This window comes from Lysobacter terrae, assembly GCF_054782215.1.
This window is the reverse complement of record NZ_BAAGSX010000001.1, coordinates 723,713-946,781: the sequence shown is the minus strand read 5'-3', so window position 1 is coordinate 946,781 and position 223,069 is coordinate 723,713. Positions and strand designations below refer to the sequence as shown.

Here is a 223,069-nt window from a genome sequence, read left to right as displayed (position 1 = left end):
AGCGCCTTCGACTTGGCTTCGATCTGCGCCTTGTCGTCGCCGCGCATGGCGGTTTCCAGTTCGGCGATCGCGCCTTCGGCACGGCCGATCACGTCGCCCGGCACCTTCTCGCCGTGCTCCTTGATCGCGCTGCGCGCGGCGTGGATCAGGCCGTCGGCGTGGTTGCGCGCCTGCACCAGCTCGTGGAACTTCTTGTCCTCTTCGCGGTGCGCTTCGGCGTCCTGCACCATCTTCGCGATCTCGTCCTCGGACAGGCCCGAACCGGCCTTGATCTCGACCTTCTGTTCCTTGCCGGTCTTCTTGTCCTTGGCGGTGACGTGGACGATGCCGTTGGCGTCGATGTCGAACGACACTTCGATCTGCGGCATGCCGCGCGGCGACGCCTCGATGCCGGCCAGGTCGAAGCGGGCCAGCGACTTGTTGTAGCGGGCCTGCTCGCGCTCGCCCTGCAGCACGTGCACGGTCACGGCGGACTGGTTGTCCTCCGCGGTCGAGAAGACCTGCGAGGCCTTGGTCGGCACCGTGGTGTTCTTCTCGATGATCTTGGTGAAGACGCCGCCCAGGGTTTCGATGCCCAGCGACAGCGGGGTCACGTCGAGCAGCAGCACGTCCTTGACGTCGCCGGCGAGCACGCCGCCCTGGATAGCGGCGCCAACGGCCACGGCTTCGTCCGGATTGACGTCCTTGCGCGGCTCCTTGCCGAAGAAGTCGGTCACCGCCTGCTGCACCTTCGGCATGCGGGTCTGGCCGCCGACGAGGATCACTTCGGAGACGTCCGAAGCGCGCAGGCCGGCGTCGTTCAACGCGACGCGGCACGGTTCGATGGTCTTCTTGACCAGGTCGTCGACCAGCGCTTCGAGCTTGGCGCGGGTCAGCTTGATGTTGAGGTGCTTCGGACCGGAAGCGTCGGCCGTCACGTACGGCAGGTTCACTTCGGTCTGCTGCGAGGACGACAGCTCGATCTTGGCGCGCTCCGCGGCGTCCTTCAGGCGCTGCAGGGCGAGCGGATCCTTGCGCAGGTCGATGCCCTGGTCCTTGTTGAACTCGTCGACGAGGTAATCAATGACGCGCTTGTCGAAGTCTTCGCCGCCGAGGAAGGTATCGCCATTCGTCGACAGCACTTCGACCTGCATCTCGCCGTCCACCGACGCGATCTCGATGATCGAGATGTCGAAGGTGCCGCCGCCCAGGTCGTACACGGCCACCTTGCGGTCGCCGCCCTTCTTGTCCATGCCGTAGGCCAGCGCGGCCGCGGTCGGCTCGTTGATGATGCGCTTGACGTCGAGGCCGGCGATCTTGCCGGCGTCCTTGGTCGCCTGGCGCTGGCTGTCGTTGAAGTAGGCCGGGACGGTGATGACCGCTTCGGTGACGGTCTCGCCCAGGTAGGCCTCGGCGGTCTTCTTCATCTTGGCCAGCACTTCGGCCGAGATCTGCTGCGGCGCCATCTTCTTGCCGTCGGCGGTCGCCACCCAGGCGTCGCCGTTTTCATGCTGGGTGATGGTGTACGGGACCAGGCCGATGTCCTTCTGCACTTCCGCGTCGGTGAACTTGCGGCCGATCAGGCGCTTCACCGCGTAGAAGGTGTTCTTCGGGTTGGTCACCGCCTGGCGCTTGGCCGAGGCACCGACCAGCACTTCGGCGTCCTTGGTGAACGCCACGATCGACGGCGTGGTGCGATCGCCTTCGGCGTTTTCGATGACGCGGGCCTTGCCGCCTTCCATGATCGCCACGCACGAGTTGGTCGTGCCCAGGTCGATGCCGATGATCTTTGCCATTGGTGTTTCCTCGCGAATCTAAGCTTGTGTTCGGTGGCGGTGCGTACCGCCGATGTGCGCTATCTGGGGGATCGCTTTGCGCCGTTCAAGGGTTTGGCGCGGATCGATATCGCAAATCGGCCTCTCGAATCAGTCGTGCTTGCTGACGGTCACCAGGGCCGGGCGCAGCAACCGCTCGTTCAGCAGCCACCCCTTCTGGTAGACCTGCACCACGTGGCCGGGCGCGTGGCCCGCGCCGTCGACCATGCTCATGGCCTGATGGTGTTCGGGGTTGAAGGGCTGACCCGTGGGGTCCACGGCGACCAGGCCGTTGTCCGTCGCCACTTTCAGCAGCTGCCGCAGCGTCAGCTCCATGCCTTCGCGCAGGTGCTGAGCGGTATCGGCCTTCACCGCCAGTCCGGCCTCGAGGCTGTCGATCACCGGCAGCAGATCGCCCAGCAAGCGCTCGTTGGCGAACTTGCGCGCCATCTCGATGTCGCGGGCCAGGCGCCTGCGCTGGTTCTCCAGTTCGGCGCGCTCGCGGAGGGATTCCTCGCGCAGCCGGGTCACTTCGGCCTTCAGCGCCTCCAGCTCCGCGGGCTGGGGATTGGGATCGTTGATGGCGGCATTCTCGCCTGTCGCTTCTTGCATCGGTTCGGTCGTCATCGTGCGTGGGTCTGCATTGCGCCAAGTGCGCTCTGGGCAGCAATGGGGCCGGCGCGCTGGCGATTCAAGCGCCTGGGTTCAGGCGCTCGACTTCACGCCCGCATGACGCCGCGTCAAGGCGAGCTGTCGGACTGGATCGCCGCGCCCAGGGCTTCGGCCGCCGCCTGGACCACGGGAATCACGCGGTCATAGGCCATGCGGCTGGGCCCGATCACGCCCAGCACGCCCAGCACCTTGCCGCCGGCAGCATAGGGCGCGGTCACCAGGGACATGCCTTCCAGCGGGGCCAGGCCGGTTTCCTCGCCGATGAAGATGCGCACGCCCGGCGCGCGGACAGTGCGTTCGAGCAGTTGCAGGATCTCGCGCTTGCGGGCGAAGGCTTCGAACAGCTCGCGCAGGCGGTCCAGGTCGGACAGCTCCTGCACCCCCATCAGCCGGGTCTGCCCGGCCAGCACCATGTCGTCGTGGCCGGGGGTCAGCACCTGCTCGGCGAGTTCGACCGATTGCGCCAGCAGCAGCTCCATCTCGTCGCGGGCATTGCGCAGCTCGTGCAGCAGGTGGGCGCGGATGTCCGGCAGGGTGCGCCCGGCGAAATGGGTGTTGAGGTAGTTGGTGACGCGCTCGAGTTCGCCGGTGTCGTAGGGACGGCGCGTCTGGATGATCCGGTTCTGCACCTCGTTGTCGGCGAACACGAGGATGGCGAGCACGCGCTGCGCGTCCAGCGGTACGAATTCGATGCGGCGGAACGCGAACTGCTCGCGCCGCGGCACGCTGACCACGCCGACGAAGTGGGTCATCGCCGACAGCAGCTCGGAGGCGCTGCCCAGCAAGGCCTGCGTGCCCGACCCCAAAGGCAGTTCGCTGCGCAGCCGCGCCACTTCGCCCTCCGGCAGCGGCCGGACCTGCAGCAGCGAGTCGACGAATAGGCGATAGCCCTGCGCGGTGGGAATCCGCCCGGCCGACGCATGCGCCGCGCTCAGCAGGCCGACTTCCTCGAGGTCGGCGAGGATGTTGCGGATGGTCGCCGCGCTCACGTCCAGGCCGGCATGCCGGGCCAGGGTCTGCGAACCGATCGGCTCCCCGCTCTGGATGTACCGGCCGATCAGCGTGCGCAGCAATTGCCGCGCGCGCGGATCGAGGCTGGCGAGGTCGGCGGGTGAGCGGCTCATGCGGGCGATATAAAGCCGGCCGGGGGCCGGCGCAAGGCGGGAGGTGCACGCCAAGCCAACTCCGTTTCGGTTTGTGAGACGCGCCACGGTTACAGGTGGCGGCCCTCCCCGCCCTCCATCCCGGCAATGCGCCCCGCTTACAATCGATCCATGCTGTCGCATCTAGCCATCAAGGATTTCGCCGTCGTCCGCAGCGCCGAACTGGATTTCGGCCCGGGCCTTACCGTCATTTCCGGCGAAACCGGCGCCGGCAAGTCGCTGCTCGTCGATGCCCTGGGCCTGCTCTCCGGCCTGCGCGCCGACAGCGGCGTGGTCCGGCACGGCGCCGAACGGGCCGAACTGACCGCCGAATTCAGCCTGGACGACGCCTCCCCCGCCCTCGCCTGGCTGCGCGAGGCCGAACTGGACGAGGGCGACGGCCAGACCAGCTGCCAGATCCGGCGCGTGATCCGCGCCGACGGCGGCTCGCGCGCCTGGATCAACGGGCGCCCGGCGACGGTCACGCAGCTGACGGAACTGGCCGGCCTGCTCGTGGAGATCCACGGCCAGCACGAACACCAGGCCCTGCTGGCGCGTTCGAGCCAACTGGCCCTGTTGGATGCTTACGGGCGCACCGACGGCGAACTGGCCGCGGTCGCCGCCGCCGCCAAGGCATGGAGCGAATTGCTGCGCGAGCGCGACGCCTTGTTGGCGCAGGGCGATGTTTCCGATCGCATCGGTTGGCTTGAGCATCAGTTCGCCGAGCTCGATCGCGAGACCCTGGACGCGGATTCACTGGCGAAGCTGCAAACCGATCATCGCCGTCACGCGCACGCCGCGGGCCTGATCGCGGCCTGCGACAACGCCGTGTCGGAATTGGGCGGCGAGGAAAGCCCTTCCCTGTCGCGCACGCTGCACCACGTCCGCGGCGAACTGCAGCGCGTGGCCGAGCACGAACCGCGGCTCAACGAAGTCGACGCGATGCTGGACAACGCCGCGATCCAGATCGACGAGGCGCTCGCGCTGCTGGACCGCGTGCGCAGCGATCTGGACGTGGACCCGGACGCGTTCGCCCAGCTCGAACGCCGGCTCGGCCGCCTCCACGAACTCTCGCGCAAGCACCGCGTCCCGGCGGAGCAACTGGCCGCCCAGCGCGACGCGATCGCCGACGAACTGGCCCGGCTGCGCGGCGCCGACGAGCGCCTGCAGCAACTCGATGAGGTCATCGCCCAGGCCCGTACGCGCTGGCGTACCGCGGCGGAGACGCTCGGCAGCAAGCGTCGCCAGGCGGCGACCCGACTGTCGAAGGACACCACCGCCTTGATCGCCGAACTGGGCATGGGCGGCGGACGTTTCGAGGTTCAACTCGAGCCGAGCGAAAGCGAACGTCCGGATCCGCTCGGCGGCGAACGCGTGGAATTCCTGGTCGCCGCCAACCTCGGTCAGCCGGCCCGTCCGCTGCGCAAGGTGGCGTCCGGCGGCGAACTGTCGCGCGTTTCGCTGGCGATCGAAGTCGCCGCGCTGGGCATGGATGCGGTGCCGACGATGGTGTTCGACGAAGTGGATTCCGGCATCGGCGGCGGCGTGGCCGAGATCGTCGGCCAGAAGCTGCGCGCGCTGGGCGCCAGCCGGCAGGTGCTGTGCGTCACCCATCTGCCCCAGGTCGCCGCCCAAGGCCATGCGCATTATCGGGTCAGCAAGGCGGCGAGCGAAGGCGTGACGCAGAGCGCGGTGCAATCGCTCGACGCGAAACAGCGCGAGGAAGAGCTGGCGCGGATGTTGGGCGGCGTAGAGATGACGCGGGAAGCGAGAGCGGCGGCGAAACGGTTGCTGGCGGACGTCGAGTGACTCCGAAAGAGAAAAAAGCCCGCCAGATGGCGGGCTTTTTCGATGTAGCTCATCAGCGCTTTTTTCGCACGTACAGCACCAGCGAGTGCTCCTCGATCTCGTAGCCGTGCTGCGCGGCGATCTTGCGCTGCAGTTCTTCGATCTCGGGGCTTTCGAACTCGGTGATCCTGCCGGTGTCCACGTCGACCATGTGGTCGTGGTGGTGGCCGCGGTCCAGCTCGTAGACCGACTGCCCGGCTTCGAAATTGTGCTTGAGCACCAGGCCCGCCGCTTCGAACTGGGTCAGCACCCGATACACCGTCGCCAGGCCGATGTCCTCGCCGTGCTCGAGCAGGTGGCGATAAATATCCTCGGCGGTCATGTGCCGCGGCTTGGCCTGTTCCAGCAGACCCAGGATCCGCAGACGCGGATGGGTGACCTTAAGGCCTGCATTGCGGAGGTCATCGGATTCCATCGTAGTCCTTGAGCTGTCCAACCATCCCGAGCGCCGGCGCTTCAGTCCGCAGCAGCGAGGCCGCAACGGCGGATGAACGCGTCCGTGACTCGGCCGCGTGACGAGGGCTTCAGTGTATCATCGGCCCCTGTTTCGACTGCCCGACCTGACGCGAACCCGATGCGCAAGCTCCTGCTGGTCCTTTTCGTTGCCCTGTCCACCGCGGGCTGCGGCATTCTCTACAAGCAGCCGATCTACCAGGGCAACCTCCTGGAAAAGACCAACGTCGATCAGCTCCAGACCGGCATGAGCAAGCAGCAGGTGCTGGTGCTGCTGGGCACGCCGTCGATCGAAGACCCCTTCCATCACGAGCGCTGGGACTACACCGCCAGCCAGCGCGTGGGCCGACTTGGCCACACCGAGTTCAAGAACCTCACCCTGTATTTCGAAGGCGACACCCTCGCCCGCTGGGAAGGCGACTACTTCCCGGAGCAGGACGAACAACTCGCCAAGGCCGCGCCCAAGCAATTCGGCCGCAATCTGGCAAAGGAAAAGGACAAGAAGCGCCGGCACTGACGGCTGCAAAAAAAGCGGAGCCTGGCTCCGCTTTTTTTATGTCCCTACCCCGGCTTGCGCCGGTCTTCGGCGCGCTTGTCCTCGACCCGCTTGCGCCGCGCCTCCTTGGGATCGGCTTGCAACGGTCGCAGCAATTCGACGCGGTCGCCGTCGCGCAGCAGCGCATCCAATTCCACCCGCACGCCATACACGGCATAGGCCACCGCTTCGGTGTCCTCGCTCCATCCGGCCGCCACGATCGCGTCGCGCACGGTCGCGGGCTCGGGCAGTTCCAAGGCCACGCGCTCATAGCGTCGCGGCCACGCGCGCAGCACTTCGACCTTCATGGCCTGGGGCCGGTGGCCGCGGCGGCAGACGACGAGGACTCCGCATCAGGCGAATCGGCGATGCGCACGAAATCATCCACCATGCGATCGGCCAGGCTCTGGAACCCGATCGCCAGCGCCGGCGCTAGCAAGCGCACCGCGGGTTCGAAATCCAGCGTCAGGGTGACCTTGCAGGCGGACTCGTCCAGGGCATGAAACTCCCAGCGCCCGCTCAATTTGCGGAACGGGCCGTCCACCAGCTTCAAGTCGATGTGGTGCGGCCCCCGCAGCGTGTTGTGCGTGGTGAACCAGGTCCGCAGGGCGCCCAGGCCCAGGTCCAGGCGCGCGACCATGTGCTCGTCGTCGGCCTCCAGCACCTGCGCCGCGTCGCACCAGTCGAAGCGGCGCGGATAGGCGGCCACGTCGTTCACCAGAGCGAACATGCGTGCGGCCGAGTGCTCGACCAGGGCGGAACGGCGGATCGTAGGCATCGGATTCGGGCGCCAACTCAGCGGTGCCAACGCGCGCGCCAGCATGTGACAATGGCGCGATGGCAAAGAATTCCAGCAACAAGACCGGCAAGGATAAAGGAAAGCCGGCCAAGGGCGGCAGCGAGGCAGTCAAGACGATCGCGCTGAACAAGCGTTCCCGCCACGAATACCACCTGGAGGAGCGCTTCGAAGCCGGCCTGGCCCTGCAGGGCTGGGAGCTGAAGGCCATTCGCGCCGGGCGCGCCAACATCGTCGACGCCTACGCGATGATCCGCGAGGGCGAGATGTTCCTGTACGGCTCGCAGATCACCCCGCTGATCTCCGCGTCCACCCACGTGGTCGCCGAGGACCGCCGCACCCGCAAGCTGCTGCTGCACCGGCGCGAGATCGATCGCCTGATCGGCCGCGTGCAGCGCGAGGGCTACACGGTCGTGCTCACCGCGCTGTACTGGAAGGGCAACAAGGTGAAGGCCGAAATCGCCCTGGCCAAGGGCAAGCAGGCCCACGACAAGCGCGAAGCCAGCAAGGAGCGCGACTGGGCGCGCGAAAAGCAGCGCCTGATGCGGCGACATAACAAAAACGCGTAGCCATTAGAGCGCTCGATTGGCGCTCGCTCTTTGCGAAAGGCATTTGTTTTTCCCCGCACACCCCACGATGTGTGGAGGGCAGGCGGCGCCGGTGGGCAGGCGTGACTGTCGGCGGCATGGATGCCGCCGACAAGCCTCCATGGACGGATTCACGGCGTGTCACGACTGCCCACCGGCGTCGCCTGCCCGCCCGGACTCCGCACCGCTTCGCTTTATGCAGTGGCGTCTTCGCCCCGCTCACCAGGCAAGGTGAAATAGAATACCGCGCCCTCGCCTTCCCGCCCTTCAGCGCGGATGCGTCCGCCGTGGCGCTCGACCACGCGCTTGACCGAAGCCAGGCCGATGCCGTGCCCACTGAACTCCTCCTGCGAATGCAGGCGCTGGAACGGACGGAAGAGCTTGTCGATGTACGCGGGCGGGAAACCGGCGCCGTTGTCGCGCACGTAAAATTCGGTCTCGCCGCCGGGCAGCTCGACCGCGCCGAAATCGATCATGGCGTGCTCGCGGCCGCGGGTGAATTTCCATGCATTGCCCAGCAGATTGCCGAGCAGGTTGCGCAACAGCGGGGCGTCGCCGATGGCGACCAGGCCAGGCATGATGCTGAGCGAAATCTCGCGCTCGGGTTCGTCGGCGCGCAGCTCGTCGATCACGTCCAGCGCCATGCGGCTCAGATCGACCTCTTCCCGGCGCACCTCGGCGCGGCCCAGCCGCGAGACCTGCAGGATCGCGTCGATCAGTTCGCCCATGCGCAGGGCGGCCTTGCGCACGCGCCACAGGTAATCGCGGCCGCCTTCATCCAGCTGGCTTTCGTAACGCTCGATCAGCACGCGGCTGAAACCGTCGATCGAGCGCAGCGGCGCGCGCAGGTCGTGGGAGACGCTGTAGGCGAAGGCTTCCAACTCCTGGTTGGCCTGGCTCAGCTCGCGCGTGCGCATGGCCACGCGTGCCTCGAGGGTGCGGTTGAGCGCCTGTACGCGCGCCTGTGCGCGCACGCGCTCGGTCACGTCTTCGACCTGCACCAGGCCGCTGATGTCCTGGCCGACGTTGCCGGGCATCGGCGCGAAGGTCAGCTGCGCCTGGCGCGGCAGGTCGCCCTCGCGGCGCAGATGGCGGGTCACACGGTGGATGCCGCCGCTATCGGTTTGACCCTCATCCCACAACGGCAGCGTGGTCTCGTCGCCATCGAACAGCGAATCGAAACGCAAGCCCACGAGCGACTGCAGATCGCGACCGACGATGCGCCCAAGGGCAGGATTGGCTTCGACGATCCGGCCTTCGCTATCCAACATCGCCTTGCCGATCGCGGAATGTTCCATCGAACTGCGGAAGCGCTGCTCGCTGCGCCAGAAATCCTCGGTCATGCGCTTGGCGATCACCGTCGCGCGGTCTTCGGTGCGCGCCAGCGTCCAAGCGATGCCGTACAGCAGGAAGCTGGCGAAGACGCCCAGCGCCAGCAGTCCCTGCAGGCCCTTCAGGCGCGGCGCCACCACCATGGCCGGCGGCGAATCGAATTCCACCCGCCAGGTGCGTCCGTAGGCACTCAACATGTGGCCGTGATGGAAGAGCGATTCCGCTTGCGCTCCCGCTCGGGCGAACAACGGGCGATGGCCCGCGCCGACCTCGAAGATGCGCAGCCCCGTCCCGTCGTACTCGTTGCCCAGCGCCGAGCGCACGTACGCGTCAATGGCGAATGGCAGCGCCACCCATCCCTGCAACTGCTGCTCGCGCGCAGCCGGCGTCTGCGGGCGCTCGCCGTTGAGGTAAACCGGGACGAACAGCATGAGCGCCCCTTCACGCGCCTGGACCGGCCGGCTGAGCTGGGGCGTGCCGCTTTGCAGCGCGGACTGCAGGGCTTCCTGTCCAGCAGGATCGGCCAACAGATCGCGGCCGATGGCCGCAATGTTCTCTGCGCTCCGAGGCTCCAGGTACAGGACGGGCGCATAGCGTGGACGCATGCCGTGCGGCTCGATGTTCAGCTGCCCGTAGCCGGCGGCGCGCCATTCCAGCTGCAGATCGTCGAGCGCATTGCTGCTCACATAGCCGACGTAACCCAGGCCCTGCACCTCCGGAAAGCGTGCGCGCAGATTCATGCTGTCCGCGTAGTCCGCCCACTGCTGCGGCGTCGGCCGCTTCATCGATGCGAACAAGGCGGTGGCGCCGCGTCCGACCAATTCGTAATAGACCAGGCGCTGGCGCAGCCGGTCGATCATCTCGGCCGTGTGCGCCTCGAAGCGGCCCTGGGCGGCGCGCAGCTCGCGCTCGCGCGCGTAGTGCCAGGTGACGGTCACCAGCACCAAGGCGCCCAGCAACATCAGCAGCGCCAGCACGTAACCGGCGCGCGGCATCAGCAAGGAACGGAGCTGCGTGGTCGTATCGGGTTCGGGGGTACCCATGGCCCAAGCATACAAGCCTGAGTCGTGCTGCAAAGGGAGAGCCCGCCGAAACGGGCTCTGTGTCGCGAGACTAGATCCGGTTCACGCGGAACTTGCGGCCCTTGATCTTGCCGGACTGCAGCCGTGACAACGCCTTGTCGGCCAGATTGCGTTGGATCGCCACATAGCTGCGGGTAGCGAAGACATCGATCTTGCCGATCGCCTCGACCGGGAGCCCCGCGTCGCCCGTGATCGCGCCGACGATGTCGCCCGGCCGCAGCTTGTCGGTGCGGCCGGCGTCGATGCGCAGCGTCACGCTCGATGCGGCCGGTGCGGAGCGCGCCCGCAGCGTGGCCAGCGTCGGCCGTTCCCAGCGGATGGCGATGCCCAGTTGCTGCGCCAGCGCCGTGGAGCGCGGCAACTCGCGCGGCGTGCACAGGGTCAGGGCGATGCCGTTGCGTCCGGCGCGGCCGGTCCGGCCGATGCGGTGCACGTAGGTATCGGCGTCGTTGGGCACGTCGTAGTTGATCACCGCGCCCAGGTCGTGGATGTCCAACCCGCGTGCGGCGACGTCGCTGGCTACCAGCACATTGCAACTGCGGTTGGCGAAGCGGACCAGCACCTCGTCGCGATCGCGCTGCTCCATGTCGCCGTGCAGCGCCAGCGCCGAATAGCCCAGGTGCGCGAGGGACGAGGCCACTTCATCGATGTCCCGCTTCATGTTGCAGAACACCACCGCGGATTCCGGCTTGTATTCCAGTAGCAGGCCAGCCAGCGCCGCGGGCTTCTGCGCGGGGTCGACGTCGAAGAAGCGCTGGTCGATCGTCGCCTGCTGCGTGGCGCCTTCCACGGTCACTTCCACTGGGTCGCGCAGGATGTTGCCGGCGATGGCCCGGATCGAGTCGGGATAGGTGGCGGAAAACAACAGCGTCTGCCGATTGGAAGGTGTCTTGCCGACGATCTCCCGGATCGGTTCCTCGAAGCCCATGTCGAGCATGCGGTCGGCCTCGTCGAGGACCAGCATCCGCACGTCGCGCAGGTCGAGCGCGCGTTTGCGCAGCAGTTCCTGCACGCGGCCCGGCGTGCCGACCACGATATGCGGCGCGTGTTGCGCGAGCGAGGCCAACTGCGGCGCCAGTGCGACGCCGCCGGTGAGCGTGGTCAGCTTGACGTTGGGAATGCCGGTCGCCAGCTTGCGGATGTGCTTGGCCACCTGATCGGCCAGTTCGCGCGTGGGACACAGCACCAGCGCCTGCAAGCGCACCGCAGGATCGATGCGGTGAAGCAGCGCCAGGCCGAACGCGGCCGTCTTGCCGCTGCCGGTCGGCGCCTGCGCGATGAGGTCGCGCCCTTCGATCAACGCAGGCAGGCTCTGCGCCTGCACCGGCGTCATCTGTACGTGGCCCAGCGCATCCAGGCCCTGGAACAGGGCGGGATTGAGCGGCAAATCGGTGAATTCGGACATACGCCATGATACGGGTGTTTGTCGGCGCTACCCGCTTCGGCTGCCCGCAACCGATATGCGCCGGGGAGCACAGCTCCCCGGCGCATATCTCCGCAAGGAGGTTCGCTCCTCAGTACATGCCCAACACGGAGAGCGCGGCGAACGGTGTTTCGGCTACGACCAGCAGGTAATAGTCACCCGCCGCCGGCTTGGTGACGAACACCGCTTCACTGTTGCCGGGTTTGACCGACTTGAGGTCGTAGTTGGTGGTCGTCGGGAAACGATCCTTGGCCATGTAGATGGACACGTCGCCGGAGCCACCGTACGTACGCAGGGTCAGACTGGTCTTGCCCGCTGGCACCACGAGTCTGTACAGGATGGTTTCACCCAAGGCGCCGGTCTGACTGGTGGCTGGAATCCGATTGGTCAGCAGGATGCCTTGATCGGGTGGAATGTCCTGGGTTGCGGCAAACGCCGCGGCTGCGGCATTGACGATCCCGGGTCCCTGCGGCTTGTTGATGGGCGGCACTACGGTCCACGGCGTCGCGGTGGAACGCAGCACGCTCTTTACCTGCGCAAGGGTCAGCGGCGCATGGCCGGAGGCGACCGCCGCGCTCTGCATCATCGCGACCACGCCGGCCACGTGCGGGCTGGCCATCGACGTACCGATCATGCCGACCACGGCATCGCCGCCCGGACTGGGGACCGGGTCCTGCGTGCCGGTATTGCCGAGCGACCAGATCCAGTGGTCATCGGGGTCTGCACCACTGATGGCGTTTCCGCCCGGCGCCGAGATCGTCACTGCGCCGCCGAAGTTGGAGAAGTACGAGCGCGCACCGTCGCTGCCGTTGGCGCCGACCGTGACCACGCCCTTGCAGCCGGCGGGCGAGTACTTGCTGGCATCGTCGTTCCAGTTACCGGCGGCGACCACCACGACCGTGCCGCGGCTGTTGGCGCTGTCGATGGCACCCTGCGTCACCGGATCGGTTGCGCAGGAATAGCCGCCGCCCAGGCTCATGTTGATCACTTCGGCGGGCGTGGTGTTGGCGGGCACTCCGCTCACACTGCCGCCCGAGGCCCACACGATCGCGTCGGCGATGTCGGAGATGTAGCCGCCGCCGTGGCCGAGCACGCGTAGCGGCTGCACCTTGGCGTTGAAGGCGACGCCGGCCACGCCCTTGGCATTGTTCGTCAGTGCCGCGACGGTGCCGGCGACGTGCGTGCCATGGAAAGAACTGGGATAAGGACCCACCCAGTCGCCCGGATCGTGGGCATCGGCATCGCGTCCGTCGCCATCGCCGGCAACATCGACGTCGCTGATGAAGTCGTAACCGGGGACGATATTCCCGCCAAGATCGGAATGGTCGAGGTAACCGGTATCGATTACGGCGACGACCACGCCTGCACCGGTGGAAATACCCCAGGCGTCCGGCGCCTGGATACCCGCGGTAGCGTGGGTGTAATGCCACTGCAAGCCGAAGTAGGTGTCATTGGGCATGAGCGCCAGCGCCTGCATGAGGCGGTCGGGCTGTGCGTATTCCACCATCGGGTCGGCACGCAGTTGCGTCAGCAGGGCATCTGTCTCGACCGGATCGAGGCCACGCGAGAGCCGGACCAGGTCCGCTCCCACGCTCACCTTGCGCAGATACTTCAGGCTCAGCGCCGTGCGCTTGCCGTCGTCCTGCAACGCCACGCCCGCCACACCGGCGCGCATCGCCGCAGCGCTTACCGACTGCAGCAGCGCATCGCTGCTACGTGCCGAGGGACTGCCGCTCTTATACTTGATGATGAAGCGGTCGAAGCGGGTCTGCTGTGCGAGTACCGGCAGCTTGGCGGTACGCGCGGGCTTGGCCGGCGATGCTCCTGCCGTAGCGAACGCAGTAAGTGGGTAAGCCGTGAAGCCGCTTGGCGCCGACGCAGAATGCGACAAGGTCGAAGCGAAGGCCGTCAGCGCGGTAACGACGGCCGTGGCCAACAGGCCGGCACCTAGAACGCGAGTGCGATGTTTCATTTCTCTCTCCACTGAAATAAAAGCCGTTACAGATCGAAACCGAAGCCGATGCCTGCCGACTGGTCGTCGTTGCCGAAAGCACCGCCCAGGCTGAAGGACGCGCGCTCGCCGATCTGCTTCGAGTAGCCCACCGACATCGCGCTCTCGCCGTTCTGCCAACCGGCGCCCACCGCGACGCGGCCACGCGGGCTGCGGCCGCCGGCGGCGTTGATCGCCATGTTCATCATTGCGGCGTTCATTGCGCCCATCCGATCGATGCGCTTGTCCTGCTCACCCAATCGATTCCACACGTCCTGGTTGAGCTGGGCGAATGAAGCGTCCAACCCCTCCAGGCGGCTGTCGGTGTAAGCCTTCGCACTGGTCAGCGTTTGTGTCGCTGTGGTGTCGGTGTAGGTCTTGGCACTGGCGATCGCGGCCTGGTCGCCGGCCTGCATCTGGCTGAGGTTGACCGCATCGGTCGCCTGGGTACCGGCCGCAACGTTGGTGATCTGTCGCCCCTGGCCGGCACTGCCGACCGAGACCGTATTGGCGCGATCCGCCACCGATCCCTGGCCAATCGCCACCCCGCCATCAGCGGTCACCGTGGCGCCCTGCCCGATCGCCGTGCCATTGCTTGCGCTCACGCTGGAATCGGCGCCGACCGCCACCGAGTTGTTGGCGCCGCCGCCGATCGAACTGTTGTTGCCGACCGCCGTGCTGTTGCCGCTGCCGACGGTCGAACCGTTGCCGACCGCGGTATCGTCGGTGTCATTCGCGTGGCTGCCGTTGCCAACCGCAATACCGTTGCCGGTGCCGACCGGCAGGGACGCGCCTGGGGTACCGCCACCAGGCTGCAATTGCGACAGTTGGGTCTGGATGCTGGTTAGCGCGTTATCGATGGCACTGAACGTCGAACCGATGTTGCCGAAGGTGGTGCCTTGGATGGTGTAGCTGGGCGCACTCAGGAGGCCATTGGCATTGAATGTCGCCCCGCCGCCGAACAGCGAGGCTACCGACGACAACTGGCTGAAGTTCACCGCATCCATTGCATTCGTGCCGGCACGCAAGTTGCCGATCGTCGTGCCTGTGCCGCCGGCCAGGGTCAACTGGCCTTTGCTGGCATCGTCGTAGGCGACCGCGTTGGTGATCGCACCGGCGACGTTGCCGATCTGGGTCTCCAGGCTGTCGACACGCCCCTCGACCACGGTGACACGACCATTGGTGTCGAATAGCTGACTGCCGTTGACCGCGTCGGTACTGCTCGCACTGAGATTACCCGCGGCCACATTGGTGACGACGGTGCCACCGGCGCCGGCCAGCGTGAGTTGGCCCTTGCTGGCATCGTCGTAGGTCACGGCACTGGCGGCCACCGTATCCACGGCCGCGCTCACGGTGTCGAGCTGCGACTTGTTCACGGCGTCGTTGGCCTCGGTGCCGTCGGCCACGCCGGTGATCTGGCGAGTGGTTCCGAACCATTCGTTGCCCACGGCGATGGTGTTGGCGCGAGTAGCCAGCGAGTCGGAGCCCAGGGCGACCGAGTTGTCGCTCATCACCCACGAATTGGCGCCGATGGCGATCGAGTTGTCGTTCCATGCACGGGCGAAAGAACCGATTGCAATCGATCCCGTGGCCAACGACTGTGCAATTCCACCGAGCGCGACCGAATCGTTGCCGAAGCCATGCGCGCCGGCGCCTACAGCGGTCGCGTTGGTTCCATCCGCCGCCGTCGCCTGCGATATGCAGAACCAGCCCTGGCAGTCGTAAATGCTGCCGATCGCCACCGAGCCGTTGCCATTGGTCAGACTCCACGAACCGATGGCGACGCTTTGATTCCCGAAGGCGGCGGCGTTGCCGCCCATCGCGATGGCGGAATTGGCATTGGTGGCGACATAGCTGTCCGCACCGATGGCCATGCTGCCAGCGCCCAAGGCGTTCGCGCCGGCGCCGAATGCGGTGCTGAAGTCACCTGCCGCGACGGCGGAATCGCCGTAGGCGCTGGAGGCGACGCCGGAGGCCTGGCTCCAGGTGCCGGTAGCAGTGGCGTAATCGCCGGCATAGCTGGCGGCACCGATGCTGATCGCGTCGGGCCCGCTGGCATAGCTCTCCGCGCCCAAAGCGGTCGCCAGATTGCCAAGTGCCTGGGCGCCCTCGCCCTGCGCAACGGAGTAGTCGCCCAACGCGACACTGCCGAAGCCGCCGGCCGTGCTGAATTCGCCGGCCGCCACCGCACCCTCACCCACCGCGGTCGTGCCCGTGCCCAGTGCCAAGCTGCTGCCGCCCAGGGCGGTCGAATACATGCCATCGGCATTGCTATTGGCGCCGTAGGCGCTGCTGTCGACACCATTGGCGATGCTATTGAAACCGACCGCGGTGCTCGTCTCGCCTGCGGCCAGGCTATTCGCGCCGAAGGCGCTTGAACCGACGCCAGTGGCGGCGCTGTCGGCGCCGACCGCCGTTGCGCCATCGGCGGTCGCGACGCTGTTGCGGCCCGCAGCGAGCGCACCATCGCCCGATGCGGTCGGCAGGTCGCTGCCGTCGCCGGCCCCGTCGGCCGCCAGATAACCACTAGTGGTTACCGCGCTGATCCCGGTAACCGTCTGTTCGAAGACGCGGCAGTCGATCTGCGAACTGCCTTCGCCGTCGGCGTTACGGACGCTGCAGGTGTCCCCGTTGCGCTCGATCGTCAGTTGCTGCGCAGAAGCGGGCGGTGTCGCCGCTACCAGGCCGCAGGCAAGCGCCGTAGCACCCATCACCACACGCCCCGACTGCTTTCGTCCGCCCTTCTTGCCCTGGCCGGTAGCCAGTTCCGATACCACCACGACCGTCTGCTTCGCGTGGCTCCATACCCGACAGAAAACCTTGTTCATCTACCCCTCTTGCTTCATAAGGCAAAACGACGCCCTGCCCCGGCCCAGGAGAGCCGGGAGCTGCCGTTGTCGTCTAAGACCGTTGCTGTGAAGACCCGCCCGAGCCATGGGCAAATGTCGGCAGTTGACTGGAATCGGATGTGGGGGAACCGCGTCGCCAACTCGCCTGGCGGAAACTAAGCGTTGCGCGCATGGGCTGTCACACACGCTCCGCTCACCGAATACTCACCGCCTTCTCATGCCGGTTATCGGGCGCGCCTGCAATGTCAGAATGCAGGGCTTTGCCGTAGCAAAACTCCCTTATCGTGAATTCCTGGAACAGGCTCGTGCGCTGGTTCTGCAGCGCGCCGGTCGCCGACGCATGCGACCGCTACAACGCACCCATCATGCAGTTGCTGATGCTGGTGTATGCACTCTTTCCTCCCATTGCATGGGGTTGGCGATTTCTCTCTGGCAGTGCTTTCGAAAGCGGCGACTTTACGACCGCCCTGATGGCTGACGCTGTGGTCGCGCTACTGTCGATGGGCGGATTCATGCTGATTCGACGTGGCAGGTTCAGGGCCTCCGTGATCCTGTTCGTGGCTTCCCTGCTTTGCTCGGTCGAGATTCAATTCCTCATGCTGAGTGCGCCATGGCGAGTCCTCGACGCCGAGACTCCCATGGCCCTCTCACTGGTGATCAGTGGCGTCATGCTCGGCCGGCGCATGCTGTGGCTGGTTTTCGGGGCTATGGTCGCGATGTTCGCCAGCGGCTACGTCATCGATTTTGGCAACGGCTATTCGATGCATGCCCTGGCTTGTGATGCATTGCAGAGCTTTCCCTCGATCGCCGTTGTGTTTCTGCTGATTGCGCTGGTGCTCGACCGCTACATCCTGGCATTGCGCGAGAGGCTCCTGGAGTCCGAAGCCCAGGAACGGCAACTGAGGCAAGAGATGGAGGCGCGCGAACACGCGCAGGTGAAACTAATCCACGCGCAGAAGATGCAGGCGACCGGCAGACTCGCCAGCGGCATCGCGCACGACTTCAACAATGTCCTCGATGTGATCCTGGGTTACGCGGCGCAGCGCGGACGCATGCTCGAACTGGAGGGCCATGCAGCGCGGGAAGAAGCCATCACCACATCGCTGACAGGCATCGAAGCCGCCGCAATGCGTGGCGTCGCGATCACGCGCAAACTACTGGCTTTCAACCGTCATGAACGGTCCCAGCCGCAGGTATTCGACGCTACCCAGGCCATCGTCGATATTCGGCCCATGCTTCGGCAGCTATTGCCGCCCCATATCTGTCTCGCCATCCCGGAAGAACAGGCGCCGGCCTACATCCTCTTCGATCGCGGCGAATTCGAGCTCATGCTGCTCAATATTGCCGCCAATGCCCGCGATGCGATGAGCCAGGGCGGACGTTTCGCTATCCGGCTGGTGACTGAGAACGGCGGCCGGGTCTGCATATCGCTTTCCGATACAGGCCACGGAATGAACGCGATGCTGCAAAAGCGGATCTTCGAACCCTTCTTCAGCACGAAGCGCGCGATGGGAGGGACCGGGCTTGGACTAGCGGTCATCCACGATCTGCTGATGGCCGCCGGCGGCTCGATCGCCGTCGAGAGCGAGGTAGGAAACGGCAGCACATTCCATGTGCGCATTCCCTCCGCGGAGGCACCTGCGCAGTAATCGGCCGTCAGCCGGCCTCACGATAGATGTCGCTCAGCACATAGCCCTTGCCGTGTACCGCCATGAGCGGCAACGGCTCGCCGCATTGGGTAGCCACCTTACGCCGTAGCCGATGGACCAGCGATTCAATTCGATGGGGGTCGTAGTCGTGCACATCATCCGTCACGGCAGCGACCAGTTGCTCGCGCGTGACCAATTGGCCCAGCGCGTTGGACAAACGGCTCATTACCCGCTGCTCGGTCTTGCTCAATGCCACGGAACGCCCGTTGGGCGAAGTCAAACACCAGTCGCCCGCGTCGAAGTTCCAGCGCTGCGCCGCTACTGGAGCAGCACGCCCGCGAAGGCGGCGTGCGAGGCTGCGCAGGTTCGCTGCCAGCAGATCGAGTTGAACCGGCTTCATCAGGTAGGCATCCGCACCGTGGTTCAAGCCTCGCAACTGATGGGCCATTTCCACGTAACCGGTAAGCATGATGATGCCGATATGAGGCAGTAGTGCGCGCACCGCCTGGCCCACACTGAAACCATCCGCATCCGGCAGGCCGAGGTCCAGGACGACGATGTCGGGCACCTCGGTATTCAGCCGGTCATACAATGCTGCGGCCGAGCTCACGCCGCTGACGGAGAAACCGTAATCGGTCAATCCCGGCAGCAGGACTTGTTCGCGCAGATCGACATCGTCCTCGAGCAGGAGAATCCGTAGCCCGTCGCCCGCCGGTAATACCATTACGTCGTTTCTCCAGGCGATACGCCCGCGCGGAAGGGGCGCAGTCTACCTGAGCGGCGTGGTCGTCCCGTAGGAAATAGATTCCATTTCTGGAGCCGGTTGTCCTGAAAGGAATGCCACCTCAGCCCTGAACCAGCAGTCGGGCCTGGATGTAGATCGTTACGCACATGCTTGCGAAAGCCAGCCACGCATACGGCCATAGCAGCGGCATGCCAACGAGTATCAACGAGTCGCTGCCGCCCGGTATCAGAGCCGCACCGATCCCCATCAATCCTCCGCCGATCAGGCAGCGGCCAATCCTGGCAGCGTTAGGCACCCTGGGTCTCAAACCCGCAGTCCAACCACCGAGCCCCGCTCCCACCAGCAGCGCAGCGAACAGCATTGAATCCCGCATCGCATCGACCGTATCGCCGCGCGCCAGCTCGCCAAGCGTCTGTGTGTACGACCAGCCGCCCACCGTCAGAAAGGCCACCAGAAACGCAATGCTACTGACTGTGGTGGCGATATGCGGCGACCATATGTAGCGCAATGGACCAGAACCCGTCCGCCAGATCTGCCATCCATGGGTGACCAGCCGCATGGCCAGCGTCAGGATGAACAGTGCAGCCAGCCAACCGGGCTCTTGGAGAATGATGGTGTTCCCGGCGAGGTGCTCGGGACCCGGCACCCGCGACATGGCGAGGCATCCGGCAAAGAATCCGACCGGCGTCGCCAGATACGCCCATTGGCCCGAGCCGATTCTTGCGATCGTCCCGATGGCGCAGGAACGATTACAGAACGCGCCTATGCCAATCACGACGCCTCCGGTGGCAGAAGCCACACTCGTGACATAGCCACCCGGCGTCGTCGACAGCAGACCCGCCAGTTTCAGGAGCGCAAGCCCTCCACCGACTACGATCGATGCCTCGATCAGCGAAAGCAGGCGTCCCGGCCGGTGCTCGGACACGAGCTCAACGATGGACGCTACGGCGCAGGCTCCGCCGCGTTGGGTCGCGAAGCCAAAAAGTCCGATCGCCACCAATCCAATCAGTAAATTCGCGGTTCCCATCGGGAGAACCCAGGCCGCGCTTCATCGCGTCGACTTCATCTCATCTGGTAGGGATGGAAGATGTGATCCTTCTTTGCCACCTTCACGTGACAGGCATGCCCGCAGTCGGATTTGCTGGCGGCATCCGCCGTCCAGTTATCGGCGGCCGCGTCGTAATTGAACAACGCATAGCCCCATCCGCCACTCTTCGGGAAGCGCTTGCTGTCCTTTTCGATCACGAAAGCCTGGCTGAACACGTCCGGCACGTCCACTGCGAACGGCGCCTCTGTGCTCTTCTTGAACTTCCACTGCAATTTGGCGATCTTCGACCCTTCCGGAAACGGCTTGCCGTTGCCAGGGACGCCAGCCTTGTAGGCCTGGATCATGGTGGGATTGGCGACAATCACCTTGAGCACTTCATCGGTTCGCGCGGACGACACCACGGACCAATCCTCATAACCCTTGAAGTCCGCGAATGCGATACCGCTCGGAGACTTCAGGGTGTACTTGTTTTGCTTGGGGGACGCGTAAAGGCCTGCGCCCACCAGTAGGGCAAGCGCGGCGACAGCGATCGAGAACGTAAGCTTGCGCATCTTGGGCTTCTCGTTTGTGGTGCCAGAAGGAATCTACGCTCGTGGTCGGAGCGGAACTCTCACCCGTTTGGGCGATCCCGGTGAGAGGGCGGGGGTCGGCGCGGAGCGGGATCTACCACGTAACCGCTGCCTCGACGGACGCATACCGGCTGTTGGAGCCACCGACGGCGCGAATCGCATCGTCGATGCGGTAGTCCACGAACTCGGCGGCGAACGAAACGCGCTCACTGAACTGCCAGTCCGCGCGCAACTGCAGATACTTGCCGGTTCGTCGCCCTGCAACGCCGGCCGTTCCATCGAGCGGGACATCGGGCTGCAGGTACACCGCATCCTCCGTGGTGTCTCGCCAGACGACGGCCTCGGCAACGCCCAGGACCAGGTGGTCCGTCGGCGCAATCTGCAGCGACGGTTTGAACTGAATGAGATTGACGTAACCCGTCAACGCGGCCCGCGAGAACGAATAGGAGCCGTTGGGGAAAAGTGGATTGAAAGTTTCCACGCGCCCATCGCCGGCGCGACGATCGCCCGAAGCGGCATCGAGCTGCAACCCGATGCGCGGGTTCCATGGCCGGGCGAATGTGTATCCACCGCGCGCCCCAGCCGCCCAGGCCTGAACATCCGAGGCACCGATGCGCCCCCACTGCCACATGCCTTCCACATCCCAGTCGAGGCCGTGGTCTTCGGCTTCCCGGACCCAACGCACATCGATCGCGTGCCGGCGTTCGCGTCCCTCGACGTCGGCGATCTGCGCATCGTCGTTGCGAACCGAGGCGTAGTACCCGATGAACTTGCCGGCACTATGAGTCTTCCGTTCGACGCGCAATAGATTCAGGCGCGCTTCGGGCCCGCTCTCGTCGTCGAAGGCTTCATCGGCGGAATACTGAACCGGGCGCCCGACGAATGCGTCGACAGTCCAGGCGCCGCGCGCGGCGCGAACCCAAACGGCATCGAAGGCCTGCCGGACATTGGGCGCATCACGTACCGACAGGAATCGCTGCTGGCCGAAGGCGAACTCCTGGCGACCGGCCTGCACCCTGATCGTCCCATCATTCCAAGGACGTGAATATGCGATCCATGCCGTGCGCAGGTCGGTGGGATTGCGGTCCGTCGGGGTCGGCTGCCGTTTGCCGAACGTGCGTACGTCCTCCAGCGCGGCGTGCACGGTCCATCGCTCGGTCAGCGTCACGTCCGCATGCAATTGCAGGCGCTGCAGGAAGGCGCTGTCCGTACCCGTTTGTCCACGCGTGCCGAAGGCCGGAGCGTCGAACACTTCGAACCGCTCGCGCCAATCGACTCCCGCGTCGATCCTGGACTGGGCATGCGCGAGCGGCGACGCGCCCGCGCATGCAGCGAACAACCAGAGGGGGCGCAAGTACTGCCGCGCCCGCCTCGCTCCCGGGAGCGCGCTGGTTTTCACCGGCGACGCTCACCGAACGCATGAGGCTTCACCCTGCCCTCCGCCCCTACCGTAGTCCTGTCCTCGCGCTGGAACGCATGACGCGTCAAGGATGGGACCTGCTCGCCGATGAGGATGCCCAGCAGCCCTACCAGTGCGATCACCGGCGGCGCCGGCGATCGCACATGGAGCAGCGCGTAGACGATGCCAACCAGCAAGCCGGCGCCGAGCGACAACAGGTAGGGCTTCATGGCCGCCTCCTACTACGCGGTTTTCTTCGCGGCTTCCTGCGCGCGGATATAGCTTTCGACGACCGCGGCGTAGTTCGGCGCAACGATGCCGTAGAGCTTAGCGAGATCCGCCGCCTCCGGACGAGCCCAGGTGCGATGCGATTCGCACAGTACCGCGTTGGCGGTCGTCGGGACGATGCCGGCCTGCGCGAAGCGGGCGAGCGTCGTTCGCGAGGCCATCTCGCTGGGATCGCCCGACGCGTCCATCACTGCATACACATCGAACCCGGCGGCCTTGGCATCGAGCGCGGGGAACATTACGCAAACGCTCGTCCACACCCCCGCCATGATCAGGGTCTTGCGTCCGGTCTTGCGAACCGCCTCGACAAAGTCTTCGTTGTCCCATGCGTTCACTTCGCCCTTGCGCGGGACGAATACGGCATGTGGCGCGTTTTCGTGGATCTCTGGCATCAGGGGACCGTTGGGGCCGTTGGGTTCCGATGCGGTAGTGATGACGGGAATGTTCAACAGTGTGGCGAGCTTCGCAAGCATCGTCGTGTTGGCGCGCAACTCCGCGACACCGATGTCCTTGACGGTCTGGAACAGTCCTGACTGGTGGTCCAGAAGCAGGAGCAAGGCGTCTGACACATCGAACAACGCCTGCCCGCCTCCGGACGCAACCACCTTGTGTTTCATCGTCATCGCTCTACTCCTCCGCAATGTGCGGTTTGTCTTGGGTGAGCACAGTCTGCAGCGGTCGTCGCAAGCTCGACATCACTCTTTTGGGGAGGTCAGGCCATACCTTGGTCTGATGGTTCCAGACCAGAAGGCGATTGGCGATGCCGCGCAAGGCGACTAGCTTTTTCGAACCTCCTCTCCCACCCAGGAACCCAGCGATGCAAGCGAAGAACGTGATCTACACGGCGAAAGTCCACACCACCGGCGGCCGCGATGGCGGCATTTCGCTGAGCGAGGACGGGCGCCTGAACATCAGGCACAGCCTCCCGGGCACGGCGGGCACCGGTACGAATCCAGAACAACTGTTCGCCGCAGGCTGGTCCGCCTGCTTCGAAGGCGCCATGGGCCTTGTAGCACAGCGAATGAAAGTCGCGCTCCCGGCCGACTTGGCCATCGATGCGGAAGTGGATCTCTGCCTGAAGGATGAATCGTATTTCCTGCAAGCCCGCCTCCACGTCAGCCTGCCGGGCGTTGATCGTGGTGTCGCCGAAGCACTCATCAACTCGGCGCATCACGCCTGCCCGTATTCGAAGGCGATTCGAGGCAATATCGACGTCGAGATCCACCTGGTCGATTGACGAAGAGCCACGCTTCAGCGGAGCCCGCCATGCCCAGATCCAAGTCCCGTCCCAATCCCCCCAGCGTCGACATCGGCCTGCTGCTCTTGCGTGTAACCGCGGGTGGCTTCCTGCTACCACACGGACTCGGCAAGCTGTTCGGCTGGTTTGGCGGCCCCGGTCTTCCGGGGTTCGCCAACGAACTGCATTCCTTCGGCTTGCCTTCGCTTACGCCGCTGCCACTCCTGCTCGCGGCCGTGCAGACCCTGGCGGGTCTGTGCGTTGCCGCCGGCCTGTTCACGCGCACCTCCGCCGTTGTCGCCAGCGGTTTCCTGGCGACCACCGTTGCGCTAAACCTGTCCCACGGTTGGTTCTGGATGCACGGTGGCATCGAGTATCCGCTGCTGTGGACCCTGTCGATGGTGTCCGTCGCCTTGCTTGGCGCCGGCCGTCATTCGCTGGATGCATTACGGAGAGCCCCATGACCGACTTGATCGTTCGCAACGCCAGGATCACCACGCTGGATCCGGAGCGCCCTGCCGCAACCGGCCTAGCGGTGGCCAACGGGGTCGTGGTCGCCATCGGCGACGAGCAGAAAGTGATGGAGGAAGCGGACGCCACGACGCGTGTGATTGACGTGGGCGGCCGCCGGCTGATCCCAGGCCTCAACGACAGCCACACGCACCTGATCCGCGGTGGTCTGAACTACAACCTGGAACTGCGTTGGGACGGCGTGCGTAGCCTCGCCGACGCGATGGCGATGCTCCGGGCGCAAGTCGCACGTACGCCGGCGCCGCAATGGGTGCGTGTGGTCGGCGGCTTCAGCGAACACCAGTTCGTGGAGAAGCGCCTGCCGACGCTGGCGGAGATCAATGCCATCGCGCCCGACACGCCCGTGTTCCTGCTACACCTCTACGATCGCGCGCTACTCAACGGCGCCGCGTTGCGCGCGGTGGGATACGACGAGAAAACGCCGGATCCCCCGGGGGGTGAAATCCAGCGCGACAAGAACGGGAACCCGACCGGCCTCCTGCTCGCCCGGCCCAACGCCCTGATCCTCTACGCCACGCTCGCGGCCGGGCCGAAGCTGCCGCCGGAATACCAGCTCAATTCGACCCGGCACTTCATGCGCGAGTTGAACCGCCTCGGTGTCACCTCCGTAATCGATGCCGGGGGCGGATTCCAGAACTATCCCCAGGATTACGAAATCATCCACAAGCTGCATGCTGAGGGTGAACTCACCGTTCGCATCGCCTACAACCTGTTCACACAGAACAGGGGCGGCGAACTGGCCGACTTCGATCGCTGGACCGGCCTGCTGCAGCCACGCCAAGGCGACGACATGCTGCGTCACAACGGTGCCGGCGAAATGCTGGTGTATTCCGCGGCCGACTTCGAGGATTTCCGCGAGCCGCGCCCGGAGCTACCGGCCTCGCTGGAACCCGATCTGGAGCGTGTCGTACGACTGCTGGCGCAACGCCGCTGGCCGTTCCGTATTCATGCCACCTACGATGAAAGCATCGGCCGGATCCTCGATGTCTATGAAGCCGTCAACCGCGAGATCCCCTTCGACGGCCTGCATTGGATCGTCGATCATGCGGAGACGATTTCCGACCGCAACATCGACCGGATCCAGGCGCTGGGTGGCGGGATCGCCGTTCAACATCGCATGGCCTACCAAGGCGAGTACTTTGTCGAGCGCTATGGCGCCCAGGCCGCCGAACGAACGCCTCCCGTGCGGCGCATGCTCGATACCGGGGTCCATCTCGGAATGGGCACCGACGCCACGCGTGTGGCCAGCTACAACCCCTGGGTGGCGCTGTACTGGCTGACGACCGGGCGAACACTGGGCGGCTTGCAGATCTACGGCGAAAGCAACCAGCTTGAGCGCGAGGAAGCGCTGCGTCTTTGGACGCACGGCAGCGCGTGGTTCTCGAGCGAAGAAGGCGATAAGGGCCAATTGAAGGTCGGCCGATTCGCCGACTTCAGCGTGTTGTCAGCCGATTACTTCAGCGTGCCGGACGACGGCATCAAGGACATCACCAGCGTGCTGACCGTGGTCGGCGGCAAGGTCGTCCACGGCAGCGGCGGATTCGAGACGCTCGCACCGACGCTGCCGCCACCGATGCCCGACTGGTCCCCCGTGCGCCTGTTCGGGGGTTATCAAGGCGCGACGCTGGCCCAGGCGGCGGCCGCCTTCGCCGGGGCGCACACGCACGCGCCCGGCGAATCGTGTCACGTGCATGGGCACGGGCACGCTGCCCGCCACGAAGCGCCGGTGGGCGATTACGCTGCGTTCTGGGGTGCGCTAGGCTGTTCGTGCTTCGCCTTCTGACAGGAGCCCGCCAATGAAGATCACGGTCCCCGACTTGTTGACCTTCAACGGCGGCTATGTCGATGCAGCCGGCTTCGTCGCCCTGCAGGGATTGTTCACCGCGCATGTCACCGGCAATTTCGTGACCATCGGTGCGAGCCTCGTGCAGGGCAGCTCCGGCATCCTCGCCAAACTGCTTGCGCTACCGGTGTTCTGCCTGGTGGTTCTGCTCGCGCGTTATGCCAGTCAGCGCCTGACGCGGTTGGCCGCCACCGCGCCGCGCTCGTTGTTGGCGATCAAGTTCCTGTTGCTGGTCGTCGCGGCCGCGTTGGCGTGTGGGTGGGGGCCGTTTCTCCCCGGAGACCACGTGCCCTTGGTCGTCACCGGCATGGTGCTGGTCGCGGCAATGGCGATCCAGAATGTGATTCACCGTGTGTACTTCCCCAAGGCACCGCCGACCACGTTGATGACCGGCAGCACGACGCAGGTCATGATCGACCTCGCCGACCTGTGGCGCGGCGGGCTGGCTCCCGATGCACGGGAAGCGATCAAGGGGCGCAGCGCCACCATGGCGAAGAGCGTCGGCATTTTCGCCGTCGGCTGCGCCCTCGCGGCCCTGGCTTACGCGGGGTTCGGAATGCGCGCCTTCGTGGTGCCGCCTGTGATCGCAGCGATCACTTTGCTTCCGCGCTTTCGGACTGCAGGCCGAGGCTAGTCCGGCGGGCGGTCTCAACCGCCACCGAGCGCGGGAAACAACTGTACCTGGTCGTTCGAAACCGATAAGCGAACCATACCTTCGTTCAATGGAATGCCGAGAGGTTGGGAGTCACCGTGTGCGGCGTGGTGATGGCCACCAAGCGTAGTGCATTGGTCGCACAGACTGGTGCCATCTCCCGTTCGATCTCCCCAATAGAGGCATTCATGAAAAAGATTCTTCTTGTACTTGCCGCGGCAGGAATGCTGGCGACCACATCGGCATTCGCCGCCGTGAAAAGCGTTGTTCTCGTCCATGGCGCATTCGTCGACGGCTCGACCTGGAAGTCCGTTGCGGACATCCTGGAGCGCGACGGCTATTCCGTGTATGTCGTGCAGGAGCCATTGACTTCGCTCGATGCCGATGTCGCGGCAACACGGTCGGTGCTGGACCGCGCGGGCCCGTCGGTGCTCGTCGGCCACAGCTGGGGCGGCATGGTCATTTCGGACGCGGGCAACCATCCCTCCGCCCGCAGCCTGGTTTATGTTGCGGCGTTCGAGCCCATGGTCGGCGAAAGCGCTGGGGCGTTGCAGGCCAAGGCGCCGCCTGCCGCACAGAGCGTCGTTCCGGTTGGCGGCGGCTTCTTGCAGGTGAAGCCGGAACTGTTCCATCAGGACGTTGCCCAGGACCTGCCGGAACACGCCGTGCACTTCGCGGCGATTTCACAGGTGCCGATCGCCGCAGCTTCATTCGGTGCTGTCGCCCAGTCGCCCGCCTGGTCGACCAAACCGAGCTACGCCGTCGTTGCCACCGAGGATCGCGAGATCAACCCGGAGCTGGAACGATTCATGAGCCGTCGGGCGGGGTCTGAAACCATCGAGCTCAAGGCGAGCCATGCCGTGTTCATCTCCCACCCGCGGGAAGTTGCGGCGCTGATCGAGAAGGCTGCGCGATCTTCCGACTAGAGGAGTCGCGATCTCTATCCTTGAGGAGCAAACACCATGCATCCGTATCCGACGCCCTAGCATGAGGCCTGAGGTGCCTTGCCGCTCGTCGGCAAGGTAACGCGGAAGTCGGCACCGCCATCCTTGTTGTTCGAGGCTTCTATGTGGCCGTCATGCGCTTCCACGATGGAGCGGCAGATCCGCAATCCCATGCCCATGCCGCCTTCGCGGGTCGAATAGAAACTCTCGAACAAGCGCGGAATGCGGTCGGGTGGAATCCCGGGCCCGGAATCCTGGACGCGCACGAACACGCTCTTGGCGTCCGCAGGCCCGGTGACTATCCGCAAGCGACGACGGTCGGCAGGGACGCTGACCATCGCCTGCATCGCATTCACGCTCAAATTGAGGATCACCTGCTGCATCTCGATGCGATCGGCGTTGATGTGCTCCAGGTGCGGGGCAAGATCGAGCGAAAGTGCCACGTCGTGCGCATGTAACTCGTGCTGCAGGAAGGTCGCGACTTCCTCGACAACGCTGTTGATCGCAATCGGCTCGGCCTGCGTGGTCCGGCGCATCGCCATGCAGCGCACCCGATCCACGACGTCGGCCGCGCGGTGCGCGTCGGCGACGACCCGCGTCATCAGCGCACGCAGCTCGTCGACATTGAGATCCGGACGCGCCAGCCAGCGCAGCGCCGCTTCGCTACTCGTCGTGATTGCCGCCAGTGGCTGGTTGATCTCGTGGGCGATGGATGCCGTGAGTTCGCCGAGTACGGAGACGCGCGTCGCGTGCGCAAGGTCTGAGCGCATGGATTCGAGTGCGCTGCGCGCCGCCACCTGTTCCGTAATGTCGATCAGTCCGACGAGCACGATTCCTTTCGTGCGCATCTCCGGCGTGGCGATGATAAGCATCAGCACGTCGACCTCGTTTCCGTCCAGGGTGAGCATCCGTGCTTCCCCCTGAAATCCGGCTTCGCCCCGGAAACCTGCCGCGAAACTGTCGCGTATCGCCTGATCGCTGCCGCCCGCCCAGAAACGCGAGATCGGACCGAGCACCTCCGCTTCGCATCCGGCGCGATGCAACTGTACGGCGGCCTCATTCGCTTCCACGATAGGCATGACCTCCATCGCAGCACGCACGAACCCGGGATGCTCGGCGAAGTAGGCATCGATGTCGACTACACCCTCCTCCCGAAGGCGTGCGAACTTCTCCCACAGCCGCGTCGAGTCGACTCGCAAGAATGGCACCGCCATGCCGTAGAACATGTTGCGGTACATGAATTCGGCGTGCTCGAACGCCGCGCGCGCGCGGTTGCGCTCAGTGATGTCCGCGATGGCGACCGTGACGAAACCGCTATTCGTATTCTCCGGGTCGAAATGCACCGCGAGCTCCGCGTCGAACTCGACGCCCTGCACGGTGCGCATCACGGTTTCGCGCAGGAAGCTGGGATCGTCGTCCACGGCGGCCACGACGCTTTCAGCAAACACGGCGATCGATGCGTCCGGCCAGTACGGTTCGAGGGAGCCGAGAAGATCCTGTCTGCGACCAGGGCTGAACAGATCGACCGCATGCTCGTTGGCGGCGACGATTCGCGCGGCGTGCATCATCTCGCGGACCAGATGCGGATGCTCAAGCAGATGTGTCTTCAGATCCACGACACCGGACGCGCGAAGCGATCGCACCATGGCGCCGACGTCGCTGAAATCGATCTCGACGAACGCCACCCCGGGATTCTCGAACACATTCCAATAGCGGCGATCCGGGCCGGCCCGCCACGGCGTCACTTCGATTTTCGAATCGATGGACATGGCCCGGAAGTTGCCTGCGCAGCGATGGGGGTGAGTCAACCATACAAAGGTATGGGTGGCGCGTCCGTTCGTCCGATGGCGCCGGATGTCGCGTGCAGACCATGCTGTGCGCGTCGCTGCTGCTACGGAGCTACGGAGCTACGGAGCCATGAACGTACAGTCCAAGTTGATCGTCGTCGATCTCGATGCGCTGGAGGAGATACGGCTCAGCCGGGTTCCACCAGAGGAATATCTGGCAGAGCTCATACGCTTCCCGCCCAGGCCCGCGGTCCGTCCTGACTTTGGGGCTGGTCCGCCGCTGCTGCTAGTGCGAAAGCCTCGACTGCATTGACGCCATGGGCCAGCCCTTCCATCGCAGCACCGGCGCTTCCCGCCGCATTGCCATCGATTCCCGCCAGGCGGAAGATATTGCCTACCGGCATCGCACAGCGCCGGATGGGCACGGGATGGACGCGTTGGTCCACATCATCGACGACGATGAGTCGGTCAGGCACGCGCTCGACAGCCTATTCCGCTCTGTCGACCTGCAAACCCGGCTGTACCGGTCGCCGCAGGAATTCCTCGAAGCGCCACGACCGGACTGTCCGTCGTGCCTGGTGCTCGACATCCGATTGCAGGGCAGCATCTCCGGGCTCGACTTCCAGGAGCGGCTGGCGCGGCAGGATATCCATATTCCCGTCGTGCTCATCACGGGGCACGGCGACATTCCGATGTCCGTACGCGGGATGAAAGCCGGGGCGATCGACTTTTTGACCAAGCCCTTCCGCGACCAGGACATCCTGGACGCGGTCGGCGTCGCCATTGAGAAGGATCGCGCGCGCCGGGAGGAATCGCGGGAAGCGGACGACATTCGCAAACGCTTTGCCACGCTGACGCAGCGCGAGCGCCAGGTCATGGCGCTGGTCACCGCCGGCAAGATGAACAAGCAGGTAGCTGGCGCGCTCAACCTCAGCGAGATCACGGTGAAGATCCATCGCGGCCAGGCCATGCGCAAGATGGGAGCGCGCACGCTCGCGGACCTGGTGCGCATGGCGAGCGATCTGCATCTCACCCCCTCTTCCGTGTCACCCGATCACCCATTTGTATAATTTCTTTCGCCGGTGCGAGGCGTCACGCTTCGCACCATGCGCACCGCGCCGAAAATCCGAATAGGCATCGTCGATGACGATGCATCCGTCCGCTCCGCGACGGCAAGTCTGCTTCGCGCAGCGGGATACGCGGCCACCGGATTCGAGTCGGCCGATGCATTCCTTGATGCCGGTGATCCGCATCGATTCGCCTGTGTCGTAGCCGACATCCAGATGCCGGGGATGGACGGTATCGCGCTGGCTGAGCGGCTCGGCCGCGAAGAACCGCCGGTGCCGGTGATCCTAATGACCGCGAAGACGCAGCACGATCTGCTGGAGCACGCCGCTGCGAGTCGCGCGGCGTTCGTGCTGCACAAACCTTTCCCCGCAGAGCGACTGCTCGAGTGTTTGCAACGCGTAGCGGGCTGACGTCCAACAATCAGCGAGGTTCCGATGAACGCCATCTTTCGACAAAACCGCCACTCCTCAGTCCGCGCGGGCGCAGTCGCTCTCCTTCTTCTCGCCGCCGGAGCCACTCAGGCTGGCGAGTTGGCCGACCTCATCGTCTACAACGCCAAGGTTACGACGCAGTCGGCGGATCGGAACGTTTCCGCCGTTGCCGTCAAAGGCGAAAAAATCCTCGACGTCGGCGCGGATAAAAAGATCCTCGCGCTTCGTGGGCCGCACACGCAGGTCGTCGACGCTCACGGGCGTCGGCTGATCCCCGGGCTGAACGACTCGCACCTGCACCCCACGCGCGAGGCCCGCTACTACGCCTCCGAGTTGCGCTGGGACGGCGTGCCGACGCTGAAACAGGCGCTGGAGATGGTTCGCAAGGCCGCGGCGGCCACGCCGGAAGGCAAATGGGTGCGGGTAGTCGGGGGCTGGTCGCCTTACCAGTTCGCCGAGAAGCGCATGCCCACGCCGGAGGAGCTGACCGAGGCGGCGCCGAATACGCCGGTGTTCGTGCTGCATCTGTACAGCTCGGGCCTATACAACAAAAAGGGTCTGCAGGTGGCCGGCATCACCTCCACGAGCCAGCCGCCCGAAGGCGGCACGATCGAGAAGGACGCCAATGGCGAGCCTACGGGTCGCATCCTGGCCACGCCGCGCCCGACGATCCTGTACCAGGCCGTGGGGCGTCTGGGCGAACTCGCGCCGGAAGAGCAAGCCTCGTCCGCTCGCCACTTCTACCGTGAACTCAACCGCTTCGGCCTGACCTCCGCCATCGACGCGGGCGGCGGCGGCCACCAGTACCCGGACAACTATGGCGCGACCTTCGACCTGGCGCGCGCGGAAGGACTGCCCCTGCACGTGTCCTTCTATCTGTTCGCGCAGAAGCCAGGGCAGGAACTCAAGGACTACGAGAACTGGGTAGCGAAAGAGCGCCCTGGCACGAACTTCGACGAACACCACGAAGATGGATTCGTACTCGAAGGCGCGGGCGAGAACCTGGTCTGGTCCGCGGGTGACTTCGAGAACTTCCGCGCCGAGCGCCCTGACCTGGATGCGAATCCGAAGTGGCGCGAGGAGCTCACGGCCGTCGTGCGCACGCTCGTGCGCAAGCGCTGGCCGATCCGTATCCACGCCACCTACGACGAAACGATCGATCGCATCCTCTCCGTGTTCGAGGCGGTCGACCGTGAGGAAAAGGCGGCGGGTCGCGCGGGGTTCACCGACCTGCGCTGGGCAATCGACCACGTTGAGACCATCCAGCCCGCGCAGATCGCACGCATCAAGGCGCTTGGCGGCGGGGTGATGGTCCAGGACCGCATGGCCTTCGCCGGCGAGGACTTCATCGCGCGCTATGGCGCGGAGGCGGCATCGCATGCGCCGCCGATCCCTGCTCTGCTCGCCGCCGGCATTCCGGTCGGCGCAGGTACGGACGGCACGCGCGTGTCGAGTTACAACCCCTGGCCTTCGCTCTACTGGATGGTATCTGGCAAGAGCGTCGGCGGAACGCAACTGCTGGCGAAGGAAAACCGCCTGGATCGCGCGAAGGCACTGGAGCTCTACACCGTCGGCAGCGCGTGGTTCAGCGGCGAGGAGAACGTCAAGGGTCGTCTCGCACCCGGACAGTACGCGGACATGGCGTTGCTGAGCGACGACTACTTCGCCGTGCCGGAAGCACGCATTCCCCGCATCGAATCCGTGCTCACCGTCACCGCGGGCCAGCTCGTCTACGCCGCGGGCCCTTATCGCAATCTCGTGCCTCCGCTCGCCCCGATCCTCCCGGCGTGGTCGCCGGTGCGCACCTTCGGCGGTTACTACAACGGGGAGAAAAAATGATGGCGAACAACAACGACATCGATGCTTCCCGCCGTCGCCTGCTCATCAGCGTGGCAACCGGCGCCCCCGCGATGGCGCTGGGATCCTTGGTCGGCGCGCAATGGGCGTCCGCGAGGGTTCGCTCATCGGGCGTTCCCGTGCGCCGCGGCATAGGCGCGCTCTCTCCCGACGATCCGTACGTGCGGCTGTTCAAGGACGGCGTCGCGATTCTCCGCAAGCGCAGCGCGCGCGATCCGCTCGACCCCACCGGCTGGGAGGCGATGGCGATCCAACACGCCCTCTACTGCTCTTCGGTGACACCTACCCTGCAGGTGCACTGGGGCTGGGACTTCCTGAGCTGGCATCGCGCCTTCAGTTGGTCGCTCGAACGCGTTCTCCGTGACGCCGTGAAGGAGCCGCAATTCGCATTGCCGTACTGGGATTCGACGCGGCATCGCCGCATCCCCGCCGCCTACTGGGGCAAGGAGAATCCGCTGTATGACGCGACGCGCGAAATGGGCCCGGAGGACGTCATCCCCGACGACTTCCTCGATGTGTCCGGCGCATTGTCGCTGGACTCGTTCTTCGCGTTCGGCGGCTATCCCTACGACAACGCCAGCGGCGACATGATCGAGGGCAACCTCGAACAAAGCTTCCACAACAATATCCACAACTGGATCGGCGGCAACATGGGCATGTTCGCCACCGCCGGCTTCGATACGCTGTTCACCGCGCACCACAACAACGTCGACCGCATCTGGGAGATGTGGCGCAGAGCCCACGGGGTCGCCGCCGAACCTCAGGACGATGCCTGGCGCGAGCGGCGCTACAGCATCGTCGACGAAAAAGGCCGGCGCGAGACGGTCGCCGTCAAGGATCTGCTCGACACGCAGAAGCTTGGCTATGTCTACGAGGACATGACGGTTCAACCGCGGCAGCTTCCGGACCCCGTCCTCGCCGATGGCGTTGGGGTAACGCTCGCGTTATCGGGATCGTTCGACGACGACGCACGCGAGCCGCGCATCCTCCGGTTCGAGCGCTCGAACGTGCCGATCCACCCGTTCTGCTGCCGTGTTTTCCTGCGCGACCGCGAGCATCCACAGGACGCGGCCTACGTCGGCACCTTCACGATCCTGCCGGTCCAGCGCGGCGGTGCGAAGGGGCTGGACCGCAATGTGGTGATGCAGATTGCATTGCCCGAAGCCGTTCGCAGGAAGTTCGGCCGCGCTGCCAATCCGGAGGCCGTGCTGGTGGGCGTGCCGCTCAAGGGGCGCGCCATTCCGGAGACCCCGATCCCCCTTGGCAACGCGACCCTGGCTAGCGCGGTGATCTAGACCGCTTCGCTCATCACCCGAGAAGTTCCATGAACACACGTCATCCCATCGCCATCCTCGGCGGCCAGCGCATTCCGTTTGCCCGCCAGAACACGGCCTATGTGCAGACATCCAACCTCGACATGCTGACGGCCACGATCAACGCCGTGGCGAACCGCTTCGATCTGCATGGCAAGCGCCTGGGCGAAGTCGCCGCCGGCGCCGTCCTCAAGCACACCCGCGACTTCAATCTGACGCGCGAGGCCGTGCTGGCGAGTCAGTTGGCACACCAGACGCCTGCTTATGACGTACAGCAAGCCTGCGCGACCTCGCTCGAGACTGCGATCCTGGTGGGCAACAAGATCGGCATGGGTCAAATCGAAGTCAGCATTGCGGCCGGTGTCGACTCGTCTTCCGATGCGCCGGTGGCGCTGAGCGAGAGCTACCGCCAGTTGATCCTCGCTCTCAACCGGACGAAGACGTTAAGTGAACGCCTGCGGATACTCACCGGTTTCCGCCTGTCGATGCTGCGCCCATCCGTCCCCAACGTGAACGAGCGACGCACCGGCCTGTCGATGGGCGAGCATTGCGAGCAGATGGTCAAGCACTGGGGCATCACCCGGGAAGCGCAGGACGAACTGGCCCTGGCCAGCCATCGCAATGGCATCGCGGCCTACGAAGAAGGTTTCTACGACGACCTCGTGGTTCCGTTTCTGGGTTTGAAGCGCGACAACAACCTGCGCGTCGACACCTCCATGGAAAAACTCGCAAAGCTCAAGCCGGCTTACGACAAGACCAGCGGCAAGGGAACGCTTACCGCCGGCAATTCCACTCCGCTTACGGACGGGGCCGCCGCGGTTCTACTGTCTTCGGCCGAATGGGCCGACCGGCACGGCATCCGCCCGCAGGCATGGCTGGTCGACGCGGAGACCGCCGCGGTCGAATACGCCGGCGCACATGCGGAAGGACTGCTGATGGCACCGGCACACGCGGTCCCGCGCCTGCTCAAGCGCAACGGACTGAGCCTGCAGGATTTCGACTACTACGAAATCCATGAGGCGTTCTCAGGCCAGGTACTGTGCACGCTGAAGGCTTGGGAAGATCCCGAATATTGCCGCGAACGCCTTGGGCTCCCTCACGCACTCGGGCGCATCGACCGGGCCAAGCTCAATGTGCGGGGCGGTTCCGTAGGACTTGGCCACCCGTTTGCGGCAACTGGGGCTCGAATCCTGGGTAGCGTGGCCAAACAGCTAATGCTGCACCGCAGGCAAACCGGTAAGCCGGCACGTGCGCTGGTTTCAATTTGTGCCGCTGGTGGCTTGGGCGCCACCGCCATCGTGGAGGCGTGACAACTGCTCCAGGAGAAAGTCGACGAATGCCCGCACTTTCGGCGATTGCACGCGGCCGCGCGGAAAGACGACGTTCAAGTCGAACTGCGGTCCACTCCATGCGGACATCACGCGTCGCAGCGTTCCGCTCGCCGCGTAGCGACGCGCCATGAGGTCGCCGGCAAGCATGAGGCCCTCATCGGCGAGCATGGCGACGCGCAAACTCGACGGGTCGTTCGCGACGAACACAGGGTCGATGGGAAACTCCGCCGCGCGCGATCCGTCCTGTAGTGGCCAGACGTAACCATTGTTCCTACGGTAGTGTCTGGCAACCGCAAGCGTACGGTGCCGGATCAACTCGTCGGGATGCGACGGCTCCCCGAAGCGATCAACGTACGCTTGTGTCGCATATACGTGGGTATGCAGAACAGCCAAGCGCCTTGCCGCAAGCGTGGAATCAGGCAACGGACCCGCGCGCAGCGCGACGTCGATTTCCTTGTCGATCAAGTCGAGCGGATCGCTGTTGAAGGCATCGAGGACCAACTCGATGCGCATCTCGGGATGCCGTCTGCTTAACTCCGGAATGAGAGGCGCGATCCATTCGTTGCCGATCTCGTAGGGCGCGGTCACGCGCAGCCAGCCACGCGGGCCGCCTTGCAATTGCCCGACCGCGCCTTCGGCCTCGTCGAGGTCGCGCGCAATGCGTTGGCACAGTTCGAAATAGACCTTCCCCGCTTCAGTCAAACCGAGCCTGCGAGTCGTACGGTGCAGCAACTGCGCACCCAGGCGCTCTTCGAGCTCCTGCACCTTCCGGCTGACGTTCGTTTTTGGAAGCCCAAGCGAACGCGCTGCAGAGGTAAAGCTGCCGTGCTCGACCACCCGGACGAACATGAGGGTGTCGTTGAGGTCTCGCGCCATGTACGACTCCGATGGACTAGCAGAAGCCGAGCTCTGCTTGGGTCGGGCACAGTTATTCCCCGACTGTCCGGCTAATCAAGGACAATCTCTAAAAGGCGCCCAGGCGCCGCTTGCTCACCCGGCTGGGTGATTCCTCGCCCACCCTTCACGCGCGTCTTCTCCATAGCGGAGGCTGTCATGAAATCCGTTGCTCGCTACGCGAATATTGTCCGTCGCCGGTTGGTAGTCGGCATGGTCGCTGCGGCTGTTGTCCTTCCCGCGTTTGCACAGGCGACCGTACCCGCCGCACGCTCTGCCGACGAATCCGCAAGCGCGTCTGTAGCACGTGCGGAAGCATCATTCGGCCCACTCAAGCACGTGAAAGCCGGCGTGCTCGACATTGGCTATGCCGAGTTCGGCCCGAAATCGGGACGGCCCGTGATCCTCCTTCATGGCTGGCCATACGACATCCATAGCTACGCGGAGGTCGCGCCGCAGCTCGCATCGCGTGGATATCGCGTCCTCGTTCCCTATCTGCGCGGTTACGGTACGACACGCTTTCTTTCGCCTGATACGCCTCGCAACGGGCAACCGACCGCCCTTGCGGGCGATATCGTGGCTTTCATGGATGCGCTCGGCATCAAGCGGGCCGAACTGGGCGGCTTCGACTGGGGTGCGCGAACGGCGGACATCGTGGCCGCGCTGCACCCGGAGCGGGTCAAGGCGCTGGTGTCGGTCAGCGGATATCTGATCGGCAGCCAGAAACTCGCACAGACGCCGTTGCCGCCGGAAGCGGAACTGCAGTGGTGGTACCAGTTCTACTTCGCAACCGAGCGCGGCCGCGCCGGATACGACAAGAACCGGCACGACTTCAACAAGCTGATCTGGAAGCTGGCCTCGCCCCAATGGCGGTTCGATGACGCCACGTACGATCGCAGCGCCACAGCCTTCGATAACCCGGATCACGTAGCCATCACCATCCACAACTATCGCTGGCGACTCGGACTGGCGGAGGGCGAACGCAAATACGACGCCGATGAAGCGAAGCTGGCGGAGTCCCCCGCCATAACGGTTCCGACGATCACCCTGGAAGGCGATGCGAACGGCGCGCCGCATCCCATGCCGGAGTCCTACGCAAAGCGGTTCACGGGCAAATATGAGCACAGGACGCTCACCGGTGGCATCGGCCACAACCTGCCGCAGGAAGCTCCCGACGAGTTCGTCAGAGCTATCGTTGATGCCGATCGGATGTGAACCGCGGGCCTCACGAGCGTGTGGAGTTCGCCACAACCGGCGCTTCGCGGAAAGCCAGCACTAACCACGCCACCACGGTCGTGATGGCGAGGCCCACAAGCCCGATGCCAGCCCATGCCTGATCGCCCAGCAGATAGAAGCTGCACAGGCGCTGCGGCGCTTGCTGGTAGAGCGCGCCGGCCGCAGCGGTCATCCACGCCCAGTTCAAGAGGAAGAACGATTGGACGGCGGGGCGCGCCTCACGAAGCGAAATGCGAGTGAGCCAGCCCGCTGCCAGCAGCGAACAGACCTTCAGCCAGCCCACGAACGGATTCAGTACTGCCGCGTCGAGCGACAGCGGCAGCATCCAGAATGCCGAAACCACCATGGACATCGTCAAACCCGTCAGGCCACTGGCGTTGACTTGGCGCAACCAGGACGGTCCTTTTTCCGGTCCCGGCTTGGCGGCCCACGCGCCGATCGCGAACACCAGCGGCAGTTCAACGATCATGTGAGTGACCATCCTCTGCTCGAGCCATGGCTGGATCAGCGCGATCCCGGCCAGTGCCGCTCCCGGCGCGATCGCATTCCAGGCAGTCTTCCAATTCGATCGGCTCATTGCTATTGGACCTGTGCCGCGAGCCGAACGTACGCCTGGTCCGCGGCATCGGGATCGAGCGCATCGAATAGGCGCCCGTGCCGGTCGACGAGAAAAAGCGCGCCATTATGTGTATACCCGCCGGCGCCGTCGGGAAGGACGACCACGCCGAACACGTCGAGAAGACGTGCGAGGTCGGACGAATCCGCAACGGTGGCGATCGTCCAATGCCCCGGGTCTGCCTTCACGCGTCGCGCGTACATCGCCAATGCATCGGGCGTGTCCCGGGCCGGGTCGAAACTGATGGTAAGCAGGCCGACCTGTCCCTCTAAGCCGGTATCGCGCAGCTTGGCCTGCAGATACGCCTCGCTTGACGTCGTCAGAAGGCACAGCGACGTGCATTGCGTGTAAACCAGCGACACGACGGCGTACGGCCGTTCGGCGGCAACCTGCCTGAGATCCGTCTTCTGGCCATGGCTGTCGATCAGCGGGATTCGGGGCAGATCGCGCGGCGACTCCGCCAGTGCGCGCTGCCGCGCCTGATCGCTGGTGATAGCGCGGAATCCATGCGTGATGACATGGAGAACGCATACCGTCGCGATCACGATCGCCGCGAGGGTCAGCCAGGTGGGCAACATTCGCGGAGTTCCGCTCATGGCCCCGCCCTGCCCCGCATCAGCTCTTTCGCGGTCCATGGCAGGCGACGATCGGCCGTCCTGGCACGCACGGCAGCAACGTCCGCTTCGGTGATCGGCGCCGCGCCATGGCTCCACGAACGGACGTGGCTGAGTATGTCGGCCACTTCGCGGTCGCTCAGATGGGAGAAGCCTGGCATCAGCCCCGAGTAGCCGATGCCGTTCACTTCGACAGGGCCGCTCAAACCGTGCAGCGTGATGGCGATGAGGCGATCGCGATCGCCGTTTGCCCATGGCGATCCGGCAAGCGGCGGAAAGACCGGAAACCGCCCTTCGCCCTCTTCCTGGTGGCAGCTCGCACATGAGCTCGTGTACAACCGCGCCGGCGACAGGGCCGCATCGACGGCCGCGGCACGCGCCGGCGCAATCGCCTCAAGCCCGCTCAGATCCGTTACCGGGTTCGCCCGCATCCACAGCACCGCCGCCCAGACGGCCAGCCCGAGCGAAAGACTCCAGATCGCCAAGCGGTGGTCACGCATCGGAGCGATGGCCAAACCAGGCGATCATCGGGCTGGCGAAGTTGACCCCGCGGGGGGTGACGGCTTCGCTTCCGAGGTACTCGAACTGCCCAGGCCCGGGTCCTGTGTCGCGATGTAGTAGACCGCCCAGGCGAGCAAGAGCGCGACAAACAGCAGGAGTGTCTTCGGAACCGGCCGATGCAGCTCATGCGGATCCGAGTTTTCCTGGTCGCGGCCAGCGGGTGGTTCCAAACTCTTCATCGTCAGTTCTCCCCTCTGCCGGAGCCGGCTTCGCGGATGGCCGCGGCCTGCGCCTTCGCCTGGGCTGCGTTGGTGGATTCGTTGGCCTCGTACGTGCGTCGCATCGATCTGAGGTATGCGACAAGGTCTTCCGCGTCCCGAGTCGGAACGATCTTGTGGCCCGGAGGTGTGGCCGATGCGGGCAGCGGCACCGTGTATTGGCCCGGCTGGACTTCGACATCGACGATCGACTCGAAGAGGAACGGGTACGCCGGCATCACGCTGGCCGGCACGTATGCCCTCGGTTGATACAAATGTCCGTAGTGCCAGTCCTGCGACGGAATGCGATCGCCTACGTTGAACAGGTCGGGCCCCGTCCGCATGGTGCCGAGCAGCGTCGGCCGGTCGTAGAAATAATCCGCGGCGACCGACGGACGTCCCCAACCGCGCGCTGCATCAGCGCGCCCGGCGCCCGTGGCGCTGGGCTGCTGCGTGTGGCACGCGATGCAGCCATTGGAGATGTAGATCTGGCGGCCGCGCAGCTCCTGGGCCGTATAGGGCTTGAGTCCCTTCGGCGGCGGTACGTCCTTGAGCTGCAGGAAGGGCGCGGCAATCATCGCTGCTGTAGCGAGCGCGAGGGTCAGCATCGCGCCACCGACAAGTTTGACTTCGTTTTCCATCTCAATGGGTCGCGGTCAGAGGGGCCGGGGTTCGCGCAGCCAGGCGCGCCGCGGAGGCGGCGGCCTGCCGCTGCTTTTCGGCGGCCTTGAGTGCCAGATAGAAGTGCACAGCGAACACGATGTGCCCGAGCGTCATGAGCGAGCCGCCCACGCTGCGGCCGATCAGCCAAGGATGGGTCGCCTTCACCGACTCGATGAAAGGCGCGGCCGCATTCTGCAAGCTCAACCCCTGGAGCACGCCGCCGATGCTGAGCATCACGATGTAGGTCGCGAAACCGGCGACCACCAGCCAGAAATGCAGGGAGATCAGCGCGGGCTTCGGCCACTTGACGTCCAGCACGCGCGGCACGGCGAAATACATGCCGCCGAACACCACCATCGACACGAAGCCATACAGGCCGATGTGCGCATGGGCAACGGTGAAGTGCGTGAAATGGGTGATCGAGTTGAGCGATCGCAGCGCCTCGAAGGAACCTTGCACCGAAGCGACCGTGTACATCATCGCGCCGAACACGATAAAGCGCAGCGTGTGCGAGCGCTTCAGCGCGCCGAAATACCCCTTCAAGGTCAGGTGCTGGTTGATCGAGAACGCCAGCACCGGTATCAGCATCATCACGCTCTGCACGATCGAGAGCGTCACCAGCCATTCGGGGATCGGGCCACCGATCAGATGGTGTGCGCCGACCTGGCCGTAGAAGAACGCAAGCGTCCAGAAGCCCAACAGCGACAGGTTGTAGGACTGCACCGGACGGCCGATCACCTTGGGCAGGAAGTAGTAGACGCAGGCGAGCGACAGCGGCGTGTAGAACAGCCCAAGCACGTTGTGCCCGTACCACCAGTTCATCGTCGCCTGTTCCACGCCGAAGTGCAGCCCGGGGATGTTGGCGACGATGTACAGGATCGGGAACCAGAACAGCGCCGCACCCATGTACCAGACCGACACATACAGGTGATGTACGCGGCGCTTGCGCAGCATGAACACCATCGGCAAGCCGATCATCATCCCGCCGATGGCGAACAACGTGCCGATGTACCAGGGGATCTCGAGCCATTCCATGCCCGTGCTGAGCCCATTGGCGAGACCGACGACGCCGGCGATGAGGCCCACGTTCCAGACGAACGCACCGGCGATGATGAGTCGCGGGAACTGCAGTGTCGTGCGCAGCAGGCGCGGCAGCAGCCAGACGACCAGGCCGAGCAGGCCCATCGGCGCCCAGCCATAAGCCACGACGTTCAGATGGATCGTGCGCAGCCGGCCGAAAGTAAGCCAGGCCTGGTCCACCAGCAGGTCGGGGACATGAAGCTTGATGGAGCTCAGCAGCCCGGCCGCGGAGCCCACCAGCAGCCACACCACCGCGAAGGTAAACAACACGAACACCGGAACCGCCGTAGCCCGGTCCGCGGCTGCACGGTCGCGCAACTCCGCCTGCTGCTCGGCGTCGCGGGGCTCGAGACGCGAAATACCGTTGGCGGGATCGTCGAAGCGGCCAATCTCTTCCGGGGCAAAGATGACCCCCGCGCCGCTGGATTCCTGGTCGAAGAGTCCCTTGCGCAGAGACCAGATGAAGGCGAACAGGCCGGCAATCGAGAGGAGAAAGGTAGCCAGCAATAGCGCAGTAGGGTTCATTTACTTGCTCGGGTGCCTGGATGTTCAAGGCGCGGCGCAGCGTACGCCTGCGCTGCCGGGTTCGTAAGGCGCAGATGCCCCTGTCAGAAACCGGATCAGATTGCAGGCCGGACGCACACTCGCAAGACGCCGTCAGCGCCGACGCCTCGCGGCCGCTTTTCCATGTCAATCGCGCTTTTCCGGGCCTACCAAACCCGGTGGGATGATCCGGTCGAAGTCGATTCGATCGTGCGGTTGAACCTGGCCTGTAACAACCACACCAAGGTATGAGCACGCGGTGCGCTCGGGTAGGCACGAGCGAGTGTCCACACTGGTGAGCTCAGCGCATCAATCCGCACGCTACGCCTGAGGATCCAGAAACACGCGGCCAAACTGTCGGTCCTCGACCACTCGGCGCTGCGCCTCGGTGGCTTGTTCGAGGGGATAGATCCGGTCGATCGCAGGCTTCACCTTGAACGGCTTGTTGACCTGAGACATAAAAAAGGCCGGAACCCTGGATTCAGGATTCCGGCCTTTCTTGGACCGTCCAGGACGGCTAAATGGTGGAGGTGGGGGGAATTGAACCCCCGTCCGAAGGCACTCCATCCCCGGCACTACATGCTTAGCTCACCGTTGGATCTCGTCCCCGGACAGCACGATGCGCGAAGCGCATCCGGGGACCAGCCTGTTTTAGGTTAGCCGGAAGCTGACAGGCAGCCGCTCCCAGCGATTCCGTGATAGTGACCCTACGCTGCGAACACGGACACAAGCAGTTTCGGGGCTTACGCCTTAAGCGGCGAGAGCGTAGTTGTCGTCGTTGGCAACTAGAGTTTTGCAGCTGGATTTACGAGGAAAGCTACCCCCTCGGCATGCGCCAAGCGACTTTGCAACCCCCGTCGAAGCCAGTGCACCCCCGGGGACAGCGAAACGCTGACCTCGCCAGTATAGGGTCGCGGGCCACGATCACAAGTCATCGTCCGGCGGCGTGGGAGCGCGGATTCAGTTCGATGCTCGCGCGATACGCCGCATTCACGCGCTAAAAAGAAAACGGGGCGGTTGCCCGCCCCGCTTCTTTTGCTTGGCCGATCAGCTGCGTACCGGCACCAGGGTGATTTCCACGCGGCGGTTCTGCGCGCGACCTTGGTCGGTGTCGTTGCTGGCGACCGGGCGCGACTCGCCCGCGCCGACGGTGATCAGGCGCTGCTGCATCACGCCATGGCTCTGCAGATAGGCGGCCACGGAGTTCGCGCGGCGCACCGACAGCTCCTGGTTGTAGGCATCGCTGCCGACATTGTCGGTATGACCGGCGACTTCGACCACGGTCTGGTTGTATTCGCTCAGCGTGCGGGCGACGTCGTCCAGGACCGGATAGAACTGCGACTGCAGGCTCGCGTCGTTGAAGGCGAAGGTGATGTTGCCCGGCATGCTCAGGGTGATGTTGTCGCCCTGACGGACCACGCCGACGCCGGTACCGGCCATGCGCTCACGCAGTGCGCGCTCCTGGCGGTCCTGATAGTTGCCGATGGCGCCACCGGCCAGTCCGCCCACGCCAGCGCCGACGAGTGCACGCTGCCGGCGCTCGGTCGCGTCGTCGCCGCTCAGCAGGCCGGCCACGGCGCCGACGGCGGCGCCGATCAGTGCGCCCTTCTTGGTCTTGCTCATGCCCGTCTGCTCGCCCTGCTGCGGCTGCTGACTGGGCTGCCCATAGCCACCACCGCTGGGCTGGCCACCGTAGTAACCACCGCCCGATGTGGCGCAACCGGCGAGCATGGCCGCGAGCGCGGCCGAGACGATCAACTTGGATTGCATCTTCATTCCATCCTCCTGTGGGGTCATGCGGCGTCGAAAGATGGCAGCTCCTGCATGAACAGGGCTGAACGCTAATCGCGCGCGTGTTTTCAGGGAGTGATGACGTTGCAGCCGATGCTCAGAACGTTCCGATTCTCGTGATCTTCGGCACCGATGGTGCACGCGCCGCTAGCCCGCGATGAACTCGATCGCCCGTCGCGTATCTTCCGGCAGCAACGCATCGGCGGACGGTCCATCGAGCCGCGCGTCCCAATTGCTCATCAGCGACAGGTACAGCAGCTTGTCGAATTCGCTGCCGAAACGCTGGATCACGCTGTCGGGATCGGGGATCAGCTTGGCGTCGGCGATCAGGCCGAAATGCACGCGGCCGTTGTAGCTCATGATGGAAATGCCGACGCCGATCGTTCCGGTCTGCGGCACCCAGAACATCATCTCCCGCAGCGCGCAGCCGGCGAGGTACAGCGTCTGCTGCGGCCCGGGGACGTTCGTCGCCACCATGCTCGCCTTGCGGCTGAAGATATCCAGCGCCAAGCCCTGCAGCGCCGTGGGCGCCATGCCGAGCGCCGCTAAAAGTCCAAATGAAACAATTGCTTGCCGTGAATTCTTAAGGCCATTCATGCACTCGGCGACGCGCTCCACGCGCCGGATCGGGTTGTCCTCGCCGACCGGCAACTCGAGGAAAACCAGGCCGAAGTGATTGCCCAGCTTCTTCGCATGCTCCAGCGGACGCAGGTTGACCGGCACCGTCGCGCGCAGCGTCAGGCCATCGACGTTGTCGCCGCGCTCGATCATGTAATGACGCAGTGCGCCCGCGGCCGTGGCCATGAGCACGTCGTTGACCGTGCACTCGCAGGCGCGGCCGACGGCCTTCACTTCTTCCAGATCCAGCGGCTCGGCCCAGGCCACCCGCTTGCTGACGCCCAGCTTGCCGCGCAGCAACGACGGCGGATCGTCGGGCAGGGTCACCGCATGCAGCAGTTCGCGGCCGATCTCACCGCCCTCCTTCGCCAGCACCGCGGCCAGGGTCGGGTCGCGATACATCTCCATGCCCTTCTCGACGACCTTGCTGCCCAGCTTCATGTAGCGCTCGGCCGCGCCGATGCGGCGCGCGACGTGCGCACCGTCCTGCTTCAGCCAGGCCTGCTGCAGATCGCTGCCTTTGGCCGGTTCGCGCGTGGTGTCGGTCAGCGACAACAGCACCTGCACCAGGGCGATGCCGTCGGCATAGCTGTGGTGGATGCGGGCGATCAGCGCGGAACCGCCTTCGTAGCGTTCGACCAGATGGAACTGCCACAGCGGCCGGCCGGTATCGAGCGGCGTCGAGGAAAGCTGGCTGACGAAACGTTCGAGTGCGCGCTTGCCGCCACGGCCCGGCAGCGCGGTGAGCTGTACATGCCAGTCCAGGTCCAGGTCGTTGTCGGTTTCCCAGAACGCGCCCGCGGCGGTATCCACGGCCTTCTGGCGGAACCGGCGATACGCCAGCCAGCGCTGCTGGATGACGCGGCGCAGTTCGGCCACCGACATCGGCTCGGCGAACATCAGCACGCCGGTGATCATCATCGGATTGGTGGGCTGCTCCATGCGCAGCCAGGCGGTATCCACCTTCGCCATGGGCTCGCGGCGGACGGCGCGGATGCGCTTCGCGCGTGCCTTGACCGCGTCCTGTTTGACTGCGCGCTTCCGGCCGACGCTCGCCTGGGCGGCGCCCGAGTCGACGGTGCCTTCAACAGCGGCACCTGCGTCCGCCGCGCCTTCCTTGACACTGCCCCTGTGCGCTCGTGCGGCCATGCAGTCTCTCCAGTAGCTCTGCAGGCGAGTGAATCACGCAGGCGCGAACAGCGTCAACGCGCCATGTCTGCGCGCAGGTATTCGCGTGGAATGCGTTCGTTGAGTCCGACCAGGATCTCGTAGGGAATCACGCCGGCCTGCCGCGCCACATCCTCGGCGCTGATGCGATCGCCCGCCTGCGGGCCGATCAGGACGACCTCGTCTTCGTTCCAGGCGCTGTCCTGGCCGATGTCGACCATGAACTGGTCCATGCACACGCGCCCGACGATCGGGTAGCGGTGTCCGCGGATCAGCACCTCGCCGCGCGAAGACAGCGCGCGCGGATAGCCATCGCCGTAACCGATGGGGATGGTCACCACGCGCGTATCGCGTTGCGGCGCCCAGGTGGCGCCGTAGCTGACCGGGTTCCCGGCCTTGACCACCTTGAAGTAGACGACCTGCGAAGCGAGCGACAGGACCGGGCGAACCTCGACGCTGCGCTGCGAGGTCGGATCGGGCTGCACGCCGTACAGCAGGATCCCGGGCCGCACCATGTCGAGCCAGGTCGCCGGGAAATGCAGCACGCCACCGGAATTGGCCAGATGGCGCAGCGGCATCGGCGCACCGATGCGCTCGATGTGTCCGCAGGCTTCGAGGAAGCGTTCCAGCTGCTGCTGGGTCATCGGCGAATCCGGATCGTCCGCGCAGGCCAGGTGCGAGTAGATGCCCTTGAGCGCGCACCAGGGCGACGCCACGGCCGCCTCGATGAAGGCGCGCGAGGAGTAGCTGTGCACCCCGATGCGCTCCATTCCGGTATCGATCTTCAGATGGATCACCGCCTTGCGCCCCACCGCCTGCGCCGCGGCTTCGACCTGGCGCAGCTTGTCCAGCGACGACACCGTGATCTCCAGGTCGTGGACGATGAATTGCGCGACCTGCGGGCCGAAGATGCCGCCCAGCACCAGGATAGGTACGGTGACCCCTGCTTGGCGCAGCGCGATGCCCTCTTCCACGAACGCGACGCCCAGTTGCTCGACGCCCTGCGCCTGCAGATGCAGTCCCACCGGCACCAGACCGTGGCCATAGGCGTTGGCCTTGACGATCGCCATGACCGGCACGCCGACGTGCGCGCGGATGCTGTGCAGATTGAAGGCGAGATGGTCCAGGTCGACCCGGATGCGGGTCGGACGCTCGCTGACGGCGGGGGGCATCAAGCCTGCGGATTCGTGCACGGTGCGCTCAGGATGCGGTGAGTTTCCGGAAACCGCCGTCATTCTAAGCGCGAACGGCACAAGGCCCGGGGCGGGCCCTGCGTCGCTTATTCGAAGCTGCCCACCGAATCGTGACTAAGGTTGTCGAAGCGCGTGTACTCGCCGAAGAACTTCAGCTTGAGCGATCCGGTGGGGCCGCTACGCTGCTTGCCGATGATGACTTCGGCCAGGCCCTTGTCCGGCGAGTTTTCCTTGTTGTAGTACTCGTCGCGGTAGATGAAGACGATCATGTCCGCGTCCTGCTCGATAGCGCCGGATTCGCGCAGGTCGGCCATCACCGGGCGCTTGTCGGTACGCGTTTCCAGCGAGCGGTTGAGCTGCGACAGCGCGATCACCGGCACCTGCAGTTCCTTGGCCAGGCCCTTGAGCGAGCGCGAGATCTCGGAGATTTCCGTCGCGCGGTTCTCGCTGTTGCCGGGCACCGACATCAGCTGCAGGTAGTCGATGACGATCAGGCCCAGGCCATGCTCGCGCTTGAGGCGGCGCGCCTTGGCGGCGAGCTTGACCGGCGACAGGCCCGGCTCGTCGTCGATGAAGATCTTGGCTTCGCGCAACTGGCGGATGGCGCTGGTGACGCGGCTCCAGTCCTCGTCCTCCAACTGGCCGGTACGCAGGCGCTGCGCGTTGACGCGACCGACCGAGGAGATCAGGCGCATCGCCAGCTGGCTGGCCGACATTTCCATCGAGAACACCGCCACCGGCAGCTTGCTGCGGAACGCGGCATATTCGGCCATGTTCAAGGCCAGCGTGGTCTTACCCATCGCCGGACGCGCGGCCAGGATGATGAGGTCGGTCTTCTGCAGGCCGGCGGTCATCATGTCGAATTCGACGTAGCCGGTCGGCAGGCCGGTGACGCCGTCGCCGTTGGCATAGCGCGTCTGCAGGAGATCGAAGGCCTCCGCCAGCGCCTTGGTGACCGGGGTGAAGTCGGTCTTGCCGTCGGCGTTGGCCTGGGCGATGGCGAGCACCTGACGCTCGGCGTCTTCGAGAATCTCGCTGCTGTCGCGCCCTTCGGGCAGGAAGCCGTTGTTGACGATGTCGGTACCGACGTCGATCAACTGCCGCAGGATCGCCTTGTCGCGCACGATATCGGCGTAGGCGACGATGTTCGCGGCCGACGGCGTGGTGCTGGCCAGTTCGATCAGATACGCGCCGCCGGCGACCTGCTCGCTCAGGCCCATCGATTCGAACCATTCGCCCAGCGTCACCGCGTCGTAGGGCTTGTTCTTCTCGGCCAGCTCGCGGATGGCGCGATAGATCAGCTGGTGATCGCGGCGATAGAAGTCGGCGTCGGTGATCCGGTCCGCCACGCGATCCCAGGCATCGGGGGCGAGCATGAGCCCGCCGAGTACGGCCTGTTCCGCCTCGATCGATTGCGGAGGAACGCGCAGCTGCTCGATGCGTTGGTCACGGCGGGTTTGGAAAGCAGGATCAGGACGCGTTCCCTGGCGTGCGCTCATCGGTGCGGCAACTCCCCTGGTCGGGCCGTCTTGGCGGTCCGGTTCTTGTATGTGCGGATCTTGTAGGTGCTGATCTTGTAGGTGCGGATGCAGCTGGCCGGTCATCCTATGCTCCCTTCCGCAAGGGCGTTGCAGATAACCCTGTGGATAACCGGTGTGCATCTCATAGATTGCGACTTGCGGCCGCCAAAACGAAACGGGCGCCTTTCGGCGCCCGTTTCAATCGATCAATCGAGCAATCGATCAGGCGACTTCGCCGACCACGATCACCTTGACCTTGGCGTCGATGTCGGCGTGCAGGTGCACGATGACTTCGTGTTCGCCGGTGCGGCGCAGCGGGCCTTCGCCCAGCACCACTTCCGACTTCTCGACCTTGTGGCCGTGCTTGGTCAGCGCCTCGGCGATGTCGCGCGGGCTGATCGAGCCGTACAGCTTGCCTTCGGTCGAGGCGTTGGCGGTGAGGGTCACCTCGACGCCTTCCAGCGCGGCCTTGCGGCCTTCGGCGCCGTCCAACAGTGCCTTGGCCTTGGCTTCGTATTCGGCGCGCTTGGCTTCGAACTCGGCCAGGTTGGCGGCGGTGGCCGGCACGGCCTTGCCCTGCGGGACCAGGAAGTTGCGGCCGAAGCCCGGCTTGACGTTGACCTTGTCGCCCAGCTTGCCGAGGTTGGTGACGTTCTGCAGAAGAATCAGTTGCATGGTGTTGCTCCGTATTCGTTAGCGAGGCTGGCGCCCCGCAGCGGGTGCTGTCCGAACGGTGAGGCTGCCCTCACCTCAACCCCTCACCTTTGGACACCCTTCGGGCGCCGCGAACGGGAGAGGGAGAGAAGGATCAGGCGTTGTGGTTGTCGGTGTACGGGATCAGGGCCAGGAAACGGGCGCGCTTGACGGCCGTGGCCAGCTGGCGCTGGTACTTCGACTTGGTGCCGGTCACGCGGCTCGGCACGATCTTGCCGGTTTCGGTCAGGTACTGGCGCAGGGTGTTGAGATCCTTGTAGTCGATCTCCTTGACGCCCTCGGCCGTGAACTTGCAGAACTTGCGGCGGCGGAAAAACTTGGACATGTCAGTACTCCTTAGGCGGCTTCGGCTTCGTCAGCGGCGGAGTCGGCATTGCCGATCGCGCTGTCGCTCTCATCGTCACGGCGACGACGCTCGGGCTTGTCGCCCTTCTCGTCCTTGAACTTCATGATCAGGGACTGCTCGGTGTCGGCCGCGTCGCGCTTCATGACCAGGTGGCGCAGCACCGCATCGTTGAAGCGGAAACCGTCGACCAGCTCGTTCAGCACGCTCTGGGTGCACTCGATGTTGAGCAGGACGTAGTGGGCCTTGACCAGGTTCTCGATCGGGTAGGCCAGCTGGCGGCGGCCCCAGTCTTCGAGACGGTGGATCTTGCCTTCGCCGCCTTCGATCAAGCTCTTGTAGCGCTCGATCATGGCCGGCACCTGCTCGCTCTGGTCCGGATGGACCAGGAACACGACTTCGTAATGACGCATGTTTGTTTCCTTGTGGATGCCGGGCGCAGGCACGAAAGCCGCATCCCGGGCAGCCCCCCGACGGCCGGGATTAGCCGCGGTGGAGCAAGGTCTCCCACAGCCTTCGCCGCGGGAGCCGGAAATTATGGCAGAGTCAATGGGTTACGGGCAACCAGCCGGGGCTGGCGGCCCCTATTTCTGCTTTTCGGCGATCCAGGCGTCGATATGGCGCTCCAGCGCCTGCAGCGGCACCGAACCGGTCGCCAGCACCTCGTCGTTGAACTCCCTCACGTCGAAGCGGTCGCCCAGCGCGCCCTTGGCCCGGGCCCGCAGCTCGGAAATCTTCAGCTGGCCGATCTTGTAGGCCAGGGCCTGGCCCGGATCGCCGATATAGCGGTCGATCTCGTTGACGATGTCCTGGTCGGTCTTGGGCGCATTGTCCTTGAAGAAGGCGATCGCCTGGTCCCGGCTCCAGCCCTTGGCGTGCATGCCGGTGTCGACCACCAGGCGCACCGCGCGCCACATCTCGTAGGCGAGCTGGCCCATGCGGTCGTAGGGATCGTCGTACAGGCCCATGTCGAAGCCCAGCTGCTCGGCGTACAGGCCCCAGCCTTCGCTATAGGCGACGAAATAGGCCGTGCGCCGGAACATCGGCGCGTCCGGCAGCTCCAGCGAACGGGCGAACTGGAAGTGATGCCCCGGCACGGCCTCATGCAGGGACAGCGGCATCATTTCCCAGGTCGGCCGGACTTCCGGCTTGTACAGGTTGACGTAGTAGAAGCCGGCGCGGCTGCCGTCGGCCGCCCCCGCCTGGTAGTACGCGGTGGTCGTGTCCGGTGCGATGTTGTCCGGAATCGGCCGCACGCCGTAGGGCTGGCGCGGGATCGTCTTGAATGCCTTCACCAGCTCCGGGTCGATCCGCTTGGCGACGTCCCGGTAATGCGTAAGCAGCGCCTGCGGCGTCTTGTCGAAGAAGCGCGGGTCGCTACGCAGGAAGGCGAAGAATTCCGGCAGCGAGCCCTGGAAACCCACTTCCGCCTTGATCTTCTCCATCTGCGCACGGATGCGCGCCACTTCCTTCAGGCCGATGGCATGGATCTGGTCCGCCGTGAGGTCGGTGGTCGTGTAGTAGCCCGCCAGATAGTCGTAATAGGCCTTGCCCTCGGGCAGATCGGTGGCGGCGATGGTCGCGCGCGTCTTCGGCAGGTATTCGCCGTTGAAGTAGGTCTGCAGGCTGCGGTACGCAGGCACGATGCGCTCGCGGATGATGCGTTGCGCCTGCGCCTGCAGGTCGGCGCGGTCGGCCTGTGGCACGCCGTCGCGGAACTTGACGAAGGGGCGATAGAACGGGCTCTGCAGCGGGTCCGCTACGATCTGCGCCGCGATCTGCCGCGGCACGCGCTGCATCAGCACCTTGGGCGGCACGATGCCGGCCTTGGCGCCTTCGCGCATCAGGGCGATGGTCTGCTCGACCACGACCGGCACCGCGTCCATGCGCTTGAGCCAGTCGCGGTAGTCCTGGGTACTGGCGAACGGCAGCACCTCGACCACGCCATCGAGCGTCTGCACGCCGCCCTGATGGCTGATCGGCTGCAGGTAGGTGCGGAACTTCTGCCGCGCTACCGCCTTTTCCTGCAGCCACTGGAAGGTGTCGTAGTTGAGCTGATCCGCCGCCGACAGCGCATTGCGGTCGATGGCGCGCAGCCGCGCCAGTGCGGCGCGATCGGCGGCTTCACTGGCGTGGATCGCCGTCAGGCTCGCATCGCCCCAGCGGTCGTTGTAGCGCGGATCGCCCTGGTAGCTGGCGTTGACCGGATTCTCGCGCAGGCCGCGCTCCCATTCCTGGTCGAACAATTGGTGCAGCGCCTGGGTGGCGTCGTTCGACTGCGCCTGTGCGGGCGCGGCGAACGCGAGCAGGATCGCCGCGGTAGCGGCCAAGTTGCGAAACATGAGGTGACTCCCCGACATGGACCGCGGGAGTCTAGCGTGGCGATTTCCTTCGCCCACCCTGCCTAAGGTTGGGATCGGGCGACCGGGCAGCGATCAGGCCGCGCGATCGGCCTCGGTGGTGAAGCTCTCGCCGCAGCCGCATTCGGCGCTGGCGTTGGGATTGCGGAAGATGAACTGCTCGCCCAAGCGCTGCTTCACCAGATCGATTTCGGTCCCCTCCACCAGCGGCAGGCTCGTGGCGTCGACATAGATGCGCACGCCGTCCTGTTCGAACACGGTATCGCCCTCGCGCTGGTCCTTGGCCAGGTCGGCGAAGTGCTGCCAGCCCGAGCAGCCGGTGCGGGTCACGCCGAAGCGCAGTCCGATCGCATCGGGCGTCTCGACGAGATAGCGCTGGACGCGGGCGAGAGCGGCGGGAGCGAGAGTGACGGCCATGGGACTCCGGTGGTTGCTTGCTGATGCCTGCGCATTATCGCGCAGCGATACGGGACGGAGCGAGATCACCCATGGAATGCAGCGCACCCGTCCAGGTAGAGGTCAGGGTCCGTATCCCCCAAAAGGCCGCTGCCGGAGCGTCGGGGCGTTCTAGTAGACTTCCGCCTTTCCCCATATCGGCCCGCGGCGGCCAGGATTCAAGGCATGACGGTGGTCAGCGTCGAACATGCGCTCGCAGGCAAGCTGCCTGCCGGCGGCGAAGTCACGGTCCGCGGCTGGGTGCGCACCCGGCGCGACTCCAAGGCCGGGCTCAGCTTCGTCAATGTCAGCGACGGCTCCTGTTTCGCGCCGATCCAGGTGGTCGCGCCCGCGACCCTGGCGAACTACGAATCCGAGGTGAAGCACCTCACCACCGGCTGCGCGGTGATCGCCACCGGCACGCTGACGCCGTCGCAAGGCCAGGGGCAGGCCTTCGAGATCCAGGCATCCAAGCTGGAAGTGGTCGGTTGGGTCGAAGATCCGCTGACCTATCCGATGCAGCCCAAGCAGCACTCGCTGGAATACCTGCGCGAATTCGCCCACCTGCGCCCACGCACCAACCTGTTCGGCGCGGTGACGCGTATCCGCGACTGCCTGGCCAAGGCGGCGCACCGCTTCTTCCACGAGCAGGGCTTCTACTGGATCTCCACGCCGATCATCACCACCTCCGACGCCGAAGGCGCCGGCCAGATGTTCCGCGTGTCCACGCTGGACATGGCCAATCTGCCGCGCGATGGCCAGGGGGGTGTCGACTTCGGCCGCGACTTCTTCGGCAAGGAAACCTTCCTGTCCGTGTCCGGCCAGCTCAACGTCGAGGGCTACTGCCTCGCCCTGAGCAAGGTCTACACCTTCGGCCCGACCTTCCGCGCCGAGAACAGCAACACCTCGCGCCACCTGGCCGAGTTCTGGATGATCGAGCCGGAAATCGCCTTCGCCGACCTCAACGAGAACGCGAACGTCGCCGAGGCCTTCCTGAAGTACATGTTCCGCGCGGTGCTCAACGAGCGCATGGACGACATGGCCTTCATCGCCGAACGCGTGCAGCCCGACGCGATCACCCGTCTGGAGTCCTTCATCAACGCGCCGTTCGAACGCATCGACTACACCGATGCGATCACGCTGCTGCAGAAGTCGGACAAGAAGTTCGAGTTCCCGGTCGAATGGGGCCTGGACCTGCAGACCGAACACGAACGCTGGCTCACCGAGGAACACGTCGGCCGCCCGGTGGTGGTGATGAACTACCCCGAGCACATCAAGGCCTTCTACATGCGCATCAACGACGACGGCAGGACCGTCGCCGCGATGGACGTGCTGGCGCCGGGCATCGGCGAGATCATCGGCGGTTCGCAGCGCGAAGAGCGCCTGGACCTGCTGGACGCACGCATGGCCCAGTTCGGCCTGGATCCGGCGCACTACGGCTGGTACCGCGACTTCCGCCGCTACGGCACCGTGCCGCACGCGGGCTTCGGGCTCGGCTTCGAGCGGCTGGTGGTTTACGTCTGCGGCCTGAGCAATATCCGCGACGCGATTCCTTATCCGCGCGCACCGGGTAGCGCGGAATTCTGATGAGCTGCTCCCGGCTTGCGCCCGGATGATGACAACACGACATGATCCTGTTCTTCGCCCTCCTCTTCGTCGCCACCGCCATCGCCGGCGCGTGCGCGTTCGTGATCTTCTGGCCGCTGTCGCTGGTGCATATCCGCGACCGGCATCCGCAGATCGGCGCGCAGTTGGGCCCTGGAGCCTTCCTCAATCCCACGGCCCTGGGCTGGCTGTTGCGTCGCGGCTATATCGCGGCGAACGACCGCAATCTCACCGGCCTGGCATCGCCGGCGCGCACGTCGCTGCTGACGATCATCATCGCCCTGATCCTGGCCGGCTTGTTGTGGGCCTTGTCGCTGGTGGTAACCGCATGAGCAATAGAGACGACGCGCACGACGAATGGTGGCTGGCGACGCTGGGCCGCACGGTCGTGTGGGCACGCCTGCGCATCCACGAGGCCGGCACCGCCGAGGTTTTCGACAGCGACGGCGCCACCCTGCCCTACGACAGCGCGGACACAGCGCGCGCGGCATTGATGGACGCGGAATTCGTCGCCCTCGACGGCCTCGACGCCGACGATGCAGCCGTTCGCGGCTTCGCCCTGGATGAGCTGGTGCCGCCGCAAGCCGAGGACGACGCCGCGCTGCGCGGATGGATGATCCAGAAACTGCCGCCGCGCCACTGACGCATGTACCGTCCCGCGGCCTTCGTCGAAAACGATCTGACGGCGCTGGATGCGCTGATCGAGCGCGACAATTTCGTCACCCTCATCACCGTGCGCGACGGCCTGCCCACGGTGAATCACCTGCCGGTGCTCTATCGCCGCGACGGCGAGACGATCGAGGCCAGCGCCATCGAAATCCGCGGCCATTGGGCGCGTCCCAACCCGCAGGCGAAACACGCCGGGCCGGCGACGCTGGTCGTGCACGGCCCGCACGCATATGTGTCGCCGTCGTGGTACCCCGACAAAGAAGTCGAAGCGCGCGTCCCGACCTGGAACTACGCGACCGCCCACCTCGCCGGCACGCTGGAAACCTTCGACGACGAGGCTTCGCTGGCCGGTATCGTCAACGATCTCAGCCGCCAGCACGAGGCCCGCATCGGCCGCGACTGGCGCTTCGAAATCGAACGCGACGACCACCGCGTGCAACTGCGCGGCATCGTCGGCTTCCGCTTCCGCGTGGACACCGCGACGCTGAAGTTCAAGCTCAACCAGAATCACCCCATCGCCAACCGCAACGCAGTCGCCGCCGAACTCGAACGGCAACCGCTCGACGCGAGCCGCGACGTCGCCGCGCTGATGCGCGCACGCACTCCGAAGGAAGACTGAGCTCATGGATCTCGACCTCAACGGCAAACACGCGCTCGTGTGCGGCGCCAGCCAGGGCATCGGGCTGGCCACGGCGAAGGCGCTGGCCGAACTCGGCGCCGACGTCACCCTGCTCGCCCGGCGTGCCGATGTGCTGGAGCGCGTCGCCGCTGAATTGCCGCGGCCGCGTGCTTCGCAGGTCCATGGCTGGATCGCCGCAGACACCGCCGACCTGGAGCGCCTGCGCGCGCAGGTCGAAGCGCTGTGCGCGGGCAAGCCGGTGCACATCCTGGTGAACAACAGCGGCGGCCCGCCGCCCGGCACGGTTCGCGGCGCGGAGATCGCGGCCTACGAGGCCGCCTATCGCCAGCATCTGCTCGCCAACCACGTGCTGGCCGAAGCGGTGCTGCCAGGCATGGAACGCGACGGCTATGGGCGCATCGTCAACGTGATCTCGACCTCGGTGAAGGAGCCGCTACGCGGCCTGGGCGTCTCCAACTCGACGCGATGGGCCGTGGCCAGCTGGGCGAAGACGCTCGCTACCGAGGTCGCGCCGAAGGGAATCACGGTCAACAACGTATTGCCGGGCTCGACTGAAACACCGCGAATCGAACAGATCATCGAATCCACCATGGCCAAGACCGGCCAGGACCGCGATTCGGTGTACGCGAAGATGGCCGCGGAAATCCCGATGGGGCGCTTCGCCCGTCCGGAGGAAACCGCGGCGGCGATCGCCTTCCTGTGTTCGCCCGCGGCGTCCTACATCACCGGCATAAACCTGCCGGTCGACGGCGGCCGCACCCGTTCGCTCTGATATCGTCCCGAATCCCGACGCCATCCGGCAAGGACCGCCCATGAATGCAGTAGTCGTCGCCGACGAACGCCGCACCGCCGATCGCGTGCCCTATGCCTCGCGGGTGATGGTCCTCGGCCGGGAGTCCGCCTGGTTCGCGCAGCTGATCGATCTGTCCGAAGGCGGTTGCAGCATCTTCCGTCCCGCCGGCTTCGCACTGGGACCGGACGATCTGGTTCGGCTGTTCTTTCACGAGAACGACGAAACCGCCGTCGCCGTCGTCGATGCGCGCGTGGCACGCGTCAGCGAGCACCGCGTCGGCCTCGAATATCACGATACTCAGACGATTCCGCCGACGCGCCCGGCCCAACAATGACTGCCGTACGGACGCCGCGCCGGTTAAGCTTGGCAGATGCGTCTGACTCATTGGATCGACGGCGAATCTCGCGAAGCGGCCAGCGGCGGCTGGATCGAGGTATTCGACCCGGCAACGGCCCGCCCCTTCGCTGAAGTCGCGCGCGGCAACGCCGACGATGTCGAAGCGGCCGTGGCCGCCGCGGAAAAGGCCTGGCCCGCGTGGTCTTCGCTCGCCACCACCGAGCGCGCACGCTGGCTGGAACGCCTGGCCGATGCGCTGGAAGCCCGGCTCGACGACTTCGCCCACGCCGAATCGCGCGACGGCGGCAAGCCGATCCGCCTGGCGCGCGAGGTCGAGATTCCGCGTGCGATCTCCAACCTGCGCTTCTTCGCCCACGCGGCCACGCAGTTCGCCAGCGAATCGCATCACGGCCAGGCCGGACTGAACTACACGCTGCGCGCACCGCTGGGTGTCGTGGCGACGATCTCGCCCTGGAACCTGCCGCTGTACCTGTTCACCTGGAAGATCGCGCCGGCCTTGGCCGCGGGCAATACGGTCGTCGCAAAACCATCCGAAGTGACGCCGGTGACGGCGACGATGCTGGGGCAACTGGCCGCCGAGATCGGTTTCCCCAAAGGCGTGCTCAACATCGTGCATGGCCTTGGCCCGGACGTTGGCGAACCGCTGGTCACGCATCCCAAGGTCAAGGCGATTTCCTTCACCGGCAGCACCGCGGTCGGCAAGCGCATCGCGTCGCTGGCGGCACCGCTGTTGCGCAAGGTCTCGCTGGAACTGGGTGGCAAGAATCCCACGCTCGTCTTCGCCGACAGCGACTGGCGCGCGCAGCTCGACACCATCGTGCGCTCGGCTTTCCAGAACAGCGGCCAGATCTGCCTGTGCGGTTCGCGCATCCTGGTCGAACGCCGCATCTACAGCGAATTCCGCGATGCGCTGGTGGAACGTGCGCTGGCCCTGCGCGTGGGCGATCCGATCGACGAGGACAACAACCTGGGCCCGCTCGTCTCGCAGGCCCATTTCGACAAAGTCACCTCCGCCCTGGCGCGTGCGCGCGACGAAGGCGGCCGCGTGCTCTGCGGCGGCAGCGCGCTGGATCGCCCGGGCTGGTTCGTCGCGCCGACGGTAATCGAAGGACTCGGTCCGGACTGCGCCAGCAACCGCGAGGAAATCTTCGGCCCGGTGGTCACGCTGCAAGCCTTCGACAGCGACGAGGAAGCCGTGCACCTGGCCAACACCGGCGACTACGGCCTGGCCGCTTCGCTATGGACGCGCGATCTCGACCGCGCCCATCGCGTCGCCGCGCAATTGCGCACCGGCATGGTCTGGATCAACACCTGGCTGATGCGCGATCTGCGCACACCCTTCGGCGGCACCGGCGCATCGGGCCTGGGCCGCGAAGGCGGCATGGAGGCGATGCGCTTCTTCACCGAAGCCAAGAACGTGGGCATCGCCCTGGGCGCGCCCCCCATGGGAACAGCATCACGATGACGACACTCGACGAACTGCTGCGCAACAACCGCGACTGGGCGGATGGCGTGCGCCGCGAAGACCCCGGCTTCTTCAAGCGGCTGTCGCAGCAGCAGGCGCCCAAGTATCTGTGGATCGGCTGCTCGGATTCGCGCGTACCGGCGAACCAGATCCTCGGACTGGCGCCGGGCGAAGTCTTCGTCCACCGCAACATCGCCAACGTGGTGGTGCACACCGACCTGAATTGCCTCTCGGTGATCCAGTTCGCGGTCGACGTGCTGAAGGTCGAGCACATCCTCGTCGTCGGCCACTATGGCTGCGGCGGCGTGCATGCGGCGCTCACCGGCACGCGCGTGGGGCTGGCCGACAACTGGATCCGCCACGTCGGCGATGCGGCGCTGAAACACGCCACGCTGCTCGAAGGCATCGACCTGGAATCGCTGCGCCACGCGCGCCTGTGCGAACTCAACGCGATCGAGCAGGCCGCCAACGTGTGCCTCACCACCATCGTCCAGGACGCGTGGGCGCGCGGGCAGTCGCTGTCGGTGCATGGCTGGGTCTACAGCCTGCTGGACGGACGGGTACGCGAACTGGGCATGGACGTCAGCGCCACAGACGAACTGCCGCCCGCTTACGAAACCGCGCTGGCGCGACTGCGCCCGCGCAGCGAGGACACCGCCGCATGAGCGACGCGATCAAGGCCAGCGCCGCACCCAAGCCCGTCGGCACGTATCCGCATGCGCGGCGCGTCGGCAACCTGCTGTTCCTGTCGGGCATCGGTCCGCGCGATCCGGCCAGCAACGAGATCGCCGGCAACGAATATTTCGCCGACGGCCGTGTACGCAAATACGACATCGAGGCGCAGACGCGTTCGGTATTCGCCAACGTGCGCGCTGTGCTGGAAGCCAGCGGCGCGCGCTGGGAGGACCTGGTCGACGTGACCGTCTACCTCACCGACATGGCCCGCGACTTCAAGGCCTACAACGCCGTGTGGGCCGAATACTTCCCGGACATCGACACCGCGCCCTGCCGCACCACGCTGGGCATCACCGCGCTGCCGACGCCGATCGCGATCGAACTCAAATGCACCGCCGTCGTCGCCGACGCCGGCGGCAAGGATTGATCCCATGTTGAACGCCCCGCTCAACCTGCAAGCCTGGATCGAAGAGCATCGCCACCTGCTCAAGCCGCCGGTCGGCAACAAGTGCATCTACGACGGCGACTTCATCGTGATGATCGTCGGCGGCCCCAACCAGCGCACCGACTACCACTGGGACGAGGGTCCGGAGTGGTTCTACCAACTGGAAGGGCAAATGATCCTGCGCATCCAGGACACGGATGCCGCCGGCAACTACGTTGCGCGGGACATTCCGATCAAGGCCGGCGAAACCTTCCTGCTGCCGCCGCGCGTGCCGCACTCGCCGCAGCGGATGCCCAATTCGATTGGCCTGGTGATCGAACGCAAGCGCCTGCCGCACGAGCTCGACGGTCTGCTGTGGTTCTGCGAGCAGTGCAACGAAAAGCTGTACGAAGAGTTCTTCCCGCTGAAGAACATCGAGACCGACTTCCCCGCCGTCTTCGACCACTTCTATTCCTCGCGCGAACACCGGACGTGCCGCAACTGCGGGCACCTCAATCCGGCGCCGTCGAAGTACGTGATGGCGGACACTTGATTACCGCGCTGAGCCCCTGATGCTGAAGATCGACACCCACGCCCACTACCTGCCGCGCGACTGGCCCGACCTCGCGCGCAAGTACGGCGACGACCGCTTCCCGGTCATCCACCACACCGACGACGGCCGCCACCGCATTTACAAGGACGGCAAGTTCTTCCGCGAGATCTGGTCCAAGACCTGGGACGCGCAGGAGCGCATCGACGATTACGCCCGCTTCGGCGTGCAGGTGCAGGTGATCAGCACCGTGCCGGTGATGTTCAGCTACTGGGCCAAGCCGCAGCACGCGCTGGAACTGCACCAGGCGCTCAACGACCACATGGCGGAGACCTGTCGCGATCATTCGCGGCATTACGCCGGCATCGGCACGGTGCCGTTGCAGTCGCCGCGGTTGGCGGTGCAGGAACTCGAACGCTGCATGGACCAGCTCGGCCTGCAGGGCGTGCAGATCGGGTCGCACGTCAACGACTGGAACCTGGATGCGCCGGAGCTGTTCGAATTCTTCCAGGCCGCCAGCGAGCTGGGCGCGGCCATCCTGGTGCATCCCTGGGACATGATGGGGACGCCGTCGATGCCGAAGTACTGGCTGCCCTGGCTCGTCGGCATGCCCGCCGAGCAATCGCGCGCCGCCTGCTGCCTGATCTTCGGCGGCGTGCTCGAACGCCTGCCCCGGTTGAAGATCTGCCTCGCCCACGGCGGCGGCAGCTTCCCCTACACCATCGGCCGCATCGAACACGGCTTCAACATGCGCCCCGACCTGGTCGCGACCGACAACCCGCGCAATCCGCGCGAGTACATCGACCAGTTGTATTTCGATTCGTGGGTGGCCGATCCGCTCGCACTGCGATACCTGCTCGACACCTGCGGAGTGTCGCGGGTGATGCTGGGCACCGACTATCCCTTCCCGCTCGGCGAACAGACGCCGGGCGCCGGCATCGAAGCGCTGCAGATGAGCGAGGCCGACCAGGCGCGCCTGTACCACGGCACCGCGCTGGAATGGCTGGGCCTCTCCAAATCCCGCTTTGCATAAGCACGTTCGCATGATGCATACGATGACCGACGACCTGTTTTCTTTCGCGCACGCCGATGCGCTCGATGCCGCCGATCCGCTGACCGCCCTGCGCCGTGAATTCCACATTCCCAGGCACGGCGGCCACGAGCAGGCCTACTTCGTGGGTAATTCGCTCGGCCTGCAGCCGCGCGGTGCGCGCGCCCACGTCGAGGAAGTGCTGGACAAGTGGGCCACCGAAGCCGTGGAGGGCCACTTCACCGGGCAGGCGCAGTGGATGCCCTATCACGAACTCGTGCGCGAACCGCTGGCGCGCGTCGTGGGCGCGAAGCCGACCGAAGTCGTGGCGATGAACACGCTGACGGTGAACCTGCACCTGATGATGGTCAGCTTCTACCGGCCCACGCGCGAGCGCCCGGCGATCCTGATCGAAGCCGGCGCGTTCCCGTCGGATCGCCATGCGGTCGCTTCGCAACTGCGCTTCCATGGCTTCGATCCGGAGACCGACCTGATCGAACTGGAGGCCGACGAACCCAACGGTACGATCTCGATGGAGGCGATCGCGCGTGCGATCGCGCAGCACGGTCCGCGCTTGGCGCTGGTGCTGTGGCCGGGCGTGCAGTACCGCACCGGACAGGCCTTCGACCTGAAGGAAATCGCGCGCCTGGCGCATGCGCAGGGCGCGATGTGCGGCTTCGACCTCGCCCATGGCGTCGGCAACCTGCAACTCGAACTGCACGATAGCGATGCCGACTTCGCCGTGTGGTGCCACTACAAGTACATGAACTCCGGTCCTGGCGCTGTCGCGGGCTGCTTCGTGCACGAGCGCCACGCCGCGACCGACCGTCCGCGCTTCGCCGGCTGGTGGGGCCACGACGTCAGCACGCGCTTCCGCATGGGGCCGCAGTTCGTACCGACCCACGGTGCCGATGGTTGGCAGTTGAGCAATCCGCCGATCCTCGGCCTGGCGCCGCTGCGCGCATCGCTGGAGCTCTACGACCGCGTCGGCATGCAGGCGCTGCGCGAACGTTCGCGCAGGTTGACCGGCTATCTGGAAAAACTGATCGGCGCGCGTCTGAGCGAGACGCTGCAGATCGTGACGCCGTCGGACCCGGTGCAGCGTGGCTGCCAGTTGTCCATCCGCGTGATCGGCGGCCGCAACATGACCGGTAGAAGCGCTGGCCGCGCCCTGTTCGAATACCTGCAAACCAACGGCGTGCTCGGCGACTGGCGCGAGCCCGACGTGATCCGTATCTCCCCCGCCCCGCTCTACAACACCCACAACGACGTGCTGCGTTTCGCGCAGGCCGTGGAGAACTGGACTCATGATGAGAGCGGGACCCATGACTGAGCCGCGTCACATCACCATCGTCGGCGCAGGCCTGGCCGGCGCGCTGCTGGCCACTCTGCTCGCGCAGCGCGGCTGGTCTGTCGACGTGTACGAAAAACGCGGCGATCCGCGCGTGCAGGGCTATGCCGGCGGCCGTTCGATCAATCTCGCCCTGGCCGAACGCGGACGCCATGCGCTGCGTCTGGCCGGCGGCGACGACGAGGTGATGGCGCAGGCGGTGATGATGCGCGGCCGCATGGTGCATTTCCTCGATGGCCGCACCGACCTGCAGCGCTACGGCAAGGACGACAGCGAGGTCATCTGGTCGGTGCATCGCGGCGAGCTGAATCTAATCTTGCTCGACCTCGCGCAACAAGCCGGTGCGCGGCTGCACTTCCACCGCGGCCTGGCGGCCGTGGATTTTGCGCATCGCAACGCCCAGTTCCGGGACGATCGCGACGGTAGCCTGCACGACGTCGCCTACGATTCGCTGATCGGCGCGGACGGCGCCGGCTCGGCCCTGCGCGCGGCGATGATGCGCGAACGCGACCTGGGCGAGCGCACCGAATTCCTCGGCCACTCGTACAAGGAACTGGAGATTCCACCGGCTGCCGACGGCGGCTTCAGCGTCGAGCCCAACGCGCTGCACATCTGGCCGCGCGGCCGCTACATGTGCATCGCGCTGCCCAACGACGAGCACACCTTCACCGTTACCCTGTTCCTGCCCAACGAGGGCGAGCCCAGCTTCCAGACGGTGAAGAACGGCGCCGATGCACGCGCCCTGTTCGAGCGCGACTTCGCCGATGCGGTGCCGCTGATTCCGCAGCTCGAGCGCGACTTCGAACAAAACCCCGCCGGCCTGCTGGCGACGCTATATCTGGACAACTGGCACATCGACGATAGCGCTGTCCTAGTGGGCGATGCGGCGCATGCGATGGTGCCATTCCACGGCCAGGGCATGAACTGCGCCTTCGAAGATTGCGTCGCACTCGCCGAGCACCTGCAACGCCACAGCGACCGTGCCGCCGCGTTCGCCGCGTTCCAGCAGGAACGGCTGCCCAACGCGCGCGCGATCCAGCAGATGGCGCTGGAGAACTACCTGGAGATGCGCGACCGCGTCGACGACGACGACTACCTGCTGCAGCGCGCGCTCGAGCGCCAGCTCGCCGATCGCCATCCCGACCGCTTCGTGCCGCGCTACGCGATGGTGACGTTCCGCCGCCTGCCGTACGCGGTGGCGTTCGAACGCGGGCGGATTCAGCGTGAACTGTTGGTCGAGCTGACCCGCGGACACAGTTCGCTGGACACCCTCGACTGGACGGCGGTGGATGCCGCGGTGCAGGCGCGTCTGTCGCCCCTGCCGGTGGAAGCATGAGCCTGCAGGCCGGCCGCGTGCGACCGTTCTGCTTCGATCACCCGCCCGCTCTCAGCCGTTGAGACCGGGCCGCGCTATACGCCTGCCATGCCTGCCAGCTTCCTCTTCTACGACCTCGAGACCTTCGGCTCCGATCCGCGCACCAGCCGGATCGCCCAGTTCGCGGCGATCCGTACCGACACCGACCTCAACGAGATCGACGAGCCGATCAGCATCTTCGTGCGCCCGGCCGACGATCTGCTGCCCTCGCCCGGCGCCACGATGGTCACGGGCATCGTCCCGCAGGTCGCGCTGCGCGAGGGCATGAACGAGGCCCAGGCGTTTTCGCTGATCTTCGACGAAATGGCGCGGCCGGAGACCTGCACGCTCGGCTACAACTCCCTGCGCTTCGACGACGAGTTCGTCCGCTACGGCCTGTTCCGCAACTTCTACGACGCCTACGAACGCGAATGGCGCGGGGGCAATTGCCGCTGGGACCTGCTCGACGTGCTGCGCCTGGCGCACGCCTTGCGACCCGAGGGGCTGGTGTGGCCGCAGCGCGAGGACGGCGCGACCTCGTTCAAGCTCGAACACCTGGCGCACGCCAATGATGTCCGCATCGGCGACGCGCATGAAGCGCTGTCCGACGTGCGCGCGCTGATCGGCCTGGCGCGCAAGCTTAAGCAGGCACAGCCTCGCTTGTGGGACTACGCACTGAAGCTGCGCGACAAGCGCTTCGTCGCCGGCCTGATCGACGTGGTGGCGATGGTGCCCGTGCTGCATGTGTCGCAGCGCTTTCCGGCCAGCCGCCTGTGCGCGGCGCCGGTGCTGCCGATCGCGCGGCACCCGCGCATCGACAACCGGGTGATTACCTTCGATCTGGGCCAGGACCCCAGTGCGCTGCTGCGGCTGTCGGCCGAGGAGATCGCCGATCGCCTGTACACGCCCCTCGCCGATCTGCCCGAAGGCGAGGTGCGCGTCGCGCTCAAGGAAATCCACCTCAACCGCTGCCCGTCGCTGGTGTCCTGGGACCATCTGCGCGCCACCGACTTCACCCGCCTGATGATCGATCCGCAGCAGGTGGCCGAACGCGCCGCGATGTTGCGCGAAGCCGGTCCGGCGCTGGCCGAGAAGGTCCGCCAGGTGTTTTCGTCGGAACGCGAGCGTCAGCCGGCCGACGTGGACGCCTCGTTGTACGACGGCTTCATCGGCGACGGCGACAAGCGCGTATTCGCGGAAGTGCGCGCCACGCCGCCGCAGGCGCTGGGGATGAAGACCTTCGGCTTCCGCGACCCGCGCCTGCCGGAGCTGCTGTTCCGCTACCGCGCGCGCAACTGGCCCGAGACGCTGTCACTCAGCGAGCGGGCGCGCTGGAACGATTACCGCCGCACCCGCCTGCGCGACGAACGCGGCCTGTCCGAATACAGCTTCGATGGTTTCCGCGCGGAAATCGCGGCCCTGCGTATCGCGCATGCCACCGATGGCGCCAAGCAGGTACTGCTGGACCAGTTGGAAGCCTGGGGCCGCGACGTGGAAGCCAGCCTGCGTGACGGCGTGCTGGAACCCACGCCCTAAACTACGCGCCCATGAGCACCTACTTCTCCGACGCCAGCTTCAAGTTCCTGCGCGGCCTCGCCCGACACAATGATCGCGAGTGGTTCCTGGCGCACAAGGCCGACTACGAAGCGCGCGTGCGCGAGCCCTTCCAGCGCCTGCTGACCGACCTGCAGCCCGGCCTGCTGGCGGTGAGCGAGCACTACCGCTCCGAACCCAAGGGCAATGGCGGCTCGCTGTTCCGCATCCATCGCGACACCCGCTTCTCCAACGACAAGGCGCCGTACAAGAACTGGCAGGGCGCGCGCCTGTTCCATGCGCGCAGCAAGCAGGTCGAAGCGCCGGCGTTCTACCTGCATCTGCAGCCGGGGCATTGCTTCATCGCCGCGGGCGTGTGGCATCCGCAACCGGAGACGCTGCGGCGCATCCGCCATTTCATCGTCGATAACCCGGGCAGTTGGAAGGCGGCGGCGCACGCCAAGGCCTTCCGCAAGCGCTTCGATCTCGACGACGACGAGATGCTGACGCGCATGCCGCGCGGCTTTCCCGCCGACTTCGAATTCGCCGACGACCTGCGCCGGCGCAACTTCGCCGCGTTCCGTTCGATCGACGACGCGACCATGACCGGGCCGCGGTTGCGCAAGACGCTGGAGGGCGACATGGCAGCGCTCGCGCCGTTCGTCGACTATCTCTGCGCGGCGCTGGATCTGGAGTTTTAGCGCCCGCATGTCCCGCATCCTCGTCTTCCAGCACGTCGCCGCCGAGCCGCTAGGCACGCTCGACCCGCTGATCCGGGCGCGAGGCCACCGCATCCGCTTCGCCAATTTCGACCGCCAGCCGAATGCGGAACCCAACGTGGACCGTTACCACGGCCTGATCGTGCTCGGCGGCCCGATGAACGTGGAGGATCGGGAACACCGCCAGCACCTGCGCACCGAGCTGCGCGCGATCGAACGCATGCTCGCCCAGGGCAAGCCCGTGCTCGGCATCTGCCTGGGCGCGCAACTGCTCGCGCACGCCCTGGGGGCACCGATCCAGCGGATACCCGAGCCGGAAATCGGCTGGTACACGCTGCAGACCACCGAAGCGGGCCGTCGCGACCCGGTGCTTTCGGCGCTGGGGGAAACCGCGCCGGTCTTCCAATGGCACAGCTATCACTTCGAAGTCCCGCAGGGTGCAGTGCATCTGGCGCGCACGGAGACATGCGAGCCGCAGGCCTTTCGCTACGGCGACAACGCCTACGGCTTCCAGTTCCACCTGGAGATGGACGAGCCCCTGATCGAACGCTGGCTGGCCAACCCCGCCTACCGCGAAGAACTCGCCGCGCTGGGCCATACCGACGAAGCGGCGGTACGCGCGCAGACCCGCGAACGCATCGCGCAAATGCAAGGCCATGCCGACGCGGTGTTCAACAACTTCCTCGACCTGATCGGCCGGCCGCAACGGCGCCACACGCTGCCGTCGCGCGAATGGGTGTGACGAGCGGTTCGGATCAGAAGAGCCGCGGCAGCCCCAGATAAGGCGCGGCGAACCAGTAGATGCCGAACACCACCAGCGCCCACATCAACAACTTCATGAAAAAACCGGCCACCTTGAAGGCAAGGTAGAGGCCGAGCACTACCAGGATGATGCCGATCCAGCTCATGTCGTGTCTCCGCGGAATGTGGCGAGCTTATCGCGCCTGATGTGCCAGTGGCGTTATCCAGCCGCGACCTCGAACACCAGGCTGCAGCAGGTCGTGGCGCCTTCCGCCTTCTGCAGCTCGGAAACGTCGACGGTCGCCACTTCGATCCCGGCGTCGCGCAGGCGCTGCGCGGTACGAGGAAAGTTCGCCGGCATCACCGCGGTGTCGCCGATCCGCAGGATATTGGCAGCGTGCTCTTCGTCCGGATCCACTTCGATGATGCGAAAGCCCGGGAACGAAGCCGCATCGACCCAGCGCGGCTGGATCAGCAGCGTGTCGTCGCGAAGCGCGGTCACCGCCGACTTCAAGTGCAGGCAATCGCGGATCGCCACCGGCACCACGCGATAGCCGAATTCGCCGATAGCGTCCTGCAGCTGCGCCCGGCCTTCGGCGTTGCTGCGCCCGGACTCGCCGACGTAGAGCGTACGGCCAACCCGCAGCACGTCGCCGCCGTCCAGGGTGCCCGGGGCCTCGATGAGGCGCAGCGGCCGGTAGCGCGCAAGCAACTCGGCGACGCTCGTGCCTTCTTCGCGCCGCGATTCGGCGCCGGGCCGCGTCATTACCGCGATCTCGTCGAGCACGATCGCGACATCCTCCACGAACACCGCATCCGGCATGGCAGGCTCCGCGTCGAGCGTCAGCACCTTGCAACCCAGCGACGCGAGCAGGCGTTGATAACTGCGATGCTGGGCCTCGGCGCGCGCGATATCGATCGGCGTGCGGGCGACATGGGTGAGCTGGCAATCGCCGAGGCTGGGGCTGACTTCGCGGGTGATCGCTATGCGCATGTGGGGCGTTCGTGAGGCTCCAGCAAGACCATACCCCGTTCGCGCGTCCGCAACGAGGGAGCATCGGCGCACAGTCACACCGCCGCCACGCATAATGTCCCGCCACGTCCCTGCCCTGCCGCATGTCCCGTATCGCGACCACTCTCCCCGGCCTGGCCATCGTCGGCGGCGGACCCGCCGGCCTCATGGCGGCCGAGGTCGCGCGCGCCGCCGGCATCGAAGTCGATCTGTATGAAGGCAAGGGCTCGGTCGGCCGCAAGTTCCTGATCGCCGGCAAGGGCGGGCTGAATCTCACGCATAGCGAAGCGCGGCCCGCATTCGACGCGCGCTACGGCTCGCGTCGCGGCGATGTCGCCCATTGGCTCGACAATTTCGACGCGGACGCGCTGCGCGAATGGGCGCGCGGCTTTGGCATCGACACGTACGTGGGCACGTCGGGGCGCGTATTCCCGATGGATCGCAAGGCCGCGCCGCTACTGCGCGGCTGGGTGCGGCGGCTGCGCGACCAGGGTGTGCGCTTCCACGTACAGCATCGCTGGACCGGGTGGAACGCCGATGGCGCGCTGCGCTTCGAAACGCCGACCGGACCGTTCGACGTGGTGGCGCCCGCCACCGTGCTTGCTTTGGGCGGCGGCAGTTGGCCGGAACTCGGCTCGGACGGCGCGTGGGCGCCGTGGCTTGCGCAGCGCGGCATCGATGTCGCGCCCTTGAAGCCCTCCAACTGCGGCTTCGATATCGGCTGGAGCGAGCACTTCGCGCAGAAGCATGCCGGTGCGCCGCTGAAGCCGGTAATCGCGCACTGGCGCGATCTCGACGGCAACGAACACGCATTGCAAGGCGAATGCGTCGTCACCGCGACCGGGATCGAAGGCAGCCTGATCTATGCCTTGTCGGCGACGCTGCGGGACACGATCGATCGCGACGGCTCGGTCACGCTGCATCTGGATCTGGCGCCGGGTCGCGATGCCGCACGTCTTGCGGGCGATCTGGGCAAGCCGCGCGCGGGTCGCAGTTTCAGTGAACACCTGCGGCGGCAGACGGGCCTTGCGGGCGTGAAGGCGGCGCTGTTGCGTGAAGTGCTGCCCAAGTCACAGCTCGACGATGCCGCCGCTATCGCGCAGGCAACCAAGCGTCTTCCTCTCGTGTTGAAGCAGGCACGGCCTATCGCTGAGGCGATCAGCAGTGCCGGTGGAGTGAGGCTGGAAGCCCTGGGCGACGCCTTGATGGTGAAGGCGGTGCCGGGCGTGTTCTGCGCAGGCGAGATGCTGGATTGGGAAGCGCCGACCGGCGGTTATCTGTTGACGGCGTGTTTCGCCAGTGGTTTGCGCGCGGGGCGAGGGGCGGTTGCTTGGCTTACTTCGCGGTAAAGCAAAGGCGGCCCCTCATCCGCCCTTCGGGCACCTTCTCCCCGCAAGCGGGGAGAAGGAAGAACATCCCTCGCCCCGCTTGCGGGGAGAAGGAAGAGCATCCCTCGCCCCGCTTGCGGGGAGAAGGAAGAGCATCCCTCGCCCCGCTTGCGGGGAGAGGGACAGCGTTGCGAAGCAACGCAGGGTGAGGGGCCGTGGCTAGCGCTTCCGCCCCGAAACCACCGGCACATGCCACACCGCGTAATACGGCGGCGTTTCGATCGCACCGATGATCCTGTCGAAGTCGGCCGTCACCTCGGCAACCGATCGCCCGGATGCGTCCGCCAGCACTTCGGAATAGCCGTCGCGCCAAGCCGTCATGATCCCGGCGAACGTCGCGCGCTCCACGCGCAGCGTATCGACGATCACGTAATCCAGCGCAATCGCCTGGTAGCCGACCTTCGCCAGCAGCGTCGGCGAATGCCGGCCGATACGCCCGTCGCAGCCGATGCCGTGCAGATAGGCCACCGCGTTCTCGTTCCAGAACCGGTCGGGATCGAAGCGCACGCCATCGCGCTCGATCACGGGCATGTGCAGCATGCCGTAGTCCTCCGACAGCAGATGCAGCCAGCCGCCGGGCTTCGACACTCGGGTTATCTCGGCGAGGACCAGCGGGAAATCGGGCACCGCCTGCGACATGTGCCGGCACACGACCAGATCGAACTGAGCATCATCGAAACGCAGGGCGAAGGCGTCGCCCTGCTCATAGGCAATGCGGTCGCCGAACGCACCGCTGTCCCGCCGCGCCAAGGCGAGATTGCCTTCGAGGATGTCGACACCGATGAGCGTCGCATCCGGATAGCGCTCGGCAAGGCGTCGCGTTATCTCGCCGGTGCCGCAGCCAAGATCCAGGATCCGCAGTGAACCGGAGAGGCCGTATCGATCGAACAAGGGCGCTTCCTGCGGCCAGATCGCTTCGGCCTGATGGGCGAGATTGCGCGCCATCGACTCGTCGCCCATCTGTTCGGCTTGCGGATTGCGATCGACGCTCATGTGCTTTCCTTTCGGTTCCGCTACGTGCAGCTCATGGCGAGGCTTGCACTCAGGCAGTGGGATCGGCCAACGGTTTCAGTTCCGGGTCGAGCGCCACGCGCTCGTCGAAGACGAAGCAGCGGCCGTCGTAACCGAAGCCGCCGACGCGTTCGAAATAATTGAGGATGCCGCCCTCGAGTTGCAGCACGTTGTCCATGCCTTCGGCCTGCATCCACAGCGCCGCTTTCTCGCAACGGATGCCGCCGGTACAGAAGCTGACCACGACGGCGTCGGCCAGCGCGCTGCGATGCGGCGTCAGCGCCTCCGGCAGGTCGGTGAAGTTGTCGATCGGCAGGGTCAGTGCGCCGCTGAAGGTGCCGTAATCGACTTCCTCGCGATTGCGCGTGTCCAGCAGCACCAGGCGGCGGCCGTTGTCGTCTTGGCCCTGTTCGATCCAACGCGCAAGGTCTTCCGGCGCCACGGCAGGCGCGCGGCCTTCGAGCGGCGAGGAATTGTCGCGGCGGAAGGCGATGATTTCCTTCTTCAGCTTGACCTTGAGCCGGGCGAACGGTTGGGTTCGACTGATGCTCTCCTTGACCACGATGTCAGCGAAACGCGGATCCCCGCGCAGCGCCTCGAGGAAGAGCTGGATGGCGGATTCAGGGCCCGCCAGGAAGAGGTTGATGCCCTCCTCCGCGATCAGCACGGTGCCACGCAGATCGCCGGCTTCGGCGAGGCTGCGGACCTGGGCCGCAAGTGCAGCCGGGTCTTGGACGGGGACGAAATGGTAGGCGGCGATATTCAGGATCACGGCCACATTTTACCGGGCACTTGGTGCATTCGGCTTCGGTAGGACGCGCTGCCCGCCGGTGATGGGGGTAGCTCCGCCCTCCTGACGGCATCCATGCCTTTAAGTCGGGTCGCGGACCATCCTGGTCCGCTTCTCCGCTACCCCCATCACCGGCGGGCAGCGCTATCGCGAGCGTGAAGATCGCCGCTTCGAAGCGTTCTTATGCTTTTTGTCGAACTACCGAGATGTGTGGGGGCAGGCGGCGCCGGTGGGTAGTCGTGACTGTCAGCGGCATGGATGCCGCTGACAAGCCTCCATGGACGGATTCACGGCGTGTCACGACTGCCCACCGGCGCCGCCTGCCCGCGCCGGGATCGCGCCGCCACGTCCCCTCACCCTGCGCCGCTGCGCGACGCTGTCCCTCTCCCCGCCAGCGGGGCGAGGGGTTTGCCGCGAGGGAGGAGTCAGCGCGTTTGGCAACTAGCCGCGCGCTCCAACAACAACGCCTTCTCGCGCTCATTGCGAGTCATCTCAGCCGCCCGCTCGAATTCACCGCGCGCCTCATCCAGACGGCCGAGCTTGAACAACAGATCGCCACGCACGCTCGGCAGCAAGTGATAGCGCGCCAACGCAGCATCGCCCGCCAACGCATCGACCAGCTCCAACCCCGCCGCCGGACCGAACAGCATGCTCAACGCCACCGCCCGATTGAGCTCGACGATAGGCGAACCCGTGAGCCGCGCCAGCTCCGCGTAGAACCCCGCGATACTCGCCCAGTCCGTGTCTTCCGGCTGCAGCGCACGCGCATGGCAGGCCGCGATGGCCGCCTGCAGCGTGTACGCCCCGCGTGGACCGCCGAGCTTCTCGGCACGTTCCAATTCCGCAAGGCCACGATTGATCAGCAGACGATCCCAACGTGCACGATCCTGATCGAGCAACAAGATCGGCTCTCCCGACGGCCCGGTTCGAGCCCCAGCGCGCGAAGCCTGGATTTCCATCAACGCCACCAGGCCATGCACCTCCGCCTGCTGCGGCATCAGCCCCGCCAGCACGCGGCCGAGCCGCAGCGCGTCCTCGCACAAATGCGGACGCAGCCAATCCTCACCGGCCGTCGCCGAATAACCCTCATTGAAGACGAGATAGACCACCGACAACACCGCCGACAACCGCTCGACCAACTTCTCGCCGCGCGGCACCTCATAAGGAACGTTGGCCTCCGCCAGCGTGCGCTTGGCGCGGACGATGCGCTGCGCGATGGTCGGTTCCGGCACGACGAAAGCGCGCGCGATCTCATCGGTAGTGAGCCCGCCGAGCAGACGCAGCGTCAGCGCCACCCGCGCGTCCTGCGACAACACCGGATGACAAGCGGTGAACACCAGACGCAGCAGATCGTCGCCGATCGGATCGTCCAGCGCATCGAGGATGTCTTCCTCGTGCACCTGCTGATGCAGCTCGATCTCGTAGCCGAGTTCCTCGTGCTTGCGGTGCTGCAACTGGTGCCGCCGCAGCCGGTCGATCGCCTTGTGCTTGGCCGTGGTCATCAGCCACGCACCGGGATTGTCGGGCACTCCGCCCTGCGGCCACTGCTCCAGCGCCGTCACCAGCGCGTCCTGCGCCAGCTCTTCGGCGAGGCCCACGTCGTGCAGCATGCGCGCGAGGCTGGCGATCAGCTTCGCCGATTCCATCCGCCACACCGCGTCGATGGTGCGGCGGACCTGCTGCGGGTTCGGAGTCCCGGAAGCCTTGGTTTCGGCGGAAGTCGTGTCAGGGGAAGTCGTGTCAGGAAAAGCGGCCATGCCCCCGATGACACCACCGCGCCGATGACGGCGCAAGCGCAGGTCTTGCCAAATCGCGCCCTGCGCTTCCTGCCCGATCGATCCGGGAGCCGGCGCCGGCGCCAGCTCCGCGAGCGAATGCCCCGAAAGCACGCCTTCCATCGCAGTCAGCCTTGCTGCATGGCGCCGTTGATCATCCACGGCACCCCGAAACGGTCGGTCAGCATGCCGAAGCGCTTGGCCCAGAACGTCTCCTGCATCGGCATCGTCACCGTGCCGCCCTGCGCGAGTTCGCCGAAGATGCGCTCGGCTTCGTCCTCGCGGTCGACGGCGAGCGCGATCGAGCAACCCTTGATGCCTTCATAGGGATGATCGGGATGATTGTCCGAAGCCATCAATACCTGATCGCCGGCCTGCAAACGCACGTGCATGATCTTGTCGCGAACCGATGCCGGCAGGTCTTCACATCCCGGCGTGTCGCCGAATCGCTGCAGCATGGCGAGTTCGGCGCGCAGGCACTGCGCGTAGAACTTGAAGGCTTCTTCGCAATTACCGTTGAAGACCAGATAAGCGTTGATATGCATGTTGGCTCCTTGATGTGCAGGCGGGGATCAATGCTGGGTCAGCGCGTCGCGCAGGCGCTGTTCCTGCTCGCGCAGCTCGGGCGTGAGCGCGTCGCCGAAGTCTTCGGCCTCGAACAGCGGACGGATCTCGATGGTCGATTCGCCCGGATGCGGATTCGGGCAGCGCTTGACCCACTCGACCGCCTCTTCCATCGAACTGACCTGCCAGATCCAGAAACCGGCGACCAGCTCCTTGGTTTCGCTGAAGGGGCCATCGACGACGGTGCGCTTGCTGCCGGAGAACGCCACCCGCTTGCCGCGCGAGGACGGATGCAGGCCTTCACCAGCCAGCATCACCCCGGCCTTGACCAGCTCTTCGTTGAATTTGCCCATGTCGGCGAGCAACTGCTCGGTGGGCATGACGCCTGCTTCGGACTCGTTGCTGGCTTTGACGATGACCAGGACGCGCATGTTCGTTACTCCTAGGCTTTAAGTGAATGGACCTCGGTGAATGAACGCCGGTCGGCCTTGGGCCCCTTCCCTGCGCTCTTGCAGGAACGACGAGCGGGGGAGCCGGGAATCGACATGGTCCGGGGATCTTTCGTTACTTCGGCTTTACTCATGGTGGCCGCCGATCTAACGCACGCTTCTCTAACCTCACGCCTGTCCGTCGCGACTTTGCGTACAGCACGGGGCATGGAGCACGGGCCATAACGATGCAACCTGCATCGCGGACACAACGAGAAGGAGCATCTGATGCCAACCAACCAGAACCAGGACCAGAACCGCCATCAGGGACGCGGCTTCGCCGGTATGGATGAAGAGAAACAGCGCAAGATCGCCCAGAAGGGCGGCGAAGCGGTCAGCCGCGATCGCCAGCACATGTCCGAAATCGGCCGCAAGGGCGGCGAGGCTTCAGGCGGTGGCAATCGTCATGGGAGTCAGGGAAGCAATCGCTGACCGACGCAGCCGAGGGACCTATTCGACAGCGAGCCGGTGAACAGGCTCATGAAAGAGCGAAGGCGCCCAATGGGCGCCTTCGCGGTGTTGCGGCATCGTCACGGATGGGCCGAAGTGGCCGCTGAATCCGCGTGCCCGACGCTTTAGCTGCGGCCTTCGCTACGCGGCCGCGTAGCGCCCGGGCCTGCGTTACGACCCTCGCGCGGCGGGCGGGCGCCGGCATGCGCATGGCGCTGCGCCGGCTTGCCGTGCGGACGATGACCACGGGCAGGACGCGCGCTTCGCTGCGACGGCACCGGCGTGGTATCGATGCGCAACGGTCGGCTCGGCTCATAGCCGGCCACGGTCTCCAGCGCGATCTCCGCCTTCAGCAGCTGCTGGATCTGCCGCAACAGTCCCGCTTCGTCCGGCGCCACCAGCGACAAGGCCTCGCCCTGCGCGCCGTTGCGACCGGTGCGGCCGATGCGATGCACATAGTCTTCCGCCACCATCGGCAGCTCGTAGTTGATCACCAGCGGCAGACTGGGAATGTCGAGTCCGCGCGCGGCCACGTCGGTCGCGACCAGCACGCGCGCCTTGCCCGCCTTGAACTGCGCCAGCGCCTTCTGCCGCTGCGCCTGGCTCTTGTTGCCGTGGATCGCGACCGCCAGCAGACCGGACTTCTCCAACTGTTCGGCCAGGCGGTTGCAGCCGTGCTTGGTCTTGCCGAACACCATGGCCTGTTCAGTGTGGCGCTTGGCAAGGATCTCGATCAGCAGGTCACGCTTCTTCGCCTGATCGACCGGATGCGCGCGGTGCGCGATGGTCTCGGCGATGGTGTTCTGCGCCGCCACCTGCACCTGTTGCGGATCGCGCATGAATTCCAGGGCCAGCGCCTTGATCCGCGCCTCGAACGTCGCCGAGAACAGCAGCGTCTGCCGCTGCGACGGCAGCTTGCCGAGGACGCGCTTGATCGCCGGCAGGAAGCCCATGTCGAGCATGCGGTCGGCTTCGTCGAGCACCAGCACTTCGATGGCGTCCAGGCGCACGGTGCCGCGTTCGAGGTGATCGATCAGGCGGCCCGGGCAGGCCACCAGCACGTCGACGCCGCGACGGAACTGATCGATCTGCGGCTGCATGCCGGCACCGCCGTAGATCGCGGTGATGTTCATGCGCAGATGCTTGGCGTAACCGCGCAGGCTTTCGCTGACCTGCAGGGCGAGTTCGCGGGTCGGCGTCAGGATCAGCGCGCGCGGCTTGCGCGGGCCGTTGGGCGACGTCGCCTTGGCGAGCCGGTTCAGCAAGGGCAGGCCGAAGGCGGCGGTCTTGCCGGTGCCGGTCTGCGCACCGCCCAGCACGTCGCGGCCGGCCAGCGCCAGCGGGATGGCCTGGGCCTGGATCGGCGTCGGGGTGGTGTAGTTGTTTTCGGACAGCGCGCGCAGCAGCGCGGGCGCGAGCCCGAGCGATTCAAAGGTCATGTTGTAGCTCCGTATGGAACGCTTCCGGTATGGGCACAGGCCCTGCCGGAGGCGTACTCGAAGCTTTCCCTGAACCGCGGCTTGCGAGTGGTGTAAATGGCCGCACCGGAGGTTCCGGTGCCGCGTCTGCGCGACGAAGGGCGTACGGGATAGGCCGCGAGAGGGCCCTGATGGGGCCGGAGCGGCAGACTTACCTAGGAAATCGCATCTCCCGGGACTTGCGAGGCAAGTCAGGGATCAGCCGTGCGCTAAACGGGGGGCACTGTACGCGAAGTGGCTCTCCTGCGCCACCGCCACCTGAACCGAGCCCCTAGGCCTTGCGCAGGAAGCAGGTCTTCAGCACCAGGCCCTTGATCTTGTCCGAGTTGCCTTCGATGTGTTCCGCGTCGTCCTCGACCAGGCGGATATTGCGGATCACCGTGCCCTGCTTCAGCGGAATGGACGAGCCTTTGACCTTCAGGTCCTTGATGACCACCACGGTGTCGCCGTTGGCCAGCGCGTTGCCGTTGCTGTCGCGGACGCTCAGCGCGCCCTCTTCCGCCCCTTCAGCCGCCATCGGCCACTCGTAACCGCAATCGGCGCAGACGAAGTTGGTCCCGTCGGCATAGGTGTTTTCGAGCGTGCATTGCGGACAGGCGGGGGCGGCGGGCATCGTGCGATCCAGTGAGTGCGACAGGCATGTGGGGCGCGCATTTTACGCCCTGCGGCGACTCAATCGTCGGGCGAGCCGTAGCGCAACCAGCGTTCGGCTTCGCGCACGTCGCTGAAGATGCGCACGTTGATGCCCAGGCCCTGGCCGTAGATTTCGGCGTACTCGATGGCGGGGACGAACTCCGGCGTGGGTTCGACCACGGCGACGCGATCGAAATGCCGCGCCTCGTGCTGGAACAGTGCCGCCAGTTCCGACAGCTCCGACGGCGTGGCCGGCTGGCCCTTCTTGCGATCGGTCACCAGCAGCTTGCGCAGGCCGCGTGCCTTGCCTTCGTCGGCGATTTCCTGCCAGTAGGCGATGCGTACGTGCTGCGCATCCACGGGGCCGGTGACTTGCACTTCCAGCACTTCGCCGTGTTCGACCAGATGCAGGGCGTAGTCGGGATGGTGGCGCTCTTCGGCCATGCGCCATGATCGGTCAGGCGGCCGTCACCGCGCCAGTGCCGCCAACGTGCCACTGCGGTCTACGGTCCGGCTCGACAGCGCCTGACAGGCCAGCCGCCAATCATCGCCTCGCGGAAACGGCCGCCAGGCGACCACGCTCGCGGCCGGCGTCGTGTCGATTTGCGCCCGTCCCACTCGTCTCTCCCACAAGCGCTGGGCTTCCGGCGCCAGCTCCAAACCCACGTCCCACCCGCGACAAGGAGATCCCCATGAGCAAGCCCCAGCGCATCACCCCGTTCCTGTGGTTCGACAAACAGGCCGAGGAAGCGGCGAACTACTACGCCTCGATTTTCGACAACTCCCGCGTCGGCACCGTCGCGCGCTACGACAAGGCCGCCGCGCAAGCCTCCGGTCTGCCGGAAGGCACGGCGATGACCGTGGCCTTCGAACTCGATGGCGTGCCCTTCGTCGCCCTCAACGGCGGGCCGCACTTCAAGTTCACCGAAGCGGTGTCGTTCGTCGTCAATTGCGAATCGCAGGCCGAGATCGACCACTACTGGAGCCGCCTGGCCGATGGCGGCGATCCGACGGGGCAGCAATGCGGCTGGCTCAAGGACAAGTTCGGCCTGTCCTGGCAGGTGGTGCCGACCGAACTGCCGCAGCTGATCCGCCATCCCAAGGCGATGCAGGCCATGCTGCAGATGAAGAAGATCGACCTGGGCACGCTGCGCGAGGCGGCCGCGGCGTAATCGCCGGGCCTCGGGATTCGGTCCGCTAGATCTTGTCGCCTAAACTGGAGGTCGCTTCCCTGCGCGACCTCCATGTCCTCGACTCCTCCGGCCACCGTCGACGTACTCATCATCGGTGGCGGCGCGGCGGGCCTGATGTGCGCGCTCACGGCGGGCCAGCTCGGCAAGCGCGTGCTCGTGGTCGAGCACGCCAACCGCTGCGGCAAAAAGATCCTGATGTCGGGCGGCGGACGTTGCAATTTCACCAACACCGGCTCGTCGCCGGCGAACTACCTGTCGGCGAACCCGCATTTCTTCAAGTCCGCCCTCGCCCGCTACACGCCGGCGCACTTCATCGAAATGGTCGAGCGACACCGCATCGCCTACCACGAGAAGGAACTGGGCCAGCTGTTCTGCGACGAGTCCTCGAAGCTGATCGTGAAGATGCTGCTGGACGAGTGCGCGGATGCCGGCGTGCGGATCGAGACGTCGTGCAGCGTCGAGCGCGTGGTCCATGGCGACAGCGGCAACTTCCATCTGCATACGACGCGCGGCGTCTTCACCGCTCCCGCGCTGGTGGTTGCCAGCGGTGGCCTGTCGATTCCGAGCATGGGCGCGACCGGCTTCGGCTATGAACTGGCCCGCCAGTTCGGCCACGAAGTGCTGCCCACGCGCGCGGGCCTGGTGCCGCTGACCCTCAGCGGCAAGCACCAGGAGCGGCTGCAGGACCTCAGTGGCGTCGCGTTCCCCGTGGAAGCGCGCTGCAACAAGAAGTCGTTCTCCAACTATCTGCTCATCACCCATCGAGGCGTGAGCGGTCCGGCGATCCTGCAGATCTCGTCGTTCTTTCAGCCGGGCGACGACCTGCGACTGGACCTGCTGCCTGGCATGGACGCGTTCGAAACCCTGCAACGACTACGGCACGAACGGCCGGCCGCAGAACTCAAGACCGTCCTCGGCGACCTGCTACCCAAGCGCTTCGCCCAACGCCTGTGCGAACACTGGCTGCCGAACCGACCGATGAAACAGTTCAACGAACCGCAGTTGCGTGAAGCCGCCGAGTTGCTTGCAGCGTTCCCGCTAGTAGCCAGCGGCACCGAAGGCTATCGCACCGCGGAAGTCACGCTGGGCGGCGTGAACACCGACGGGCTCTCGTCCTCGACGATGCAATCCAAGCAAGTACCCGGGCTGTACTTCATCGGCGAAGTCGTCGACGTCACCGGCTGGCTGGGCGGCTATAACTTCCAGTGGGCGTGGGCGTCGGGGCATGCGGCGGGTGAAGCGGCCTGACTGCTATCCGCCTGCGAAAACGGGCTAACTCGGCGCACCGCCGCTCTATGGAGTTGGCGACCGATCGGGCATCGACATGACCAGGGATTCGCAACCCTGCGCTTCGCAACCGAGATATTTCACCTCATTCCCGCGCTTCAACATGACCTTGGCGGCTCCATTGATGGTGAACTGCCATGTGCGCCCCTGCCTGCGCACAAGTCCACCGATCTTGCAGGGCGCGGTGTCGTAGTCGTGGTGATAGGTGCGCTCATCGATCTCGCGGCTCAGGGAAATCAGTTCTTCTGCTTGCTTGCCAGTCAGTGTCCACTTCAGACAGCTGGTGGCGGCGTCCTCCTGCGCGGAGGCCGTTGTATCGACTTCGACCCTGGAAATGGCCGTCACGATTACCCCTTCAATGAGAGGCGCTGGCGGGGTTACCGCAGTTGGATCAGGGGAGTGGGAGCTGGGGCGGCACGCTGGAAGGAGGATCAGGAATGCAATAGAGATCAGCACCCTCACCCGCAGTTTTCCACGCAGTTTTGTCGTATTCATAGATGTCTCTCAGCGCTTCTCCGTCACCGCTCGCCGCAAATTGATCCGCGCCTGCGCGTCCAGGCGCTGGTGAAACCAATCGCTCAGAAAGATGCGCTCCTTGCCGAGCAGTGCCTTGAGAAAGCGGCGCCGATTGAGCTTGAACAGCCAGGCGGGGACGTGGCCGCGGTACTCGGCGGTGATGCCGCGGTCGTAGGCGGCGAAGGCCGCAGGATCGGCGGCCAGGATCGCCATGTCGCAGTCAAGAAACAGGGCGGCGTCGGCATCGTCTGCTACGTCGGCCGGGGTCAGCGTGCCGTGCTGCGCGGTGAGATTGATCAGCTCGGCGACGCGCGCGGCGTCGATGTCGCGATCCGGTAACCAGCGCGCGATGTGTTCGACGGCAAGATCGGCCGAACGCGCTTCGTTGTCCTTGCGGCCCGCTTCATAGATGGCGTCGTGATAGAGCACGGCCAGGCGCACTTCGTCCGGTTGCCGCCAGCCGGGGCCGGCTGCGACTTCGTCGTAGTGATGCAGCACCGCTTCGACATGATCGAAGCTGTGGTAGGCGCGAGGCGGCGTGGCGTACGCATTGCGCAGGGCTGTCCAATGTTCCGTCGTTAGCAGAGTGTCTTCGGCCATATGATCGGTGCCGGCATCGATATGCCTCCGAGCATAGCGGAGCATGCGCCTGCAACGGCGACGATCAGTGCGTCTTCTGGTAAGTGCCCACCAGTTCGGCCTGGGCGACCACGTGCCCTTCCATCGCCTTCAGCAACTGCGCCTTGTTCGGCTGGTGCAGATCGGGCAATTCCACGTCCAGGGCGTACAGCTTGTGGAAATAGCGGTGTCGCCCCTTCGGCGGGCACGGGCCGCCGAAGCCGGTGCGTTGCCAGTCGTTCTTGCCTTCCCTGGCACCCGCGGGAAGCTGCGCGGCTTTCACGCCCTCGGCCAGGCCGGCCGCGGTGACCGGCAGGTTGTACAGCACCCAGTGCACCCAGGTGCGCTGGGGCGCGGCAGGATCGGGTGCGTCCGGGTCGTCGACGATCAACGCAAGACTGCGCGTATTCGCCGGAAGCCCTGACCAGTGCAGCGCCGGCGACACATCGCCGCCTTCACAGGTATGGACTGCGGGTATGGCGGCATTGGCCGCGAACGCCGGCGATGTCAGCGTCATGCTCATGGCGGGGGTCCTCGTCTGGCTGCACGCGGCGCTGGCGATCGCGAGCAGCAGCGCGAGCGTCGACGCATTGCGGCGGATGGGATGGCTGGCGCGCATTCACTGAACCCTCTTGCAGGGTTGCGCCGATTCTAGGCCGGGAATAGCGAAAGACCTCGCGAAGGAACAGCGCGAAACAGCTCAGCCGCGACGCGATGCCAAGGCGCGACGCAAGGTCGTGAAGACACCGGCCAGATCCCGCTGCGCCGCCGGGGTCAATGCGAGGTCATCGCCTTCGCCGTCAACATCGCCGGCCGCGTCGCCGGCCCAGGCGAAAGCCACCCGATTGCTCTGCCGCGGCTCGTCGATCACCAGCACATGCGCCGGGCCGAATGCGCGCTGGATGCGTTCCACGTGCGCGGCCGCCGCATCGCAGTAGAGATTGATCGCCATGGCACCGCCTGGCGCGAGGCAGGCACGGCAGTCGTCGTAGAAGGCCTGCGTGGAGAGCACCGCCGGTATGCCGGTCTCGTCGTATCCATCGATCAGCAACAGGTCGTAGCGGCCGGGGCGCTCGTGCAGGAAATGCGCACCATCGTCCAGATAGACCTGAAAGCGCGCATCGTCGTCCGGGACGTGGAAGCGGCGGCGCAGTGCGATCACGTGCGGATTGTTCTCGACGACTTCGATCCGCGCTTCGGGCAGATGCCGGTAACAGTACTTGGCCTGCGATCCGCCGCCGAGCCCCAGGATGCCGATGAGACGAGGTTTAGGCGCGAAGACCAGTGCGCCCAGCATCGTGCGGGTGTAGTCGATCAGCAGGCGATGCGGATCGCGCACGACCATCTGGCTTTGCGAGACCCCGCGTGCGAACTGCAACTCGATGGTCTTGCCACGCGCACGCACGCGCGGTTTGCGCAGGCGCGGCGGCACGGCGTCACCCTGCGCACCGAACAACCTCGCCAGCCAGGTACGCCAGCCCCCTTGCCCCGAATCCATGTCGATGCCTAGCGGAGCTGACTGTCCTTGCTGCCGCGGCGGTTGTAGCCGCTGGAGCCGGCCTGTTCCTGGTCGCGGACTTCCTGGCAGGCCACGCACACACGCACGCCCGGGACGGCTTTGCGCCGGGCCTCGGGAATCTCTGCCTCGCAGTCCTCGCAATGGGTCAGGCCAGGCCCGGTCGGCAGCTGGCTGCGTGCGCGTTTGATCGCGTCCTTGATGGTCGCGTCGATCTGGTCTTGTACGGCGCCATCGCCTGCCCAACCGGTTGCCATGGGTTTTCTCCGCTAGTGCTACGCGGACAAGGATAACGGCTATGGGGTGAATGTCCGCGGGCTACGAAAAATAGAGCCCGCCGAATGGCGGGCTCGTGCATTAGGAACGGGCTCAATCAATAGAGCTGTTTTTAGCGTGGGCCCAGAAGGGCCCGGCCATCGGCCCGTCACTCGGGCCTATCGCACGCAGCACCTGAATGCGGTCCAGGGAATGCTGCCTCCAAGGTGAGCAATAGTCCTTGAACGGGCTCTCGACCTTCAGCAGGCCGATCCCTAGCCGGACCCAAATTTTCAGGCTTTTCGGATCGCTTTCGAAGATGGCTTGTCCAAGCACGTACGATACAAGATAGGCTTCCCATGTATCGAAGTGTCGGGATTGCGCGCCGATCCGGCGTAGCCAGGTCCATCCAGCCTCTTCATCGAGATAGCCTGTCGCTACGGCAACGCGCGTCAGGTAAGCGGCCCGCTCGAGATCGTAGGCAAGCATTGACTGACAGCCGGCGATCAGTGCCGCGTCGATGCCGACTTCCTGCAAAAACAACCTCACCTTCTGGAAGGCCAAGAAATGCGCTGCGCCAACATTTTGTAAATCGGTCAGCTGGCCGCCGCGGATGAGGAATCCGAAATCGGTGTCGATGTCCTTGCGGGAGCCAACCTTAGTCAACCATTCCAGGCGAGCGGTAACCGATGCAGTATCGGCCACATTCCAACTCCTCGCCAACCATTCGACATTGGCACTAGGCTGCTTGGCGGCGATCGCAAGTTCTGCAGGAGATTCCTCATAGCGAAATGCCGTCAGTGCCCCCAGGCCTAATAGTGGCTCGCGCAATGCATTCACAGATGTCGATTCTGCGTCATCGATCGCCGATTTGGCCGGTGCGAGCAGTTCGGCAGAGATCAAAATGTCTGCAAGCGGATAGCGTTGCCAGATATAGGGTTGACCCAGGCGTTCCAGGACTTGCGTCAACAGGTCCCAAGCTGCCTCGACATCATCGGAAGCCGCCACTCCTCCTGCAAAACTTGCAGCGCGACCAAAGATGAAGGATGCGGCGTATTCAGCCCAGTCTGCGAAATCCCGTTTTGATTCCACTGCCACCCACGCCATTACCCTCCAGGCTTCGTCCTCGGTGATGTACTTCAAATAGTGGCAGGCGCGCGCCAAGTAGGCGATGCGCTCATAGTCGTAAGCAGCAAGGGTCATCGTAGACGCTGGCGGAAGGCCTCGCTCTTCCCATACTTTCTTGGCCTGTTCCAAGCGAACGATGGCATCCGCGTCGATGATAGTGAGCTTGTCCGCGCTCGCGCCCTGCTGCAGCAGCGCGAAATCCTCTTGATAAGAAACGCGGCGGCCCAGCAATATCACCTGCTGAATGGTGCTGCGCGCAGACCTCTCGTCGATGACATCCCAGTCACGCGCCATACCTTCTCGGATCGTTTCTTCGTCTCTTCGAAGTGGCAGAAGAGCGCTATATTCCTTATTCCGCGCCATCATCAGCGCACCGAACCCCAGTAAGGGCGCTTTATCCGGTGGAGGGGCATTTTCACGATAGCAGCGCTGCACCCTCTCCCGCGCCTTGGCTTCCTTCTCGGCTTCAGCTGCTGCCTCGGATTTCGCCCGCGCCTTGGGGGCAATGTATCGGCGGCGAATCAGCAAGACAACGACAATTATGATCAGCATGATCACGTGAAACATGAAGCGTTCCCCCGTATTTAATGGTCACTGCGATGACTGCTTGATCACAGGCGACAACCGGTTGCCGGTTGCAATCAGATCATCGATACCGACCGTCGCCTTCTCCTGAGGTGCAACATCCGGTTGCAAGAAAGAAAACACGAATGCTGACGTTTGGATCAGCGCTAAGCGCGCATGTCGGTTTGGCAGGAAAGGGCCTTGGTTGTGCTCAAAACCCGGAATGCGCCGCCTGAAACCAGCGCCAGACCGCCGGCGGCAGCCGGTCTTCGAGGTCGAGGCCGAACGCAAGGTAGGCGTCCAGCGCATCGCGCACCACCTGCTGTGCCGGGGTCGGTCCGGCGCGAAGTTCCAGTTCGTCCACCGTCAATGCGGCCTCGGACCACGCGTACAGGAGTTCACTGCGGGTCTGCAGCGCCTGCCGCAGCCAGTCCCACGCTGGGGCATGCACGCGATGGCCCGCCTCGTGGAGCGCCTGCAGCGCGCGGGCGAGTTGGTCACTGGCACCGCGGTACCACTCGCCGTGGCCAGCGGCCGCGCGCGCGATCGTCAGCGGCACCGGCGCGTTCCACTCGGTCAGTTCGCGTTTGAGCGCGAGTTCGATGGCACGGGCCTCGCGCACCGTGTCGGTTTCGATCAGCGCGATCCGCTCGGGCGCGAAGAACTCGAACCAGCGCCGATGCAGTGCCTGGAAACGTTGCAGCGGGTCGCGCGAGTAACCCAGTTTCAGCAGGTCTTCGTAGGCGCAGGGCGCGACGTAGACGAAGCCGCGATTGCGGCTCAGCGTGCGGATCGATGCGGGATCGCGCGAATCGATGGGCATGGCCCAGACTAAGGGAGAAGCGGGAACGACACCGCTCACCCGGGCTCCACCCCAGGTTGACCCGGCCGTAACATGGGCCGCGCTAGCCTCCTCGCGCTGGATGGGGTGACGGACCGAGGACCGTCGCGACGTCCGGCACGGAAGGCTCAGCCGCGAGGATTCATCTCTCGTTCGCCGCTGGGCCTTCTTGTTTTTGGGGGCATCAACTCAGCGTAACGTCGCCGGTTTCCAATGATCGGCGTCGACAAAGGATCAGCTCGGGTGGAGTCCCGCATGTCCCCTGCCCCACATACCGCGGCCCTGCACGTCCAAGCCGGTGCGCTGGTCGCCCATCGGTTGCTGGACGTCGCCAACGAGATCGACCTGGCCCGCGCCGAGTCGCTGTGGCGTGCCCGCGAAGGCCGTGCGAGCCGGCGCACCCGGCTGGCGACGGTCGCCGCCAACGAACTCACCTTCGGGGTGCCGCCGACGCTTTTCCCACTGACACCTGTCGCCATCGAATTGGACGGCATCGCGACGCAGGCTGAACTGACCGCGCGCGTGTATGACTTCGGCGCGATCGTGATCGCATTGCGGATACCCGTCGCGGAGCTCTCCTGGGCCGACTACACGCGCCAGTTCAACGCCCTCGACCGCGCGACGGCGGACGACGCTCCGGTCTGGCGCGATGCGTTGCGCAGCGTGCTCGACATCATCGGCCCGGCGTTGCATCGGCCCGCCGAGCAGCATCTGGAGGAGGACTACCTCTTCGCCATCGTGCATGCCTTCGCCGAACCCATGACCGGCCGCCGCATCCGCGAAGACGCCAACCTTCCCGCCCTGCTCTCGGGCGAAACACGGCCGCTGTCGGCGCAGGAAAGCGCGGCGATCACCGAGCAGGCGTATTCCTACTTCGAGGACGATTTGGTCGTTCTCACCTGGGATCGTGCGTTCCTCTACGAGCCGCGGCGCGATTCCGACGTCGTCGACATCATCGAGGTCGCCAACGCGCAGTTGCTGGAGATGCGCTACTACGACGAACTGCTCGATAGCGAACTGGTCGCCATGTACGACCTGGTCGCCAACGCAGGCGGCGGCCTGTCGCTGCTCGCATCGCGCCGCGCGGCACGGCTGGCGCGGAGGCTGTACGGACTGGTGGCGGAAGTCACCCAGCTCACCGAACGGGTGGAGAATTCGCTGCAGGTCACCGAAGACGTGTATCTGGCGCGCATCTACGGCGCGGCGCTGGAGCAGTTCCGGGTGCCGCGCCTGGGCGAAGCGGTGGACCGCAAGCTGGCGATCATCCGCGACACCTACACCGCACTGTACGACGAGGCATCCAGCCGCCGGGCGGAATTGCTGGAGCTGGCGATCGTGCTGCTGATCGTCTTCGAGATCGTGCTGGCGCTGGCGCGGCCCTGAAGCCCAAGGCGCCAAACCGCAATTCCCGCCAACAAAAGGAATGCCCGGCGGCATGCCGGCGCCACGGGGCCAGGACTACACTGGCGACAGGCCACCCCGGCCCAGGTGCATGGAGGGTCCGCCATGTACGCCCCGGTTCTGTCCGCCGCCCTCGCGGCCGCCTTTGCACTGACGAATCCCGCCGGTGACACCCTCCCCACGGCGCCGCTCACGACCGCGCCTGTCATCGTCGCCCCGGCCTCGCTCATGGCCATGCCGCCCGAGCTGCGCGAGCGCCTGCATGCGGAGGTGTTGGCGCAACCGGCCACGCCATCGCAACGTCTGCAGCAACTGCTGCATTTCATGCTTGACGCCGATGCGCTGGCGATCGTCTACGACGAAGAGGCGACCTACTCGGTCGAACAGACCTATGCGATGCGGCGCGCCAACTGCCTGTCGTTCACTCTGATGTTTCTCGCCCTCGCGCGCGAGGCCGGCCTGGACGCGCAGCCGCAGGAGATCGAGAACACGCTGTCGTGGCGCCTGGACGAAGGGACGATCTACCGCAACAATCACGTCAACGTCGGCGTCACTGTCGGTGGCCGCATCGCCGTAGTCGATTACTCCGGCGACACGATGATCGCCACCGACCGTCCGGTCGTGATCGGCGAAAAGCGGTTGTTCGCGCACTACTACAACAATCTCGCCATGGCGCAGCTGTCCGAAGGCAATGCGGTCGGCGGGCTGCAGCTGATGGCGGCCGCACTGGCGGCGGATCCTACCTATGCGCCCCTATGGAGTAACGCCGGCGTGCTGCATGTACGGCTCGGCGATATGGCCTCTGCGGAACGCTCGTACATGAAGGCACTGTCGCTCGATCCGGCGGAGGACGGCGCGTTGTTCAATCTGGTCGGACTGGCGCGGCGGCTTGGCGACACCAAGCGCGAAAACGACTACCGGCGGCGCCTCGCGCGCGTCCAGCAGCGCGATCCGCTGCATCACTTTCTGCTCGCGATGGATGCCGAGCGCAACGGCGACTATCCCACCGCCGTGGCCGAATACCGGCAGGCGATCCGCCTGCATTCCGACGAGCACCGTTTCTGGTCCGCACTCGCGCGCACCTATCTGAAGGCGGGCGATCCGCGTCGCGCCGGCAAGGCCCTGGTGCGTGCACAAGCGCTCAGCGACGGCGCCACGCGCGCGGCCTACCGGGCGCAGTTGCAGGAGTTGAAGCGCGCTTCGAACTGAGCCTGCGGCAGGTTGCTGAGGTGCCGCCTGCCGCGGTGTAGCTCAGCTTCGCTGCTTCGCCATGAAGACGCTGCGCAGCACGCCGGCGACGATGACACCGGCCAACAGCGGAATCGGTTCGAAATGACCGGTGGCGGCCGAGGTCACGACACCCACGACGGCAGCCAGAACGAGAACAACAAGAAGATCGAGGCGAAACACGGCGAATTCCGGAAGAAACTAGCGCGCGAGTCTAGGGGTGATCACCGCGTGAAGCATGAACGTGCAACACGTTTTCGCCGCCGCCATTTTGCGAGGCGACAATTCGCGTATTCAGGTGCGCGCCGTGTTCAGGCGGGAAGGAATTTCGGCAGGCCGAGCTGCAACCCTTTTCCGGGCAGCGCCATCAGGGTCGAGGTCCCATGCGCCACAAGTTCGTCGGCGGCATCGAAGATTTTGGCTTCGGTGTAGCTCAGCTGGCGACCGGCGCGCAGGCAGCGGCCTTCCGCGCGCAGGTGGCCGCTGGTGACGGCCTTGAGGTAGTTGAGCTTGAGATCGACGTTCACCAGCCCCGCATCTTCGGGAAGCCGAAGAAAGCCGGCCCAGAACGTCGCCGTATCGATCAGCGTGGCCAGCACGCCGCCATGCACGATGCCGAACGGCTGCAGATGCCGCTCGCCCAGCTCCAGATCGATGCGACAGCTGTCGAACTCCAGCGCCTCGATGGTCATGCCGATCAGATGCGGATACGGCGCCATCTTTACGCTGTCGCGGATGGCTTGCAGGTAGGCGGGATTGGGCGTCATGGGGCGCAGCCTAGCAGCACGGATGCCCCAGAGCTTTTTCGGACGAGCCTGTCGGACTGTCGGCTTCGGCGGGACGCGCTGCCCGACGGGACGGGGGTGCTCCGCCCCTCCGGACGGCATCCCTGCCTTTAGTCGGGGCCGCGGACCATCCTGGTCCGCTCTCCGCACCCCCATCCCATCGGGCAGCGCTTACCGCAAACGTTGTGATCGCCGCTTCGGCATCAATGCTCTTCTTCTCCCCGCGCGCGGGGAGAAGATGCCCGAAGGGCAGATGAGGGGGAGCGAGCGAAGCGAGTTGCTTCGCTTTTTGCCAACGCGCCCGAGACGCGTGAGGGGCAGGCGGCGCCGGTGGGGTAGGCGTGACTGTCAGCGGCATGGATGCCGCTGACAAGCCTCCATGGACGGATTCACGGCGTGTCACGACTACCCCACCGGCGCCGCCTGCCCGCTAGTGCAGCGAGGCCGCGGCGCCTTTTCGTCCAGCAAAAGCAACAGCAAAATGATCCCGGCATTCGCCGGGATGACGAGCGCGACTCTAGCCGTTAGCGCAGCGCAGATTCTCGAAGTCCGGCTCTTCAAGCTGCCGCACTTCGCATTCCAACTCCCACTCGTTGCCGTGAACCATAAGAAACCGGTGCGTGTGTTCGATCGCTTCCTGCAACGAATCCGCCTTGATGATCGCGTAGCCACCGATGACCTCCTTGGTCTCGGTGAAAGGCCCGTCGACGACACTGGTCTTGCCGTTGCGCAACTTCACCCGCACGCTCTCCGAAGTCGGACGCAGACCGGCCGTGTCGAGCAACACGCCCGCCTTGGTCATTTCCTGAATCAGGCGGCCCATGTCCGCCATGAGCTGCTCGCTCGGCTGCTGACCGGTGCTCTCGTTGACCCGGACCATGGAAAGGAATCGCATTGGACTGCTCCTGTGGTTGACCCCGATTAGGGCGGGACAGGCGAAATGCCTGCTCTTGCCAGTACGACGAACCACCGAAGCCCGGATCGACATCCCACCCTTCGACTCCTCGCGGTGACCGCGGCCGCGCTCAGCCCCCGCCGCGAAGCCTGCGAAACACCCCCAGGATCGCTCCGGCACTACGCTCGATGTCATCCACCGACGTCGCCCAGTTCGAAACCGAGATCCGCATCGCCGCCAGATCGTGCCAGGTCGTGCCGCTGAGCCAGCAAGTGCCCTCCTCCTGCACACCGGTCACGACGGCACGCGTCAAGTCATCGTCATCACCGAAACGCACCAGGACCTGATTCAACACCACATCGTTGAGCACCCGCACTCCGGCTTCGGCGGACAGCCGCTCGGCGATCTGCCGGGCGCGGGCGCAACAGTTCTCCACCAGCGCAGCGACGCCCGCCCGGCCCAGCGTGCGCAGCGTCGCGTACACCGGGATGCCGCGGGCGCGGCGCGAGAACTCGGGGACCCAATCGACCGCGTCGCGCTCCAGTCCCGCGGTCTGGATCAGGTAGGCCGCGACCGAGGTCATCGCGGTGCGATGCGCTTCCGCATCGCGCACGATCGCGACCCCGCAGTCGTAAGGAACGTTGAGCCACTTGTGCGCATCGGTGGCCCACGAATCCGCCAGCTCGATGCCGTCGGCCACCCCATGCAACGATTCGCTCGCTCGCGCCCACAGGCCGAAGGCACCGTCCACGTGCAGCCAGCCGCCATGCGTGCGCACGATCTGTCCGATCTCGGACAAGGGATCGAACGCGCCGGTATTCACGTTGCCCGCCTGCGCGCAGACGATCACCGGACCTTCCAGGCCCGCCAGGGTTTCGCGCAGGCGTTGCGGCAGCATGCGTCCCTGCGCATCGGTCTCCACCCGATGCAGCGAGCGCGTGCCGAAGCCGAGATAACGCAGCGCCACATCGATGGTGATGTGCGACTCCGCCGAGGTGACGACATGCACGCGCGGCGCACCATGCAGCCCCTCGACTTCCACATCACAACCGACCTTGCGCAACACCCCATGCCGCGCCGCGGCGAGGCAGGTGAAGTTGGCCATCTGGCAGCCGGTGACGAAACCGACACCGGATTCGCGTGGAAGGTCGAACAGATCCAGCAGCCACTGCGCGGCGACTTCCTCCAGCGCCGCGCTCAACGGCGAGATGACATGGATGCCGGCGTTCTGGTCCCAAGTCGACACCAGCCAGTCCGCCGCCAACGCCACCGGCAGCGACCCGCCGATCACGAAACCAAAATAGCGAGGCGACGCGCAGGCCGACGTGCCCTGCGGCGCCTGCGCCGCGAGCAGGTCGAGCACCGCCGCCGCGTCCTCGCCCTGGGGTGGCAACGGCGCGCGCAATGCCGACATCAGCGCTTCGCGATCCAGGCGCGCACCCACGTGCCGCTGCGGTAACTCGCGCAAGTAGTCGGTGGCATGGGCGTGCGCACGGTCGAGGCAGCGGGTGAACTCGCTGGTGTCGAAGCGATCGTTGCTCATCGGGTTTCCTCCGCGGGAAGGCCGACAGTTTGCTCCAGCTCGCGGCTTACTGCCGAGGCAGGACCGAGAGGATGCGCCGCCGTTGGCGTTTTAGGGCCTTGGCGGCGAATCTGCGCAGCGGCGCGCGTTCGGAACGTTTGAAAGGCGAGGCGCGGCCGCAGCGCTCCAGCACGAGGGTCAATTCACCCGCCACACCCAGCTGTTCGGCCAAATGCTGATCGAAGCGCAGCTCGGCAACCGCGGCCATGCCGCACTGGCTGCAGGCGCGACGCTCGAGCACGAGCAGCCGCACTCGACGGCGCCAGCGATGCCAACGTGCGTCCTTGTCGGAATTGCGCGCTCGCTCCTGGACCGACCGGGCGCGTTCGGCGCTGCGCGCGATCGCGGCCTGGCACTCCGGCCAGGTCAGCGTGCTCCAAGGCAGTCCTTGTAATGACGCACGCAACGCGGCCAGGCTCTCTTCGGCGGCCTGCCGTTCCTGCGCATGGCGCTTCTTGACGCGACCGGAGGCGCGGCGCGCGCGACGCACGGCCTGGCGTAGCAACTGCCGATCGGCGGGGTCGTGCGCCCGCTCGGCCAGGCGTTCAAGGACCTCGACCAAGGCATGGGCATCGCGCAGTTCCGACAGATCGCGATTGACAGTGCGCAACGCGCGATCGATCAGCGTGGCGTCCACGCCGAGCCGCGCTTCTCCCAGCGCCAGCACCGCACGCGCGCGCCGGATCGCCTTGCGTGCCTGATGGGTGCCCGCATGCACGTGCCCGGTACGCGCAAGGCCTTCGCGTGCCATATCCAACTCGTGGATGGCGTAATCACGCAGCGCGGGACCGAACGTGTCCGCCGGCGATCGCGCGACCTTGGCCATGGCCGACATCCTCAGCGAGAGGCTCGGTCGCACCGTACCCGAAAAAGGCCCGCCTTGCGGCGGGCCTTGGATCCAATGTGACAGCCGATTTTGACCGTCGCTGCAAAGCGATCCGATCAACCGCCCGGCGGCATCTTGCCGCGCTGCGCATCGACCTCGGCGCGCGACAGCATGCCGTTGCCGTCCTTGTCGGCGGTAGAGAAGTTCTGCAGCAGCGGGCTGGTCTGCGGCAGTTCGTCGCGCGACAGGTTGCCGTCGTTGTTGAGATCCATGTCGTCGAACGGCGTCGCGGCGTTGGCGGTGGTGGCCGGCGTTTCGGACGTCGGTGCCGGCAGCGTCGAGGTGGGCTTCGTGCCGTTCATGTCACCGGTCGACGCCGTGCTGGTTCCGGTGGTGTCCGCGGGTGTGGTCACGGGCGGTGGTGTCGTAGTGGCCGGGGTCTCAGCCGGCGTGGTCTCAGCGGGTTTGTTCTCGTAGGCCGTGTTGTCGGCCTTATTGGAGCGATTGCAGGCGCCGGCGAATGCCGCGGCCGCGATCGCCAGGGCCAGGAGAGAAAGTTTGCGGGAGGTCATTGCCGTCTCCTTGGGTTGCTGCGGCGTATTGCAGCGCAAAGCTCGCAGTACGGATGTAAATGGACGGTGGAGTCTTCCGCAGCAAAACGTGTTGTGGGCGCGGCTGCCGCAGTCACCTTTGCAATCCGTCAGCGCGCCGTCATCAGCGATCCCTCGCCCCGCTTGCGGGGAGAGGGACCGCGTCGCGAGCGACGCAGGGTGAGGGGACGTGTCGGTGGTAGCTATTCCGGCACGGGCAGTCGGCGCCGGTGGGCAGTCGCGACACGCCGTGAATCCGTCCATGGAGGCTTGTCAGCGGCATCCATGCCGCTGACAGTCGCGCCTGCGGCACCGCCTGCCCTCCCATACATCTCGGGTGCGTTGGCAAAAAGCGAAAGCAACTCGCTGCGCTCGCTCCCCTCATCTGCCCTTCGGGCATCTTCTCCCCGCTCGCGGGGAGAAGAAGGAGCTGGTAGCGCGCGTGACCGAAGCGGCGATCACAACGCTCGCGGCGAGCGCTGCCCGATGGGATGGGGGTGCGGAGAGCGGACCAGGATGGTCCGCGGCCCCGACTAAAGGCAGGGATGCCGTCCGGAGGGGCGGAGCACCCCCGTCCCGTCGGGTAGCGCGTCCCACCGAAGCCGGCGGCTCTTCAACCAGCACAAACAAAAGCCAAAGTCGCTGGATCCCGCCTTCGCGGGTATGACGAGCAAGAACAAGGGATGACGAGCAAAAACATTGGGACGACGAGCAAGAGCAAGAGATGACGAGCAAAAGCAAAGGCTTTGGCGTATAAGGCACCCGTCACCCCGGAGCCGCTCATGAAATCACTCAAACTTGCCGTTCTTGGCGCCATCGCCGCCGTCGCGTTCGCAGCGCCTTCCTTTGCCGCGCTGAAGACCGGCGCCAAGGCGCCTACCTTCACCGCACCGGCCTATCTCGCCGGCAAGCCCTTCACCTTCAAGCTCGCCGATGCACTGAAGAAAGGCCCGGTCGTCGTGTACTTCTTCCCCGCCGCGCACACGCCCGGCTGCAACATCGAAGCTCGCCTGTTCTCCCAGGCCATCGACCAGTTCAAGGCACAGGGCGCGACCGTCATCGGCGTGACCGCGGGCAACGTCGATGAGCTCGCCGATTTCTCCAAGGAAACCGAACACTGCGGCGGCAAGTTCCCGGTCGCCGCCGACCCCGGCGCCAAGATCGCCAAGCAGTACGACGCGATCCTGGACAAGAAGCCGGAATGGGCCAGCCGTACCTCCTACGTGATCGCGCGCGATGGCTCGATCGCCCATGTGTATTCGGAGATGAATCCGAACAAGCACGTGCAGGAAACTCTGGACGCGGTGAAGGCGCTGAAGAAGTAAACCGAACACCGTCGCGAACGAACAAGGCCCGCTTTCGCGGGCCTTGTCGTTTCATCACTACGCGGAGCGCATTACCAGATACGCACACGCTGCTCCGGCGCCACGTACATCGCATCGCCCGGCTTCACGTCGAACGCCTGGTACCAAGGGTCGAAGTTGCGCAGCGGCCCGTTGGCGCGGTACTGCGTCGGCGAGTGCGGGTTGGTCTTGATCAGATTGACCAGGGCTTCGTCGCGGTACTTGCCCTTCCACACTTGGCCCCAGGCGAGGAAGAAGCGCTGGTCACCGCTCAAACCATCGATCACCGGCGCCGGCTTGCCCTTCAGGCTGAGCTGATAGGCCGTGTAGGCCATCGACACGCCGCCGAGGTCGCCGATGTTCTCGCCCATGGTCAGCGCACCGTTCACGCAGGTGCCTTCGATCGGGCAGAAACCGTCGTACTGCGCGCCCAGGGCCTTGGTGCGCTGCTCGAAGTTGGTGCGGTCCGAATCCGTCCACCAGTTGCGCTGGATGCCGGCGAAGTCGGACTTGCTGCCCTGGTCGTCGAAACCGTGGCCCATCTCGTGACCGATCACCGCACCGATGGCGCCGTAGTTCACCGCCGGATCGGCGTTGAGGTCGAAGAACGGCGGCTGCAGGATCGCGGCCGGGAACACAATCTCGTTAAAGGTCGCGTTGTAGTACGCGTTGACCGTCTGCGGCGTCATAAACCACTCGTCGCGGTCCGGACGCGTACCAATGCGGCGGTTCTCGTCGTCGCGGTTGTAGCGGCGCATCTGCATCACGTTCGCCATCAGGTCGCCCGGGACGATGCTGACGCTGCCGTAGTCGCGCCACTTGTTCGGGTAGCCGATCTTGGGGCGGAAGGTGTCGAGCTTGTGATAGGCCTCGGCCTTGGTCGCCTCGCCCATCCAGTCGATCTTCTCCAAGTTGTGGCGCATCGCCACGCGCAGGTTGGCGACCAGCTGATCCATCGCCGCCTTCGCCTGCGGGGTGAAGTGGCGCTCGACGTACAGCTTGCCCAGCGCGTCGCCCAGGCCGTCGGTGTCGCCGACCAGGGCCACGCCGCGCTTCCAGTCTTCGCGCTGCGCCTTCTGGCCGCTAAGCACGGTGCCGTTGAAGGCGAATGCGGCGTCGTCGATCTCGCGGCTCAGCAGCGGCGCGTTGTTACGAACGGCGTGGAAGGTCAGGTAATCGCGCCACACCGGCAGCGGCGTGCGCGCGACAACGTCGAGCACCGGCTGCACCGCGCTGGGCGTGATTACATTGACGCGGTCCAGCGCTTGCATGCCCTGCGCGCGCACCTGCGCGGCCCAGTCGTAGCCGGGATACTGTTTGGCCAGGTCGGCGAACGACACGACGTTGTAGGTCTTGTCGCGATTGCGCAGCTGCGCGCGTTCCCACTGCGGCTTGGCCAGTTCGGTTTCGAGCGCGAGGATCGCTTCGGCGCGCGCCTTCGCATCCTTGACCCCGGCGAAGCCGAGCATGCGCTGGATGTGTTCGACATAGGCCGCGCGAATCTTGACGAAGCGCTCGTCGCCATTGAGGTAGTAGTCCTTGTCCGGCAGACCCAGTCCGCCGACGCGCAGGCCGACCAGATATTGATTGGGATCCTTGCGGTCCAGATCGACACCGAAGCGCACCGGCGCGGTGGTGGCGTCCAGCTCGCTATTGCCGAAGGCGGCGATCAGATCGCCCTTCGACTTGATCTTGCCGATGCGCGCGAGCACCGGCTGCAGCGGCTTGATGCCGGCCGCGTCGCGGGTGGTGCGGTCCATGTAGCTGGCGTAGTAGTCGCGCACCTTCTGCGCGTCGCTGCCCGCGGCCAGGTCCTTGCGCTGCTGCAGTTCTTCGATGATCGCGTGGACTTGCGCCTCGGACTGGTCGCGCAGCTGGTTGAAGGAGCCGTACGAAGTCTCGTAGTCCTTCAGCTGGTAGGTATCCAGCCAATGGCCGTTGACGTAGCGGTTGAAGTCGTTGCCCGGCTTGATCGCCGTGTCGCGCGCGGCCAGATCGACGCCGAAACTCCCCAGCTGCGGCTTGGTCTGAATATCGGCGGCGTTGACCATCGGAATGGCCGTCAGGGCGACGGCGAGCGCCAGCCCGAGGCTGAGCGGTGAGCGTTTCATGCGTTATCCCCGTGGAAAGTCCACGGAGCCTAGCTCAGCTCCGCCCCGCAGTCGTAGGCCGATGGTTGGGGCGGAGCGCCGGGGCGCCGGGACTTTGCCGACTCAGGCAGCCGGTCTTGCGGACGATGCTGACGCGTTCAGCCGGCATGGGCTCGCTACGTTGCGCCCATTCCCCAACGGGCGTAGTGATATTCCCCCGCCGGGGGGACTTGAAGATGCTGCACATTCCCGAGGTAGACGAGATCCTTTTGAACGCAGTGCTCCGAGTGGCCCACGAAGAGGGCTCACATCGCGAGTGGAAGGATCTGGAACCCGCACTCGCGGCCACCTGGGAGCGCATGCGCAGCCCATCGGCGCCGAATTGGGAGGAAGTCGCGGAACGGGTGCATGGAGCGATCAGCGAACAGGCGCCGGCTGCGCCAACCCCTTCGCCACCGCATCGTCGATGAGTCGCAGCGTCTCGCGCTCCGCCTGCTCGCTGAGCCGATCCATCTGTTCGCCCAATTCGTCCATCTGCTTGCCCAGCGCCTCCATGGGCTTGCCGGCCTCTTCCATCTGGCGGCCGAGCGCTTCCATCGGCTTCGCCTGCTCTTCCATGCGCTCGCTCTCCGCGTCCATGACGCGGGACTGCGCATCCATCTGCTCCGACAGAGCATCCTGCTGCGCCGACAAGGCATCCATCTCGCGGGAGAGCTTGTCCTGCTGCGCCTCGTTGGCGTTGATCATCGCCGTCGCCAGCTCAGCCTGCCGCGCACCCAGCGCTCCCTGCTGACCTCCCAACTCCTTCATGCGCTTGGCGGCCGCTTCCATCGCGGGACTCTCGCCACCATCGGACAGCTTGTCCATCTGCGCGCTGAGCGCGTCCATCTTGTGGCTGTGCACTTCCATCTGTGCATCGAGCGCTTCCATGCGCGCGTCGAGCTTGTTGGTTTCCGCCCACGCCTTCGTGGCGCGATCGAGCGTGGCCGGATCGACCACGACGTAGGCCTGGTCGCCTTTGCGGAACCAGAGGAAATCGCTGCCCATGCGGCTGCGCACGGCCTTGATGTCGTCGATGTAGTCGGTCGATCCCGACATGGTGAAGCCGTCGTGGCCCTTGCGGACCAGCGCATAGGTCGGTCCCGCATAGGGCTCGTGCAGGCGCACGTGGCCCTTCTCGCCGTTCGCTTTTGCCACGGCCGAGGTTGCGGCGGCCTTCGCCGAGGCCGACTTCGCAGAAGCCGCGGCCGGCGCTTCGCGATCGATTTGCGCGTGTGCGTAAAACGCCAGGCATGCGGCGGCCAGGCCGATGAGGGGGAAGGCAATGCGTCCGCTGCGGCGCTGCAGGCCGGGACGGACGAGTTGTTCGATGCGGGACATGAGAGGACCTCCGTGGGCGGTCAGGGCCAGTGACGGCGTGGCGAACGATGGCGTGGTGTGGGATGCGACGAATTCGGAGAGTTCGGACAAGGCCAGGGCGAGACGGCGCGGCTCGCCGATGACCTGTGCGGCGAGCTGGTCGGCGATGTGCTCGCGTTCGCTGCGGATGCGGCGCGACAGCCACCACGTCACCGGGTGATAGAACAGCATCGCCTCGACCGCGCCCTGCAGCAGGTTGAGCAGATAGTCGTGGCGTCGTATATGCGCGAGCTCGTGCGCCAGCAGCGCTTCGAGCAGATCCACGGGCATACGATTGATCAGCGCTACCGGCAACAGCACCACCGGTCGGAACCAGCCGACCACCGCGGGCGTGGCCAGTGAATCGACCAATCGCAGCGCGATGGGCTTGGCCAGGGCGAAGCGTGCGGACAAGGCATCCAGGCGCGCCTGCCACGCCGCTTGCGCGGTGGCCTGCGGAGTCGCGCACAGGCGCTGAATCCACCAGACGCCCGTCGCCATGCGCAGCGACAACACGCAAGCGCCGCAGGCCCAGAACGCGACGATCCACGGCAGTGCGGCGTCGATGCGCGACGCCAGGCCAACCGTCGCCGTCGCGATGACAGGCAACGCGATCGTGGGTGATGCCGCCGTTAGCGAAGCCGCTCCGGCTGGCGCGATCGAAGTCGCCACTTCGGCGTCCTGCAGCAAGAACCACACGATGTCGGCGATCGGCGCGAGCGCGCAGGCCAGCATCGCCACGCATGCGACGGCATAGCGCGCCTGCGGACGGGCATTGCGAAGCGCGTGCAACAAGACCGCTGCGATCAGGCCGATCAAGGCGCCCTGCCAGAGGAAGTGCAGCAGTGCCCTTCCCAGCGCCGGAACCAGCAAGGCCAACAGCGTCGTCAATGGCTCACTCATCGCCCGTCTCCTTGAGGAAGCGGCGGATTTCCTCGCGCTCCTTGGCGGTCACGTGCTCGTTCAAGGCCGCCATGACCAGCGCCTTGCCCGAGCCGGAGAAAGCTTTGTGAATCAGATCCCGCAGCAGATTGGTCTGCAGCGCGTCCTGCGCATGCGCCGCGGCGTAGACATGCGAGCGCTGGCTCTCGTCGCGCATAAGCAAGCCCTTGCCGTGCATCACCTGCATCAGGCGCAGCACCGTCGCGTACGCCAGGTCGGGCTTCTCGCGCAGCCGCTCCTGGTGCACGTCGCGTACCGTCGACGGCCCCAATCGCCAGATCACCCGCAACAGGTCGAGTTCCGCAGCGGTCGGCTTCGGCGGCTTGCGTGACTTTGTGGCGGCTTTGCTCATCGCAGCGGGCATACAGGGACGATGGGCGCACCCTAGCCCATGTAGACCAGACTGTCTAGACCTTTTTGTCTATGTCATAAGTCATGGTTTCCCGCCAGTCTCCGTCGGCTTCTTGGTACTGCAACATTCCGCTCATTCCTGCCTAACAGCCCAACGACGATCATTAACGGCTCCCACAGCAGGAGCAATGCGATGAGTGTCAAACCAATTCCGTCCGGCTATCACAGCATCACGCCATCGGCCGTGGTGAACGACGCCAAGAAGGCGCTGGATTTCTACGCCAAAGCCTTCGACGCCAAGGAGACTTATCGCCTGCCGGTGGGCGATAAGATCGGGCATGCGGAAATCCAGATCGGCGATTCTCGCCTGATGCTGTCCGACGAATTCGAGCAATGGGGCGCACTGAGCCCGACCAGCCGCGGTGGCGCGACCGGCAGCTTCCTTATCTACGTACCGGATGTCGACAAGGCGATCGACAAAGCGGTCAAGGCGGGCGCCAAGGTAGTGCAGCCCCCGGAGAACCAGTTCTGGGGCGACCGCATGGGCACCGTGGAAGACCCGTTCGGCCACAAGTGGATGCTAGGGACCCATATCGAGGACGTCAGCGACGCGGAGATGCAACGCCGCGGCGAGGAATGGGCGAATAAGCAAACCAAGCAATAGCCGCCGATTGAAAATGTGCAGCGAGTGGACGCCTTGCGCGTCCACTCGCATGCTGGCCGAACGTGATGCCCCGCCCTACTTCGCGATCAGCACCAGTAACGATCGCGCTTGCAGGCCGTATACCGTCCATTCGCCGCCGATCAACGCTTCCGAACCCGGCGCTACGAACGTGTTCGCGCCTTCGTTCCAGGTGGCGGTGTCGGTGACGCGGTACCACTGCTTGCCGTTACCCGGCCACGGCAGGGTGAAATTCACCTGCGCCGACCAACCGTTGTAAGCGACGTAGATCGCGCTGGCGGTATCGCCGAACTCGCTGCCGTCGATGCGCCACGCCAGCGCATGATTACTGCTGCTGTTGAAGTACGCGGCATCGGCCACGGCGCCGTCCGGCTTGAACCAGCGCAGCTGCTCCATCACGTTGCCGTTGTTGTCCACGCTGGAATAGAAGCCGGAAGGCCGTAGCGACGCGTGCGCCTTGCGGAACGCGATCAGCCGCTTGCTGAAGGTCTCATGGTTGGCCTCGACGGTGTCGCGCGTCCAGAACAGCCAGTTCGCCGAGGAATCCAGGTTGTAGGCGTTGTTGTTGCCGAACTGGGTCCGCAGCACTTCGTCGCCGCCCGTCATCATCGGCACGCCGGCGCTCAGCATCATCAGGCCCATGCCGGTGCGCGCGGCGCGGCGCTGGTCGGCGGCCACGCCGCCCTGGTCCCAGCTGTTGTTGTTGTCTTCGCCGCCGTCGGAAGGCCCATAGGGCCACGGCTGGCTGTTCTGCTTGGTGTTGTAGGAATACAGGTCGTTGAGGGTGAAGCCGTCGTGGGCGACGACGAAATTTACCGAATGCCAGGGCATGCGGCCGTCGTCGCCGTACAGGTCGGACGAGCCCGCCAGGCGCGAGGCCAGCGTGCCCATCGTCACCACGTCCACGCCCATCTTGTTCTGCTTCTTGCGGATGGCATCGCGGTAGCCGCCGTTCCATTCGGCCCAACCGCTGGGGAAGCCGCCGACCTGGTAGGAATTGCCGCCGATCGCCCACGGCTCCGCGACGAGGTCGACGCCGCTGCCCCCACCGGCCGGACGCGGCGGCAACTCTGCGACGATGCGATTGAGCGCGTTGCCCGCATCCATCTTGTCGAAGTTGTAGCAGCCGTGCTGGCAGGTGTTGCCCAGCACAGAGGCGAGATCGAAGCGGAAGCCGTCGACGCCCAGCGTGCTGCGCCAGTACGCCAGCGAGTCGACGATCAGGTTTTGCGCGACGGTATTGCGCGTGTTGTAGTTGCCGCCGACGCCGGTGTTGTCCCAGGAATGCTGGAAGTCGCTGGTGAGCGAGTAGTACGTGGGATTGTCGAGGCCGCGCCAGGACTGGATGTTGTAGACGGTGAGGCCATCGGTGCCGCCCCACGCTCCGCCCTCGCCCGTGTGGTTGTAGACCACGTCGATATAGACCTTGATGCCGGCGTCGTGGAACGCCTTGACCATCGCCTTGAACTCGCGCGTGGGCCCGCCCGCGCTTTTGTCGGAGGAATAGCGGCGGTCCGGCGCGAAGTAGTTGAGGGTCATGTACCCCCAATAGTTGTCCCCGGTATCCGAATTCGGATCGACGTCGTTGGTGTCGTTCTGGGTCTCCTGCACCGGCAGGAATTCGACCGCGGTGACACCGAGGCCGGCCAGGTACGAGGCCTTCTGCGCAGCGCCCGCGTAGGTGCCCCGGATGCCGGCGGCCAGACTCGTGTCGTCCTTGGTCAGACCGCGCACGTGCACTTCATAGACCACGTCGTCCTTGAATGCACGCGTGGGCTTGGTGCCGAACGAAGTGGTGTCCGTCGCCAGCACGATGCCCTTGGGCGCGCAGGCGCCGCTGTCCTTGTTGCGATGGGTGGCGCCGCTGGCGTAGATCGTGCCGTCCGCGCAGGCCGCGGTCTGCGGGTCCTGGCTGATCTCGCGTGCGTATGGATCGATCAGCAATTTGTTCGGATTGAAGCGGTTGCCGCTGGCGTCGATGTCGGTGACGAAGCCCAGGCTGCTGCCCTTGGTCCATGAACTGTTGTAGGTCCAGTTGGGGCCCCAGGCGCGGTAGCCGTAGTAGACCGTTCCGGTGACGCCGTAGGTGTTCTGCAGGGTCGCCACCGAGGCCGTCTTCGACCAGACATTGGTCGCCGCGTCCTTGGTCATCACGTAGTGCACCACTTCCTGCGCACCGGACGCTGTCTTGTAGATCCACACCTCGATGCGCGTGGCGCGCGAGGAATAGACCTTGAAGGTAATGTTGCTCTGGGTGCCGTCGTACTTGGCGCCGAGGGCGTACGCATCGATCGCCGCCACCGCTGGCGACGCGATGCCGAGCGACAGTGCCGCGCAAACCACGACGCTGGCGACCAGTCCGTTCCACTGCCGAAACCGCTCACGCATTTGCCTTCCCCAGGAAAAGCGCGTCCTTTCGCGCCGGCGCACTGTCGCCCGAGGTGCAACTGCACAATGACCGCGGACGCGCAAATGCAATCGTATTCAGGCAAAAGATGTGGCCGCTGGGCTCGCTGCCGCGCGTTTTTCGCCACGTTCACGCGGTCCGAATCCCTCGTTCCGGTAGGTTGACGCACATTCGTGTTCTCGCCCGCTGGGGACGCGTGCCGTGCCGGCGCTTTTGCCGTGGCCCGTTTTCCCCCAGCCCGCCGTTGCTCCTCTATGTCCACGCAGGGGTTCGCCATGGAAATGGAACGACGCCGCAGTCCGCGCCACAACACGCTGATGGCGATCATGGTCACCCCGAACGGCCATCGCCACAGCGCGACCGTGCTCGACGTGTCCGAAGGCGGTGTGCGGATGCGGCTGCCGGACGACTACTGGCTGCCGACCGACGGCGCCTCGTTGCGCCTGTTCTTCGAATTCGACCCCGAGCATCCGGTGGTGATCCAGGGCCGCGTCGTGCGGATCTGCGTCGACCACATGGGGGTGAAGTTCGCCCCGGCGCAGGAGCGGCAGATCCACGAACTGCTGACCAATCTGAGCTGAGTCCGCCTTCGGAAACATGCAGGCTGAATTTTCCGACGACGAAGCCGCGAACGCCCTGCGCGACTGGTTGGATGCGCACCGCTCCCTCTTCGTCCTCACCGGTGCAGGCGTGAGTACGCAGTCGGGCATTCCCGATTACCGCGGACCCGACGGCGAATGGAAGCGGCGCGCACCGATCACCTACCAGGCCTTCATGCAGGATCCGGCGATGCGGGCGCGCTACTGGGCGCGCAGTTTCATCGGCTGGCCGATCGTCGCGGCCGCACAGCCGAACCGGGCGCATGCCTCTTTGGCCTCGCTGGAATCGCGCGGGCAGTTGTCCCTGCTGGTCACGCAGAACGTGGATGGCCTGCATGAACGCGCCGGCCACGCGAACGTGGTCGATTTGCACGGCCGTATCGATCAGGTCGTATGCATGGTTTGCGCGACCCGCGTTTCGCGGGCATCGGTACAAGACCTGCTCGCCGAAGCGAATCCGCAATGGCTTGCGATCACCGCCACCACCGCGCCCGATGGCGATGCCGATCTGGAACACGCGGACTTCAGCAACTTCAAACCGCCGGCGTGCGCACAGTGCGGCGGCCTGTTGAAACCGGACGTGGTGTTTTTCGGCGAAAACGTGCCGCGGCAACGCGTGCAAAGCGCAGCCGAAGCGCTGCATCGCTCCGACGCCATGCTCGTGTGCGGCTCCTCGCTGATGGTGTATTCCGGCTTCCGCTTCGCGCGCATGGCACGCGAGGCGGGGCTGCCGCTGGCGATCCTGACCCGCGGCCGCACCCGTGCCGATGAGCTGGCCACGCTCAAGCTGCACGCCGACTGCGCGGCGACGCTGGCCGCCGCGGTTGCGGACGAAGTCGAGGCCGCTACAGGCGATTGATCCGCACTACCCGATTGGGGGACACACGCGCCGATCGTGTCCGCATCGCCTGCCAGTCGGCGTTGTCTTGGGCTCTCCCTGCAGAACCCATGCACATGAACGCCGACAGCAATCCCGTCACGCCCGATTCCATCCTCCAGCTCGGCCTGGGCTTCTGGGGTTCGAAAACACTGCTGAGCGCGATCGAGCTGGGCGTATTCACGGAACTGGCGAAGGGTCAGCTCGATGGCGCGACGCTCGCCGGCCGGCTCGGCCTGCATCCGCGCAGTGCACGCGACTTCCTCGATGCGCTGGTGGCGCTGCGCATGCTCGAACGCAACGGCACCGTCTATGCCAACACGCCGGCCTGCGACCTGTTCCTGGACCGTGCCAAGTCCTCGTACGTGGGCGGCATGCTGGAGATGTGCAATCGCCGGCTGTATCCCTTCTGGGGCTCGCTCACCGATGCGCTGCTGAGCGGCGAGCCGCAGAACGAAGCCAAGCGCGGCGACGATTTCTTCGCCACGCTGTACGCCGATCCCGCGCGTCTGGAAGGGTTCCTGAGAGCCATGACCGGCGTCAGCCTGGGCGCGGCCGCGGCGATCGCGGCGAAGTTCCCGTGGCACGAATACCGCACGTTCATCGATATCGGCGCGGCGCAGGGCGCGGTGCCGGTGCAGTTGGCCAGGGCGCACCCGCATCTGACCGGCGCCGGCTACGACCTGCCGCAGGTGCGGCCGATCTTCGAGGAGTACGTGCGCGCGAACGGTTTCTCAGATCGCTTGAGCTTCCAGACCGGCAACTTCTTCGAGGAGCCGCTGCCGAGCGCGGACGTGCTGATCATGGGCCACATCCTTCACGACTGGGATCTGGAGCAGAAGCGCCACCTGCTGGCGAAAGCCTATGACGCACTGCCGGCCGGCGGCGCCCTGATCGTCTACGAAGCCCTGATCGACGACGAGCGCCGCGAGAACGCGCTGGGCCTGCTGATGAGCCTCAACATGCTGATCGAAACCCCAGGCGGCTTCGACTACACCGGCGCGGACTGCATGGGCTGGATGCGCGAAGCCGGCTTCCGGGAAACGCGTGTCGAGCACCTGCTCGGCCCGGACTCGATGGTGATCGCCATCAAGTAGCCGCGCGCCAAGCACACGGGGCCGAGTGGAGGTTTAATAGGGCCTGCCCCGGTGCCTGGAGCTGTCCATGCGTGTCCATTTCCACGGCGCGGCCGGTGAAGTCACCGGCTCGCTGCACGAAGTCGAAGCCGCCGGCCATCGGCTCCTGCTCGACTGCGGCATGATCCAGGGCAGCCGGGAAGCGGAACAGCGCAACGCCGAACCCTTCCCCTTCGACATCCCGCGCCTGGATGCGCTGGTGGTGAGCCACGCGCACATCGATCACATCGGGCGCATTCCGCTGCTGGTCAAGCGCGGCTTCCGCGGTCCGATCTTCGCGCAGGAAGCCACCGCCGAACTGATGCCGATCATGCTGCTCGATGCCGCGACGATCGCCGAGAACGACGCCGAGCGTGCCAACCGTCGCGGCGAAAACCACCGCAACGGGAAGCCGCACGCGCAGCCGCTGTACACACGCGCCGATGTCGAAGTCGCGATGCGCCAGGTCCGCTCCCTGCCCTACGACCAGCGCAGCAACGTGTTGCCGGGCATCGATATCGTCTTCCGCGATGCCGGGCACATCCTCGGCTCGTGCATCGTCGAGGTCCACGCCGACGGCAAGAAACTGGTGTTCTCCGGCGACCTCGGCCCGAAGGGCACGCCGATCCTCCGCGATGCCAGCCTGATCGATCGCGCCGATCTGGTGCTGATGGAATCGACCTACGGCGATCGCCTGCACCGCAGCCGCGACGCCACCATCGCCGAATTCGGCGGCATCCTCGAGCATGCGTGGCGCGAAGGCGGCAACATCCTCATCCCCGCCTTCGCGGTGGGCCGCAGCCAGGAGCTGCTGTACTGGTTCGCCCGCCACTGGAACGACTGGAACCTGTCGCGCTGGCAGATCTTTCTCGACAGCCCGATGGCGCACAAGGTGGTGAAGGTCTACGACCACAACCAGGACCTGTTCGACGAGGACGCACGGCGCGTGTGGGCCGAACGCCCCAGCCCCTTCAAGTTGCCGAACCTGCGCCTGACCGAAACGCCGCAGGAATCGATGGCGATCAACGAGGTCGACCGCGGTGCGATCATCATTGCCGGCAGCGGCATGGCCAACGCAGGACGCATCCTGCACCACCTGCGGCAACGGCTCTCCAATCCACGCACGCACGTGGTGTTCGTCGGCTACCAGGCCGAGGGCACGCTGGGACGACGGCTCGTCGAGGGTGCGCGCTGGGTGCGCATCCACGGCCACGACGTGCGCGCCAACGCGCAGCGCCACACCATCGGCGGACTGTCGGCGCATACCGACCAGCACGGCCTCATCGAGTGGTACGGACATATCGCCGATCACCCGCCGCTGGTGCTGGTCCACGGCGAAGACAAGGCACGCGAGGCGCTGGCGGGTGAAATCGGCGAGCACTTCGGCATCACCGCGACGCTGGCGACGCCGGGCTTGATTGTTGAGGTCTAGCCGACGACGCGCCCGCATCATGATTTCCCCAGCGCCGAGGACTACCATCGCTTCCTTCCCCAGCGCGGAGCGGACGACATGGCGACGGCAAGCGGCATGACACGAGCATGGGCGGCGCATGCCGTCGGCGGACGCCTGGAGCCCTTCGAGTTCGATCCGGGCCCGCTCGGCGATGAAGACGTCGAGATCGCCATCGAGCATTGCGGCATCTGCCATTCCGACCTGTCGATGCTGGACAACGACTGGGGTGGAACCCGCTATCCCTTCGTGCCGGGCCATGAAGGCATCGGCCGCGTGGTCGCGATGGGTCCGAACGCCAAGGGCCTGACGATCGGCCAGCGCGTGGGCATCGGCTGGAACGCCTACAGCTGCCTGCATTGCGAACACTGCCTGGCCGGCAAGCACCATCTGTGCCGCAACGTCGTCGGCACGATCACCGGGCGCCATGGCGCCTTCGCAGAAAGAGTCCGCTGCCACTGGGTCTGGGCCGTGCCGCTGCCGGAAAACCTGCCCGCCTCGGAAGCCGGACCCTTGCTGTGCGGCGGCATCACGGTCTTTTCGCCCCTGCAGTTGTTCGACATACCGCCGACGGCGCGCGTCGGCGTGGTCGGCATCGGCGGCCTGGGCCACATGGCGCTCAAGTTCTGTCGCGCCTGGGGGTGCGAAGTGACCGCCTTCACCTCAAGCGATTCCAAGGCGGAGGAAGCGCGGGCGTTCGGCGCGCATCGCGTGGTATCCAGCCGCGACAGCGCGGCGATCAAGGCGCTCGCCGGTTCCTTCGACCTCATCATCGACACCGTCAACGTATCGCTCGACTGGCCTGCGCTATTCACCGCGCTCGCACCGGGCGGCCGCCTGCACGTGGTCGGCGCGGTGCTGGAGCCGATTCCGGTGATCGCCTTCGCCTTGATTGGCGGCGAGAAGAGCCTGTCGGGCTCACCGACCGGATCGCGCTCGGCGATCGATTCGATGCTGGGTTTCGCGGCGCGGCACGGCATCGCGCCGCAGACGGAGCATTTCCCGATGAGCCGTGTGAACGACGCGATGGATCATCTGCGTGCGGGGAAGGCGCGGTATCGGATCGTGTTGGATGCGGATTTCGCATGAGGCGCTTCGGCTGAAGCGCTCGGCGCCGGAACTTCGCCTGGTGGAAACGCGTCCTGGTCCATAGTGTCCCCGCTGGGCTCGGAGGATGACGCATGCGAATCCTGATCACGGGTGCTACCGGACTGGTCGGCCAGGGCGTCCTGCAGGAATGCCTGCAAGCCAGCGACGTCGAGAGCGTGACCGCACTGCTGCGGCACCCTACGGGACGCTCCGATCCGCGGCTGCGTGAAGTGCTGGTTGCGGACTTCGCCGCGCTGGATGGGGTCGAGGATGAGTTGCGTGGGCTGGACGCGTGCTTCTACTGCGCCGGTGCGCCACCGATCGGCACGCCCGAAGCGCAATACCGCCATGTCACGCTCGACCTCACCCTCAACGTGGCGCGTACGCTGGCCCGTCTGAATCCTTCGCTTCGCCTGCTCTACATCTCCGGCGCACACTCCGACCCCAGCAGCCACCTCATGCCCTTGCGCGTGAAGGGCGAAACCGAACAGGCATTGGGCGCGTTGCCATTGCGCACCACGATGCTGCGCACCGGCGGCATCCAACCCGTTCATGGCGAGCACTCGCCGCACAAGGCGCTGGATGTCTTCTACCGGATCGGCGGCCCGGTCATGGGCCTGGGCGTAGCGATGGCCCCTGCACTGTTCACGACGACCGCCCATGTCGGACGCGCGATGCTGGCGCTGGCCCGTATGCCCGATCCGCCGCGCATTGTGGAAAACGGCGAGATCAATCGGCTCGGCGCGTGAGTCTCGGTGCGCCCTTTCTTCAGAGATCAAATGGGACAGGGGCAATTGGGCGAGACAAGCTTTCCCTCGTCCTCTCTTTTTCAACCAGTCTCGACGAACACCGAGGGCTGGCAAGCGGGCACGTCAATCGTTCGTTGAATGCTCCCGTCGCAAAGAATGAAATGCTGGCCGGATGCGGACCGTACGACCCCCATCCACATCTCACCATCCACTCCTTGAATTCGGACAGCGAACCAGTACGGGAGGCCTTCCTTATCCGCGGCCTCCGCACATCCCCATGCGGCGTCGTCGCTTTGACCCACAAAAACGACACCGCATGACCTGGCGCCAGGTCCCGCTAGCGTGGCCATCTCCGTAGATAGAGCCATTGCTTGCGTTGTTGCGGCAGGTTCGTTCGATTTCTGAGTACAGCCAGCCAACGCAATGCTGGCAAGCAGTATGACTAGCGGTATTTTCATTAAGCCTCCGTCCCCTTGAATGAATGGTCAGACCGCATACCGCCAGCGAAGCCCATGCGGCAGCGACGGCGGACCAAACAGAAAATGGAGGACTCTGCGCAGGCTGCTGCCGGTGGCCTTCGACGAGGCATGCAGCAGCAGAGGACGCATCGCCAGTGCCGATCCGCGCCCAGCCGTACACCGAACCTCCGCGGATCGAGCGCGGATTTCGGAAGCGGCGTTGGGATCGATGCGACCCAACCTGTGGGACCCTGGCACCACCCTGAGTGGGCCATCGTCGTCGCCGCATGGATCGACGTGGAGGCGAACTGCGATCAGCTGCTGCAAGACCTCTACGGGGGGTTGCACGTAGATCGATCCTTCCTTTTCCGACCAGCCACCTAGCGCGGGATTCGCAAGCCTCACCGCTACCGGGATGCTCAGATCCTGATGCACGGGCACCAGCCAGTTGGTGGCGATGGATTTCTCGAAATAGGTGCACTGAGTCGCCATGTAGTCGGGCGGGATCAGCGAGGAAAGCGCGGGATGCTCGCGGATGCGGATGGCGAGAGCGGCGCACCAGTCAAGATCCAACGAGCAGCGCGTGCCAGGCGTGCCCTCGGCTCGTAGCGCTTCGGCAATCTGAAGGCATTCGTCGTCCGTAAGTACAGTGGGTACTAGGACGAAGCCTTTGCCTTCGAATTCACGATAGTGCATGGCCGCCTAACGTTGTCTGCGGGAAAAGTGCACTCTGATTCGCTATGACCTTGTCCGCCTGCCCATCAACATCCTCCGAATGCCCAAAACCATGAACACCACCATAAGGATGGAATAGAGCACGGCAGAAGGGACTAAGCCGAGATGATCGTAGCTCCATTCCAATACGGGAGGCCCTTGGAGCATGGCACCCAACTCCGGATCCGCTAACTTGATCCAACAATCAGTTGCGAAACATAGAAAGACGCCGCCGATCAAGAGAAATATGTTGATACCCGCCATGACTTTTTCGCCTGCGCAGAGAGGAATGGCAGGATACTGATCGACGGGGCAGTCGATTCGAGCAGCCAACGCGCAACAACCCGTTCACAAAATGCGAACAGGGATGGGTTTTCGCACTGTTCAGTGCGCTCCACTCGCCTGCTCACGCAGATCGAACAACCACCGCACCGCCCGCGGAAACTCCGCACGCCACGCCGTTTCGTTGTGCTCGGCTTCCGGCGCGACATGAATGGTCACGGCGACCGTGTCCGGTTGCTTGCGCAGGATCGCCGCCATCTTCTCCAGCAAAGGCACGGATTCATCGCCTTCGCGGCCGCCGATGTACAGGTAGACGCGTGAACCGGCGGGTAGCGGCGCGCGTGTCGCGACCGCGAAGGGCTCGTTGGACACCCAATAGGATGGCGAGAACACGCCCGCCTTCGAAAACACCTGCGAATAGCGATGCAGGGTGTAGTCCGCCGACAGTCCGCCCAGCGAGCTGCCGATGATCGCGGTCTGCTCGCGGCCCGGCAGCGTGCGGTAGTTGGCATCGATATAGGGTTTGACGACGTTGACCACGTCGTCGACGAAGGCGCCGCCGACATTGGGCAGGAAGCGCACGTTCGGATACGGGATCAGCTCGTTGAAGCGCAGCTCGCCGCCGTGATCGATACCGACGACGATCGCCTGGAAACCCTCGTCCCGCGCCAGCGCGTCCATCGCTTCGTCGACGCCCCACTCGCCCGCGTAACTGGTCGCGTCGTCGAACAGGTTCTGTCCGTCGAACATGTACAGCACCGGATAGCGCCGCGTGCCCTGCGCGTAGCCCGGCGGCAGATACACGCGCAGCTGGCGGGCGAATCCCAACTGCGGCATGCGCAGCGGCGGCACGAACACGCGCACGCTGGGGCCGGCGGTGTGCGGCCGTGCCGGCTCGTCCGCAGCGACGGGCAGGCAGGCGAGCAGGAAGGCGAAGACGAGTACACGGGCCAGCATGGGGATCTCCTGAGTCGGATAACACCTTGCTGCACTACGGCACGCGCCGGCCTGTCCCATCCGTCATGCGTCCCGCCTACGCCTTGCGCATGCCGCTGACAGTCACGCCCTGCCCACCGGCGCCGCCTGCCCTCTCACACATCTCGGGCGCGTTGGCAAAAAAGCGAAAGCAACTCGCTGCGCTCGCCTCCCCTCATCTGCCCTTCGGGCATCTTCTCCCCGCGCGCGGGGAGAAGAAGTGCGTGTGATCGAAGCGGCAACCTGCACGCTCGCGGTTAGCGCTGCCCGATGGGATGGGGGTGCGGAGAGCGGACCAGGATGGTCCGCGGCCCCGACTAAAGGCAGGGATGCCGTCCGGAGGGGCGGAGCACCCCCATCGCGTCGGGCAGCGCGTCCTCACCGAAGAGGCGCTCTGGATCCCCGACCCCCTCTTGCTACTACTGCGCGTAGTAGTTGGTGCCCACGGTCGCCAAGCTGTCGGTGGTGATCTCGAGGTGCCAGGTGGTCTTGGGATTGGTGGTCTCGCTGGTCCCGGTCACCGTGATCGGCGTGGTCGTGGTGTTGGTCACACCGAAGTACAGCGTCTTATTGTTGCGGAACGTGTTGTCGCTAACTGCGTAGCCCAAAGTCGCCACACGTAGACCGACGCCGTACAGGCGGTTGTGCAGAATCTGGTTGTTGGCGATGGTCCCGGTCACCGCGCCGATCGCAAGGATGCCGTAGCCCTGGTTGTACTCGATGGTGCAACCCTGGATCGTCACGTTGCGGACGTCCTTGTAGACCTGGACGCCGTTGCTGTCGTTGTGGTGGATCCAGCAGTTCTGGATCAGCACGCCGTCGGTCAGCGAGGTGCCGACCACGTCGGGCTCGATGTCGATGCCGCAGCTGGGCTTGATGCCGCCGGTGTAGCAGAACTGCGAGTCGTACACGCGCACGTTCTTGGCCCGGCCGATGGTCATGCCCTGGCGACGGTTGCCGCTGCAGACCACGTTGGCGACGACCACGTCGTCGCTGAGCACCGTCGTGGTGCCGTCGGCCGCGCCGATGGAGAGGCCATCGCCCCAGCCGTCGGCCATTCGCATATCACGCACGGTCACGCGACTGCAGCCGCGCACCATCACGCAGTGGCCCCACTCCCCCGTGGTGCCCAGGTGCTGGTTGCGCTCGCCGATGACCTGGCCGCCTGAGATCTCGACGTCGGCAATCTTGTAGGCGTTGACGACGTAGTAGCGATCGGCCGCGTTGGGCTTGGCCACCAGCTTCGCATCGTGGTCCAACTGGAAGTGCATGCGGCTGCGCAGCTTCACGGTCTTGACCGCGTCGATCAGATACACGCCCGCCGGGACGACGACGGTGCCGCCGGTCGTGGGCAACGCGTCGATCGCACGCTGGATTGCCGCGGTGTCGTCGTGGATGCCATCGCCGTAGGCGCCGTAATTGCGCACGTCGAGCACGGTCGTGCCACGGGCGCGCGTAGGCGGCACGAACACGTCCGATGCAGCCTCAGGAGCCAGGAGCTCGGCCGGCAGCGGCTTGCTCAGGATCACCCCCGCCACGGCGGGCAGCGCCACGGTGCCCGCGGCGAACAGCGCGAGCTTCGAGGACTGAAGCAGGAAATCGCGGCGCGCACCGGCCCGCGCGTGCACGCCGTGCACGAGTTCGTTGGCACTCATGTCTTCCCCAGACGGCCAGCGTGCGCAGCGGCGTGAGGCTTCCGTGCACCGCCGGTCGCGGCATTGGCGACCCGGATCGGTCAGGGGAAAATGTAGAGATTCGGTGAAGAAAGTCAGCGTCGCGATGCGCGATCTGTGAGGCGCTTCAAGCAAACGCCCGAGTGTGACTCGTTCATGTTTTTCTGACTCGGGAAATCGCGCATTTGCGGTGTCGCGCTCAGCTAGGTGAACGGCGCTTTGCGCAAAACTTCGCGACAGAACGTGCTACGGCATTGTTCCGTCGCAACTTCGACCGTTAACGGTTAGCGAGCGCGTAGTCGATGGCCGCACACACCGCCGCGACCTGCGCGGCGTTGCACTGCTCGGGCGTGGCGCGCGGGCTGTCCGGATAGACCTCGGTGGTCGTCTTGTAGCGCGCATTCGTGATGCTGGCGCAGAGCCCGAGTTGCTTGAGCGGATACTCGATGACACCCGGCGCGACGACCGGCGAACCGATGATTTCGCCCTTGTGGTCGGCCGGCGCGATATGGGTGACCTTGGCGACCGCGGCGATCACCGCTTGCTGGAACTGTGGCTGCGGGTGCTCCGCATCGTCCACCAGGTAGAAGCCGTCGGGGATCCAGCCGGGCTCGAACGCCTTGCCGTCGCGCGCGGCCAGCGCGGGACGGAATTCGGATTCGTCGCTGTCGGTGGTCTCGTGCAGATCGATATGCACGAGGAAGCGATCGCGCAGCGGTGCGACCAGGCGCAGCAGCGCGGCGGATTCCTCTGCCGGACTGTTGTCGCGGAACGAGCGGTTCGGATCGATCGCATGCATGTTCCAACGATGAATACGCTCATACGCCCAGGGGCTGATGCAAGGTGCGACCAGCAGATTCACGCGACCCGCGTAGTCCGCGGCGTGCTGATCGACGAATTGCAGGGCGCCGTGCACTCCGCTGGTCTCGTAGCCGTGCACGCCACCGGTCACCAGCACGCAGGGCAGATCGTCGCTCCAGTCGCGGCTGCGGATCGCGAACAGCGGATACGTGTCCGGCCCGTAGGCGAGCTGGCCGTACTGCTCCACGTCGAAGCGCGAGCGCAGGCGCTCGATCACGCTGAGCACGTCCGCTTCGTAGCTGCGATGCCGGGTCTGTCGCGACAGCCATAGCGCCTTTTCCGCATCGCCCCAGGGTTGGCCGGCCTTGCCAATGGGATAGAAGGCAGTGGACGTCATCGGCGGGCTCGCTTCGTGCGCGTTTTGGGGAGCCGCACTTTATCACTGCCCGTCTTGTTCCCGCGCCCGCAGATAGTTGTGCGCGCGCGTCGCCGCGATCGCGCCGTGCCCCATGGCGACGCTGATCTGATCAAGGCCGTCGACGATGTCGCCAATGCAATACAAGCCGGCCACAGTGGTCCCGTACGGTGCCCTTGAATCGACGGCGCCGACGTCGTTTACCGGCAGGCCCAGCGCCTGCGCGAGTTCGGTGCGCTGATGGCAACCGAGCGCGGGATAGACGACGTCGAAGACCAGAGGCTCGGCACCGCCCTTGAGATGGACGCGCATGTCGCGGTCGCCGGGTTCGAAATGGTCCACCGAGCGTTCGACCACGCGCACGCCGGCGCGCGCCAGCTCGGCGCGATCGACCTCGGCGAGTTCCGCGAACGCGCGCGGCACCAGGGTCACGTCGCTCGAATAAGTGCGCAGAAACATCGCTTCGGCTGCCCCCTGTCCATCGCAACCGACCACGCCGATGCGTTGACCGGTATGTTCGTGGCCGTCGCAGATCGGGCAGTAGCGCAGGATGCCCGCGCGGATCGCGGCTTCGTGCGCGTCGTCCGGCAGCGCGATCTGGTTGAGGAACAAGCCTGTGGCGAGGATGAGGGCCGGCGCCTCGTAGCGTTCGCCATCGCGCGTCGCCAGCTCGAATCCGGCATCGGTGCGCGCGGCGGCAACCACTTCGGCCTCGCGCACTTGCGCGCCGTATTCGCATGCGTGCGCGGTCATGCGTTCGATCAGTTCCGGCCCCGCGACGCCGGCGGGAAAGCCCGGCACGTTGTGCGTGCGGGGGATGCGCAGCGCGCGGGACGTGCCGTCATGCAGGACCAGCACGCGGCGATGGAATCGGGTGAGGTACAGCGCGGCCGACAGGCCCGCCGGCCCGGCGCCCACCACCAGGCAGTCCCATGCAGCGTGCATCGCAGATCCACCTCGTCGCGGCCCGGCTGTGCGAGGCAGGAGTATGGCCTCGGCTGGAACTCCGCCCGGTGAAGCCCGGTATCGGAGAAACTATGCCCCGCTCTCAACGGAATACCGCCGTGCCGCATTACTCCGGCCCCTTGCTCACCCGTCCCCTCGCGGAAGCGCTGCTCGCTGCGCGCGATGCGGGCACGCCGGCGTGGAGCGGTTCGCTGGATCTGGGGCGGTCGAATGGCGAGGCGGCCCTGCTCGAACCGGAAACCTGGCAATGGCGCGGCGAACGCTATCCCTATCCGGGCAAGCTCAAGGACCGCACGATCTATTACTGGGATGGCGAGGAATTCGCGCCGGTGTCGCGCTACTCGGGCGCGCTAATCAAGCTGGTGCCCACCGAATGGGGCGCGCCCACCTTCGAGATCGACGGCATCAAGATGCTGCCCACGGCGAAGACCTCGCCGATCGACGATGCGCGCAGCAAGGTCGCGCTGGTGCAGCCGCAAGGGAAGCAGGTGCTCGATACCTGCGGCGGGCTGGGCTACTTCGCCGCCTGCTGCCTGGAAGCCGGAGCCGCGCGCATCCAGTCGTTCGAGAAGAACACCGACGTGCTGTGGCTGCGCACGCTCAACCCGTGGTCGCCCGATCCGGAGGCGCCCGCCAGCGGCGGCCGCCTGCAACTCGCTCACGCCGACGTGTCGCAGGCGATCGCAGGGATTCCCGCTGCCTCGGTGGATGCGCTACTGCACGACCCGCCGCGCTTCGGCATCGCCGGCGAGCTCTACTCGCAAGCCTTCTACGATCAGCTCGCGCGCGTGCTTCGCAAGGGCGGACGCCTGTTCCACTACACCGGCTCGCCGAACACGCTCACCAGCGGGCGCGATGTCCCGCGCGAAGTCGCCAAGCGACTGGAGAAGTCGGGACTGAAATCGGAGCTCGCTCTGGATGGCGTATTCGCCGTGCGGCGCTGAGCGAAACGCGCTCTCAACCGGGTCTCAGACTTTTCCTAATTTTCTCGGCGCCCCGAATAGCGTTTCATGGCCTCGCAGCAGCAGCGGGGGCCATATGAACGTCGACAAGCATCACCGAATTATCGATCGGCTCGAGCTGTTGGAACGGGGGTTAGTGGCCTTGGCGCTTGCCGCCTGCCTGTTGTGGGGCTTGTTCGTGTAGTCCCACGCATGGTTGCGCTGCTGCTGCATTTCTTTGGTACTTATTGCTCCGACCCGGCCATCAGGTACTGCTCGACCCGTGCCTGCGCGAGAGCGACTTCCCGCTTCGCCGCCAGTACCAGCCCCTCGAATGCGGCATCGTCGATGCGCATGGACAGGGCCGCCTTTTCGATCTCTTCCAGCGCCTGCCCTGCCTCTTGTTCTCCCAGTTGCGAACAGGCCGACTTGAGTCGGTGTGCCATCTCGCCCGCATGGTGACGATCGCCGCTCCGCACTGCGTCCTCCAGAGCCTGCATATCCGTACGCGTTGTGTGGATGAAGACCTCCAGTATGCGGCGCAGGTGATCCTGGTTTCCTTGCAGAAGTTCCAACAGCTGCGTAAGTCCTGCGGAGGCGCTCGGTGATTGCGAGGCCGCCACCGCCGGGGCCGGGATCGCAGCCGGGCTAGGCAGCAGTTCGGTCAATTTGTCGTTCAGAGCGTCGAGCGACAGCGGCTTGGGCAGAAAGCCGTCCATGCCAAGCGCGAGGCAGCGGTCCCGTTCGCCCGCCAGCACACCAGCGGTAATCATCAGAATTTTGAGGCGCGGTCCGCCCGGGAGCTCGTGTTCGCGAATGCGTGCTGCCAACTGATAGCCGTCCAATCGCGGCATCTGTGCGTCCGTAAGCAGCAGGCCGTAGCGCCCTGGGTGGTGTTGCAGCAATGCCCAGGCTTCCTCGCCGTCTTCGGCGATGTCGCAGGCGTAGCCCAAGCGATCCAGTTGCCGCGCAAATACTTCGCGGTTGATGGGATTGTCTTCGGCCAGGAGGATCCGTGCGTGGGAAGGCACCTCGACGCGGCTTGCCGCCGGCGGCGCGGCTTCCACACGGGCGGGCGGGATCGCGGCGCGGGCCGTTTTCCGGCCCAGCGCCAGTTCGACGCCACCGACCAGCGCTTGCGACGTCAACGGGTTCCCATCGACAAAGACGACAGGCGTCTGGGACTCGGGCGGAAGGACTGGCTCCGTCGCCACCGCAACGAGCGGAACGCGCGTAGCCGACAACCGTTCGTACAGCGACGGGAGATCGTCCGCATCGGTCTCCTGCGGTTCCAGCAACACGACGTCGATTCGAGGTTCCTGCGCGCTCCGGATCCGCAGCAGGGCGGCATCGACGCTCCCGACAAACTCGACCTGCGCCCCGAGCCAACGCAAGGGTTCGCGCAAATACTTGCTCCGCTCCGGCGCGACGATCGCCAAGGCGCGCAGTCCTTGCAGATAGAGCCCCTCGGCGCGCGGAGCGACGCCGGCCTGGACCGGAAGCGCAACAGTGATACACGTGCCCTCGCCTGCCCGGCTCCGGCATTCGACGCGCCCGCCCATGACTTCGGCCAGATGCTTGACGATGCTCAGGCCCAGGCCGCTGCCGCCGAAGCGGCGTGCCGTGGCGGCGGAGGCTTGTTGGAACGGCTGGAACAGGTTTCGCACCGTCTCTTCGTCCATGCCCATGCCGGTATCGGTCACGGTGAATCGCAATTCACCCGCCCCCTCCATGTGCGCGGCCAACTCCACCCCACCACGCTCGGTGAACTTGATGGCGTTGCTCAACAGATTGGTGAGTATCTGGCGCAGGCGCACCCAGTCGCCCACGATGCAGACAGGCACATCCGCAGTCACGTACAGATCCAGGCGAAGGCCGCGATCGACGGCTTGCAGCCTGAGGCTGCTTGCGGCGGCCTCAAGCAGGTCGCGGACCGGTACCTCCGTGCGCTCCAGCTCCAGCTTGCCAGCTTCGATCTTGGACAGGTCGAGGAAGTCGTTGACGATCGACAGCAGGATGAAGGCCGAGTCCCGGCACGCCGCCAGCATCTTGCGCTGCTCATCGTTCAGCGAAGTGGCGTCCAGCAGCTCGATCATGCCCACGACGCCGTTCAAAGGCGTGCGGATTTCATGGCTGATGACGGCCAGGAATTGCCCCCGCACTTCCGCCTGCATGCGCAGTTGCTCGGTCTTGTGCCGCATCTCCTGGTCGGCACGTTCCTGGGTGATGTCGTGCAGCATCCCCGTGAACCTGTCGGGTGCCTCGGCGGTGTCCTGTGCGATGAATTGACCGCGAAGCCGCACCCACCTCCACCCGTTGGCGGCGCTACGGCGCCGGCATTCGACCTGCAGATCCGGCGTGTGCTCTTGTTGCAACGCCTCGAAGTAGTGCCGCACCGGCTCGATGTCGTCGGGATGAATCAGATCGAGATAGGCGGGAATGCTGTGCGACTCGCTGGAATGACGGGAGGCCTCCTCGCCGCCCGTCTCGGTGACCTGGTTCTTCTGGAAATCGATTTCGAACATGACGTCGCCGGACGCGGCCATGGCCAGGCTCAGGCGCTCGTCCTTCGCGCGCAACAGACGGACGTATTCGCGACGGCGACGCCGCCGGACGATATAGGAGCGCACGACCCATCCCAGCGCTGCGGCGATCGCCAGCAGATACCCGAAGTAGGCCCAGGGGGTGCGCCAGATCGGTGGCGCAATGCCTACAGGGAGCGATAGTTCCGTGGTTCGATGCTCCGCTTCATCCAGTCGGCTGACTTCCAGCCGGTAATCACCCGGAGGCAACTGGTGATAACCGATGGTCAGATTCGCGGGCATGCTTTGCCAGTGATCGTCCAAACCTGCCAGGCGATAGAACAGGTTGCGCGGGTCGCCCAGCGTCGCAAACGTGAACGTCAGGCGTCGATCGAGGTACTGGGCCTGGATCCCCGGCAGGTCGCGTCCACGCAGGTTGATGATCGTGGACTCGCCCACCTGATAAGCGCTGAGCACCGTCGAATGAGGCCTGGCCACTTGCAGCAGGTCTGGATCGACACGCCATAAGCCGTCGTCGGTACCGAAGTACAGCTTGCCATCGCTACCCAGGAGTGCCGCTTCGGCGGAGGAGTAGGAAATATCCGGAACGCCATCCACGGGCAGATAGGGCTGAAATCGATCACGACGCGGATCCCAGCGTGCGATCCCTCGTACGGTGGTCACCCACAACGCGCCCGTCCGGTCGCTCACCATCGAAGCGACGCCGGCGTCCGGCAAACCGTCCGCGCGATCGTAGCGGCGGAAATGGACGGCACCATCGCGCCCGACGATCATCCTGTCGAGGCCGGAGTTGGTCATCACCCATACGCGGCCGGCGGGATCGGTATACACGTTTGTGGTGGTGGTGTCGGACAGGCTCTGCGGATTGCCTCGCTCCGACACGAACTGTCGCACCTGTCCCGAGTCGGGCCAGTATTGGAACAACCCGTTCGTCCCTGCTACCCAAAGCGTGCCATCGGGTCCCGGCTCCACATCGAAGGTGTAACCGAACGAAAACGGCTTGCCTTCCTTATACGCAGTCGCTTCACGCAACGCGTGGGATCCGGGAAGCAGCACGGCCAGTCCATCCTGATGGCATACCCAGACACGGCCCCGACTGTCGCGGGTGGTTCGGTTCGCCCAGTGATCAAAGGGAATCAGGGTCGGGTTGGCACCGGGCCTCCAGTGCACCAGACCTTCGGTTACTCCCAGCCAAAACCCGTCCGCACCATCACCGATGGGGCGGCGAAAGAAACGCCTGGACGTAAGGTTGAGACGATCGAATTGACGGCTAAGGTCCGATAGCTGCCCGGTGGCCAGGTCGAGTCGGCCCATCCCGCCCTCGCAAGACGTGACGAACAACTGGCGTCTTGCGTTTTCATACAAGCCGCAGATGGCGTCGGGAAGCTTGCCCAACTCCATGCGGGCCACCCCGCTGCGCAGCCGTACCCGGCTCACACCGCCGAAAGAGCCTCCGATCCAGAGGTCGCCATCGGGGCTGATCCTCATGACTCTGATGACCTTGACGTTCAGCCCTAGCGGATCGCCGGAGCGGTAGCGATACCGATGCAGCTCCCCACGGGTCGGGTCGAGGCGGTACAACCCTTCCAGGGTCCCTATCCACAGCGTGCCGTTGCGCTCGGCGGCCATGCTTGAGACGGGGGCCACGGGACTATCGATGCGACGCAGCGTGGAACTGGCGAAGTCGAGCCGCCATAGCAGCGCTTTGTCCCACAGCGCAAACCACACTCCCTTGTCATCCGGTATCAGGATGGGAGTGCTGCCGGCCGTGTCCGGGACCGGTAGACGGGCGACGAAGCGGAGTGACCCCGGGGTACTGGCTTCCATCATCCCGATCTGAAAATCGTCGGTAATCACGAACACGCGCCGTCCACCGGGACTCATGTTGATCCGAAGGAGCTTGCGCGTCGTCGTGAGCAACGTCTGACCAGTGGCAGGGTCGTACCTGAGCAGGCCAAGATCGGTACCCACCCAGACACGGCCGTAGGCATCGCCGCGGAACCAGGTCACCGCTTTGGGGGCGCCGACACCCGCCACCGCAATCGGTACCACAGTGAGACGGCCTGTCACCATGCTCAGGCGCTGTATCGTTGCGTCGTCGAAAGCGAGCCACAACGCGTCGGGAGTCTCCGCAAGTCGACTCACACTTGTACTCGCCAGGGAATCAGGCCGATGCGCGTCGCGCTCGATGCTGTACAAGTTGCGGCCATCGAAGCGGTGAAGTCCGTCGGTGTTGGCGATCCAGACGAAGCCGTGCCGGTCCACCCGAATATCGTTGGTCGTCGGGTTCATCAGGCCACGGGCACGATCAAGCGTTTCGAACAGCGGCGATTCGTTTTCGACCAGCCGAATCGCTGCGGGCGCGGGTGCAGGTGTAGGCGTGGTTGCCGAGGGAGGCGCCGCGTTGGCCAGCCCGTGCGACGCCGCGAGGATTCCGCCGGACAGCAGCGCTAGAAACCATGAGCGGCAAGGCGCGAATCGCCACATGAGAGCCCACCTGGAAGGGGCTTGGCTGTCGGCTCAGGGCAGCTTGTGGACAGGTAGTTCCCCTGTCAAGTCGCTGTTTAGAACGCCTAACGCGCCGCGACGCTGCGGAACACCGCGATCCGGTCCGTTTGCGGACCCGCATCGGCGACGAGCCACGGCTCGCCGGCCACGATCGGCGTGCAGGGGCCGAACGTGCAGACGCGTATCGCGCGTCGCTTCGCCTCGGCCCACAGCCGATCGAGCACATCGCGAAGGATCGCGCCCTTGAACGGCGTGTAGAGATAGAACACGGACCCAACTGAGAAATCCGTATCGCGGACGTCGCCCTGCACGAAAGTCGCGTTGGCGAGATTGAGAGAGGACGCTACCTGCTGCGCGCAAGCCACGTAAGCGGGCTCGATCTCGACGCCGATGGTGCGAGCGCGCGTAGTGATCGCCGCGAGCAGCGGGACGTGGCCGATGCCCGACCCAAGATCGATCAGCACATCGCCTTCGCCCAAGCCGCTGGCGGCGATCATCTGGAAAATATGGCGCGCCGGCGTGGGCTGATAGAACACCATCTCCGTCGACAGCTCGACCGTGGGCGCTCGCGGTTCACCGAACTGCAGGACGCCACTGAGCCATTCGTCGCGAAAGTCGTAGTGATTCCCTCGCTCCGCAGGCTCTTCAAACGTTGAAGGCTGAGCCCAACCCGGCAGTCGTCCCACGCCGCTGCCCGTCCGGATCGCTTCGCGCGTGGCTGCATACAGTGCCGCATTGAGCGCGTCGAGCCGCGCGCAGGCCGCCTCCGCACGCGCCAGCAAGGCCGCGTCGGCGGCGTCTATAACGGGCAGATAGGCGTCGATCCGGTCCAAAGCTTCGATCCGGAACACTAGGCGATGTTCGTTCGCCAGCGACGGATCCTGTTCCAGTTCCGCCAGCAATGTGCGCAGTGGCTGCATGCGCACATTGTGCCTGGGCGGACGCAATGACGCGCTGCGTCATGCCCTTTCGTGCAATGGCCGCGGCTCCCCAACGGGATCAGCATCGGCCGGCGCGATCGTGTCCAGGACCGCGCGTTGTTCGGATAGCTCGTTGTTGTGATCGAACCGACACCCTGGGGAGGGCTCGCATGTTCCGCAGCACGCAGAGATTGATTCCGGCTTTTCTTTCCGCCACTTCCGCCGCCCTGCTGGCACTGCTGCTACCGGTGGCGGGTGCCACCGCGCTGCTGCTGCCCGGCACGGCGCATGCGCTCGATTGCGGTACCAATAACGGCTTCACCTGCACCGGCGCGGCGACGCAGTACGCCGGCGGCTTCAGCCCGGGCGTGGGCAGCGGCGGTTTCGGCGGCGGCAGTTGCACCGCCACCAAGACGCCGGTGGTGTTCATCCCCGGCAACGGCGACAGCGCGATCAGCTTCGACATGCCGCCGGGTAGCGTCAGCGGCTACACGACGCCGGCGAGGTCGATGTACGACGAACTCAAGGCGCAGGGCTACAACGACTGCGAACTGTTCGGCATCACCTACCTCGACGCCGATGAGCGCGCCACGCCGCAGTTCAACTACCACGAGCCGGCCAAGTACCAGATCCTCAAGACCTTCATCGACAAGGTGAAGGCGTACACCGGCCGCAGCCAGGTCGACATCGTCGCGCATTCGATGGGATCGAGCATGACGCTGGCGATGCTGCGCTACTACGGTTACCAGGGCAGCGTGCGCCGCTTCGTCAATATCGGCGGCGGCCTGCGCGGGCTCAACACCTGTTACGCCACCGGCTACCAGTCGGCGTATGCGCCGACCTGCAATGCCGAAGCCTATGTGTGGCCGTACGACTACTACACCTTCGGCTTCTATCCGAGCACCGGCGTGACCTACTACGGCTACAACCGCTGGACCGGCAGCGGCAGCAACAGCCTGCGCGCAATGCCGGCGTTGTTCTCGACCATCAGTTTCTACACGATCACCGCCGGTCTCTACGACCAGGTTCATTGCTTCACGACGAGCTACGTCGCCGGTTGCAGCAGCGGCGCGTTGTTCAACACCGGCAGCAACGTCAAGGCACAGATCGATGTCGGCTTCGGCAGCAGCGCATACGCCTACGATTGGGATTGGGCCGACGGCAGTCCCTACAACCAGGGCGGCGGCGACACCAGCAGCGGCGTCGGCCATTTCCGCTCCAAGAGCAACACCGGGCGCATCGTCTACAACATGCTCGCGACGACCTGCACGACCGGCTGTGCAAACGGCTACGTCGGCGTAAACGGGCCCGCGGTGAATCGCTAGATCGATCCCACATTGGCTCAGGCCGAGGGCGCTACCGCGCCCCGGCCTGATGCCGTGCCCTCAGGGTTTGGCGACCGCCTCCACCTGGATGCGCAGCCCTACCTTCATGTCGAAGCCCCAATCTTTGCCCGCGATAATGCCGAAGGCCTCGCGGTCGAGCGTGGCGTAAGCATCTGCGCCGCACCAGTCGCGCTTGAAGATGGGATGCGGCATGCATTTGAACGACTTGATGTCCAGCGTGACCGGCCGGGTCACGCCGCGCAGCGTCAGCTCGCCGATTACCTGCGTGGGCTTGCCGTCGACGAACTTGGCGAGCTTGCCCTTGTAGGTCGCTTGCGGATGACGGGCGGTATCGAAGTATTCGGGCTTGGCCATGAGCGCACTCAGATCGTCGTTGCCGAAGTCGATGCTCGCCAGGTCGATGGTCACCGTCACCGAGCCACTGCCGGCGGCTTTGTCCAGCGTCACTTGGCCGCTGTTGCGGTTGAACTTGCCGCGCCACACCGACATGCCCATGTGATCAGCTTCGATACTGGGGAAGGTGTGGGCGGGATCGATTTCGTACGTGACCGGTGCCGCCGCTGCAGGCAGCGCAACCAGGGCCAGGAGCAGGACGAACAAGGACTTGGACTGACGGATAAAAGACATGAGGACGATCTCCGGCTGAGGTGAACAGGGCCACGCGATAGTTTCGTGGCCTCTTGTCTTTGCGACGAGCGAGGCGGTCGCAGATCGACATTCTCAGTAAAGGTAGTTCGGCGCCGGCACCGCCGGCAGCAGTTGCGCAGCGAGTTCAGGCACGGCCGGAATCCTCAGCCGAAGGCGCAGCCGCCCGAGCATCGATGCACCAGCACGCAGCGACGAAACGCACCTCGTCGCCGAATACATACTTTTCGAACCCGGAACGCACCGCATCAACGACACGCCCGCGTGTGCAGGCATCGGTCTCCCGCAGCGCCAGCCCGACCGGCCCGAGCCGGGTCAAGTAATGCATCAGGTCGCGTTCGCGCATCACGCATTCGACGTCCACGCTGCGGATGTCGATGTCGCGCCAACCGCTCGCATCGAGAATGCGCTGCACGCGCTCGCGATCGGCGAAGGCGAATTGGCCGGGCGCGTCCGGGCGCCGTGCGGGCAGGCCCGGCAGCCATGGCGCAGCGGCGCGTTCGGCCGTGGTCATGAAGGGGTTTTCGCCGGGACTGCGCCAGGCGATGGCGCGCATGTGTCCAGTTGGCTTCAGCGCCCGGCGCAGGTTCGCGAATGCCAACACCGGATCATCGAAGAACATCACGCCGAAGCGCGACACGATGGTATCGAAGCTCGCCTCCTCGAACCGATGGTCCTGTGCATCTGCGCATACGAAATGCGCTTGCAGGCCTTCGCGTTCCGCACGGGCTTGTGCGTGCGCGATCATCGGCTCGGAGATATCGATGCCGACGCATTCGATGGGTACGCCGGAACGACGCGCCAGAGCGAGCATGCTTGCGCCGGTGCCGCAGCCTACGTCCAGCACGCGTGTCGCCGAGGCCGGCACCGCTTCGGCGAGCAGGGCTTCGAAGGGACGAAAGAGCCGGTCGAGCAGATCCTGGGCATCGACCCAGGCTTGTCCGGCGGGGCCGTTCCAGAGGCGGTGCTGTTCGGGAGCGATGGAGAGTGCGACGGTCATGGCGGCTTGCCTCGTGAGGGTTCGCGCTGCACCATGCCACTTAAAGTCGACTTGAGGTCAAGCGGATGCAATACCTCGACATCGCCGCGGTCGCCCGGCAGTCCGGCGTACCCGCTTCGACGTTGCGCTATTACGAGGAAAAGGGCCTGATCGCGTCCGTCGGCCGGCACGGCTTGCGCCGTGTATTCGAGCCGGCGGTGCTGCAGCGCCTTGCCCTGATTGCGCTGGGCCGCGCCGCCGGCTTTTCGCTGGAAGAAATCGCCGGCGTGTTTGCGGCTTCCAGCCAGCCCCGGATCGACCGGGAAAAGCTCCGGGCGAAAGCCCGTGAACTGGACGAAACGATCCGCAAACTGAGCGCGATGCGCGATGGCCTGCGTCACGCCGCCCAATGCAAGGCGCCGAGCCACATGGAATGCCCGACGTTCCAGCGGCTGTTGCGGGCCGCGAGCTCTGGAGCGCTAAAGTCCTCAGCGCCCCGGCCGTTATGACGCCAATGACGGCCACCGATGTCAGCCCACCGGTTGGCGAGCGCTGCCACGACAAATGCCTGGTGGACGCCGCCCAAGAGATCCGCGCACACCTGCAGCGGCTGCTCGATGCGCGTTCCGTTCTGGTCGGCCAAGCCCATGGCAGCGCCGCCACACAGGTCACCGCGCTGCTGCACGTGGGCGAAAAATCCCTACTGATCGACGTGCCACGTACCCAGGCCACGTTGCGCGAGTGGCTGGACAACCCGCGGCTGCATTTCGAAAGCAGCGTGGAGCGGATCAGCATCAGTTTCACGACGGGAACGGCCTGGCTCGACCAGCACGACGGACGGGCCGCGCTCGGTCTGCCGCTGCCGGCCAAGCTGCGCTACGAGCAGCGCCGCGAGTACCTGCGCGTCGCACCGCCGATGGGTGCGCTGCGCTGCCACCTGCCCACGCGCGGTGCCGAGGACGAACTCGTGTGGATCGACGCCACGATCCGCGACATCGGCGGCGGTGGCGTGGCCATGCTGGTTTCCAGCCGTGCCGTCTCGCTCACCGTGGGCGGTACGCTGGAAGGATGTGTGATCGATCTGCCGCAGGGTGAGCGGGTCACGGTCAATCTGCTAATACGCCATCTCTTCGCCCGGACGGGTAATGGTCCGTCCGTGATGCAGGCCGGCTGCGAATTCGTCGACCTGCCGCGTATCGCGCAAGACAAGTTGTTCCGCTATGTGATGCAGCTGGATCGCGAACGCGTGTCGCGGCGCCGCGCCTGGGAGTAACGGGGCCGCGCCGCTTCCTCAACCCGCCGTTTCATCCGTAGCGCGTGCCAATGCATCGCGTAGCTTCTGCACCTGCTGATTGAGCGCCGCGATCTCTTCAGGCGTCATGCCCGATCGCTGCAGCAGACGTTCGACCAGGCAGCCGGTACGGCAACGCACGTCCAGGCCGGCTTTGGTCAGCCGCACATGCACCTGCCGCTCGTCCGCCGCACTGCGCTGTCGCTCGACGAAGCCCGCTTGTTCGAGTCGCTTCACCAACGGAGTGATGGTGCTGGACTCCAGATCGAGCCGCGAGGCGATGGCGCTGATGGTCTGCCCGTCCTCTTCCCACAGCACGCTCAGTACCAGGTACTGCGGATAGGTCAGCCCCATCGCGTCCAACAGCGGCTTGTAGGCGCGGTTGATGGCGATGTTGGTCCCGTACAGCGAGAAGCAGAGCTGGCGGTCCAGAGAGATCGGCCTGTTCATGTCCATGGTCGTTCCTGAAAAATCCATGCGGATCAGATATTTATCTTTCAGCATATTATCACGATAAAAAAGTGCTTGACAAGCAATATCGCGTGAGTAATCTACTTCTTATCGCGATAAAGATCGTCGCGAAAAGATACCAGGTCCTCGCTGGTTCGCCCCCACCGCTACCGAAATCGAGACCGACATGAACACGCTGCGCAATTTCGCCGCCCTCGCCCTACTGGCGCTAGCCGCCATCTCCCCCGCCCGTGCAGAACAGGCCGACGAAGCCAAGCAGGCTCTGCGCGCCCTGGCCAACCGTCCGGAAATCGCCGCCCTCGCCGCTGACGGCAAGGGACAAGCCATTGCAGAAGCCCTGCAACAACAGCTCGGCGAGCAATCCGGCGACGGCCAGAGTCTCAAAGCGCTGGCCACCGACGAGAACAAGGCTGCCGTGGCTGCCGCCTTGAACGGCTATCTCGCCCAGCATCCGTTGAAGGAAGGCGAAAACCTGTCCGATCTGACCCGCAAGGCCAAGCAGAAAGCAGTCGCCGAAGCGCTGAAGGCACGTTTCGGCAAGGGTCGCTGATCGCACACCGCTGTTGGAGAAGGTCCGATCCCGGCTGCTACAGCGGGATCGGTGAACCGCTTAGCCAAGCCGGCTCGGCTTCTTCGTATCGGCGCCGTTGCAGGTATCCTCCCAGCTCCTTGGTTGGGGGAACCAAGTCATGGCGATACCACGCAGCCGGTGGGGCGGTTTCGACGCGCTGTGCCGTCTCGCATTCGTAATCCTGGTGATGGCACTAGCCGGCTGCGCCCATTGGGGCAGCGGGTTGCATTCGACTGCTGTTGCAGCGGAGCCACCGCCGCCACCTCCCCCGCCACCGCCTCCTCCGCCGCCAGAAGATGCGCAGGAAATGGCTGCGGCGCAGGCCCGCGCCGCAGCACGAGAACAAGCGCAACGCCAGGCGCGTGAATCGATGGCAGCGGAAGCGCGCGCCGCCGCCGAGATGGCCGCACGTGAAGCCCACCGCGCGGCCGCAGCCTCCGCGCAGTCGAAACCCATCGACACGCGCGGCGAGTCAGCGCAAGCCGACTCCGGTGCGAGCGTCACCGCATCCGACGGCAACGCATCATCCGCGTCCGCGCAGGCAGAGGAATCCTTTCCCGACGAGACCAACGAGGTCGATGCCCTGCTCGCGCGCCTGCGTGTCGGCAACATCGCCTTCAACGCGCCGCAGACGATCAACATCAGCGATACCGTCCGCGTGCGCGCGCTGGTCAGTCCCGACGAAAGCACCGCCACGTTGCAAGCGCAGATCGGCGCGCCGGGCGAAAAGGTGGTCGCGCCCCTGAAGATCAGCAAGCTGATGGAAGCGCGCCTGTCGGGCGAAGGCTTCCACATCGTGCCCATCAGCAGCGCGCGACAGGCCGTAGGCAGCGGCATCACCACTTGGGAATGGGAAGTCACGCCCGAGCAGGAAGGCCATCATCGTTTGACGCTCAGCCTCGACGCGTTCGTGCGCATGGACGGCCAGAGCGTGGCGAAGACACTGCGCACCTTCGACCATCCCATCGACGTGCAGGTGACCGCCACCCAACGCATCGGCGGCTGGGCCACGGAGCACGGCAAGTGGGCGTGGAGCACGCTACTGGTGCCGCTTTGGGCGTGGTGGACCAAGCGCAAGAAAGCGAAGCCAGAATCGACCGCGACCTGAGCGACGCTGCGCAGCTCTATCTGTGGTGATCGATGGAGGCTTATCGGCGGCATCCATGATCACCTGCGGGCAGGCGGTGCTGGTGGGCCTGCGTGACACGCCGTGAATCCGCTCCCATCGTTTACCGCAGACACGCGCCGCGGCGCGTTCGGCGCAGCCTCAACCGCTTTTCACGGGGCGCGGCTTGGTCAGCGGCATCCATGCCGCTGACAGTCACGCAGGCCCACCAGCACCGCCTGCCCCCACACATCTCGGGCGCGTTGGTAAAAAGCAAAAAAATCCGCAGCTGCACCGCTTCCCTCGAAGCGGCGATCTTCACGCTCGCGATTAGCGCTACAGCAACCCCAACTGCGTCGCCTTCAACGTCGCCGCCGCGCGCGTCGAACATTCGAGCTTGCGGAACACGCTCTCCACGTGCGTGCGCACGGTGCTCGGGCTGATGGAAAGCTTCTGCGCGACGGTCTTGTTGCTCGCACCCAGGCTGATCCAGCGCAGCACGTCGCGTTCGCGCTCGCTCAGCAGCGTCGGCGGCGGCGCGATCTGCGGCTTGCCTGCCATCGGCCGCGGCTTGTCCAACAGCGCGCGGACGACACCGGTGTCGTGGCGACCCGCGGCGGCTTCCTCCAGCAGCAGCGAGCGCGCGGCGTCCTCGGACATCGCATCGCGCCATGGGCGTGCGCCGCGCAGAGCGGCCAATGCCGACGCCGCCGCAAGGATGCGTCCTTCGATCGGGATCGCGGCGGCCTTCACCTCGCGGTAGTAGCCGGAACCATCGGCGCGCTCGTAGGCGTACGACGCGATTTCCACCTCACCCGCGAGCGAACCGATCTGCCGCGCCGCGCGCCCGGTCCAGTACGGCACCAGACGCACGCGCTCCCACGCCGAATCGGCGAGTCGCCCGGGCGAGTCCCAGATCATGTTGGGTACAGCGGCGCGGCCCATGCCATGGATGAGCGCGGCGCGATACACCTTCTGCTGCGCGGCCGCGTCCAGGCCCAGTCCTGTTGCCGCATTCCGCGCCAATTGCGCGACCTGCCGCGAATAGCCGGTCATCCACGGCAGCTTGAGGTCGATGACGTGAGCGAGGATCTCCAGCGACGTCGTGCGTGCGGCGAAGCTCGCATCGAGCGAACAAGGACCCGACAGGGTCGGATCGCCCTCCAGCGAGGCCAGCCATTGCGCCGCGTTGGCAACGGCCAACTCCGCCAACTCGCGCGGATACAACGCGTCCGCACGCTGGGCGATCAGCTTGCACGCCTGCTCCAGTCCATAGAGGCGATGAAAGATGTCGAGATCGCCGGCGACCGAAGCCAGATACACCGACGCGGGCACCTGCTCGCCGCGCAAACCATCGGGCGCGCCATTGCCGTCGTAGCTTTCGAACAAATGCCGTAGTGCGAATTGCGTGGCCTCGTCCAGTCCCAATTGCGCGGCGATGTCGCCGGAAACTTCGCAATGGATGCGCGATAAGGAATGGAACGCCGATCCGGCGCGCCCCGTCGCCGCACGGAATCCGCCTTGCGAGGATTGCATGGAGAGCAAGGCCTTGCGCCCACCCACGTCGTCGCCGAACAACTGCGCGAACTCCGGCGCATTGGCCGTGCAGCCGGACCAGCGCAACAGCGCGACGGTCATGGCCTGCCGGCACAGCGCATCGTCGGCCCCGCTGGCTCGCGCCAGTTGCCCCGCCATCCATGCGGCGCGCGGCGAGTGATCGGTGGGCTGCCCCATGGACAGATCGCCCACGAACGCGAGTGAGCGGATCACGTCCAGCAGTGCAACAGCGGAAATATCCACGCAACGGCCCTCACAGCTGAGGCTCGATCGAGCCCCGTTTCGGAGCCGGCAGTCTAGCCTCGCGATTCCCGCGCCGGCCTCGGTCATTCAACCGATGGTGCGCGCAGGGAGCCGCGGGCAATCTGCCTCCACGGTCCGATGCGACACCGGCCCTACCCCCCAAGTGATGGATGTTTCCTCTTCGTTGCGTTCCCTACCCTCTGGAGAAACCTTATGAAGCTCAAGACGCTCCTCCTCGCCACGGCCGCCGCCATGTCCCTCGCCACTACCGCCGAAGCCGCCAACAAGCAGGCCCCGCAGCCCATCCGCAATGTCGTGCTCGTGCACGGCGGTTTCGTCGACGGTTCCGGCTGGCAGCAGGTCTACGACATCCTCAAGAAGGATGGCTACAACGTCACCATCGTGCAGAACCCGACCACCTCGCTCGCCGACGACGTCGCCTTCACCAAGCGCGCCATCGCGCAACAGGACGGCCCGGTCGTGCTGGTCGGCCACTCCTACGGTGGCGTGGTGATTTCCGAAGCCGGTACCGATCCGAAGGTGGAGCGTCTGGTCTACATCGCCGCCTTCGCTCCGGACAAGGGCGAGTCGGTGCAGACGCTGATCGCCAATCCGCCGCCGGGTGCGCCCGTGCCGCCGATCCTGCCGCCGCAAGATGGCTTCCTGTACCTCGATCGCAGCAAGTTCGCGGCTTCCTTCGCCGCCGATGTGCCGGCGGAGGCCGCCGAATTCATGGCCGCCTCGCAGGTACCTTGGGGCCTGCCGGCACTGGCCGGTGCGGTGACCGTGCCGGCGTGGAAGTCCAAGCCCAGCTGGTATCTGGTGGCGACCGAGGACCACATGATCCCGCCGCCGGCGCAGCAGATGATGGCCAAGCGCGCAGGCGCGACCGTAGTCGAAGCCTCTGGCAGCCACGCGATCTACGTGTCGAAGCCGCAGGCGGTGGCGAAGATCGTCGAGCAGGCGGCGCAGGCCAAGTAATCGATCCTGAAGCGAGCAGGCGCGCGTTTCCGCCTGCTTCGCTGCTCACCGGGAAGGCCGCCGCGAGGCGGCCTTTTCCGTTTTTGCGAATCCGTAGCCGATCCGTAGGCGCGCCCCTCATCCGGCGCTGCGCCCTCAGCGGGCTATCGCCCGCTTCGACCTTCTCCCCGCGCGCGGGGAGAAGGGGTTTCGCGAGTGTGAAGCGGATGTGGCCTACCAGACTTCGCAGCGATCGGCTTCCGGTCGCACCATCGCGTCGCCGGCTTTGCACTGGAAGGCCTGGCGGAACTCCGGCAGGTTCGACAGCGGGCCGTTGACGCGATACTTCGCGACCGGATGTGGGTCGCCCTGGATCATGGTGCGCTGCGTTTCCATGCGGGTTTCGTCGCCGCGCCACTGGCCCCAGGCGAGGAAGAACTGCTGCTCGGGGGTGAAGCCGTCGATGGTCGGTTCCGGGCCCTTGCCTTCGCGCGACTTGAGGTACGCGCGATAAGCAATCTTGGCGCCGGCCAGGTCGCCGATGGATTCGCCCAGCACCAGCTTGCCGTTGTGGTGCAGTCCCGGCTCGATGAAGTAGCTCTCGAACTGGTTCACCACGCACTGGCCCTTGGCCTGGAATTGCGCGTTGTCCTTCGGCGTCCACCAGTTGGACAAGCGGCCCTGCGCGTCGAACTGCGCACCCTGGTCGTCGAAGCCGTGGCTGATTTCATGGCCGATCACCACGCCGATCGCGCCGTAGTTCGCGGCGTCAGTGGCGGTCACATCGAACGCAGGCGGCTGCAGGATGCCCGCCGGGAACACGATCTCGTTCTGCTGCGGGTTGTAGTAGGCGTTCGACGTTGGCGGCGTCATGCCCCAGCGGCTGCGATCGGTCGGCTTGCCGACCTGGCTGCGGTTGTCGGCGACGTTCCAGCGCGAGGCGGCCATGAGGTTGTCGAAGGCCGATCCGCGCGACACGGCCACGCCCTGGTAGTCCTTGAACTTGTCGGGATACCCGAGCTTGGGGAAGAAGGTCGAACGCTTCTCCAGCGCCTTCTGCTTGGTCGCCTCGTCCATCCAGCCCAGCCCGCGGATCACATCGTCCATCGCCAGCAGGATGTTCTTCACCATCTCTTGCATGCGCGCCTTGGCTTCCGGCGGGAAGTACTTCTCGACGTACTTCTGCCCCAGCGCCTCGCCCAGCTGCTGGTCGGTGAGCTCCGCGCAGCGCTTCCAGCGCGGCTTGATCTGGGTGGCGCCGGTCAGGAACTTGCCGTTGAAGGCGAAGTTTTCCTCGACGAACGGCTGGGAGAGGGAATCGGCCGCGGCGTTGAGCGCCTGCCATTGCAGGTAGGTCCGCCACTGCGCGATCGGCGTGGTCGCCAGTTCCTTTTCCACCTGCTGCAGGAACTTCGGCTGGGTCACGTTTACCGCATCGCGCGGCATGTGCGCGGCGTCGAAGTACTTCGCCCAATCGAAGTCCGGCGCGAGCTTGGACAGATCGGCGAAGGCGGTGAGGTTGTCCTGCAGCTTGGGATCGCGCAGCTGCACGTTGTCGAACGAAGCTTCGGCCAGGCGCTTCTCGAAGGCGAAGACGGTGTCGGCGTTCTGCTTCGCTTGCGCCGCCGGCGTGCCGGCGAGTTGGAAAGTTTTAGCCACGTGCTCGAGGTACTTCGCACGCGCCTCGACGAAGCGCGGCTCGGGCTTGAGGTAGTAGTCGCGGTCCGGCATGCCCAGGCCGCCGGCGTAGATGTGCGCGATGGTCTTCGACGGCTCGTGCAGATCCTCGCCGCCGTAGACGATGAAGGGAACGCTGACGCCGGCGTCGTGCAGCTTGCCGATCATGCGCTGCAGACCGGCCTTGCCCTTGATCGCGCCGATCTCGTCGAGCCACGGCTGCACCGGCTTGCTGCCGAGCGCATCCACGCGCGACTCGTCCATGCAGGCGGCGTAGAAGTCGCCGGCCAGCTGGCCCGCACTGCCCTTGGGCCAGTCGTTGCGCGCGGACAGCTCGGTGAGGATGTCGCGCACGTGCTCCTTGTTGACCTCGCCCGACTGCCAGCGGCGGCTCCAGCGATCCATGTAATCGGGGATCGGGTTCTGTTGCCGCCAAGCGCCATTGGCGTAATCGAAGAAATCGGTGCACGCCTGGCTGTTGCGGTTGATGTCTTCGGGATGGATTCCGTGTACCACCCCGGCGGAGGCGGTGGTGGCGGCGAGCAACATGGCGATCGAAAGACTGGTCCTGCGCACGGCGAATCCCCTTTCTTGGGTGAAGTGCGGCGACTATAGGCGCGCCGGTTCCGGCGGCGCCTGTATCGAATGTCCTATCTGTCGTATGGCGACGAGCCCTCTGCCCCGAGGGCGAGTCACTTCCCTTGAGGCGCCGCTGCTGCAGCGGGCGTGGTAGCGGGCGACGCCGCAACCTTGGCCCTGCCCAGATATTCGCCCAGGAAACCGGCAATCGAACTCCATGCCTGATCCCGGTTGTCGAGCTGTTCCACGCCGTGCCCTTCGTTCTTGAAGGTCAATAGCACCGGCGGACGTCCTGCCAGATTGAGGAGGCGAACCAGCCGTCGCGTATGTTCCATGTCCACGCGCGCGTCCTCTCCGCCATGCACCAGCATCACCGGGACCTTGAGGTCCTGGTAGCGGTACAGCGGCGAGGTCGCCTGCATGTCGGACAACTCCGCAGGTACGCTCGGGTTGCCGATGGTGCGTTCCATCAGCTTGCGTGTCTCCGCATCGCGACCGCTGTCACTGGAGGTGAAGAAAAGCGCGCGATCGCTCACGCCCGAAATCGAGACGACGCAGCGGAACCGCTGCGGCCAGCGGATCGCTGCCACCATGGCGGAATAGCCACCGTAGCTGGTGCCGACCGCGCACATTTTCGATTCGTCGAGCGGATACGAGGCCAGGGCCGCCTTGATCGCGGCGTCGATATCGTCTTCGATGAGCTTGCCGTAATTGCGATAGCCCGCTTCGCGAAACGCCTTTCCGTAACCTTCCGAGCCACGGAAGTTGACCTGCAATACCGCGTAACCCAGCGAAGCGAGAAACTGCACCTCGCGGTTGAAGTGCAAGTCGTCACTGATGCCGATCGGGCCACCATGCGGCATAACGACCAACGGTCGCTTGCCTTCGCCGTCGGGCAAGGTGAGGAAGGCCTCGACCGGCAAGCCGTCGCTGCCATGAACCTTGAGCACGTCCGCCCGCGCGAACTTGCGGCCAGCCAGATCGGGAAGCAGATCGTCGAAGAGCTGGGCCTGCCGCTTCACGGTATCCAGCAGATAGACCTGCGGGGGACGATCGCTACCGTCCACCCATAGCAACATCTGGCTGGCGTCGCGACTGCGACGTATCGCGGTCACCGTTTGCCCCGGAAATGCGGCATGCAGCATTTTTTCCAGGTGCCGGCCCGCTTCGTCGAAGTAATCGGTGACCAGCAAGCCCTGGGCGTAGTAGGTAGCGCCGATAGGCTTGCGGCGATCATCGAACACCGCCGAGACCAGATCGACGCCCGGCTTGCTGTAGACGGTCTGCACTATCTTTCCCTGGGCCGGATCGAACGCGACCAGATCGCGTTGGCCACGCTCTTCGTCCGTGAATCCATAGATCAGGTTTCCGTCGTAGGAAAGCTGCAACGGCTGAAAGCCGCTGTTGGCGCGATAGGACAGGACTTCGCGGTAAACGCCGTCCTGGCCATGCATCAGTGCGACGTCGTCTTCGCCTTTGCGCGCAAACGCCATGCGCAGGCGACCGGAGCCGTCCGCGAACCAGTGCAGATCGTTCGCCACGCCCAGGTTCAAGCGTTCGCGCGACCTGGCACGCTTGAAGACCTTGGTCCCCTCCTCGCTGTTGAGGTCGAGGCGATGCACGACCAACTGGCCCTTTTGGTCGCGCCGTTGATACAGCACCACGCCTGGCTCGGCGGGTAGAACATCGACCAGATCGCCGCCGACGGGGCCGTCTACGCGCTTGATCGTGAACTTTCCATCCGTCGATTGGCTGATGTGAAAGGCGTGCAGCCATGTACCCACGACCGAACGCGTCGTGGCCAGCAGGATCCGGTCGCTTTCCCAGCGGATGTCCTCGAACGGCGCGTCCGAGGCGACGAGTCGCTGCCCGGTGCCCTTGTTCGCATCGAAGATGCCCAGCGCCCAGCGCTCTGGCTGCTCATGCACAGCCTCGACCACCCACTGGCCATCGGCGCTCAACGCAACATCGTCTACGCGCCCCTCTTTCCAGAGCAGTTTGGGTGGAAGCGGCAAGGCTTCCGGCTTGGGCGCCGTGCGTCCGGCGTCCAGATCGCCAGGAACATTGGCGGCGCTGCGCTTGGCTTCGAGATAGAAGGCCGGGAACGGGTCCGGGTAATAGCCGCTATAGGCGAACGGCAATTTCGCGGTCAGTGCCGGATGCTTGGCCTGCAGCCAGTCGAGTACCGGCAGCGCCCTGTTGGAGAGGCGCATATCGGCACTGAGAAACCCGGCCGCGCGATAGACGACGTCGCCGGCGTAATTGATCTGGCCGGGCTTCACCTCGAACGCGAATTCGTCGTTCTTGGACAGGTCGAAGGATCCACTCCAGGACCACGTATCGAAGATCAATATCTTCGTCCAGTGATAGCGTCCAGCGGGAAGGCGGTACAGCTGGGTGGTGCGACCTTCCTTGATTCCTCGCAAGTACCCGTTGCCCCAGCTACCGCCCTCGTTGCGGAAGCGCATGCTGGCAAGACCGACGTCGCTATCGACGCTGACCACCAGCAGTCCCTCGTCGGGCGCAAGCCGCGGCTCTTCACCCGGATCCACTTTGCTGACTGCGCCTGCCTGCAGCGAGGTCAGCGCAAACAGCAAAGCGAAGACGAAACGCCAGCGCAGACTCCCCCGCGCACCGATCCTGATGCTCATTGCTCTTCCAATCCCCATTGGTTGCGCCCTCGGCCCGAGCGCTGGGACGAGCATAGCGGAAGGCACGCGACCTGCGGGCGAGGCATTCAAGGCTGGCCCACTTTGTCGCGGCACTGGGTGGCCCGACCGCCCGTCGGAAAATGTGACGTGAGTATTGTATTGAGATATTTGTCTCTTTACGCTTTGTCCATCCCAGCAAGACACCCACCGCCATGAGCCTGACCCGCGCACAGATGGATCGGAAGATCGACGAGCACTTTGGCTTCGAGGCCAGCGACGATGTCGAGGGGGTGCTTGCCACCCTTGCCCTCGACGTCGAGCACGACATCGTCGGCGTCCCCACCGGCCCCACCCATGGGCGCGAATCGGCGCGCGGGTTCTATGAGGGCCTGTTCGCCGACCTGTCCGAGAGCCGCGTAGAAATGCTGCGCCGGCTGTACGGACCGGATTTCGTCGTCGACGAATCGATGTGGCACGGCCGCGCGCCGGGACGCCCGTTCGGACTGGACGGGCGCAACCGGCCGCTGGAATTCCGCCTGCTGCACGTCGTCGAATTCAATCCCGACGGCGACATCAAGCGCGAGAACGTGTGGCTGGATCTCGCCGCCATCCTTCGCCAGCTGCCCCAGGACTGAGCATGGACACGCCCGACTCCGGCCGACCCAACCAACGTCGCCGCACGCGCAAGGCGCTGCTCGAGGCCGCGACGCGCCTGGTGAAACAGGGACGCCGCCCGAGCCTGGAGGAAATCGCCGAGGACGCGATGGTCTCGCGCGCCACCGCCTATCGCTATTTCCCGAAGCTCGATGCGCTGCTGCTTGAAGCGGCGCTCGATGTCGCCGTGCCCGAACCCGAGGCTCTCCTCGCCGGTGCGCCGATCGACGACGCCGCGGCTCGCATCGAACGCGTCGACGACGGCCTGCACACCATGATCCTCGCCAACGAGGCGCAACTGCGCACGATGCTCGCGCATTCGCTGCAACGCGCACCCGCGGGGGAGGAAGACACCTTACCCGCGCGGCAGAACCGCCGTTCGCACCTGATCGACGCCGCGCTCGCCCCAGTACGCAAGCAGTTCCGTCCCGCTGCGTTCAAGACACTGTCGCAAGCTCTGGCCCTGGTCCTGGGCACCGAGGCGATGGTGGTATGCAAGGACGTGCTGCAGCTCGACGATGCACAGGCGCGCAAAGTGAAGCGCTGGGCGATACGAGCGCTGATAGACGCGGCGCGCAAGCCCGCCGGCGACTGACACGGACAAGAGACCCCACATGCAGATCCTCATTCAACCCCTGCAGGCCGATGACCTGCCCGAGGCGGATCGAATCTTCCGCCTCGCCTTCGGCACCTTTCTGGGATTGCCCGATCCCCTTGCCTTCGCCGGCGACGCCGACTATGTGCACACGCGCTGGCGCGCCGCTCCCGATGCGGCCTTGGGCGCGTATGTCGACGGCGTTCTGATCGGTTCCAATTTCGCTGCGCGCTGGGGCCGCTTCGGCTTCTTTGGTCCGCTGACCGTCCGGCCCGACTTCTGGGACCGCGGCGTCGCGCGCGAGTTGCTCGCGGCGACGATGACGCTGTTCGAACGTTGGAACACACGGCATGCGGGTTTGTTCACCTTTCCGCAGAGCACCAAGCACGTCGGTCTGTACCAGCGCTTCGGCTTCTGGCCACAGCATCTGACGGCGTTGATGTCGAAGGCAGTGCCGTCCGAAGTGTCAGGGACAACGAATTGGCGCGTCCTTTCCTCGCTGGCCCCACAGGCACGCGAGGCCGTGTTGGCCGACTGCCGTGCCCTGACGGATGCATTGCACGACGGTCTCGACGTCAGCGTCGAAATCGAGTCGACGCTGGCACAGAGCCTTGGCGAAACCGTATTGATCGAGGACGACGCAGGCCTGGCCGCCTTCGCGGTGTGCCACCTCGGTGGCGGCAGCGAAGCCGGCAGCGGTACCGCCTACATCAAGTTCGGCGCGACACGATCCGGCCCTAACGCACCACGCGACTTCGAGCGTTTGCTGGCCGCGTGCGAAGCCCTGGCGCAAGAACGCGGGCTGGGCCAGGTGATGGCGGGAGTGAACACCAGCCGCCACGACGCCTACCGCCGCATGCTGGCGCGCGGCTACCGCACCGTGGTGCAGGGCGTGGCGATGCAGCAGCACAACGCCGTCGGCCACAACCGCGCGGACTGCTACGTGATCGACGACTGGCGCTGAGGACAGCGGCAAGTCCCACCCATTCGGGTGACCGCTCACTTCGGTGCCGCCTGGCTGCCCTTAACACTCGAAAGGCCGGAGGGGTGCCTTTCGGCCTATTTTTATCGTTGATCGATATATTTATTATCGTTTCACGATAAATAAGGAGGCCGCCATGAATCGTATGTCCACCCGCGCCCTGGCCGTTGCCCGGCCGGTCATCCAGGGCCTGACCGTGCTCAACCTGCTCTACGGGGTGGGCATCGGCCTACTGCTGGTCTGGAGCTTCTTCATCACCGGCTGGCCGCAAACGCCGCTGGGCGACTTCGCGTCGCATCATCCGCTGCTGCCCAGCGGACTGCGCGCGATCGTCGTCATCGGCATGATCGGCGCGGCGATCGTGCACACCGTGCTGCGGCGCCTGCTTGCGATCGTCGACACCGTGCGCGCCGGCGATCCCTTCACCCTCGACAACGCGCGGCGCCTGGATGCCATCGCCTGGAGCGTGGTCGCGCTGGAAGTGCTGCGTCTGTTCGTCACCTGGATCGCGGCGGTGGTGTGGGAGCCCGGAAGGCTGGGCGGCTTCACCTTCGCTCCCTGGCTCGCGGTGCTGCTGCTGTTCGTGCTTTCCGGCGTGTTCGCGCAGGGTGCGCGCATGCGTGCCGACCTCGAAGGCACGGTGTGACATGGCCATCGCCGTCCGCCTCGACGAACTGCTGCACGCCCGCCGCATGACGCTCACGGAGCTCGCGTCGCGCGTGGACATCACCCTCGCCAACCTGTCGATCCTGAAGACCGGCAAGGCCAAGGCGATCCGCTTCGCCACGCTGGAGGCGATCTGCGCGGCGTTGGAGTGCCAGCCCGGCGACCTGCTCGCCTTCGATCCGTCCCTTTCCTCGGAGGAATGACGCCATGTCCGCGTTCGTTGCCCGCTTCTTCGCTCCCGATCCGCGCCACGACGGCGTACGCCCGATCCAGATCGGCGGCCTGCGCCTGTTCTATCTGCTGATGCTGGTGTTCGTCGCGCCGGCCGCGTGGCGCGTGCTGCTGACACACACCGGCGAATGGGAACCGCTGCGCGCAGTCGCCTGGTCGGTGTGGGCCACCTACCCCGCGCTGGCGTTATTCGGACTGTTCCGTCCGCTGCGCTGGCTGCCGTTGATGTTCTTCACCATCGGCTACAAAGCGATCTGGCTCGCTTTCGTCGCCTATCCGCTATGGCAGGCGGGCGCGCTGTGGGGCACGCCGGCGGGTGACGTGGCCGGCTCCTTCCTGGCCCTGCCCGTGTTGGCGGCGGTAGTTCCGTGGGGCTATGCGTGGCGGACGTACTTCGGTTGGTCACGCAGAGAAGTGCACCGCTCCGCCCAGGCGTAAGACTCCCCGGTCGCACCCGCCGTGAGTAAGCTGGGGCATGACCATTATCCAGCCCATCTTGAACGCGGCGGCGCCCGCTCCACGGACCGTACTGCGCCCCGATGCGGAGCCGCCCGTTCGTCACGTATGCGTAGTGGGCGGCGGTACCGCGGGCTGGATGACCGCGCTGTTGCTGGCCAACACGTCTTACGGACAGCGCTTGCAGGTAACGGTGATCGAATCGCCGCAAGTGGGGATCATCGGCGTGGGCGAAGGCTCGACGCCTTGGCTGCGCGGATTCTTCCAGAGCCTCGACATCGAGGAATCCGAATGGATGCCGGCGTGCAATGCCACCTACAAGGCCGGCATCACCTTCGATCGCTGGTCGACGCGGCCGGGCTTCGAGAGCTATTTCCACCCATTCGCTTCGATGCTCGACAACCTGACGATGACGCAGTTCGTGCAGAACGTGCACGCGCGGCTGGAGGGCGCCGACGTCTACGCGCACCCCAATCGCTTCTTCATTTCGCATCGGCTGGCGAGCGAATGCCGCGCACCGCGCCCTGATCCGTGCTTCCCCTTCGACATCTGGTACGGCTATCACTTCGACGCGGTGCTGCTGGGCGCCTTCCTCCACCGCAAGGCGCTGGAACGCGGCGTGCGCCATGTGCCGCGCCACATCCAGGCGGTGACGCAGGACGAAAACGGCGACATCGCGCAGTTGCAACTGGAAGGTGACGAGACGCTTGCGGCGGACTTCTTCGTCGACTGCAGCGGCTTCGCCTCGTTGCTGATCGGCAAGACGCTGGCTACGCCGTTCGTGCCTTTCGCCGAGAATCTGTTCAACGATGCCGCCGTCGCAATGCCCACGCCGCTGGACGGAGCGATCATGACGCAGACCGTGTCCACCGCGCTCGACCACGGCTGGGCGTGGAAGATTCCGCTGACCGAGCGCTACGGCAACGGCTATGTCTACAGCACCGCGTACTGCACGCCCGACCAAGCGGAGACCGAGCTGCGCGCCCACCTGGGCCTGCTCGATGCCGACGTTCCCGCGCGCCATCTGAAGATGCGCGTCGGTCGCGTCACCCATTCCTGGAACCGCAATTGCGTCGCCAACGGTCTGGCGCAGGGATTCATCGAGCCGCTGGAAGCGACCGCGCTGATGTTCGTGCAACGCACGGCGACCATGCTGGTCGACGCGCTGGAGAAAGGCGATCTGAGCGAAGCCGCGCGCCAGCGTTTCAACGAAACCGTCAACGCGCAGTTCGAAGCCACGCGCGACTACATCGTCTGCCATTACAAGACCAACAGCCGCACCGACACGCAATACTGGCGCGACAACGCCGCCAACACTCGCCTGTCGGATTCGCTGGTTCAGGTGTTGCGCACGTGGATGGCGCGCAAGCCGCTGGTGCCGGGCCTCAAGAAGGGGCTGTTCGGCCATGCCTATCCCACGATGTCGTGGTACGCCCTGCTCGCCGGCATGGGCGTCTTCCCCGATGCGCAGGACTTGCAGGCTCCCACGCCAAAGCAGGCGCAGCACAACCTGCCGGCGCTGGACAACATGCTCGACCGCAGTGCGAAGAACTATCCGGACCATCGCGAATTCCTGCAGGCGATTCCGCCGCGCACGCGCGAGGAGACGTTGCAGCTCTATCTCTGGTGATCCACAAACTCCCTCGCCCCGCTTGCGGGGAGAGGGACAGCGTCGCGTCAGCGACGCAGGGTGAGGGGACGTGGCTGTCGGCGGTTGCGCGATCCCAGCGCGGGCAGTCGGCGCCGGTGGGCAGTCGCGACACGCCGTGAATCCGTCCATGGAGGCTTGATCAGCGGTATCCATGCCGCTGACAGTCGCGCCTACCCACCGGCACCGCCTGCCCTCGACACATCTCGGGCGCGTCTACGAAAGAGCAAAAGCAACTCGCTGCGCTCGCTCCCCCTCTTCTGCCCTTCGGGCATCTTCTCCCCGCAGGCGGGGAGAAGAAGGGCTCCGGCGCCGAAGTGGCGATCTGCATGCTCGCGGTAAGCGCTGCCCGATGGGATGGGGGTGCGGAGAGCGGACCAGGATGGTCCGCGGCCCCGACTAAAGGCAGGGATGCCGTCCGGAGGGGCGGAGCACCCCCGTCCCGTCGGGTAGCGCGTCCTACCGAAGCTGACAGCCAGCGATTCGCACAACGTGCGGGCGAAATTACACGCGGCGCCCCTGCGTTGCTGCACTAACGGCGCCAACGCACGCGGAATCCGCCGTTCGAATCCACGTCCACGTCACCGCCGAAGGCGCGGCACTCGCGCCGCAGCATGGCGAGCAGCCAGTCCCGATCCTCGGGTCCTGCGCGATTCACTCGAAACTTCCGGATCCGCGTCGGCACTAATTCGAATTCCCGCAATCGCCCCGTGACGAGATCCATCGTAGGGAAGTACATCAAGCCCAGCTCGCCGCGATAGGCCTCATGCCCCTCGATGCCCTCGTAGTCGTTGAGGAAGTCGCCGCAGCCATAGAGGATCGGGCGTTCGCGATAGATCTCGATGGCCCTGGGATGGTGCGAGGAATGGCCATGCACGATGTCGGCGCCGGCCTCGTCGATCAGCGCATGTGCGAACGCGCGTTGTGCGCTGGAAATCGCATAGCCCCAGTTGCCGCCCCAGTGCAGCGAGCAGAGGACGCGATCGCCTGGGCGTCGATAGCGGCGAATGAGCGCAGCGATACGCGTCGCGGTGGCCGTCGACAAATCCGGCAGGAGATGCACACCTGAACGCTTCGCGGTCGCCGCCCAATCTTCGGGCACGCCGCTGTCTACCGTTGCGGCGCCAAACACGAGCAGGTGCGTGCCCTCGCCCAGCGGCAGGATCGCCGGCGCCTGCGCGGCATCGAGGTCGGCGCCGGCTCCCGCGGTCGCGATCTTCGCCCGATGCAAAGTGGCGAGTGTCTCGGCGAGGCCTTCGCGCTGCCAGTCGAGTACGTGATTGTTGGCGAGCGAGCAGCAGTCGATTTCAGCAGCCGTGAGGCAGCCGACATTGTCGGGATGCATGCGGTAGTTGATGCCCTTGGGCCAGGGCGTGGCGCTGCGGGTGATGCTGGTTTCGAGGTTGATGATCCTGGCCGCGGGCCGGCGCCGTTTCAGCTCGGCGAGCGCGTCGCCCCAGATGTAAGCCGACGGCGCCGGATGCGGTATATCGCCGCTCTCGCGTTCCGCCAGCGCGAGATAGTCGCGCGCGTCATGAACATAGGATTCGTGCAGTTGCGGCTTGGATGGGTGCGGCAGGATCTGATCGATCGCGCGCCCGGTCATGACATCGCCGCAGAGGAACAGGGAAACGGACGCGGCATCGCCCGCGCGAGCACGCCGCTGCGGTGCGGCCGCGCGCGACGCGAACGTCGCGACCCCGGCCGCGATGCCGCCCAGCGTTCGGAGAAAGCGGCGACGCTCGTGCATGCGCAGAGGATAGGCGCGGCACCGTTATGGATGCGCCACCCGGACGCGCGGCGCACGGCAGCGGCAGGACGCACCCAGCTAGAGGACGTGGCCGTAGGCCCGGCTGCCTCGCGTTGCACCCATAGCGGCCCCATTCCGGGGCGGCCGGCGCTGGCCGCACGACCGACCGGCCATGAGGGCCGTCGCCGTAACGCAGGACGTGTGCACCCCACCGCGCCCTGCCTCGATGACAAAAGGACATTGCATGAAACGGCTGACACTGATCGTTGCCTCCTCCCTGGTCGCTTTCGCAACCACCGCCTTCGCGGCGCAAGCCGGGCAAAAGGCCGCCGCGCAGAAACCTTCGCTTCTACCCAAAGCCGCGGCCAGCGCCTGTCAACTGCCGCCCAAAACCACGCAGTTCTCGTTCTGGCAAACCTGCCAGAACGTACAGATGAACGGCTGCACGCTCCAGGCCAGCTGTCGCACCATGGATGGCACCTGGCGCAATGCGACTTTCGACATGAACGTCTTTCCGCAGTGCTACTCCGATTTCTTCGGTGGGCGGAACATGGTCAACAACAACGGCAAGCTTTGCTGCGGCTATGCCGGAACGCCGGTGATCTGCGGCACATAGGCATCGGCCCGACTCGCGCAGGGCGGGCACGTCCCGCCTTGCGCGCACGCGCCAGTGGCGCGTAAGCAGCACGCCTTCACCCTCGCCAGTTCGCGTGCGTTCGCCAGAACTCGACGCTGCGCTGATACGCCGCGCGATCCAGTGCGACGCCCGAGCCGCCCTCTTCCACTCCCAGCGCGTTGCGCATCATCGTGACCGGTGCCATCGGCGTCTCGATCGGCTCGGCCGTGTACATGCATCCCACCACGCCCCAGTCGGCGGTGATCGTCGTTCCTTCCTTCGCCAGCTGTTCGCGGCTGTAGAGGATGACGATGAGATAGTCCGCCACCGGTGGCTCCAGTCCCTCGAACCAGCGCACCAGCACCGGCAGTTCGTCTTTCGTGCGCGCCTCATATTCGGAGCACAACAGATGCCGGTTGGCGTCGGTGATCGGCGCCGCCAGGCAGCGCGTCGAGGTCCAGTTGCGATGCACATGCAGCTTGCAGAACGGCGCGTAGCCGTCTAGCACCGTCAGCGGCGCCACGTCATTGAGATGCCGCTCGAACTGCTCGGGCGTGCAGTCCTGGATGGTGTTGCGGCGCGGCTCGCGCGGAAAAAGACGGGGACGGGCGAAGTCGGTGAGGACGATGGACATGCGGCGCAGGCGGCAGGAGCGATCAGGCATTATCCGGCACGCGGCAGCCCGTTACCGATGCGCGCTCGTCATGACCGGCGGCAGGGGTCACGACAGCGGCCTCCTGTTACGTTGCACCCCACATTCGGCCAAGGACCCCACATGACCAGTTGGTACTTCCATTCCGGCAGCGGCGATCGCGTCGGCCCGTTCGAAGACGGCGCCGCGCAACAGTACGCGCAGCAGCATCCGACCCATTTCTGCTGGCGCGAAGGTTTCACCAGCTGGCGGCCCATCGCCGAAGTCGGCGAACTGCGTGCTGCCGGCGCGCCCGAGCACCTGCCTCCGCCGATGCCCGGTCCGTCGGGCAATCGCACCACGACACGCAACGATGACATCGACTACCGAATCGTCGGCAACGATATGCAATTCGTCGAAGTCGAACTCGACCCCGGCGAAAGCGCCGTCGCCGAAGCCGGCGCGTTGATGTACAAGGACGCGTCGGTGGAAATGAACACCGTCTTCGGCAGCGGTGCGCACTCCGGACAAGGCGGCGGCTTTCTCGACAAGCTGCTGACCGCGGGCAAGCGCGTCGTCACCGGCGAGAGCCTGTTCACCACCGTCTACACGCATACCGGCAGCGGTAAGGCGCACGTCGCGTTCGCGGCGCCCTATCCCGGCACCGTGCTGGCGATGAAGCTGGACGAACACAACGGCCGCCTGATCTGCCAGAAGGACAGCTTCCTGGCCGGCGCGCGCGGCGTGCAGGTCGGCATCCACTTCCAGCGCAAGATCCTCACCGGCCTGTTCGGCGGCGAAGGCTTCATCATGCAGAAGCTAGAGGGCGACGGTTGGGTATTCGTGCACGCCGGCGGCACCGTGGTCGAACGCGAACTGCGCGCAGGCGAACGCCTCGACGTCGACACCGGCTGCGTCATGGCCTTCCACGACACCGTCAACATGGACGTGCGTCCGGTCGGCGGCATCAAGAGCATGCTGTTCGGCGGTGAAGGCGTGTTCCTCGCGACCCTGACCGGCCCGGGCAAGGTGTGGCTGCAGTCACTGCCGTTCTCGCGCATGGCCGGACGCATGCTCGCGGCGGCGCCGCAACAGGGCGGCGGTCGCGATGAAGGTTCGGTGCTGGGCGGACTGGGCCGATTGCTGGACGGCGACAACAATTTCTGACTCTACTTTCGCAGGGTGGGCGCTCGCGCCCACCCTGCAGTATCGAGCGATATTTTCGCGAACGACGTACGCAATCCTCTCGCGCAGGTAGCTGCTGCGTCGCAGCAACGGTCGATCCGGCGCAGCAGTAGCTTGCTGTCGGCGTCACATGACGCTGTCGACTGGAGTACGGACATGGGCAACCCACAACGATTCGCGATCTGGATGGGCACGATCGCGCTTTCCGCCGTGTGCGCCGCTGCGGCGTTCGCCGGCGAGGTGAAGGGACCACCGCGTACTGTGGACAACACGAATTACACGGGCGCCAGGACGAACGCCAATTCGAACTGCGCCTACAGCGGACTGAATGACTACGACTCGACCGACCCGGGTCAGGTCCGTTCTATCGTGCAGACCGCGGCCGATGCATGGAAGTACTACGGCCTGCCGCATGGCTTCCCCGGCCTGAGCGGCGCCTGCAAGGGCGGCACCAACGAAAACCGCGCGAAGAGTCAGCGTGGTTCCTGAGCGATCGGCGCCGCATGGATGCGTCGCGGCTCGAGGCACGCGATCAAACCTTGGCGTGCCTCGGCACCGCGCCTCGAAAAATCGGCGCGACGACCTTATGAAGACCGTCCCCCGATCGGGTAAATGCGGCCATTCGGGCCGATTCCGCAGACTGCGAGGTTCGTCCCCGCGTGGAAGCGGCGGCCCGAATTTCTCGCCAGCTTCGCGATTCACCGCAGCATGCGCGCGCGCCGACGAGCCCACAACGCACGCGTCCAAAACGCCGCCGCCGTGACGGCCATACCCACGATCAGCCCCGGGTAGTCGGCGAACAGAAAACGCGCATGGCCGTCATCGACGACGAAGCTCAGCGGCAACAAGGTGAAAAAGATCGCCAGTGCCTTTTCCCATGCCGAGCGGTACAGCGCACGGCGCGTACGTTGCAGCGCTCTCATCTCCAGACCAGGGTCCGGCGACGGAAGGAGCGCGGCCACCTGGGCCAGCTCCGGGTGCGCGGCCAGATACTCCTCTACCAGCAGGCGGCTCTCATGGCTTGCTCGGCCACTGCGCACCAAGGGGAGCAAATCGAGAATGACGTTTTCATGAAGCTGCATGTGGATGCTCCTGTTGTTCGAGAACGAGTTGGAGTTGGCGTCGCGCCCGGTGCAACCGAACACGCACATGCCCTGGCTCCAGGCCCAGGGCGTCGGCTATTTCCCCGGTGGACAGACCGTCCAGTCCGCACAACAACAACAACTGGCGCTCGCCTTCGCGCAGCGTGGCAAGTCCGGCACCGGCCTGGATAAGCCGCTGGCACAGCTCGGCTCGTTGATCGGGTCCGGGACTCTGGTCCTGCGTATCGCCCGAGGAATCGTCCTGGGCCGGAATCTCGACAACCGGCCGCCGCTGCCGCGAAACGGCCAGGTTGCGCACGATGGCGTAGAGGTAGCTGCGCACCGTCGTCTGGACGATGCGGTCCTCGCCCGCCAGGGCGCGGGCGAAGGCCTCCGAGCACAGGTCCTCGGCGTCAGTGCGATTGCCGGTCAGCATCCAGGCAAGCCGGAATACCGCATCGGCATGCTGGCGGTAGACCTCGGAAAAGCTGAGCGGAGCGTCCATGCCGAACAATACGCGCCAAGGGCGAAAGCGTTACAAGCTCATTAGCGCACTAGGCCGATCTCAGAATGCGCCGGCTATGTTCGTCCTGCAGCGCCCGCACTCCCGTCTGCGCCGGCTACCGCAATGCACTCGATCTCCACCTGCGCGCCCAAGGCCAGGCCGTTGGCGCCCAGGGCACTGCGCGCGGGATAGCGACCTTCGAAGAAGGTCTTGTAGACCTCGTTGAACTCGCCCCACTTGGAAATGTCGGCGAGCATCACCGTGCACTTGACCACGTCACGCAGGCTGTAGCCGTGCGCTTCCAACGTGGCCTTGATGTTGCTCATGGTCTGCCGTGTCTCTTCCTTCAGTCCGCCTGGCACTAGCTTGAAGGTGCCGGGCTCGATGCCGATCTGGCCGGAGAGATAGAGCGTCCGATCCACCCGCACTGCCTCGGAGAACGGCGCGTTGGTGGGAAGCACTTTGCCGGAGTTCAAGAACTCCACAGTCGGTTGCTTCGCCGATGCAATGCCGGTCACCAAGAGTCCGGCGATGACGGCCGGGAATAGCGGGGACATCTTCATGGCTTCGTTCCTCGCCTCATAAGACGAACGCTTCGCGCGGTGTGACAGTGCCCTACATCCCCGCTGGCGGCTGCCACAACTCGATCTTGTTGCCCTCGGGGTCGATGACCCAGCCGAACTTTCCGTGGTCCGGGTCATCCATCTGCTCCAGGACCTGGCAGCCCTCCTCACGAAGCTGGCCCATGAGCCAGTTCAAATCTGCCACCCGGTAATTGACCATGAAAGGCGATTGGCTGGGCGCGAAGTTCGAACCGTCTCCCACAGACCAAACCGTCGTGCCGCCGACGGGATTGCCGTCGTCGTCCGCCCAGCGAAAGGCAGTGCCGCCCCAAACCTGCACGTCGATACCGAGATGGGTCATGTACCAAGCGCGTAGCGCCGCCGGGTCTTTCGCTTTGAGGAAGATTCCACCGATGCCGGTTACGCGTTTCATCGAGACTCCATGGATGCGCTGTCAGTGCCGGAATGGTATGCGGCCCGGCGCCTTCGTGCATGCCTCCGCACCCTGATCCAGGTCATGGCGCGGGCGGCCGGCATCGACGATGCTTGGCATCCTCATCCCTACCCCGTCCTGTATGGGCAGCCCCATTCCAATCGAACTCGTGCACCCAGACGAAATCGCCATCGACGGCGAAGTCGTCGCGCTTGCCCTCGGGCTGGAAGTCGCGGCGTTCCGGCAACTGATGGAAGATCGCAAGATCAGCGTGCTGTGCGAACGCGGCACCGGCGAGGACGCCGGCTTGTACCGCGCTACCTTCTATTACGGACAGCTGCGGGCGCGACTCGTGGTCGACGAAGCCGGACGCATCGTGGATTCGATTTCGGGATAAGCAAACGCCCCGGCAAGCCGGGGCGTTCGTGTCCTGCAATACCAAGCGCGTATCAGGGGCTGGTGCGCAGCGTCAGGTTGTAGGCCGACAGGATCGGCAGAAGCGGTTGATAGAAGCTGCGCGTGCGGCTGTTCGGCTGCTTGCCCTTGCAGCTACCGCTGCCGCCGGACAACACACCCTGGGCCTGGCCCGGAGTGGTGATGAACGAGCCGCCCGAGTCGCCACCCTCGGAACATGCCGTGGTGCGCGTCAGGTTGAGGATCGTTTCGCCGGTGCTGTAGTTCACCGTCTGGTTCTTGGCCTCGATGGTGCCGCAGCGCCAGCCCGAGGTACGGCCCGAACGGCACACCGCCGCGCCGACGGCGGCTTCGGTGCCGCCATGCACGGTCACGTCGCCCTTGCCCCAGCCGTAGACGGTGGGCAGGAAGTTATTGCCTGCGTCCTCCCTGATCCAGGACCAGTCATTGCCGGTCTGCCCGGGATTGGGGAAGCTCGACGCGGCGAACGTGCCGATCTTCGGTCCGATCGTCCACTGCGGCGAGAGTTCCAGATACACAGGCTCGCCGGCATCGCCGCAGTGGCCGGCGCTGACGTAGCCCGGCGTACTGCCCTGGGTGACATTGAAGCCGATGGAGCAGGCGTACAGGTAGCCGTCGCCAGGGTTGCGCAGATAGCCCAGGCCGCCTTTCAGGTCGGCGCGCAGGCTCGGCTGTTCTTCTGCCGTTTCCAGACGCACGGTCTGCGCATCGGCACCGCTCGCGGCGACGAAGTCGATACCCGCCTGCTGCCGGCCCTTGCCGACGCTCACTACGACGCTGTTGCTGGGCAGATCGACGTACCAGCCGTACACGCCGTTCGGTGCCCTGCCGCCGCGCGCCAGCACGGCGTCGAGCTGTGCCTTGGACGCGTCGAGCGTCGCGAGGCTGTGGCGTGCATTGCGGATCTCGACGCCCGCGCCCGCCTGCTGCGGGCCGACCTTCGTGGTCGCGACGACCAGTTGGAAGTTGCCGTTGCCGCTGCGTTCGATCCAACTGCCGGCGAAGCTGCGTCCCTGCGCATTCGCCAATGGCTTTTCCTGCTGCGCCGCGAGGCGTTCGATCTTGAGGTACTGGTTCAATTGAGCCGAGGACAGGCCGAGGTCACGCTCCATCGCCGCGCGCAGCACAGCGGGCACGGTGTCGGGCTGCGCCGCCGAAGCGGACATGGCCATAGCGAGCGGGAGTGGCGAGAGCACGATCAGGCCGCGCTTGGCCCAGGTAACGAACTTGCGCATCTGCAAATCTCCAGTCGGTTGAGTTCGGATTGCAGGACCCCTCGTCCGTGCGGTGGGGACGCCTCGCGAATCAGGCCCGGCCGGCGGATGCTGTCGGCACGGGTATTCAATCGGCGTGAAGCGTCCTGGGAAGAGCGGCGACAACCCCATGTCGCGGGGGTGGCCCGAGTGAACAATTCACCTTATGCCCCCATTGGAGGAACGGCTGCACCGCCGGCAACCGGCCAGGTGCGCCTCGTGGTCACTGCTTCGGCACATCGATGTCGTACGCGATGAGCAATGCTCCGCCGCCCAGGCCGCTAGTGGCGCTGGACACGAAACGTGCACCGGGGCCTATCTTGACGCGCAGATATTCGCGCGTAGACACGAGGTTCTTGCTGCATTCCTTGTCCGGAGCACTGGCGATCTCCATGGCATCGGCGGCAGCGGTGCTGTAGCAGATACCTACGCCGTGACGGCCATTCGACCAGCGCCCGGCGGGGACTTCCAGCTGGCGCCGCACCGTTTCCTTTGGTCCCATGTCCCCCAGCCCGGGCAACACGCGCGACACCGCCTCAGGTTTGGCCGACACCGCCAGGGTAAGCACTCCGTCGTCGCCATCGAAGGCTTCGGTGCGATGCAACGTTGCCTCGGGGCCGAATTCCTCCGCGACGTACCGCGCGACCGGGATGAAGTCGCCATCGCAGCGGAGCGGCTCACCGGGCACTGGCTTGAAGCCTTCCGGCAACGGCACCAAGCGGCGGCAGACCAACGGCTGGCCATCATCGCCCCGCTTCCATCTCTCTTTACGGAGCCGCACCGTCACCTGTGCCTGCCCGGCCTGATGCGACGCCATAGGCCCGACCGGCACGGGCGGCGGCAGATCCTTGTCGACGACGAATGCGTAGCGCGCCATCCACGCATGCTTGGGCTGCTGCAGTCGCTCGCGCATCTGCGGCTCGTGGTTCAGCACGGTCAGCAGGCGACCGAGCACGCGCATCTGGGTTTCGTGGTCGGATGACGTGCCGCCTGGGCCGTCGACATACAGGTCGCCAACGTAGTTGAGCTTGCCGGCCTCGACATTGAAATGCGGCGCCTTCTCCGGCGGCACCGCGAGGTTGCTCGCAGCCGCGTACAGCTGTCCCACGTAATAGCGCCCAGCCTTTAGGCGGATCGTCGCGACGCCTTCGCGGCAGCCGATGTCGCCCGACGCTTTCAACGGCCCGAAGAAGCCTCCGCTCGACGTGCCTTCCGCGAACACCTGCACCCCGGCCACTGGGCCGCTACTGCACTCGATGTTCGTGAGCAGGATGCCCTCGTCTGGTTTGAGTGTGTCGTTCTTGTCGAACGATCCACTCCAGACCGGACCTGCCACGCCCGCCGCCAACACTGCAATCCACGCAATCCGCTTCATCCCTGCCCTCTGATTTTTGCCCGCGGCGAGTCTGCAGGGTGGGTATGGCGAGTTCAAGTCCAGCGTGATCACGATCCGGACCTATTTGCTGCCTACAATCCGGGCAGGTTTATGTTCTGCCGCTGCTGGTCACTGGAACGCTGGTGGAGCGCTGTCGGAGTCTCGGCGCTCTTGGGGTGTGTCTGTCGTCGCAAGTACGCGAGGCAGTGGATTGCCTAGGGATGTGAGGCAATCGCGAAGTCGAAGACTCTCGAATGGCATGACTAAAGGAGCTAGATATGCAATCGATCCACGCGGTTTCGCCCAGGCCATGGTTCGCGCAGGCCAGGAGTTTCCTGTGCGCGCTGGTGCTGCTGTTGGGTGCGGGTTTCATCCCCACGGCAGCGCACGCCCAGGCTTGGTCCCTCACGCAGGCGCAACGCCAGGCGTATTTGAACTACTACGCGCCCGTGATCCTGCAGCGCGCCGAGGAAGACAGCAGCAAGCCGGGGCGGGACTGGATTGCCAATTACGACTTCGATCGCGACGGCAACTTTTCCAACAACCGCTACACCTGGACCAGCGTATTGCCGAGTTACGTCGCGGCAGGCGCGGCGGGCACGGGCGCTTACCAGAACTGGCGCATCCGGCCGACGCTGTACGCCTCGCTGGTCGAGTACATGGATGGCGGCAGCAAGGGGGCGCTGATGCTCTTCCATGTCTTCCATCCCGTGGATAAGGAAGGCGAACAAATCCACGATTGGGAACGCATCGAGATATCAGTCCGCGGCGTGACCGGCACGCCGGGCGGCGCGGGCGAAGTCGTCGGTCACGTCACCGTGACCAGCCATGGCGATCACGTGATGCGCAGCAATGGCAGTTCGGACCTGAAATTCATGCAGGTCGCCACGGGCAAGCACGTGCTGATCTGGCAGGCCGACGAGGACAAGGGCGTCGGCAGTACACACGCGCACGAGCTGCATTTCGTGCAGGACTCCTACAGCACGATCAGCGCCCGCGTCGCGGCGAATGGCACGGCCGACGTCGACGTCACCAACGACGACGACAAGAACGTGCATTACGTCTGGGTGCCGGAGGCCTCCTCGGCGGCGGTCACGGCCTGGAACGCGAAGCCGATCAGCTATTCCAGCGCATCGTCGCTGGCCTCCCGCCGCGACACGCAGACCACGTGGTCGCAGGTGAAGCGCATCACCTATGAGCTGCAGGACCTGGCGGACGTGTTCGCCACGCAGTGGAGCGGTGCCACGTGGTGGACCAGCTGGACCGACGACGCCACCGAGGACGTGCTGCTCGATAGCGCAATCGCGAACGAAACCGGCGTGGCCGAAGTGCCCGCCGGCCTGCAGCGCTTCTACCTGGGTTCGCGCGATGCGTACAACTCCAACGGCACCGACGGCCGCGAAGGCGTGATCGCGAAGTCCTGGTTCTGGGGTGCGTATTCGGCGGAGGAGAACGCCGATGACTTCATCTCCGGATCGGACGACTTCGGCGGCTACGACGGCACCGGCCGCGACAGCTACGGCCGTACTCGCGCGACCGCGAGCGGCGATGCTGGATCGATTGGCAATTACTGGCGCCAGCACGATTTCTTCGTCCACTCCGGCGTGCTCGACTCGCGCGATCATTACGAAGCCGGCATCTGGCTGGTGGGCGCGTGGTACCTGCCGCAGAATGGCGGCTTCGACGGGCGCTGGTCGCAACTATTCGACGACCGCCGCGACTACGAGGCGCCGCCCGTAGTCGCGCCCCCGCCGCCGACCTGCCCGGTGAACGGTCCGACGCAGTGCGAGATCAAGGGCGGCACGTGGAACGCGACAACGTGCACCTGCAAGGTCACTACCTGCCCGACCTGTGGGATTCCCTGACGCGTTGCGTCGCATCGCAGAAAAAGCCCCGCTCGCGGGGCTTTTTTTCGGCCGCGGAAACCAATTGCCCGCTCCCTTACGCTCTATACTCCCGATGTCCCCCGATGTGTCCTTGGCCCAACGCCCTACCGGCGACGGGCCTGGGTGTGTGCAGGCGTAGTGGATGCAAGTGATGCACGAACTCGGCGTGTCTGTAACAGGCTACGGACGATCCGTTCCCTCTCCGTCCATCGGCTGGAGCAAGTCCAGGGCCGCGTACTGGATGGCGGCGGCGTTCGCCCTCTCGCTGACGATGTCGCCCGGAACCCTCCACGCCGCTCCGCTCGCGGCGGTCCAGGAAGCGGTCGCGTCCGCAGCCGCAGTCGCCTATCCGGCCGAACGCGAGCGCCTGCGTGCGCAGATCGCTGCGTTCAAGCGCAACGGAGAGCAGGCGCAAAGCCTGGTGGCGATGGAATCGCTGCGTCGCCTTGCCGTCGCCAACGATGATCCGGATCTTGCGCATCTCATGGAGGTGGAGCGGATCTTCGCCACCCACGAAGATGCCGCCATCGACCAGAGCCTGACCGCGCTCAATGCCGTGCGCGCCCGCGTCCGGCCCCAGGCCTCGGTGGAGTTGCAGGAAGCCTTGGCGCGCGTTTACGGCAATCTGTACTTCGATGCCGGCAACTTCGGCCTTGCCCTGCAACACCAACTGGACGCATTGCGTTTGGCGGAGCGTCTGCCCAGCGGTGCGCAGGAGGCACGCCTGCACCGGCTTGCCGTCATCGCCGAGCTGTACAACGCGATGGAGCTGCCGAAGCAGGCACTGCGCTATGCCGATCAGGCCCTGGCCCCCAACAGTGGCGTGGCCATGCCTCCCGACAGCCGCGTTTCGCCACTGTGCGCACGTGCGCTCGCGCTGATCCAACTGGGGCAGCTCGCCGATGCGGCGCGCGCGATCGACGAAGCCGAACGGATCGATGCACAGGCCAATCCGGGCGCCAACACCATGCGCGTGGCGCAAGCCCGAGCCACCCTGCAACTGGCGGCGCGACAGCCGACGCAGGCACTGCAGGCCATCGAGCGCCTGCGGGCGTTGGCCGACCAGTTCGACAGCCACTACTACCGGACACGCGCAGGATTGCTGCTTGGGCAGGTGCAGATCGCACGCGGCGATATGGCGGGCGGGCTGCAGGCGATGCGCGGTGCCACGGCGGAATTCGAACGCCTGGGCCAGGTGATCGACGTGCTGGATGGCCAGCAACGCGAGATCCAGACCCTGCGCGCACAACGCGCCTGGCCCGAGGCGGTCGAGGCGATGCAACGTCGCGAGGCGCTGTGGTCGCGCTTGTTCCGCAGCGGACAAGCGCGGGCCATCGCCGAGCTGGAAGCCAGGCACCGCGCCGAGGCACGCGAGCAGCGCATTAGCGCCCTCGACAACGAAGTGCGCCTGGAACGCGCGCGAATCCGTTCCGAACGCCTGCTGATGCTGCTGGCGGTCACCCTGGCGCTACTGGCGATCAGCATCGCCGCCCTGCTCTACCTGAGCCGCCATCGCGCGCGTCGCGAACGCGACCGACTGTCGCATGTGGTCCGCCATGATCCACTGACCGGCGCCTACAGTCGCTACGAGTTCCAGCATCGCAACGCAGCCGCAGATGCCGCCGCCACCGATAACGGGGGCGGCGCCGTTCTGCTTCTGGATGTGGACAACTTCAAGGCGATCAACGACCGCCACGGCCACGACGGCGGTGATGCCGTCCTCAAGGCACTGGTCGCCCATCTACGTCTTGCCCTCGCCAAGGGCGACGAGATCTACCGCTGGGGCGGCGAGGAGTTCCTGGTGGTGTTGACCGAGCGCGACCCGGCCACGCTGACGCGTGATGTGCGCGCCCTGCTGGATTCAGCGCGTGCTCCGGTGCTCTGGCATGGACAATCGATTCCGGTAACGCTGTCGGGCGGACTCGTTCGCCATCCGCTGGCGCCGGGATGGACCGCCCCCCTCGCCGATGCGATCCGTTGGGCCGACGCTGCCTTGTACAGCGCAAAACGCGCCGGCCGCGATCAGGTGACGCAAGTGCATGTGACCGACCAGGGCGCCCGCGACCTGATCGGACACCGGCCACTCGACGTTGCCCAGCTCGAAGACTGGCAGCGACACGGCGATGTGGAGCTGCACACACTGCACCCGACACGCAAGAGCGAACACACGCAGGCTGGAACGGCGGCGTCCTGAAGCAGAACGCGGGCGAGCCATCCTCAGTGGTACTTGCCGTCCCCAGGCAGCTCGCCTTCCCATCGGCCTTCGGAGCAGTTGTAGACGGGCATTCCCGGACTGCGTACGCCGACCTCTTTGAGACAGTCGCGCTTGTCACGGAAACTCGCGTGACATTCGTCCAGGCGCTTGCTCTGGTCCGAGTACAAGACCCAGCGCCATGCATCGTCTTTATCCAGGTAAATCACAAACTGCTTCGTCGCATGCAGCATTGCATCCGCCAGCCATCCCCGGAGGCCGCGGGCATCCTGTCCCACGCAAAACATGAAGCTGTGAGCGCGTATTGGTCCCCATACGGCGTGAACGCAGTGCAAAGACCCGCCGAACCGATCGGAGGCGTGGTCAAGTCTCGGCTTTTGCGCCGGACAGACGGAGATCGAAGGCGGGGAATTCACCTGTGGCACGAAGCGGCCGGAGCCGAAATTCTTCCAGCACCCGCTCCCCCTTATCGGTAAGACGCGGCGGCTCGCCGGGCTCCATCAAACCACGCTCCAGTAACGCATAGCGCACTGAGGGCCCGATCTGGCTGCGGCCTTCGTGGATCGCCTCGAGGATGCGCAGCAGTCCCTTTTCTTCGAAAGTCAGTCTTGCCATTTCATTTCGTACAGGCCCGTGTTCGCGTCGGAGCCTATCTGAATGAATTGTTCAAGGCGCGTGAACTGAAGCCCAGAACTCGGATTTGGGTGGCGGATCGCATTTCCTGAGCGCACGTGCGTGGGGGGAGGAAAGGCCGCCTTGACCCAGCGACACTGGCTATCTGAACATCGAGTGCACATCCCCGCTTTTGGGGTCAGGCGTTAGGGGGCCTATGAAACTTTGGCAGCGTCGGTTGTTCGGCATTCTGGCCCTTGGCGGCGGAGCGGTTGGATTTGCTGTCACCTTGCAAATCGTGCTGACCAAATCGAACCCGATCGAATGGCTGTTTTGTCTGGCGTTTATTGCCATGTACAGCTGGGGCATCTGGTGCGGGCTCCGACTGATCGAAGGTCAGCCCGGTGCAGAGCGCTCGAACACCATTTACTGGCTCTTGCAGGTTCCCTATTTTCTTTCGCCCGTATTCGGCTACTTCTTCACCAGCGGATTTCACCTGACGGTGTCTCTCCAGTTCGCGCCCGCCAACTTCAACGCGAACTTCCTGCTCGGCAGCACCATGCTCTACTCGCTGCTTCAGGCAGATAAGCCGCTTGTGTTCGGTGTAAACCTCTTTGCGCTTGCTGCCGCGCTCTATATGAATCGACTGGCGCACTTGGCAGTTTCGCCCCCTAACCATTCATTCGAGCCGGAGCCGCTTCGTGATTCGGCCTAATTCAGGCATCAGGCGCGACCGGTAGATCCCGATGACCGACCTAAAAGAGCGAATCTCCGCGAGCTTCGCCGCCCAAGGATTGATGACCACCCTCGGCGCCGAGCTCGTACATATCGCTCACGGCGAGGTGCATATCGCGCTGCTCCCTCGCCCCGAACTCACCCAGCAGCACGGGTACATCCATGCGGGCGCAATCACAAGCGTAGTGGACAGCGCTTGTGGCTATGCCGCCCTGACCGTCGCACCGCCCGGACACGATGTCCTTACGGTCGAGTTCAAGGTCAATTTCATGCGTCCGGCGGCCGGCAATCGCTTTCTTGCTGTCGGCAAGGTGATCAAGGCCGGCAAGACACTGACGGTGTGTCAGGGCGAGGTAGTGAGCGATCAAGGCGCCAAGCGGGAAGCCGTCGCCGTTATGCAGGCCACCATCATCAATGTCGCTGACCTGACGGGACGCCGTTCCTGACGGGCGGACATCACATAGTTCAGTCGTCAGGTAGCGACTTTCATGCGGCCGTGGCGTGTTGCGCCTCGACGCTCACATTGACGGCCACGTCGATGTTGCCCTTGGTGGCTTTCGAGTACGGGCAGGTTTCGTGGGCCTTATGCGCAAGCGCCTCTGCGATTCCGCGGTCCACGCCCGGCACGATGACGTTGAATCGCGCCCGGAGGAAGTAGTCGTCGCCGCTTTGGACCAAGTCCACCTCGACCTCCACCGCCAGATCGGGCGGTACCTTGAGCTTCATCTCCTGAGCGGCCAACACGAGCGCGCCGCTGTAGCAGGCGGACCATGCGCCTGCGAACAATTGCTCCGCTGTGGGATGCGGCAGCACGGCCGCGAATACCTGCTCCTGGCTCGTGCCGGAACCGGACGCCGAGGTCTGGATATCCAGCCGGTCATGAACCGCGCGCGGCGCCGTGCCTTTGCGCGGACTGGCTGCGGTGTGGGTCCTGCCGGTGAATAGGATTGTTTCGGTCTTCGACATGGGAATTTCCTCTACGGATAAAGCGCATGAAGAAAAATGCACGAACACCCGACGCACGAATGCGGCAGCGCCGGCAAACAGAAAAAACCTCGCATTAGGGACGCGATAGCACGGCGTGGAAACGGAAGAGCTTGAACCGATGCGGGCACGCGCTCTGCCACCACATTCGCGAGGCGGCATGTCGCCACCTGCCAGAGGTGTTCTACGCTCAAACCCATACCGCGATTCACCGCTCGTCCGGTGGCACGGTTGTCGCTTGCGTGAGCGAACCACCCACAAATGCGGAGCCCGCCTGAAGGCGGGCTTGGCGGACTATCAATTTGATCTCAAGGCAACCTTGGCCCAAACGAAGAATCCTCCCGCCCTGGCGGAGGAATACTGAAGCTCGACGACCTTCAGCTGGTCCCCCACCTTCGCGACACTGGCTACCGGCGCGCTGGAGTGCCACTTGTCGTCGGTAATCTTGCGGATATACACGTCGTCTTTGACCGTAACGATGTCGTCGGGCTTTACGGGCCACGTCGCCGTGGTGGTTGGCGATCCTCCATCGAGCCATTGCGACTTTGCACTGTCCACACGGCCCAGAAACACCCAGCCCGCCGTTGGAAGGATTTGCGGGGCGACACGCTCGGCCGTCAGGATGGCTTGCTTGAAGTCCTGGTCCACGGGTTTATTCAAGGCCTCGGGGGGCGGTTCTCCAGGCGCCGTCGCTGGAACGACTTTGCTCGTAACCTCCCGCTGAGCTTCTGCCACCTTCTCTTTCTCTTCTTGCAGTTCGACGGTCACGCCGAACATGCCTAGTTTGCTCAGACCGCTCTCTTTGAGAAAAGTCTTGATGCTTGCCGGATGAATCAGGCATATCGCAATCACGACGGTCAGCAAGGCGTCGCGCAGCAATGACGACATGTCTTTCAGGTTGGCAAAGCGTCCCGATCCTAGCTTTTCTTCTGCCACCAGAACCCTCCTTGTCGCGGCTCAGTGCTGCACTAATGCAGAGCGTGCGCTCCAGACCCTCTCCTGGCCGGCGACTTCGCAAGGGTTGCCTTTCTGGCGACCCGCTTTGAAGCCTTCTTCGCGGTCACTTTGGCGACCTTCTTGGCCGCCTTTTTGCTGGCCTTCCTGGCTACCTTCACTGGGGCTTTGCGCCCGGATTTCTGGCGCGCCTTCTTCGCCGCGGCGGCCTGCTTCTTGGCAGCAGCAGGGTCCAAGGGAATGTCGTTTCGCGACACGATCTTCTCGTTGCCCGCGTTGGCGCGAATATCGGCGTCGCGTACGTCGTCGCCGAAGTCCAAGCCGGTCAGCGCTTCGATTTTCGCCACGGTGCTCAGGAAATCTTCGACGGCGTCCAGATCGTCCAGCGCCTCGCGATTCAGCGCACCCTCCGGAAGCGTTCCGATCTTCTCCAGAACCCGTGTCTGGTCGGCCAGCATCGCCAGCGACCGCAATGCCCCCTGCTCCGACCACACGACGACTTTCCAGAACAGCATGGGCACTTGCACGTTGCGGTACTGCGGGTCGTCGTCCTTCAGCACCGGACCGGTGAAGCAGGTCACGCGCTGATCTTCGGCGACCGCATTGCCGAGCACGTGATCTTCCAGCGCGCGCCACAGGCGCCCGTTACCGGAGTTCGGCAGTTCCAGCTCGTCCGCGTTGCCTTGGTTGAAGAAACCCAGCTGCGGCACGCAATTGGTGAAATGGAAGGTATCGGCGTCCGCCTGCAGCGCCAATGCATCGGCGCCCCACGCCGGATCCATGCGCCGCACCATGTGCCCGCGCTGCAGCATCCGGCCCAAACGACCCGCATCGCGTGTACCGAATCCCGCCACCTGCTGCGAGTCGTACAGCGCCTGGTTGGTCTGGTGCTCCGCGGCGATGCGCTCGTCCTTGTACCAGGTCTCCGATGCCTCGGCGCCCTCGTCCAACGACTCGTGTCCCACGTCGGCCGGCGTCATCGGTCGCACATCGCCGGTCTTGCGGTTGATCTTCTTCGCGTTCTTCCCGTCGATATTGCAGGCGGTATAGAACGCGAGGCGCCGCTTGGCATTCACGACGACGCTGAAATGGTGGTAGCGCAACTCGAACTCGTCGTCGCCGGGCTCCACCGCCAGAAGTTTCGCCGCCGAACGCTGCATCTGCGGCGTCAAGGCCGGCAGCGGCACCTCATGATCGCGGATGAACTTGGGCTTGTAGCCGGATCGTCGGCTGTAGTCGTTGTCTGGCCGCGCCCCTTCGGCAGTGAGATTGGACGGCGGCAACTCCGGCTTCGGCGGTGGCGCCGGCGGTGTCGGTGCGGGTCCCATGTCCGGCAATTGCACGGACAGCTCCAGCGGAATTCGCCACGTCGCCCGCCCGTCGGGAGTCATCACCGGCTCACGGTGATTTGCCCCGTTATCGAGCGGCACGGTGACCGAAGGTGTGGGGATCGGCTTGCTTTCCGCCAGCGACAGCACGATCTCGAGCAGGTCGCGCTCGGCATGGGGAAGCGCGGCGCCCTTCTGCCGCAGATCCTCCACGATCACGCTGACGCGTATGCCCTCGTTGACCTCGGCCTGCAGCGGGTTGCCGGAATCGTCCATGGTCTGCCGCCACGGACCACCCCAGTGGTGCAAAGCCACCACCTGCCACTGATCGTTGAACACCGGAGAACCGGACGAACCCGGCTCGGTGTCGGCTATGTAGTGCAGCACATGCGACTCGCGCGCCACGAGACGGTTCTCGCGCAGCACCAGCTCCTTCAGGCGTCCATCGGGGTGCTGCACGATGTTCACGAACTCGCCCAGCGCGTGCTTGTCTTTCGCGGACGACAGAGCGCAGTAGCCGAAGGTTCCCAGGTTGAGCGGACCCTCCAGCCGTTCGCCGACGGCAATCAGCGTGTAGTCCAGATCGTCGCGCTCGTCGGTGAGGAAGAAGGCGTTGGGATCCAGCCGGAACCGCGTCACCGGCATGCGTGCCCCTCTGGCATCGGTCTGGTAGTCGAACTCCACGCAGAAGGCATCGGCTGCCTCGGGCGTCGGAATGACATGGTTGTTGGTCAGGAACAGACGATCCGAGACCATGAAGCCCGAGCCTTGCGGCCGACCATCCAGGTACGCCACCCGCGCGACCGCACGCGCGGTGAGAACGCCCAGATCGAGAAACCCGACCTGGATGAAGTCGTAGGTGGTACCCCATATCTTCTCGGGCAGTTCGGACGGCATCCTGACTTCTGCACCGGTGGTCTTCCCTTTACCGTTCGCTTTCCCGCCACCGTTAACGGCTTTCGTTCTTTCGGATGCCTTCTTCGCAGCGACCCGACGCGCTTCCACCCGTGCGATGGCCTCGCGCCCCTGCGCCACGGTGCGCGCGATCGTGCGCGATTCGACCTTGGTGAGCTGCGCCTTGGCCGCGAGCCGCTCCTCCAGACGCTGCTGATCCCATTCGGCGGCCAGAGGGACGCCACTTCGCACCGACCTGATGGAACGCTTCATCTGCTCGAGGATGCCCGGGTCGTTGAGCCGGCGCTCCGCTGCTTTGTTGATTCTTTCGGTGGCCATGTTGACTCTCCTTATGGCGGGCCGGGTCGCTTACGCGTTCTGAAGGCCGGCGAGCGTTCCTGCATCTTTGGATTTGCGCTGTGCCCAGTCGGCCAGGTTCTTCGGCACCTTGGCGCGTTGCCGGCACGACTCGAAGACGGAACTGTCGATCGTCTCGTTGATGGGAATCGACCAACCGCCCTTCACCTTGGCCGGAGCGGCGCCGATCGTGCGGTAAGTGCGCCGGCCCAGCGTCACCACGCGGTACAGGCCGTGCATGAATTGCTCATACGACTTCGCCGGTTCCGCCGTCGCTTCACGACCGGTAAGCGTGAACTTGCGGGTGAACCGCAAGCCCAGCTTCTCCGCCTTTTCCTGCATCCAGATCAGTGGTGGATAGCACAGCGCGTCGTCGTCGCCATACCCACCACCGACATTGGAATGCGCGCCAATGAACCATCTCTGTTCGAAGCGCTCCGGCGTCGGGCTCGTGGTCGACTCCGGCCGCGTACCCTCCGGCACGAAGCGCGTCCACAGCGTCGGCCTGTACGGCCCACGCTGCTCATCGATGGCCAGCGCATGGAAGCAATGGCGGTACAGCACGCTCGGCCGCGTATTGTGGAAGTAGTAGTCCTTGGGCCCGAAGAACGGGGCCGCACTCCAGGGAATACCGAGCGCCCCGACCGTATCCCAGACGCCGATCATCTCGATCTCGATGCGCCGGCTTTCCTTCAGCAGCCGTTCTTCGTCCGGCGTCAGCGCCCGCGTGGCGTGGCGGCGGATGTGCTCCAGCTCATCGAGGCGCTCGGCGTCCTTGTCCCGCTTGTAGCGCTCGTAGATCGCATCAGCGCGGTTCGCGAACGGCCTGTAGAGCAGGCCGCACCGCGCGATCAACCCCGCCAGGCTGCGGGCGGTATAGGCACCGCGACTGAATCCGAAGATGAAGACCCGGTCGCCCTCGGCGTATTGGTCAACGAGCCATCGGTACGCACGCAGGACGTTTTCGGACAACCCCATTCCGAACGCGCCGCCACGGAACTTCTCGAAGGATTTGACTCCCACACCGACCGCGTAATAGCAGCGTTGTGGCTCTGGCGCGCTCGGTTCGACGTCCAGGCATTCCTTCAGCCGGTAGACATTGGTCTGATCCTTGGGATCGTTCCAAGTTCCGTCCAGGAAAACCGCGAGATTCGCCATGACTTCCCTTTCCTTGGGCCCGGTGTGCGAAGCGGCTCACAGGGAACCACGGGGCACGGGAGCTCCCTTCCTTTGCCTGATACCTGTCCGAGGCAACGGACGATGGGTTGCGAACCGGACGAGTTGGATCGCCGTTCGTCGGAACGATGTGAATTGGACCTCGCGCGCTGAACCCACCACGTCCGACCGATCTACGCTTTCGCTTCAACGACTCGGACTGCCGATTTCAGCAGGTAGGGTGCGCCCAGCTTCACGTAGTCCGATTTCTTGGCGGGGTGCAGGCCTTTTCCGCCGCATTTCAGCTGAGCGGTGACGCGGCACCTTGCCGCGCCGATCGAAACGATGGCGCCGTTCAACAGGTCCAGTTCGGCGGTTTCGAACTCTGCGGTCAGATCGAGCTCGAAGGGGACTCGCTTGGTTCCCAAGGGCGTCAGAGTCACGTCGACCGCCGGGTGCAAAGTGGTGGTCGCTTCATGTTTGCCCAGGCAGACGGTGATGGGAACGTTGGGCTTCTGCACACTCTCTTCGGCCAGGCGCCGGATCTCGGCCGCCTTGCTCCAGGCGGTGGCGAACAGGCCGAAGACGTTGAGATCCAGCTTCGCTTCAACCGCGCTCACGGCCTTATTGCCGATGGTTTCCCACAGGAAGCCGGGGATCTTTCCATCGAACGGACCCGGTCCCTCCAGTTCGTGCCGCATCGCGTCGTCGACGTGTTGGTAAGCGGCGGGCATCAGGCTGCGTAGGGTGTCGGTTTGATTTGCCATCTCATGCCTCCTTCTTCCATGCCGATACTTTGCCAAGCGCAATGGCATCGCCAAGGGTGATCGATGATTCCAGTTTCAGCGCGGGCGCACGCAACGATGGGGCATTGATCAAAACCGCATCGCTGAGTGGTGCAAGCGTGGGGTTGAGGTGGACACGTGGGAGCCACTTGGCTAGTTGCCGGCGTGTGTAGAGCTTTCGGGCGCCGTAGCTCGCGCCAGTGGCTGTTAGGACGAGTACCAGGATCAGAACCCAAGGACGAACAGTTTCGTCACCCGGGCTTCCAGTACTCGGCCCCCCGGGAATCGGCCCTTCAGTGCTCGGCCCTTGAGTACTCGGCCCCCCGGGATTCGGCGCTTCAGTGTTCGGCCCTTGAGTACTCGGCCCCCCGGGATTCGGCGCTTCAGTGTTCGGCCCTTCGGCACTGGGTCCAGCAGTGCTCGGCCCTTCGGTACTTGGTCCTTCGGTACTTGGTCCTTCGGTACTTGGTCCTTCGGTACTTGGGCCTTCGGTACTTGGGCCTTCGGCATTGCTCAAGCCATCACCGCTTGTCGCAGGGCCCGATTCTGAAGGGGCATCGGTCCCTCTCGCCGCGGCCTCCTCTGCGGCGGCCTGAGCCGCAGTGGCCTGATCTCCTTGGGGGCGCTCCTCGGCAGGCGGCGGCGAAACTACCTGCTCCGCGATCTGAGCAGGAACTACCTGCTGTGCAGGCTGCGCCACAACCTGCTGTCCAGCCATCTGCTGCGGAGTGAGCTTCTTGGACGTGCTTTGCGCCCACCCATCCATCGACCAGAGCAACAACAGCAGAGCAGCGCCGACGCGCATGCCCGCACGCGGGCAGGAACCATGCCATCGGCCGTCGTGGAAGCCCGGCGAATGCTCAACTGGGATCGGAGAAGCCCACGTCTTCATGTCCGCTCCTTTGGACGGCCGGTGTGGGATCGGCTCCTTTAGTCAACGCGTTTGCTGCGGGCTACAGGCCAGACTTAAGGCTGAGAGGCACGAGTTAGGCCGCCAAGTACTTGAGTCGCATAACCTCGATGGCGGAGTCGTCCAACAACTTGAGCGTTTGCGTGATGTCCGCGTCGCTTAGAGGGAAGGCCGAATCCCGCTCGACACTCAACATGGATCGGGCAACGGTCGAGCGTGCCTCGACGAGTTTTGGCAAGGTTTCCAGCGCCGTGTATTTCTCGCCACTTTCGCTGCGTTCGAAATGGTTGGCGAAGACGGTCAGCAGCCCACCCACCATGGCGGTCAGAGATCCGGTGATCGCGATGCTCTCTTTGGGGAGCCCCATCTGACCGACTACGAGAGCTGCGACGGCACCGAGGGCACCGGCAAGCGCCGCAACCAAACCGCCCGCGAGCCGTAATCGGGAAACGCGGCGGCTGCGATGACGCATCGTTTGAATCAGGCCGTCGATGTCAGGCTGGAGACTCCCTGCGGCCTCCCGTATCAACGCAAGGCGTGCCGACCGCTCACCCGCGACGGCCTCATCGGCCCCAAAAATCTGCTTGCTTGTGAACATCTCTTCAGAGCTCGGAAACGCCTTCTTCAACTTTTCGAGCCGGTCCGGGCTGACGCGTTTCAGATAGGAGACAACGTAATCACTTTTCATACCCGTACCCCAGGTAGTGAAGAATCAAACTCCCTAAAAAAACCAGTGCCATGAACACGGCAATCATCAGCAAAAGCGGCCAAAGCTTCAGCGCGCAGGAAACAGCACCCACAAGAAAAAGCATCGCCGCGGCCCAGGCCACTACCTTCTGAGCAACGTACTCGCCGCGAGATATCACCCCCCTGCGCAGCACGATGTTTTGGCGCACCCAATCCCACGCTGAAAGCGCTAGAAACAGCACTATCGCATACAGGAAAAATTTCCATGGCGCCTCACGAACGGTCGTGCGCCACCAACGCGCCAGCCCTCTATCCGTCAACGGTCGATTCTCGTGCTCCCACCGCTGGAAGTACGTGGCAAAGTTCTCGCCTTGCAGGAGCGAAGCGGGAAAACGCACGATAGTGATCGCCACCCCCTGCTCCTGATCCTCACGGCCTTCTCCCACCGTCACCTCGAGGAACTCGGCAAGGCGCCCGGCATCCAGTGTCACCTGGCCGATACGGTCGAACGCCGCAAGCAATTCCCAGATGGCCATCGGCCGGTCGGGGATCGCACGCAGCAAGTCGGCCACCTGACTCGCGCTAATGGGGCGCGTGAATCCCAAGTACGCACCTGCGTCGGCCGAATTGCAGCCGATAGGTACCAGCGTGACCCGCTGCTGCTGGGCGCGTATCAGGAGATTCGGCAGATCCAGGGCTAATGCCTCACGTCCCGGCCCTCTTTCCATCACGAAATGCCGGCCCTCGATATGGCCGATGAGAATCACCGTCTTGTCGACGAACTCGGCCAGGAATCTGTCGACATCCGAGTGATCCAACAGGCGGGAACTGCGCTTTTGCGTCCCCCAGCCGGCGTCCAATTCGGCGATGGCGTCGTGTGCCATTACCCGGTCAAGAAAGTAGACAACCTCCGGCCTGCCGCCGGGCAACGGCTTCTCCGCCGCACGGAGCACACGCCAGACCGACTCGATCTGAGGAGGATGGAATCGCCAGCGCTTAAGCGCAATATTCGACAACGCCGGACTGCTACGCACATAGGCGTCGAGCGCACGATGCCGGTAGCCCAATTCGTGATCGCTTATTTCACCGTAACCCGCGTATTGGACGTCCGCTAGATCGGCGATGCGCGGCATCTCTCTGGAGCTACCGTCGAGAAGGGGAAACACGTGCGTAAGGCGCGCCCGATCGGCCCCAAGCGATTCGAACCAGGCATCCGCCATGCGAGGTGGCACGCTCTCCAAAGTGGCGTCCGAACCCTGTCTGCGCACAAACGCCAGCAGCTGCTTGGCATCGGCAGCACGCAACTCCTTTACCCACTGTGCGGTGTAGGCATCTATTCGCTTCTCCATTTCGCTGATATAGATCGCTCGCGCTTTCTCAATGCCATCAGGCAACGCGATCTTCAGCGCCTCCGACGAGGAACCCGCACGTCTCAGCCCCTGTAGATGAGCACGAAACTCCTCGGGTGTAAGCCCGTCGATCCAGGCTTTGGCGTCACGCAGCGTAGTGCGTTCCAGTCCACTATCGTTTGCCTTAGCATCCGCCGTCAGCCGCCGCACCGTTTCGGCGCGTTGAAACTCCAGCCTCTGCTGCTCGTATCGTTCGACGACGTCCCGGTAAGACTTTTCCGGCTCTCTTCCGGGCTCAGGTCGGGCACGTTGCGCGCCGACGTCCGCAGTCAGGGCCAGCAGGAACAGGAAGGTCACGAGCGACTGCCAGCGCACGGCGAGATCTCCTCCTTGTCGACACAACCGGTTGCTGCCGGCGTTCCAACGCCCCGCTATCCATCACAACGCCGCGGGATTAGTTGTGGGGCGGGACAGGGGGCAGCTCAAACACGCGTTCTAACGTCCACGACGTTCTTGTCCGCCTCGTCCATTTGTATGCCGCGCTATCTGGAAGGAAGCCCAAACACACCAAGCGTGCGGTCACTTCCCGGCAGCGCTCCGCCGTCCGCATCGCGACCGTTGTACTCCACGCCGCCGTAGTAGTTGTCCCTGATCCAGTTGTAGCGCCGCTGCAGTTGGTCGTTTCCGTGCGCCACATCATCGGCGATCAGATCCCGAAGCTCGGCGCCGAACCACCGATAAGCCGTCACCGTCTCGATGAAGGCGTGATCAGCAGTGCCGACGTCATACCACCTCACTCCACCTTGATAGCGACGCCCGTCCGGCCCACCGGCAGCGACGCAGACCTGCACATCGTCCCATCTGCGAAGTTCAATCTCGGGGGGATCGAAATCGTGGGTGTCATCGAAAACACCCGGGTGGGGTTCACCTGCCCGCTCACACTGACCAGGCCCGCAGTCAGCGCCGGAGGTACAGGCTCGTAGCCCGTTTCTTCCTGGCTCAGCACGGGTTTTGTCAGGGTCGAACGGAAATACATCGCCAAACTGTTCCCAACTTACAAGCTCGCGCCCGGCGACGTCGCCATGCAGCCATTCATGCATGAGAGTCCTCGCGGAGTATGTCTCAGAGCCGAGCAGAACCTTCCACGGACATCCACCACCATGGTTGCCGCCAGCGCTGCGGTCGAGCTGTAAGTTCATCCCACAACCCGATTGTCTCGCGCTATCCATCCCCGCCTTTGGTAACGCAAGAACAGCCACCATCTGCTCGAAGATATTGGGGGCGATGGCCGCATCGACGCCGCGATCGGGCTGCTCCCCGCGGATATTGAGTTGTCCGGTGATGTTGATACCCAGGCTGTTGGTCAATACATCTACAGCGACGAATCGCCCCAGGTTCATACCAAAAATCTGCCGACCAGGCCCGGAGCCAGCAACGAACAGTTCCGCCGGCGCATCCCAGATTCCTTCTATCCGCGATCTCCCGAACGCGATCGTTGCAGCAGGCATTCCCCCAGGGGGCGGCACGAGCACGCCGCCACCCGTAGCCGCGAGTGCCGAACCGTCGCCGGGAGCACCCGCAACTCTGGCGTCGAGCCAACGCTCTGCACCATCGAGTCGATTTGGCCAACGCACCCAGTACAAGATGTCGCCTCGGGTACTTCGTGCCAAAGCGATGGGGATACCGGACATGACCAGCAGCTGCGGATCGTCAGCCAGACTACGGGTCGCAGGCCCTGCGACATCGAGCAGCTCCCGAATTTGCCAGCGTCTGCCGTTTCCAGTTCCCGGTGCAGGTCCCTGCAGCGCGAACAGCGCGGTACGTCGACCGCCTATTGTCGCCGCCATGAAATATGGCCCGTAGGCGGCCAGACTGACCCGTCTGCCGCTACTCGTCATGTCGGGATTGGCTTCCTCGGACCATGCGGGTCCGCTTGCCATGTCGCACTTGGCTTCCCGGAATACGATCTTGCCATTACGACGCACGAAGCTCACACCGACCGTCTGATCCGAATTGGCCGCGATGCTCGGCGCGCCCTTGGCGCCGGCGCCGATGAATGCCGGCCCTATCCACGAACTTCCCGGCGCGGTGGAGCGCGACGACACGAACACGTTATCCCTGTCGAGCCACGCGACATGGATGCGATCGCAGGCAAGAACCATCGCCGGTGCGGCCGTTGTTCTCCCGAGCGTCGTCCAGGTTGGATCGGAGAGGGTCGAGGAAGTTGTTTCGCTTCCCGGGACCACTGCAATCGGCGGAGGTGGCGGGACGTTACTTCGATCGACACCTGCCACGACAACGAGATCGTTCGTTCTCGTGCTGGCAGCAACGTAGACCGTTCCAGAACCAGGTTCCCGGACGGCAGCAGGTACGTTCCCGCCTATGACGGGTGAATTGCGGACTGGCAGACCCGGGGTGAAGTTGACGGAACCATAGAGGCGGCCATCGTCACCCCTATAGAAGCCCAGCACGCTGGTGTCATTGGCTGCGAGCGCAATGCCACTGCCCCGGATGCCTGTGTCCCGCCACGTCATGCTGTCGCCCACGATAGAGGGGCCTTGAATCGTCGACTTCTCAACGATCTGCACCTCGGCAAGGGACAAGATACCTTTTCCTGCTAGCTGTATGCGTATGTGGCGCATCAGACAACCGCGCTTGCCATCGGCGCCACAGTCGTCGCCCGAAATGCGCACTGTGTGACGTGCAAGCTTCGTGTTCGTGATGGGGTCGATGTCGCCAGCCTGAAAGAATGGCTTGGAAAAGACCATGGTCTTCGGATCGCTTGTGGTGTTCTCGACCAATGTCGAGGCAAGGTCGCGATGTTGAAAGACCATCTTGCTGTTCGAAAAGAACACAACGAAGTTGCTGAGCCGCTCGGCACAACAATCGGTGCGGTTATAAATTCGGATCTCATCGATGTAGTGCGCCAGTCCCAGGTCAACTTCCCAGTAGGGATCGGTTTCCTCGTTGGTATGCGTGACGCTCCCGGCGCTCCAGTCGCCGTTGGTGTTGCCATCGACCGCGCGCGCGGCCGCGCCACCCAACGCGGTGCTCGACTGGTTTGCAGGACGGTTGAGCGCCCAATTTCGCTCGATTTCATCGCCCAACACGGGCGATGCAGCCAACATCCAACTCAGCATTGTTGCAGCCAGTCGCCCAAGTAGCAGGCGCCCACGTCGAGTGGGAGGACGAAGCACAACGTGGAGAGGGCCAGTCCTTGCCATGGCTAACACTCCATCTGCAAGGGAAACCCTTGCCTATCTGGACCCAACGGGTTTTACGAACATGGCGGCCTACCGCTCGTCGGCAGGCGCATCCCGTTGGCCTCCCTCACCCATACAGGGGATGACAAGCATTGACCGACTGCCTAGGTGCTCCGCGTTGATCCGATTGCACGCAACAGTGTGCGCAGGAAGACAGGGACTGCGTGGTACGGATCACAAGGAGGGAGATATGTCATGCACCACGGAAGGAGTACTCCCATGGCAACCCCATCGGCACGCAGCGGCTGTCAGGTGATGGCCGACGCCATCAAGTTCATCCGACAAGAGATCCAGTCCAAAGAAGCTCGGATTCGAATGCTGACGCAGCGCCTCGAAAAACTGCAGAGCCAGCCCGATCCCGATCTATCCCAAATCGAGGAGATCAAGGCGGACATACGCGAGTTGGAGAGCCAACTCGAATCGACCGACCGGCCGCAACTCAGCGCCTTCGAAGAGGAATTCGCTGCCTCATGCGGATAGGGATCCTGTGGATGTCCGCTTTGGGTGGGAGGCAGACATGCGCCAGGACAAGAATCGGATAGCGATGCCGCCCTGCCCCGGCCAAGCTATCCGGCAATGAACTTCCACCTCGACATCGGCGAGCGCCTGGCCGCCATCGACTGGCTGCACGCCGCATCGGAGCTCGATGCGCGAGGCAATGCCACATTGCCCGCGTTGCTGTCGCCGGACGAGTGTCGGTTGCTGGCCGACGGCTACGACGACGACAAGTGCTATCGCAGTCGGGTCGTCATGGCGCGCCATGGGTTCGGCCGAGGGGAGTACAAGTACTACGCGTACCCATTGCCGCCACTGGTGCAGCAACTGCGCAGCGCGCTATATCCACGGCTCGTTCCAATAGCGAATCACTGGGCGCAGGCGCTTGGCCTGGGCATCCGCTATCCGGAATTGCATGAGGCGTTTCTCTCCCGTTGCCATGCCGCCGGCCAGCACCGGCCGACCCCACTGCTGCTGCGCTACGAGGCCGACGACTACAACTGCCTGCACCAGGATCTGTATGGCGAACACGTGTTTCCGCTGCAGGTGGCGCTATTGCTTTCGGAGCCGGGACGAGACTTCAGCGGTGGCGAATTCGTTCTGACCGAGCAGCGGCCGCGGATGCAGTCGCGACCGGAAGTGGTGCCGTTGCGCCAGGGCGATGCGGTGGTCTTCGCGGTGCATCAACGACCGGTGCACGGTGCGCGCGGAACCTACCGGGTCCAGCTTCGCCATGGGGTCAGCCGGCTGCGCAGCGGGCGACGCCATACCCTCGGGGTGATCTTTCACGATGCAACCTAGCCAGGGTGGCACCTTACGTTTCAACATTGAAAATCGCTACGTAGAGGTCGATGAACAGCGCGCGCTTCGCCGGCACCAGCATGCGCCAGTAGTTGAAGCCGTCGCCCTTTGCGCTGGCGGCGACGTCCAGTGATATGGGCTGGCCGCGGGCCCTCCCGATCACCACCTTGCCGCTCGGCTTCAGGTTCGGCAATGCGGTGGGATTTGCGGGATTCCAGATGTCGGTGTCGGGCTGGGCGACCATCTGGTTCCGGCTCATCGGGCCGTAGATCTCGTCGGAATTGAACACCAGCTTGGCCGGATCGAGCGCGACCTTGACCATCGACCTGCCGTCGATGACCTCCTGGCCGACGATCGCGGTGTTGCCGACCCGTTTACCGAGCGCGTCGGTGTCGCTGGCGTCAAAGTAGGCGAACACCGTTTTCCCATCCTTGATCGCGGCCGCGATGCGTTCGGGAAATTCCACGAACTGTCCGGCCACCCCGCCGGCGGCGCGCGGTAGTTTGATCTCGACCGGCAGCGGGATGCACCACTGGCCGTCGGGGTTGAAACCAACGGGGCCGAAATCCAGCGACTCCTTCACGCCATCGCTGGTGTCGATGTCGAAGGCGTTGGCGGTGAGCAGGTTCGAGAACGGCTTGGATATTTTGACGCGCTTGCCGTTGGCGTCGTGCATCACATGCGCGGCCCCGGCTTTCGAGGCGAGCTTGATGTCCTTGTTGATCGTCTGCATCGCGCCAGAGGCTAGCGACTCGATCCGCCTGCGAATCGGACCGTATTTCACGGTGAACTCGAACAGGATGCCGATGAAGGCGTTCTGTCGCCCCAACGCGCCGGAATGGAATTCCGAGAACGAGGCGTCGCGAAGTTCCATTGCTGCCACCCGCGCGCGCAGGTGCTCGATGAAGACCTCGTCTTTGTTGAAGCCGAAGTACATCGCGATGCCCTTCAACGCGTGCTTCTGCATGACCTGCTTGAAGCGCGTCGCCGCATCCTTGAAGAGGTCGCCGAGCAGCTTCGCCTTCTGGGCGGCGGAAGCTTTGAGGATATCGAACAGGCGCCTGCTGCTCCTGGTGGTGAGCGCCGGTTTCTGGCGGCGCACCGTCGCCGCGGCGGCCTGGGCCAATGCGGCACCGCCCTTGAGTGACTTGCCGTGGACGGATGCGACGTTGCCGCTCGCCGTAATGGCCGACCGGCGCAGGTTTCGGCGCTGGGAAGCGTTAGCCATCCGTGGTTCCGCTGTCGTCATCTTCCGGCAGGAGAGTTATCAGGTCATCCAGATAGCCGCGCACCAGAATCACTTTCTTTACCGCCGTCAACTGCCCCGCGGCGATGTTCTCGATCAGCATCTTGCCCAGCTCGCTGCCGATCTGTTCGCTGAATCCCCTGCGGAAGGCGTCGAGCTCTGCGAGCTGCGCCACGATGTCGATGTCGTCGAATTCCGCGGATAACAATCGCAGGCTCACCGCTTCGTCGAGCTGACGCAACTGGTGCAGCGTCGAATAGGCGAACAGCAGCACCGTGGGCAGTTGCAATGCGTTTCCCACCAGCCGCATGGTACCGGCCGCGATCTGTGCCTGCGGCGTCGGGACGCGCGAGGCCACCAAGGCGGACAGGCTTAGCGCGGCGCCGATCGTCGCCAGTCCCTGCGAGATCGCCGCCCGTACGGCTTCGTCCTCGGCTTGTGCTTCCAGTCCGTCGAGCAGGTCGACGAGATAGTGGACGACCACGATATGAGAAAGACTGCCCTGCGGGATCTCGTCGTTTTCCAGCGCGGCCAACAGCGCCTCCTGGCTGAGCATCGCGAGCCGTGCGGGATTCTTCGATGCCGTTTCGATTGCGCCGGCGACAGCAATGGCACAGGCGTCGATGGGTCGCAGCGCGATCTTGTCGAGATGTCCCGGGCGATCCAGGTCGGTGGGGCTATCCGGCAAGTACGTCCGGATCGCACTCGGTGCGCTCTGAATCGCCGCGTACATCGCATCGACCCGCTCGTACATGTTCTGGAACGTGTCGGCGACGGCGCGCTCGGTATCCTCGATCGAGAATCCATCCTTCAGCTGCGGGATCGCGAGCAGCAGCGGGGTCGCCAGCGCCCCCAGCTTTTGGGTCAATAGTTTCAGGGCTTGGTCTGCATCCACCCCGGACCGTGCCAGCGCGCGGCGTTCGTCTTCCGCGCGTTCGATCTCCTTGCGTTCCTGGGACTCGGCCTCTTCGGAAGGCAGCGCGACGCCGCCGCTGCGGCCTTCCGTCTTTTGTTTCATCGCCTGCCGTGTGACGCCGATCTTCGCGTCCAACACCTTCAGGTCGAGGCGAAGGCGCTCGAGCACCCGCTTCCCGCGCAGGATCTCGTCGAATCCCAGATGGATCTTCGCCAGCAGCTCGCGGTCGCCGATCTTCGCTTCCTTCGCCATCCCCGGCGTATCGGACGTTGCCGGTCCCCCGTGCGCGGCGGACTCGCCGCGGTCAACTTCGACCTGCTTGATTTTCAGTGTGGCGATCGCGTCGTCGAGCGTCTTCCTGGAATCCGACAGGCGCGCGGACACGCTGCCGCCAACGATGACTTCGATCCCGATCAGGGCCGAACGGATCCGCAGCATCAACAGATGCCGCGTCGCGCGCAGGAACGACAGCACCTCCGCCCACGGCACAGGCACGCCCAGCGGGGGATAACTCCGCCGCTCGTTCACCGCGGTTTCCAGCGCGATGACACCGGACCAGCCGTGGATGGCGTACAACTCCAGCAACCGGAGATCGAGCTCGGCGTCGAAGACGATGGTTTCGTTGCCCAGAGGCAGGTACAACATGAGCGACGGGAATTCGCCCGGCTTTCGATAGCCGGCGTTCGGTGCGTCCGCGATCTCTTTCACGTAGCGCCGCATGCGCTCCAGGTAGGCGCGCTCGATCCGCTCGGCGTCGGGATCGGCGGTGTTGGTGCGCAGTTCGGCGGCGAGCGCTTCCTTGAGCGCCGGTTCCCGCTCCTCGGCCAGCTCGAACGCAAGCTTAGTCGCCATGCGTCAGGGTGTCGGCGGCGCGGGCGGAGTAGGCAGCGGGGTCGAACTGTTTGCCAGGTAGACCAATGCGGTTGGCAACGTGAATTCCCACGGCTCTCCGTCCGGCGTGCCGCCATACAGATCGTCCTGCTGCCGGTGCAGTTCGTCGTGGATCGACAGGAACAGGGGATCGCCGATCGCCGGTGCGGGACCGCCATCCCAGGGTTCGCCGGTGGCGATGAAATGGGTCACCGCATCCTCGTAGGCCGGCGTGACCGCCACCAGCACCCGCGCCGAGCCGGCCTGCAGGAAGGCGGTGAACTGCGGATCGGCCGGGTCCTGCCGCGACATCGCGTCGACCCAACGTTCGGGGCTGGCCCAGAAATACGGGTACAGCAGGTAAGCGATCTGCTGCCATTCGAACGCCTGCTCCAGGAACTGCACGTAGCGGCCCTTGGTGCCTGCCACGCTCATGTCGATCGCAGGAAAGGGGCGATTGTCGCTGACGGACTCGTAGCCCGCGGTGGTGGACGCTCCCTCCCTGATCCGGAATGGCCGCATCGCCATCGGAATATTGCGCAAGCCCATCGCGTAAAGCCTGGACAGGGTATCGTCGGCCTCGTTCGCGTCGAATTCCTTGGTGATCATGGTGATGCAGTGCTTCTTCAACTCGTCGACGATCACTTGCCGGTTGGCCGCCGCCGACTGGCCGTGCAGCAGATCCGATACCGCGGCGGCCTTCACTTCCGATAGCCTGGCCTTGTAGCGCGACGACTCGGCGGCGTGGATCTGCTGGCGCTGCGCGTTGATATCGTCGATCTTCGCCTGCTCCTCCGCCAGCACTTTGCGGTAAACCTCGGTCCGCCACTCGTACAACGCCGCGTCGTCGATCTTGAGCTCGGCGTGCAGACTGATTTCGAAAGTGGAGATGTCCCACAGGCCGATGTGGATCGTCACCGTGTCGCTGGCCAGCGGCGGCATGTCCTGCACCGGATATTCCGAGGTCCTGAAGTACCAGTTCTCCTGAGAATTATCGACGGCGTTATAGAAGATAGTGTGCCCGTCGATCCGGAGTTCGAACGAATTGTGGTCCCAACCATCGCCGGCGTCCCCGCCGACGCCGTCGGCACCCCAGAAGAACAAGTGCCCCGACATGATGACCTTGCTTATGCGGTAGCTCTTGGCATCGATCCGTGAGGTGTAGTTTCTGGTCTGGTGCTTGGTGGAGTCCATCGCCGCCGGCTCGCTGAAGTAATTGCGTCCGGTGTTCTGGTCGATGAATTCCACCCGTTTCGTAACCTGCGGATACGAATAGTCCGACAGGTCGTACTTCATCTGCAGTCGCTTGAACGCGGGTTCGTCGATGTGCTCCGGCAGCAGCGAGAGGATGTCGTCCGGCAGCGTCGCCATCGTCGGGAGCGGCGGCGGCTGGGGTACGTCGAGCATCGATTCGAACGCGAACAATCGCGATTCCACCAGGAAGGACGCCGGCTCCGGAATCACGAACTCGAACATCAACCGCTTACCGAAGTTGTAGACCTGCGAGCGGTAGCATCGATCGACCCAGTGGTAGATTCCGGAAACGTGGCCGGCGCCGCCCTTGTTGTCGATAACGTGGATGTTGGTTTCTTCGGTTTCCAGCAACCGCATCGAGCTGCGCTGCTGCGACACCCGACTCTCCATCCGCCGCACCGCCTTGTCGACCGTTTCGCGGGCGAAATTGGCTGCGGTCTTCGCGACATCGTTGCCGGTGCGGGTGTAGGCCACGCCACCGGAGACCGTGGCCACCACCGGCATGCCGTTGTAGGTGACACTGGCGTTGGCATTGACGTTCAGCACCGTGTTCAGCACCGACTCGGTTTCTCGCTTCAGCTCAAAACGCTCGGTCGACTGCGTGTCGCGTTGGTTCTCGCTACGCTCTTCACTGCTGAACGAGAACGTATCCTCGGATTTCTCCAACCGACGATGGGTGCGCGTCTTGTGTTCGTTCTTCAGCACATTGTCGATATGGGCGATGTCGCCGGCGGTATAGCCAAGCGAGGTCTGCTTGACCACTTTGAGGTCACCGATGCCGATCGGCTTGATCGTGTTGAACGGATCACGGAAATGATGCAGCCGCGCGAACAGCGGATGCACGACCGGCGTGGCTTCTAGCATCTGGCGCAACCGCGTGCGGCTGGCCATCAGCGGGAACCCGGGCACCGCCGCCCTGAAATCCCAGCCCGAAAGTGCCGGATAGCGGTTCTGCAACATTGCGTACACGCCCTCGTTGTCGCTGTCGGTGCGGCCCGCTGCGCGCAATTCCTCCAGGAGGGCATCGATGGCGAGCGCCTCCATGATGTGCAGCGTTCGCAGGCCGTCGATGGTGTCCTCCAGGCTCAGGGCGAACGCGCGACGCAATGCGTACAGCAGGTAGAGGTTGTCGAACAGCGCCCGCTTGTTGGCCAGGAAGCCGCCGCGATGTCCGGATTCATCGAACACGGCCTTGTACAGCGGGTCGGCGTCGAGCAGCTTCGCGAGCTGCGCAGGCAGGGCGCGGATTTCCGCGGCATTTCCCGCGTTGCGGATCAGGTCCAGCGCCTTGCGCAGCTGCGTATGCCACGACGCGCCCGCGTCGGACAGTCGTTCCGGGATCACAAGGATATGTCCGTCCCGTTCGAAGTAGTTGCGGCCGCTCAGGGTTTCCACTGCGATCGGCGGCACCGTCTGGCCCAACGGATCGATCTCGGGACAGGGGGCGTAATACGCCGGCAACAGAGCGATCGCCGCCTCCACGATCGCGAGGTTCTTGCTGCGCGGCGTCGGATGCACCACCTCCGACTCCGGGATGGTCGTTCCCGGTGTCGGTTCCGGCTCGGGACAGAACACTTTCTCATAGACCAGTCTGCCGATCGCCGATCCCGACTGCGGCGAGAACAGATCCGCAGGCCCCAGCGTGGAATCGGCGATGCGCTCGTCGAAGATGTAATTACGTCGCAGTGTCTGTTCTGCAACGGTCTTTGGCGAGCGCACCACCATGAAACCGAAAAGATTCGACGACTGTTCGCTAGCGCTGGGCATGTTGACCTCGATGAGATGGCGTGACGGTGCGCGCATCCCAATCCATGGTGACCGGTCTGTCCCACGCAGCGCGTTTCCAATCTCAAACGGCGAATGCCTCTCCGAGCGGTCAATCATCTGGATTCCGAATGTCCTTACCGATCGCAGGCAATCCACAGACACGGTGTCCATTGACCATTGACAGCATTCATCGCCTCAACGCGACTGCGCTGTCTTCGCTACTTGCAATCAGGCGCGCAGGGCGCATGGCCAGCGCTTGTGCCATCGATACTCCGGGCGCCTATCGTCGCACCACGATCGCGATCCGAGGCTCCGATCACGTTCCGCCGCCGCCGCAGGCGGTGCAAGCGCAGATGCACGCATTGTTCTCACACCTGGACACCGTATGGGCGCGGCAGGACGCTGCATGGCTCGGTGGCCTCACGCTGTGGCGCATCAACTGGATTCATCCCTATCGCGAAGGCAATGGCCGCACCGCTCGCGCCGCATGCCGACGTGTCGTGCTCGCACGCCAGCCGCGGGCCAATGCCGACGCATTCGCAAATGCGTTCGATCGCGTGCTAGTCGCCGACCGCCCCGCGTATTACGCGGCCTTGCGCCGCGCCGATGCCGCATATGCCGCCACCTCCGATCCCGATGCGGCAACGCACGCAATGCGCAGTTTCGTCGAGGCTTGCATTCGGTCTGCAGTCGCCGATGTGCCTCTCCTGTACGGTTTCTAGGGCCACCTTGCCGGCCAGGCCCGTGCTCCGCAGGAACCCTCCTCAACCAGCACCCCTATCCTGCACCGGCAGCGCGCGAGCAGACGCAGGTGGTCGCGGGCTCGCATCAGAGTGCCTTTCTAAAACAGCACTCTGACCCCGCTTTTCGAAAACAGCACTCTGACCCCGCTTTTCGACCCCGCTTTTCGGCCAAGCGGACGATGTCGTCCATCCGCGCTCCGTGGCTTGATGAAGCAGCAACTACACTATCCAGCATGAACACCCCCTCCAGGCCAATCCGTGTCGCGCTAATCGGGTATGGCTACGCCGCGCGGACATTCCACGCGCCGCTGATCAAGGCCGTACCCCGCCTGTCATTGGAGCTGGTTGCTTCAAGCAGGCCTGGGGACGTACGCGCCGAGTTGCCCGATGTCGGGATCGAAGGTGATCCCATGCGGGCGGTCGTCGATCGCGACATTGATTTGGTGGTGATCGCGACCCCTAACGACACCCATTTTTCGCTCGCCCAAGCTGCGCTGCGTGCGGGCAAGCACGTCGTCGTCGACAAGCCGCTGACGCCCAGCCTGTCGGAAGCGTGCGAACTGTCAGCAACGGCCGAGGCGCACGGTCGACTCCTGTCGGTGTTCCACAACCGTCGCTGGGACAGCGATTTCCTTTCGGTGCGGCAGGCCATGCACGAAGGGCTCATCGGCGAGGTGCGTCATTTCGAATCGCGCATCGAACGGTTCCGTCCCCAAGTGCGTGATCGATGGCGCGAACGACCCGGGCCCGCGACTGGGCTGTGGTGGGATCTTGGACCCCATCTGGTGGACCAAGCACTGGCCTTGTTCGGATGGCCTGACACCGTCCAGGCGAATCTTGCGCGACAACGTAGTGGTGCCACCACGGAGGATTGGGCCCACGTCGTGCTTGGTTTCGGCGCGATCAGGGCTGTCTTGCACGCGGGGATGCTCGCGGCGATCCCCGGACCGCGCTTCATCGTGCATGGAACACGAGGATCCATGGTGAAAACGCAACCCGATCGTCAGGAGCAGCAGCTGGTTGCGGGACTGCGACCAGGCGACCAGCAATGGGGGACAGATCCGGATCCCTTGCAGTGGCGGCGCGATGACGGCCCGACCGAGACACGGGCCGCCATACCAGGTGATCAATCCCGGTTCTACGTGGAACTCGCGGAGGCCATCGCCGGCCAAGGGCCCAATCCTGTTCCCCCGGTTGAGGCAATCCGGGTAATGGCAGTCATGGAAGCGGCGATGCTCTCGGCAACGGACGGTCGAGCCGTTTCTCCGGCGCTGTGGCCGTAGTCAGCGCGAACAAAGGGCGGCAGCCTTCATTGCCTCCACTCCACCCATGCTCCAGGCGCGACTGGCTGAATCTCGACGGGCTTCTCGCGGGCGGCCTTGCGCAACCGTTCGATCGGGCCTTCGACCTCCACGTAGTCCTCCAAGCCGGATACACCGTAGTGGATGGGCACCAGACGACGCGCGTCGAGGATGATTGCCGCTGCCACCGCCTGTTCCGGCGTCAACACTCCCGGCTGGCCGCTGACCGGCTTACGCCAACCGAAGCGCGCACCGTTGACCGGCAGGAATGCAGCATCGAACGGACCGAACTGGCGGCCGATCCGCCACCAGTGCCCGTGCCAGAGCGTGTCCCCACCATGGAAAATGCGACGACCTCCAGCTGACACCACCCAGGAGACCTGCGGGTCGCCATAACCATCCGAGGCGGGCACTGGGGTGGCGGTGAAGTCGCCGAGCAGTTGTGGCTCCCACAGCGCACTGGGCCGTGCCCGCGCGCCTTGTGGAATCGGCAGCGGGTTCGTTCCCGCCGGGTGCGCCAGAACGCCCCCCTTGGCCAGCGCTTCCGCCACGGCCATCGCGTCGAAATGGTCGGGGTGCGAATGGGTGATGAGGACAAAGGTATCGCCCACGGGATCACCGACTGGAATCAGCGAATCCTTGAGTGCAGCCCCCCACACCTCCGGGTTGATCATTGGGTCGATGAACAAGGTCGCCTGCGGAAGCTGCAAACGGACGCCCGCCCACGCCAGCCGCTGGATGCGCAAACCATCCGCGCTGGCAGCTGCGAAAACACGCGTGCCCGGAAGCAGTGCTGCGGCCGCCAGGCCGGCGCAGCCTGACAGGAATTGCCGGCGCTCTATGCGGTGCCCACGGTCGTCGTTCTTCATGCGTGAGCCGCCCGCGACGCGATCGCGGCATCGAGCGCGAACGTTGACTGCGCAACGATGATCTCCAGGTTGCGCTGGTGCCATTCGCGCTCAAAAGCTGCCGGTTCGACCTGCGGCGCCAGGCAGGCTTCGATGGGAATCACGGCGATGCGGTCGTCGGCCACTTGCGGTGCCGCATCCTCGCGGATCCGGATAACGGCTTCCTGCAACCGGCCCAGGTAATGGAGCGCGTTGTCGAACACAATGGCGGGAAACCGGCCCATGTGTCCGCCGATGACGGTGTTCCTGCCGAATTGCCGCATCCGGCCGATCGCGGTGCGAATCAGTGCGGGGTCGGCCTTCGAGAGGTAGACGATGTTGCCGACGATGTTGTCGCCGGCGCAGACCAGATCGGCGGTGGGCACGTCGACGCTGACGTGGTCCATGGTCTTGCCCGGGTTGTGCAGCAAGCGCAGCTCGTGTTGCCCCCAATGGATTGTCATCGCACTGTCGAACAGCACCTTCGGTTCGCGATAGAGCGCATCGACCCGCCGATTCTGCGAGAGGAAGGTGTGACGATGGTGCCGGTGCGCGATCGTCAATGCGTCTGGGAACAGCGACATTCCGGCGATGTGGTCGCTCATGAAATGGGTCGCCGCGACGACACGCACCGTCTTGCCCATGTCTTCGCACAAGACGCGGCGCAGCCAATGCGCGTCTTCCTCGCTGCCGAGCGAGTCGACCAGCAGCACGTCGTCGCCATCGAGGAATGCGGTGGCGACCGACTCATCGTCGTCGCCGACGAACATCACCACGTTGGAACCCAGCGTTTCGAATCGCATGATGGAGCCGTCCGTCGTTTGGATGGCCCCATCATTGCCAGCACTGGCGGTCGCGACAAACGAGATATTTTTGCGGCCGCGTTAGAAAAAATAACTTGATAGGATGCGGCCCTACCTGCGCGCCGAGCGATCATGAAGCCCCGCCACCCTGCTCCGCTCAATGCACTGCGGGCCTTCGAAACGGCCGCGCGATGCCTCAGTTTCCAGGCGGCCGCCGCGCAGTTGTTCGTGACTCCGGCCGCGATCAGCCATCAGGTCAAGCACCTGGAGGCCTATCTGGGAGTGAAGCTGTTCCATCGCGGCCATCGGTCGGTCGAGCTGACCACCGAGGGCGAGGCGCTGGCCACGTCGCTGGGCGAACTGTTCGGATTGCTCGACCTGGCCCTGGACCGCACCATCGCGCCCGCAGCCGCGGACCTGCGCGTGAGCACCATGGAGTCCTTCGCCGCGAAATGGCTCGCACCCAGGCTGCACCGGTTCCACCGCGACCACCCCGACCTCAAGGTGCGCATCGAGACCGGCAACCAGCACACCGATTTCGTCCGCGACGGCATCGATGTCGCCATTCGCTACGGGCCCGGCGGCTACACGGGCGTCTTCGCCGAGCGGCTCATGGATGCGCCGGTGTTTCCCGTCTGCGCGCCTTCGCTACCGGGCGACGGACTCCGCCCACTGGCGGTACCCGATGACCTGTCGCACCACACGCTGCTCCACGACGAAAGCGCAGGAGGCCGCCACGGCGTGCCGGGTTGGCAAGCGTGGCTGGAAGCCTCTGGTGCAGCGCAGGTGGATGCGGACCGGGGGCCGGTCTTCGCGAGCATCTACCTCGCCCAGGAGGCGGCCGTGGCCGGGCATGGCGTCGCGCTGGGCGTCGCCCCGCTGGTCGAGGAAGATCTGCAGCGCGGTCGCCTGGTCAGGCCATTCGATCACACCCTGGATAACGCTTACGCATTCTGGATCGTCCGCAGACATCGCGCCGATACCAACCCAGCCACCGCAGCCTTCTGCAGATGGCTGCGGAAGGAGGCATCCGGTGAACCTTCAGCTTTTTGCGTTTGACAAGAGGCTCGAACTCTCGCGACAGAGGCGGCCATTTCCCCATGTCCGCTTTGGGTCGGAAGCGGTGCTAGCCGTGGCAAGTCCGGCTAGCGCATGTCTGCTTCCGGCCAGAAGCGGACACCCCTTCATTGCCTTAATGAGCCGAGCCGCGAAGCGGCTTCAGCTTGGACGACCTACGGTGCACGGGATTTCGATGCCTTCAAGAAACTCAGGGGAATAAAGCACGGCCTCCGGTGTCTTTCCTTGTGAACGACGCAATTTGGAGCTCCGATGCAATCTCGCCCCTTACCAAAAGCGGCCCTGCTCGCCGCATGCCTGTACCTGTTCAGCTCGTCGAACTTCGCCGCACCACCGGTGCCGGAGGGCGCATCACCTCATTCCGAGGAAGCAGAATTTCTTGTCGAGAACGCGGCAGCCATGGACCACATGATGGCCGCCATGGATGTGAAGCCCACGGGCGACGTAGATCGTGACTTCGTCGCGATGATGGCGCCGCACCACCAGGGCGCCATCGACATGGCCCAGGCAGTCTTGCGCTATGGCAAGAACGAGCAGATCCGCCGCCTGGCGCAGGAAATCATCGTGACCCAGCAACAAGAGATTGCCGCCATGCAGATGGCGATCGGCGCGCCGCTGCCTGCGTCATCCCCTGCTCCCACGCAGCCCGCCAACTCCATTCCTCATGATCACTAGCATCGGCCGAACCATGAAAACCCTGCATCTGCCACTAACCCTCCTCGCTGCATCGCTCAGCGCCTTCAGTTCGGCCTATGCCGGGCAACCACCTTTCGCGGCCCAAGCGAAGGACATTCCGGTCAGTCACAGCGACCGCGTCTACGCGGCCGAACAGTTTTCCAACACGGTCTCTGTGACCGATCCGGTGGACAACAAGTTGCTCGGTGTGATCCGCCTTGGAGATCCACAGCCGGGCAACCTCAGTCCCTTGTACAAGGGGCAGGTGCTCGTGCACGGGCTCGGTTTCTCCCCTGATGGCAAGACGCTCGCCGTCGTATCGATCGGCAGCAACTCCGTCAGTTTCATCGACACCGCCACCAACGCGGTCAAGCATGTGACCTACCTGGGTCGCTCACCGCACGAAACGTTCTTCACGCCAGACGGCCGCGAAGTGTGGGTCACGGTGCGAGGCGAAGATTACATTGCCGTGCTGGACGCCCAGACGTTCCAGGAGAAGACGCGCATACAGGTGCCCGCGGGACCCGGGATGCAGATCTTCTCCCCTGATGGCCAATACGGCTATGTCTGCTCGTCGTTCAATCCCGAAACCGTCGTCATCTCGGTCGCCACCCACAGCATCGTGGGACGGGTCAAACAGGAGAGCCCGTTCTGCCCCAACATCGCCGCAACCCCAGATGGCCGGCAGGTGTGGCTGACTCTAAAGGACATCGGCAAAGTCATGGTGTTCGATGCCCGCCCCCCATTTTCGGTACTGCAAACGATCGACACTGGCCCCCTCACCAACCATGTGAACTTCGCTTTCACGCGTAAGGGCAACTTCGCATATGTCACCGTCGGGGGACTGAATCAGGTCAAGGTTTTCCGGACCGACAACTTCCAGCAGGTGGCCGCGATCCCCGTTGGCAACCTGCCGCACGGCCTATGGCCCTCCGCTGACGGCAGTCGCATGTACGTTGGCCTCGAGAACGCCGACGCACTCGCAGCCATCGATACTTCGACCCGTCGCGTAGTAGCGACTATCCCGGTGGGGCAAGCACCTCAGGCTGTCGTTTACGTGCCCAACGCGGCTTCCCAAGACAGCACCGCCTCGGCTGGGCTGCAGACACTGGGACCGGCCGCCATGAAAACCGAGCTGAAACTGCTCGCCATCGCCTCCTCCGGGAACCCGGCCCCCACCAGCGTCTCGCTCTTCGAGCAAGGCTTGACTCAGGTACTGCAGGCGGCCGTCAGTGGGCTCGAACCGAAGCAACCCTATGTGCTCGCGCTTTCCGCAAACCCCGATGGCAGTGGCGCGCTGCAGCCGCTGGCTGCGTTTAAGACGAACCCGCGTGGTTCCGCGATCGTCAACGCGGTGGGCCCGATCCGGCAACTGGTGCGTGACAGCGATGGGTCTTCAAGACGCTATCTGGTCATCGCTCCAGGCACCACCGAACAGCCCGGATCTCCAATCCAGGTGCAGTCGCCATGACCTCGGTGAGGAGTAGCATCGAACCTACGCGGGCACTCGAGGCGGAGTGATCGATGAGCGACCTAGTGCAGATGGTCCAGCCGCTCATTCCGGGCCTTCGACGGTATGCCCGCGCGATGCTGCGCGATGCCACTACTGCCGACGACCTGGTGCAAGACTGCCTTGAACGCGTGGTGAGCCGTTGGCACCAACGCCGCGTCGAAGGCGACGTCGCCACCTGGACCTACACGATCCTGCACAACCTCGCCATCAACTATCTGCGCGGCGCGAAGCGCCGTGGCACGCATGTCGCACTCGACGACGCCGAAGATCCCGCACTCTCGCGTCCGTCATCCCAGGAGGACGCCTTGCGTCATCGCGACTTGATCCGTGCTTTGCAGGAACTTCCTGATGATCAACGCAGCGTGCTGCTGCTTGTTTCGGTTGAAGACATGAGCTACCTGGAGGCCGCCAAAGTGCTGGATGTGCCCATCGGAACGGTGATGTCGCGCCTGGCTCGCGCGAGGGAGCGCCTGCGGCGCCGCCTCGATGAAGGCCCTCAGGCTCTGTCCGGAAACGCTACGCTGAGGAGCGTGAAATGACCGGGCGCCCTATCACCGAAGACGACCTGCATGCCTATGTGGATGGTTCACTCGATAGTGAACGCCACGTCGAGGTCTCTGCCTACCTGGACCAGCATCCCGATGTGGCGCAGCGCGTGTCTGACTACCGCTGGCAGCGCGAGCATCTACGCTCGGCCTTTTTGGACGTCGCGCAAGAACCCGTACCCGCCAATCTCAACCTCGAGCACATGGTCGTGCGGCGGCGGCGCCCGCGGTGGGTGGCGTTGCCCACGGCTGCCGCCGCGATGCTGCTCATCGGCTTGGGTGGCATAGGCGGATGGCTGTCGCACTCTCGGCTTCGCCCTGCGCCGGCGGGCATCGAAGCGCTGGCTCAGGAAGCCACGGATAGCTATGAAGTTCACGCCTCGGACCGCGTCCGCCCGGTGGAACTGCGTGCAAATGATCGAGACGAACTGGTCCGCTGGGCTTCGGAGCGACTCGGTCGGCCCGTAACGATTCCCGACTTGTCGGGTTCGGGATATCGCTTCATGGGAGGAAGACTAGTGGCGACCGAGCACGGCCCCGCAGTGCTTTTCATGTACGACGACGATCGGGGAACCCGGCTCGTCATGCTCAGTCGTCGCATGGTCGTTGACCAAAATATCCCGATGAAATTGCATTTGCGCGGATCCGTTGCAGGTTTCACATGGGCGAACCGGGGCATTGGTTACAGCCTAGTCGGGTCGATGGCGGCCAACCTCCTGCACCCGATCGCGAATGAAGTTCGCAGACAACTCGAACTCGAAACCTAGTGTTGCTGTAGACCCTTCTACACAGGGCATGTCCGCGTTACGCAATGGCCCTTGTCTTTACATCTATCACGAGTGTTTAGTCACTCATCAAATTGGAGTTGCCGTGTCTAAAGTCTGGCTAGTAACAGGAAGCGCGAGTGGTTTGGGGCGCGACATCGTCGAGGCGGCTTGTGCAGCAGGCCACAAGGTTCTCGCTACCGCACGAAATACGGGGCCGCTGACCGACCTGTGCGATCGATACCGCGAGAACATCCTCACACCGCGTCTCGATGTAACCCAAGAAGCTGAAGCGCAAGCGGCCGTCGCCCTAGCGGTCGAGCATTTTGGACGCCTTGACGTTGTCGTGAACAATGCCGGGTACGGTGACGTCCGGCCTTTTGAGGAAACGAGTTCGACTGACTTCAAGGCGCTGGTGGACACTGTCTTCTATGGTGTGGTGCACCTGACGCGTGCTGCGTTGCCGATCATGCGCAGCCAGCGCGATGGAACGATCATGCAAATATCCTCCCTGGGTGGACGCATCGGTACTGCTGGCTCGGCGTCATATCACGCAGCCAAATGGGCAGTGAGTGGATTTACGGAGAGCCTGGCGCAAGAGACCGCTCCTTTCGGGGTCAAGGTGGTCTCGCTTGAACCCGCAGCCATTCGCACGAACTGGGGAACGCGTGCGACCCAGCAGCGGCCTGCGATGATGCCGGACTATGAGCCATCTGTTGGGGCCGCCATCAAATCAATGGAGGGACTGTGGGGCAACGAGCCCATCGATCCCGAGCGCATTGCGCAGATAGTGCTTCGCCTTGCAAACGCCAATGACGTGCCGGCGCATCTTCTCCTCGGCAGTAGCGCTCGCAACTACTACACCATGGTGGAAGGGCATCGCGCCAGCGAGGCAGCACGGTGGCAAGATGTGAGCGACGCAGCAGACTTTAGCGCGGGGCCGATTCCATCGTTCCCTGGTCCTTGAGAGTCATCAAGTAGGTCGGACAAGGCATGCTCAAGTTTTTGTTCGTTGGCGTGCTCTGCATGTTCGCCGTCCCCGGTATCGCTACGCCGATTGCACCGCCGCTTGAACTGGTGGTGCTCGGTTCCGGCGGCCCTGGGGCGACAGGGCGAGCCGGCTCGGGATACATGGTGCTGGTCGATGGCACCCCCCGCATTCTGGTCGATGCAGGACCTGGGACATTTGTCCGACTAGGCGAAGCGAACCTGTCATTGGCTAGGGCGGATATCATCCTGCTGACGCATTTGCACATCGATCACACCAGCGAGTTGCCGGCCTTGTTCAAGGCCCGTGCGGTCTCGGGCTATGGCCCCGCGAGTTTCAAGGTCTTTGGCCCCACTGGGCACCACGGCGAAGGCGATGAGGCTGCCTTTCCAGCCACCAGCCGCTATATCGATCTCCTGTTCGGTCCCGACGGCGCCTATGGCTACCTGTGCAACTTTGCGGCTCCAGTGACAATCCGTACGACGGACATTGATGCCTCCGAGAGTGCCGCCAAGGCCCCCAAAGTGATCTATTCGGACCATGAGCTGAGTATCAGTGCGGTAGCCGGTCACCACGGCGATTCGCCTGCGGTGATCTATCGCATCGACTATCGCGACCAGAGCATTACCTTTAGCGGTGATATCGATGCAAAGGGAATCGAAGGTTTGCGCCGAATAGCCGCACACACCAGCCTGCTCGTATTCAATAGTGTGGTGCTTGATCCGCCCGGTTCGCGCCCCTTCCTGTACACCTTGCACACGCCACCCGCGACAATTGGCGAAGTGGCCGCCGACAGCGGAACCCACCAGCTTTTGCTAAGCCATTTGTCACCGTCGATCGATGAAGACAAGAGCGGGGTGGAGACGTCCATCGGCAAGAGCTACAGTGGCAAGATCGTGTTTGCCCAAGACGGAATGCGTCTGCAACCCTAGAGACCTCAAATTTTGTGGTGCGGCTTCACGCGAACCACCTCGTCTGCTGAAACGAAGCAAGTGCTCATTGCGCGAACGCTCGTAACGCCCTGATGTGGGATTGAGGTCGACAACGTGCTCGAGATATCCCAGCAGAGCTAGGCTTGAACGCCAGGCCAAGCAGGCTCGTTCAACTACCAGCATCCGCTTTGGGTCGAGATCGGCCAGTCAACTAACCTACTGTCTGATGACAAATACCGGTTACTGGCAGGCCGCCTGGTCCTCGCACACCGCTTCGGCCAGCAGCCCGCTTGGAGCGGCCACTTCCCCCTGTCACTGGCGCATGCAGCCACGCCAGAAGACAACGCGTGTATGAGGGCTTCGCGCCTACCTCTTCCGAAATCGAATGAAGAGACACACAGCGCCTGCCGCCACAGCACCGGCGAGGAATACATATCCGGTCTTCACCCCAGACGCCAGATAGATCGCGGCCACGATGCCGAGCGGCAACCAAGTCCAACAGAACGGTGCTGACGACTTCATCTGGCTCGCCCTCTCACTGGGAGTATTGAAGCGATCCGAACCTTTCAGAGCGAATGCGCTTCGTCTAGGCCAGCTCCGCGAACACCAAGTTGCGCCAAGGCGAACGGGCGTCCGCTTCGCGACCCGGCTTAGCTCACTAAAAGAAGTGGCCGCTTGGAGCGGCCACTTCCCCCCTGTCACTGGCGCAAGCAGCCACGCCAGAAACGCTGCGCATGTGAGAGCTTCGCGCCTACCCCTGCCGCATACGGCCGACCGGATCAGCCATCCGCATCGCCCGGCCACCAAGCCACGCGGACGATGTCGTCCAGATCATCGGCCAGCCGCTGGAAACAATGCGTCAACGCGAGGGGCGACAGCGGCAGCTCCTCGACGTCGGCGAGGTTGCGCGGTTCGGTCAGGCGGGCGAGCAGACGCAGGTGGTCGCGGGCTCGCGTCAGGGCCCGGTATTCCTCTTCGGGCAGCTGATACGCCTTGCGCACGATGGCGGTGGGGCGAGGTTCCTTTTCCATTGGATGTACTCCAAACGGCCGTGCCTTGGGTTGCCTCGGCACCACGGTCATAGTGGTCCATCCAATCTATCTGCCTGAATCAGTTATCCGTAATCCAGATATTCGTGGTGGGTCACGGGCGGGGATTTTTCTGAGGCGCGGTAAGGGAGTATCGTCGGCCCAGGGAAGGGGGGAAGCGACATGGGCCGTCGCAGACAGAATGGATTGGAAGTGGTCGCGGCGCTGCCGTGGCCGGTGGGAATCGTCCTTGGAATTCTGGCCTTCGTAGCCATCCGCTACGGAGTGGGCTGGTATTTCTCATCGACCCACTCACCCATCACGCAAGAGATGGGCCGGCAACTGCTAGCCAACGGCACCTATGCCCCACTCGCCTGGATGTTCCTCGCGCTGTGCTGGCTGGGCGCCCTCTTCTCCTGGCTGGGAAGCCGCAAACGCAAACAACTGCTCGCCGCACAGACCGGGCTCGACAGCCTGCGAACCATGAACTGGCGCGAGTTCGAAATGCTCGTGGGCGAAGCCTTTCGCCGACGTGGCTATGCCATCGAGGAAACCGGCTTGGGCGGCGCGGATGGCGGCATCGATCTAATCCTCCGCAAGGATGAACGCCGCGAACTCGTGCAGTGCAAGCAATGGCGCAACACGCTAGTCGGCGTGTCCGTGATTCGCGAGATGTGGGGGCTTGCCAATCATCACGGCGTCGATGGGGTGAAGATTGTGAGCGTTGGCGAGTTCACGCCGGATGCTGCGGAATTTGCTCGGGGAAAACCAATTGAGCTCATCAATGGCAGGCGGCTGATCGGACTGGTACGGGAAGTTCAAACAGCCTCGGCCTTGCCGGACCAACCTCTAGTTCGCAAAGGACTAAAACTCTGCCCGGTCTGCTCTGCCGAAATGGCGCTACGAAGAAACAGAAGGACAAGCGAGCCTTTTTGGGGATGCCGCAGATATCCGCGTTGCCGAGGCACAAACGCCATGGAAGGCACACCCTGACCCCGTTGCCCACCATCACTACCGAATAAAAAATCGAGTCCAGAGGACTATGCAGTACGACGAAAAAAAGATCATCGGTGATATCGGCGAATTGACCGTAGCCAAGGCATTCATCAAATATTTTCGCTGGCCATGCCGACAGCAAACAACAGACCTCGGAATCGATGCTGAAGTCGAAGCGCTAGATGACAACGGCGCGTCCACTGGAAAGATCGTGAAGGTCCAAGTCAAGGCAACAATGAAGCCATTTACAGATGGCACGAACACGTCCTATCCGGACAGAGAGCACATCGAATACTGGAAAAACTTCTCCGTCCCCGTTCTGTATTGCTACGTAAGTCTCGCCACTGACGAGGTTCTTTGGACAGTAATCGACCCCAATAAGAACTACTTGACCGACAAGGGCGCCAAAGTCGAGCTAGATCGCGCTGGCGATGCCCTAACTGCCCACTGCAAGAAAAGGATACGCTGCATTGCGGTCGAAGGCTCCGATCTAATCATGCAGATACTAGGCCTTGTCGAAAAATCAATTGCTGGATTCTTCGATACCAATGGAAACTGCGTGATGGACATCGACAATCAAAGGAGCCAGTCGCAACACCAACAGAATCGCCAGGCCATCCAGATGGCCTACTCTCTATTTGATCTATTTCCACAACAGGCTTCGACCGCTGCACGGGCGCGCGTCAGAAAACTCGATGCACTTTGGAATCAGCTCGATATTGAAGCGGACCGCCAGCAGAAGGCGGACCTGTACTGATCTCCCTTCGCAGGCGTCAAACGACTGCGCTACCGGATCAATGGAACAGCCTAACTGAGGACACAATGCTTGGCGACGTGACAACGGGAAATCTGGCACCCACAAAGAAATCTGATGGGACGACTCCCACCGAGCGATACCTTGCCAAGCTGGGGCAAAGAACATTTCTGAGCCTGTGGAGTTACCCAAACGTATACACGCCAGAAGGGCGAAAGAACGGCAAGGGACAGGGTAAAGAGCTGTGCGACCTGCTAGTTGTATGCGGCGAAGATGTTCTGCTGTTCTCCGACAAGGACATCCATTACCCGGAAGGCATCGACCCGGTAACGGCCTGGAAGCGCTGGAAAAAGAAGGCCATCACCAAATCTATTGGACAGCTGCATGGCGCGGAAAAGTGGATTCGCGAAAGGCCCGGCGACGTTTACCTCGATGCGGGCTGCACGGTTCCGTTCCCGCTAGATCTGACTGCCGCTAACCTCCGCATCCATCTCATAGCTGTCACAAACAACTCCATCCAATCAGCCCGGAAGTTCTTTGGCCAGGGAAGTACCGGCTCTTTCATGCTGGTCCCGCTCCTTTCCGAGCCCGAGATTGCTGACAAGCCGTTCCACCTGAACAACCCGCTTCCGAACAAAACGTTCGTCCACGTTCTGGATCAAAGTAGCCTTGATGTTGTCCTAAAGGAACTCGACACGATTCACGATTTTGTCGGTTACCTCAGAGCAAAGGAAACGGCAATTCTAAGTGGCTTGCTCGCCTGTGTTTCTGGAGAGGAGGATCTGCTCGCTTACTACATTATGGAAGATGGGCTCGACACCCACTCAATCGACTTTGCAGACCCTTCGCTGAAAGCGAACCATTCCATGATCGTGCCAGAGTCGATGTGGCCCGCTTATGTAAACAGCGGGCTTCGAGACGCCATTCACTTTGAAAACGCGGAGAGCTACTTCTGGGACGCCCTGATCGAGCACTTCTCCGGACACATCCTTGATGGCACGGCCATTTCATTTGCCGCGCCGGACGTCTCCACTCACGAACGCTCAGTCAGATTTCTCGCTCGCGAAGGCAGGTTTGCCCGCCGACATCTTGCACGAATGTTCCTAGACAAGATTCGCACAGTGCCTCACGACCGCAGGAGCTCACGAGCGAGCCCATCCCCAACATATCGGGACACCATTTTTCTGTTTGTCTTCTATCCTCGCGACGCAGATGAGGATTATGAAAGCTACCGAGAGGAGCGCATCGGGATCGCGCACGCTTATGGACTGGTTGCAAAGCTGAGATACCCTCAGTTCTCAAACTTCATAATCATTGCAACCGAGCCAAAAGATAGCCAAGGCCGCTCTGAAGACTGCCTGTCCATGGAGATCGATAAACTGGACGACGAAATGCGTGCAACGGCAATTGAATTACAAGAAGTCGACAAGATTCTCAGCGACGTCACCGATGTCCGGGCAACCGGATCGCGCGTCCGACCCATACAGTTCACGCGCAAAAAGCAAGGACGGAACGAACGATGTGCTTGCGGGTCGGGCCTTAAGGCGAAGAAGTGCTGCCAGAGATAGCCAGCGGTACGTTTGCGTTTACCAAAACGTCGTGTCCGGCGCCCACCAACCTGAACCGAATAGTCTCTTTTGACCTCACGCGCTTTATATAGTCTCTGCAGTGACAGCCACATCCGTGACCTTATAGACCGTCACACGGTCATGGGGTTCGCATGCCTCCACGTCAAAAAAAGCGAAATTTCGCCCGTCGGCCAAAGAACTTCTGTAAACAACACCGTCATATCCAGAGACCTTAATGAGCTCACAGAGATACTGACTAGCCAAATAGTCTCGCGTGGCGCGATGCGGCTGGGTTGGCACACTAAGCTCTTCCCCTAGCGCCTCCAGAAAGGACATTGATGCACGCACATCTGCAATCGCAGAGGTCACTCTAAACGGCGATATTGTCAGCCTTGGGTTCGTAAGGTCGATCAACCTCAATTCCTTTCCTGGCGCCACCCTGAACGTGGCCACCGACACTAATGCGCCCTTAGAAGGCTTGACTTCGGAAATGGCTGTTTCAGGATCGCTAGCGAGATATAGATAACGAATCCCGATGGGGTTTGCTCTCCCATCAGAGGCAAGATCGGCAGGTGGAGCACCCATTTCATCGAGCGGATAAGGAGTCAGATCCTTCATCAATCTCGACCTATAGAACTGACTTGGAACTTGAGCACAGACCAAGTTTTCCATGAGCACGCGAAATAACTCCTTATCAGGAGCATTCCCCGGGAAGAACCTATTCTCTTCTTGAAGCTCCTTGCGTAGGCGAGCCCAAATCTCGCCTGACGGCGCGGACACACTGTCACGCGCAACATACGTAGCAGCCGCCAGCCCGCCTAAGATTGCCTGCACGATTCGACGGGCATCAGCACGCGCGGAAAACATGCCCCAGTCCTCCGCCCACAAATCCCACAACGAGCGACCATCGACCTTCACGGCATAGCCATCAAGAACCGGTTCAAAGTAGGGCGCTAATCGAGTCGGATCGATCAGAGGCACATCATCGGTTCCGCAAAACACGCACTGGCCATCGCGCTCTGCATTTACGCTAATGAAGCCACTAAGGAAATCATCATCGAAGCAGTTAGGGCAGCACATATCATCCACCCATCATTTCGAGGTGGTGCTGCATGCTTAGCTTCTTGACATATCCAAGGCCAGGAAAATGGCCGTACTGATGCAGCCGTTGAAACTCCTTAATCGCGGCCGTTAGCGGAATCTTTGAACCAGGTTGCTCACAGTGAGCCACCAATTTCCCGAGCGCCTCTCGGAACTTGCCAGCAGGATCTGTCGGCGTGTCGTTGGTATCGGACTTGAAGTGTCTGACATAGACCACTCCATCGTCTTCAGGATCTGCGTAGGTGATATGGATAGCGACGGCATACGCGGCACCTCCCCCCTCCGAGTATTCGCTACCAACTATTAGGTAGTCACCAAAACCATTTGCCCCCTGCTCTCGATATGTAACCGGCAATTCGGAGAACATCTCTACGTCAGGGTATTCCGCATTCTTTTTTCTCTTGAAGCCGTCAACCAGGAGAACCTTCTCGTTAGACGAAAAGACGCCGCGATAACGAGGACTGCAGTTATCCCCAAAAAGATGTATGCGGTTTGGAGCACTTTCGTTCCTGACGATCTCTACTACATCCTTTGCCGGCATCGTGCCCTGGTGCAGCACGGCCATTCCAGGAGATAGCTGAAGCCATTTCCCCAGAGTAGGCAGATCGTCGAACTCTTGAATCTGAAAGACCCAGCCACCAAGGGCATACCCATCCATGGCCGCATTTACTTCTTTCACGAACTCGTCTGGCAGCGCCGGCGCGTGATGCCCCACAGAAGGGTTCGCTATAACTAGAAATCGTGCTTGGTCCTTCTTGAGCGAGTCGATTGTCCGCAAGAGCCCCCCGACCCCCTCCTTTACAGGCTCAATGATTGGAGTGAACCCGCTTTTTGCAATAAGAGCACCATTCTCTCGTAGGCAAATCAGCTCATACTGCTTGCCGCGAAAATAGGGAAAGTAGTTCACGCCCTCTCCTTTCGATTGACTCTACGCGCAAGGTTCCCCAACAGGACTTCGACATCGTCGTCGCTACAACGCGAGGCTACTGCGGCAGCCCGCATGTATAGCGGCAACTCGGATAGCGCCCCAACTGACAATGCATTAGGCCGTTCCTTGAGCGTTGCAAGTGTTGCCTCATGGACTAACACAGGATCGAGCGCCTTGGAGAAGTTCATCGCCTCTCTAAATACGAGCGTGTTCGGAATGCCAGAATCGGAAAAACCGAACTCCCGCAGCACCTTCAAATACTCGCTGCGACGAAGACATTCGAGAATTAGCTCGGCTCGCAACTGCAATGTATACCGCGAGGCGGCGCGCACAACTTCAAAGGTTCGCCGCCTTGACATGTATGCGATTCCGACATCTGGCCCAATTTGCGCTTCCAACCTTGCTGCCTGCCTCTCGCTAGATAGGAGCCATACATGGGAAAACCTCCTCTGGTAGTCCGCGATCTGGGTAGAAAGGCGGCGAAAGTGATCGAGGTCCGTCTTGATCTCGTAAGCGTGCATCGATTCTTGGGCAACGAGCGCATCCAGCTTCGATTGGCCAGCTCGAAATTCAAAAAACACGCGAGAGCGTCTACTCCCATGCCTACTCAACAGAGTGCGTTGAAGTAGTGCATTTTTATAAAAATATTCCGCAGGCTGATTACGAGAGAGATGTTCAAATACAGCCTCATACACATCAGAGACGCACGCATTCCTTGGGCCGCCATGTCTCAGAAGCAGCTCCCCTATCAGACGACGTGTCTGACCTCCTTCAGAATCTTGAGCAAGATTCTGGACGGAAATCGGCGCGAAGAGCCTCCACAGTTCGCTAGGAGAGGCCTCTTCAACCCATGAGTGATCCGCCATCTAGAGTAACTGCCTATATTCGGGAGCTAGAGTGTGTAGGAAATCTGCATATTCCGTCGACACTCCTTGCCCGGCGGCTGGCAAGCACAGCGAAACGAATGGGCATTGGTGGGTCTAACCTCGCCAGCACCCTCCAGGCAAACCATCTCCGCCTACCGCAGCGGTCTGCTGGGACCGCTATGCTTGGGGCTGGGAAACCCGCGGAGCCTGCCAATGCCAGGCCAATCCAAGCACGTCCTAATCCTAGGCCACGGCGCAATGGGCCACGCCTTCGAAGCGCTGCTACGTCCCCACAACAACGTCGCAATCTGGGACCGCGACCTGCACACGGGCGTGGAAACCGAGCCGCTGGAAACGGCGGCGATAGGCCGCGAGGTAGTGCTCTTCGCCCTACCCACCCAGCCCCACGATGAGTTGGCCGGGCGCGTGGCAGCGGTAGCAAGCGCCGACACGATTTGCCTGTCCATCGCCAAGGGCTTGGATGCGCAGGGCCGCACCGCGGCGCAGGTCTTCGAGCGGCACTTCGGCACGCGCCTGGGCTGGGCGTTGCTGTACGGCCCGATGCTGGCGCGGGAGCTGCAGGCGGGCCGGGCTGGGTTCGCGGTCGCGGCCAGTGCGCGGCCGGGCGTCGGTGCGCAGGTCGATGCGTTGTTCGCGGATACGGCGCTGCATCTGGATCGCAGCGACGATGTGCAGGGCGCGGCCTGGGCGGCCGTGCTCAAGAATGTCTATGTCCCGCTGATCGGGGCGGCGGATGCGCTGGCGCTGGGCGACAACATGCGCGGCTTTTTGATCGCCGAGGCGACGCGCGAGTTGGGCGCCATTCTCCAGGCCGTCGGTGGGCGCGCGGAAACGGCTTTCAGCTTCGCCGGGCTGGGCGATCTGGTGACTTCCGCCACGGCGGCGTCGTCGCACCATCGCCGCATCGGCGCTGATCTGACGGTGGGCTGCACGGACGCGCTGGCCGCGTCGGGCGTCAACATCCGCAGCGAAGGCGTGCATACGCTGGCGATGGTGCGTGAGCATCGGCCGTTCGCGTGGGAGGGGTTTGGGTTGTTTGCGCTGGTGTGCCGGTTCTTTGATGAGCCGGCGGGGTTGGCGGGGGATTTGCGGGGGTATGTGGAGCGGCGGTTTGGTGGGGGGGTGGGCTAAAAGCTGCCCCTCATCCGCCCTTTGGGCACCTTCTCCCCGCTAAAGCGGGGAGAAGGGAAGCTGTTCACATCCCCTCGTCTTGTTCGTGTAGTCTGGCCCGGCGGCATCGTTCTATTCGCGCGTTACCCCCGACCTCCGTCGCCGGCTTCGCTTCCCTTCACGCGTCACCACCCGTTGCGGGTGTGTTTGTGGGAGCGCCGTGCCCAGTTGTTCCTCTTCCCATGCCTCTGTGGCCCTGAGTGGCCATGAGGGCGATGACGCCCGCGAGGCGACCGCCCATTGCAGTGCCTGCGATGCGGTCTGCTGCCGGCTGACGGTCGTGCTGATGCCGGAAGACAACATCGCCGAGCATCTCACCACGCATACGTCCGCGGGCATACACGTGATGGCGCGCGATGAGGAAGGCTGGTGCGTGGCGCTGGATGGTGCGCGCATGTGCTGTTCCATCTACGACAGCCGCCCGACGATCTGCCGGAAGTTCGCGATGGCCGGCCCCTATTGCCTCGACGTGCGCGCGGATTACGCGGAACGGCGTGCGCGTGGCATTCCCCTTCTTTTGTATTGAGAGCACGACCATGGCGCGCACGCCTGCTACGGGAAAGATGCCCTTCCGGGCCAAGGAGCCCGACCGCCGCCTCCTGACCAGCGAGCGGATCGCCGGCGATATCGAGGCGTTCGAGTCGTCCGGCGGTCATATCGAAGTACTCGGCGTGACGCGGGTGCTGACCAAGCTGGACAAGACCGAGGCGCGCGAAGTCATGCCCGCGCAACCTCGTAGCGGCAAGCGACGGTAACGCTCAGCGATTTTTTGTCAGGGGAATGTAATGAAGCATCAAATCGCGATCTTCCGCTTTACGCTGGGGCCGCATCAGAGCATCGGGCCGGCGCAGCTGCATGCGTTGTGGGCGGGTGCGTGCCAGACGCCGCACGTCAGCGTGGGCCGTCACGACGATCGGGCTAGTGGACGGCCCACGTATTCCTTATATGCGTCGCAGCAGCTGGCGAATTTGCCGCTGGTGGAGCAGCGACTGCGGACGGCGCTGGATCAGCACCACCTGCGGGCCGCGCTGATTCCGCTGCACATGAGCTAAGGCGGGCGCGTGGCCCGTGGATGGCATCTACCCGATCGGGTGAAGCCTGTCCGTTCCCACCACGAAGACAGCGTTTTCCTCCAGTAGAAGGGCCGTGCATCGCCATTGGCGGGCCCCCTTCGTTCGCGCCGCAGCGCGCGCAGGCAAGGAAGCCGGATGTCGGTACGTCAATGGATTTGCTGCTCCCCCATCACGGAAGTGACGCCTCTACCAGAGCGCGCGTCAGGGCACGCATGTGGCCCTGCGCCTGCGCTCGCCCAAAGGAGAACCACCATGCAGATCAGCAGACGTGAATTCACCGTACTCATGTCGTCGGCCGCCATTGCCCTCGCCGCCCCTCGGGTGTCGGCGCAGGCGTTACGCGTGCGACGCGAAATCCGCACGCTTTCGCCGACCGATCTGGACGCGCTGCGCGCGGGCGTGCAAGCGATGCGCGCCTTGCCCAAGGAGAACTTCCGCAGCTGGCTCTACCAGGCCGGGGTTCATGGCGCACCGGCGGCGGACAGCGTGGGCGTACCCGATGCGGGCACCTACTGGAACCAGTGCGTGCATGGCGGCCTGCATTTCCTGAGCTGGCACCGCTGGGAGCTGTTGTTCATCGAAGAAGTCATGCGGCTGATGTCCGGGCACTGCGAGTTCACGCTGCCGTACTGGGACTACATCGCCAACGGCTTCTTGCCCGACCCGCTGCGCGTGCCGGCGGACGCCACCAATCCGCTCTACAACAGCACCCGCGCCGCCGCCTTGAACAACGGTAGCGGTGGACTCTCCGGCCTGAACCTGGCAGCGATGAGCGAAACGGCCTTCGCGAATTTCTCGGGGATTCTGTATGGAAATCCGCACTCGGCCGTGCACGGCCTGATCGGCGGCAACATGGGATCGGTGCCCACGGCGGCGCGCGACCCCGTGTTCTACCTGCATCACTGCAACATCGATCGCTATTGGGAGTGCTGGTCGAAATCGGGCAAGGCCAATCCCGGCGCGCCATGGACGACGGATACGTTCCCCTTCCGCACGCTGTCCGGGCATCGCGACGCGCGCGCCGGCGATGTCGGCCGGACCAGCGACGTGGGCTACACCTACGACAACCTGCCGTGCAGGGAGCGGTTCCGTCCGGACCTGAGCGACTTGCTGCGCAACCTGCGCTTCATCACGCTGCGCGTGCGCCCACGCCCGATCCCCGAGCCGGATCCGTGGCCGTGGGCCGCGGTGCTGACCACCGAACCGTTCGTGATTACCGGGCAACCGCTTGCGGTCGTGCTGCCGCAGGCCGAATTGCAAAAGGCCAACATGGCCGCCCAGCGCATCGGCGAGGGCCCCTCTGCCGCGGTAACGCTGCGTGGCGTGACGATGTCCAGGGCTGCGCAGGCAGGCGGCTTCTTCATCGAGGCCTGGATCGCACCGGCCAAGGCATTGCGCGCGGGCAATCTGCAGGAGGCCCAGCAGATCGGCAGCTTCAGCGGCTTCGACCTGACGCTGCACGCCGGGCACGAGGGACGCCAAGGCACGCCGTCGATCGCTTTGCCCGTCGGCGAGCAGGCTATGCGCCTGATCGCAGGCGCGCAGGAGGACCTTGCTGTCGTGTTCGTGCGCAGAGGGCTTGTCGACAGCAACGGCAAGCCGGTGGATGGGGCTGCGCGGGCGGAGCTGTTCAAGGTTGAGGGGTTGGGGTTGGAGGTGGCTAGGCGTTGAAGAGCTGCCCCTCATCCGCCCTTCGGGCACCTTCTCCCCGCTATGCGGGGAGAAGGGACAGGCGCGGAGCGCGGGCTATGCCGCTTCAGCCGCCGCGTACGCGCAGGGTCAGGCCTTTGAGGAAATTGCGCAGCACCTGGTCGCCGCAGGGGCGGTAGTTGGCGTGGCCGGGCTGGCGGAAGAACGCGGTGAGCTCCGGTTTGCCGATCGGGAACCCGGCCGCGGCGAACACCTCGTGCATGTCGACGTCCTTCAGCTCGAACGCCACCCGCAGCTTCTTCAGCACCACGTTGTTGGTGACCCGTTTCTCCACCGGCCGTGGCGGCAGCGCGTCGTTGCGGCCGCGCCGATGGATCACCAGGCCGTCGAGGAAATGCGCGAGCAAGGCGTCGCTGCATTCGGCGTACTCGGGGTCGTCCTCGCGGCGCAGGAATGCCTGCACGTCCGCCTTGTCCAGCACCAGCGCGGGATCGGCCAGCTTGGCGATCTCGACGACCTTACCGTCGCTGAGGTCGAGCATGTAGCGGATGCTGCGCAGGACGTCGTTGTTGATCATGGGATTTCGGACTGCGGGGTGGCCTACGGCGACATAGCTTAGGCCACCGCGGCGCCGAGGCGCGCGCCTCGTGCTGACGGGGCGCGGCGGGCGCATACTACCGATCGCGACCGCCGTCCACCGATACCCGCGCCCAGGAGAAGCCTCATGAAAGGCATGAACCAGAAGAAAGAATCGAAGAAGAAACCGGCCAAGACGATGAAGGAAAAGAAGGCCGAGAAGCGCGACAAGAAGACCACCAAGGGATTCGCGCCGGTCTAATTTCCGCCGTATCGCGCGGATCCAACGAAAAGGCCCGGACCAGTCCGGGCCTTTTGCATACGCCGCTGCGCAGATTTCAGTTCGACGGTGCGGGGGCCGTGCCCGTTGTCGTACCGGTCTCCGCCGCGGGTGCAGCATCGGTCGGTTCGTCCACGCTGCCGACGACGCCGCCGACGCGTTCGCCCGTCTGCGCGTCCTCGATCCAGATGCGGACGCTGAGCCACTCGAAGTCCGCACGGGACGCGTAGGTCTTTCCGGGCTCGGCCACGAACCACAGATCCAATCTCGCGAAGGCGTTATTGAGCGTGGTCGCGAGGTAACCGATCCGATGCTTGCCGGGCTTGAGCAGGAGTTCGTCGACGACGATGGCGTTCTTCCACCAATTGCCGATGGGCTTGTCGTCGATGCTGGTGATGCTCAGCCCGCGTCGGCTGAACAGAAAACGACGATCGCTCTCCTGGGTGACCTTGAGGTGCACCAGCTGGTCGGTCGCCGGATCGGCGCCCTCGTAGCCCTTGTACGTCTTGTCCTTGGCCAGCGCCGCCGCGGGCAGCAGCAGCGCGAGCAGCAGACACCTTGCGTGCCGCTTCATGGCTGGCCTCCCTTGGTGTCGACACGGACCAACTCGTAGCCCAGGCCGTAGCCGACCAGCGTGGGGCTCAGCTTGTAATGCGCGCCCGCTTCGAAGGTCTCGGTGAGCTCGAAAGCGCGCTCCAGGCCGCCCTTGGCCACGTAACCCTGAAGCGTGTGCGTGCCGGGCGTCACATGCAGTTCGCGCACGGCCGACCAGCCGCCGTTCCAGGTGGTGTATTCGCTGGCGAGCACCTGCCCATCCAGACTGCGGACGAGCACGTCGCCGATCTTCTCGCCCAGATCGACCACCGCTTCATTGCCGCTCCCGCGCTGCAACGTCGGCGTGTAGTACACCGGCCCCACGATCTTGCAGCCGGAAAGGGCGGCCAGGGCCACCCCGAGACAAATCAAACGCATTGCTTCCCCTTTGTTGTTACTCAAAAGTGCTGCGCAGGTCCCCACCTGCGCGCACCAACTCTTACATGTTGCGACGGTACTCACCACCCACGTCGTACAGCGCGTGGCTGATCTGGCCGAGGCTGTGGGTCTTCACCGCTTCCATCAGGCTGGCGAAGACGTTGCGGCGTTCGCGGGCGGTGGCTTGTAGGTAGGTAAGGCCCTGCCCCTCACCGGCGGCGTTGCCGCCGACTCTCCCCGCAAGCGGGGAGAGTGAGTTTCGGAGTTGCTGGTAGTTCTGGACGTTAGTGATCTGCTGGCCCTTCTCGCCTTCGGTCGAACGGATCAGTTCGATCTCGGTGACGATGTCGCCGCCGTGGTCCTTGGGCAGGAAGGTGTTGACGCCGATCAGGGGCAGCGAGCCGTCGTGCTTCTTGTGCTCGTAGTACAGGCTCTCTTCCTGGATCTTGCCGCGCTGGTACATGGTGTCCATGGCGCCCAGTACGCCACCGCGTTCAGAGATAGCTTCGAACTCCTTGTAGACGGCTTCTTCGACGATGTCGGTGAGCTTGTCGACGATGAAGCTGCCCTGCCAGGGGTTCTCGTTGAAGTTGAGGCCCAGTTCCTTGTTGATGATCATCTGGATCGCCACGGCGCGGCGCACGCTTTCTTCGGTCGGCGTGGTGATCGCTTCGTCGTAGGCGTTGGTGTGCAGGCTGTTGCAGTTGTCGAACAGCGCGTACAGGGCCTGCAGCGTGGTGCGGATGTCGTTGAACTGGATCTCCTGCGCGTGCAGGGAGCGGCCGCTGGTCTGGATGTGGTACTTCATCATCTGGCTGCGGGCGCTGGCGCCGTAGCGCTCGCGCATCGCACGGGCCCAGATGCGGCGGGCGACACGGCCGATGACGGTGTACTCGGGGTCCATGCCGTTGCTGAAGAAGAACGACAGGTTCGGCGCGAAGTCGTCGATCTTCATCCCGCGCGCGAGGTAGTACTCGACGATGGTGAAGCCGTTCGACAGGGTGAAGGCGAGCTGGCTGATTGGGTTCGCGCCGGCTTCGGCGATGTGATAGCCGGAGATCGACACCGAGTAGAAGTTGCGAACGTTGCGGTCGACGAAGTACTGCTGGATGTCGCCCATCATGCGCAGGGCGAACTCGGTGCTGAAGATGCAGGTGTTCTGGGCCTGGTCTTCCTTGAGGATGTCGGCCTGGACGGTGCCGCGCACGGTGGCGAGGGTCTCCGCCTTGATCTTCTCGTACACCTCCGGTTCGATGATCTGGTCGCCGGTGACACCGAGCAGGCCCAGGCCGAGGCCGTCGTTGGTCTCGGGCAGCATGCCGGAGTATTCCGGGCGCTTGCGGCCTTCGAACATCGTTTCGATCTTGGCGTGCGCCGCGTCCCAGCGCGCCTGGTCGGCGCGCAGGTACTTCTCGACCTGCTGGTCGATCGCGGTGTTCATGAACATCGCGAGGATGATCGGCGCCGGGCCGTTGATGGTCATCGACACCGAGGTGCTGGGCGCGCACAGGTCGAAGCCGGAATACAGCTTCTTCATGTCGTCCAGGGTGGCGATGTTGACGCCGGAGTTGCCGATCTTGCCGTAGATGTCCGGGCGCACGGCCGGGTCTTCGCCGTACAGCGTGACCGAGTCGAACGCGGTGGACAGGCGCGCGGCCGGTTGGCCGACGCTGAGATAGTGGAAGCGGCGGTTGGTGCGTTCGGGCGTGCCCTCGCCCGCGAACATGCGGATCGGGTCTTCGCCGGTGCGGCGGTAGGGATACACGCCGCCGGTGTACGGGTAGTAGCCCGGCAGGTTTTCCTTTTGCAGGAAGGTCAGCAGCTCGCCCCACGACTTGTAGGTGGGGGCGGCGATCTTCGGGATCTTCTGGTGGCTCAGCGACTCGCGGTAGTTCTCGACGCGGATGGTCTTGTCGCGGACTTTGTATTCGTTGACGTCGTCGGTGATGGACTTGAGGCGGGCCGGCCAGTCGCGCAGGAGCTTGAGGGCTTCCGACGTGAGCGAGTGGATGGCGTCGTTGTAGCGCTGGCGCAGGGTGAGGAGGGTGCGGTCAACGGCAAGAGCGCCCCTCATCTGCCCTTCGGGCATCTTCTCCCCGCTGACGCGGGGAGAAGAAGACGCTCCCTTCTCCCCGCTTGCGGGGAGAAGGTGGTCCGCAGGACCGGACGCCCCGAAGGAAGCACCCTCGGGGTGTGAGGGGGAGGCGGCCAGCAGATCTTCCGCAGAGTAAAGATCCAACGCCTTGGGCAGCTTGTCGTCGCCCAGGTCGTGCAGCGACTGCCAGTACGACTGCGCGCGGTCGGCAATCTCGGACTGGGTTTCGATCTTCGCGTTGATGCCGCGGCCCTGCTCGGCGATCTCTGCGAGATAACGCACGCGGGCGCCGGGGATCAAAACGGTGGCGCGCGGTTCCTTCAAGCTCGTGTCGAGGCTGGGCGACCACTTCTCGGCCGGCAGCGACAGCTTCTCGCGCAGCAGACGGCACAGGTTGGCGAACATCCAGCTGATGCCGGGGTCGTTGAACTGCGAGGCGATGGTCGGATAGACCGGGACGTCCTCGTCCTTGGTCTGGAAGGCGACGCGGTTGCGCTTCCACTGCTTGCGCACGTCGCGCAGCGCGTCTTCGGCGCCGCGCTTGTCGAACTTGTTGAGCACGACCAGCTCGGCGTAGTCGAGCATGTCGATCTTTTCCAGCTGGCTGGGCGCGCCGAAGTCGGAGGTCATGACGTACATCGGGAAGTCGACGAGGTCGACGATCTCCGAGTCGGACTGACCGATACCCGCGGTTTCGACGATGACCAGGTCATAGCCCAGCGACTTGAGGAAGCTGATGCAGTCCTTCAGCACGATGTTGGTCGCCATGTGCTGGCGGCGGGTCGCCATCGAGCGCATGAACACGCGCTTGGAGCGCAGCGAGTTCATGCGGATGCGGTCGCCCAGCAATGCACCACCGGTGCGGCGGCGGGTCGGGTCGACCGAGATCACCGCGACGTGCATGTCGGGGAAGTTGCTGAGGAAACGGTTGAGCAGTTCGTCCGTCACCGAGGACTTGCCGGCGCCGCCGGTGCCGGTGATGCCGACGACCGGGGTCTTGCCACCGGCCAGCTGCCATTCCTTGCGCAGATGGGCGAGTTCGGTTTCGTCCAGCGCGCTCTCTTCGATCGCGGAGAGCATGCGACCGATCTCGATCTCGTTGTCGAAGGCGACCTTGTGCGGCTTGTCGACGGGCAGGCGCGCGGCTTCGGCGCGGCGCACCACGTCCTCGATCATCGCGACCAGGCCCATGTGCATGCCGTCGTTGGGGTGGTAGATGCGCTCGACGCCGTAGGCCTGCAGTTCGCGGATTTCTTCCGGCGTGATGGTGCCGCCACCGCCGCCGAACACGCGGATGTGCGAGGCGTTGCGTTCTTTCAGCATGTCGACCATGTACTTGAAGTACTCGACGTGGCCGCCCTGGTAGGACGACAGCGCGATGGCGTCGGCATCTTCCTGCAGCGCGGCGCGGACGACGTCTTCGACCGAACGGTTGTGGCCCAGGTGGATCACTTCGGCACCCTGCCCCTGGATCAGCCTGCGCATGATGTTGATCGCGGCGTCGTGGCCGTCGAACAGGCTGGCGGCGGTGACGAAGCGCAGCGGGCTGCGGGCTTCGTCGGTCTGGGCTTCGGGAAGACGGCTGGCGGGGGTGCTCATGTGCAGCGCTCAGTACGGAAACGATCGAATCCGCATTGTACCGCGATGGCCACCCAGCCCTTCTCCCCGCCCGCGGGGAGAAGGTGGCGCGCAGCGCCGGATGAGGGGCGCTTTTGCCGTGCTTCCGCTACGCTCCCGCGCCATGAGCCAGCCCGATCCCGCCCTCGAACAACTCCGCAGCGCCGCCGCACAGCCTTCGCCGCAGGCCTGGTTCCAGCTGGCGCAAGGCCTGGTCGCGCGCCAGGCCATGGAGGAGGCGCACGGCTGGCACCTGCGTGCGGCGGAGGCCGGTTTCGCCCCGGCGCAGATCGAGCTGGCGCGCATGCAGCTGCATGGCGTGGGCGCGCCCCGCGATCCGGAACAGGCCGTGGCCTGGCTGCTGCGCGCGGAAGCCGGCGGCCACCCGATCGCCGCGTACATGCTGGCGCTGGTGTCGGTGGGCGGCGTCGCGGCGCCGCACGACAGCCGCATCAACCAGCGCGTGATGCAGGCGCTCAACGCGGGCATGGCGCCGGCGCTGCGCGCGGCGGCGATCCATTTCGGCCGCAAGCGCAATCCCGAGGATCAGCAGCGCTGCCTGCAGTTGCTCGATCACGCCGCTTCGCGCGGCGACTGGGTGGCGGCGTTGTTGTTGTCGGAGCGCTTGGCGCGCGGCGAAGGCGGCCCTGTCGACCGCGACACGGCGCAGCGCCTGCGCGCGCAGCTCGACGCCGCCGGTATCGCGCCGCTACCGGCCTTGAGCGTGGCGGAAGTCGCAACACCTTCGACGCCGCACACGCTGACGCTGGAAGACAGCCGGCCCACAGTGCAGGCGCGCGTGGTGAGCGAACGGCCCCACGTCGCCGTGATCGATGGCCTGCTCTCCGCCGACGAATGCCGGCTGCTGATCGCCGCGGCGCGGCCGATGCTGCGGCCTTCGCGCGCCATCGATACGACGGGCGAAGCGAAGCAGATGCAGATCCGCACCAGCCACGATGCCAGCTTCGATCCGCTGGTCGAAGATCTGTCGCTACGGCTGGTGCAACAGCGCATGGCCAGCGCCGCGCGCATGGAACTGGTGCAGGCCGAGCAGCTGATCGTGCTCAATTACGCCCCGGGCCAGGAGTACCGCCCGCACCGCGATTACCGCGCGCCGGAGTCGCTGCGCAACGACGTGCCCGAGGCCGGCAATCGCGCGCGCACGATCTGCGTCTATCTCAACGAACCCGAAGCGGGCGGCGAGACCACGTTCCCCGTGCCCGGCCTCAGCATCGAGCCGCAGGCCGGGCGTGCAGTGATCTTCGACAACCTGCTGGACGACGGCAGCCCCGACGCCGATTCGCTGCATGCGGGCCAGCCGGTCGAGCGCGGCGAGAAATGGCTGGCGACCCTGTGGCTGCGGCAGGGGCAGTACCGAGCCTTCTGAGGCGCTGGCTCCCTCCGGCGTGAAGGCGCCTTCACGCGCCGGCAGCATACCCGGGCGTATCTATCGTGGCCCTTCGCCCGCCATTCCTGGCACGGGCCGGATGGAATCGATTGCATTAGACTACGCCGCCTGCGGAGCCGGCCCGGCCCGGCACTACAACCGCAGTTTCCCAGCCATTCAACGACTTACATCACCTAGTTGGCGTCGCGTGCCATGCGCATCGCGGCGGCCAACCGGAGCATCCGATGATTTTTGAAACCCTCGACACCTTCGGCCACGAACAGGTCGTGTTCTGCCACAACAAGGATGCGGGCCTGAAGGCCATCATCGCCATCCACAACACGGTGCTGGGCCCGGCGCTGGGCGGTACGCGCATGTGGCCGTACAAGACCGAAGCCGACGCGCTCAATGACGTGCTGCGCCTGTCGCGCGGCATGACCTACAAGAACGCGGTCGCGGGTCTGAACATCGGTGGCGGCAAGGCGGTGATCATCGGCGATCCGGCCACCGACAAGTCCGAGGCGCTGTTCCGCGCGTTCGGCCAGTTCGTCGAATCGCTGGGCGGCCGCTACATCACCGCCGAAGACGTGGGCATCGACGTCAACGACATGGAATACGTGTACCGCGAGACCGAGTACGTCACCGGCGTGCACCAAGTCCACGGCGGTTCCGGCGATCCGTCGCCGTTCACCGCCTACGGCACCCTGCAGGGCCTGATGGCGACGCTCAACAAGCGCTTTGGCGACGAGGAAGTCGGCAAGTACTCCTACTCCGTGCAGGGCCTGGGCCACGTCGGCATGGAATACGTGAAGCTGCTGAAGGAGCGCGGCGCGAAGATCTTCGTCACCGATATCAACAAGGGCCTGGTCGACAAGGCCGTGTCCGAATACGGCGCCGAAGCGGTGGGCCTGGACGAGATCTATGACGTGCCGGCCGACGTGTACTCGCCGTGCGCGCTGGGCGGCACCGTCAACGAGAACACCCTGCCCCGCCTGAAGGCCAAGATCATCTGCGGCGCGGCCAACAACCAGCTGGCCAACAACGCCATCGGCGACGAAGTGGTCAAGCGCGGCATCCTGTACGCGCCGGACTATGCGGTGAACGCGGGCGGCGTGATGAACGTGGCGCTGGAGCTGGACGGCTACAACCGCGAGCGCGCCATGCGCATGATGCGCACGATCTACCACAACCTCGCGCGCATCTACGAGATCGCCGAGCGCGACGCGATCCCGACCTACAAGGCCGCCGACCGCCTGGCCGAGGAGCGCATCAGCGCGATCGGCAAGCTGAAGCTGCCGCTGGGCCGCGCGCAGCCGCGCTTCCAGGGCCGCATCCGCGGCGGGCATTGACCTGCTGTGCCGTCATCCCCGCGAAGGCGGGGATCCAGCGACTTTTCGCTCTTCGGTCCGAAACCTGAAAGACACTGGATTCCCGCCTACGCGGGAATGACGAGCAAATACATCAACGCCCGGCTTGTCCGGGCGTTTTTGTTTCGGCGCTCGCGGGCGAAGCGATAGAATTCGCAACTGGGCCGGCAGCACCTTCTTTCGTCTTTCAGTACAAGGATTCCCGATGCGCCCTTTCCCCCTCGGTGAAGACATCGACGCGCTGCGCGAGGCCGTGCGCCGTTTCGCCGATGTCGAAATCGCGCCACGTGCGGCGCAGATCGATCACGACAACGTGTTCCCGCAGGACCTGTGGCCGAAGCTGGGCGAGATGGGTCTGCTCGGAATGACCGTGCCGGGCGAATACGGCGGCAGCGACATGGGCTACCTCGCCCATCTGGTCGCGATGGAGGAAATTTCGCGCGCATCGGGTTCGGTCGGGCTGTCGTATGGCGCGCATTCCAACCTGTGCGTCAGCAATCTCTACGCCAACGGTAACGAAGCGCAGCGTTCGAAGTACCTGCCCAAGCTGTGCAGCGGCGAGTGGAAGGGTGCGCTGGCGATGAGCGAACCGGGCGCGGGTTCGGACGTGGTGGGTTCGATGTCCTGCCGCGCGGAGCTACGCGACGGCGTGTGGGTCGCCAACGGCAACAAGATGTGGATCACCAACGGCCCCGAGGCCGACGTGCTGATCGTCTACATGCGCACCGCCGGCAAGGATGCGGGCAGCAAGTGCATGACTGCCTTCATCGTCGAAAAGGGCATGAAGGGGTTCTCCACGGCGCAGAAGCTGGACAAGTTCGGCATGCGCGGCTCCAACACCTGCGAATTGGTGTTCGAGAACTGCGAGATCCCGCAGGAGAACGTCCTGGGCGAGGTCCACAACGGCGTCAAGGTGCTGATGTCGGGCCTCAATACCGAACGCCTCGTGCTCACCGGTGGCCCGCTCGGCCTGATGCAGGCGGCGCTCGACATCGCCCTGCCCTATGTGCGCGAGCGCAAGCAGTTCGACCATGCGATCGGCACCTTCGGTCTTATGCAGGGCAAGATCGCCGACATGTATACCTCGCTGCAGTCTTCGCGCGCCTTCGCTTACCAGGTCGCGCGCGACTACGACGGCGGGCACAAGAGCCGCATCGATGCGGCTTCGTGTCTGCTGCATGCGTCGGAAGCCGCGGTGCAGGTCGCGCTGGAAGGCATCCAGGCCCTGGGCGGCAACGGCTACATCAACGAGTTCGCCACTGGCCGCATCCTGCGCGATGCCAAGCTCTATGCGATCGGTGCCGGCACCAACGAAATCCGCCGCATGCTGATCGGCCGCGAGCTGTTCGACGGCCGCAGCTAAGGCATTTATCCCTCGCCCCGCTTGCGGGGAGAGGGACAGCTTCGCGCAGCGAAGCAGGGTGAGGGGACGTGTCGGCGGTAGCTATCCCGGCACGGGCAGTCGGCGCCGGTAGGCAGTCGCGACACGCCGTGAATCCGTCCATGGAGGCTTGTCAGCGGCATCCATGCCGCTGACAGTCGCGCCTGCCTACCGGCACCGCCTGCCCTCCCACACATCTCGGGCGCGTTGAAAAAAGCAAAGCAACTCGCTTCGCTCGCTCCCCCTCATCTGCCCTTCGGGCATCTTCTCCCCGCAAGCGGGGAGAAGAAGAGCTCCGGCGCCGAAGCGGCGATCTGCACGCTCGCGGTAAGCGCTGCCCGGCGGGATGGGGGTGCGGAGAGCGGACCAGGATGGTCCGCGGCCCCGACTAAAGGCAGGGATGCCGTCCGGAGGGGCGGAGCACCCCCGTCCCGTCGGGTAGCGCGTCCCGCCGAAGCCGACGCTTTACGCACCAGCACCAACAAAAGCAAAGTCCCTGGATCCCCGCCTTCGCGGGGACGACATCGGGGCAATCAGAGCCTCTGCAACCGCTCGATCGCCGCATTCAACGTCGCTTCGTTCTTCGCAAAGCACAGACGCGCCAAACGCTGCCCCTTCGGCGCGGCCTCGTAGAACGGCGACAGCGGAATCGCGGCAACGCCCTTCTCGATCGTGAGCCAGCGACAGAACGCAACATCGTCGAGATCGCTCACGTCCGAGTAGTCGACGAGCTGGAAGTAACCGCCCGGCACCGTCAACGGCTTCAACTTGGTCGTCAGCAACTGCTCACGGAAGTGATCGCGCTTGGCCTGATAGAACGCGCCCAGTTCGTCGTAATGCTCCGGCTCGGCCTGGATCATCTCCGCGAACGCCCACTGCGCCGGAGCGAAACTGCAGAAGGTGTTGTACTGATGCACCTTGCGGAACTCCGCCGACAGCGCGGGCGGCGCGACGCAGTAGCCGATCTTCCAACCGGTGCAGTGATAGGTCTTGCCGAAGCTGGAAATCACGAAGGCGCGTTCGCGCAATTCCGGATAGCGCAGCACCGACTCGTGGCTGCGGCCGTCGAAGATGATGTGTTCGTAGACCTCGTCCGACAGCAGGTAGATGCCGGTGCCGCGCAGCAATGCGGTCAGCTGCGCGATGTCTTCGGCGGTGAACATCGCGCCGGACGGGTTGTGCGGTGTGTTGATCATCAGCATCCGCGTCTTGTCGCTGACGGCGGCGCGGATCAGCGCCCAGTCGGGAGCGAAAGTCTGCGGGTCCAGCGGCACGTGCACGGCGCGGCCGCCGGCCAGGTCGATGGCGGGTTCGTAGCAGTCGTAGCAGGGGTCGAGGACGATGACTTCATCGCCCGGGCGGACCACGGCGAGGACGGCATCGAAAATGGCTTCGGACGCGCCCGAGGCCACGGTGACTTCGGTATCGGCGTCGGGGCGGTAGCCGTAGCAGCGCTCGGTCTTGGCGGCGATGGCCTGGCGCAGGGCCGGGATGCCGGTCATGGGGGCGTACTGGTTCTTGCCCTCGCGCATGGCGCGATCCAGGGCCTCGATCAGGCGTTCGGGGACGTTGAAGTCGGGAAAGCCCTGGCCCAGGTTGACGGCGCCGTGCTCGACGGCGAGCTGCGACATCACGGTGAAAATGGTGGTGCCGACCTTGGGCAGCTTGGTTTCCGGGGTCATCGTGGGGCGAGTGTCTGAGTGAAACTCCGGAGTGTAAGGAATGCGCTTCATGCCTCCTAATGACCAAGCCGCTGATGGTCCTGCACGTAGGCTCTTGGGGAGGACGCCTCATGGAAGCGAGTGAAACGGATGCGCCCGAAAGGGAAAGCAGCAAAACTGTCGGCATGCGCAAGCAGCTGCACGTCGTCGACGCGGGGGAGCTGGCCCATGCCTACATCCAGGCGCGCTACGCCGTGGCGCTGGACGGCGACGCCCTGGCCCTGCACGTAGGCCACCGCGCGGTGGACGTGGAGGCCTATTGGCCGCTGACGCGCTACGCCTTCATCACCGCCTGGAATCCGGCCTCCGTGCCGCATTCGGACACGGCCAACGAGACCGCCAACGCGATGCTGGCCGCGCGCCTGGACGCGCTGGGCCTGTGCCGGCAACCGGCGCACGCCTACGACGCCCACGGCCAGTGGTGCGAGCCGGGCTGGCTGGTGGGCGACATCGAGCTGCCGCTGATCGACCTGCTGGGCCGCGAATTCGGCCAGGCGGGCGTGCTGGCCTGGGACTTCGGCGAGAAGGTGCAACTGCGGATGCTGCTGCGGCGGCCGGCGAATGCGCCGGATACCGAGTGGATCCATTGGGTGGGAAGCTGAAGCCGCTTCCGGGTTGAGCGGCGTCGCGACCGCGGCGATCGCATAAAATCTGCGCCTTCGCGGCCGCTGGCCGCTTGCCGCCGGCCGCCCTCCTGGAAAGCACGCCTCCCAAGACGTCCCAGCCTCCGTTACTGGAGGCGCGCGGTCTACGTTTCTCGCGCAACGACGAGCCGGTGTTCGGGCCGCTGGATTTCGCCGTCGACGCCAACGAGGCGCTGCTGGTGCAGGGCGACAACGGCGCGGGCAAGACCACGCTGCTGCGCGTGCTGGCCGGACTGCTCAAGCTGGACGAGGGCGAGGTACTGATCGACGGCCGCGCGGCCGATCCGTACCAGCGCTCGCATGCGATCGCCTACCTCGGCCACCTGCCCGCGCTGAAGGCGGACCTGAGCGCGCTGGAGAACCTCGACTTCCTCTGCGGCCTGCACGGTCGCCGCGCCAACCTGATGCCGGAGCAAGCGATGGCGATGGTCGGCCTGGCCGGTTACGAGGACGCCCTGGCGCGGCAATTGTCGGCCGGGCAGAAGAAGCGCCTGTCGCTGGCGCGCCTGTGGCTGTCGCCGGCGCCGCTGTGGCTGCTGGACGAGCCCTACGCGAATCTCGACCTCGACGGCATCGAGCTGGTCAACCGTATGGTGCAGGCGCATCTGGGCGATGGCGGTGCGACGCTGGTGACGACCCACGGCGCCTATGCCGCGCCGCCGGTGCGGACGCGGATGCTGGTGATGAGGAAGCCGGCATGACGACCGCGCTGTCCTTCCCTGCCCTCTCGCCGGGCCTGGCGGCTTCGGCCAAGGCGCTGTTCCTGCGCGACCTGCGCCTGCTCTGGCGCCGCCGCGGCGATGCGCTGCAGCCGGCGTTGTTCGCGCTGCTGGTGGTGACGCTGTTCGCGCTGGCCCTGGGCAACGATCGCGCGACGCTGGCGAAGTCGGCCGGTGCGGTGCTGTGGCTGGCCGCGCTGCTGGCCGGGCTGTTGGCGCTGGATTCCCTGTTCCGCGGCGATGCCGAGGATGGCTCGCTCGAACAATGGATGCTGGCGCCGGTGCCGTTGGCGTGGCTGGTGCTGGTGCGCACGTTCATGCATTGGGCGACGACCGCGCTGCCGCTGCTGGTCGCGGCGCCGCTGCTGGCCGAACTCCTGCACCTGCCGCACGCGCAACTGGGCGTATTGCTGGCCTCGCTGGCGCTGGGCACGCCTTTGCTGAGTCTGCTCGGTGCGGTAGTGGCGGCGCTGACGGTCGGGATGCGGCGCTCCGGTATACTCGTGGCCCTGCTGGCGCTGCCGCTTTACGTGCCGGTGCTGGTGTTCGGAGCGGGCAGCGTCGTCCAGGCGGCGCAGGGACTGGATGTCACCGGGGCGATGCTGATGCTGGGCGCCGGACTGGTCCTGTCTCTGGTGCTGGCACCGCTGGCGGCGGCCGCCGCGATCCGGATCGCCTTGAACTGATGACCTCCGCCGCGATCCAACAACCGCCCCCTCCTTCACCTTCCTGCCCGGGCGGGAAGGACGTGAACGCATGAATCCGATCGTCCGCTGGTTCCACCAACTCGGTTCGCCGCCCTACTTCGACCGCTTCGCCGCGCGCTGGGCCCCGTGGGCCTACGGCCTGGGGCTGCTGATCATGGCGGTGGGCATGTACTGGGGCCTGTTCCACACGCCGGCCGATTACCAGCAGGGCGATAGCTTCCGCATCCTCTACATCCACGTGCCCAGCGCCTGGATGAGCATGGCCGTGTACGCGCTGATGGCGGTGTACGCGGTGATCGCGCAGGTGTGGCGGATCAAGCTGTGCGAAATCCTGGCGATGGCCTGCGCGCCGATCGGCGCCGCCTTCACCCTGATCACGCTGCTGACCGGTTCGATCTGGGGCAAGCCGATGTGGGGCACGTGGTGGGATTGGGACCCGCGCCTGACCACCGAACTGATCCTGCTCTTCATGTACCTGGGCGTGATCGGCCTGTACAACGCCATCGATGATCGTCGCGCCGCGGCGCGTGCGGCGGGCTTCCTCGCCATCGTCGGCGTGGCGCTGCTGCCGGTGATCCGTTACTCGGTGGTGTGGTGGAACTCGCTGCACCAGGGCCAGACGATCCGCCTGATGGGCGAGTCGACGATGGACGGCAGCATGATCCCGCCGCTGATCCTGATGATCCTCGGCACCAAGCTGTGGTTCGTCGGCGCCCTGCTCGCCCGCGCGCGCGCCGACAACCTGCGTCGCGAAGCGGGCAAGGCCTGGGTCGCGCAGATCGCGGAGCCGCGCGCATGACTACCACTGGCATGACATACGTCAATTACCTGATCGCCGCCTATGCGGTATTCGTGATCGTGCTGGGCTGGGACTACGTCGCCACGCGCCTGCAGATCCGCCGCCAATTGCGCAATGCGCGCCAGCGCGCCGCACGCGAGGCGGCACGCACCACCAAGAATGAATTGAGCCGATGAACCCTATCCGCCGCAACCGCCTGATCTGGATCGGCGCGCTCGTCGCCGCCGCCGGCCTCGCCGCCGCGATGATCACGTACGCGATCCAGCGCAACATCACCTACCTCTACACGCCCAGCGAAGTGCTGCGCGGCGAGGCCGGCAACAACGCGCGCTTCCGCCTTGGCGGCATGGTCGCGGCCGATTCGTTCCAGCGCGCGCAAGGCTCGCTCGAAGCGCACTTCCGCGTCACCGACGGCGACGCGCAAATGCCCGTGGTCTACACCGGCATCCTCCCCGACCTATTCCGCGAGAAGCAGGCGGTGATCGCCACCGGTCGCATGCAGGGCGACCACTTCGTCGCCGAACAGGTACTCGCCAAGCACGACGAGACCTACATGCCGAAGGAAGTCGCCGACAAGATGGGCGCGGCGCACAAGAAGCACGACGTGCACACACCTGCGCCCAGCGCGGAAGCGAAGTAACCCCGTGCTGCCCGAACTTGGCCAATTCGCCCTGATCCTGGCGCTGCTGGTGGCGGCGTTGCAGGCGATCCTGCCGCTGGCCGGCGCGCAACGCGGCATCCCGGCGTGGATGGCGGTCGCACGGCCTGCCGCGTACGCGCAGTTCGCGATGGTGGCGTTCGCCTTCGGCGTGCTGACCTACGGTTTCGTCAGTCAGGACTTCTCGCTCGAATACGTCGCCACCAACAGCAACTCATTGCTGCCGGTGGTGTACCGCTACACCGCGGTATGGGGCTCGCACGAGGGCTCGCTGCTGCTGTGGGCGCTGATCCTGTCGATCTGGACCGCGGCGGTGGCGCGCTTCTCGCAGCGCCTGCCGGCGGAGGTGATCGCGCGCGTGCTCGGCGTGATGGGCGCGGTGGCGCTCGGCTTCCTTGCCTTCCTGATCTTCACCAGCAATCCGTTCGAGCGCCTGCTGCCGGCCGTGGTCGAAGGCCGCGACTTGAACCCGCTGCTGCAGGACCCGGGGATGATCATCCATCCGCCGATGCTGTACCTGGGTTACGTCGGCTTCTCGGTGCCGTTCGCGTTCGCGATCGCCGCGCTGCTCGACGGGCGTATCGATGCGCGCTGGCTGCGCTGGACGCGGCCGTGGACCAACGTCGCCTGGGCGTTCCTGACCTTGGGCATCGCGCTGGGTTCGTGGTGGGCGTATTACGAACTGGGCTGGGGCGGCTGGTGGTTCTGGGATCCGGTCGAGAACGCCTCGTTCATGCCGTGGCTCGCCGGTGCGGCGCTGCTGCATTCGCAGGCGGTGACCGAGAAGCGCGGCAGCTTCCGCGGCTGGACGCTGTTGCTGGCGATCGCGACGTTCTCGCTGTCGTTGCTGGGTACGTTCCTGGTGCGCTCGGGTGTGCTGACGTCGGTGCATGCGTTCGCCGCAGACCCCGCGCGCGGCGTCTTCATCCTCATCTTCCTCGGCATCGTGATCGGCGGCTCGCTGGTGCTGTATGCATTGCGCGCGCCTTCCGACGACAGCGGCACGCCGTTCGGCACCGCGTCGCGCGAGACGCTGCTGCTGGCGAACAACCTGCTGTTGTCCACCGCCTGCGCGATGGTGCTGCTGGGCACGCTGTATCCCTTGCTCGCCGATGCGTTGAACCTGGGCAAGATCTCGGTCGGCCCGCCCTACTTCGCATTGATGTTCATGGTGTTGATGGCGCCGCTGGTGCTGCTGCTGCCGTTCGGCCCGGTGACGCGCTGGCAGCGCGAACAGGCATCCAAGCCGCTGGCGATGCTGCTGCCTTGGGGCGTGCTGGCGCTGCTGGCCGGCGTAGCTGCGTACTTCCTCACGGCGCAGGCCTCGTGGAAGGTGCCGGCGGGTGTGCTCGCCGCGGTGTGGGTGCTGGTCGGCACGCTGCGCTTCGTGTGGTCGCGCTTCGAGCAGTCCGGCCGCCAGTTCACTGCGGAAATGCTGGGCATGACGCTGGCGCATTTCGGCATCGCCATCTTCCTGATCGGCGCGCTGCTGACCGAAGGCCTGAGCCAGCAACGCGAAGTCGCCGTCGCGCAGGGCCAGAGCGTCGAGCTGGGCCGCTACGCCTTCCGCTTCGATGGCAACGAGCGTTACCAGGGGCCGAACTACATCGGCGATCGCGGCACGGTCACCGTGTTCCATAACGATGCTCCGGTCACCGTGCTGCATCCGGAAAAGCGCGCCTACGCCAGCGGCGGGCAAGTGATGACCGAAGCTGCGATCGATCCCGGTTTCAGCCGCGACCTGTACGTCGCGATGGGCGAACCGCTCGGCGGCGGCACCTGGGCCTTGCGCGTGCACGTGAAGCCGTTCGTGCGCTGGATCTGGGCCGGTGCGATTTTGATGATGCTGGGCGGGTTGGTGACGGCGACCGATCGCCGCTTCGCGCGCGTGGAAGCCCGTAAACCTCTGGAGAACGCCGCGTGAGCGAACGCAAGCCGATGATGCGCTGGATGCCGTTGCTGGTCGTCGCGGTGCTCGGCGCGTTGCTCGCCGCCGGTGTGTGGATGAGCCGCAATCCGAACCGCGAGGCGCTGCCCTCGCCGCTGATCGGCAAGGCCGCGCCCACCTTCGAACTGCCGGTGCTGCACGAAGCCGGCCGCCTGTTCGGCAGCAAAGACCTGCAGGGCGCGCCGTATCTGCTCAACGTGTGGGGCAGCTGGTGCCCGGCCTGCCGCGACGAGCACCCGGTGCTGACGCGCTTCGCCGAAACCAAGCGCGTACGCGTGGTCGGCTTCAACTGGAACGACGAGCACGCCGATGCGCTGGCGTGGCTGGAACGCTTCGGCAATCCGTACTGGATCGTCGTCACCGATCGCGAAGGCAAGGTGGCGATCGATTGGGGCATCTACGGCGCGCCCGAAACTTTCCTGGTGGATGGCAAGGGCGTGGTGCGGTGGAAGTTCGTCGGTCCGCTGACCGATGACGTGATCGCGCAGCAATTGTTGCCGAAGCTGGACGAGATCGAGCGCGGCTCATGATCCCTTCTGTCTTCCAGCGCATGCGTTTGGCGATGCTCGCGATGGCGGCGTGCCTCGCGCTGGCCTCCTCACTGGCCGTCGCCCAGCCGGCGGCGCCCGAAACGCCGCCGCAATTCACCAGCACCGCCGAAGAGAAGCGCTTCCACGCGCTGACCTCCGAGCTGCGCTGCGTGATGTGCCAGAACCAGTCGCTGGCCGATTCCAATGCGCAGATCGCGCGCGATTTGCGGCGCGAAGTGCTGGAGCTGATGCGGCAGGGCAAGTCGGATCGCGAGATCAAGGACTTCCTGGTCGCGCGCTACGGCGAGTTCGTGCTGTACCGCCCGCAAGTGGAATCCAAGACCTGGCTGCTGTGGTTCGGTCCGGCGGTGGTGTTGCTGGCGGGTGCGTTCCTGGTCGTGACCGTCGTGCGCCGACGCGCGGGCGGTGGTGCGGCGGCGGCAAGCGAAGAAGAACAGGAGTGGTGAGTTGACGGCCTTCGTGATCGCCGCGGCGGTAATGGCCGCGCTCGTACTCGGTTTCGTGCTGTGGCCGCTGTGGCGCGGCAATCGCGCGGTCGCGGCCGCCGCGGTGGCGTCGATCGCCATCGTCGCCGGTCTGCTCTACGCGCTGGTGGGAACGCCACGCGCACTGGATGCATCGCAGCAGCAGGCCCCGGCCACGCTGGACGACGCCATCGCCCAGCTCAAGAGCGAACTCGAACGCAATCCCAACCAACCCGAAGGCTGGCGCCTGCTCGCACGTGCGCAGGCCGAAATGGGCCACGCCGCGCAAGCGCGCGACACCTATGCGCAGGCGGTGAAGCTCGCACCCGACGAGCCCGACCTACTCGCCGAAGCCGCCGAAGCGCGGGCACTGGCCGATCCGCAGCGCCGCTTCGACGACCAAGCCGTCGCGATGCTGCGTCATGCGCTGGAGAAGCAGCCCATGCACCAGCGTGCGCGCTGGTTCCTCGGCATCGCCCTGCGCCAGGCGCAACAGCCGGCGGAAGCGGCGAAGACCTGGGAGCCCCTGCTCGCCGTGGTCGGAGCCGACACTGCCGGCAGCCTGCTCGAGCAGATCAACGCCGCGCGTGCGGAAGCGGGCATGGCACCGTTGTCCGCGCCTGCTGTCGAGAAGGCACCAACGTTGTTGCGCGTCACTGTCGAACTCGCTCCCGAGTTCCAGAAACAGTTGGGCGCGAACGACGCCTTGTTCGTCATCGCGCGCCAGGCCGGCGGCCCGCCGATGCCGGTCGCGGTCAAGCGCGTGCCGGCCAGCGGCTTCCCGCTCACGGTGGAACTCGGCGACGGCGACAGCCCGATGCCGACGATGAAGCTTTCGCAGGTCGGGTCGGTCGAGATCCTCGCCCGCATCTCGCGCCAGGGCACCGCCAATCGCGCGGCTGGCGATCTCGAATCCGCAGCGCAGCCGGCGAAGGCCCAGGCCGGCGCCGCCTACACGCTGCGTATCGACCGCGTCGTCCAGTAGCCCACGGCTCTCCCTTCTCCCCGCTTGCGGGGAGAAGGTGGCGCGAAGCGCCGGATGAGGGGCGGCGAGCGCAGCGAGCTGCGTTTGCCGTTGCTTATCGAAGGGCAAGAGCAACTCGCTGCGCTCGCTCCCCCTCATCTGCCCTTTCGGGCATCTTCTCCCCGCAGGCGGGGAGAAGAAAACGGCCCGCAGCGTTCCACCGATGTCGCTATAAGTCGCTTGCAATTACATAGCGCGCTATCTAAATTGCACACCCATGGCCACCCCATCCTCCCTCGACAGCAAAGCCGCCCGCGCCCTGAAGCTGGACAACCAGCTGTGCTTCGCGCTGTATTCGACCTCGCTGGCGATGACCAAAATCTATCGCAAGCTGCTGGCCAAGCTGGACCTGACCTACCCGCAGTACCTGGTGATGCTGGTGCTGTGGGAGAACGACGAGATCACCGTGTCCGCCATCGGCGAGCGCCTGTTCCTGGACTCGGCGACCCTGACGCCCCTGCTCAAGCGCCTGGAAGCCAATGGCCTCGTGACGCGCGAACGTTCCGCGCAGGACGAGCGCCAGGTCGTCATCCGCCTCACCCGTGCCGGCAAGACCCTGCAGGCCAAGGCCGCGCAGGTGCCCGAAGGCATCTACTGCTCCGCCGGGCTCTCGAAGGAGCAACTGGTAACGCTCAAGGCCGAGCTCGAAGTCTTGCGCGCCAACCTCCACACCGACGCAGAACCGTAGCGGCTGTCCCCGCCGCACTCGCCGAGTTTCAACGCACGACAATTAAGTAGCACGCGATTTAATAGCAAGAACATCAAATCCCTCACCCCACCCCACTCAACAAGGAACCGCAACCATGGCTCTCGACAAAGTCCTCTACACCGCCACCTCCACCGCCACCGGTGGCCGCGAAGGCCGCGCCGTCTCCTCCGACAAGGCGCTGGACATCCAGCTCTCCACCCCGCGCGAACTCGGCGGCGCCGGCGGCCCCGGCACCAATCCCGAGCAGCTGTTCGCGGCCGGCTATTCGGCCTGCTTCATCGGCGCGCTGAAGGTCGTGGCCGCGCGCGAGAAGGTCGCCCTGCCCGCCGACGCCGCGATCACCGGCAATGTCAGCATCGGTCCGGTCGGCCAGGCCTTCGGCATCCAGGCCGAACTGCAGATCTCGGTCCCGGGCGTGCCGCGCGAAACCGTGGAAGACCTGGTCGCCAAGGCCCATCAGGTGTGCCCGTACTCCAACGCGACCCGCGGCAACATCGACGTCACCCTGACCATCGTGTGATTGCTGCATTGCGGCCGCCGCGCGGGAATCGCGGCGGCCGTTGTTAAACTTCGGCCCCTATGACCGAATTCATTCCCGTCGGCACCCGCTACGTCGACCTGCCCTCGCCTTTCCCGATGAAGCGCGGCGGCGCCTTGCACGGCGCACGCATCGCCTATGAAACCTGGGGCGAACTCAACGCGCAGCGCGACAACGCCATCCTGATCGTCACCGGCCTCTCGCCGGACGCGCACGCCGCTGCCAACGCCGCCAACCCGGAAGCGGGCTGGTGGGAACCGATGATCGGCCCCGGTAAGCCCATCGACAGCGATCGCTGGTACGTGATCTGCGTGAACTCCCTGGGCAGCTGCAAGGGCTCGACCGGCCCGGCTTCGCTCGATCCGAACGGCAACATCTACCGCCTCGCCTTCCCCGACCTGTCCGTGGAAGACGGCGCCCACTCCGCCGCGCACGTCGTGCGCACGCTCGGCATCGAACGGCTCGCCTGCGTGATCGGCAACTCCATGGGCGGCATGACCGCCTTGGCGCTGCTGCATCTGCACCCTGGCATCGCCCGCGCGCACATCAACATCTCCGGCGCCGCGCGCGCACTGCCGTTCTCCATCGCGATCCGCTCGCTGCAACGCGAAGCGATCCGCCTGGATCCGGAGTGGAACCACGGCGACTACACCGATGAGCACTACCCCGAATCGGGCATGCGCATGGCGCGCAAGCTGGGCGTCATCACCTACCGCTCGGCGCTGGAGTGGGACGGCCGCTTCGGCCGCGTGCGCCTGGAGTCCGATCGCCCCGACGAGGAACCGTTCGGCCTCGAATTCCAGGTCGAAAGCTACCTCGAAGGCCACGCCCGCCGCTTCGTGCGCCGCTACGACCCCAATTGCTACCTGTACCTGAGCCGCTCGATGGACTGGTTCGACCTGGGCGAATACGCCGGCGGCGACGTCAAGGCCGGCCTGGCCGCCATCCGCGTCGACAAGGCGCTGGCGATCGGCGTGCACACCGACATCCTGTTCCCGCTGCAGCAGCAGCAGGAAATCGCCGACGGCCTGCGCGCGGGCGGCGCGGAGGCCGAATTCCTGCCCTTGGAATCGCCGCAGGGCCACGACGCCTTCCTGGTCGACATCGACCGCTTCGGCCCGGCCGTGCGCGGCTTCCTCGACCGCCTGTAGCCGCGCGTCGAATCGGCGCGCGCAATTTTCCGAGAAATCTGAACCCGCGCCGCTGTCCTCGGCCAGCCGGACCGCTAGAATGGGTTATATGGATATAACCCAAGCTCATGAGCCGGCCGCCGAGCTGCCGGATTGCGACTTCCCCGGCCACGACAAGCTGGTCGCCGCCATCGACACCGCGGTGAGCGCGGGCGACGAACACGCCGTCACCGCCGCACTGCGCAACGCGCTGTGCCGCATGATCCGCGACCGCGACATCGCCCTGCCGGACTGCGTGCACGAGCCCATCCAGGACCACTACGCCCGCCGCGAGCTCTATCGCAGCCCCACGCACGGCTACAGCGTCGTCGCGATGACCTGGGGCCCGGGCCAGGGCACGCCGGTGCACGACCACTCCGGCCTGTGGTGCGTGGAAGGCGTGTGGGACGGCGAACTGGAGATCGTCCAGTACGAACTGCTCGAACGCGACGGCGACCGCTTCCACTTCCGCGCCGCCGGCGGCATGCACGCCGGCCCCGGCAGCGCCGGCAGCCTGATCCCGCCGCACGAGTACCACACCATCCGCAACACCAGCGAAAACAACGTCGCCATCTCCCTGCACATCTACAAGGCGCCGATGGAGTGCTGCTCCACCTTCATGCAGCGCGACGGCGAATGGTTCGAGCGCCAGTCCAAGACCATGTGCACAGACGCCACCCAATGAACTTACGATGCCGGGTCCGCCCGGCATTTTCTTTTCGGCACCCGCACGCCGGCATGGAGGGACCCAGATGCTGACCGACCTGCTGCTCGCCTCGCTGCACCACCTGCTGTTCTTCGCCCTGATCACCATGCTGGTGGCCGAATCGATGCTGCTGCGCGGCCCGATCGATGGCCGCGTCGTGCAACGCCTCGCCCGGCTGGATTCCGGCTACGGCATGAGCGCCGGCCTGCTGCTGGGCGTCGGCCTGCTGCGCGTCTTCTACGGCGTGAAGGGCTACGACTTCTACCTGCACAACCCCTGGTTCCACGCCAAGCTCAGCTGCTTCGTGCTGGCCGGATTGCTGTCGATCCTGCCGACGATCCGCTTCCTGCGCTGGCGCAAGGCCCTGGCCGCGAACCCGGCCTACGTCCCCGACGCGCGCGAAGTCGCCGGCATGGCGCGCATCGTCCGCTTCGAACTGCTGCTGGTCGCCGCGATCTTGGTGTTCGCCGCGATGATGGCGCGCTACGGCGGGTTCTGAAGCGGGCTTTTGAAGCGGCTTCCGAAGCCACCGCTCCCGCCCAGGCGCCCTGCTCGGCTATACTGCGCGACCGCGCCGGAATGGCGGAATCGGTAGACGCAGCGGACTCAAAATCCGCCGCCCTTAAAAGCGTGTGGGTTCGAGTCCCACTTCCGGCACCAGAAAAAAACGAAGGGTTAGGCTTCACGGCCTAGCCCTTTTGTTTTGCGCAGGTAGACTCCTACAGGGGTGAAAGGCTGGGGAGCCGCCATGAACAAGTTCGTGCAAGGTGCCTTGTCGGTCGCGGTGGGGCTGGCCGCGTTCTACGGGGTTAGGTCGCTCGGGCAACTCGCAGCCAACCGCGAGCCAACGGCTGAAGAACTCAGCAAGCGAATGGACGACTTAAGGGCACGCGCAACGCGTGAACACCCCGGCATGGCAACGACCGATGCAATGAAAGAGGTCGCTGCACAGGACGCAGCCAAGAAGCTAGCCACGCAAACCCGAGATCAGCAGACGGATACAGCGGCGGGCATGTTCATGGGCTTCTATTGGACCAACACAAAAGGGCGCGTTGCCTATTGCGCGCAGCGCGGCATTGACCTAACTCCCTTCACGACCGCCTTTGCGAAGGAGCATAGCGCTGAACTAGAGCGGGCAAATGCCGTCTTCTCTGCTGCCGGCGTTGCACCTGAAACCCTCTTGCCAAAGGTGATGCCGGAACTGACTAAGGTCGTCGAGCAGGACATGAAAGATGTCACCGCGGGCGCGAAGGTTCCTCTCGATCAGGCCTGCGATCTATTCAACGAAAACGCCGAGCAATTCGCAAAGCTGATTCAGATGCCGCCGCACGTAAAGCAAGCATTGATGGCCAACTAGGCATCTCCTGTTCGCGCACCTGCCTCGACTAGGCACATGGAAAGTTAATGGACAACCAAATTTACGCACCCCCGAAGTCGGAGATTTCCCACGCGCGCCCTCAGCCGCAAGCCATCAGCGTCGGCCTCAAGGCTCTGAGGATCTGGTTCACGCTTCTGCTCGGCTATCCGGCCATCGTTCTGATCGCGTCTCCAATCCTCTACGGCGCTGGATTGTTCGCGGCCGCCATAGGAATCGGACTTCTTGTTTGCGCAGCTGCCTTTGCATGGCGTGCTAAGGGGCGTGCAATTCTTATCGCGGCTCTGCCCATTCTCCTGTGCATTCCCCTCCTTGGAGGCGTGATCCCACAGGCATCTCTCGGCATCAGCCTTCTAGTTCTTCTTATGCTCTACTCGCGGATGCCGGCTGATCGGGTTGGGGCCTAACAATCGCCATGTTCTCTTGCCCACAGGCGCGGATTTTTGCTTGTGCACCGCGTTACTAGGTGCTCGGGCTAGTCGTTGTGCGCATCATAGAATGCGAAGAAGTCCGAGAGGCGAAAGATCTTCGGACGCACTGTGTACTTCACGTTGTCGAATCTTGAGAACCACCCTTCATCAGGATCAACATTCAAGTTTCCATTACCCCCAAAATCCGCGATGAACAGGGCATCTACGACCTTCGGTGCACCCCCATACGAGTAAATCTCGCGTCCTTCAACTTCATATCGCTCGAACTCGTCCCGCAGACTGTCAAAGACTGAGTCATCTGCAGTCCTGACCACGTTGTAAATCACATACTTGGATCGAGTCGGGTTAATCACCCCCGCCGCCAAGCGCTTGTCGCCCCACTCGAACCCCTCAATGTCCATCTTTTGTGCTGGAAGGACGACTTGTTGTCCACGATGGGCTTCTACCGTGTGCATACCCACGCCGATATCAGTTCGCACAAACGTGTTACCTGGGATCGAATATTCCGTCCCGTCAACTTTTACCTTCAATTGCACATTTTCGGGATTGTCGATCAGGACAACAGCGTTGCGCACGGGCTCATTAAGATCGTAGTAAAAATAGCCTGCGAAGCCGACAGCAATTGCAAGGACCGCTGCAACCTTCTTGGCGTTTGAATTAATCATCTTGAAATTGACCTTAAAAATGGCCGACTGTCAGTTCGTCGACTTGACCCTGGGTAGCGCAACATCGCTTTACCTTGCCATTTGAGCGAAGGAAAGCCTTACTGGCCCGCTAGGCACCTCATGCCAGTCAACCAGGCATATTTTTCCTGGCTCGCAAATAAGCTGCGCGGCGGGAAGCGTGCCCATCAAGTCACTCCGTCTGCCTTACAGGCTTACGCCACGGGCGTGGCGCGGCCACCGATGACGGAGGTGGGTACCGCTGCGCGACGAGTTCTTAGGCTCCGGGGCCGAGTCTGCTAGCGGGGATATAGCGCGTCAATAGGAAAACTCTGATTTTTGCCGTTCCCTATCGGGGGCACCTTGAGAGGTTGTAGAAGCAACAACCTCATGTTGTTTGGAACCCCATCCCATGATGTGCAGTTCCCGATTAGTAGTGGAGCGCGGCAAGAACGCCGCGTTTTCCGGAGACTACGATGAGGGAACTTTCGAGTGTCGAGATTGAAGCTGTTGGTGGCAGTGGCAGCTTCGCGGGCTACCTGGGAGGCGCAATTGGTGGCGCAGCCACAGGAGGTGCGTTAGGTGGCGCAATCGCGGGGGCTGAGGCTGGTGGCTCGCTTGGCCTTGCAGCTGGACCAATCGGTGTCGCCGTTGGAATCGGTGTCGGTGCACTTTGCGGCATCGTGTTTGCCCACTACCTGGACAGGTGAGGAGAGCCCCAATGCAAGTGCTAACCCCAGAACAGATTGAAATGGTCGATGGTGGACGCTCAGCCGGCGGTCTTGCAGCGAACATGGCTGCAGGCGGCTTTGCTATCGGGATTGCCGGAGCCGAGATTGGTGGAATCCTCGGCACGGCGCTTTTCCCAGGTGGCGGCACCCTGGTTGGAGGAGCTGTAGGCGCGGCGGTTGGAGCCACCCTCGGCTCCGTCATTGGCGCCGTAACCTATCTTTCCAAGTAGCAAAGTAGAGGGAGCCTGGAGACCATGAAAAGCAGCTCTATGCGTATTGCGATAGCGGTGGCCGCGTTCACGTTGATGCTTTTTGTTGCGTCTCCAGGCGCTCTCGATCATCCGCTACGCACGTTGGGCTACGGATTTGGGTGGGGGCTTGTCGTTTGCATCCTGGGCTACGCCTTCATGAGACTTGTTGCTCTAGCGGCTAGACGCGGAAAGATGAACCGCGATCCCTGATGCGACCATTGCGCTCCCGGCGCTGGCCGTGGCGGGAGTGATGGTGGTAGTGCTTGCAGGAACGATCGAGGACTATTCGTTCGCCTTCTCTCAATTCGGGAGGGCCGTTGTAAAGGCCATTCCGTGTGGAGTGATTAGCTCGCTCCTTCTCTACGTCTCCCTGCAACGAAGGACTAGAAGCTAGAAGTTGGCACGGCTATCGGCGCAACCTTTGGCGGATTGCTCGGTGCAGGACTGGGAGGCGGAGCTGTCGCAGGCAGCAGCCCGCAACCGTCACAAAGGGGGCGGCAATTGGCAGCCGAGCGTCCAGTAGAAGAGCCCCGGCGTGTCCGGGGCTTTTTGTTTCCCGTTTCGGCGCAAGCCGGCCGGTTGTGCAGGGTCCACGCACTGGCCAATATTCCCCAGCTGCCTTGACCTGGCGGCGGCGGCCATCTGAACATCGAATGCACATCCCCATCTTTGGGGGCTACCAGGCGTGAGGCCATGGCCGAAACAATCCAGCAAACGGAAGACATTGAGGCCCTGCTCAACGACCTTGTTCCTTTCGCCGAAAAGATGCTCCGAGAGCATCGCGAGTTCCTGCCCTTTGGCGGGCAAATCACAACGGATGGAAAAATCGTCTGGGAGGGGGCTTATGACGGGGAGGATCAACCCTTATCCCAAGACCTCATTGACATCCTCAACGACACCCATAGACGACTAGCCTCAGAGCGCGACGTGCGAGCTTGTGCAGTCGTTTACGATATTCGCACCATTCCTCCAGGCTACTCAAAGAAACAGGACGCAATTTGCGTGTCACTGGATCACGTTGAAGGATATTCTGGCCATATCGTCTATCCCTACAAGTTCACATTGCTAGGCAAACTTGTGGTTGATGAGGCATATGCCGTTAGAGGCGATGCGTCCATATTCCCCCTAACCATGGCCTGACAATTCATTCCAGCCGAAGCCGCTTCGCCGATCGGCCTACTTCAGGGGTTAGGCGACATGGACACGCTAGTTCGAACCAGATTCTTTCTGCTCGCCATCCTGCCTCTGGCAGCGTCTTGTTCCATTGGTGTCTCGAAGGCACCGGACCAGATGTGCACAGAGCTAACGCGATTTGCTCAGTCCGTCCAAGCTGGAGCGAGTCATTCGGTCGTACTACGTGGCGGCTGGGGAGGCGACAGGCCAAACACCCTAATGACACATGACTGCCGCTTCTTTGGCTACGCCCCAGGCGAACAGTTCTGTGCCTTTCTAGTTCCCAATACTTCGTGGGAGTTTGGTCACTACAACGCAAGGCGTGTCGCGTCGTGCCTGGACTCCACCGGTCGCCAAGATTTCATCCGCCAGCTGGATAAAAGCGAGGGGACGGCTGAGATGAGCTCAACGCTCCCGATTTCTGGGGATAAGGGCGTGGAGCTGACCGTGCGCTTTGAAGCACGGGACATCTCCGTACTCACTTTGTCGGTGGTGCGTCATGGCGACTAGCTTGCCGCCTAATAATTCATTCAAGTCGAAGCGGCTTACGACCCGGCTTAGTTCCGGCGTTAGGCCGCTAATGAGATCACTGCGCAAACTGCTAGTCCTGTCGCTACTCCTGCACTGCTCGAGCTTGTTGGCTGCTGAATTCGATGCCGCCCCATTGAGCCAGATCCAAGCGGATGTTGGTCCAGGCTGCGCGGTAGAACCGATCAAATCCACCCTGTCGCTCGCCGGCAACAATGGGCTTCGGATAGAACTGTGGGTGGTAATGACCTGTAATGGTCTAGCCAAATACGAGGTGTCGTACTATCCGCCGCAGTTCTTCCCTCGTCGTGGCAGCCCCTATGCAGTTCGTCGCATCAAGTAGCAGCAACGACCTGACAATTCACTCAGGCCGAAGCCGCTTTGCAGCTCGGCGTAGTTCAGGCGTTAGACCATGAGACCAATTGGCACCCTCCTCCTGGCCCTCTTACTCGCAAGCCCCGTCGCGCTCGCCGGCGACGGTCCTGCCCCAACGGCAAAGAGCCTTCTTTCCCGCATTGCCAAAGATGGCGGCCGCAAGGTTCTCTGGGATCTGTGGGAGCACGAGAAGGACTTTGGCCGCATGCTGGCCGGCATTGAGTCAGGCGACGCTGCATGGCTTCAGGTAGCAACTGCACTACACCCGTTCGCAGACGCTGGGGCGGCACTGTCACTCGACTACGCCGTTGCCCTGGCGCTGCCCAAAGCCCCGAGCAGGGTATTGGCGCTGGTGGGGCACGGATTTGCTGTGGATGACATTTGCACCTCGCCGTTCATTGAGCCAGAGCCGGGCATTGCCGAAGCCTATGAGCGGGAAGCACTCGCCGCACTTTCAACGGTCAAGGCTCCAGCACTCGCGCCTGTTGCGGCAGAGTGCTCCAAACGGGTCCGCCTGCCGGATGGGACCTAACAACTCATTCAAGCCGAAGCCGCGTCGCGGCTCGGCTTGGTTCACGCGTTAGAACGCATAGATCGTGCATCGGTTGATCAAAGCACTGTTTTGGATCTCAGACGTCCTTGCTTGGCTGCTACTTGCCATTTCTGCTGTCGTCACCGTCACGTACCCAGTCGCTGGTCCGGTTTGGGCGCGGATGGATCACCAGCAAATCGCCGTCACCTCAATCGTCGCCACCTGCCTTCTGTGGTTTTCCGTTGCACTCGGGGC

General features: G+C 64.6%; 216 protein-coding genes, 1 tRNA gene and 1 other RNA gene (2 of these 218 cut by a window edge). 111 read left to right on the top strand and 107 right to left on the bottom strand.

From position 1 onward, the window contains the following. The 3 genes from dnaK to hrcA form a co-directional block, all read right to left on the bottom strand. Nucleotides 1-1,775, bottom strand: the 5' portion of a protein-coding gene (gene dnaK, locus ACYVJ8_RS04630; protein WP_460709765.1) for a molecular chaperone DnaK. Its footprint begins 148 nt before the window's first position; the window shows 1,775 of its 1,923 coding nt (coding positions 1-1,775); the start codon lies at nt 1,773-1,775; its stop codon lies off the left edge, out of view. A gap of 129 nt (nt 1,776-1,904) precedes the next feature. Then, nucleotides 1,905-2,420, bottom strand: coding sequence for a nucleotide exchange factor GrpE (gene grpE, locus ACYVJ8_RS04625; RefSeq protein ID WP_460709763.1), 516 nt, complete (start codon nt 2,418-2,420; stop codon nt 1,905-1,907). Between the two features lie 113 nt (nt 2,421-2,533). Continuing rightward, nucleotides 2,534-3,589: a heat-inducible transcriptional repressor HrcA gene (gene hrcA / locus ACYVJ8_RS04620; protein ID WP_460709761.1), complete on the bottom strand. Its 1,056-nt coding sequence runs from the start codon at nt 3,587-3,589 to the stop codon at nt 2,534-2,536. Between the two features lie 150 nt (nt 3,590-3,739). On the opposite strand from hrcA, the gene recN reads away from it, so the two are divergent. Further along, nucleotides 3,740-5,416, top strand: coding sequence for a DNA repair protein RecN (recN, locus tag ACYVJ8_RS04615; RefSeq protein WP_460709759.1), 1,677 nt, complete (start codon nt 3,740-3,742; stop codon nt 5,414-5,416). A gap of 52 nt (nt 5,417-5,468) precedes the next feature. Here the strand turns inward: recN and fur are convergent, their stop codons facing one another. Beyond that, complete coding sequence (gene fur, locus ACYVJ8_RS04610; protein WP_460709757.1) at nt 5,469-5,870, bottom strand: ferric iron uptake transcriptional regulator; 402 nt, start codon at nt 5,868-5,870, stop codon at nt 5,469-5,471. A gap of 159 nt (nt 5,871-6,029) precedes the next feature. On the opposite strand from fur, the gene ACYVJ8_RS04605 reads away from it, so the two are divergent. After that, nucleotides 6,030-6,425 (top strand): outer membrane protein assembly factor BamE, encoded by a 396-nt coding sequence (locus ACYVJ8_RS04605; RefSeq protein WP_460709755.1) that lies wholly within the window; start codon nt 6,030-6,032, stop codon nt 6,423-6,425. Nucleotides 6,426-6,469: 44 nt separating this feature from the next. On the opposite strand, the gene ACYVJ8_RS04600 is transcribed toward ACYVJ8_RS04605, so the two are convergent. Both ACYVJ8_RS04600 and ACYVJ8_RS04595 read right to left on the bottom strand, forming a co-directional pair. Further along, nucleotides 6,470-6,751 (bottom strand): RnfH family protein, encoded by a 282-nt coding sequence (locus tag ACYVJ8_RS04600; RefSeq protein WP_460709753.1) that lies wholly within the window; start codon nt 6,749-6,751, stop codon nt 6,470-6,472. Then, nucleotides 6,748-7,221 carry a type II toxin-antitoxin system RatA family toxin gene (locus ACYVJ8_RS04595; RefSeq protein ID WP_460709751.1) on the bottom strand — a complete coding sequence of 158 codons (474 nt, stop codon included), beginning with the start codon at nt 7,219-7,221 and terminating at the stop codon, nt 6,748-6,750. The genes ACYVJ8_RS04600 and ACYVJ8_RS04595 overlap by 4 nt, the downstream gene beginning before the upstream one ends. A 59-nt stretch (nt 7,222-7,280) precedes the next feature. Here ACYVJ8_RS04595 and smpB point away from each other — a divergent pair, with 59 nt between their 5' ends. Then, the gene (smpB, locus tag ACYVJ8_RS04590; protein WP_460709749.1) at nt 7,281-7,808 is read left to right on the top strand and encodes an SsrA-binding protein SmpB; all 528 of its coding nucleotides are present in this window, start codon (nt 7,281-7,283) and stop codon (nt 7,806-7,808) included. Between the two features lie 212 nt (nt 7,809-8,020). Here smpB and ACYVJ8_RS04585 read toward each other — a convergent pair whose 3' ends face one another. From ACYVJ8_RS04585 to ACYVJ8_RS04570, 4 genes are all read right to left on the bottom strand, one after another. Further along, nucleotides 8,021-10,201, bottom strand: coding sequence for a CHASE domain-containing protein (locus ACYVJ8_RS04585; protein ID WP_460709747.1), 2,181 nt, complete (start codon nt 10,199-10,201; stop codon nt 8,021-8,023). Nucleotides 10,202-10,271: 70 nt separating this feature from the next. Next, nucleotides 10,272-11,645 carry an ATP-dependent RNA helicase DbpA gene (dbpA, locus tag ACYVJ8_RS04580; protein ID WP_460709745.1) on the bottom strand — a complete coding sequence of 458 codons (1,374 nt, stop codon included), beginning with the start codon at nt 11,643-11,645 and terminating at the stop codon, nt 10,272-10,274. Nucleotides 11,646-11,754: 109 nt separating this feature from the next. Continuing rightward, nucleotides 11,755-13,635, bottom strand: coding sequence for a S8 family peptidase (locus ACYVJ8_RS04575; RefSeq protein ID WP_460709743.1), 1,881 nt, complete (start codon nt 13,633-13,635; stop codon nt 11,755-11,757). Nucleotides 13,636-13,661: 26 nt separating this feature from the next. Beyond that, complete coding sequence (locus ACYVJ8_RS04570; RefSeq protein WP_460709741.1) at nt 13,662-16,481, bottom strand: ESPR-type extended signal peptide-containing protein; 2,820 nt, start codon at nt 16,479-16,481, stop codon at nt 13,662-13,664. A 305-nt stretch (nt 16,482-16,786) separates the two neighbouring features. On the opposite strand from ACYVJ8_RS04570, the gene ACYVJ8_RS04565 reads away from it, so the two are divergent. Then, entirely contained in the window at nt 16,787-18,151 is a 1,365-nt protein-coding gene (locus ACYVJ8_RS04565) for a sensor histidine kinase (protein WP_460709739.1), read from the top strand. Nucleotides 18,152-18,158: 7 nt separating this feature from the next. On the opposite strand, the gene ACYVJ8_RS04560 is transcribed toward ACYVJ8_RS04565, so the two are convergent. The 6 genes from ACYVJ8_RS04560 to ACYVJ8_RS04535 form a co-directional block, all read right to left on the bottom strand. After that, the gene (locus tag ACYVJ8_RS04560) at nt 18,159-18,875 is read right to left on the bottom strand and encodes a response regulator transcription factor (RefSeq protein WP_460709737.1); all 717 of its coding nucleotides are present in this window, start codon (nt 18,873-18,875) and stop codon (nt 18,159-18,161) included. A 121-nt stretch (nt 18,876-18,996) separates the two neighbouring features. Then, nucleotides 18,997-19,923 carry a YeeE/YedE thiosulfate transporter family protein gene (locus ACYVJ8_RS04555; protein WP_460709735.1) on the bottom strand — a complete coding sequence of 309 codons (927 nt, stop codon included), beginning with the start codon at nt 19,921-19,923 and terminating at the stop codon, nt 18,997-18,999. 35 nt (nt 19,924-19,958) lie between these two features. Further along, nucleotides 19,959-20,495 (bottom strand): cytochrome P460 family protein, encoded by a 537-nt coding sequence (locus ACYVJ8_RS04550; protein ID WP_460709733.1) that lies wholly within the window; start codon nt 20,493-20,495, stop codon nt 19,959-19,961. Nucleotides 20,496-20,607: 112 nt separating this feature from the next. Next, the gene (locus ACYVJ8_RS04545) at nt 20,608-21,912 is read right to left on the bottom strand and encodes an alginate export family protein (RefSeq protein WP_460709731.1); all 1,305 of its coding nucleotides are present in this window, start codon (nt 21,910-21,912) and stop codon (nt 20,608-20,610) included. After that, a complete protein-coding gene (locus ACYVJ8_RS04540; RefSeq protein ID WP_460709729.1) occupies nt 21,909-22,142 on the bottom strand; it encodes a XapX domain-containing protein in 234 nt (77 codons plus the stop codon). Before ACYVJ8_RS04540 ends, ACYVJ8_RS04545 begins: the two co-directional genes overlap by 4 nt. 12 nt (nt 22,143-22,154) lie before the next feature. Beyond that, on the bottom strand, nt 22,155-22,823 hold the full coding sequence (locus tag ACYVJ8_RS04535) for an isochorismatase family protein (RefSeq protein ID WP_460709727.1): 669 nt from the start codon (nt 22,821-22,823) through the stop codon (nt 22,155-22,157). A 194-nt stretch (nt 22,824-23,017) separates the two neighbouring features. On the opposite strand from ACYVJ8_RS04535, the gene ACYVJ8_RS04530 reads away from it, so the two are divergent. The 5 genes from ACYVJ8_RS04530 to ACYVJ8_RS04510 all read left to right on the top strand — a co-directional run bounded on the left by ACYVJ8_RS04530 (nt 23,018) and on the right by ACYVJ8_RS04510 (nt 27,389). After that, the gene (locus ACYVJ8_RS04530) at nt 23,018-23,437 is read left to right on the top strand and encodes an organic hydroperoxide resistance protein (protein WP_460709725.1); all 420 of its coding nucleotides are present in this window, start codon (nt 23,018-23,020) and stop codon (nt 23,435-23,437) included. Between the two features lie 29 nt (nt 23,438-23,466). Then, entirely contained in the window at nt 23,467-23,901 is a 435-nt protein-coding gene (locus ACYVJ8_RS04525) for a DoxX family protein (protein ID WP_460709723.1), read from the top strand. Next, nucleotides 23,898-25,751, top strand: coding sequence for an amidohydrolase (locus ACYVJ8_RS04520; RefSeq protein ID WP_460709721.1), 1,854 nt, complete (start codon nt 23,898-23,900; stop codon nt 25,749-25,751). Before ACYVJ8_RS04525 ends, ACYVJ8_RS04520 begins: the two co-directional genes overlap by 4 nt. A gap of 13 nt (nt 25,752-25,764) precedes the next feature. Then, nucleotides 25,765-26,445: a YoaK family protein gene (locus ACYVJ8_RS04515; protein ID WP_460709719.1), complete on the top strand. Its 681-nt coding sequence runs from the start codon at nt 25,765-25,767 to the stop codon at nt 26,443-26,445. 206 nt (nt 26,446-26,651) lie between these two features. Beyond that, nucleotides 26,652-27,389: an alpha/beta fold hydrolase gene (locus ACYVJ8_RS04510; RefSeq protein WP_460709717.1), complete on the top strand. Its 738-nt coding sequence runs from the start codon at nt 26,652-26,654 to the stop codon at nt 27,387-27,389. Nucleotides 27,390-27,445: 56 nt separating this feature from the next. Here ACYVJ8_RS04510 and ACYVJ8_RS04505 read toward each other — a convergent pair whose 3' ends face one another. Then, complete coding sequence (locus ACYVJ8_RS04505; protein ID WP_460709715.1) at nt 27,446-29,176, bottom strand: PAS domain-containing sensor histidine kinase; 1,731 nt, start codon at nt 29,174-29,176, stop codon at nt 27,446-27,448. Between the two features lie 446 nt (nt 29,177-29,622). Between ACYVJ8_RS04505 and ACYVJ8_RS04500 the strand changes: the two genes are divergently transcribed. From ACYVJ8_RS04500 to ACYVJ8_RS04480, 5 genes are all read left to right on the top strand, one after another. Then, the gene (locus ACYVJ8_RS04500) at nt 29,623-30,264 is read left to right on the top strand and encodes a response regulator transcription factor (protein ID WP_460711033.1); all 642 of its coding nucleotides are present in this window, start codon (nt 29,623-29,625) and stop codon (nt 30,262-30,264) included. 36 nt (nt 30,265-30,300) lie between these two features. Continuing rightward, nucleotides 30,301-30,672, top strand: coding sequence for a response regulator transcription factor (locus ACYVJ8_RS04495; protein WP_460709713.1), 372 nt, complete (start codon nt 30,301-30,303; stop codon nt 30,670-30,672). A gap of 120 nt (nt 30,673-30,792) precedes the next feature. Further along, a complete protein-coding gene (locus ACYVJ8_RS04490; protein ID WP_460709711.1) occupies nt 30,793-32,532 on the top strand; it encodes an amidohydrolase in 1,740 nt (579 codons plus the stop codon). Next, nucleotides 32,532-33,845, top strand: coding sequence for a tyrosinase family protein (locus ACYVJ8_RS04485; protein ID WP_460709709.1), 1,314 nt, complete (start codon nt 32,532-32,534; stop codon nt 33,843-33,845). Before ACYVJ8_RS04490 ends, ACYVJ8_RS04485 begins: the two co-directional genes overlap by 1 nt. Before the next feature lie 29 nt (nt 33,846-33,874). After that, nucleotides 33,875-35,173 carry an acetyl-CoA C-acetyltransferase gene (locus ACYVJ8_RS04480; RefSeq protein WP_460709707.1) on the top strand — a complete coding sequence of 433 codons (1,299 nt, stop codon included), beginning with the start codon at nt 33,875-33,877 and terminating at the stop codon, nt 35,171-35,173. Here the strand turns inward: ACYVJ8_RS04480 and ACYVJ8_RS04475 are convergent. Further along, nucleotides 35,123-36,070, bottom strand: coding sequence for a LysR family transcriptional regulator (locus ACYVJ8_RS04475; protein ID WP_460709705.1), 948 nt, complete (start codon nt 36,068-36,070; stop codon nt 35,123-35,125). The genes ACYVJ8_RS04480 and ACYVJ8_RS04475 overlap by 51 nt on opposite strands. Nucleotides 36,071-36,427: 357 nt before the next feature. Between ACYVJ8_RS04475 and ACYVJ8_RS04470 the strand changes: the two genes are divergently transcribed. Then, complete coding sequence (locus ACYVJ8_RS04470; protein ID WP_460709703.1) at nt 36,428-37,303, top strand: alpha/beta fold hydrolase; 876 nt, start codon at nt 36,428-36,430, stop codon at nt 37,301-37,303. Nucleotides 37,304-37,313: 10 nt separating this feature from the next. On the opposite strand, the gene ACYVJ8_RS04465 is transcribed toward ACYVJ8_RS04470, so the two are convergent. The 16 genes from ACYVJ8_RS04465 to ACYVJ8_RS04390 all read right to left on the bottom strand — a co-directional run bounded on the left by ACYVJ8_RS04465 (nt 37,314) and on the right by ACYVJ8_RS04390 (nt 51,721). Further along, nucleotides 37,314-37,901 (bottom strand): hypothetical protein, encoded by a 588-nt coding sequence (locus ACYVJ8_RS04465; protein ID WP_460709701.1) that lies wholly within the window; start codon nt 37,899-37,901, stop codon nt 37,314-37,316. 2 nt (nt 37,902-37,903) lie between these two features. Next, on the bottom strand, nt 37,904-38,518 hold the full coding sequence (locus ACYVJ8_RS04460; RefSeq protein WP_460709699.1) for an SCO family protein: 615 nt from the start codon (nt 38,516-38,518) through the stop codon (nt 37,904-37,906). 14 nt (nt 38,519-38,532) lie between these two features. Beyond that, on the bottom strand, nt 38,533-39,054 hold the full coding sequence (locus ACYVJ8_RS04455; protein ID WP_460709697.1) for a c-type cytochrome: 522 nt from the start codon (nt 39,052-39,054) through the stop codon (nt 38,533-38,535). Between the two features lie 242 nt (nt 39,055-39,296). After that, entirely contained in the window at nt 39,297-39,953 is a 657-nt protein-coding gene (locus ACYVJ8_RS04450) for a cbb3-type cytochrome c oxidase subunit II (protein WP_460709695.1), read from the bottom strand. Nucleotide 39,954: 1 nt separating this feature from the next. After that, on the bottom strand, nt 39,955-41,580 hold the full coding sequence (locus ACYVJ8_RS04445) for a cbb3-type cytochrome c oxidase subunit I (protein WP_460709693.1): 1,626 nt from the start codon (nt 41,578-41,580) through the stop codon (nt 39,955-39,957). A 339-nt stretch (nt 41,581-41,919) separates the two neighbouring features. After that, nucleotides 41,920-42,057 (bottom strand): hypothetical protein, encoded by a 138-nt coding sequence (locus ACYVJ8_RS04440; RefSeq protein WP_460709691.1) that lies wholly within the window; start codon nt 42,055-42,057, stop codon nt 41,920-41,922. Nucleotides 42,058-42,120: 63 nt separating this feature from the next. Next, nucleotides 42,121-42,474, bottom strand: a transfer-messenger RNA (tmRNA) gene (gene ssrA / locus ACYVJ8_RS04435). A gap of 171 nt (nt 42,475-42,645) precedes the next feature. Then, on the bottom strand, nt 42,646-43,374 hold the full coding sequence (locus tag ACYVJ8_RS04430) for an OmpA family protein (protein ID WP_460709689.1): 729 nt from the start codon (nt 43,372-43,374) through the stop codon (nt 42,646-42,648). Between the two features lie 162 nt (nt 43,375-43,536). Further along, nucleotides 43,537-45,156 carry a WS/DGAT/MGAT family O-acyltransferase gene (locus ACYVJ8_RS04425; RefSeq protein WP_460709687.1) on the bottom strand — a complete coding sequence of 540 codons (1,620 nt, stop codon included), beginning with the start codon at nt 45,154-45,156 and terminating at the stop codon, nt 43,537-43,539. Between the two features lie 53 nt (nt 45,157-45,209). Continuing rightward, nucleotides 45,210-46,346: an alanine racemase gene (gene alr / locus ACYVJ8_RS04420; RefSeq protein WP_460709685.1), complete on the bottom strand. Its 1,137-nt coding sequence runs from the start codon at nt 46,344-46,346 to the stop codon at nt 45,210-45,212. A 107-nt stretch (nt 46,347-46,453) separates the two neighbouring features. Continuing rightward, nucleotides 46,454-47,866, bottom strand: coding sequence for a replicative DNA helicase (locus ACYVJ8_RS04415; RefSeq protein WP_460709683.1), 1,413 nt, complete (start codon nt 47,864-47,866; stop codon nt 46,454-46,456). Nucleotides 47,867-48,109: 243 nt separating this feature from the next. Further along, on the bottom strand, nt 48,110-48,562 hold the full coding sequence (rplI, locus tag ACYVJ8_RS04410) for a 50S ribosomal protein L9 (protein ID WP_460709681.1): 453 nt from the start codon (nt 48,560-48,562) through the stop codon (nt 48,110-48,112). Between the two features lie 133 nt (nt 48,563-48,695). After that, a complete protein-coding gene (rpsR, locus tag ACYVJ8_RS04405; protein WP_031372470.1) occupies nt 48,696-48,926 on the bottom strand; it encodes a 30S ribosomal protein S18 in 231 nt (76 codons plus the stop codon). Nucleotides 48,927-48,937: 11 nt separating this feature from the next. Continuing rightward, the gene (gene rpsF, locus ACYVJ8_RS04400; RefSeq protein WP_460709678.1) at nt 48,938-49,357 is read right to left on the bottom strand and encodes a 30S ribosomal protein S6; all 420 of its coding nucleotides are present in this window, start codon (nt 49,355-49,357) and stop codon (nt 48,938-48,940) included. A 171-nt stretch (nt 49,358-49,528) separates the two neighbouring features. After that, nucleotides 49,529-51,286, bottom strand: a complete 1,758-nt coding sequence (locus ACYVJ8_RS04395; RefSeq protein WP_460709676.1) for a DUF885 domain-containing protein — start codon at nt 51,284-51,286, stop codon at nt 49,529-49,531. A 93-nt stretch (nt 51,287-51,379) separates the two neighbouring features. Then, nucleotides 51,380-51,721: a HesB/IscA family protein gene (locus ACYVJ8_RS04390; RefSeq protein WP_460709674.1), complete on the bottom strand. Its 342-nt coding sequence runs from the start codon at nt 51,719-51,721 to the stop codon at nt 51,380-51,382. A gap of 204 nt (nt 51,722-51,925) precedes the next feature. Here ACYVJ8_RS04390 and asnS point away from each other — a divergent pair, with 204 nt between their 5' ends. The 16 genes from asnS (at nt 51,926) to ACYVJ8_RS04310 (ending at nt 65,646) form a co-directional block, all read left to right on the top strand. After that, a complete protein-coding gene (asnS, locus tag ACYVJ8_RS04385; RefSeq protein WP_460709672.1) occupies nt 51,926-53,326 on the top strand; it encodes an asparagine--tRNA ligase in 1,401 nt (466 codons plus the stop codon). Between the two features lie 41 nt (nt 53,327-53,367). Continuing rightward, nucleotides 53,368-53,676 (top strand): hypothetical protein, encoded by a 309-nt coding sequence (locus ACYVJ8_RS04380; protein ID WP_460709670.1) that lies wholly within the window; start codon nt 53,368-53,370, stop codon nt 53,674-53,676. Then, nucleotides 53,673-53,987 (top strand): hypothetical protein, encoded by a 315-nt coding sequence (locus ACYVJ8_RS04375; RefSeq protein ID WP_460709668.1) that lies wholly within the window; start codon nt 53,673-53,675, stop codon nt 53,985-53,987. The genes ACYVJ8_RS04380 and ACYVJ8_RS04375 overlap by 4 nt, the downstream gene beginning before the upstream one ends. 3 nt (nt 53,988-53,990) lie before the next feature. Continuing rightward, nucleotides 53,991-54,632 (top strand): FMN-binding negative transcriptional regulator, encoded by a 642-nt coding sequence (locus ACYVJ8_RS04370; RefSeq protein WP_460709666.1) that lies wholly within the window; start codon nt 53,991-53,993, stop codon nt 54,630-54,632. 4 nt (nt 54,633-54,636) lie between these two features. Continuing rightward, nucleotides 54,637-55,425, top strand: a complete 789-nt coding sequence (locus tag ACYVJ8_RS04365) for an SDR family oxidoreductase (RefSeq protein WP_460709664.1) — start codon at nt 54,637-54,639, stop codon at nt 55,423-55,425. Nucleotides 55,426-55,465: 40 nt separating this feature from the next. Further along, complete coding sequence (locus tag ACYVJ8_RS04360; RefSeq protein WP_460709662.1) at nt 55,466-55,780, top strand: PilZ domain-containing protein; 315 nt, start codon at nt 55,466-55,468, stop codon at nt 55,778-55,780. Nucleotides 55,781-55,816: 36 nt separating this feature from the next. Next, the gene (locus ACYVJ8_RS04355) at nt 55,817-57,268 is read left to right on the top strand and encodes an aldehyde dehydrogenase (protein ID WP_460709660.1); all 1,452 of its coding nucleotides are present in this window, start codon (nt 55,817-55,819) and stop codon (nt 57,266-57,268) included. Next, complete coding sequence (gene can, locus ACYVJ8_RS04350) at nt 57,265-57,933, top strand: carbonate dehydratase (RefSeq protein WP_460709658.1); 669 nt, start codon at nt 57,265-57,267, stop codon at nt 57,931-57,933. Before ACYVJ8_RS04355 ends, can begins: the two co-directional genes overlap by 4 nt. Further along, a complete protein-coding gene (locus ACYVJ8_RS04345) occupies nt 57,930-58,370 on the top strand; it encodes a RidA family protein (protein WP_460709656.1) in 441 nt (146 codons plus the stop codon). Before can ends, ACYVJ8_RS04345 begins: the two co-directional genes overlap by 4 nt. Nucleotides 58,371-58,374: 4 nt before the next feature. Further along, nucleotides 58,375-58,920, top strand: coding sequence for a 3-hydroxyanthranilate 3,4-dioxygenase (locus tag ACYVJ8_RS04340; RefSeq protein WP_460709654.1), 546 nt, complete (start codon nt 58,375-58,377; stop codon nt 58,918-58,920). A 19-nt stretch (nt 58,921-58,939) separates the two neighbouring features. Continuing rightward, entirely contained in the window at nt 58,940-59,950 is a 1,011-nt protein-coding gene (locus ACYVJ8_RS04335; RefSeq protein ID WP_460709653.1) for an amidohydrolase family protein, read from the top strand. A gap of 22 nt (nt 59,951-59,972) precedes the next feature. Then, the gene (gene kynU / locus ACYVJ8_RS04330; protein ID WP_460709652.1) at nt 59,973-61,280 is read left to right on the top strand and encodes a kynureninase; all 1,308 of its coding nucleotides are present in this window, start codon (nt 59,973-59,975) and stop codon (nt 61,278-61,280) included. After that, on the top strand, nt 61,273-62,634 hold the full coding sequence (locus ACYVJ8_RS04325; RefSeq protein ID WP_460709651.1) for an FAD-dependent oxidoreductase: 1,362 nt from the start codon (nt 61,273-61,275) through the stop codon (nt 62,632-62,634). The genes kynU and ACYVJ8_RS04325 overlap by 8 nt, the downstream gene beginning before the upstream one ends. 87 nt (nt 62,635-62,721) lie before the next feature. Next, the gene (sbcB, locus tag ACYVJ8_RS04320; RefSeq protein ID WP_460709650.1) at nt 62,722-64,188 is read left to right on the top strand and encodes an exodeoxyribonuclease I; all 1,467 of its coding nucleotides are present in this window, start codon (nt 62,722-62,724) and stop codon (nt 64,186-64,188) included. Between the two features lie 11 nt (nt 64,189-64,199). Beyond that, entirely contained in the window at nt 64,200-64,886 is a 687-nt protein-coding gene (locus ACYVJ8_RS04315; protein WP_460709649.1) for a DUF2461 domain-containing protein, read from the top strand. A 7-nt stretch (nt 64,887-64,893) separates the two neighbouring features. Then, nucleotides 64,894-65,646, top strand: coding sequence for a type 1 glutamine amidotransferase (locus tag ACYVJ8_RS04310; RefSeq protein WP_460709648.1), 753 nt, complete (start codon nt 64,894-64,896; stop codon nt 65,644-65,646). A gap of 13 nt (nt 65,647-65,659) precedes the next feature. Here the strand turns inward: ACYVJ8_RS04310 and ACYVJ8_RS04305 are convergent, their stop codons facing one another. Both ACYVJ8_RS04305 and ACYVJ8_RS04300 read right to left on the bottom strand, forming a co-directional pair. Beyond that, nucleotides 65,660-65,812 (bottom strand): hypothetical protein, encoded by a 153-nt coding sequence (locus ACYVJ8_RS04305; RefSeq protein WP_460709647.1) that lies wholly within the window; start codon nt 65,810-65,812, stop codon nt 65,660-65,662. Nucleotides 65,813-65,865: 53 nt separating this feature from the next. After that, a complete protein-coding gene (locus ACYVJ8_RS04300; protein WP_460709646.1) occupies nt 65,866-66,639 on the bottom strand; it encodes a dimethylarginine dimethylaminohydrolase family protein in 774 nt (257 codons plus the stop codon). Nucleotides 66,640-66,761: 122 nt separating this feature from the next. Between ACYVJ8_RS04300 and ACYVJ8_RS04295 the strand changes: the two genes are divergently transcribed. Beyond that, on the top strand, nt 66,762-68,006 hold the full coding sequence (locus ACYVJ8_RS04295; protein WP_460709645.1) for a TIGR03862 family flavoprotein: 1,245 nt from the start codon (nt 66,762-66,764) through the stop codon (nt 68,004-68,006). A 198-nt stretch (nt 68,007-68,204) separates the two neighbouring features. Here the strand turns inward: ACYVJ8_RS04295 and ACYVJ8_RS04290 are convergent, their stop codons facing one another. The 5 genes from ACYVJ8_RS04290 to ACYVJ8_RS04270 all read right to left on the bottom strand — a co-directional run bounded on the left by ACYVJ8_RS04290 (nt 68,205) and on the right by ACYVJ8_RS04270 (nt 72,616). Next, nucleotides 68,205-69,038 carry a class I SAM-dependent methyltransferase gene (locus ACYVJ8_RS04290; RefSeq protein ID WP_460709644.1) on the bottom strand — a complete coding sequence of 278 codons (834 nt, stop codon included), beginning with the start codon at nt 69,036-69,038 and terminating at the stop codon, nt 68,205-68,207. A gap of 49 nt (nt 69,039-69,087) precedes the next feature. Continuing rightward, nucleotides 69,088-69,828: a sulfurtransferase gene (locus ACYVJ8_RS04285; RefSeq protein WP_460709643.1), complete on the bottom strand. Its 741-nt coding sequence runs from the start codon at nt 69,826-69,828 to the stop codon at nt 69,088-69,090. Nucleotides 69,829-70,271: 443 nt separating this feature from the next. Further along, nucleotides 70,272-71,492 carry an RNA polymerase sigma factor gene (locus tag ACYVJ8_RS04280; protein ID WP_460711031.1) on the bottom strand — a complete coding sequence of 407 codons (1,221 nt, stop codon included), beginning with the start codon at nt 71,490-71,492 and terminating at the stop codon, nt 70,272-70,274. Nucleotides 71,493-71,749: 257 nt separating this feature from the next. Continuing rightward, complete coding sequence (locus ACYVJ8_RS04275) at nt 71,750-72,166, bottom strand: VOC family protein (protein ID WP_460709642.1); 417 nt, start codon at nt 72,164-72,166, stop codon at nt 71,750-71,752. A gap of 27 nt (nt 72,167-72,193) precedes the next feature. Beyond that, complete coding sequence (locus ACYVJ8_RS04270; RefSeq protein ID WP_460709641.1) at nt 72,194-72,616, bottom strand: YciI family protein; 423 nt, start codon at nt 72,614-72,616, stop codon at nt 72,194-72,196. 285 nt (nt 72,617-72,901) lie between these two features. On the opposite strand from ACYVJ8_RS04270, the gene ACYVJ8_RS04265 reads away from it, so the two are divergent. Continuing rightward, the gene (locus ACYVJ8_RS04265; protein ID WP_460709640.1) at nt 72,902-73,105 is read left to right on the top strand and encodes a KGG domain-containing protein; all 204 of its coding nucleotides are present in this window, start codon (nt 72,902-72,904) and stop codon (nt 73,103-73,105) included. A gap of 143 nt (nt 73,106-73,248) precedes the next feature. Here ACYVJ8_RS04265 and ACYVJ8_RS04260 read toward each other — a convergent pair whose 3' ends face one another. From ACYVJ8_RS04260 to ACYVJ8_RS04250, 3 genes are all read right to left on the bottom strand, one after another. Next, nucleotides 73,249-74,562, bottom strand: a complete 1,314-nt coding sequence (locus tag ACYVJ8_RS04260) for a DEAD/DEAH box helicase (RefSeq protein ID WP_460709639.1) — start codon at nt 74,560-74,562, stop codon at nt 73,249-73,251. A gap of 310 nt (nt 74,563-74,872) precedes the next feature. Next, nucleotides 74,873-75,214 carry a zinc ribbon domain-containing protein YjdM gene (locus ACYVJ8_RS04255; RefSeq protein ID WP_460709638.1) on the bottom strand — a complete coding sequence of 114 codons (342 nt, stop codon included), beginning with the start codon at nt 75,212-75,214 and terminating at the stop codon, nt 74,873-74,875. A 59-nt stretch (nt 75,215-75,273) separates the two neighbouring features. Continuing rightward, nucleotides 75,274-75,678 (bottom strand): STAS/SEC14 domain-containing protein, encoded by a 405-nt coding sequence (locus tag ACYVJ8_RS04250; protein ID WP_460709637.1) that lies wholly within the window; start codon nt 75,676-75,678, stop codon nt 75,274-75,276. A gap of 248 nt (nt 75,679-75,926) precedes the next feature. Between ACYVJ8_RS04250 and ACYVJ8_RS04245 the strand changes: the two genes are divergently transcribed. Continuing rightward, nucleotides 75,927-76,406 (top strand): VOC family protein, encoded by a 480-nt coding sequence (locus ACYVJ8_RS04245; RefSeq protein ID WP_460709636.1) that lies wholly within the window; start codon nt 75,927-75,929, stop codon nt 76,404-76,406. Between the two features lie 72 nt (nt 76,407-76,478). Continuing rightward, nucleotides 76,479-77,675 carry a BaiN/RdsA family NAD(P)/FAD-dependent oxidoreductase gene (locus ACYVJ8_RS04240; RefSeq protein ID WP_460709635.1) on the top strand — a complete coding sequence of 399 codons (1,197 nt, stop codon included), beginning with the start codon at nt 76,479-76,481 and terminating at the stop codon, nt 77,673-77,675. 45 nt (nt 77,676-77,720) lie between these two features. Here the strand turns inward: ACYVJ8_RS04240 and ACYVJ8_RS04235 are convergent, their stop codons facing one another. The 7 genes from ACYVJ8_RS04235 to ACYVJ8_RS04205 all read right to left on the bottom strand — a co-directional run bounded on the left by ACYVJ8_RS04235 (nt 77,721) and on the right by ACYVJ8_RS04205 (nt 83,134). Next, nucleotides 77,721-78,209 (bottom strand): hypothetical protein, encoded by a 489-nt coding sequence (locus ACYVJ8_RS04235; protein ID WP_460709634.1) that lies wholly within the window; start codon nt 78,207-78,209, stop codon nt 77,721-77,723. Nucleotides 78,210-78,218: 9 nt separating this feature from the next. After that, complete coding sequence (locus tag ACYVJ8_RS04230) at nt 78,219-78,830, bottom strand: HD domain-containing protein (protein ID WP_460709633.1); 612 nt, start codon at nt 78,828-78,830, stop codon at nt 78,219-78,221. Between the two features lie 64 nt (nt 78,831-78,894). Then, nucleotides 78,895-79,467: a YbhB/YbcL family Raf kinase inhibitor-like protein gene (locus tag ACYVJ8_RS04225; protein ID WP_460709632.1), complete on the bottom strand. Its 573-nt coding sequence runs from the start codon at nt 79,465-79,467 to the stop codon at nt 78,895-78,897. An 81-nt stretch (nt 79,468-79,548) separates the two neighbouring features. Beyond that, nucleotides 79,549-80,346, bottom strand: a complete 798-nt coding sequence (locus ACYVJ8_RS04220) for a fused MFS/spermidine synthase (protein ID WP_460709631.1) — start codon at nt 80,344-80,346, stop codon at nt 79,549-79,551. 8 nt (nt 80,347-80,354) lie between these two features. After that, entirely contained in the window at nt 80,355-80,621 is a 267-nt protein-coding gene (locus ACYVJ8_RS04215) for a DksA/TraR family C4-type zinc finger protein (RefSeq protein WP_460709630.1), read from the bottom strand. Nucleotides 80,622-80,733: 112 nt separating this feature from the next. Then, on the bottom strand, nt 80,734-82,314 hold the full coding sequence (locus tag ACYVJ8_RS04210) for a DUF1266 domain-containing protein (RefSeq protein WP_460709629.1): 1,581 nt from the start codon (nt 82,312-82,314) through the stop codon (nt 80,734-80,736). A gap of 208 nt (nt 82,315-82,522) precedes the next feature. After that, the gene (locus ACYVJ8_RS04205; protein ID WP_460709628.1) at nt 82,523-83,134 is read right to left on the bottom strand and encodes a GIY-YIG nuclease family protein; all 612 of its coding nucleotides are present in this window, start codon (nt 83,132-83,134) and stop codon (nt 82,523-82,525) included. 273 nt (nt 83,135-83,407) lie between these two features. Between ACYVJ8_RS04205 and ACYVJ8_RS04200 the strand changes: the two genes are divergently transcribed. Beyond that, the gene (locus ACYVJ8_RS04200; protein ID WP_460709627.1) at nt 83,408-84,535 is read left to right on the top strand and encodes a hypothetical protein; all 1,128 of its coding nucleotides are present in this window, start codon (nt 83,408-83,410) and stop codon (nt 84,533-84,535) included. 123 nt (nt 84,536-84,658) lie between these two features. Next, nucleotides 84,659-85,762 (top strand): tetratricopeptide repeat protein, encoded by a 1,104-nt coding sequence (locus ACYVJ8_RS04195; protein ID WP_460709626.1) that lies wholly within the window; start codon nt 84,659-84,661, stop codon nt 85,760-85,762. A 42-nt stretch (nt 85,763-85,804) separates the two neighbouring features. On the opposite strand, the gene ACYVJ8_RS04190 is transcribed toward ACYVJ8_RS04195, so the two are convergent. The 6 genes from ACYVJ8_RS04190 to ACYVJ8_RS04165 all read right to left on the bottom strand — a co-directional run bounded on the left by ACYVJ8_RS04190 (nt 85,805) and on the right by ACYVJ8_RS04165 (nt 90,440). Then, complete coding sequence (locus ACYVJ8_RS04190; protein WP_460709625.1) at nt 85,805-85,963, bottom strand: hypothetical protein; 159 nt, start codon at nt 85,961-85,963, stop codon at nt 85,805-85,807. Nucleotides 85,964-86,091: 128 nt separating this feature from the next. Next, nucleotides 86,092-86,547: a PaaI family thioesterase gene (locus tag ACYVJ8_RS04185; RefSeq protein WP_460709624.1), complete on the bottom strand. Its 456-nt coding sequence runs from the start codon at nt 86,545-86,547 to the stop codon at nt 86,092-86,094. 535 nt (nt 86,548-87,082) lie between these two features. Beyond that, complete coding sequence (locus tag ACYVJ8_RS04180) at nt 87,083-87,460, bottom strand: YciI family protein (RefSeq protein WP_460709623.1); 378 nt, start codon at nt 87,458-87,460, stop codon at nt 87,083-87,085. A gap of 130 nt (nt 87,461-87,590) precedes the next feature. Further along, nucleotides 87,591-89,003 (bottom strand): pyridoxal phosphate-dependent decarboxylase family protein, encoded by a 1,413-nt coding sequence (locus ACYVJ8_RS04175; protein WP_460709622.1) that lies wholly within the window; start codon nt 89,001-89,003, stop codon nt 87,591-87,593. A gap of 46 nt (nt 89,004-89,049) precedes the next feature. Next, complete coding sequence (locus ACYVJ8_RS04170) at nt 89,050-89,868, bottom strand: CHAD domain-containing protein (RefSeq protein WP_460709621.1); 819 nt, start codon at nt 89,866-89,868, stop codon at nt 89,050-89,052. A gap of 116 nt (nt 89,869-89,984) precedes the next feature. Further along, on the bottom strand, nt 89,985-90,440 hold the full coding sequence (locus tag ACYVJ8_RS04165; RefSeq protein ID WP_460709620.1) for an EF-hand domain-containing protein: 456 nt from the start codon (nt 90,438-90,440) through the stop codon (nt 89,985-89,987). An 800-nt stretch (nt 90,441-91,240) separates the two neighbouring features. On the opposite strand from ACYVJ8_RS04165, the gene ACYVJ8_RS04160 reads away from it, so the two are divergent. Next, entirely contained in the window at nt 91,241-91,783 is a 543-nt protein-coding gene (locus ACYVJ8_RS04160; protein ID WP_460709619.1) for a peroxiredoxin, read from the top strand. Nucleotides 91,784-91,854: 71 nt separating this feature from the next. On the opposite strand, the gene ACYVJ8_RS04155 is transcribed toward ACYVJ8_RS04160, so the two are convergent. The 3 genes from ACYVJ8_RS04155 to ACYVJ8_RS04145 form a co-directional block, all read right to left on the bottom strand. Then, a complete protein-coding gene (locus tag ACYVJ8_RS04155; RefSeq protein WP_460709618.1) occupies nt 91,855-93,912 on the bottom strand; it encodes a M13 family metallopeptidase in 2,058 nt (685 codons plus the stop codon). Nucleotides 93,913-94,308: 396 nt separating this feature from the next. Then, nucleotides 94,309-96,192, bottom strand: coding sequence for a M56 family metallopeptidase (locus ACYVJ8_RS04150; protein WP_460709617.1), 1,884 nt, complete (start codon nt 96,190-96,192; stop codon nt 94,309-94,311). After that, nucleotides 96,185-96,583 (bottom strand): BlaI/MecI/CopY family transcriptional regulator, encoded by a 399-nt coding sequence (locus ACYVJ8_RS04145; protein WP_460709616.1) that lies wholly within the window; start codon nt 96,581-96,583, stop codon nt 96,185-96,187. Before ACYVJ8_RS04145 ends, ACYVJ8_RS04150 begins: the two co-directional genes overlap by 8 nt. 192 nt (nt 96,584-96,775) lie before the next feature. On the opposite strand from ACYVJ8_RS04145, the gene ACYVJ8_RS04140 reads away from it, so the two are divergent. After that, complete coding sequence (locus tag ACYVJ8_RS04140) at nt 96,776-97,246, top strand: VOC family protein (RefSeq protein ID WP_460709615.1); 471 nt, start codon at nt 96,776-96,778, stop codon at nt 97,244-97,246. Nucleotides 97,247-97,321: 75 nt separating this feature from the next. Here ACYVJ8_RS04140 and ACYVJ8_RS04135 read toward each other — a convergent pair whose 3' ends face one another. Next, on the bottom strand, nt 97,322-99,652 hold the full coding sequence (locus ACYVJ8_RS04135; RefSeq protein ID WP_460709614.1) for a glycogen debranching protein: 2,331 nt from the start codon (nt 99,650-99,652) through the stop codon (nt 97,322-97,324). A gap of 294 nt (nt 99,653-99,946) precedes the next feature. On the opposite strand from ACYVJ8_RS04135, the gene ACYVJ8_RS04130 reads away from it, so the two are divergent. The 6 genes from ACYVJ8_RS04130 (at nt 99,947) to ACYVJ8_RS04105 (ending at nt 105,550) form a co-directional block, all read left to right on the top strand. Beyond that, on the top strand, nt 99,947-100,252 hold the full coding sequence (locus ACYVJ8_RS04130; RefSeq protein WP_460709613.1) for a PilZ domain-containing protein: 306 nt from the start codon (nt 99,947-99,949) through the stop codon (nt 100,250-100,252). A 16-nt stretch (nt 100,253-100,268) separates the two neighbouring features. Next, a complete protein-coding gene (locus ACYVJ8_RS04125) occupies nt 100,269-101,129 on the top strand; it encodes an NAD-dependent protein deacetylase (protein WP_460709612.1) in 861 nt (286 codons plus the stop codon). Nucleotides 101,130-101,224: 95 nt separating this feature from the next. Next, entirely contained in the window at nt 101,225-102,244 is a 1,020-nt protein-coding gene (locus ACYVJ8_RS04120) for a methyltransferase (protein WP_460709611.1), read from the top strand. Nucleotides 102,245-102,311: 67 nt separating this feature from the next. Beyond that, nucleotides 102,312-103,694: an MBL fold metallo-hydrolase RNA specificity domain-containing protein gene (locus tag ACYVJ8_RS04115; protein ID WP_460709610.1), complete on the top strand. Its 1,383-nt coding sequence runs from the start codon at nt 102,312-102,314 to the stop codon at nt 103,692-103,694. 78 nt (nt 103,695-103,772) lie between these two features. Beyond that, nucleotides 103,773-104,801, top strand: a complete 1,029-nt coding sequence (ahr, locus tag ACYVJ8_RS04110; RefSeq protein ID WP_460709609.1) for an NADPH-dependent aldehyde reductase Ahr — start codon at nt 103,773-103,775, stop codon at nt 104,799-104,801. 92 nt (nt 104,802-104,893) lie between these two features. Then, nucleotides 104,894-105,550: an NAD-dependent epimerase/dehydratase family protein gene (locus tag ACYVJ8_RS04105; RefSeq protein WP_460709608.1), complete on the top strand. Its 657-nt coding sequence runs from the start codon at nt 104,894-104,896 to the stop codon at nt 105,548-105,550. Between the two features lie 485 nt (nt 105,551-106,035). Here the strand turns inward: ACYVJ8_RS04105 and ACYVJ8_RS04100 are convergent, their stop codons facing one another. From ACYVJ8_RS04100 to ACYVJ8_RS04080, 5 genes are all read right to left on the bottom strand, one after another. Further along, the gene (locus tag ACYVJ8_RS04100; protein ID WP_460709607.1) at nt 106,036-106,704 is read right to left on the bottom strand and encodes a phytanoyl-CoA dioxygenase family protein; all 669 of its coding nucleotides are present in this window, start codon (nt 106,702-106,704) and stop codon (nt 106,036-106,038) included. Between the two features lie 402 nt (nt 106,705-107,106). After that, nucleotides 107,107-107,961: an alpha/beta hydrolase gene (locus ACYVJ8_RS04095; RefSeq protein ID WP_460709606.1), complete on the bottom strand. Its 855-nt coding sequence runs from the start codon at nt 107,959-107,961 to the stop codon at nt 107,107-107,109. A 437-nt stretch (nt 107,962-108,398) separates the two neighbouring features. After that, nucleotides 108,399-109,634: a right-handed parallel beta-helix repeat-containing protein gene (locus ACYVJ8_RS04090; RefSeq protein ID WP_460709605.1), complete on the bottom strand. Its 1,236-nt coding sequence runs from the start codon at nt 109,632-109,634 to the stop codon at nt 108,399-108,401. 295 nt (nt 109,635-109,929) lie between these two features. Next, complete coding sequence (locus ACYVJ8_RS04085) at nt 109,930-110,850, bottom strand: M14 family metallopeptidase (protein ID WP_460709604.1); 921 nt, start codon at nt 110,848-110,850, stop codon at nt 109,930-109,932. A 42-nt stretch (nt 110,851-110,892) separates the two neighbouring features. Continuing rightward, entirely contained in the window at nt 110,893-111,813 is a 921-nt protein-coding gene (locus tag ACYVJ8_RS04080; protein ID WP_460709603.1) for an NAD(P)/FAD-dependent oxidoreductase, read from the bottom strand. 119 nt (nt 111,814-111,932) lie between these two features. Between ACYVJ8_RS04080 and ACYVJ8_RS04075 the strand changes: the two genes are divergently transcribed. Continuing rightward, nucleotides 111,933-112,778 (top strand): class I SAM-dependent methyltransferase, encoded by an 846-nt coding sequence (locus tag ACYVJ8_RS04075; RefSeq protein ID WP_460711029.1) that lies wholly within the window; start codon nt 111,933-111,935, stop codon nt 112,776-112,778. A 242-nt stretch (nt 112,779-113,020) separates the two neighbouring features. On the opposite strand, the gene ACYVJ8_RS04070 is transcribed toward ACYVJ8_RS04075, so the two are convergent. Both ACYVJ8_RS04070 and ACYVJ8_RS04065 read right to left on the bottom strand, forming a co-directional pair. Further along, nucleotides 113,021-117,805: an ATP-binding protein gene (locus tag ACYVJ8_RS04070; protein ID WP_460709602.1), complete on the bottom strand. Its 4,785-nt coding sequence runs from the start codon at nt 117,803-117,805 to the stop codon at nt 113,021-113,023. An 86-nt stretch (nt 117,806-117,891) separates the two neighbouring features. Next, on the bottom strand, nt 117,892-118,746 hold the full coding sequence (locus ACYVJ8_RS04065) for a class I SAM-dependent methyltransferase (protein ID WP_460709601.1): 855 nt from the start codon (nt 118,744-118,746) through the stop codon (nt 117,892-117,894). Between the two features lie 170 nt (nt 118,747-118,916). Between ACYVJ8_RS04065 and phaZ7 the strand changes: the two genes are divergently transcribed. Next, nucleotides 118,917-120,071 (top strand): extracellular native short-chain-length polyhydroxyalkanoate depolymerase PhaZ7, encoded by a 1,155-nt coding sequence (gene phaZ7, locus ACYVJ8_RS04060; protein WP_460709600.1) that lies wholly within the window; start codon nt 118,917-118,919, stop codon nt 120,069-120,071. A gap of 60 nt (nt 120,072-120,131) precedes the next feature. Here the strand turns inward: phaZ7 and ACYVJ8_RS04055 are convergent, their stop codons facing one another. Further along, a complete protein-coding gene (locus ACYVJ8_RS04055) occupies nt 120,132-120,719 on the bottom strand; it encodes a YceI family protein (RefSeq protein ID WP_460709599.1) in 588 nt (195 codons plus the stop codon). A 145-nt stretch (nt 120,720-120,864) separates the two neighbouring features. Beyond that, nucleotides 120,865-121,737, bottom strand: coding sequence for a class I SAM-dependent methyltransferase (locus tag ACYVJ8_RS04050; RefSeq protein ID WP_460709598.1), 873 nt, complete (start codon nt 121,735-121,737; stop codon nt 120,865-120,867). A gap of 65 nt (nt 121,738-121,802) precedes the next feature. Here ACYVJ8_RS04050 and ACYVJ8_RS04045 point away from each other — a divergent pair, with 65 nt between their 5' ends. Together ACYVJ8_RS04045 and ACYVJ8_RS04040 are read left to right on the top strand one after the other, a co-directional pair. Continuing rightward, complete coding sequence (locus ACYVJ8_RS04045; RefSeq protein WP_460709597.1) at nt 121,803-122,225, top strand: helix-turn-helix domain-containing protein; 423 nt, start codon at nt 121,803-121,805, stop codon at nt 122,223-122,225. Nucleotides 122,226-122,230: 5 nt separating this feature from the next. After that, the gene (locus ACYVJ8_RS04040; RefSeq protein WP_460709596.1) at nt 122,231-122,989 is read left to right on the top strand and encodes a flagellar brake protein; all 759 of its coding nucleotides are present in this window, start codon (nt 122,231-122,233) and stop codon (nt 122,987-122,989) included. Between the two features lie 18 nt (nt 122,990-123,007). Here ACYVJ8_RS04040 and ACYVJ8_RS04035 read toward each other — a convergent pair whose 3' ends face one another. After that, complete coding sequence (locus ACYVJ8_RS04035; RefSeq protein ID WP_460709595.1) at nt 123,008-123,463, bottom strand: MarR family winged helix-turn-helix transcriptional regulator; 456 nt, start codon at nt 123,461-123,463, stop codon at nt 123,008-123,010. Between the two features lie 181 nt (nt 123,464-123,644). Here ACYVJ8_RS04035 and ACYVJ8_RS04030 point away from each other — a divergent pair, with 181 nt between their 5' ends. Together ACYVJ8_RS04030 and ACYVJ8_RS04025 are read left to right on the top strand one after the other, a co-directional pair. Next, nucleotides 123,645-124,028, top strand: coding sequence for a hypothetical protein (locus tag ACYVJ8_RS04030; protein ID WP_460709594.1), 384 nt, complete (start codon nt 123,645-123,647; stop codon nt 124,026-124,028). 391 nt (nt 124,029-124,419) lie between these two features. Continuing rightward, complete coding sequence (locus ACYVJ8_RS04025) at nt 124,420-125,157, top strand: hypothetical protein (RefSeq protein ID WP_460709593.1); 738 nt, start codon at nt 124,420-124,422, stop codon at nt 125,155-125,157. A 333-nt stretch (nt 125,158-125,490) separates the two neighbouring features. On the opposite strand, the gene ACYVJ8_RS04020 is transcribed toward ACYVJ8_RS04025, so the two are convergent. Next, nucleotides 125,491-126,954, bottom strand: coding sequence for an HD domain-containing phosphohydrolase (locus ACYVJ8_RS04020; protein ID WP_460709592.1), 1,464 nt, complete (start codon nt 126,952-126,954; stop codon nt 125,491-125,493). A 213-nt stretch (nt 126,955-127,167) separates the two neighbouring features. Here ACYVJ8_RS04020 and ACYVJ8_RS04015 point away from each other — a divergent pair, with 213 nt between their 5' ends. Further along, on the top strand, nt 127,168-127,935 hold the full coding sequence (locus ACYVJ8_RS04015) for an alpha/beta hydrolase (protein ID WP_460709591.1): 768 nt from the start codon (nt 127,168-127,170) through the stop codon (nt 127,933-127,935). Nucleotides 127,936-128,148: 213 nt separating this feature from the next. Here ACYVJ8_RS04015 and ACYVJ8_RS04010 read toward each other — a convergent pair whose 3' ends face one another. Both ACYVJ8_RS04010 and ACYVJ8_RS04005 read right to left on the bottom strand, forming a co-directional pair. Beyond that, nucleotides 128,149-130,167: a M13 family metallopeptidase gene (locus tag ACYVJ8_RS04010; RefSeq protein WP_460709590.1), complete on the bottom strand. Its 2,019-nt coding sequence runs from the start codon at nt 130,165-130,167 to the stop codon at nt 128,149-128,151. Between the two features lie 116 nt (nt 130,168-130,283). Beyond that, nucleotides 130,284-133,025, bottom strand: coding sequence for an alpha/beta hydrolase family protein (locus ACYVJ8_RS04005; protein ID WP_460709589.1), 2,742 nt, complete (start codon nt 133,023-133,025; stop codon nt 130,284-130,286). A gap of 8 nt (nt 133,026-133,033) precedes the next feature. Between ACYVJ8_RS04005 and ACYVJ8_RS04000 the strand changes: the two genes are divergently transcribed. The 7 genes from ACYVJ8_RS04000 to ACYVJ8_RS03970 all read left to right on the top strand — a co-directional run bounded on the left by ACYVJ8_RS04000 (nt 133,034) and on the right by ACYVJ8_RS03970 (nt 138,035). After that, nucleotides 133,034-133,456, top strand: coding sequence for an ester cyclase (locus tag ACYVJ8_RS04000; RefSeq protein WP_460709588.1), 423 nt, complete (start codon nt 133,034-133,036; stop codon nt 133,454-133,456). A gap of 2 nt (nt 133,457-133,458) precedes the next feature. Beyond that, complete coding sequence (locus ACYVJ8_RS03995) at nt 133,459-134,070, top strand: TetR/AcrR family transcriptional regulator (protein WP_460709587.1); 612 nt, start codon at nt 133,459-133,461, stop codon at nt 134,068-134,070. A gap of 19 nt (nt 134,071-134,089) precedes the next feature. Beyond that, nucleotides 134,090-135,034, top strand: a complete 945-nt coding sequence (locus tag ACYVJ8_RS03990) for a GNAT family N-acetyltransferase (protein ID WP_460709586.1) — start codon at nt 134,090-134,092, stop codon at nt 135,032-135,034. Between the two features lie 154 nt (nt 135,035-135,188). Next, the gene (locus ACYVJ8_RS03985; RefSeq protein ID WP_460709585.1) at nt 135,189-135,698 is read left to right on the top strand and encodes a DUF2975 domain-containing protein; all 510 of its coding nucleotides are present in this window, start codon (nt 135,189-135,191) and stop codon (nt 135,696-135,698) included. A 1-nt stretch (nt 135,699) separates the two neighbouring features. After that, nucleotides 135,700-135,921, top strand: a complete 222-nt coding sequence (locus tag ACYVJ8_RS03980) for a helix-turn-helix domain-containing protein (protein ID WP_460709584.1) — start codon at nt 135,700-135,702, stop codon at nt 135,919-135,921. 4 nt (nt 135,922-135,925) lie between these two features. After that, nucleotides 135,926-136,387, top strand: a complete 462-nt coding sequence (locus tag ACYVJ8_RS03975) for a hypothetical protein (RefSeq protein ID WP_460709583.1) — start codon at nt 135,926-135,928, stop codon at nt 136,385-136,387. Between the two features lie 37 nt (nt 136,388-136,424). After that, on the top strand, nt 136,425-138,035 hold the full coding sequence (locus ACYVJ8_RS03970; RefSeq protein ID WP_460709582.1) for a tryptophan halogenase family protein: 1,611 nt from the start codon (nt 136,425-136,427) through the stop codon (nt 138,033-138,035). A 550-nt stretch (nt 138,036-138,585) separates the two neighbouring features. Here ACYVJ8_RS03970 and ACYVJ8_RS03965 read toward each other — a convergent pair. Next, nucleotides 138,586-139,803: a CapA family protein gene (locus tag ACYVJ8_RS03965; RefSeq protein ID WP_460709581.1), complete on the bottom strand. Its 1,218-nt coding sequence runs from the start codon at nt 139,801-139,803 to the stop codon at nt 138,586-138,588. Between the two features lie 244 nt (nt 139,804-140,047). Between ACYVJ8_RS03965 and ACYVJ8_RS03960 the strand changes: the two genes are divergently transcribed. Then, a complete protein-coding gene (locus ACYVJ8_RS03960; protein ID WP_460709580.1) occupies nt 140,048-140,419 on the top strand; it encodes a hypothetical protein in 372 nt (123 codons plus the stop codon). Nucleotides 140,420-140,495: 76 nt separating this feature from the next. On the opposite strand, the gene ACYVJ8_RS03955 is transcribed toward ACYVJ8_RS03960, so the two are convergent. Next, nucleotides 140,496-141,053 (bottom strand): DUF3228 family protein, encoded by a 558-nt coding sequence (locus ACYVJ8_RS03955; protein WP_460709579.1) that lies wholly within the window; start codon nt 141,051-141,053, stop codon nt 140,496-140,498. Nucleotides 141,054-141,194: 141 nt separating this feature from the next. Between ACYVJ8_RS03955 and ACYVJ8_RS03950 the strand changes: the two genes are divergently transcribed. Continuing rightward, complete coding sequence (locus ACYVJ8_RS03950; RefSeq protein WP_460709578.1) at nt 141,195-142,217, top strand: TIGR00266 family protein; 1,023 nt, start codon at nt 141,195-141,197, stop codon at nt 142,215-142,217. A gap of 174 nt (nt 142,218-142,391) precedes the next feature. After that, the gene (locus tag ACYVJ8_RS03945) at nt 142,392-142,724 is read left to right on the top strand and encodes a hypothetical protein (protein WP_460709577.1); all 333 of its coding nucleotides are present in this window, start codon (nt 142,392-142,394) and stop codon (nt 142,722-142,724) included. A 209-nt stretch (nt 142,725-142,933) separates the two neighbouring features. Here ACYVJ8_RS03945 and ACYVJ8_RS03940 read toward each other — a convergent pair whose 3' ends face one another. The 4 genes from ACYVJ8_RS03940 to ACYVJ8_RS03925 all read right to left on the bottom strand — a co-directional run bounded on the left by ACYVJ8_RS03940 (nt 142,934) and on the right by ACYVJ8_RS03925 (nt 144,818). Then, nucleotides 142,934-143,317: a hypothetical protein gene (locus ACYVJ8_RS03940; protein WP_460709576.1), complete on the bottom strand. Its 384-nt coding sequence runs from the start codon at nt 143,315-143,317 to the stop codon at nt 142,934-142,936. Continuing rightward, nucleotides 143,304-143,822, bottom strand: a complete 519-nt coding sequence (locus ACYVJ8_RS03935) for an RNA polymerase sigma factor (RefSeq protein WP_460709575.1) — start codon at nt 143,820-143,822, stop codon at nt 143,304-143,306. The genes ACYVJ8_RS03940 and ACYVJ8_RS03935 overlap by 14 nt, the downstream gene beginning before the upstream one ends. 74 nt (nt 143,823-143,896) lie before the next feature. Then, nucleotides 143,897-144,385, bottom strand: coding sequence for a RidA family protein (locus tag ACYVJ8_RS03930; protein WP_460709574.1), 489 nt, complete (start codon nt 144,383-144,385; stop codon nt 143,897-143,899). A 52-nt stretch (nt 144,386-144,437) separates the two neighbouring features. Then, entirely contained in the window at nt 144,438-144,818 is a 381-nt protein-coding gene (locus tag ACYVJ8_RS03925) for a VOC family protein (protein ID WP_460709573.1), read from the bottom strand. A gap of 169 nt (nt 144,819-144,987) precedes the next feature. On the opposite strand from ACYVJ8_RS03925, the gene ACYVJ8_RS03920 reads away from it, so the two are divergent. Continuing rightward, a complete protein-coding gene (locus ACYVJ8_RS03920; RefSeq protein ID WP_460709572.1) occupies nt 144,988-145,215 on the top strand; it encodes a DUF6522 family protein in 228 nt (75 codons plus the stop codon). A 52-nt stretch (nt 145,216-145,267) separates the two neighbouring features. Here ACYVJ8_RS03920 and ACYVJ8_RS03915 read toward each other — a convergent pair whose 3' ends face one another. Together ACYVJ8_RS03915 and ACYVJ8_RS03910 are read right to left on the bottom strand one after the other, a co-directional pair. Next, on the bottom strand, nt 145,268-146,488 hold the full coding sequence (locus ACYVJ8_RS03915; protein WP_460709571.1) for a S1 family peptidase: 1,221 nt from the start codon (nt 146,486-146,488) through the stop codon (nt 145,268-145,270). Nucleotides 146,489-146,729: 241 nt separating this feature from the next. Then, nucleotides 146,730-147,881 (bottom strand): hypothetical protein, encoded by a 1,152-nt coding sequence (locus tag ACYVJ8_RS03910; protein ID WP_460709570.1) that lies wholly within the window; start codon nt 147,879-147,881, stop codon nt 146,730-146,732. Between the two features lie 278 nt (nt 147,882-148,159). Between ACYVJ8_RS03910 and ACYVJ8_RS03905 the strand changes: the two genes are divergently transcribed. Beyond that, the gene (locus ACYVJ8_RS03905) at nt 148,160-149,746 is read left to right on the top strand and encodes a hypothetical protein (protein ID WP_460709569.1); all 1,587 of its coding nucleotides are present in this window, start codon (nt 148,160-148,162) and stop codon (nt 149,744-149,746) included. Between the two features lie 163 nt (nt 149,747-149,909). Beyond that, complete coding sequence (locus ACYVJ8_RS03900) at nt 149,910-151,961, top strand: diguanylate cyclase domain-containing protein (protein WP_460709568.1); 2,052 nt, start codon at nt 149,910-149,912, stop codon at nt 151,959-151,961. A gap of 23 nt (nt 151,962-151,984) precedes the next feature. Here ACYVJ8_RS03900 and ACYVJ8_RS03895 read toward each other — a convergent pair whose 3' ends face one another. Together ACYVJ8_RS03895 and ACYVJ8_RS03890 are read right to left on the bottom strand one after the other, a co-directional pair. Continuing rightward, nucleotides 151,985-152,212: a hypothetical protein gene (locus ACYVJ8_RS03895; protein WP_460709567.1), complete on the bottom strand. Its 228-nt coding sequence runs from the start codon at nt 152,210-152,212 to the stop codon at nt 151,985-151,987. A 130-nt stretch (nt 152,213-152,342) separates the two neighbouring features. Continuing rightward, on the bottom strand, nt 152,343-152,594 hold the full coding sequence (locus tag ACYVJ8_RS03890) for a hypothetical protein (protein ID WP_460709566.1): 252 nt from the start codon (nt 152,592-152,594) through the stop codon (nt 152,343-152,345). 214 nt (nt 152,595-152,808) lie between these two features. Between ACYVJ8_RS03890 and ACYVJ8_RS03885 the strand changes: the two genes are divergently transcribed. Both ACYVJ8_RS03885 and ACYVJ8_RS03880 read left to right on the top strand, forming a co-directional pair. Next, on the top strand, nt 152,809-153,306 hold the full coding sequence (locus ACYVJ8_RS03885; protein ID WP_460709565.1) for a hypothetical protein: 498 nt from the start codon (nt 152,809-152,811) through the stop codon (nt 153,304-153,306). A gap of 31 nt (nt 153,307-153,337) precedes the next feature. Further along, a complete protein-coding gene (locus ACYVJ8_RS03880) occupies nt 153,338-153,772 on the top strand; it encodes a PaaI family thioesterase (RefSeq protein WP_460709564.1) in 435 nt (144 codons plus the stop codon). A 40-nt stretch (nt 153,773-153,812) separates the two neighbouring features. On the opposite strand, the gene ACYVJ8_RS03875 is transcribed toward ACYVJ8_RS03880, so the two are convergent. The 8 genes from ACYVJ8_RS03875 to ACYVJ8_RS03840 form a co-directional block, all read right to left on the bottom strand. Further along, entirely contained in the window at nt 153,813-154,292 is a 480-nt protein-coding gene (locus ACYVJ8_RS03875; RefSeq protein ID WP_460709563.1) for an Ohr family peroxiredoxin, read from the bottom strand. Nucleotides 154,293-154,607: 315 nt separating this feature from the next. Next, nucleotides 154,608-155,246, bottom strand: coding sequence for a hypothetical protein (locus tag ACYVJ8_RS03870; protein ID WP_460709562.1), 639 nt, complete (start codon nt 155,244-155,246; stop codon nt 154,608-154,610). A gap of 32 nt (nt 155,247-155,278) precedes the next feature. Continuing rightward, a complete protein-coding gene (locus tag ACYVJ8_RS03865) occupies nt 155,279-157,825 on the bottom strand; it encodes a DNA/RNA non-specific endonuclease (RefSeq protein WP_460709561.1) in 2,547 nt (848 codons plus the stop codon). A 30-nt stretch (nt 157,826-157,855) separates the two neighbouring features. Continuing rightward, on the bottom strand, nt 157,856-159,001 hold the full coding sequence (locus ACYVJ8_RS03860) for a DUF2235 domain-containing protein (protein WP_460709560.1): 1,146 nt from the start codon (nt 158,999-159,001) through the stop codon (nt 157,856-157,858). Between the two features lie 191 nt (nt 159,002-159,192). After that, complete coding sequence (locus ACYVJ8_RS03855; RefSeq protein WP_460709559.1) at nt 159,193-159,819, bottom strand: hypothetical protein; 627 nt, start codon at nt 159,817-159,819, stop codon at nt 159,193-159,195. Nucleotides 159,820-160,769: 950 nt separating this feature from the next. Beyond that, nucleotides 160,770-161,381: a hypothetical protein gene (locus ACYVJ8_RS03850; RefSeq protein WP_460709558.1), complete on the bottom strand. Its 612-nt coding sequence runs from the start codon at nt 161,379-161,381 to the stop codon at nt 160,770-160,772. Continuing rightward, complete coding sequence (locus tag ACYVJ8_RS03845; RefSeq protein ID WP_460709557.1) at nt 161,371-163,104, bottom strand: hypothetical protein; 1,734 nt, start codon at nt 163,102-163,104, stop codon at nt 161,371-161,373. Before ACYVJ8_RS03845 ends, ACYVJ8_RS03850 begins: the two co-directional genes overlap by 11 nt. Before the next feature lie 167 nt (nt 163,105-163,271). Further along, entirely contained in the window at nt 163,272-165,857 is a 2,586-nt protein-coding gene (locus ACYVJ8_RS03840; RefSeq protein WP_460709556.1) for a galactose-binding domain-containing protein, read from the bottom strand. A 354-nt stretch (nt 165,858-166,211) separates the two neighbouring features. Between ACYVJ8_RS03840 and ACYVJ8_RS03835 the strand changes: the two genes are divergently transcribed. Further along, nucleotides 166,212-166,472, top strand: coding sequence for a hypothetical protein (locus tag ACYVJ8_RS03835; RefSeq protein WP_460709555.1), 261 nt, complete (start codon nt 166,212-166,214; stop codon nt 166,470-166,472). A 96-nt stretch (nt 166,473-166,568) separates the two neighbouring features. Then, on the top strand, nt 166,569-167,288 hold the full coding sequence (locus ACYVJ8_RS03830; RefSeq protein WP_460709554.1) for a 2OG-Fe(II) oxygenase: 720 nt from the start codon (nt 166,569-166,571) through the stop codon (nt 167,286-167,288). A 13-nt stretch (nt 167,289-167,301) separates the two neighbouring features. On the opposite strand, the gene ACYVJ8_RS03825 is transcribed toward ACYVJ8_RS03830, so the two are convergent. From ACYVJ8_RS03825 to ACYVJ8_RS03815, 3 genes are read right to left on the bottom strand one after another with little or no spacing between them, the layout of a single operon-like run. Beyond that, the gene (locus tag ACYVJ8_RS03825) at nt 167,302-168,516 is read right to left on the bottom strand and encodes a hypothetical protein (protein ID WP_460709553.1); all 1,215 of its coding nucleotides are present in this window, start codon (nt 168,514-168,516) and stop codon (nt 167,302-167,304) included. Continuing rightward, complete coding sequence (locus ACYVJ8_RS03820) at nt 168,509-170,302, bottom strand: hypothetical protein (RefSeq protein ID WP_460709552.1); 1,794 nt, start codon at nt 170,300-170,302, stop codon at nt 168,509-168,511. Before ACYVJ8_RS03820 ends, ACYVJ8_RS03825 begins: the two co-directional genes overlap by 8 nt. A gap of 3 nt (nt 170,303-170,305) precedes the next feature. Next, nucleotides 170,306-173,377 carry a hypothetical protein gene (locus ACYVJ8_RS03815; RefSeq protein WP_460709551.1) on the bottom strand — a complete coding sequence of 1,024 codons (3,072 nt, stop codon included), beginning with the start codon at nt 173,375-173,377 and terminating at the stop codon, nt 170,306-170,308. An 11-nt stretch (nt 173,378-173,388) separates the two neighbouring features. On the opposite strand from ACYVJ8_RS03815, the gene ACYVJ8_RS03810 reads away from it, so the two are divergent. Beyond that, entirely contained in the window at nt 173,389-174,063 is a 675-nt protein-coding gene (locus tag ACYVJ8_RS03810) for a Fic family protein (RefSeq protein WP_460709550.1), read from the top strand. A gap of 254 nt (nt 174,064-174,317) precedes the next feature. After that, nucleotides 174,318-175,367, top strand: a complete 1,050-nt coding sequence (locus tag ACYVJ8_RS03805) for an oxidoreductase (RefSeq protein ID WP_460709549.1) — start codon at nt 174,318-174,320, stop codon at nt 175,365-175,367. 26 nt (nt 175,368-175,393) lie between these two features. Here ACYVJ8_RS03805 and ACYVJ8_RS03800 read toward each other — a convergent pair whose 3' ends face one another. After that, a complete protein-coding gene (locus ACYVJ8_RS03800; protein ID WP_460709548.1) occupies nt 175,394-176,254 on the bottom strand; it encodes an MBL fold metallo-hydrolase in 861 nt (286 codons plus the stop codon). Beyond that, complete coding sequence (locus ACYVJ8_RS03795; protein ID WP_460709547.1) at nt 176,251-177,075, bottom strand: MBL fold metallo-hydrolase; 825 nt, start codon at nt 177,073-177,075, stop codon at nt 176,251-176,253. The genes ACYVJ8_RS03800 and ACYVJ8_RS03795 overlap by 4 nt, the downstream gene beginning before the upstream one ends. A 132-nt stretch (nt 177,076-177,207) precedes the next feature. On the opposite strand from ACYVJ8_RS03795, the gene gcvA reads away from it, so the two are divergent. From gcvA to ACYVJ8_RS03760, 7 genes are all read left to right on the top strand, one after another. Beyond that, nucleotides 177,208-178,134 carry a transcriptional regulator GcvA gene (gcvA, locus tag ACYVJ8_RS03790; protein ID WP_460709546.1) on the top strand — a complete coding sequence of 309 codons (927 nt, stop codon included), beginning with the start codon at nt 177,208-177,210 and terminating at the stop codon, nt 178,132-178,134. Between the two features lie 270 nt (nt 178,135-178,404). Further along, nucleotides 178,405-178,827: a DUF305 domain-containing protein gene (locus tag ACYVJ8_RS03785; RefSeq protein ID WP_460709545.1), complete on the top strand. Its 423-nt coding sequence runs from the start codon at nt 178,405-178,407 to the stop codon at nt 178,825-178,827. Nucleotides 178,828-178,840: 13 nt separating this feature from the next. Then, nucleotides 178,841-180,298 carry a YncE family protein gene (locus ACYVJ8_RS03780; protein ID WP_460709544.1) on the top strand — a complete coding sequence of 486 codons (1,458 nt, stop codon included), beginning with the start codon at nt 178,841-178,843 and terminating at the stop codon, nt 180,296-180,298. Nucleotides 180,299-180,351: 53 nt separating this feature from the next. Then, a complete protein-coding gene (locus ACYVJ8_RS03775) occupies nt 180,352-180,879 on the top strand; it encodes an RNA polymerase sigma factor (protein ID WP_460709543.1) in 528 nt (175 codons plus the stop codon). Further along, on the top strand, nt 180,876-181,652 hold the full coding sequence (locus ACYVJ8_RS03770) for an anti-sigma factor family protein (RefSeq protein ID WP_460709542.1): 777 nt from the start codon (nt 180,876-180,878) through the stop codon (nt 181,650-181,652). Before ACYVJ8_RS03775 ends, ACYVJ8_RS03770 begins: the two co-directional genes overlap by 4 nt. Continuing rightward, the gene (locus tag ACYVJ8_RS03765) at nt 181,618-182,616 is read left to right on the top strand and encodes an SDR family NAD(P)-dependent oxidoreductase (RefSeq protein ID WP_460709541.1); all 999 of its coding nucleotides are present in this window, start codon (nt 181,618-181,620) and stop codon (nt 182,614-182,616) included. The genes ACYVJ8_RS03770 and ACYVJ8_RS03765 overlap by 35 nt, the downstream gene beginning before the upstream one ends. Before the next feature lie 26 nt (nt 182,617-182,642). After that, nucleotides 182,643-183,569: an MBL fold metallo-hydrolase gene (locus tag ACYVJ8_RS03760; RefSeq protein WP_460709540.1), complete on the top strand. Its 927-nt coding sequence runs from the start codon at nt 182,643-182,645 to the stop codon at nt 183,567-183,569. 779 nt (nt 183,570-184,348) lie between these two features. On the opposite strand, the gene ACYVJ8_RS03755 is transcribed toward ACYVJ8_RS03760, so the two are convergent. After that, a complete protein-coding gene (locus ACYVJ8_RS03755) occupies nt 184,349-184,600 on the bottom strand; it encodes an XAC0095 family protein (protein WP_460709539.1) in 252 nt (83 codons plus the stop codon). Nucleotides 184,601-184,780: 180 nt separating this feature from the next. On the opposite strand from ACYVJ8_RS03755, the gene ACYVJ8_RS03750 reads away from it, so the two are divergent. From ACYVJ8_RS03750 to ACYVJ8_RS03740, 3 genes are all read left to right on the top strand, one after another. After that, nucleotides 184,781-185,590, top strand: a complete 810-nt coding sequence (locus ACYVJ8_RS03750) for a restriction endonuclease (protein WP_460709538.1) — start codon at nt 184,781-184,783, stop codon at nt 185,588-185,590. Between the two features lie 49 nt (nt 185,591-185,639). Beyond that, entirely contained in the window at nt 185,640-186,350 is a 711-nt protein-coding gene (locus tag ACYVJ8_RS03745) for a DUF4365 domain-containing protein (RefSeq protein ID WP_460709537.1), read from the top strand. 65 nt (nt 186,351-186,415) lie between these two features. Then, nucleotides 186,416-187,915, top strand: coding sequence for a YecA family protein (locus ACYVJ8_RS03740; protein WP_460709536.1), 1,500 nt, complete (start codon nt 186,416-186,418; stop codon nt 187,913-187,915). A gap of 84 nt (nt 187,916-187,999) precedes the next feature. Here the strand turns inward: ACYVJ8_RS03740 and ACYVJ8_RS03735 are convergent, their stop codons facing one another. Genes ACYVJ8_RS03735 through ACYVJ8_RS03725 form a run of 3 tightly spaced genes read right to left on the bottom strand, consistent with a single transcriptional unit; the run spans nt 188,000 to nt 190,810 of the window. Continuing rightward, a complete protein-coding gene (locus ACYVJ8_RS03735; RefSeq protein ID WP_460711027.1) occupies nt 188,000-188,995 on the bottom strand; it encodes an RES family NAD+ phosphorylase in 996 nt (331 codons plus the stop codon). A 1-nt stretch (nt 188,996) separates the two neighbouring features. Next, on the bottom strand, nt 188,997-189,923 hold the full coding sequence (locus ACYVJ8_RS03730) for a sce7725 family protein (protein WP_460709535.1): 927 nt from the start codon (nt 189,921-189,923) through the stop codon (nt 188,997-188,999). Then, nucleotides 189,920-190,810 (bottom strand): sce7726 family protein, encoded by an 891-nt coding sequence (locus ACYVJ8_RS03725; protein ID WP_460709534.1) that lies wholly within the window; start codon nt 190,808-190,810, stop codon nt 189,920-189,922. The genes ACYVJ8_RS03730 and ACYVJ8_RS03725 overlap by 4 nt, the downstream gene beginning before the upstream one ends. A 258-nt stretch (nt 190,811-191,068) precedes the next feature. Here ACYVJ8_RS03725 and ACYVJ8_RS03720 point away from each other — a divergent pair, with 258 nt between their 5' ends. The 5 genes from ACYVJ8_RS03720 (at nt 191,069) to ACYVJ8_RS03700 (ending at nt 194,745) form a co-directional block, all read left to right on the top strand. Beyond that, the gene (locus tag ACYVJ8_RS03720; RefSeq protein WP_460709533.1) at nt 191,069-191,962 is read left to right on the top strand and encodes a hypothetical protein; all 894 of its coding nucleotides are present in this window, start codon (nt 191,069-191,071) and stop codon (nt 191,960-191,962) included. 229 nt (nt 191,963-192,191) lie between these two features. Continuing rightward, a complete protein-coding gene (locus ACYVJ8_RS03715) occupies nt 192,192-192,527 on the top strand; it encodes a YkgJ family cysteine cluster protein (RefSeq protein ID WP_460709532.1) in 336 nt (111 codons plus the stop codon). A 10-nt stretch (nt 192,528-192,537) separates the two neighbouring features. Beyond that, nucleotides 192,538-192,756: a hypothetical protein gene (locus ACYVJ8_RS03710; RefSeq protein WP_460709531.1), complete on the top strand. Its 219-nt coding sequence runs from the start codon at nt 192,538-192,540 to the stop codon at nt 192,754-192,756. Nucleotides 192,757-192,786: 30 nt separating this feature from the next. After that, entirely contained in the window at nt 192,787-193,053 is a 267-nt protein-coding gene (locus ACYVJ8_RS03705; RefSeq protein ID WP_460709530.1) for a hypothetical protein, read from the top strand. Nucleotides 193,054-193,326: 273 nt separating this feature from the next. Continuing rightward, nucleotides 193,327-194,745: a tyrosinase family protein gene (locus tag ACYVJ8_RS03700; RefSeq protein ID WP_460709529.1), complete on the top strand. Its 1,419-nt coding sequence runs from the start codon at nt 193,327-193,329 to the stop codon at nt 194,743-194,745. An 85-nt stretch (nt 194,746-194,830) separates the two neighbouring features. Here the strand turns inward: ACYVJ8_RS03700 and ACYVJ8_RS03695 are convergent, their stop codons facing one another. From ACYVJ8_RS03695 to ACYVJ8_RS03680, 4 genes are all read right to left on the bottom strand, one after another. Beyond that, the gene (locus ACYVJ8_RS03695) at nt 194,831-195,301 is read right to left on the bottom strand and encodes a YehS family protein (protein WP_460709528.1); all 471 of its coding nucleotides are present in this window, start codon (nt 195,299-195,301) and stop codon (nt 194,831-194,833) included. Between the two features lie 337 nt (nt 195,302-195,638). After that, nucleotides 195,639-196,154, bottom strand: a complete 516-nt coding sequence (locus tag ACYVJ8_RS03690) for a hypothetical protein (RefSeq protein ID WP_460709527.1) — start codon at nt 196,152-196,154, stop codon at nt 195,639-195,641. Further along, a complete protein-coding gene (locus ACYVJ8_RS03685) occupies nt 196,151-196,552 on the bottom strand; it encodes a hypothetical protein (protein ID WP_460709526.1) in 402 nt (133 codons plus the stop codon). The genes ACYVJ8_RS03690 and ACYVJ8_RS03685 overlap by 4 nt, the downstream gene beginning before the upstream one ends. 61 nt (nt 196,553-196,613) lie before the next feature. Beyond that, nucleotides 196,614-200,246 carry a methylmalonyl-CoA mutase family protein gene (locus ACYVJ8_RS03680; RefSeq protein ID WP_460709525.1) on the bottom strand — a complete coding sequence of 1,211 codons (3,633 nt, stop codon included), beginning with the start codon at nt 200,244-200,246 and terminating at the stop codon, nt 196,614-196,616. Between the two features lie 142 nt (nt 200,247-200,388). Here ACYVJ8_RS03680 and ACYVJ8_RS03675 point away from each other — a divergent pair, with 142 nt between their 5' ends. The 3 genes from ACYVJ8_RS03675 to ACYVJ8_RS03665 all read left to right on the top strand — a co-directional run bounded on the left by ACYVJ8_RS03675 (nt 200,389) and on the right by ACYVJ8_RS03665 (nt 204,381). Further along, nucleotides 200,389-201,651 (top strand): 2OG-Fe(II) oxygenase, encoded by a 1,263-nt coding sequence (locus ACYVJ8_RS03675; protein ID WP_460709524.1) that lies wholly within the window; start codon nt 200,389-200,391, stop codon nt 201,649-201,651. A 245-nt stretch (nt 201,652-201,896) separates the two neighbouring features. Beyond that, nucleotides 201,897-203,000 (top strand): Glu/Leu/Phe/Val dehydrogenase dimerization domain-containing protein, encoded by a 1,104-nt coding sequence (locus ACYVJ8_RS03670; protein WP_460709523.1) that lies wholly within the window; start codon nt 201,897-201,899, stop codon nt 202,998-203,000. A gap of 223 nt (nt 203,001-203,223) precedes the next feature. Next, entirely contained in the window at nt 203,224-204,381 is a 1,158-nt protein-coding gene (locus ACYVJ8_RS03665; RefSeq protein ID WP_460709522.1) for an isovaleryl-CoA dehydrogenase, read from the top strand. 551 nt (nt 204,382-204,932) lie between these two features. Here the strand turns inward: ACYVJ8_RS03665 and ACYVJ8_RS03660 are convergent. Next, nucleotides 204,933-206,081 (bottom strand): pyridoxal phosphate-dependent aminotransferase, encoded by a 1,149-nt coding sequence (locus tag ACYVJ8_RS03660; protein ID WP_460709521.1) that lies wholly within the window; start codon nt 206,079-206,081, stop codon nt 204,933-204,935. 164 nt (nt 206,082-206,245) lie between these two features. Between ACYVJ8_RS03660 and ACYVJ8_RS03655 the strand changes: the two genes are divergently transcribed. From ACYVJ8_RS03655 to ACYVJ8_RS03570, 18 genes are all read left to right on the top strand, one after another. Further along, nucleotides 206,246-206,722: a DUF3293 domain-containing protein gene (locus ACYVJ8_RS03655; RefSeq protein ID WP_460709520.1), complete on the top strand. Its 477-nt coding sequence runs from the start codon at nt 206,246-206,248 to the stop codon at nt 206,720-206,722. 92 nt (nt 206,723-206,814) lie between these two features. After that, nucleotides 206,815-207,465 carry a heme ABC exporter ATP-binding protein CcmA gene (gene ccmA / locus ACYVJ8_RS03650; RefSeq protein WP_460711025.1) on the top strand — a complete coding sequence of 217 codons (651 nt, stop codon included), beginning with the start codon at nt 206,815-206,817 and terminating at the stop codon, nt 207,463-207,465. Then, nucleotides 207,462-208,169, top strand: coding sequence for a heme exporter protein CcmB (gene ccmB, locus ACYVJ8_RS03645; protein ID WP_460709519.1), 708 nt, complete (start codon nt 207,462-207,464; stop codon nt 208,167-208,169). Before ccmA ends, ccmB begins: the two co-directional genes overlap by 4 nt. Before the next feature lie 70 nt (nt 208,170-208,239). Beyond that, on the top strand, nt 208,240-208,989 hold the full coding sequence (locus ACYVJ8_RS03640; RefSeq protein ID WP_460709518.1) for a heme ABC transporter permease: 750 nt from the start codon (nt 208,240-208,242) through the stop codon (nt 208,987-208,989). Continuing rightward, nucleotides 208,986-209,165 carry a heme exporter protein CcmD gene (ccmD, locus tag ACYVJ8_RS03635; protein ID WP_460709517.1) on the top strand — a complete coding sequence of 60 codons (180 nt, stop codon included), beginning with the start codon at nt 208,986-208,988 and terminating at the stop codon, nt 209,163-209,165. Before ACYVJ8_RS03640 ends, ccmD begins: the two co-directional genes overlap by 4 nt. Then, nucleotides 209,162-209,629: a cytochrome c maturation protein CcmE gene (ccmE, locus tag ACYVJ8_RS03630; RefSeq protein ID WP_460709516.1), complete on the top strand. Its 468-nt coding sequence runs from the start codon at nt 209,162-209,164 to the stop codon at nt 209,627-209,629. Before ccmD ends, ccmE begins: the two co-directional genes overlap by 4 nt. A gap of 4 nt (nt 209,630-209,633) precedes the next feature. Beyond that, nucleotides 209,634-211,571, top strand: coding sequence for a heme lyase CcmF/NrfE family subunit (locus ACYVJ8_RS03625; protein WP_460709515.1), 1,938 nt, complete (start codon nt 209,634-209,636; stop codon nt 211,569-211,571). 14 nt (nt 211,572-211,585) lie between these two features. Next, a complete protein-coding gene (locus ACYVJ8_RS03620) occupies nt 211,586-212,125 on the top strand; it encodes a DsbE family thiol:disulfide interchange protein (protein ID WP_460711023.1) in 540 nt (179 codons plus the stop codon). A 32-nt stretch (nt 212,126-212,157) separates the two neighbouring features. Then, the gene (locus ACYVJ8_RS03615) at nt 212,158-212,592 is read left to right on the top strand and encodes a cytochrome c-type biogenesis protein (protein ID WP_460711021.1); all 435 of its coding nucleotides are present in this window, start codon (nt 212,158-212,160) and stop codon (nt 212,590-212,592) included. A gap of 31 nt (nt 212,593-212,623) precedes the next feature. After that, nucleotides 212,624-213,595 (top strand): tetratricopeptide repeat protein, encoded by a 972-nt coding sequence (locus ACYVJ8_RS03610; RefSeq protein WP_460711019.1) that lies wholly within the window; start codon nt 212,624-212,626, stop codon nt 213,593-213,595. Between the two features lie 256 nt (nt 213,596-213,851). Beyond that, entirely contained in the window at nt 213,852-214,322 is a 471-nt protein-coding gene (locus tag ACYVJ8_RS03605; RefSeq protein ID WP_460709514.1) for a MarR family winged helix-turn-helix transcriptional regulator, read from the top strand. Nucleotides 214,323-214,437: 115 nt separating this feature from the next. Further along, nucleotides 214,438-214,863, top strand: coding sequence for an organic hydroperoxide resistance protein (locus ACYVJ8_RS03600; protein ID WP_460709513.1), 426 nt, complete (start codon nt 214,438-214,440; stop codon nt 214,861-214,863). A gap of 59 nt (nt 214,864-214,922) precedes the next feature. Next, entirely contained in the window at nt 214,923-216,032 is a 1,110-nt protein-coding gene (gene metX, locus ACYVJ8_RS03595; protein WP_460709512.1) for a homoserine O-acetyltransferase MetX, read from the top strand. 88 nt (nt 216,033-216,120) lie between these two features. Continuing rightward, the gene (locus ACYVJ8_RS03590; protein WP_460709511.1) at nt 216,121-216,735 is read left to right on the top strand and encodes a cysteine dioxygenase family protein; all 615 of its coding nucleotides are present in this window, start codon (nt 216,121-216,123) and stop codon (nt 216,733-216,735) included. 67 nt (nt 216,736-216,802) lie between these two features. Continuing rightward, nucleotides 216,803-217,255 carry a DUF2214 family protein gene (locus tag ACYVJ8_RS03585; protein ID WP_460709510.1) on the top strand — a complete coding sequence of 151 codons (453 nt, stop codon included), beginning with the start codon at nt 216,803-216,805 and terminating at the stop codon, nt 217,253-217,255. Between the two features lie 74 nt (nt 217,256-217,329). Continuing rightward, nucleotides 217,330-217,416: transfer RNA gene (locus ACYVJ8_RS03580), tRNA-Leu, on the top strand. 88 nt (nt 217,417-217,504) lie between these two features. Beyond that, entirely contained in the window at nt 217,505-218,113 is a 609-nt protein-coding gene (locus ACYVJ8_RS03575) for a hypothetical protein (protein ID WP_460709509.1), read from the top strand. A gap of 47 nt (nt 218,114-218,160) precedes the next feature. Beyond that, nucleotides 218,161-218,538 (top strand): hypothetical protein, encoded by a 378-nt coding sequence (locus ACYVJ8_RS03570; protein ID WP_460709508.1) that lies wholly within the window; start codon nt 218,161-218,163, stop codon nt 218,536-218,538. A 68-nt stretch (nt 218,539-218,606) separates the two neighbouring features. On the opposite strand, the gene ACYVJ8_RS03565 is transcribed toward ACYVJ8_RS03570, so the two are convergent. Beyond that, nucleotides 218,607-219,227: a hypothetical protein gene (locus ACYVJ8_RS03565; protein WP_460709507.1), complete on the bottom strand. Its 621-nt coding sequence runs from the start codon at nt 219,225-219,227 to the stop codon at nt 218,607-218,609. A gap of 718 nt (nt 219,228-219,945) precedes the next feature. On the opposite strand from ACYVJ8_RS03565, the gene ACYVJ8_RS03560 reads away from it, so the two are divergent. The 4 genes from ACYVJ8_RS03560 to ACYVJ8_RS03545 form a co-directional block, all read left to right on the top strand. Further along, a complete protein-coding gene (locus ACYVJ8_RS03560) occupies nt 219,946-220,185 on the top strand; it encodes a hypothetical protein (protein ID WP_460709506.1) in 240 nt (79 codons plus the stop codon). Between the two features lie 714 nt (nt 220,186-220,899). Next, nucleotides 220,900-221,346, top strand: a complete 447-nt coding sequence (locus tag ACYVJ8_RS03555; RefSeq protein WP_460709505.1) for a hypothetical protein — start codon at nt 220,900-220,902, stop codon at nt 221,344-221,346. 973 nt (nt 221,347-222,319) lie between these two features. Beyond that, nucleotides 222,320-222,814 (top strand): hypothetical protein, encoded by a 495-nt coding sequence (locus ACYVJ8_RS03550; RefSeq protein ID WP_460709504.1) that lies wholly within the window; start codon nt 222,320-222,322, stop codon nt 222,812-222,814. A gap of 64 nt (nt 222,815-222,878) precedes the next feature. Further along, nucleotides 222,879-223,069: the 5' portion of a hypothetical protein gene (locus ACYVJ8_RS03545; protein ID WP_460709503.1), read on the top strand. Its footprint extends 181 nt past the window's final position; the window shows 191 of its 372 coding nt (coding positions 1-191); its start codon is at nt 222,879-222,881; the stop codon falls past the right edge of the window.

What these genes read in the sequence shown, in the direction of transcription:
- ACYVJ8_RS04260 (WP_460709639.1), bottom strand. Translation starts at nt 74,562, where the DNA reads ATGACCTTTGAATCGCTCGGGCTCGCGCCCGCGCTGCTGCGCGCGCTG.
- ACYVJ8_RS04340 (WP_460709654.1), top strand. Translation starts at nt 58,375, where the DNA reads ATGTTGAACGCCCCGCTCAACCTGCAAGCCTGGATCGAAGAGCATCGC.
- ACYVJ8_RS04195 (WP_460709626.1), top strand. Translation starts at nt 84,659, where the DNA reads ATGTACGCCCCGGTTCTGTCCGCCGCCCTCGCGGCCGCCTTTGCACTG.
- ACYVJ8_RS04290 (WP_460709644.1), bottom strand. Translation starts at nt 69,038, where the DNA reads ATGAGCGTCGATCGCAATCCGCAAGCCGAACAGATGGGCGACGAGTCG.
- metX (WP_460709512.1), top strand. Translation starts at nt 214,923, where the DNA reads ATGACCGAATTCATTCCCGTCGGCACCCGCTACGTCGACCTGCCCTCG.
- ACYVJ8_RS03835 (WP_460709555.1), top strand. Translation starts at nt 166,212, where the DNA reads ATGGCAACCCCATCGGCACGCAGCGGCTGTCAGGTGATGGCCGACGCC.
- ACYVJ8_RS03590 (WP_460709511.1), top strand. Translation starts at nt 216,121, where the DNA reads ATGGATATAACCCAAGCTCATGAGCCGGCCGCCGAGCTGCCGGATTGC.
- ACYVJ8_RS03605 (WP_460709514.1), top strand. Translation starts at nt 213,852, where the DNA reads ATGGCCACCCCATCCTCCCTCGACAGCAAAGCCGCCCGCGCCCTGAAG.
- ACYVJ8_RS03865 (WP_460709561.1), bottom strand. Translation starts at nt 157,825, where the DNA reads ATGGCCACCGAAAGAATCAACAAAGCAGCGGAGCGCCGGCTCAACGAC.
- ACYVJ8_RS04235 (WP_460709634.1), bottom strand. Translation starts at nt 78,209, where the DNA reads ATGAATACGACAAAACTGCGTGGAAAACTGCGGGTGAGGGTGCTGATC.
- can (WP_460709658.1), top strand. Translation starts at nt 57,265, where the DNA reads ATGACGACACTCGACGAACTGCTGCGCAACAACCGCGACTGGGCGGAT.
- ACYVJ8_RS04370 (WP_460709666.1), top strand. Translation starts at nt 53,991, where the DNA reads ATGTACCGTCCCGCGGCCTTCGTCGAAAACGATCTGACGGCGCTGGAT.
- ACYVJ8_RS04315 (WP_460709649.1), top strand. Translation starts at nt 64,200, where the DNA reads ATGAGCACCTACTTCTCCGACGCCAGCTTCAAGTTCCTGCGCGGCCTC.
- ACYVJ8_RS04085 (WP_460709604.1), bottom strand. Translation starts at nt 110,850, where the DNA reads ATGACGTCCACTGCCTTCTATCCCATTGGCAAGGCCGGCCAACCCTGG.
- ACYVJ8_RS03885 (WP_460709565.1), top strand. Translation starts at nt 152,809, where the DNA reads ATGAAACTTTGGCAGCGTCGGTTGTTCGGCATTCTGGCCCTTGGCGGC.
- ACYVJ8_RS03770 (WP_460709542.1), top strand. Translation starts at nt 180,876, where the DNA reads ATGACCGGGCGCCCTATCACCGAAGACGACCTGCATGCCTATGTGGAT.
- ACYVJ8_RS03705 (WP_460709530.1), top strand. Translation starts at nt 192,787, where the DNA reads ATGAAGCATCAAATCGCGATCTTCCGCTTTACGCTGGGGCCGCATCAG.
- ACYVJ8_RS04175 (WP_460709622.1), bottom strand. Translation starts at nt 89,003, where the DNA reads ATGAGCAACGATCGCTTCGACACCAGCGAGTTCACCCGCTGCCTCGAC.
- ACYVJ8_RS03860 (WP_460709560.1), bottom strand. Translation starts at nt 159,001, where the DNA reads ATGGCGAATCTCGCGGTTTTCCTGGACGGAACTTGGAACGATCCCAAG.
- ACYVJ8_RS04505 (WP_460709715.1), bottom strand. Translation starts at nt 29,176, where the DNA reads ATGTCCATCGATTCGAAAATCGAAGTGACGCCGTGGCGGGCCGGCCCG.
- ACYVJ8_RS03780 (WP_460709544.1), top strand. Translation starts at nt 178,841, where the DNA reads ATGAAAACCCTGCATCTGCCACTAACCCTCCTCGCTGCATCGCTCAGC.
- ACYVJ8_RS04575 (WP_460709743.1), bottom strand. Translation starts at nt 13,635, where the DNA reads ATGAAACATCGCACTCGCGTTCTAGGTGCCGGCCTGTTGGCCACGGCC.
- ACYVJ8_RS04155 (WP_460709618.1), bottom strand. Translation starts at nt 93,912, where the DNA reads ATGAAACGCTCACCGCTCAGCCTCGGGCTGGCGCTCGCCGTCGCCCTG.
- ACYVJ8_RS04210 (WP_460709629.1), bottom strand. Translation starts at nt 82,314, where the DNA reads ATGTTTCACGTGATCATGCTGATCATAATTGTCGTTGTCTTGCTGATT.
- ACYVJ8_RS03550 (WP_460709504.1), top strand. Translation starts at nt 222,320, where the DNA reads ATGAGACCAATTGGCACCCTCCTCCTGGCCCTCTTACTCGCAAGCCCC.
- ACYVJ8_RS03755 (WP_460709539.1), bottom strand. Translation starts at nt 184,600, where the DNA reads ATGGAAAAGGAACCTCGCCCCACCGCCATCGTGCGCAAGGCGTATCAG.
- ACYVJ8_RS04305 (WP_460709647.1), bottom strand. Translation starts at nt 65,812, where the DNA reads ATGAGCTGGATCGGCATCATCCTGGTAGTGCTCGGCCTCTACCTTGCC.
- ACYVJ8_RS03665 (WP_460709522.1), top strand. Translation starts at nt 203,224, where the DNA reads ATGCGCCCTTTCCCCCTCGGTGAAGACATCGACGCGCTGCGCGAGGCC.
- ACYVJ8_RS04560 (WP_460709737.1), bottom strand. Translation starts at nt 18,875, where the DNA reads ATGGTATTACCGGCGGGCGACGGGCTACGGATTCTCCTGCTCGAGGAC.
- ACYVJ8_RS03575 (WP_460709509.1), top strand. Translation starts at nt 217,505, where the DNA reads ATGAACAAGTTCGTGCAAGGTGCCTTGTCGGTCGCGGTGGGGCTGGCC.
- ACYVJ8_RS03985 (WP_460709585.1), top strand. Translation starts at nt 135,189, where the DNA reads ATGAATCGTATGTCCACCCGCGCCCTGGCCGTTGCCCGGCCGGTCATC.
- ACYVJ8_RS04265 (WP_460709640.1), top strand. Translation starts at nt 72,902, where the DNA reads ATGCCAACCAACCAGAACCAGGACCAGAACCGCCATCAGGGACGCGGC.
- ACYVJ8_RS04365 (WP_460709664.1), top strand. Translation starts at nt 54,637, where the DNA reads ATGGATCTCGACCTCAACGGCAAACACGCGCTCGTGTGCGGCGCCAGC.
- ACYVJ8_RS03760 (WP_460709540.1), top strand. Translation starts at nt 182,643, where the DNA reads ATGCTCAAGTTTTTGTTCGTTGGCGTGCTCTGCATGTTCGCCGTCCCC.
- ACYVJ8_RS03880 (WP_460709564.1), top strand. Translation starts at nt 153,338, where the DNA reads ATGACCGACCTAAAAGAGCGAATCTCCGCGAGCTTCGCCGCCCAAGGA.
- ACYVJ8_RS04515 (WP_460709719.1), top strand. Translation starts at nt 25,765, where the DNA reads ATGAAGATCACGGTCCCCGACTTGTTGACCTTCAACGGCGGCTATGTC.
- ACYVJ8_RS04030 (WP_460709594.1), top strand. Translation starts at nt 123,645, where the DNA reads ATGAACACGCTGCGCAATTTCGCCGCCCTCGCCCTACTGGCGCTAGCC.
- ACYVJ8_RS04015 (WP_460709591.1), top strand. Translation starts at nt 127,168, where the DNA reads ATGAAGCTCAAGACGCTCCTCCTCGCCACGGCCGCCGCCATGTCCCTC.
- gcvA (WP_460709546.1), top strand. Translation starts at nt 177,208, where the DNA reads ATGAAGCCCCGCCACCCTGCTCCGCTCAATGCACTGCGGGCCTTCGAA.
- ACYVJ8_RS04295 (WP_460709645.1), top strand. Translation starts at nt 66,762, where the DNA reads ATGTCCCGTATCGCGACCACTCTCCCCGGCCTGGCCATCGTCGGCGGC.
- ACYVJ8_RS04275 (WP_460709642.1), bottom strand. Translation starts at nt 72,166, where the DNA reads ATGCATATCAACGCTTATCTGGTCTTCAACGGTAATTGCGAAGAAGCC.
- ACYVJ8_RS04065 (WP_460709601.1), bottom strand. Translation starts at nt 118,746, where the DNA reads ATGCAGCCACTGCGCACATTGCTGGCGGAACTGGAACAGGATCCGTCG.
- ACYVJ8_RS03795 (WP_460709547.1), bottom strand. Translation starts at nt 177,075, where the DNA reads ATGCGATTCGAAACGCTGGGTTCCAACGTGGTGATGTTCGTCGGCGAC.
- ACYVJ8_RS04345 (WP_460709656.1), top strand. Translation starts at nt 57,930, where the DNA reads ATGAGCGACGCGATCAAGGCCAGCGCCGCACCCAAGCCCGTCGGCACG.
- ACYVJ8_RS04390 (WP_460709674.1), bottom strand. Translation starts at nt 51,721, where the DNA reads ATGGCCGTCACTCTCGCTCCCGCCGCTCTCGCCCGCGTCCAGCGCTAT.
- ACYVJ8_RS04045 (WP_460709597.1), top strand. Translation starts at nt 121,803, where the DNA reads ATGCAATACCTCGACATCGCCGCGGTCGCCCGGCAGTCCGGCGTACCC.
- dbpA (WP_460709745.1), bottom strand. Translation starts at nt 11,645, where the DNA reads ATGTCCGAATTCACCGATTTGCCGCTCAATCCCGCCCTGTTCCAGGGC.
- ACYVJ8_RS04170 (WP_460709621.1), bottom strand. Translation starts at nt 89,868, where the DNA reads ATGGCCAAGGTCGCGCGATCGCCGGCGGACACGTTCGGTCCCGCGCTG.
- ACYVJ8_RS03815 (WP_460709551.1), bottom strand. Translation starts at nt 173,377, where the DNA reads ATGCGCGCACCGTCACGCCATCTCATCGAGGTCAACATGCCCAGCGCT.
- ACYVJ8_RS03945 (WP_460709577.1), top strand. Translation starts at nt 142,392, where the DNA reads ATGGGCAACCCACAACGATTCGCGATCTGGATGGGCACGATCGCGCTT.
- ACYVJ8_RS04460 (WP_460709699.1), bottom strand. Translation starts at nt 38,518, where the DNA reads ATGTTGCCCACCTGGCTGACCCTCGCGGCGATCGTGATCGCGACGGTA.
- ACYVJ8_RS04120 (WP_460709611.1), top strand. Translation starts at nt 101,225, where the DNA reads ATGAACGCCGACAGCAATCCCGTCACGCCCGATTCCATCCTCCAGCTC.
- ACYVJ8_RS03670 (WP_460709523.1), top strand. Translation starts at nt 201,897, where the DNA reads ATGATTTTTGAAACCCTCGACACCTTCGGCCACGAACAGGTCGTGTTC.
- ahr (WP_460709609.1), top strand. Translation starts at nt 103,773, where the DNA reads ATGGCGACGGCAAGCGGCATGACACGAGCATGGGCGGCGCATGCCGTC.
- ACYVJ8_RS03930 (WP_460709574.1), bottom strand. Translation starts at nt 144,385, where the DNA reads ATGAAGATGTCCCCGCTATTCCCGGCCGTCATCGCCGGACTCTTGGTG.
- ACYVJ8_RS03560 (WP_460709506.1), top strand. Translation starts at nt 219,946, where the DNA reads ATGCAAGTGCTAACCCCAGAACAGATTGAAATGGTCGATGGTGGACGC.
- ACYVJ8_RS04310 (WP_460709648.1), top strand. Translation starts at nt 64,894, where the DNA reads ATGTCCCGCATCCTCGTCTTCCAGCACGTCGCCGCCGAGCCGCTAGGC.
- ACYVJ8_RS04145 (WP_460709616.1), bottom strand. Translation starts at nt 96,583, where the DNA reads ATGAGCAAAGCCGCCACAAAGTCACGCAAGCCGCCGAAGCCGACCGCT.
- ACYVJ8_RS03960 (WP_460709580.1), top strand. Translation starts at nt 140,048, where the DNA reads ATGAAACGGCTGACACTGATCGTTGCCTCCTCCCTGGTCGCTTTCGCA.
- ACYVJ8_RS03690 (WP_460709527.1), bottom strand. Translation starts at nt 196,154, where the DNA reads ATGAAGCGGCACGCAAGGTGTCTGCTGCTCGCGCTGCTGCTGCCCGCG.
- ACYVJ8_RS03840 (WP_460709556.1), bottom strand. Translation starts at nt 165,857, where the DNA reads ATGTTGGCTGCATCGCCCGTGTTGGGCGATGAAATCGAGCGAAATTGG.
- grpE (WP_460709763.1), bottom strand. Translation starts at nt 2,420, where the DNA reads ATGACGACCGAACCGATGCAAGAAGCGACAGGCGAGAATGCCGCCATC.
- ACYVJ8_RS04395 (WP_460709676.1), bottom strand. Translation starts at nt 51,286, where the DNA reads ATGTTTCGCAACTTGGCCGCTACCGCGGCGATCCTGCTCGCGTTCGCC.
- ACYVJ8_RS03820 (WP_460709552.1), bottom strand. Translation starts at nt 170,302, where the DNA reads ATGGCGACTAAGCTTGCGTTCGAGCTGGCCGAGGAGCGGGAACCGGCG.
- ACYVJ8_RS03875 (WP_460709563.1), bottom strand. Translation starts at nt 154,292, where the DNA reads ATGTCGAAGACCGAAACAATCCTATTCACCGGCAGGACCCACACCGCA.
- ccmD (WP_460709517.1), top strand. Translation starts at nt 208,986, where the DNA reads ATGACTACCACTGGCATGACATACGTCAATTACCTGATCGCCGCCTAT.
- ACYVJ8_RS04600 (WP_460709753.1), bottom strand. Translation starts at nt 6,751, where the DNA reads ATGAAGGTCGAAGTGCTGCGCGCGTGGCCGCGACGCTATGAGCGCGTG.
- ACYVJ8_RS04485 (WP_460709709.1), top strand. Translation starts at nt 32,532, where the DNA reads ATGGCGAACAACAACGACATCGATGCTTCCCGCCGTCGCCTGCTCATC.
- ACYVJ8_RS03615 (WP_460711021.1), top strand. Translation starts at nt 212,158, where the DNA reads ATGCTCGCGATGGCGGCGTGCCTCGCGCTGGCCTCCTCACTGGCCGTC.
- ACYVJ8_RS04355 (WP_460709660.1), top strand. Translation starts at nt 55,817, where the DNA reads ATGCGTCTGACTCATTGGATCGACGGCGAATCTCGCGAAGCGGCCAGC.
- ACYVJ8_RS04280 (WP_460711031.1), bottom strand. Translation starts at nt 71,492, where the DNA reads ATGGAATCGGCGAAGCTGATCGCCAGCCTCGCGCGCATGCTGCACGAC.
- ACYVJ8_RS04440 (WP_460709691.1), bottom strand. Translation starts at nt 42,057, where the DNA reads ATGTCTCAGGTCAACAAGCCGTTCAAGGTGAAGCCTGCGATCGACCGG.
- ACYVJ8_RS04535 (WP_460709727.1), bottom strand. Translation starts at nt 22,823, where the DNA reads ATGACGATGAAACACAAGGTGGTTGCGTCCGGAGGCGGGCAGGCGTTG.
- ACYVJ8_RS04040 (WP_460709596.1), top strand. Translation starts at nt 122,231, where the DNA reads ATGACGGCCACCGATGTCAGCCCACCGGTTGGCGAGCGCTGCCACGAC.
- rpsR (WP_031372470.1), bottom strand. Translation starts at nt 48,926, where the DNA reads ATGTCCAAGTTTTTCCGCCGCCGCAAGTTCTGCAAGTTCACGGCCGAG.
- ACYVJ8_RS03800 (WP_460709548.1), bottom strand. Translation starts at nt 176,254, where the DNA reads ATGAAGAACGACGACCGTGGGCACCGCATAGAGCGCCGGCAATTCCTG.
- ACYVJ8_RS03785 (WP_460709545.1), top strand. Translation starts at nt 178,405, where the DNA reads ATGCAATCTCGCCCCTTACCAAAAGCGGCCCTGCTCGCCGCATGCCTG.
- ACYVJ8_RS03675 (WP_460709524.1), top strand. Translation starts at nt 200,389, where the DNA reads ATGAGCCAGCCCGATCCCGCCCTCGAACAACTCCGCAGCGCCGCCGCA.
- ACYVJ8_RS04200 (WP_460709627.1), top strand. Translation starts at nt 83,408, where the DNA reads ATGTCCCCTGCCCCACATACCGCGGCCCTGCACGTCCAAGCCGGTGCG.
- ACYVJ8_RS04445 (WP_460709693.1), bottom strand. Translation starts at nt 41,580, where the DNA reads ATGAACCCTACTGCGCTATTGCTGGCTACCTTTCTCCTCTCGATTGCC.
- ACYVJ8_RS04095 (WP_460709606.1), bottom strand. Translation starts at nt 107,961, where the DNA reads ATGCTGGCCCGTGTACTCGTCTTCGCCTTCCTGCTCGCCTGCCTGCCC.
- ACYVJ8_RS04050 (WP_460709598.1), bottom strand. Translation starts at nt 121,737, where the DNA reads ATGACCGTCGCACTCTCCATCGCTCCCGAACAGCACCGCCTCTGGAAC.
- ACYVJ8_RS04510 (WP_460709717.1), top strand. Translation starts at nt 26,652, where the DNA reads ATGAAAAAGATTCTTCTTGTACTTGCCGCGGCAGGAATGCTGGCGACC.
- ACYVJ8_RS04055 (WP_460709599.1), bottom strand. Translation starts at nt 120,719, where the DNA reads ATGTCTTTTATCCGTCAGTCCAAGTCCTTGTTCGTCCTGCTCCTGGCC.
- ACYVJ8_RS03990 (WP_460709586.1), top strand. Translation starts at nt 134,090, where the DNA reads ATGCAGATCCTCATTCAACCCCTGCAGGCCGATGACCTGCCCGAGGCG.
- ACYVJ8_RS04035 (WP_460709595.1), bottom strand. Translation starts at nt 123,463, where the DNA reads ATGGACATGAACAGGCCGATCTCTCTGGACCGCCAGCTCTGCTTCTCG.
- ACYVJ8_RS04480 (WP_460709707.1), top strand. Translation starts at nt 33,875, where the DNA reads ATGAACACACGTCATCCCATCGCCATCCTCGGCGGCCAGCGCATTCCG.
- ACYVJ8_RS04570 (WP_460709741.1), bottom strand. Translation starts at nt 16,481, where the DNA reads ATGAACAAGGTTTTCTGTCGGGTATGGAGCCACGCGAAGCAGACGGTC.
- rpsF (WP_460709678.1), bottom strand. Translation starts at nt 49,357, where the DNA reads ATGCGTCATTACGAAGTCGTGTTCCTGGTCCATCCGGACCAGAGCGAG.
- ccmB (WP_460709519.1), top strand. Translation starts at nt 207,462, where the DNA reads ATGACGACCGCGCTGTCCTTCCCTGCCCTCTCGCCGGGCCTGGCGGCT.
- ACYVJ8_RS03710 (WP_460709531.1), top strand. Translation starts at nt 192,538, where the DNA reads ATGGCGCGCACGCCTGCTACGGGAAAGATGCCCTTCCGGGCCAAGGAG.
- ACYVJ8_RS04125 (WP_460709612.1), top strand. Translation starts at nt 100,269, where the DNA reads ATGCAGGCTGAATTTTCCGACGACGAAGCCGCGAACGCCCTGCGCGAC.
- ACYVJ8_RS04115 (WP_460709610.1), top strand. Translation starts at nt 102,312, where the DNA reads ATGCGTGTCCATTTCCACGGCGCGGCCGGTGAAGTCACCGGCTCGCTG.
- ACYVJ8_RS04530 (WP_460709725.1), top strand. Translation starts at nt 23,018, where the DNA reads ATGCAAGCGAAGAACGTGATCTACACGGCGAAAGTCCACACCACCGGC.
- ACYVJ8_RS03970 (WP_460709582.1), top strand. Translation starts at nt 136,425, where the DNA reads ATGACCATTATCCAGCCCATCTTGAACGCGGCGGCGCCCGCTCCACGG.
- ACYVJ8_RS03565 (WP_460709507.1), bottom strand. Translation starts at nt 219,227, where the DNA reads ATGATTAATTCAAACGCCAAGAAGGTTGCAGCGGTCCTTGCAATTGCT.
- ACYVJ8_RS04605 (WP_460709755.1), top strand. Translation starts at nt 6,030, where the DNA reads ATGCGCAAGCTCCTGCTGGTCCTTTTCGTTGCCCTGTCCACCGCGGGC.
- ACYVJ8_RS03655 (WP_460709520.1), top strand. Translation starts at nt 206,246, where the DNA reads ATGCGCAAGCAGCTGCACGTCGTCGACGCGGGGGAGCTGGCCCATGCC.
- fur (WP_460709757.1), bottom strand. Translation starts at nt 5,870, where the DNA reads ATGGAATCCGATGACCTCCGCAATGCAGGCCTTAAGGTCACCCATCCG.
- ACYVJ8_RS04415 (WP_460709683.1), bottom strand. Translation starts at nt 47,866, where the DNA reads ATGAGCGCACGCCAGGGAACGCGTCCTGATCCTGCTTTCCAAACCCGC.
- ACYVJ8_RS03745 (WP_460709537.1), top strand. Translation starts at nt 185,640, where the DNA reads ATGCAGTACGACGAAAAAAAGATCATCGGTGATATCGGCGAATTGACC.
- ACYVJ8_RS03825 (WP_460709553.1), bottom strand. Translation starts at nt 168,516, where the DNA reads ATGGCTAACGCTTCCCAGCGCCGAAACCTGCGCCGGTCGGCCATTACG.
- ccmE (WP_460709516.1), top strand. Translation starts at nt 209,162, where the DNA reads ATGAACCCTATCCGCCGCAACCGCCTGATCTGGATCGGCGCGCTCGTC.
- ACYVJ8_RS04550 (WP_460709733.1), bottom strand. Translation starts at nt 20,495, where the DNA reads ATGCGCAAGCTTACGTTCTCGATCGCTGTCGCCGCGCTTGCCCTACTG.
- ACYVJ8_RS03610 (WP_460711019.1), top strand. Translation starts at nt 212,624, where the DNA reads ATGGCCGCGCTCGTACTCGGTTTCGTGCTGTGGCCGCTGTGGCGCGGC.
- rplI (WP_460709681.1), bottom strand. Translation starts at nt 48,562, where the DNA reads ATGCAACTGATTCTTCTGCAGAACGTCACCAACCTCGGCAAGCTGGGC.
- ACYVJ8_RS03950 (WP_460709578.1), top strand. Translation starts at nt 141,195, where the DNA reads ATGACCAGTTGGTACTTCCATTCCGGCAGCGGCGATCGCGTCGGCCCG.
- ACYVJ8_RS04475 (WP_460709705.1), bottom strand. Translation starts at nt 36,070, where the DNA reads ATGGCGCGAGACCTCAACGACACCCTCATGTTCGTCCGGGTGGTCGAG.
- ACYVJ8_RS04150 (WP_460709617.1), bottom strand. Translation starts at nt 96,192, where the DNA reads ATGAGTGAGCCATTGACGACGCTGTTGGCCTTGCTGGTTCCGGCGCTG.
- ACYVJ8_RS04300 (WP_460709646.1), bottom strand. Translation starts at nt 66,639, where the DNA reads ATGCGCATAGCGATCACCCGCGAAGTCAGCCCCAGCCTCGGCGATTGC.
- ACYVJ8_RS04520 (WP_460709721.1), top strand. Translation starts at nt 23,898, where the DNA reads ATGACCGACTTGATCGTTCGCAACGCCAGGATCACCACGCTGGATCCG.
- ACYVJ8_RS04465 (WP_460709701.1), bottom strand. Translation starts at nt 37,901, where the DNA reads ATGAGCCGATCGAATTGGAAGACTGCCTGGAATGCGATCGCGCCGGGA.
- sbcB (WP_460709650.1), top strand. Translation starts at nt 62,722, where the DNA reads ATGCCTGCCAGCTTCCTCTTCTACGACCTCGAGACCTTCGGCTCCGAT.
- ACYVJ8_RS03805 (WP_460709549.1), top strand. Translation starts at nt 174,318, where the DNA reads ATGAACACCCCCTCCAGGCCAATCCGTGTCGCGCTAATCGGGTATGGC.
- ACYVJ8_RS03750 (WP_460709538.1), top strand. Translation starts at nt 184,781, where the DNA reads ATGGGCCGTCGCAGACAGAATGGATTGGAAGTGGTCGCGGCGCTGCCG.
- ACYVJ8_RS04255 (WP_460709638.1), bottom strand. Translation starts at nt 75,214, where the DNA reads ATGCCCGCCGCCCCCGCCTGTCCGCAATGCACGCTCGAAAACACCTAT.
- ACYVJ8_RS04165 (WP_460709620.1), bottom strand. Translation starts at nt 90,440, where the DNA reads ATGACCTCCCGCAAACTTTCTCTCCTGGCCCTGGCGATCGCGGCCGCG.
- ACYVJ8_RS03910 (WP_460709570.1), bottom strand. Translation starts at nt 147,881, where the DNA reads ATGAAGCGGATTGCGTGGATTGCAGTGTTGGCGGCGGGCGTGGCAGGT.
- ACYVJ8_RS04250 (WP_460709637.1), bottom strand. Translation starts at nt 75,678, where the DNA reads ATGGCCGAAGAGCGCCACCATCCCGACTACGCCCTGCATCTGGTCGAA.
- ACYVJ8_RS04225 (WP_460709632.1), bottom strand. Translation starts at nt 79,467, where the DNA reads ATGCGCGCCAGCCATCCCATCCGCCGCAATGCGTCGACGCTCGCGCTG.
- ACYVJ8_RS03725 (WP_460709534.1), bottom strand. Translation starts at nt 190,810, where the DNA reads ATGGCGGATCACTCATGGGTTGAAGAGGCCTCTCCTAGCGAACTGTGG.
- ACYVJ8_RS04425 (WP_460709687.1), bottom strand. Translation starts at nt 45,156, where the DNA reads ATGGCCGCACGAGCGCACAGGGGCAGTGTCAAGGAAGGCGCGGCGGAC.
- ACYVJ8_RS03680 (WP_460709525.1), bottom strand. Translation starts at nt 200,246, where the DNA reads ATGAGCACCCCCGCCAGCCGTCTTCCCGAAGCCCAGACCGACGAAGCC.
- ACYVJ8_RS04495 (WP_460709713.1), top strand. Translation starts at nt 30,301, where the DNA reads ATGCGCACCGCGCCGAAAATCCGAATAGGCATCGTCGATGACGATGCA.
- ACYVJ8_RS03685 (WP_460709526.1), bottom strand. Translation starts at nt 196,552, where the DNA reads ATGCGTTTGATTTGTCTCGGGGTGGCCCTGGCCGCCCTTTCCGGCTGC.
- ACYVJ8_RS04270 (WP_460709641.1), bottom strand. Translation starts at nt 72,616, where the DNA reads ATGCGCGTCCTGGTCATCGTCAAAGCCAGCAACGAGTCCGAAGCAGGC.
- ACYVJ8_RS04185 (WP_460709624.1), bottom strand. Translation starts at nt 86,547, where the DNA reads ATGACGCCCAATCCCGCCTACCTGCAAGCCATCCGCGACAGCGTAAAG.
- ACYVJ8_RS03735 (WP_460711027.1), bottom strand. Translation starts at nt 188,995, where the DNA reads ATGTGCTGCCCTAACTGCTTCGATGATGATTTCCTTAGTGGCTTCATT.
- ACYVJ8_RS03830 (WP_460709554.1), top strand. Translation starts at nt 166,569, where the DNA reads ATGAACTTCCACCTCGACATCGGCGAGCGCCTGGCCGCCATCGACTGG.
- ACYVJ8_RS03900 (WP_460709568.1), top strand. Translation starts at nt 149,910, where the DNA reads ATGCAAGTGATGCACGAACTCGGCGTGTCTGTAACAGGCTACGGACGA.
- ACYVJ8_RS03775 (WP_460709543.1), top strand. Translation starts at nt 180,352, where the DNA reads ATGAGCGACCTAGTGCAGATGGTCCAGCCGCTCATTCCGGGCCTTCGA.
- ACYVJ8_RS04380 (WP_460709670.1), top strand. Translation starts at nt 53,368, where the DNA reads ATGATCCTGTTCTTCGCCCTCCTCTTCGTCGCCACCGCCATCGCCGGC.
- ACYVJ8_RS04205 (WP_460709628.1), bottom strand. Translation starts at nt 83,134, where the DNA reads ATGCCCATCGATTCGCGCGATCCCGCATCGATCCGCACGCTGAGCCGC.
- ACYVJ8_RS03620 (WP_460711023.1), top strand. Translation starts at nt 211,586, where the DNA reads ATGATGCGCTGGATGCCGTTGCTGGTCGTCGCGGTGCTCGGCGCGTTG.
- alr (WP_460709685.1), bottom strand. Translation starts at nt 46,346, where the DNA reads ATGCCCCCCGCCGTCAGCGAGCGTCCGACCCGCATCCGGGTCGACCTG.
- ACYVJ8_RS04000 (WP_460709588.1), top strand. Translation starts at nt 133,034, where the DNA reads ATGAGCCTGACCCGCGCACAGATGGATCGGAAGATCGACGAGCACTTT.
- ACYVJ8_RS04430 (WP_460709689.1), bottom strand. Translation starts at nt 43,374, where the DNA reads ATGAAGATGCAATCCAAGTTGATCGTCTCGGCCGCGCTCGCGGCCATG.
- ACYVJ8_RS04500 (WP_460711033.1), top strand. Translation starts at nt 29,623, where the DNA reads ATGGACGCGTTGGTCCACATCATCGACGACGATGAGTCGGTCAGGCAC.
- ACYVJ8_RS04105 (WP_460709608.1), top strand. Translation starts at nt 104,894, where the DNA reads ATGCGAATCCTGATCACGGGTGCTACCGGACTGGTCGGCCAGGGCGTC.
- ACYVJ8_RS03640 (WP_460709518.1), top strand. Translation starts at nt 208,240, where the DNA reads ATGAATCCGATCGTCCGCTGGTTCCACCAACTCGGTTCGCCGCCCTAC.
- ACYVJ8_RS04360 (WP_460709662.1), top strand. Translation starts at nt 55,466, where the DNA reads ATGAATGCAGTAGTCGTCGCCGACGAACGCCGCACCGCCGATCGCGTG.
- ACYVJ8_RS04585 (WP_460709747.1), bottom strand. Translation starts at nt 10,201, where the DNA reads ATGGGTACCCCCGAACCCGATACGACCACGCAGCTCCGTTCCTTGCTG.
- ACYVJ8_RS04130 (WP_460709613.1), top strand. Translation starts at nt 99,947, where the DNA reads ATGGAAATGGAACGACGCCGCAGTCCGCGCCACAACACGCTGATGGCG.
- ACYVJ8_RS04455 (WP_460709697.1), bottom strand. Translation starts at nt 39,054, where the DNA reads ATGCGTGACCACCGCTTGGCGATCTGGAGTCTTTCGCTCGGGCTGGCC.
- ACYVJ8_RS04215 (WP_460709630.1), bottom strand. Translation starts at nt 80,621, where the DNA reads ATGGCAACCGGTTGGGCAGGCGATGGCGCCGTACAAGACCAGATCGAC.
- ACYVJ8_RS03695 (WP_460709528.1), bottom strand. Translation starts at nt 195,301, where the DNA reads ATGATCAACAACGACGTCCTGCGCAGCATCCGCTACATGCTCGACCTC.
- ACYVJ8_RS03935 (WP_460709575.1), bottom strand. Translation starts at nt 143,822, where the DNA reads ATGGACGCTCCGCTCAGCTTTTCCGAGGTCTACCGCCAGCATGCCGAT.
- ACYVJ8_RS04135 (WP_460709614.1), bottom strand. Translation starts at nt 99,652, where the DNA reads ATGCGTGAGCGGTTTCGGCAGTGGAACGGACTGGTCGCCAGCGTCGTG.
- ACYVJ8_RS03660 (WP_460709521.1), bottom strand. Translation starts at nt 206,081, where the DNA reads ATGACCCCGGAAACCAAGCTGCCCAAGGTCGGCACCACCATTTTCACC.
- ACYVJ8_RS03980 (WP_460709584.1), top strand. Translation starts at nt 135,700, where the DNA reads ATGGCCATCGCCGTCCGCCTCGACGAACTGCTGCACGCCCGCCGCATG.
- ACYVJ8_RS03585 (WP_460709510.1), top strand. Translation starts at nt 216,803, where the DNA reads ATGCTGACCGACCTGCTGCTCGCCTCGCTGCACCACCTGCTGTTCTTC.
- ACYVJ8_RS03915 (WP_460709571.1), bottom strand. Translation starts at nt 146,488, where the DNA reads ATGCGCAAGTTCGTTACCTGGGCCAAGCGCGGCCTGATCGTGCTCTCG.
- ACYVJ8_RS03720 (WP_460709533.1), top strand. Translation starts at nt 191,069, where the DNA reads ATGGGCCACGCCTTCGAAGCGCTGCTACGTCCCCACAACAACGTCGCA.
- smpB (WP_460709749.1), top strand. Translation starts at nt 7,281, where the DNA reads ATGGCAAAGAATTCCAGCAACAAGACCGGCAAGGATAAAGGAAAGCCG.
- kynU (WP_460709652.1), top strand. Translation starts at nt 59,973, where the DNA reads ATGACCGACGACCTGTTTTCTTTCGCGCACGCCGATGCGCTCGATGCC.
- ACYVJ8_RS04450 (WP_460709695.1), bottom strand. Translation starts at nt 39,953, where the DNA reads ATGGAAAACGAAGTCAAACTTGTCGGTGGCGCGATGCTGACCCTCGCG.
- ACYVJ8_RS03905 (WP_460709569.1), top strand. Translation starts at nt 148,160, where the DNA reads ATGCAATCGATCCACGCGGTTTCGCCCAGGCCATGGTTCGCGCAGGCC.
- ACYVJ8_RS04070 (WP_460709602.1), bottom strand. Translation starts at nt 117,805, where the DNA reads ATGTGGCGATTCGCGCCTTGCCGCTCATGGTTTCTAGCGCTGCTGTCC.
- ACYVJ8_RS03940 (WP_460709576.1), bottom strand. Translation starts at nt 143,317, where the DNA reads ATGCAGCTTCATGAAAACGTCATTCTCGATTTGCTCCCCTTGGTGCGC.
- phaZ7 (WP_460709600.1), top strand. Translation starts at nt 118,917, where the DNA reads ATGTTCCGCAGCACGCAGAGATTGATTCCGGCTTTTCTTTCCGCCACT.
- ACYVJ8_RS04375 (WP_460709668.1), top strand. Translation starts at nt 53,673, where the DNA reads ATGAGCAATAGAGACGACGCGCACGACGAATGGTGGCTGGCGACGCTG.
- ACYVJ8_RS03925 (WP_460709573.1), bottom strand. Translation starts at nt 144,818, where the DNA reads ATGAAACGCGTAACCGGCATCGGTGGAATCTTCCTCAAAGCGAAAGAC.
- asnS (WP_460709672.1), top strand. Translation starts at nt 51,926, where the DNA reads ATGACGGTGGTCAGCGTCGAACATGCGCTCGCAGGCAAGCTGCCTGCC.
- ACYVJ8_RS03890 (WP_460709566.1), bottom strand. Translation starts at nt 152,594, where the DNA reads ATGGCAAGACTGACTTTCGAAGAAAAGGGACTGCTGCGCATCCTCGAG.
- ACYVJ8_RS03570 (WP_460709508.1), top strand. Translation starts at nt 218,161, where the DNA reads ATGGACAACCAAATTTACGCACCCCCGAAGTCGGAGATTTCCCACGCG.
- ACYVJ8_RS04140 (WP_460709615.1), top strand. Translation starts at nt 96,776, where the DNA reads ATGAGTGTCAAACCAATTCCGTCCGGCTATCACAGCATCACGCCATCG.
- ACYVJ8_RS04220 (WP_460709631.1), bottom strand. Translation starts at nt 80,346, where the DNA reads ATGGATTCGGGGCAAGGGGGCTGGCGTACCTGGCTGGCGAGGTTGTTC.
- ACYVJ8_RS03965 (WP_460709581.1), bottom strand. Translation starts at nt 139,803, where the DNA reads ATGCACGAGCGTCGCCGCTTTCTCCGAACGCTGGGCGGCATCGCGGCC.
- ACYVJ8_RS04335 (WP_460709653.1), top strand. Translation starts at nt 58,940, where the DNA reads ATGCTGAAGATCGACACCCACGCCCACTACCTGCCGCGCGACTGGCCC.
- ACYVJ8_RS04240 (WP_460709635.1), top strand. Translation starts at nt 76,479, where the DNA reads ATGTCCTCGACTCCTCCGGCCACCGTCGACGTACTCATCATCGGTGGC.
- ACYVJ8_RS03995 (WP_460709587.1), top strand. Translation starts at nt 133,459, where the DNA reads ATGGACACGCCCGACTCCGGCCGACCCAACCAACGTCGCCGCACGCGC.
- ACYVJ8_RS04100 (WP_460709607.1), bottom strand. Translation starts at nt 106,704, where the DNA reads ATGCACTATCGTGAATTCGAAGGCAAAGGCTTCGTCCTAGTACCCACT.
- ACYVJ8_RS04025 (WP_460709593.1), top strand. Translation starts at nt 124,420, where the DNA reads ATGGCAGCGGAAGCGCGCGCCGCCGCCGAGATGGCCGCACGTGAAGCC.
- ACYVJ8_RS04525 (WP_460709723.1), top strand. Translation starts at nt 23,467, where the DNA reads ATGCCCAGATCCAAGTCCCGTCCCAATCCCCCCAGCGTCGACATCGGC.
- ACYVJ8_RS03700 (WP_460709529.1), top strand. Translation starts at nt 193,327, where the DNA reads ATGCAGATCAGCAGACGTGAATTCACCGTACTCATGTCGTCGGCCGCC.
- ACYVJ8_RS03955 (WP_460709579.1), bottom strand. Translation starts at nt 141,053, where the DNA reads ATGTCCATCGTCCTCACCGACTTCGCCCGTCCCCGTCTTTTTCCGCGC.
- ACYVJ8_RS04090 (WP_460709605.1), bottom strand. Translation starts at nt 109,634, where the DNA reads ATGAGTGCCAACGAACTCGTGCACGGCGTGCACGCGCGGGCCGGTGCG.
- ACYVJ8_RS04080 (WP_460709603.1), bottom strand. Translation starts at nt 111,813, where the DNA reads ATGCACGCTGCATGGGACTGCCTGGTGGTGGGCGCCGGGCCGGCGGGC.
- ACYVJ8_RS04540 (WP_460709729.1), bottom strand. Translation starts at nt 22,142, where the DNA reads ATGAAGCCCTACCTGTTGTCGCTCGGCGCCGGCTTGCTGGTTGGCATC.
- ACYVJ8_RS03600 (WP_460709513.1), top strand. Translation starts at nt 214,438, where the DNA reads ATGGCTCTCGACAAAGTCCTCTACACCGCCACCTCCACCGCCACCGGT.
- ACYVJ8_RS03765 (WP_460709541.1), top strand. Translation starts at nt 181,618, where the DNA reads ATGAAGTTCGCAGACAACTCGAACTCGAAACCTAGTGTTGCTGTAGAC.
- ACYVJ8_RS04180 (WP_460709623.1), bottom strand. Translation starts at nt 87,460, where the DNA reads ATGCGATTCCTTTCCATGGTCCGGGTCAACGAGAGCACCGGTCAGCAG.
- hrcA (WP_460709761.1), bottom strand. Translation starts at nt 3,589, where the DNA reads ATGAGCCGCTCACCCGCCGACCTCGCCAGCCTCGATCCGCGCGCGCGG.
- ACYVJ8_RS04230 (WP_460709633.1), bottom strand. Translation starts at nt 78,830, where the DNA reads ATGGCCGAAGACACTCTGCTAACGACGGAACATTGGACAGCCCTGCGC.
- ACYVJ8_RS04595 (WP_460709751.1), bottom strand. Translation starts at nt 7,221, where the DNA reads ATGCCTACGATCCGCCGTTCCGCCCTGGTCGAGCACTCGGCCGCACGC.
- ACYVJ8_RS03850 (WP_460709558.1), bottom strand. Translation starts at nt 161,381, where the DNA reads ATGAAAAGTGATTACGTTGTCTCCTATCTGAAACGCGTCAGCCCGGAC.
- ACYVJ8_RS04555 (WP_460709735.1), bottom strand. Translation starts at nt 19,923, where the DNA reads ATGGGAACCGCGAATTTACTGATTGGATTGGTGGCGATCGGACTTTTT.
- ACYVJ8_RS04245 (WP_460709636.1), top strand. Translation starts at nt 75,927, where the DNA reads ATGAGCAAGCCCCAGCGCATCACCCCGTTCCTGTGGTTCGACAAACAG.
- recN (WP_460709759.1), top strand. Translation starts at nt 3,740, where the DNA reads ATGCTGTCGCATCTAGCCATCAAGGATTTCGCCGTCGTCCGCAGCGCC.
- ACYVJ8_RS04160 (WP_460709619.1), top strand. Translation starts at nt 91,241, where the DNA reads ATGAAATCACTCAAACTTGCCGTTCTTGGCGCCATCGCCGCCGTCGCG.
- ACYVJ8_RS03555 (WP_460709505.1), top strand. Translation starts at nt 220,900, where the DNA reads ATGGCCGAAACAATCCAGCAAACGGAAGACATTGAGGCCCTGCTCAAC.
- ACYVJ8_RS03740 (WP_460709536.1), top strand. Translation starts at nt 186,416, where the DNA reads ATGCTTGGCGACGTGACAACGGGAAATCTGGCACCCACAAAGAAATCT.
- ACYVJ8_RS03895 (WP_460709567.1), bottom strand. Translation starts at nt 152,212, where the DNA reads ATGCTGCATGCGACGAAGCAGTTTGTGATTTACCTGGATAAAGACGAT.
- ACYVJ8_RS04325 (WP_460709651.1), top strand. Translation starts at nt 61,273, where the DNA reads ATGACTGAGCCGCGTCACATCACCATCGTCGGCGCAGGCCTGGCCGGC.
- ACYVJ8_RS03975 (WP_460709583.1), top strand. Translation starts at nt 135,926, where the DNA reads ATGTCCGCGTTCGTTGCCCGCTTCTTCGCTCCCGATCCGCGCCACGAC.